Source organism: Kluyvera huaxiensis (assembly GCF_040149365.1).
Lineage (GTDB): Bacteria > Pseudomonadota > Gammaproteobacteria > Enterobacterales > Enterobacteriaceae > Kluyvera > Kluyvera intermedia_A.
Window position 1 is genome coordinate 1 of the sequence record NZ_JBEFLV010000010.1, and the last position, 183088, is coordinate 183088.

General features: G+C 53.0%; 158 protein-coding genes, 4 tRNA genes and 4 pseudogenes. 74 read left to right on the plus strand and 92 right to left on the minus strand.

Annotation, left to right across the window (positions count from 1 at the left end):
* Positions 1–216: 216 nt before the first annotated feature.
* The 7 genes and pseudogenes from ABOC97_RS11965 to queD form a co-directional block, all read left to right on the plus strand.
* Positions 217–420, plus strand: a pseudogene (locus tag ABOC97_RS11965) (helix-turn-helix transcriptional regulator); the annotation flags it as partial.
* An 83-nt stretch (positions 421–503) separates the two neighbouring features.
* Entirely contained in the window at positions 504–830 is a 327-nt protein-coding gene (locus tag ABOC97_RS11970) for a hypothetical protein (RefSeq protein ID WP_248180111.1), read from the plus strand.
* 401 nt (positions 831–1231) lie between these two features.
* Positions 1232–1765 (plus strand): secretoglobin family protein, encoded by a 534-nt coding sequence (locus ABOC97_RS11975; protein WP_174349110.1) that lies wholly within the window; start codon positions 1232–1234, stop codon positions 1763–1765.
* 11 nt (positions 1766–1776) lie between these two features.
* Positions 1777–2154, plus strand: coding sequence for a putative zinc ribbon protein (locus ABOC97_RS11980; RefSeq protein WP_131347512.1), 378 nt, complete (start codon positions 1777–1779; stop codon positions 2152–2154).
* 335 nt (positions 2155–2489) lie between these two features.
* Positions 2490–3071: a YagK/YfjJ domain-containing protein gene (locus tag ABOC97_RS11985; protein ID WP_032175797.1), complete on the plus strand. Its 582-nt coding sequence runs from the start codon at positions 2490–2492 to the stop codon at positions 3069–3071.
* Between the two features lie 139 nt (positions 3072–3210).
* The gene (locus ABOC97_RS11990) at positions 3211–3600 is read left to right on the plus strand and encodes a putative zinc ribbon protein (RefSeq protein ID WP_032175796.1); all 390 of its coding nucleotides are present in this window, start codon (positions 3211–3213) and stop codon (positions 3598–3600) included.
* Between the two features lie 260 nt (positions 3601–3860).
* The gene (gene queD / locus ABOC97_RS11995) at positions 3861–4223 is read left to right on the plus strand and encodes a 6-carboxytetrahydropterin synthase QueD (RefSeq protein ID WP_032175795.1); all 363 of its coding nucleotides are present in this window, start codon (positions 3861–3863) and stop codon (positions 4221–4223) included.
* Positions 4224–4260: 37 nt separating this feature from the next.
* On the opposite strand, the gene dpdD is transcribed toward queD, so the two are convergent.
* The 13 genes from dpdD to ABOC97_RS12060 form a co-directional block, all read right to left on the minus strand.
* Positions 4261–6432, minus strand: a complete 2172-nt coding sequence (gene dpdD, locus ABOC97_RS12000; protein WP_182289235.1) for a protein DpdD — start codon at positions 6430–6432, stop codon at positions 4261–4263.
* Complete coding sequence (gene dpdK / locus ABOC97_RS12005) at positions 6432–6977, minus strand: phospholipase D-like domain-containing protein DpdK (protein WP_248180112.1); 546 nt, start codon at positions 6975–6977, stop codon at positions 6432–6434. The genes dpdD and dpdK overlap by 1 nt, the downstream gene beginning before the upstream one ends.
* Positions 6974–11512: a protein DpdJ gene (gene dpdJ / locus ABOC97_RS12010; protein WP_349597779.1), complete on the minus strand. Its 4539-nt coding sequence runs from the start codon at positions 11510–11512 to the stop codon at positions 6974–6976. The genes dpdK and dpdJ overlap by 4 nt, the downstream gene beginning before the upstream one ends.
* On the minus strand, positions 11509–12252 hold the full coding sequence (dpdI, locus tag ABOC97_RS12015) for a protein DpdI (RefSeq protein ID WP_349597781.1): 744 nt from the start codon (positions 12250–12252) through the stop codon (positions 11509–11511). The genes dpdJ and dpdI overlap by 4 nt, the downstream gene beginning before the upstream one ends.
* Positions 12239–15376: a protein DpdH gene (gene dpdH / locus ABOC97_RS12020; RefSeq protein ID WP_349597784.1), complete on the minus strand. Its 3138-nt coding sequence runs from the start codon at positions 15374–15376 to the stop codon at positions 12239–12241. Before dpdH ends, dpdI begins: the two co-directional genes overlap by 14 nt.
* Positions 15373–16275, minus strand: a complete 903-nt coding sequence (gene dpdG / locus ABOC97_RS12025) for a protein DpdG (RefSeq protein WP_032175789.1) — start codon at positions 16273–16275, stop codon at positions 15373–15375. The genes dpdH and dpdG overlap by 4 nt, the downstream gene beginning before the upstream one ends.
* Positions 16262–18742 carry a protein DpdF gene (gene dpdF, locus ABOC97_RS12030; protein ID WP_248180115.1) on the minus strand — a complete coding sequence of 827 codons (2481 nt, stop codon included), beginning with the start codon at positions 18740–18742 and terminating at the stop codon, positions 16262–16264. The genes dpdG and dpdF overlap by 14 nt, the downstream gene beginning before the upstream one ends.
* A 3-nt stretch (positions 18743–18745) precedes the next feature.
* Positions 18746–21808 carry a protein DpdE gene (gene dpdE, locus ABOC97_RS12035; RefSeq protein ID WP_077762940.1) on the minus strand — a complete coding sequence of 1021 codons (3063 nt, stop codon included), beginning with the start codon at positions 21806–21808 and terminating at the stop codon, positions 18746–18748.
* A 313-nt stretch (positions 21809–22121) separates the two neighbouring features.
* The gene (gene dbpB / locus ABOC97_RS12040; protein WP_032175787.1) at positions 22122–23249 is read right to left on the minus strand and encodes a DGQHR domain-containing protein DpdB; all 1128 of its coding nucleotides are present in this window, start codon (positions 23247–23249) and stop codon (positions 22122–22124) included.
* Positions 23246–24496 carry a tRNA-guanine transglycosylase DpdA gene (gene dpdA / locus ABOC97_RS12045; RefSeq protein WP_032175786.1) on the minus strand — a complete coding sequence of 417 codons (1251 nt, stop codon included), beginning with the start codon at positions 24494–24496 and terminating at the stop codon, positions 23246–23248. Before dpdA ends, dbpB begins: the two co-directional genes overlap by 4 nt.
* Positions 24497–24569: 73 nt before the next feature.
* Positions 24570–25421 carry a hypothetical protein gene (locus ABOC97_RS12050; RefSeq protein WP_349598102.1) on the minus strand — a complete coding sequence of 284 codons (852 nt, stop codon included), beginning with the start codon at positions 25419–25421 and terminating at the stop codon, positions 24570–24572.
* A 540-nt stretch (positions 25422–25961) separates the two neighbouring features.
* Positions 25962–27209 (minus strand): tyrosine-type recombinase/integrase, encoded by a 1248-nt coding sequence (locus ABOC97_RS12055; RefSeq protein ID WP_248180117.1) that lies wholly within the window; start codon positions 27207–27209, stop codon positions 25962–25964.
* 714 nt (positions 27210–27923) lie between these two features.
* Positions 27924–28388, minus strand: coding sequence for a helix-turn-helix domain-containing protein (locus ABOC97_RS12060; RefSeq protein WP_000749342.1), 465 nt, complete (start codon positions 28386–28388; stop codon positions 27924–27926).
* 240 nt (positions 28389–28628) lie between these two features.
* Here ABOC97_RS12060 and ABOC97_RS12065 point away from each other — a divergent pair, with 240 nt between their 5' ends.
* Positions 28629–29126 carry a hypothetical protein gene (locus ABOC97_RS12065; RefSeq protein ID WP_349597790.1) on the plus strand — a complete coding sequence of 166 codons (498 nt, stop codon included), beginning with the start codon at positions 28629–28631 and terminating at the stop codon, positions 29124–29126.
* A gap of 50 nt (positions 29127–29176) precedes the next feature.
* On the opposite strand, the gene ABOC97_RS12070 is transcribed toward ABOC97_RS12065, so the two are convergent.
* Positions 29177–30025 carry a hypothetical protein gene (locus ABOC97_RS12070; protein WP_000331919.1) on the minus strand — a complete coding sequence of 283 codons (849 nt, stop codon included), beginning with the start codon at positions 30023–30025 and terminating at the stop codon, positions 29177–29179.
* 13 nt (positions 30026–30038) lie between these two features.
* Entirely contained in the window at positions 30039–30599 is a 561-nt protein-coding gene (locus ABOC97_RS12075; RefSeq protein WP_001395248.1) for a recombinase family protein, read from the minus strand.
* A gap of 190 nt (positions 30600–30789) precedes the next feature.
* On the opposite strand from ABOC97_RS12075, the pseudogene ABOC97_RS12080 reads away from it, so the two are divergent.
* Both ABOC97_RS12080 and ABOC97_RS12085 read left to right on the plus strand, forming a co-directional pair.
* A pseudogene (locus tag ABOC97_RS12080) lies at positions 30790–31257 on the plus strand (DUF1643 domain-containing protein).
* 1003 nt (positions 31258–32260) lie between these two features.
* On the plus strand, positions 32261–32593 hold the full coding sequence (locus ABOC97_RS12085; protein ID WP_024223757.1) for an NIPSNAP family protein: 333 nt from the start codon (positions 32261–32263) through the stop codon (positions 32591–32593).
* Between the two features lie 132 nt (positions 32594–32725).
* Here ABOC97_RS12085 and ABOC97_RS12090 read toward each other — a convergent pair whose 3' ends face one another.
* Positions 32726–34636 carry a site-specific integrase gene (locus tag ABOC97_RS12090; protein ID WP_000083145.1) on the minus strand — a complete coding sequence of 637 codons (1911 nt, stop codon included), beginning with the start codon at positions 34634–34636 and terminating at the stop codon, positions 32726–32728.
* A gap of 90 nt (positions 34637–34726) precedes the next feature.
* Positions 34727–34811: transfer RNA gene (locus ABOC97_RS12095), tRNA-Leu, on the minus strand.
* 206 nt (positions 34812–35017) lie between these two features.
* Between ABOC97_RS12095 and ahr the strand changes: the two genes are divergently transcribed.
* On the plus strand, positions 35018–36037 hold the full coding sequence (gene ahr / locus ABOC97_RS12100) for an NADPH-dependent aldehyde reductase Ahr (protein WP_349597795.1): 1020 nt from the start codon (positions 35018–35020) through the stop codon (positions 36035–36037).
* Positions 36038–36072: 35 nt separating this feature from the next.
* Here the strand turns inward: ahr and ABOC97_RS12105 are convergent, their stop codons facing one another.
* The gene (locus ABOC97_RS12105) at positions 36073–37716 is read right to left on the minus strand and encodes a dihydroxyacetone kinase subunit DhaK (protein WP_349597798.1); all 1644 of its coding nucleotides are present in this window, start codon (positions 37714–37716) and stop codon (positions 36073–36075) included.
* Between the two features lie 134 nt (positions 37717–37850).
* Here ABOC97_RS12105 and ABOC97_RS12110 point away from each other — a divergent pair, with 134 nt between their 5' ends.
* Positions 37851–39350 (plus strand): helicase HerA-like C-terminal domain-containing protein, encoded by a 1500-nt coding sequence (locus ABOC97_RS12110; RefSeq protein WP_349597801.1) that lies wholly within the window; start codon positions 37851–37853, stop codon positions 39348–39350.
* Positions 39351–39540: 190 nt separating this feature from the next.
* On the opposite strand, the gene lptG is transcribed toward ABOC97_RS12110, so the two are convergent.
* Together lptG and lptF are read right to left on the minus strand one after the other, a co-directional pair.
* A complete protein-coding gene (gene lptG, locus ABOC97_RS12115; RefSeq protein ID WP_234503164.1) occupies positions 39541–40623 on the minus strand; it encodes an LPS export ABC transporter permease LptG in 1083 nt (360 codons plus the stop codon).
* A complete protein-coding gene (gene lptF / locus ABOC97_RS12120; protein ID WP_349597805.1) occupies positions 40623–41723 on the minus strand; it encodes an LPS export ABC transporter permease LptF in 1101 nt (366 codons plus the stop codon). The genes lptG and lptF overlap by 1 nt, the downstream gene beginning before the upstream one ends.
* A gap of 267 nt (positions 41724–41990) precedes the next feature.
* On the opposite strand from lptF, the gene pepA reads away from it, so the two are divergent.
* The 4 genes from pepA (at position 41991) to ABOC97_RS12140 (ending at position 47943) form a co-directional block, all read left to right on the plus strand.
* The gene (gene pepA, locus ABOC97_RS12125; protein ID WP_052282401.1) at positions 41991–43502 is read left to right on the plus strand and encodes a leucyl aminopeptidase; all 1512 of its coding nucleotides are present in this window, start codon (positions 41991–41993) and stop codon (positions 43500–43502) included.
* A gap of 87 nt (positions 43503–43589) precedes the next feature.
* A complete protein-coding gene (gene holC / locus ABOC97_RS12130) occupies positions 43590–44033 on the plus strand; it encodes a DNA polymerase III subunit chi (RefSeq protein ID WP_052282402.1) in 444 nt (147 codons plus the stop codon).
* A complete protein-coding gene (locus ABOC97_RS12135; protein ID WP_349597810.1) occupies positions 44033–46888 on the plus strand; it encodes a valine--tRNA ligase in 2856 nt (951 codons plus the stop codon). The genes holC and ABOC97_RS12135 overlap by 1 nt, the downstream gene beginning before the upstream one ends.
* Before the next feature lie 551 nt (positions 46889–47439).
* Positions 47440–47943, plus strand: coding sequence for a GNAT family N-acetyltransferase (locus tag ABOC97_RS12140; protein WP_349597813.1), 504 nt, complete (start codon positions 47440–47442; stop codon positions 47941–47943).
* A gap of 22 nt (positions 47944–47965) precedes the next feature.
* Here the strand turns inward: ABOC97_RS12140 and ABOC97_RS12145 are convergent, their stop codons facing one another.
* From ABOC97_RS12145 to rraB, 3 genes are all read right to left on the minus strand, one after another.
* Positions 47966–48796 carry a topoisomerase II gene (locus tag ABOC97_RS12145; RefSeq protein WP_349597816.1) on the minus strand — a complete coding sequence of 277 codons (831 nt, stop codon included), beginning with the start codon at positions 48794–48796 and terminating at the stop codon, positions 47966–47968.
* Between the two features lie 168 nt (positions 48797–48964).
* The gene (miaE, locus tag ABOC97_RS12150) at positions 48965–49723 is read right to left on the minus strand and encodes a tRNA isopentenyl-2-thiomethyl-A-37 hydroxylase MiaE (protein WP_349597819.1); all 759 of its coding nucleotides are present in this window, start codon (positions 49721–49723) and stop codon (positions 48965–48967) included.
* Between the two features lie 53 nt (positions 49724–49776).
* On the minus strand, positions 49777–50196 hold the full coding sequence (rraB, locus tag ABOC97_RS12155; protein ID WP_349597822.1) for a ribonuclease E inhibitor RraB: 420 nt from the start codon (positions 50194–50196) through the stop codon (positions 49777–49779).
* 95 nt (positions 50197–50291) lie between these two features.
* Here rraB and argL point away from each other — a divergent pair, with 95 nt between their 5' ends.
* Positions 50292–50387, plus strand: a complete 96-nt coding sequence (gene argL / locus ABOC97_RS24055) for a putative translational regulatory protein ArgL (protein ID WP_234503384.1) — start codon at positions 50292–50294, stop codon at positions 50385–50387.
* Positions 50357–51361, plus strand: a complete 1005-nt coding sequence (gene argF / locus ABOC97_RS12160; RefSeq protein ID WP_349597825.1) for an ornithine carbamoyltransferase — start codon at positions 50357–50359, stop codon at positions 51359–51361. Before argL ends, argF begins: the two co-directional genes overlap by 31 nt.
* Before the next feature lie 447 nt (positions 51362–51808).
* On the opposite strand, the gene ABOC97_RS12165 is transcribed toward argF, so the two are convergent.
* Positions 51809–52261 (minus strand): YhcH/YjgK/YiaL family protein, encoded by a 453-nt coding sequence (locus tag ABOC97_RS12165; RefSeq protein ID WP_349597827.1) that lies wholly within the window; start codon positions 52259–52261, stop codon positions 51809–51811.
* 261 nt (positions 52262–52522) lie between these two features.
* On the opposite strand from ABOC97_RS12165, the gene ABOC97_RS12170 reads away from it, so the two are divergent.
* The 4 genes from ABOC97_RS12170 (at position 52523) to ridA (ending at position 54534) form a co-directional block, all read left to right on the plus strand.
* Entirely contained in the window at positions 52523–52627 is a 105-nt protein-coding gene (locus tag ABOC97_RS12170; RefSeq protein WP_072351778.1) for a pyrBI operon leader peptide, read from the plus strand.
* Between the two features lie 36 nt (positions 52628–52663).
* On the plus strand, positions 52664–53599 hold the full coding sequence (gene pyrB, locus ABOC97_RS12175; protein WP_349597830.1) for an aspartate carbamoyltransferase: 936 nt from the start codon (positions 52664–52666) through the stop codon (positions 53597–53599).
* 13 nt (positions 53600–53612) lie between these two features.
* The gene (gene pyrI, locus ABOC97_RS12180; protein ID WP_349597833.1) at positions 53613–54074 is read left to right on the plus strand and encodes an aspartate carbamoyltransferase regulatory subunit; all 462 of its coding nucleotides are present in this window, start codon (positions 53613–53615) and stop codon (positions 54072–54074) included.
* Positions 54075–54147: 73 nt separating this feature from the next.
* Positions 54148–54534, plus strand: a complete 387-nt coding sequence (gene ridA, locus ABOC97_RS12185) for a 2-iminobutanoate/2-iminopropanoate deaminase (RefSeq protein ID WP_061284876.1) — start codon at positions 54148–54150, stop codon at positions 54532–54534.
* A gap of 69 nt (positions 54535–54603) precedes the next feature.
* Here ridA and mgtA read toward each other — a convergent pair whose 3' ends face one another.
* Positions 54604–57312 carry a magnesium-translocating P-type ATPase gene (gene mgtA, locus ABOC97_RS12190; RefSeq protein ID WP_349597837.1) on the minus strand — a complete coding sequence of 903 codons (2709 nt, stop codon included), beginning with the start codon at positions 57310–57312 and terminating at the stop codon, positions 54604–54606.
* A gap of 358 nt (positions 57313–57670) precedes the next feature.
* Between mgtA and treR the strand changes: the two genes are divergently transcribed.
* From treR to nrdG, 6 genes are all read left to right on the plus strand, one after another.
* A complete protein-coding gene (treR, locus tag ABOC97_RS12195) occupies positions 57671–58618 on the plus strand; it encodes a trehalose operon repressor TreR (protein WP_349598106.1) in 948 nt (315 codons plus the stop codon).
* Between the two features lie 193 nt (positions 58619–58811).
* A complete protein-coding gene (gene treB / locus ABOC97_RS12200) occupies positions 58812–60230 on the plus strand; it encodes a PTS trehalose transporter subunit IIBC (RefSeq protein ID WP_112202487.1) in 1419 nt (472 codons plus the stop codon).
* Between the two features lie 57 nt (positions 60231–60287).
* The gene (treC, locus tag ABOC97_RS12205) at positions 60288–61943 is read left to right on the plus strand and encodes an alpha,alpha-phosphotrehalase (protein ID WP_349597840.1); all 1656 of its coding nucleotides are present in this window, start codon (positions 60288–60290) and stop codon (positions 61941–61943) included.
* Positions 61944–62328: 385 nt separating this feature from the next.
* Complete coding sequence (gene nrdD / locus ABOC97_RS12210) at positions 62329–64467, plus strand: anaerobic ribonucleoside-triphosphate reductase (protein WP_349597842.1); 2139 nt, start codon at positions 62329–62331, stop codon at positions 64465–64467.
* Positions 64468–64504: 37 nt separating this feature from the next.
* The gene (locus ABOC97_RS12215; protein ID WP_349597845.1) at positions 64505–64816 is read left to right on the plus strand and encodes a hypothetical protein; all 312 of its coding nucleotides are present in this window, start codon (positions 64505–64507) and stop codon (positions 64814–64816) included.
* Positions 64816–65280 carry an anaerobic ribonucleoside-triphosphate reductase-activating protein gene (gene nrdG / locus ABOC97_RS12220; protein WP_349597848.1) on the plus strand — a complete coding sequence of 155 codons (465 nt, stop codon included), beginning with the start codon at positions 64816–64818 and terminating at the stop codon, positions 65278–65280. The genes ABOC97_RS12215 and nrdG overlap by 1 nt, the downstream gene beginning before the upstream one ends.
* An 18-nt stretch (positions 65281–65298) precedes the next feature.
* Here nrdG and ABOC97_RS12225 read toward each other — a convergent pair whose 3' ends face one another.
* The 12 genes and pseudogenes from ABOC97_RS12225 to pmbA all read right to left on the minus strand — a co-directional run bounded on the left by ABOC97_RS12225 (position 65299) and on the right by pmbA (position 76131).
* Positions 65299–67209 (minus strand): BglG family transcription antiterminator, encoded by a 1911-nt coding sequence (locus ABOC97_RS12225; RefSeq protein ID WP_349597850.1) that lies wholly within the window; start codon positions 67207–67209, stop codon positions 65299–65301.
* A gap of 22 nt (positions 67210–67231) precedes the next feature.
* A complete protein-coding gene (locus ABOC97_RS12230; RefSeq protein ID WP_349597853.1) occupies positions 67232–68383 on the minus strand; it encodes a lactonase family protein in 1152 nt (383 codons plus the stop codon).
* A gap of 143 nt (positions 68384–68526) precedes the next feature.
* A complete protein-coding gene (gene dagF / locus ABOC97_RS12235; protein ID WP_349597856.1) occupies positions 68527–69267 on the minus strand; it encodes a 2-dehydro-3-deoxy-phosphogluconate aldolase in 741 nt (246 codons plus the stop codon).
* Positions 69264–70382 carry a DgaE family pyridoxal phosphate-dependent ammonia lyase gene (locus ABOC97_RS12240; RefSeq protein WP_349597859.1) on the minus strand — a complete coding sequence of 373 codons (1119 nt, stop codon included), beginning with the start codon at positions 70380–70382 and terminating at the stop codon, positions 69264–69266. Before ABOC97_RS12240 ends, dagF begins: the two co-directional genes overlap by 4 nt.
* Positions 70366–71499 (minus strand): amidohydrolase/deacetylase family metallohydrolase, encoded by a 1134-nt coding sequence (locus tag ABOC97_RS12245; RefSeq protein WP_349597862.1) that lies wholly within the window; start codon positions 71497–71499, stop codon positions 70366–70368. Before ABOC97_RS12245 ends, ABOC97_RS12240 begins: the two co-directional genes overlap by 17 nt.
* Positions 71500–71587: 88 nt before the next feature.
* Entirely contained in the window at positions 71588–72232 is a 645-nt protein-coding gene (locus ABOC97_RS12250) for a DUF4310 family protein (protein WP_052282426.1), read from the minus strand.
* Between the two features lie 12 nt (positions 72233–72244).
* A pseudogene (locus ABOC97_RS12255) lies at positions 72245–73020 on the minus strand (DUF4311 domain-containing protein).
* Between the two features lie 21 nt (positions 73021–73041).
* Complete coding sequence (locus ABOC97_RS12260; protein WP_052282428.1) at positions 73042–73341, minus strand: DUF4312 family protein; 300 nt, start codon at positions 73339–73341, stop codon at positions 73042–73044.
* A 2-nt stretch (positions 73342–73343) separates the two neighbouring features.
* Positions 73344–73706 carry an SFCGS family glycine-rich protein gene (locus ABOC97_RS12265; protein WP_052282429.1) on the minus strand — a complete coding sequence of 121 codons (363 nt, stop codon included), beginning with the start codon at positions 73704–73706 and terminating at the stop codon, positions 73344–73346.
* A gap of 10 nt (positions 73707–73716) precedes the next feature.
* Positions 73717–74055 (minus strand): glycine dehydrogenase, encoded by a 339-nt coding sequence (locus tag ABOC97_RS12270; protein WP_072129041.1) that lies wholly within the window; start codon positions 74053–74055, stop codon positions 73717–73719.
* Between the two features lie 286 nt (positions 74056–74341).
* On the minus strand, positions 74342–74728 hold the full coding sequence (gene cybC, locus ABOC97_RS12275) for a cytochrome b562 (RefSeq protein WP_349597867.1): 387 nt from the start codon (positions 74726–74728) through the stop codon (positions 74342–74344).
* Positions 74729–74790: 62 nt separating this feature from the next.
* Entirely contained in the window at positions 74791–76131 is a 1341-nt protein-coding gene (pmbA, locus tag ABOC97_RS12280; RefSeq protein ID WP_349597870.1) for a metalloprotease PmbA, read from the minus strand.
* A gap of 106 nt (positions 76132–76237) precedes the next feature.
* On the opposite strand from pmbA, the gene yjgA reads away from it, so the two are divergent.
* Positions 76238–76789 carry a ribosome biogenesis factor YjgA gene (yjgA, locus tag ABOC97_RS12285; RefSeq protein ID WP_234503204.1) on the plus strand — a complete coding sequence of 184 codons (552 nt, stop codon included), beginning with the start codon at positions 76238–76240 and terminating at the stop codon, positions 76787–76789.
* A gap of 165 nt (positions 76790–76954) precedes the next feature.
* Here yjgA and ABOC97_RS12290 read toward each other — a convergent pair whose 3' ends face one another.
* A complete protein-coding gene (locus ABOC97_RS12290; RefSeq protein ID WP_349597873.1) occupies positions 76955–77485 on the minus strand; it encodes a GNAT family N-acetyltransferase in 531 nt (176 codons plus the stop codon).
* Between the two features lie 79 nt (positions 77486–77564).
* A complete protein-coding gene (mpl, locus tag ABOC97_RS12295; protein ID WP_349597876.1) occupies positions 77565–78941 on the minus strand; it encodes a UDP-N-acetylmuramate:L-alanyl-gamma-D-glutamyl-meso-diaminopimelate ligase in 1377 nt (458 codons plus the stop codon).
* A gap of 175 nt (positions 78942–79116) precedes the next feature.
* Between mpl and fbp the strand changes: the two genes are divergently transcribed.
* Positions 79117–80115, plus strand: coding sequence for a class 1 fructose-bisphosphatase (fbp, locus tag ABOC97_RS12300; RefSeq protein ID WP_349597879.1), 999 nt, complete (start codon positions 79117–79119; stop codon positions 80113–80115).
* 204 nt (positions 80116–80319) lie between these two features.
* Here fbp and ABOC97_RS12305 read toward each other — a convergent pair whose 3' ends face one another.
* From ABOC97_RS12305 to ytfQ, 5 genes are all read right to left on the minus strand, one after another.
* On the minus strand, positions 80320–81882 hold the full coding sequence (locus ABOC97_RS12305; protein ID WP_349598109.1) for a methyl-accepting chemotaxis protein: 1563 nt from the start codon (positions 81880–81882) through the stop codon (positions 80320–80322).
* A gap of 85 nt (positions 81883–81967) precedes the next feature.
* Positions 81968–82969, minus strand: a complete 1002-nt coding sequence (gene yjfF / locus ABOC97_RS12310) for a galactofuranose ABC transporter, permease protein YjfF (RefSeq protein WP_349597882.1) — start codon at positions 82967–82969, stop codon at positions 81968–81970.
* Positions 82956–83981 (minus strand): galactofuranose ABC transporter, ATP-binding protein YtfT, encoded by a 1026-nt coding sequence (gene ytfT / locus ABOC97_RS12315; RefSeq protein WP_349597885.1) that lies wholly within the window; start codon positions 83979–83981, stop codon positions 82956–82958. Before ytfT ends, yjfF begins: the two co-directional genes overlap by 14 nt.
* Positions 83982–83991: 10 nt before the next feature.
* On the minus strand, positions 83992–85494 hold the full coding sequence (gene ytfR, locus ABOC97_RS12320; RefSeq protein WP_349597888.1) for a galactofuranose ABC transporter, ATP-binding protein YtfR: 1503 nt from the start codon (positions 85492–85494) through the stop codon (positions 83992–83994).
* A gap of 143 nt (positions 85495–85637) precedes the next feature.
* Complete coding sequence (gene ytfQ / locus ABOC97_RS12325; protein ID WP_349597891.1) at positions 85638–86594, minus strand: galactofuranose ABC transporter, galactofuranose-binding protein YtfQ; 957 nt, start codon at positions 86592–86594, stop codon at positions 85638–85640.
* A 402-nt stretch (positions 86595–86996) separates the two neighbouring features.
* On the opposite strand from ytfQ, the gene ppa reads away from it, so the two are divergent.
* The gene (gene ppa, locus ABOC97_RS12330; RefSeq protein WP_234503220.1) at positions 86997–87524 is read left to right on the plus strand and encodes an inorganic diphosphatase; all 528 of its coding nucleotides are present in this window, start codon (positions 86997–86999) and stop codon (positions 87522–87524) included.
* Between the two features lie 44 nt (positions 87525–87568).
* On the opposite strand, the gene ABOC97_RS12335 is transcribed toward ppa, so the two are convergent.
* From ABOC97_RS12335 to tamA, 5 genes are all read right to left on the minus strand, one after another.
* Positions 87569–87919, minus strand: coding sequence for a type II toxin-antitoxin system ChpB family toxin (locus tag ABOC97_RS12335; protein ID WP_349597896.1), 351 nt, complete (start codon positions 87917–87919; stop codon positions 87569–87571).
* Positions 87913–88164, minus strand: coding sequence for an AbrB/MazE/SpoVT family DNA-binding domain-containing protein (locus ABOC97_RS12340; protein ID WP_349597899.1), 252 nt, complete (start codon positions 88162–88164; stop codon positions 87913–87915). Before ABOC97_RS12340 ends, ABOC97_RS12335 begins: the two co-directional genes overlap by 7 nt.
* 206 nt (positions 88165–88370) lie before the next feature.
* A complete protein-coding gene (locus ABOC97_RS12345) occupies positions 88371–88715 on the minus strand; it encodes a gamma-glutamylcyclotransferase family protein (RefSeq protein ID WP_349597902.1) in 345 nt (114 codons plus the stop codon).
* Positions 88716–88717: 2 nt separating this feature from the next.
* A complete protein-coding gene (tamB, locus tag ABOC97_RS12350; protein WP_349597905.1) occupies positions 88718–92494 on the minus strand; it encodes an autotransporter assembly complex protein TamB in 3777 nt (1258 codons plus the stop codon).
* A complete protein-coding gene (gene tamA, locus ABOC97_RS12355; protein ID WP_349597908.1) occupies positions 92491–94224 on the minus strand; it encodes an autotransporter assembly complex protein TamA in 1734 nt (577 codons plus the stop codon). Before tamA ends, tamB begins: the two co-directional genes overlap by 4 nt.
* Positions 94225–94493: 269 nt before the next feature.
* On the opposite strand from tamA, the gene msrA reads away from it, so the two are divergent.
* Entirely contained in the window at positions 94494–95138 is a 645-nt protein-coding gene (gene msrA / locus ABOC97_RS12360; protein ID WP_349597911.1) for a peptide-methionine (S)-S-oxide reductase MsrA, read from the plus strand.
* Here the strand turns inward: msrA and ABOC97_RS12365 are convergent.
* The gene (locus ABOC97_RS12365) at positions 95135–96193 is read right to left on the minus strand and encodes a LacI family DNA-binding transcriptional regulator (RefSeq protein ID WP_349597914.1); all 1059 of its coding nucleotides are present in this window, start codon (positions 96191–96193) and stop codon (positions 95135–95137) included. The two genes, msrA and ABOC97_RS12365, sit on opposite strands and share 4 nt — an antisense overlap.
* A gap of 189 nt (positions 96194–96382) precedes the next feature.
* Here ABOC97_RS12365 and ABOC97_RS12370 point away from each other — a divergent pair, with 189 nt between their 5' ends.
* The 6 genes from ABOC97_RS12370 to paeA all read left to right on the plus strand — a co-directional run bounded on the left by ABOC97_RS12370 (position 96383) and on the right by paeA (position 103967).
* A complete protein-coding gene (locus ABOC97_RS12370; protein WP_349597917.1) occupies positions 96383–97537 on the plus strand; it encodes a Gfo/Idh/MocA family protein in 1155 nt (384 codons plus the stop codon).
* 19 nt (positions 97538–97556) lie between these two features.
* The gene (locus ABOC97_RS12375) at positions 97557–98735 is read left to right on the plus strand and encodes a Gfo/Idh/MocA family protein (RefSeq protein ID WP_349597920.1); all 1179 of its coding nucleotides are present in this window, start codon (positions 97557–97559) and stop codon (positions 98733–98735) included.
* Positions 98736–98737: 2 nt separating this feature from the next.
* Positions 98738–99805, plus strand: coding sequence for a Gfo/Idh/MocA family protein (locus ABOC97_RS12380; RefSeq protein ID WP_349597923.1), 1068 nt, complete (start codon positions 98738–98740; stop codon positions 99803–99805).
* 12 nt (positions 99806–99817) lie between these two features.
* On the plus strand, positions 99818–100840 hold the full coding sequence (locus ABOC97_RS12385; protein WP_349597925.1) for a Gfo/Idh/MocA family protein: 1023 nt from the start codon (positions 99818–99820) through the stop codon (positions 100838–100840).
* A 90-nt stretch (positions 100841–100930) separates the two neighbouring features.
* Complete coding sequence (locus ABOC97_RS12390) at positions 100931–102475, plus strand: MFS transporter (protein WP_349597928.1); 1545 nt, start codon at positions 100931–100933, stop codon at positions 102473–102475.
* Positions 102476–102620: 145 nt separating this feature from the next.
* On the plus strand, positions 102621–103967 hold the full coding sequence (paeA, locus tag ABOC97_RS12395; RefSeq protein WP_349597929.1) for a polyamine export protein PaeA: 1347 nt from the start codon (positions 102621–102623) through the stop codon (positions 103965–103967).
* A gap of 78 nt (positions 103968–104045) precedes the next feature.
* Here paeA and ABOC97_RS12400 read toward each other — a convergent pair whose 3' ends face one another.
* Positions 104046–104252 carry a DUF1107 domain-containing protein gene (locus tag ABOC97_RS12400; RefSeq protein ID WP_052282454.1) on the minus strand — a complete coding sequence of 69 codons (207 nt, stop codon included), beginning with the start codon at positions 104250–104252 and terminating at the stop codon, positions 104046–104048.
* A gap of 323 nt (positions 104253–104575) precedes the next feature.
* On the opposite strand from ABOC97_RS12400, the gene ABOC97_RS12405 reads away from it, so the two are divergent.
* Positions 104576–105130 carry a YtfJ family protein gene (locus ABOC97_RS12405; protein WP_349597932.1) on the plus strand — a complete coding sequence of 185 codons (555 nt, stop codon included), beginning with the start codon at positions 104576–104578 and terminating at the stop codon, positions 105128–105130.
* 72 nt (positions 105131–105202) lie between these two features.
* On the opposite strand, the gene cysQ is transcribed toward ABOC97_RS12405, so the two are convergent.
* The gene (gene cysQ / locus ABOC97_RS12410) at positions 105203–105949 is read right to left on the minus strand and encodes a 3'(2'),5'-bisphosphate nucleotidase CysQ (RefSeq protein WP_349597935.1); all 747 of its coding nucleotides are present in this window, start codon (positions 105947–105949) and stop codon (positions 105203–105205) included.
* A gap of 211 nt (positions 105950–106160) precedes the next feature.
* Between cysQ and cpdB the strand changes: the two genes are divergently transcribed.
* On the plus strand, positions 106161–108104 hold the full coding sequence (gene cpdB / locus ABOC97_RS12415) for a 2',3'-cyclic-nucleotide 2'-phosphodiesterase (protein WP_349597938.1): 1944 nt from the start codon (positions 106161–106163) through the stop codon (positions 108102–108104).
* A gap of 69 nt (positions 108105–108173) precedes the next feature.
* On the opposite strand, the gene ABOC97_RS12420 is transcribed toward cpdB, so the two are convergent.
* Positions 108174–108581 (minus strand): winged helix-turn-helix transcriptional regulator, encoded by a 408-nt coding sequence (locus tag ABOC97_RS12420; RefSeq protein ID WP_234503244.1) that lies wholly within the window; start codon positions 108579–108581, stop codon positions 108174–108176.
* Between the two features lie 84 nt (positions 108582–108665).
* On the opposite strand from ABOC97_RS12420, the gene ABOC97_RS12425 reads away from it, so the two are divergent.
* The 3 genes from ABOC97_RS12425 to ABOC97_RS12435 all read left to right on the plus strand — a co-directional run bounded on the left by ABOC97_RS12425 (position 108666) and on the right by ABOC97_RS12435 (position 111461).
* The gene (locus ABOC97_RS12425) at positions 108666–109514 is read left to right on the plus strand and encodes an SDR family oxidoreductase (RefSeq protein WP_349597942.1); all 849 of its coding nucleotides are present in this window, start codon (positions 108666–108668) and stop codon (positions 109512–109514) included.
* Between the two features lie 81 nt (positions 109515–109595).
* The gene (locus tag ABOC97_RS12430) at positions 109596–110420 is read left to right on the plus strand and encodes an AraC family transcriptional regulator (RefSeq protein WP_349597945.1); all 825 of its coding nucleotides are present in this window, start codon (positions 109596–109598) and stop codon (positions 110418–110420) included.
* A gap of 72 nt (positions 110421–110492) precedes the next feature.
* On the plus strand, positions 110493–111461 hold the full coding sequence (locus ABOC97_RS12435) for a DMT family transporter (RefSeq protein WP_349597948.1): 969 nt from the start codon (positions 110493–110495) through the stop codon (positions 111459–111461).
* Positions 111462–111464: 3 nt separating this feature from the next.
* Here ABOC97_RS12435 and ABOC97_RS12440 read toward each other — a convergent pair whose 3' ends face one another.
* Complete coding sequence (locus tag ABOC97_RS12440; protein ID WP_349598112.1) at positions 111465–113114, minus strand: methyl-accepting chemotaxis protein; 1650 nt, start codon at positions 113112–113114, stop codon at positions 111465–111467.
* Between the two features lie 232 nt (positions 113115–113346).
* Between ABOC97_RS12440 and ytfE the strand changes: the two genes are divergently transcribed.
* The gene (ytfE, locus tag ABOC97_RS12445; RefSeq protein ID WP_349597951.1) at positions 113347–114009 is read left to right on the plus strand and encodes an iron-sulfur cluster repair protein YtfE; all 663 of its coding nucleotides are present in this window, start codon (positions 113347–113349) and stop codon (positions 114007–114009) included.
* Between the two features lie 36 nt (positions 114010–114045).
* On the opposite strand, the gene nudI is transcribed toward ytfE, so the two are convergent.
* The 3 genes from nudI to fklB all read right to left on the minus strand — a co-directional run bounded on the left by nudI (position 114046) and on the right by fklB (position 116928).
* Positions 114046–114471, minus strand: coding sequence for a nucleoside triphosphatase NudI (nudI, locus tag ABOC97_RS12450; RefSeq protein WP_349597954.1), 426 nt, complete (start codon positions 114469–114471; stop codon positions 114046–114048).
* Between the two features lie 127 nt (positions 114472–114598).
* Positions 114599–116005 carry a D-serine/D-alanine/glycine transporter gene (gene cycA, locus ABOC97_RS12455; RefSeq protein ID WP_349597957.1) on the minus strand — a complete coding sequence of 469 codons (1407 nt, stop codon included), beginning with the start codon at positions 116003–116005 and terminating at the stop codon, positions 114599–114601.
* A gap of 302 nt (positions 116006–116307) precedes the next feature.
* Positions 116308–116928 carry an FKBP-type peptidyl-prolyl cis-trans isomerase gene (gene fklB / locus ABOC97_RS12460; protein ID WP_062776071.1) on the minus strand — a complete coding sequence of 207 codons (621 nt, stop codon included), beginning with the start codon at positions 116926–116928 and terminating at the stop codon, positions 116308–116310.
* Between the two features lie 200 nt (positions 116929–117128).
* On the opposite strand from fklB, the gene ABOC97_RS12465 reads away from it, so the two are divergent.
* A complete protein-coding gene (locus ABOC97_RS12465) occupies positions 117129–117776 on the plus strand; it encodes an OapA family protein (RefSeq protein ID WP_349597960.1) in 648 nt (215 codons plus the stop codon).
* 60 nt (positions 117777–117836) lie between these two features.
* Here ABOC97_RS12465 and ABOC97_RS12470 read toward each other — a convergent pair whose 3' ends face one another.
* The 5 genes from ABOC97_RS12470 to rpsF form a co-directional block, all read right to left on the minus strand.
* A complete protein-coding gene (locus ABOC97_RS12470; RefSeq protein WP_349597963.1) occupies positions 117837–118766 on the minus strand; it encodes a DMT family transporter in 930 nt (309 codons plus the stop codon).
* 146 nt (positions 118767–118912) lie between these two features.
* Positions 118913–119362, minus strand: coding sequence for a 50S ribosomal protein L9 (gene rplI / locus ABOC97_RS12475; RefSeq protein WP_052283253.1), 450 nt, complete (start codon positions 119360–119362; stop codon positions 118913–118915).
* A gap of 39 nt (positions 119363–119401) precedes the next feature.
* On the minus strand, positions 119402–119629 hold the full coding sequence (rpsR, locus tag ABOC97_RS12480) for a 30S ribosomal protein S18 (protein WP_002210155.1): 228 nt from the start codon (positions 119627–119629) through the stop codon (positions 119402–119404).
* 4 nt (positions 119630–119633) lie between these two features.
* The gene (gene priB / locus ABOC97_RS12485) at positions 119634–119948 is read right to left on the minus strand and encodes a primosomal replication protein N (RefSeq protein WP_061284238.1); all 315 of its coding nucleotides are present in this window, start codon (positions 119946–119948) and stop codon (positions 119634–119636) included.
* 6 nt (positions 119949–119954) lie between these two features.
* Complete coding sequence (rpsF, locus tag ABOC97_RS12490; RefSeq protein WP_035893279.1) at positions 119955–120350, minus strand: 30S ribosomal protein S6; 396 nt, start codon at positions 120348–120350, stop codon at positions 119955–119957.
* Positions 120351–120697: 347 nt separating this feature from the next.
* On the opposite strand from rpsF, the gene ABOC97_RS12495 reads away from it, so the two are divergent.
* The gene (locus ABOC97_RS12495; RefSeq protein ID WP_349597993.1) at positions 120698–120973 is read left to right on the plus strand and encodes a YdgH/BhsA/McbA family protein; all 276 of its coding nucleotides are present in this window, start codon (positions 120698–120700) and stop codon (positions 120971–120973) included.
* An 85-nt stretch (positions 120974–121058) separates the two neighbouring features.
* Here ABOC97_RS12495 and yjfP read toward each other — a convergent pair whose 3' ends face one another.
* On the minus strand, positions 121059–121796 hold the full coding sequence (gene yjfP / locus ABOC97_RS12500; protein WP_349597996.1) for an esterase: 738 nt from the start codon (positions 121794–121796) through the stop codon (positions 121059–121061).
* Positions 121797–122002: 206 nt separating this feature from the next.
* Between yjfP and bsmA the strand changes: the two genes are divergently transcribed.
* Together bsmA and yjfN are read left to right on the plus strand one after the other, a co-directional pair.
* Entirely contained in the window at positions 122003–122311 is a 309-nt protein-coding gene (gene bsmA, locus ABOC97_RS12505) for a biofilm peroxide resistance protein BsmA (protein ID WP_234503271.1), read from the plus strand.
* A 116-nt stretch (positions 122312–122427) separates the two neighbouring features.
* The gene (gene yjfN / locus ABOC97_RS12510; protein ID WP_320673449.1) at positions 122428–122715 is read left to right on the plus strand and encodes a DUF1471 family protease activator YjfN; all 288 of its coding nucleotides are present in this window, start codon (positions 122428–122430) and stop codon (positions 122713–122715) included.
* 58 nt (positions 122716–122773) lie between these two features.
* Here yjfN and ABOC97_RS12515 read toward each other — a convergent pair whose 3' ends face one another.
* The 16 genes and pseudogenes from ABOC97_RS12515 to nnr form a co-directional block, all read right to left on the minus strand.
* On the minus strand, positions 122774–124396 hold the full coding sequence (locus ABOC97_RS12515) for an isovaleryl-CoA dehydrogenase (RefSeq protein ID WP_349598000.1): 1623 nt from the start codon (positions 124394–124396) through the stop codon (positions 122774–122776).
* 442 nt (positions 124397–124838) lie between these two features.
* A complete protein-coding gene (rlmB, locus tag ABOC97_RS12520) occupies positions 124839–125570 on the minus strand; it encodes a 23S rRNA (guanosine(2251)-2'-O)-methyltransferase RlmB (RefSeq protein ID WP_234503275.1) in 732 nt (243 codons plus the stop codon).
* Between the two features lie 95 nt (positions 125571–125665).
* A pseudogene (locus tag ABOC97_RS12525) lies at positions 125666–126228 on the minus strand (maltose acetyltransferase domain-containing protein).
* A 41-nt stretch (positions 126229–126269) separates the two neighbouring features.
* Positions 126270–128711, minus strand: coding sequence for a ribonuclease R (gene rnr, locus ABOC97_RS12530; RefSeq protein WP_349598004.1), 2442 nt, complete (start codon positions 128709–128711; stop codon positions 126270–126272).
* Between the two features lie 41 nt (positions 128712–128752).
* Positions 128753–129178 (minus strand): nitric oxide-sensing transcriptional repressor NsrR, encoded by a 426-nt coding sequence (nsrR, locus tag ABOC97_RS12535; protein WP_234503279.1) that lies wholly within the window; start codon positions 129176–129178, stop codon positions 128753–128755.
* 229 nt (positions 129179–129407) lie between these two features.
* Positions 129408–130706, minus strand: a complete 1299-nt coding sequence (purA, locus tag ABOC97_RS12540; protein ID WP_349598116.1) for an adenylosuccinate synthase — start codon at positions 130704–130706, stop codon at positions 129408–129410.
* Positions 130707–130807: 101 nt separating this feature from the next.
* Entirely contained in the window at positions 130808–131005 is a 198-nt protein-coding gene (locus ABOC97_RS12545; RefSeq protein WP_052284695.1) for a DUF2065 domain-containing protein, read from the minus strand.
* A gap of 145 nt (positions 131006–131150) precedes the next feature.
* Positions 131151–132155: a protease modulator HflC gene (gene hflC, locus ABOC97_RS12550; RefSeq protein ID WP_349598008.1), complete on the minus strand. Its 1005-nt coding sequence runs from the start codon at positions 132153–132155 to the stop codon at positions 131151–131153.
* 2 nt (positions 132156–132157) lie between these two features.
* Positions 132158–133414 carry an FtsH protease activity modulator HflK gene (hflK, locus tag ABOC97_RS12555; RefSeq protein ID WP_234503284.1) on the minus strand — a complete coding sequence of 419 codons (1257 nt, stop codon included), beginning with the start codon at positions 133412–133414 and terminating at the stop codon, positions 132158–132160.
* 156 nt (positions 133415–133570) lie between these two features.
* Positions 133571–134851 carry a ribosome rescue GTPase HflX gene (gene hflX / locus ABOC97_RS12560; RefSeq protein ID WP_349598012.1) on the minus strand — a complete coding sequence of 427 codons (1281 nt, stop codon included), beginning with the start codon at positions 134849–134851 and terminating at the stop codon, positions 133571–133573.
* A gap of 197 nt (positions 134852–135048) precedes the next feature.
* A complete protein-coding gene (gene hfq, locus ABOC97_RS12565) occupies positions 135049–135354 on the minus strand; it encodes an RNA chaperone Hfq (protein WP_234503288.1) in 306 nt (101 codons plus the stop codon).
* 132 nt (positions 135355–135486) lie between these two features.
* Positions 135487–136437 (minus strand): tRNA (adenosine(37)-N6)-dimethylallyltransferase MiaA, encoded by a 951-nt coding sequence (miaA, locus tag ABOC97_RS12570; protein WP_349598016.1) that lies wholly within the window; start codon positions 136435–136437, stop codon positions 135487–135489.
* Complete coding sequence (mutL, locus tag ABOC97_RS12575; protein WP_349598019.1) at positions 136430–138286, minus strand: DNA mismatch repair endonuclease MutL; 1857 nt, start codon at positions 138284–138286, stop codon at positions 136430–136432. Before mutL ends, miaA begins: the two co-directional genes overlap by 8 nt.
* 9 nt (positions 138287–138295) lie before the next feature.
* Positions 138296–139672, minus strand: coding sequence for an N-acetylmuramoyl-L-alanine amidase AmiB (gene amiB / locus ABOC97_RS12580; RefSeq protein WP_349598022.1), 1377 nt, complete (start codon positions 139670–139672; stop codon positions 138296–138298).
* Positions 139673–139688: 16 nt separating this feature from the next.
* Complete coding sequence (tsaE, locus tag ABOC97_RS12585; RefSeq protein ID WP_234503299.1) at positions 139689–140150, minus strand: tRNA (adenosine(37)-N6)-threonylcarbamoyltransferase complex ATPase subunit type 1 TsaE; 462 nt, start codon at positions 140148–140150, stop codon at positions 139689–139691.
* Positions 140143–141669: a bifunctional ADP-dependent NAD(P)H-hydrate dehydratase/NAD(P)H-hydrate epimerase gene (nnr, locus tag ABOC97_RS12590; RefSeq protein WP_349598025.1), complete on the minus strand. Its 1527-nt coding sequence runs from the start codon at positions 141667–141669 to the stop codon at positions 140143–140145. The genes tsaE and nnr overlap by 8 nt, the downstream gene beginning before the upstream one ends.
* Here nnr and queG point away from each other — a divergent pair.
* The gene (gene queG / locus ABOC97_RS12595; RefSeq protein ID WP_349598028.1) at positions 141668–142807 is read left to right on the plus strand and encodes a tRNA epoxyqueuosine(34) reductase QueG; all 1140 of its coding nucleotides are present in this window, start codon (positions 141668–141670) and stop codon (positions 142805–142807) included. The genes nnr and queG overlap by 2 nt on opposite strands.
* Positions 142808–143076: 269 nt before the next feature.
* On the opposite strand, the gene ABOC97_RS12600 is transcribed toward queG, so the two are convergent.
* The 3 genes from ABOC97_RS12600 to orn all read right to left on the minus strand — a co-directional run bounded on the left by ABOC97_RS12600 (position 143077) and on the right by orn (position 143988).
* Positions 143077–143152, minus strand: a tRNA-Gly gene (locus tag ABOC97_RS12600).
* Between the two features lie 34 nt (positions 143153–143186).
* Positions 143187–143262, minus strand: a tRNA-Gly gene (locus ABOC97_RS12605).
* A 180-nt stretch (positions 143263–143442) separates the two neighbouring features.
* Entirely contained in the window at positions 143443–143988 is a 546-nt protein-coding gene (gene orn, locus ABOC97_RS12610; protein WP_349598031.1) for an oligoribonuclease, read from the minus strand.
* 105 nt (positions 143989–144093) lie between these two features.
* Between orn and rsgA the strand changes: the two genes are divergently transcribed.
* From rsgA to mscM, 3 genes are all read left to right on the plus strand, one after another.
* Complete coding sequence (gene rsgA / locus ABOC97_RS12615) at positions 144094–145149, plus strand: small ribosomal subunit biogenesis GTPase RsgA (protein ID WP_349598034.1); 1056 nt, start codon at positions 144094–144096, stop codon at positions 145147–145149.
* Between the two features lie 120 nt (positions 145150–145269).
* Positions 145270–146268, plus strand: a complete 999-nt coding sequence (gene asd / locus ABOC97_RS12620) for an archaetidylserine decarboxylase (RefSeq protein WP_349598037.1) — start codon at positions 145270–145272, stop codon at positions 146266–146268.
* A gap of 20 nt (positions 146269–146288) precedes the next feature.
* On the plus strand, positions 146289–149612 hold the full coding sequence (gene mscM, locus ABOC97_RS12625; RefSeq protein ID WP_349598040.1) for a miniconductance mechanosensitive channel MscM: 3324 nt from the start codon (positions 146289–146291) through the stop codon (positions 149610–149612).
* Positions 149613–149758: 146 nt separating this feature from the next.
* Here the strand turns inward: mscM and yjeM are convergent, their stop codons facing one another.
* Positions 149759–151261 (minus strand): glutamate/gamma-aminobutyrate family transporter YjeM, encoded by a 1503-nt coding sequence (gene yjeM / locus ABOC97_RS12630; RefSeq protein WP_349598043.1) that lies wholly within the window; start codon positions 151259–151261, stop codon positions 149759–149761.
* A gap of 214 nt (positions 151262–151475) precedes the next feature.
* Positions 151476–152453: an elongation factor P--(R)-beta-lysine ligase gene (gene epmA / locus ABOC97_RS12635; protein WP_349598046.1), complete on the minus strand. Its 978-nt coding sequence runs from the start codon at positions 152451–152453 to the stop codon at positions 151476–151478.
* A 311-nt stretch (positions 152454–152764) separates the two neighbouring features.
* Here epmA and frdA point away from each other — a divergent pair, with 311 nt between their 5' ends.
* The 4 genes from frdA to frdD are packed head-to-tail and all read left to right on the plus strand — an operon-like array spanning position 152765 to position 156058.
* Positions 152765–154555 carry a fumarate reductase (quinol) flavoprotein subunit gene (gene frdA, locus ABOC97_RS12640; protein ID WP_234503326.1) on the plus strand — a complete coding sequence of 597 codons (1791 nt, stop codon included), beginning with the start codon at positions 152765–152767 and terminating at the stop codon, positions 154553–154555.
* Positions 154548–155282 carry a succinate dehydrogenase/fumarate reductase iron-sulfur subunit gene (locus tag ABOC97_RS12645; RefSeq protein WP_234503328.1) on the plus strand — a complete coding sequence of 245 codons (735 nt, stop codon included), beginning with the start codon at positions 154548–154550 and terminating at the stop codon, positions 155280–155282. Before frdA ends, ABOC97_RS12645 begins: the two co-directional genes overlap by 8 nt.
* A gap of 10 nt (positions 155283–155292) precedes the next feature.
* The gene (gene frdC / locus ABOC97_RS12650) at positions 155293–155688 is read left to right on the plus strand and encodes a fumarate reductase subunit FrdC (RefSeq protein WP_349598119.1); all 396 of its coding nucleotides are present in this window, start codon (positions 155293–155295) and stop codon (positions 155686–155688) included.
* A gap of 10 nt (positions 155689–155698) precedes the next feature.
* A complete protein-coding gene (frdD, locus tag ABOC97_RS12655) occupies positions 155699–156058 on the plus strand; it encodes a fumarate reductase subunit FrdD (RefSeq protein ID WP_052284675.1) in 360 nt (119 codons plus the stop codon).
* Between the two features lie 103 nt (positions 156059–156161).
* On the opposite strand, the gene sugE is transcribed toward frdD, so the two are convergent.
* The 3 genes from sugE to efp form a co-directional block, all read right to left on the minus strand.
* Positions 156162–156479, minus strand: coding sequence for a quaternary ammonium compound efflux SMR transporter SugE (sugE, locus tag ABOC97_RS12660; protein WP_234503332.1), 318 nt, complete (start codon positions 156477–156479; stop codon positions 156162–156164).
* 134 nt (positions 156480–156613) lie between these two features.
* A complete protein-coding gene (gene ecnB, locus ABOC97_RS12665; RefSeq protein WP_061284288.1) occupies positions 156614–156760 on the minus strand; it encodes a lipoprotein toxin entericidin B in 147 nt (48 codons plus the stop codon).
* Positions 156761–156936: 176 nt separating this feature from the next.
* Positions 156937–157503, minus strand: coding sequence for an elongation factor P (gene efp, locus ABOC97_RS12670; RefSeq protein WP_052284672.1), 567 nt, complete (start codon positions 157501–157503; stop codon positions 156937–156939).
* Positions 157504–157543: 40 nt separating this feature from the next.
* Here efp and epmB point away from each other — a divergent pair, with 40 nt between their 5' ends.
* Together epmB and yjeJ (ABOC97_RS12680) are read left to right on the plus strand one after the other, a co-directional pair.
* Positions 157544–158572 (plus strand): EF-P beta-lysylation protein EpmB, encoded by a 1029-nt coding sequence (gene epmB, locus ABOC97_RS12675; protein WP_349598052.1) that lies wholly within the window; start codon positions 157544–157546, stop codon positions 158570–158572.
* Positions 158573–158715: 143 nt separating this feature from the next.
* Positions 158716–159573, plus strand: coding sequence for a YjeJ family protein (gene yjeJ / locus ABOC97_RS12680; RefSeq protein ID WP_349598055.1), 858 nt, complete (start codon positions 158716–158718; stop codon positions 159571–159573).
* A gap of 471 nt (positions 159574–160044) precedes the next feature.
* Here the strand turns inward: yjeJ (ABOC97_RS12680) and ABOC97_RS12685 are convergent, their stop codons facing one another.
* Positions 160045–160611 (minus strand): winged helix-turn-helix domain-containing protein, encoded by a 567-nt coding sequence (locus tag ABOC97_RS12685; protein WP_349598057.1) that lies wholly within the window; start codon positions 160609–160611, stop codon positions 160045–160047.
* 512 nt (positions 160612–161123) lie between these two features.
* Between ABOC97_RS12685 and ABOC97_RS12690 the strand changes: the two genes are divergently transcribed.
* The 8 genes from ABOC97_RS12690 to yjeJ (ABOC97_RS12725) all read left to right on the plus strand — a co-directional run bounded on the left by ABOC97_RS12690 (position 161124) and on the right by yjeJ (ABOC97_RS12725) (position 171243).
* Positions 161124–161693, plus strand: coding sequence for a fimbrial protein (locus ABOC97_RS12690; protein ID WP_349598060.1), 570 nt, complete (start codon positions 161124–161126; stop codon positions 161691–161693).
* Between the two features lie 55 nt (positions 161694–161748).
* Positions 161749–162435, plus strand: a complete 687-nt coding sequence (locus ABOC97_RS12695) for a fimbrial biogenesis chaperone (RefSeq protein ID WP_349598063.1) — start codon at positions 161749–161751, stop codon at positions 162433–162435.
* Between the two features lie 30 nt (positions 162436–162465).
* A complete protein-coding gene (locus tag ABOC97_RS12700) occupies positions 162466–165018 on the plus strand; it encodes a fimbria/pilus outer membrane usher protein (RefSeq protein ID WP_349598066.1) in 2553 nt (850 codons plus the stop codon).
* Positions 165019–165041: 23 nt separating this feature from the next.
* Complete coding sequence (locus ABOC97_RS12705) at positions 165042–166064, plus strand: fimbrial protein (RefSeq protein WP_349598069.1); 1023 nt, start codon at positions 165042–165044, stop codon at positions 166062–166064.
* Positions 166065–166462: 398 nt separating this feature from the next.
* Complete coding sequence (locus tag ABOC97_RS12710; protein WP_234503355.1) at positions 166463–166831, plus strand: hypothetical protein; 369 nt, start codon at positions 166463–166465, stop codon at positions 166829–166831.
* A 123-nt stretch (positions 166832–166954) separates the two neighbouring features.
* Positions 166955–168241: an HlyD family secretion protein gene (locus ABOC97_RS12715; RefSeq protein WP_349598072.1), complete on the plus strand. Its 1287-nt coding sequence runs from the start codon at positions 166955–166957 to the stop codon at positions 168239–168241.
* Complete coding sequence (locus ABOC97_RS12720; protein WP_349598075.1) at positions 168234–170348, plus strand: peptidase domain-containing ABC transporter; 2115 nt, start codon at positions 168234–168236, stop codon at positions 170346–170348. The genes ABOC97_RS12715 and ABOC97_RS12720 overlap by 8 nt, the downstream gene beginning before the upstream one ends.
* A gap of 31 nt (positions 170349–170379) precedes the next feature.
* Positions 170380–171243 carry a YjeJ family protein gene (yjeJ, locus tag ABOC97_RS12725; protein ID WP_349598078.1) on the plus strand — a complete coding sequence of 288 codons (864 nt, stop codon included), beginning with the start codon at positions 170380–170382 and terminating at the stop codon, positions 171241–171243.
* Positions 171244–171287: 44 nt separating this feature from the next.
* Here the strand turns inward: yjeJ (ABOC97_RS12725) and ABOC97_RS12730 are convergent, their stop codons facing one another.
* The 3 genes from ABOC97_RS12730 to ABOC97_RS12740 all read right to left on the minus strand — a co-directional run bounded on the left by ABOC97_RS12730 (position 171288) and on the right by ABOC97_RS12740 (position 173745).
* Positions 171288–171641 carry a DUF4156 domain-containing protein gene (locus tag ABOC97_RS12730; RefSeq protein ID WP_349598081.1) on the minus strand — a complete coding sequence of 118 codons (354 nt, stop codon included), beginning with the start codon at positions 171639–171641 and terminating at the stop codon, positions 171288–171290.
* A 133-nt stretch (positions 171642–171774) separates the two neighbouring features.
* Positions 171775–173418: a chaperonin GroEL gene (gene groL / locus ABOC97_RS12735; protein WP_234503368.1), complete on the minus strand. Its 1644-nt coding sequence runs from the start codon at positions 173416–173418 to the stop codon at positions 171775–171777.
* Between the two features lie 33 nt (positions 173419–173451).
* Positions 173452–173745: a co-chaperone GroES gene (locus ABOC97_RS12740; RefSeq protein ID WP_003855929.1), complete on the minus strand. Its 294-nt coding sequence runs from the start codon at positions 173743–173745 to the stop codon at positions 173452–173454.
* A 251-nt stretch (positions 173746–173996) separates the two neighbouring features.
* Here ABOC97_RS12740 and yjeH point away from each other — a divergent pair, with 251 nt between their 5' ends.
* Complete coding sequence (gene yjeH, locus ABOC97_RS12745; RefSeq protein WP_349598089.1) at positions 173997–175241, plus strand: L-methionine/branched-chain amino acid transporter; 1245 nt, start codon at positions 173997–173999, stop codon at positions 175239–175241.
* Positions 175242–175292: 51 nt separating this feature from the next.
* On the opposite strand, the gene ABOC97_RS12750 is transcribed toward yjeH, so the two are convergent.
* Positions 175293–175769 carry an FxsA family protein gene (locus tag ABOC97_RS12750; RefSeq protein WP_349598092.1) on the minus strand — a complete coding sequence of 159 codons (477 nt, stop codon included), beginning with the start codon at positions 175767–175769 and terminating at the stop codon, positions 175293–175295.
* Between the two features lie 336 nt (positions 175770–176105).
* On the opposite strand from ABOC97_RS12750, the gene aspA reads away from it, so the two are divergent.
* From aspA to ABOC97_RS12785, 7 genes are all read left to right on the plus strand, one after another.
* Positions 176106–177542, plus strand: coding sequence for an aspartate ammonia-lyase (gene aspA / locus ABOC97_RS12755; protein WP_234503376.1), 1437 nt, complete (start codon positions 176106–176108; stop codon positions 177540–177542).
* 110 nt (positions 177543–177652) lie between these two features.
* Positions 177653–178954 (plus strand): anaerobic C4-dicarboxylate transporter, encoded by a 1302-nt coding sequence (locus tag ABOC97_RS12760; RefSeq protein WP_234503378.1) that lies wholly within the window; start codon positions 177653–177655, stop codon positions 178952–178954.
* A 110-nt stretch (positions 178955–179064) separates the two neighbouring features.
* Entirely contained in the window at positions 179065–179388 is a 324-nt protein-coding gene (gene cutA / locus ABOC97_RS12765) for a divalent cation tolerance protein CutA (protein ID WP_052284654.1), read from the plus strand.
* Entirely contained in the window at positions 179364–181064 is a 1701-nt protein-coding gene (locus tag ABOC97_RS12770) for a protein-disulfide reductase DsbD (protein ID WP_349598096.1), read from the plus strand. The genes cutA and ABOC97_RS12770 overlap by 25 nt, the downstream gene beginning before the upstream one ends.
* A 45-nt stretch (positions 181065–181109) precedes the next feature.
* Positions 181110–181685, plus strand: a complete 576-nt coding sequence (locus tag ABOC97_RS12775; protein WP_234503382.1) for a transcriptional regulator — start codon at positions 181110–181112, stop codon at positions 181683–181685.
* Positions 181686–181901: 216 nt separating this feature from the next.
* Positions 181902–181977, plus strand: a tRNA-Phe gene (locus ABOC97_RS12780).
* Between the two features lie 164 nt (positions 181978–182141).
* The coding region (locus ABOC97_RS12785) for a tyrosine-type recombinase/integrase (RefSeq protein ID WP_349598099.1) at positions 182142–183088 on the plus strand (947 nt) is incomplete at its 3' end.

Sequence of the window (183088 nt, forward strand, 5' to 3'; positions counted from 1 at the left end):
TCGATGTGTTTGCGGGAAAAAAATCGGCCCAGATCCGCGAAATTTTAATCAGCGAGTCAGCTTGGGAAGAAATGACCTGCTTATTCGCACCTTCCCTAGAAAAACAAAATAAGCTAACGACACTTTTTTACAGCACCACCGGTTGCTATGCCGGAGAGGGCAGCAGTAATTCATAACCCTTCTTCGGTTTCCCTTTAGCTACCGGAGGATCTCATCATGACCACGACTTTACCCCTGCTCGAAGACCAGTTTATCGATATGGCATTCATTACCCGTCTCACCGGATTAACCGATAAGTGGTTTTACAAGCTCATCAAAGATGGTGAGTTTCCAAAACCTACCAAGTTTGGCCGCAGTTCCCGCTGGTTGCAGAGTGAGGTGGAAGTCTGGCTACTACAACGAATTAACGCTTCCCGTGGCGTTAATTCAACGCCATCCCTGACCAGCCACCCACAACGCCCGCTTACGATAACCGCAGTAAAAGATACGGGGGCATCGTTATCGTGAAAACGCCTCATTCCCGTCATGACTTCCTGCTGCAACATTACCAGCGCTGGCTGGACGATTTTATCCGACTGGATATACGGCACGGGTTGTGTCACCCGAATATTCAGGCCAGCCATCATCTCATCCTCGGTTCGCTCTGGTTCACGGACACGGATCAGGTCACTGCTGTTGTCCCCCATGCTCTGAACCGGCTATTTCACCGTAACCAAACGCCGGTTATCACTGTAACAGAGGACATGTCCACCCGGCTGGACTCAGACACCGCAATGCTGCTTCACCATCCCATGCTCGAAGGCATATTGCTGAGCGAATGCGCCGGCTGAAGTTGTTCCCGATACAACGGCATTGCTGAGGATGTTACAGCGGCTGACCAGTCAGGAGATTTGACACAAGATTGTCTGGCTGTGCTGGCGCGATTTGATGTGCGGAGTGGATCCCTGCTTCTGGCTCGAGCGCCTGGCTTCACAGCCAGACGAAGCACTGTATCTCTGGCTGGGTGACCGCTAGGATAACAATTCCGTTTTCACCCTGATGATGGATGAATACCTGCTGTTTACCGGCCACTGATATCAGTGAAGGCTTAGTTGCGAACGACGTTCGCACCCGTGACGAAAGAAAACGCGTTTTCCCCGAAAACCCCATTAATTCCCGCAGACAACGTCCCCTTCACCGATTCACGCAGGCGGAATGCTGCTGTCTGCCATTTAAAAATAAGGCGTTACAGATGAATTCAACCATTTTTACAGCTCATTGCCAGGCCTGGCTTGATGACCTTACCCGGTTGCATGTCACCCATGGGCTCTGTCGGCCTGAAATCAAAAAGTGGCACAGGCTGACCATGACGACCTGCCCGTTACCGGGTGATTTTACCGACCTACTCATTATTCCTCAGTTTTTACTGGAGGCTGTGCAGGCTGGCACTGTGGAAGAAGAATCCGTCCCGGGACGCATTATCAAGCGTGCTGAGGGGATTCCACTGATGAGTATGCTGCGCAGTGAATGTTACCGGCTGGGATTGAGCGCCCTTGCTGAACAGTTGCAGCTTTTAATCCGCCAGTATCCACAGCCCGGTATACGTGAATCGCTGACGCTACTGTGTTGGTGTGAACTGGTGGGTGGGATTGATCTGGGAGCATGGTACGCATTGCATTTGCCACTCCCCCACACACTGAAAAAGTGGATCAGCACACGACAAAAAAAGTTCAGTTGTCTGACAGCACTGACTAAAGAATACATTCGTATCAGTAAACCACTCTGAGGGCATGGAGCATGCACATTCAGAAATGCTATATCGCACAGCGCAAAACGGGTGAGATTTTCGCTATCAGCCAGCTTAACTCAACCGGGGACGAATGGTTCTGTCACCACTGCCAGTGCCCGTTGATTTTCCATTCGTCCACCAGAGCATCACCGCCCTGGTTTGAACACGATATTCCCAATGGACAACCGGAAGCGCTGCTACAGTGCCCTTACCTGGCACCAGCCAATGGGAAGTCTTCTGCCGTAGAGAAACTCCAGCAACTCGTGACACAGTTGCCCCCGGTTATGACGACCACCCGGTGGCGATGCACGATGTGCGGCCTGTCGTATGGCGGTGAGAAACGGTGCCCTCAGTGCAGAACGGGGATATACAGCCGGGAGGAATGAACAGAGTATTCGGACTCACGAACCACCAGTGCTTTACCGCTCGCAAAGAGGGTGTCACCAGGGGCATTTTAATTTCGGTTAATTAATATAATTAATACTCACTCCCTGTCTGTAATCTATTTTTTCTTTGCAGTCTGTAACCCAATAATCCCTGACGTTTGTTCCCTGTAATTCCCCCCACTCTCAGTATCCCATTGCTGCGTATGCAACACGCAGCATGTTGACTGCTGTATGGCGCACAGACACGACTACCACGATGCCCGCTTCAGGGCGTCGCTACTCTCCCACATATCCATTCAAACTGATCCTGTCCTCAGCGATCAGGAGGTCACGCTATGAAAAAACGCACCTGGGAACCGGACTGGTTTCTGAAATCTGTTCTTGATTCGCATATTAATGCGATGGTTAATCGCTATTCCTGCCTGAGGGTAATACGGCTGGATCTTTTCTATCGAAATAATACCGTTAAATATCGCCACCCGGATCACCGCCAGTTGGAGCCTGACGTCCGTCAACTCATGGATATGATGATGAGTATGTCCGCAGTGGTGGGTTATTTCTGGGTAATTGAATGGACCGAGGATCACCTGTTCCATGCGCATGTGGCTTTCTGGCTGGATGGTAATAAGACTCAGAAGCCCTTTTTCTGGATGGAGAAGGCCGGGGCATGCTGGCGTGAAATCACGGAACATGACGGCTGTTACTATCGTTGTGAACATAAACCGAACTACGAATCCGATATCAATATACCGGTGCACTACAGCGATCCGGGAAGCATTACCAACATGCGCCAGGTACTGGAGTACATGACCAAGATTGAACAGAAGAATGATTTATTACTGTACGGGTGCAACGAAGTACCCGATCGCCCATTAACCGGACGTCCCCGAACCGGTACAGAGGAACGGATTATCTGAGCTTATTTACGTCATCTTCCCATCGTTTGAACCACCGCATCTCTTGTTAATTCTTATCCCTCACACTTAACACATATGGCGTCTGTCTGCCCTTGCGGGACGGCTTACGCCTGCGTGTTGTCTGACAGGAACCTGAAATATGTTTGCCAAATCTTTTATCGCTCTCGACGGTAACGGTCGCCTGACCGGTGCCCGTACTGCGCAAACTGCACTCTACGACCGCTACACCTGCCATTTTTGCAACAGCGCACTGCAATACCATCCTGAGTACGAAACTGAGCGTCCGTGGTTTGAGCACATCGAAGCGGGCCTTACCGATAATGGTCAGCAACATTGCCCTTATGTGAAACTTGATGCGGGTGAAAGTCAATTAACCAGACGGCTACAGCGCTTCCTCCCCAATGTTATCCCCAGAGTCAGTAAAGCCGACTGGCAGTGCACACAATGCAAGACCAATTACTATGGTGAACGATACTGCCTGATTTGTCGTACTGGAAACTTCAGCCTTCCAGCAACTGTGGCAACATGAGAATGCTGAGGTTTTTTCTTGTCGCCAATCTTTAAACCATTAAGTGGGAACCACGCGCAGCGATCAATGTTGGGCAGTGGCCGGCGATAACCCGCAATTTAGTTGCATACTCAGCCTGCACATAGGCTCACACTCGAAAACAGCCCGGATTAAGCTCGACCGGAATATTTTTGTCTATCAATAGAGTAGTGGTAACTAACTCAGAAATGCTAGGAAATCCTGGTTCTTATTGTTACTGTATAACAAAAAATGAGGTAACCATGAAAACTACGTTATACAAAGATTTCACCTTTGAAGCTGCACACCGTCTTCCCAATGTTCCGGAAGGCCATAAATGCGGCCGCTTACACGGCCACTCTTTTGTCGTGCGCCTTGAGATTACCGGTGAAGTGGATAAGCATACCGGTTGGATTATCGATTTTGCCGAACTAAAAGCAATTTTTAAACCGACTTTAGATAGGCTGGATCATTACTATCTCAATGACATTCCAGGCTTGGAAAACCCCACCAGCGAAGTGCTTGCTGAATGGATTTGGAATCAGATTAAGACACAACTCCCGATCCTTAGCGCAGTTGTCGTGAAAGAGACATGCTCCGCAGGCTGCATCTACCGTGGTGAATAACAATAAAGAATAGCAGAAGCTATTCCTTATTTGCTGTTTACCCCAGTGCACTGACGAAGGCGGCGATCATACTCGACGCCCCTTTACCTGAGGGATAGATTATCTCTTTGCGATAATCCGTCACGGTATAGAACGCCTGATGCTTTGAGCTGCCGCTGGCGAAGATAAAGTATTCAGCTTTTTCCGCCAGGTTCACCAGCGCCGGAGTAGCGACGTGATCGTGGTTGAGTTCCACTCGTAGCCCTGGATAAAGCTGAAGCAACGCCTCTTTCCCACGTCTTGCCGCCCCTTCCATCAGGCTATAAATCGCCAACGTTTTACCACTGAGATCGCGATGAAGCGAAGACGCTACACCCGGCGTATTATCCTCTTCCGGGAAAGCATGTCCCGCATGTTCGCCGAGATAGAGCCTTTCCACCAAGCGTGCAGAAAGTTGCATGCTGACATCCAGACGCTCCCAGCGCTGCTTGAGCAACTCCTGCAAGGTGACCCAGAAACCTAATCTGGCGGCATCGTCAGCCGTGACTTTATCATAAAGAAGTTCAGCAATATCAAGTGAGTAGCCCAAGGTTCTTACCGACAGGTTTTCAGAGCACAGCATTGCCACCGATTCAATTGCGGACGCATATTCCTCGCGGGTGAAGGTACCGGAAAGGAATTTATCCAGAATCATTCCACCGAGACGCACATCCTCCTCTGAGCGAATATCCTCAACGGCCAGCAGCATAAGCCAGTCCGGCCACAAGGAGGCAGATACCTGAACGTCATATTCTTCCAGCCAGTTCAGAAAGGTTGGCAGTACGTCTCGTAAAACTTTGCTCAACTGGGCGTTGGACTGCTGCTCCAGCAGCGCCTGCCACTGCGTTTCGTTGAAGGTTGACGGCGTCCAGTCCATGTAGTGAACGGTCGCCTGCTGGCGCAGTGATTCAAACCGTTCGGATTCCGTAGCCTGTTGTATATCTGCAAGCCAGCGGCTCCAGCCATAGTCTTGTGGTTCACAGCGTTTTTTCAGCGCCTGCCACGCCTCCCAGAGTTTGGGTATTTTTTGCAATGCCTGTCGTGTTGCTTCAGGCATCGCCGCCAGTTGTGCGTAGATCTCACTTTCGCGCTCAGCGTCCGCCAGTAGCGCTTCAAGTAACAAATCGGTCGCGTTTTCAAGGCTTATCAGCATGACAACCGGCGCCTGGATCAACGCCTGTTCTTCCGCTTCTATCGGCGCGGGCAGCGAACTTGCGCCTGTCACCCACCCCTCGACCTGCTGTATCCAGTCAGGATCTAATAGAGGCGACGCCGTTTGCCATTCGTCGATCCCCAGCAGCGCGGCCCCCATGGTCCACATTTGCCAGTCAGGCAGAAAACTCGCCTGATGAGCAAAGCGGGGCTTATGCTTGTACAGCGGCAATAAGCCCAGCACCAGTCGCCTTGCATCCTCACGCCTGTCCAGCGGGAAGTGCGCATCGCGGATGGCGTTAAGCATTAAATGGCCAGAGGATCGCAACAGCAGACGCTGGATACGCTCCGGCACCCGACCGCGCAACAATACTTCCAGCCGAGGGTGGTTGAGAATCGAGTCCCATTTTGCCGAAGCCGCCATCCCCTGTAGCTCAAGAAACAGGAGATTAAGAGAAGAAAGCATCTGATTTCCGCGTAACTCTTCCAGATACTGTTCGGCAATCTTGCCATCGCGAGCGTGGCATGCTGTGTAGAAATCTCTGAGGATTCGTCCAGTTTGCCGACTGACCAGCGAATGTAAGACGGGTCTCTGATGATAAAGATCCATCACCATTTGCAGCATGGCGTAGACCCGTTTCATTCGGGCTATCTGCCATTCTTTTACCTGTTGCGGCGATCCATCCGGCACCGGTAAAAAGTCAAAGGTCAGAATTCCGTCCGGAGATTTATCCAGAAGCAACTGTTCCCCTGGATCGTTAGTGTGATAGAGGGATCTGATATCCGCATTAGTGTCGGCGGAACCCAGCGCCGCGGTCAAAATGCGCCGTAATTCGTCCAGGCTTCTCGCATTCTCTGCCAGAGCATAAAACACCGTTTTTCCCGTTCGCGTAGAAGGAACGATGCAGGGCATCCGTTGCGCAGCGGCCCGCTGAATCAGCGTGTTCATTTGTTGGATGCTATAACCGCCCTGCATCGCCCTGTCATAATCCAGATGTTTATCTTCAGCGTAAAAGTTTTTCAGCCAATCTGCACACATCAGAACGCTTCCTGTGATCCACTAAAAAGATACTGACTTTCAAATTCGGCCATCGCTTCACCGATCATATGCGAATCGCAGTTCAGTTCTACAAATTCTTCATTTCGATTGACGCCACTCCGGGTAAAATTCATAGAGCCCTTCAGGAAGACGTTAGGCGTCAAAAAACCTTTTGTATGCAGCTGGTTACGCCATTCCAGACGAAAATTCGCAAAGCTGCTCAGGCGCTTTTCCAATGCTTTTACAAAGATACGGTTCATAGGGTCGTCGCGGGTCACCAGCGAAAGCGACGCACCGTTATTCGCCGCACAGGCTAGCAGTTCAATGAAATCCATCTCCCGGCCTCCCCATGCAGGATCAATGCTGTCCCAATGGCCTGAGCGATTGTCCAGTAGTGGGAAGTTACTCACCCACGGCGAAACCAGCCAGATTGGCTCTGGCTGCATAATCAGAGCAACAAGCTGGGCGCTGAGGACTTCTCGCAACTGCCGTTGCCCTGCGGAGCCATGTAAAAAAATCTGCCGCTGTTTTGCTCGTCCGATCATTGCATCGCCTCCGCCAGTTCAATACGCAATATGAGCAAATCCTGCTCACGGCGGACTTCACCGAGACGCGGATACAGCAGCAGTCCCAAATGATCGATGGGTTCAATTTGCACGGTGGTAATGACCTGATGTAATTGATTTCGCTGCTGGCGAGTGAGGATCAGCTCCGCACGACCGCCTTTACGCAGCGCCGCATGCAAATGCCCAAGCCAGTCATCGTCAAGAGCAATCTTTTCGATTTGTTCGCTAAATAACGCGCCAGCAAGCAGACGCTCGGTTGTGACTTTGCGCGAGCAAAACATATTGTAAAAGCCGAGCTCAGCCTGGCGGATCGTGTAGCCACGCGGCCAGAGCAGGTTTTGGTTCCGGCACTGCGCGTTAAACACGACGGAAGCATCGGTTTCCACACTAAGCGCGTTCACCGCCAGCGCGTGTGCCATGGTGTTCATACTGAACTCAATACCCGCGCTCACTTCAAGCGACGACCAGTCCGACAGTAACTGATAAAGCTGGGTGTCTGTGTCATCGCTGCTGCCCGCCCGCAGAATCCGCGAGTACAGCACCGTGGTAAAGCTGTGGGAAAGGCGCAGACCGCGCTGTGAAAGCCGCAAATGCAGATTCTTGTTAGCCTCCCGCCGGGCGTCCATGTTGCTGGCTTCACGTACGGCTGAGATCGCCATACGAAGCGCCTCATCCGTTTGCAGCATCTGCAACACAGTTCGCAGATCGTAATCGATCTGCTCGTAGTCGCTGGCTGAAAGATTACGCACCAGCACATTGAGGAAGGAGACAGGATCTTCTGCCCACTTCTGCTGTAAACGAATCAGAATACCGCTACCACCAGACTCCATTTCACAGAGCCAGATCTCCAGCCATTCAGCGCCCTTGTCGGGATCGCTCATCCAAAAGGAGTCTGTCACCACCGCCCGCTCATCAACGTCTGGAAGCAGCGTGCTTAGCGTTTGCTGCACACCCGCAGCCAAGGTATCCGCTAATACCTGGCGTGCCCATTCAACAAAACCGTCGATTTCAGCCAGGGGTTTCCAGAGCGCCTGCGCGCAGTTCAGCAGCAGTTGCTGTATTTCCGGTCGCTGAAGAAGTTTGTTGAGGCCAATCTGTAGCGCCTGGTCAGTGCCTGCTTCATTGTCGGTATCCGGCTGGAACAGGCTGGCCGGGATCTCTGCCAGCCTTTCTACCCCTCTTTCGGAGGCCATTTCTCGTAATGCCGACTCAACCGAGGAGTGAGCGCCGTTTGCCAGTGTCTCCGCAAGCTGAGCCATAAAACATTCAATGGCCCAGTCCGCGTTGAAGCTGTCAAATTCAAATTCCGGCGACTGTCTTACAAGATGTTGAAAATAAACGGGGCGCATGCCTCGCTGAATTTCTTCCTGATGCAGCAGACCAAGCACATCATCACAGGTGAGGTTAAAACGCAGGCGCATTGCATCCACCCATTGACGACTTCCTACGCCAACCTGTTCCTCGCCATTAACCCAGGTGAAATCAACGTGAGCCCGCTCCTTATTCCTGAACCGAAGCGACGCCTGCGATCCGGTAGAAAAGCGGACCAGTTCCAGCGGGGTCATATGCTGGTGGTTGTAGAACGTGACATCACTCAGCGTGTGCTTCCAGGGTCCCTTCGGCACCTCGTCTGGCGTAGCAATAGCGGGGTTAATGACGTTGAGTACCCATTGCAGTTGCGCATTACTTTTATCATTTATACGGCGAATGTCGGCCCGGGTGGTCATGACCTTCGACGGTTTAACAACCTTGATGGTTTTTCCCTGATAGTCAACTTCACACTCGTTTTGCCAGCTATCACCGAACGCATCGCTTATCTGGAAATCAACGAATTGCCGCCCTTCCCCTGCCATCGGCTCGTAGGATTGTGGCACCAGCCAGTCGGTACTTTTGTTCGATTTGACGGCATAGCGTTTAGAGAGTCGCCCAGGCGCAAATTCACGTATTCCCTGCCAGAAAGAGAGAGTTTCCCAGTGGTCTTCATCGTCAAATCCACGCTTCAGGCGAATGTCCAGTTCCGGCAAATTCAGCTCGCTAAACAGGTTCTGCGGGATGTATTCCGGGGCGGGTGAATTGCTCCGGTGCTGTTCGCCCTTGCCATTCGGCTGATTCGGGCGCAGTCCGGCCCACTCCACGCCGTTAACCGACCAGCGAGTTCTGAGGTTACGTAGTATGGTTGGGAGAAACTCAAACATGACCGAGCGCGGCGGGCTCCAGAGGATATTCTGCACCGCGTCGTCAGATAATTGCAGGGCGTCCTGAAGGTAGCGCGTCAACTCGTTCAGCCGTCTGCCGCCGCTCAGAACCTCCTCAATCAGCTTGATAAGCGGGCCATACATTCGGTCATATTTCAGCTGATTATGTTCAACTTTTTTCAACATGCCCCAGAGGTCTTTGAACTGCCCGACTTTGCTGATCCAGTCGAGGGTCGCCATAGCTGCCTGCATTTTCTGCACGTGCTGGTTGCCCAGCGGGAGGCCCTGACGTTTGATCTCCGGGCTCATCAGCCCTTCATAACGCTGGAACTCGACGCGATCGCGGCCAAACTCGGAAAGCACTACCAGCATCCAAGGACGCATGCCCCGTGGACGTCCGGCACGACCTTTACGCTGTAAATAAGAGGCGACATCGTTAGGCGCTTTATGCTGAACAACAGCACCGACCAGCGGGTCGTTATATCCCACCTCGAGCGAAGAGGTAGCGACCACGACATCCGCTGATGCATCAACACCAGCATCCTGGCTCGACGTTCGGGAAATAGATTTGTTTTGCGCGAGGTCGTGACCAATCTCCATAGCCGCCTTCCAGTTCTGCCCCAGTTCGGTTTTAGACCGCTCAGGTGCAGTATCATCAAAGGGGCTGCGTAATACGGCCAACGGTGGGTGATCAATGCGCGACGCCCCTGGCCCCGTGACCCAGCCTTCGGCATCGCTGAGGTCATGGTACAGACGGTTGTTACCATCAAGAGTGTCGGTGAAGATGAAGGTTTTCTTACCCCACGTGCCTTTCGACTTATTCGCTTCACTATCCAACATGCGCGCCATCAGCATACTGGCCTGGATGGTGGTGGAGAGTAATGCCGTTTCAGAGACAGGATCGCCTCGCAGCGCCAGCAGGTACTCAGCCCCCTCTTCGATCATATCTTCCGCGTAGGGGTGGATCAGCGCAACCTGCTCTTCAGGTGCGCCCACCAGTTTGGCAAAGAAGTGCCGCGCGTCGGCAAGCGTTGCCGACAAGCCAACAAAATGCGGCAGGCAATCGGTGCGCTGCATCCAGCGCCGTAGCAACAGCGCAGTTTGAGCGCCGGTGGTTCCGCTGTAGGTATGGACCTCATCAAGCAGGACCAGCGTCGGGCCATAGCCCTCTCCGACGCCAAACAGATGATTACTCCAGGTGGAGTTCAACTGGAGATTCAGCATCTCCGTTGTGGTAAATAGAATATCCGGGGCATCGCCGCGATTTTGCTGCGCATCACGGGTGATCATGATTTCACTCTGATCCAATTGATGCTGGCACTGCGTACAGGTGAGCACCTCTCGCGCGTCAAATATGTCCTCACGACGCCAAATCAATGCCCCTCCGCACGCTTGCTTAGGATGATGCGGGTGGGGATGCTGGCATTTCATCAACCCGAACGGCAGCCCAACCTTACCCTTAACGTCTTTCCTCGACCATTCCGCTTTCACTGGCGTATCGCCAAAAAAGGCGCCGATTCGAATTTTTCGTCCGGCCGCCGTGAGCATATAGTCGTCAAGCTTGCGGCACTGTGAAAAAGTTTCAGCAAACTGGTCCTTTAGCAGTTCTTTTCGCGGATAGATAGCGAGGATACGCACCTTGCGCTCAGGGTTGCTGCAAATCTCCTCGGCAAGACGGGTCAGCGCAGGCAGGTAAAACGACAGCGTTTTACCGCTACCGGTACCGGCACAAATAATGGTTCCGCTGGCCGTGTCGCTTTTCACCTTGTGATCCTGCCAGCACTGCATAATGCGTTCGGTAGATCGCACCTGAAAACCCGCCAGCAGGAAGGACTTATCTGACGCCAGCGCTTGGCGCATAATGTCACAAACGCGCTCGCTTAATTTCAGCTGCTTTTTCCAGCCAGTAATCAGCGTGGTCGGTTCGTAAATGCGATCGGGATAAGTGCGCGGCCGGCGAATAAAGCGATAGTCCGATACCAGCGTTTTGCTCTGGTCCAGCTTTTGCCCATGCATCCACTGGCGCAAGTTACGCAAGAGATGGACCGTCTCCCCCATTCGGGTTCGCCAGACAGGCATGCCGCTGAGGTGCGGCACTTGGATCAGCATGGCGGCGTCTAGCATCGCCAATTGTGTATTATCACATTCCTCATCGGTCGGAGTGCGTTTAAAAACAACGCCCAACTCTCTTCTGATGTGAGTCAGTAACTCTTCTTCACTGAAGAAGCCACCTGTGTCTCCCCACACCAGCAATGCATTTTCCTCTGCTTCAAGAGCGTCGAGGACGTGATGCAGCACAGCAGTAGTGATTTCACTCATCCCAGTAAACCTTTGCGCATCACATTGAATGAGTTCAGCATTTCTTTTTCCGTCAGCCAGCTAAGGACTTCAGGCGTCAGCAAAGTCAACGGTGCGCGATTGCTATTATTGAGCGCCTGGAAAAAATCAAGGACGCAGGCTGGCGCTTTAAAATCCATTTTGCCTTTTAACTCGACCATTTCATCACAGTACTGCTGTAGTTTTTTAATCACAATGGGATTAGCGGGCCCCATCATTTTCTGATGATTGAACCCATCAAGAGCCGTTCGGTACTCGTTGTAGATACGAATGAGCCCCAACGTCTTTTGCTGTTCAAGGAAGACAGTTTCCAGCATGTGTTGGCTTTCAAGATTGTGGATGAATGCCTGCCAGTTACTATCAATTTTATCTGCAAATTTCGACTGGACGGCCATCAGCGCATTGAGCGTCTCGCCTAATCCCCCTTTTTGCTGAGCCTCATCGGCCATATGCTGGTATTTTTCCGCAAATTCTTTCAGAGCGATTTCAGCGTCATAAATCGCCGCTTTTTCATGGCTATCAAGAGTGATTTGCGACAACGGTGAAGGCAGTTGAGTAATGACATCAAGCTGAGTTGCCGTCTCCTTTAAAGATGAAGCAACGTTGTGCAAATCGTCGCGAATTTGCCGGTACTTTTCGTAAACATTATCTTCTTGTTTCACCTGCTTCTTCAGTTGAAAATCCTTGCGAAGTTGGATGAGTTGCTGCTTAAGCGTGTTCATCGCTACCTCCTGCATTCTCTTTGAGGATCTGAAGATCCTGCATCATCTCCATCAGGACTCTGTCAATTTGCGCGCGACACTCACTGATTCGGTGACCACCTTTATCCTGGTTGTACCCCGTAATCGCACTAAAGGTTTGCTTACAAATCTTTTGCCACCGCTGCAGAGTATCTGTAAAACGCTTGAGTAATTTTCCATCTAAATCGCAAAGCAACTGCCACAAAGCAAGTGGTTCTTCTTTCTGCGTAATGCTTCGTAATTTGAGGATCATTGCCCACGTGCCACCTTCTTTTAAAGCACTTAGTTCTGCTTGCAGCGTACTGCAGTCCACCTCAGCATTAACCGGATAGTCACCTTCTTCACGTAACTCTTCCAACAACGATACGGCATCCTCGATAAGTTGAGCGAATGCCTCACTGTTTTCGCAATCAGAGAAATACGTGACCTCGGTCAGCGTTGACGCAATCTCTCTTACCGTTCTGTTCGCCGCCTGCTCTATCCTGCTGTCTGCTGGTTGTTTCAGGGCCTCCAGCACCATTTTCTGCACAATATCGCCTTCCAGTGCATGATCGTTTGGGGCATAGAGATTTAGCCATTTCGACTTCACCTCCTCCCACTTATCAAGAGCGTCAGAGCGTACTTTGGCAATGCTCTCTGTGGCGGCAGATTTATGTTGGCCGATCAATGCCTCTTTGTTCATTAGCAATTGATTCAGCACCTCTTTGGAGGTCGCATTCGGTTTGATAATGCCAAGGGCCCGGGCCAACTGCAGATGTTCAGTCAGTATCATCCCCTGATTTTCACGCTTGCTGCGCAGGAGTTCAGTGAGAGCGTAGGGCACCCAACGGTCAGCAAAGGACTGTATAACCAGATAATCTTCCTCAGCTTTCGAATAAGTCCAGTCCGGACCATTTTTTTTGTCCATATAGAGCCCGAAACGTGCAAGGGCCATCGATACCTCAGTTATCCAGACTGACCGTTTCTTATACTCCGCCTCGGAGACAAAATTCACTACCTGTTTCAGCCTGTTACCGTGCGCATTTGGGACATTAATGTTAACGAAATTCCCACTGCGAATATCGGGCTTAGACTTCGCACCATACCAGTCAGCATTGGCGTGCTGGTCATAAATCATTGCCAGCGAGTTACGGATATATTTCGCCGTATCCTGATCGAGTAATACATCTTTCAGTATCCAGTCGGAAACGCTGGCCTCCATCTTGTAAACACGTGCTTCGAGGGGATCAACAGGCTCAACCGATTCTTGCGGAACAGGGTTTGGCTTCACCGTTTTCGCACTGACAGGCTCGATTTTTCGTCCAACCGTTGCAGCATTACCGGGGTTGATCGCGCCTTTCTCAGTCGACGCGAGTTCGTTTGCCAAATCATTGAGGCCAAAGCAGCGCACAACCGCAGGAGGCAATGCGGTAGCAAGGGCGGGACCATTGTCTGCCGGATATCCCCAAATAGCCGCGACGGTTTCAGAGCGGTCCTGCTCCGCCAACGTTTTTCGACTCAGCCAGGTTCGCAGCCCATGAGGTGCGGTAATGCCATCAAGTTGCGGAGGCGGAAACCGTCCTTCTTGTGCCATAACCCGATAGTTGAACAAGATGTTTAACAGGATTTTGTTAAGGATGATTCTGGGATTAAATTTTATGCCCTTATTACCATCGCCACAGTGAACATCCGCCAGCGCATGAATTGCGCGTTCATTAAAGGGAAAAAGCGCATAGCCCAGAGAGCTGTAGCCAAAAGCATCAATACCCTCAATGGCTTCAGCATGCTGATCCCAGTTTGGCACCCAGTTCGTATCGCTGGTACGTTTTTTCCAGAACTCGAGCAAAGACTTATCCCCAAAACGCGCGGCATTGATATAGCGACTGCAAAAGTCGACAATCCGCTGCCGCGTCTCTGAACGCTCACCTACAACCTCTTCGATCCGCCATTCACCTTTCGCACGGTCACGCATACCCTGGCGACGACGGTTATATCCCTGATAACCTTCAGTCGTCGCAAAGGCCGAGCACACAGGACAAAGCACTTCTTCACCATCGCGCGTCCCCTCACGCTCCAGGCTGTCGATAAGCACATCTTCAATAGCGGTGATCAGAGACATATCTTCCACCAGCACCATCAGGGTCATTCCCCGTTCATGCAATGCTTTTCGAATCTGTAGAAATAGATCGGAAAAGCTGCGCCCCCGGAAATTAAACAGCTGATTAAAAAGGGTTTGTGCTGCTTTACCGAGCACCAGGTTCAGAATATCAGCGGCTTCCTGCCGACCAGGTTCATGCGTATTGAGTCGCGTCCGACTGATATACGAACGCGTCGGAAGGCTCAGATCACTTAGGTGTATTTGGAAATCAAGATCGCTGGCTTTAAGTTGCTGTTCACCCTCTTCAAGTTCATCGCTGTTTGCGCCACTGATTAGACGGCTGGCGAAACGGAACAGGCACTGTTCTTCCTTTAGTAAGAACTGTTTGAAATAAGCGTCGTTGATCAGCGTCGGCAGGGCATTTTCTGCGGCATGAATATTGATTTTCTTTAACTCAGAGGACTTCTTGCGCAGTGCATTCTGCTGCTCCGGGCTTGCTTCCGCCGCTTCCTGCTTAAGCTGCTCATAATCAGCGCTTGAACGCGCATGAAGATCGCGAAGCTCTTGCCCCATCAACATCAAAAGCCATTCAGCGATCTCTTTGGGTGAGCGTTTATCGCTGACCTTGTTGATATCCTCACGCGCTTCATCAAAAATTTCGCCCTCAAGCCCTTCCAGTAAAAGCTCAAGTACTTCCCGTAGGCTTGCACTTTTGGGTATACGGACAATATGCCACTGTTTATTTTTAAATTCAGGGCGCAGGCGCAGGTTCGCATCCAGCCAACGGATAATATGGGACTTCCCTACCCCTGTGTTGCCTATGATTGGCAGTGGGCGCTGCACTTCCAGAAAGTGTTTTAGCAACTGCTCTTCCGTTTCATACGCCAACGGACTGCCGTCGGTATTCATTCGTAAGATTCGGGCTGGCTCATGAACGGCCAGCAGCGTATGGTCCGAAAGCTCTTCCGCCTCGGTACGAATGCACTGTCTGATGTTCGGTAAAGACGGCCAATATTCCAGCATTTTCATTTTAAAAGCTCCCCAGGGCTAATGGCGCTTATCCGTTGGGTATTACCGTCCGGCCCGGTTAACAATAGCGCCTGATGATCATCAGCCCTAATCTCAAACTTTATCTTCAGTGCCAGCTCAAGACGCACCAGCGCCTGACTCAGAGAGGCGCTCAAATGTAATGGTTCTTTCGGTGTCCAGTTATCTGCCGTAATCATTGGTTCAACCTGCTGACGATAGCTTCCGCCATCGATCATCGGTAAGACTTCTGCAAGCCGGGATATGAAGTCAATTGCGGGAAGGTTGCTGTGGTTCTCCAGCACACGGTCTAGTACGCCCTCAATAGCTCGCGTCGGATCAACCAGATATCCATCCATAAATGGCTCAACAAAACCGAGGAAAAAAGCAAATTCAAGGAACGTTGTCGCTTCATTTGATAAGTTGATCTGGCGACGTACGCCTTCGTTGTTCGAATCCTTGAGCAGCGGTCCAACGCCTCCCGTGACACTCTCTTTTGTCAGCGTGCTCTTGCCGATGAAGGCAAAATTATCCTGCGCAAGCAACGCGGTGATACTGAGTAGGAAAGGCTGTCCACGGGTGCCTTCCAGCAATGACTCTTTTGGCTCGTTTGTTATCAATGTGCGTAATACGCGGCTCGGCAGATTGCGCTCATTCGCGAGTGGAGTATGTCGGGAAATACCCGCCTCAGTCTGCTGCCATAGCCCTTCTTCCAACCAGAAATCCAGGTTCTTCCGAAAACGATCCGCACCAATATCGGATTGCGGCAGCGCCTGGGGACGCAGCAGTTCAACCAAATCTTCATGCAAAATCGGTTTTCCTCCACGGCGATTGAGGACCCTATCAATTGTGCAGATCAAGCGAATCTGGCTACCCGGATGGGCGTTATTAATGATTGCCACTGCTTAAACTCCTTATAAATTGGTCCAGCGTACGAGCTCTGGGATCACTCTCCCACCACAGCCTTCCCCGAACGTTTTTTTCAGGGAGCGTCTCTGGGGCCACAATGATTCGTTTGATATCACTAAACGGGTCAAGTTCTGGCAGGCTCTCTCCGGGCAGGGCAAGTACCAGTTCATTCCAGTTTGTCGAGGGATCGTCATGTGAAAGCGCGCACCAGAATGGCACGCTCTTATAAAGTTGTTGGCTTAATTGGGATAGTACGGTCGAGCTTGCGCGGATGGCCTGAATCTCACGTGTGACTAGCAAACGTGCGATCCAGTCGATCCACTGGCGAAGCAGCAAAGCAGAGGATCGGGCCGGAGGGTAATAAATACGCATATCGCTACCGATGCGCTCGCGTTCTTCGCCAGAAATCAAATATGCATTCAAGCCCAGCGTAGGCGTATATGCTGACAACGCCTGAGAGCGACAACCTGGGCAACCACCACAAGCCAGTTCTGGGGCGTAACCATCAAGCGTGTAGAACGATTCAAGGACACTACATAGCGGATTTTCCTGATGATTCAACCAATCTTCAAGCACCTGAAACCCTTTTTGCCGGGCACGCAACTCTCTGGAACGCAGTTCTTTTAACGTGCCATTCCACTCCTGCACATCAAGATGACCTTCACGATGGAGTTTGACGCCAATATGGCTGAAATAATGGTTAAAGTACTGTTCTACCTTCGCATCGTCCACATTATCTGAGGCAAACTGTTCGAGATCCGGTGCAGCAAAATGCAGACTCAAGAAGCCGGCACGTTGGAGCATGAGGAGTGTGCGCCAGTTCCACGCGACATTAGCACGAGAATCAATTTTGATGCTGTCGTGCTTGGTATCCAGATAAACTGAGAAATAACCGGGTGATTCCGATTCCCGGTTCTGATGCATTTTTTGCCAACGTAGAAACCCTTTTTTTGCACCGATAAGGTTATCGCGGTTAAGGTGACGAGCCAAAGAGATCTGATCGTCCCTATAAATGAGTTGTGCTACTGAAGCATAGCCGTCACGCCCTCCACGCCCGCTCTCCTGATAGAGACGGTCGATGTTTTCCGGGACGGTAACATGCAGCACCGCGCGTACGTTGTTTTTATCCATCCCGACGCCAAATGCAGAGGTCGCAACCATGATATCAACGTTATCCTCAGCCCAGTCGGCTATCTGCTTTTCTCTCTGGCGTGGAGATACTTTACCGTGGACCAATCCGCAGCGCTTATAGCCGGCTTTGAGCAAATACTGGTGCCAGTCGATGGCGTCCTCGACCGTCGTAACGTAAAGGATCAACGGCCGCGGTAGCGTTGAAATCGCATCTTCCACCTGCCGACGATGATCTTCACGATCGTCAGCTTTGCTGACGTACCACATAGGCTCTGGTCGCAGGAAACTGCCGTTAACTTCAACGATCGCCTGAGGGTTATCACCGGCAAAGAGCTCTTTAAGGGTATTGAGCGTTGCCTGACTCCACGTCGCGGAAAGAAGTACCGTGCGAATGCTCGCCTTACTCACTTCCACCAATGATTTTACCAACGGCGCAAGCAGTTGGAATTCCGGCCGGAATTCCGCACCCCATTGATCGATAAGATGGGCTTCGTCCACGACCAGGGCGCCAATCATTTTCCGCTTGGCCAGTGAAAATAGAAGCAATAGCAGCGAACCACTGGATGCCGCCTCCGGTGAACAAAACAGTAACCTTTGTTTACCGGCTTTGATACGGGCCTTAATCGCCTCGCGTGCCTCTGGTGTTTGCCCAGAGTGCCAAGTGTATTCGCCACCATGGTCGGCGTTTGCCTGCAGTAACATGGACTGAGCGCGCTGAGCCTGCTCAATAGCAAGGCTGATAGTCGGAACAATCACCAGTGTCAGTTGACTTGCGGGAGTTGCCAGCATCAGAGAATGGATAATGAACGTCTTACCAGCCCCCGTTGGCAGGTTAATAAACAAAAAACGGTCTTTATCACTCGTCAACACCGTGCGTACAGCAAGCTGCTGCCCAACAGATGTGTAATGAGTGTATTTAGTGTCATTCAACAGAATCGGTAACAACGTATCCAGCGGCGGGGTCTGGAGCAGACGTCTTTTCTCCTTTCGCCACACTGCCAATAACTCTGGCGCGATCTGTAATGCGTTCTCGTCTAACAGAACCTCACCAGGATAATCCCGGCTGCGCCGTAGGCCAGCACGCAGTAAATCCTCTGATAAGATTCGCTCTTTGAGCGGCAGCCGCAACGGCAGAAGCCCATGAGCTCGGGCACATTGTAAAGCGTCATAATAGCCATGTAATCGGTCTGAGATCCCCGCGCCTGCATCGTTCAGACATCGCCAGAGACGATAGAAAAACTGACCGTCATCCTGATGGATTACAAAATTATTGTCCTGACACTCGTCCATCGCGAGTAGCTCACGGAGTTGCCTCCATTGGAATTCCATTCTTTACTCCATCTGGAAAGTCTCTTTGCTGCACAAAATTATCGCCTTCACCGCCATCAACTGGTGCCCAATAGGCAATACGTCACTCGAAGGGTAGCGAATTTGCTGACGCTGCTTCGCTTTTTCTGTTAACTCCAGCACCGTATTTTTCCAGGCTTCGGGATCAAACCAACGCGTCATCTGTGGCCATACATCGGTTCGCAGGTTCATATCTTCGTAGAGCACAGTCCCTTTTTTATCGTACGGTTTTTCCAAAACAGCGATAATCTTTTCATCAACTTCGCGACCATTAGCATCGAGCCAGAAGGTTTCCAGCCGCGGGGCAAAACGCTCATCTCCCTGACGTTGAGCTACCAGCTTATTATCGCCATCCAGGCTAGCGCTGCTTAACCATTGAAAATGGAAATAAAACTGTGGCGACGGGAGTTTAATCGTTTTCATCATGCGTAGGATCGCCATCGTCGTACCGCGAGGATCACTCTGCATAAGTTGCCAGACGGTATCCACGAAAGGTTGCCCGTAGCGGAGAGGATAAGTATTTTTGTGCAAACTAGCCTGGGTACGCGAGAGGGTCATGATTGCTGTAGAAGGAGGATAGCCCTCTGAAAAATCCAGTCCAAGCAAACAGTTGTCGATGAAAGTTTGCACATCAACGAGCGTGCGCCCCTTATATTCATCTCGTTCAAAGCGTAACCTGAACCCGGTTTTATCTTCCTCAATTTGTTGATTAAACTGGAGCGCTTTGGTGATCCATTGCAGCATGTCAAGCGCACGCTGTTCCGCATCATCTTCAGACTCCAGCAATGCCTCAGAAAATGCCTGTGAAGCAATGACCTCTTGCTCCATAGAAAGCAGGTTCTCCTGCTCAAACACTTTTTTACGCTCAACGGCTACGAACCCTTTTTCTCCCCCCAGGGCATCGATGGTAGTACTGATGACGGCAAGACCGCCCTCAAAATAACGCCGCCACATAGCCTCTATTTGCTCATCCAACACAAACTGCAGGCTGGCTACGCTTTGTCTGAACAGGTTAATGCCCTGATCTAAAAGCCTGGTCCACTCCGATGACAGGCCATCTCTTCCAGGCAGGATGACGAGGCTTTCTACCGGCTTGATGCCCCTTAAGTTGCCTGAGTAGCGGTTGAAGCGCCCAAGACGTTGCTCAAAACGGTTGAAATCGCGACTCAGGCTGTAATGAACGGCCAGACGATTTTTCCCATGAAGATTAAGGCCATCTTCCCCACGCCTGTCGCATATCAGCACCTGCCAGTGGTTGTTAAGCGCGTACTTATCCGGCGCGTGGCGGACGATTTTCCAAGTGGACTGTAGATCCAGCTTTGTGAAAAGATGAGCGGATTCCGCTTCTTCACTACAGAATATGACCGCTTTCCCTTCTTTGTGATTCGCAAACCATGCGTTAAGGGCGATCATCAATTGCTCGTCTTTTTGGCGTTGCTCTTGCTTCGCAATTGCCAGCGCTTGTTCAAGGTAATTTTGTTCATCTATGCTGGCGGGTCCCTGTTCCAGCGCTAAGCGTGCCCGACGTGAAAATGTCAGGGGACTGGTGAACAGCGCATCCACCCAATCGCTCAGATTCTCCGTGGTGATATGGCGATGCTTCTCAGGAGAATTTTTGGCACTAGAACGCCAGTCTTCAAGAAGTTCGTCTAAGGTGACATCTTCAGGCTTGACGGCCCAGTGCGCGATATTCAGCCCCGCTAACCCAGGGAAAAGCCAGGCAAGAGAAGGATCTTCGCGGCGGTTACGTAACAGTCGATGAAACAGACGGTAATGCTCACCTAACCAATTGCGAAGCGCCAAAATTTTCTCGCTACGCTCTTCGCCTTCTTCATCGGCGATAAAATCAACAAGCGGCCGCACCTCATCAATTAAACCCTGAAGTTCCTCATCATCAGGAAACTTTGCGGACAACTCCTCAAGACAGCTTTCGATAATCCCGTTGTCGTTTTCAGGCTGGAGCGCGGTATAGATCCCGCCAAGGCTCTCACGCTCTGCCACGCGTTGGATAAAATGCTCACAACCTGCCGGGTCCAGTGGCCAGGCTTCTTCATTGAGGCAATGCAACATCGCAAGAAAGTTCAGTTCGTTGCCATGCATCGGCGTCCCTGAGAGTAACAACACAATGCCCGTTTGATGGCAAAGTGTTGTCAAAGCGGTATATTGAGCGCGTTTAGCAACGTCTTCAGCCCAAGCGTGACGTGCGAGTTGGTGGGCTTCGTCCACCACAATCAACGTCGGCCCCCATGTTTGCATCAAGGAGTCGGTAATCTCATCATGGTTGCAAAGCCGGATTTGCCGCGTCCGCCCTCCTCCCATCATCACTTCACCTAATGCAAAGCGTCCGATCAACTCCTCACTCCACTGGCCTTTTAACGCTTGCGGCACGACTACCAAAACCCTGGCGTCGCGATTACATTCCAGAATATGCTCGCGGATGACCAGCCCCGCTTCGATGGTTTTGCCCAGTCCTACTTCGTCTGCCAACAGGTATTTGGGGTTTTGGTCCTGGAGAATTCGACGAACAACAGCAATCTGATGAGGCTCGACCTCAACGCGACTGCTGATCAACGAAGACATAGATCGGCATGCTGCACGCTGCTTAATCCACGCGCTGACAAATCGCTCGCGCAGAGGGTAAAAAAACGGAGCATCGTTTGAACGGGCAGCAAGAAAATGGGCTGGGTTCATTGCTAAGCCCTGCCCATAGTTGGGATAAAATATGTCTGCCAGATCCACAACGACATTCTGGCCAGAACGGATAATTATCAGATGCTTATTACCAGGCCTTGGTCCGCCATAGCGTCCGCGGCACCATAACCCACTTTCCGCCGATCGAAAGTAGACGGTACTTTCGTCATAAAGTTTTGCTGGCGCCAGCGTACAAATCTCTGCCATCTGGCGATTAACCTCTGATTCCAGAGGTGAAACAAACCATGCGATTTCAGCCTTTTCAGCTGAGTATAAACGCAGAATTTTAGCAATCCCACTAAATAACGGAGAAGTAACCAAGTCACCTTCTGATAATGTACCAGGTTGTGTAGTCATTGTATTTTTTCAGCCATGAAGGGAATCGTTGTTACGATCGGAAAAATAGCATTCCGTAATGAAAAAATAATACACGTGAAAGATAAGTTTGATCAATTCAAACAGACGATTGCCGCCAGCAAGAGGACTGAGAAGGTGTGATATAGTTCACATAACAAAAAAGACAATGAAATCAATCATACTTATGGATTGCAGCTCATGTTTTGAGATGAAAAATGAATACTATGCAGAAATAATCCCAACATGAGATTATTGCATTAACAATTAAAAAGCCCCCTATTAACAATAGAAGGCTTTTTATTTAACTTATGGATTAAATATCTGCATTTACGGTTTTCATATAGCTGGTTACTAAGTAATCAGTGACCAAAGATATATCTTTTGAAAGATTTTGCAGTTCATTCCATTTACGAATAACGGGCTGGCCATCAATGTCTGTTCCAAAGTTCCATACCCCGCTACTCCATGCGCAAAGCGGCTTAATTCGGTTTAACTCTTCGACAAAACGAGTATAGGAAGGGATCTCAGTCCAACCAGGTTCACCTTTATAGTCCTGATGTACATGATCGATTTCATCCATCAAGCTTCCAAGCGCAAGAATACCAACGCCATGTAACAAGCGGGAATAGCGAGGCTTTTTATCCCAGTCATCAGTAAACACGGTTTCCACAGCTGACCAGAAGTTGTTCAGCAGCTTCACCATCTTCCCTTCATCCCCCAACCCTGTCGCCGGATCACGGAAGCGATACAATGCTCCCTCACGAAGACTGGCATCAATCATTTTGATCATCGAGTTGTCAGCAATAACCCCATCAGGATTGGTCGCCGTTTTGATGCGCCCCGCAAGTGGACCTTCGCCGAAGTTCAGTCGTTGAGTCAGCAGTGAAGGAAACTTACGCATTTGCAGATCGGATGGCAGACGGCCGTGGGTATGCGGTGCCAGTTCGTATAACAACGTTTTGGGCAACGGTTTTGTGGAGTTAACCAGCATAAACTGTTCACGCTGTTCTTCTGCGTCATTAGCGATAAAAGCGGAGACCGGCATCATAAACGAGTCGATTTCCGCATCCCGCAAAGCAGCGGTACGTTGTTGACCATCCACAATAAACCCTGGCTTCTCAAAATCCTTATCTTCGGAGAAAGGTATCACCAGATGCCCCATGTCGCCATTATCTGTAAGCGGTTCAAAACGCACACGCTTATCAAAAGCGATAATCACCGGGTTTGGTATCATCGGATTTGCGCTCTCAATGTAGCGCTGAATTTCGCGAATATGGTTACGTACTTCTGGACGCTGATAACCAACCAAACTCTCTTCGCCGCGACGAATACGCGAAATCGCTGCAATTTTGCTGATCTGTTTACCTTCTATCGCAAGGCTATAGAGTTGCCTCTCCTCACCCTGTCGGATTCTCAGGGCGGGAACACGATATTCACTCATGACAGTTCCTCTGAGCGTAATGACAATGTGTGCTGTAAACGGTTGTACAACACCTGAATATTATGGAAACCGCGGCGACGGTTACGTTCTGCTCCGCGGAAAATGATGACGTTGATACCGATGGCCTGGCAAATATTGCACTGGCATTGTTTCCAAGGGCGTTCTCCCAGCGTGCGTTCATAATCCGCACGGATTTTGTCGGCCTCTTTTTCACCCGAATGCAGGCGTTCATAAGCCAGGACTGCATCAAGAGTCTTCTCAAGGGACAAAGCCCCTTTATCGTATTCGAACAGGGCATTCATGGCATCCTTTTCCAGATGCCGTGCAATATCCTGATCAATCACGCCAGATTTTATTTTGCGACTCAAACTTGGATTCGCATCAAACTGAGGGACACGCACAGCGGTATAGGCCGGGCCATCAAGCATATGGTAGTTATTTTTCCGATCTTTGAAAGCCTGCTGCAGAGGTGTAGTTGAGTCAATGCTGGTCACACCAAACTTGATAAAGTCGGCGAAACTCTCTGGACGGGCAATGCCAAGCAAGTGGACACGCGTATCACTTTTCAGCAACGGTTTAATCTCTTCGAGAGTCTCAAGGATCTGCGCCGTTTTCAACGGCACCATCCCCCCCATGGTGATATTTTTATATCCCATGGCCAGCAGAGCCTCTACAGACTGACGGTAGGAGGTTTTGCTCCATCCATGTGCAACGCCAAAGGCGGTGAAACAAGATCTTTGGGACTTGTTCAAAAACTCTTGAGCCAAGGTCAGCGTGATATCCTGGCGTCGGCGGCATTCAGCCAACACGTCACCACTGAATACTTCACCTGGCTTCTCATAGCCAAAGACGATGTGATCGAGAGAAACGCCATAGTTAAAGCGGGAAGTTTCGTAGAACTCAATTACCTCTTCCACACGGTATGGCGGGACGTCCTGGTTAACATAGGTGAAGGCTCCGCAATCACCCATAGTTTCCATATTTTCCGGCAGGCGGAAAAAGTGCTTCATTCCATTACGGAAGTAACGCAAACGCTGGGCACGAGTATATTTACTCTCACCACCGCCAAGACCATCTACTACAGCTTTAGAAACCAGCATACCATCGTAAGGATGAGGAAAAACCTCATGCGGATAATGATCGTCACGTTGACGCACGCGATGTTCGTTACGCGTTTCGCGGAAGAAGTCGAAACTGGGATCGATAAAATCCTGACTATCAGGGAAAAAATACTTTAGCTTCGACAACTTACTCTCCTGTGATGCCACTGCAAAGCCTCAAAAAACGGGGGATTCTACCATGAAACCCAGGCAAGTAGAATTAAGGTTTAGCTTCCATCAGGGCCTTAAACTCAGCCCGGAAACGTTTTTCCTCAAATGAATTTCCCGCGTCGCGAAACTCTCGCAACGCATGTGTTGCACTGATACCAGGTTTTTGTTGCATAAGCTTTAAAATGAAAGACTTAACTTCCGCTGGGCTGCGGCGAATTCCTTTTTTTACTTCACGCTCAGGTAACTCCTTGAGTTCTTCTACTAACTTTTGAGATAACTCATTTAAATCATTAAGTTGTTTTGACGTAAATTCCTTCACAATGTATTTTGCCACACTGATATTAAGCATGAGCATATTGCATCTTAACCACTGAGCCATATTTTGGTTGGTTTTGAAAAGATATGCAGTCAACCTGTCATTGATTTTTTTGGAAGTGATAATAAGCAGTTGTTTTTTTGCATCAACCAGATACTCAAGACCATTAATAATATCCAGTTCAATTGCATTAATATAATCTGGAGAACCACAGATAATATAATAGTCTTTTTTTCTTTTTTTCATTAACTCTACAATAGATGTAGGATGCTTAGATTTAAAAATAGACCTATTGGTTATTTCTTTCCACCATGTTCTATGAAAACTTTTCCCTACATATTCTTGAGAATATAATGGTATTGATTCATCATATCCAACAGCAAAGGTCGCTTTATACGGTACTACATTGTCTTTGTGGTGAAGGAGGCCCAAGCCAGCAGAAAGCACCCATAAATCAATAGGATAATCATTTAAAATCACTTTAGCCGTCGCCCAGTGCCCACCTTTATAAAGATCCTCTACACATACTGTTGCAGATGTAGATATAGCTTCATTCAGAGCATTACACCAAGAATTTACGAGCACACTTGAAGAAATTCGGCCTGATGAAAATTGACTCAGGCTCAATATATCTCCGCAACCGAAGTGTTTTCCATTTGTACATGTAGTTATTAAGTTGATGTTGCTCACAATCGCCCCCCCCGAATCGTGTTACACAAGCTACAGTAGAAAAAGGGGGATGACAAGAACGGAGTTATCTGTCCCTGAAAATTTTTTCAGGGACAGATGTTAGTGGGGAATATACTCGAAATACTCATCTTGAGAATGAGAACATCTGTGGCATCGTCTCAAAATGCCTTTTTCCTCAAGCGATAAACAAAAGCTTCGACATGACTCAAGAAGGACGTCAGGGCTTTCATTTTTATCTTTAGAAATCAACGCTCTAGCAAGAGTGTCATAACTAAAACCTCCAGTTGAGTGCGATACAATGCTCATCGCAAGTTGGGCATCGAAAGTTTTCATAGTGCACCTCAGAGTCGCCTGAATAATACAGTTATAAAAAAGTATTGATTATAGTTCAAGCCGGCTTTTCAAATTCACGCATAGCAAGCGCCAGGAATTATACTATTTACCAAAATCATAAGGGCTAACTTCCCTTGCCCGATTCGCATCCAAAAAATCAGCCCACCACTGCAGCATCAGTCGCCGCTCATCAAGATGCTCAGCCTTATGAATGTAAGCAGCACGTACTGAGTTACGTTCCATATGGCTCATTTGCCGTTCCACTGCGTCCCTTGACCACAATCCAGATTCGATCAATGAACTACAAGCCATTGTCCTGAAACCATGTCCGCAAACCTCTACCTTCGTGTCATAACCCATAACGCGCAGGGCCTTGTTCACCGTGTTTTCACTCATAGGTTTGCGATGGTCGTGATCGCCAATGAAAACAAAATCGCGATCGCCACTAAGTTTGTGAACGTGTTTAAGGATTGCTAACGCTTGTTGAGATAGCGGCACCAGATGAGGCGTACGCATTTTTGAGCCACGCTGGGAGTATTTTACCCCTTCAATAGTTTCTCGCTCAGCTGGAATCGTCCACATTGATGTTTCAAAATCGATCTCAGACCACCGAGCAAAGCGCAATTCGCTGGAACGAATAAAGATCAATAACGTAAGTTCGACGGCCAAACGAGTCATAGGGCGACCTGTGTAACCATCAATTCTGCGGAGTAGTTCTGATAAGCGTTTCAGCTCAAGCGCTGGACGATGGACACGATTACTTGAAGCTACAGCCCCAGCCATTTCCTGGGCCGGATTGTAATCAATCAACCCACTTTGCACGGCGTACCGCATGATGGCTGTGGTTCGCTGCTGAAGGCGAGAAGCAACTTCAAAGCGGCCTGTTGCTTCGACAACTTTAATAGGTGCAAGCAGATCGCGAGTCTTCAGCTCTTCAATGCTACGCTTGCCAATAGTTGGAAACAGATTATCTTCTAGGCTCTTCAGCACCCGTCGGCTGTGTTCCTCAGACCATTTCTTGTTAGTTGCATGCCACTCTCGGGCAACAGACTCAAAGGTAATAGCCTCTTTCGCCTGTTCTTCTTTCACAGCACGTTTATGCTCGCGAGGATCGATTCCAGCAGCAACAAGCCTCCTTGCCTCTTCCCTCTTCTGCCTCGCATCGGCTAATGATGTTTCAGGATAAACACCAAATGCGATCAAGTGCTGCTTACCACCAAAGCGAAAGCGGAACCGCCAGTATTTTGAGCCGTTAGGATGAACCAGCAAAAACATGCCATCCCCATCGACAAGGGTGTACTCCTTTTCCTGCGGTTTTGCAGAACGCACTTTGATATCTGTCAGAGCCATAAAAGTTCTCCTTCCATGTGCCGCTGTGAGTATACAACCATTATCGAACCAGCATATATACTCGGTTCTATACTCACAAGCGACTTGATGTGGGTTGACTCAGATTGACTTCTGTTGAAAGGAAAATCGCGGAAAGCCTTGTGTGGCGCTGATTTCAGGCACAAAAAAAGACGTCCGTTGACGTCTATTGATGTTCCGATGGTGCCGAAGGCCGGACTCGAACCTAAGTCTCTATAACCTGCTGTAATCACGTTCCTGTTAGCTGTTAAGAGAGCAATCGTAGGACCTTTTTGTTCTAGGGGCTACATATTAAGTTTGATCCGCTGGACGGAATCAAACCGAGTGTTCGTGGCGGCATAAAACATCAACGTGCCATACCTGCCTTTTAATGTTTCTGGAGGTCTGCCGAGTCGGGAGGAAAGAACATTTGTCAGCTATGTGGACGTTGAATAAACGCCACTGCGTTCGGATTTTGAAACCAGTTAGACCCCGGCAGACCTTGTTCAGAATAACTATTTAACTCAATGTTATTTATATGAATTAAGCCATTCAGAGCCAAAGCGAAACGCCACCGTAACGCCTACGTAACGCACCCGCATTTTGCTGTTTTATTCACTCTTATAGAAACAAAGGGCTGATGAAACATAAGACTATCAGCATCTAATGAATACTGTTCATCCATACAGCATGAAAATTCATAAACTTACACTTGAGCTACTTTCTCAGTTTGTCCCACCGAACCGCTGATACGATACCCCAGTTGCCGCTAGGATTAGGCCTACGCCATTTTGCTGTCTCCATGCTACGAAGATACTCAAGAGCTTCAGCAAACGTGCCAAAACGCTTCTGAGCCGCTTTATCACCTACGCCAAACGAACCATCACGGGTGCTCGCCAAACCGGGGTGAAAACAGGAACCATCGGCTGCGTATGGAACCAACAGTTCCGAGTCGTTATCTTCAGATGGGCCAGGCGCTAACAACTGCCACGGCTCAACGCTCAGAGCGTTAGCCAGCACCTCAATCGCATCCAGAGACGCATTAGAGCCACCACGTTCAATTCTGCTCATATAACTACGTGCAAACCCGCACCGATCGGCAAAGGCCTCCTGGCTCAATCCGGTGGCAATGCGCAGTTCTTTTACCCGCTCGCCAAACTGTATTCTCAGGGATTTTTTCATGCACTGAATGTGCAATTTTGACCACTGTAAGGCCACGCTCCATATGAGACATTTTGAATCCAATCTCACGTCAACGAGCTTAGTCACTCGCATTCATCGCATGTATCATGACAATCCTTATTTTTTCAATAAAAACACTAATAGTGACATTTAAAACCCAACAAGTATGATGATCATCATCGGTTGGGCGTCACCAGCGTTTGCTATCAGGCGCGATGTGGTTTGGAAAGTGAGGGAATCATGACAGGAGTAGACTTTTTATTACCGATTGCAGCGGGAGCCGCGATTAGCTGGGCCAGTTATAGTGTAGTTGCCCATGCTGTATCAAAGCAGCACATCAGCATGCTACGCGCAACTGTATGGGGGGCTCTGGGCAGTCTCTCATTGGTGCTGGGTGTATGCGCCTTTTCTGCTGTAGGTGCTGAGCATCAGACAGCACGAAAAGATATCGTATGTGCAGATGACAACCCGGAATGCTATGCGAAAACGCACCACAACCCGGTCAGGGAGTGCAAGCAGGTAATGGACAAGAAAGCGACGTTTCGCCATGTGTGGCAGGAAAGTGAAGCGCAGCCGGTATTCAACACCTATCTCTGGCATGACGAGAACAAACGAACTATTCAAATGTTCGGACAACAGGCTAAGGCAATTAATAGCCTGGAGATGCTAACACCACTTCAATATTTCTGTATTTTTAACGCCAGCACCGGGGAAGTCATCGCGGCTTCGTTTGAGTGAAATGAAGCGGGGAAAGTAAGTTTCCCCGCCTTCAAATAGGTAAAGCAGAATTACTTGTTCTTCAATGATTCAAAAAGAGTCCATCCTTTATGAGTAACTTCGAATTGAACGCCTTTATAATCCCGAGAAGATATTAATTCATTGGATTTCAATTCATCTAAAGCAGATTTCCATTTAGCAACCTCTCTAGCATTTCCTCCACCGAGACTTTGGCCGCCAACATGAATATCTGTTCCATCCAGATGCTCTAATATTAATATCCCACCGCTTTCGTCCTCGCATGCCATCTTCAAGACGAAAATTGCATCTTCAGATAGAAGCATCTTAGGAGATTCTTGTTTTAAATTATCAGTTCCTTCTGAACGATAAGAGTTTATGATATTTTTCAGATATGAATTATTTGTGAGTGTCAGCGTTAATTGTTTATATAATTTATGTTTAAAATCAGTTGACTCATTAAAGGTCTCAATCAAGCCTTGTTGCATGCATTCTTGTTTGAATGCTTTTAGGGCATCATATTGCCCCATATCCACGGTATCAAGCACTACGGGTTTAGATGAAAAATATATCATTGCAGGTTTGCCCGCGTCTAAATGCTTGTGAATTTCTTCAACAGTCCCACTTGCTTCATCACCTGTCGGAGAGCCAAGTCGTGTCCAGAAAGCACCAATCAATAGATCGCAATCAACTAGCAGTCTCTGATTAATTAACTCCTGAGGTCTCATGCCAAGCTCCGGTGATGTGTGGGTTTCCCACCCAACAGGAATTAGCATAACTTTCGAGAGGGCAGAATTAATATCATTCCATTCGTGGATTACTTCCCGGATAATTCTTCTTTCTTCAGTAACATCACCAGGGGATGCGATCATTACAGGGATAACCGTTGCTGTGTAAGCCATAAACTCTCCATATTCAATCGACAATAGCCGCTATAGTCGCTCTGGAAACGCCATATTCGCGCGCTAACGCGCTGACACTGGTTCCGCTATTCTTTTTCGCTACAATCGCTCCACGAGCTTCTGGTGCAATTTTAGAGGGTCTTCCCAACTTCCTGCCTTCAGCTTTAGCCCGCGTTAACCCCGCCTGAGTGCGCTCAATCAGCAAATCTCGCTCCATCTCAGCTACAGCCGCCAGCATTGACAATAACAGCTTCCCGGCAGCGGAGGTGAGATCAGTGTTCCCAAGCTGGTGGACTATCACCCTGATGCCGCGATCAGATAGCACCCGGACCGTTTGAAGCACATCAATAGCATCACGCCCCAAACGGTCAAGTTTGGCTACAACCAGCGTTTCATCGTCCCTAATTTTGCCCAGCAACTCTGAGAATGCTTTGCGCTGCATAGCAGGGGTTTTCCCGCTAACGACATCAGTAAACCAAAAGTCAAACGTCCAACCAGCTTGCTCAAGCTCCAACCTCTGGTTCTCCGTATCTTGCTGAGCGGTAGAGACACGCCCGTAGCCGAAAATCGCCATTCTCAACACCTCTCAATACCTGTCAGAAAACGGTGTCAACAATAGGACGCCTGCCAACAATTGCCAAGGCTAATTTTTCAACATCCCAGAAGATACCTGCGAAGGGGTGTCGGAAAACGGTCGTTTGTTGGCGCTTAAAACGGATAAAGACATGTTAGGCTGAAACCATCACTTCATAAGGACAACCGAAATGATTAAAGACGCGATTTTTTCACCGTGCGGTCAATATCGCTACTCGTTATCACGAGTCTGGGACGAATCAAAACCATATGCCCTTTTCATAGGGCTAAACCCTTCATACGCCGATGCTGAGAAGGATGATCGCACCTTGAGCCGCTGCATATCGTTTGCCAAAAGCTGGGGCTAAGGTGGCGTATACATGGCCAACCTGTTCGCATTCGTTCACACCCAGCGACATGAAATGATGAAAGCGTCTGATCCCATTGGCAAAGATAACGATAGCCACTTGATACGTCTTGTTAGCGGTGCCGGACTGGTTGTCGCCGCATGGGGAAATGAAGGAAGACACCTCAAACGCTCAACGACCGTCCGACAGCTATTGCCAGAGAGCACAATGTGCTTCGTCTTAAACGCTACAGGTGAGCCGAAGCACCCTTTGTATATGAAAAACGACAGTGTTCTCATACCTTTAGGTTAACATCGATAACTGCGTTCAGAATATGAACGCAGCCATATGATATATATGACTTTTCTTTAAAATGATGGTGTGCTAGCTTCTCTCCTGACACCTACCTCATGCGGTAAACCGGTCCGGGTAGGTGGAGATCACCGCTGTTTAGCGGAAGACGTCAGGATGGGAACTCTGCGTAACGTTGATTGTGGTAGGTAGGGCGCGCAAGCGTTTGATGCAGCCAAGCAGAGGGTGAAAGTAGCTATCGGCGGATTCTTGAGTAGCTTCTTTTGCGCATAATGCATCTTTCAAGAAAGGTCGTCACACCACGAGGAAGACTTGATCTTCATCTGGCAAGGGGAACCGAGCAACCTACAGGCTATCTTCTCAGATGGCCTTAGGGTTGATATGTCCGGCTTCCCCCCCGAGGAAGGGTTTACATCTTAAAGAACAAGTTATGTTTTAACATTTTTAACAATTACACTTCTCTGCTGTTTGGTGTCTTATGGCGTTGCCGTCAAAAGTAAACCTGCCGTTTTTACCTCTCCTGCGTAACAACCAAATAGAACCAGAAGCTGCTAACGTTCAACGTGTTCGCGGTGTAAATGCAGCCAGATAAGTTGGGAGCGAAAAAGTGGATGCCCTAGGTTTGGAAGCGCCCCTCTTAAGCATTGCATCCGAAAATTTCCGTGGCGGTGAGACAGTCCTTATAGAGGCAATCAGCCTCCAAAGTTAAGCGACGCGGTAAAGCTAAAGCTCGCCCAGATTTCTCATTGATTGCTTGAACTCCGCTACGTTTGTTCCATCTGGCTTCGCCAGCCACTCTATGAGAGCGCCGCGAATTCTGCACCATGATTTCGACTACCTTCTTTAAAACACTCGCCAGAGAGCCTTACAGCGCGTTTGAACCGTATATCGCAGCTTCTGCTTACGGATGACTGTCTGATTAGCAGTAGCTTCATGGCCCAGTCCGGTTTACTTTATTGCTATCAACAAGGGAGCCGTCCAGAGGCGACGCGGAGATAATGCTTTGAGAACCGTCGAGATACTGCAATACACCTTGCACAAAGGCATCGGAACTGCTTTTCACACCATTATGCAGGACATCAGCGTGCCCCTACACCAACGCCACGGGATCGATGTTGTTTCGTTTGGTAACTCTCTGCATGACCCGGACTGCTATTACCTGATTCGCGCCTTTGACAGCGCTGAAAGCATGGCTGCGGTTCTCAATGCTTTTTACGCAAGCGATGACTGGCGCAGCGGCCCGCGCGAAGACATCATTGGCAACATAGAGGCCAGCATTAAAACAGTGATGAATCTACCATCAGAAAGCGTAGAAGGGCTGCGGGTGCAATCGTAGGTCATCAAGTTTCACCAAACGCGTTTTGAGCGTCTCCAAATTCAGCACTATGAAATCCACCACCCTTAATAAAAAACGCGCCAGGAAGCGTCCCAGCGCATTCAAGCATCACTCAACTGAATAGTAACTGATTCAACCTGTTTGTTTGCCACGCTTTCTTCGCAACGCATCTCTGACAGCATCCAGCCCGTCAGGAATGTTGAATTCCGCTATATCAGGTAACGAAAAATCAATTTTCTCCACGACTTCAATCATATGAATTGGTTTGAGGTCTTTGCTATATCGCACTTCCGTTTCAGTTTCGCCGCGCACATGCCCAAGTAGCTGCGCTCGTAATTCTGAGCTAACGCCCTTCTCCTTGAGCAAAGTCGAAACTGAGTGGCGAAAAGAATGGAAAGATTTGCTTCTGTTCCTCTCGAGTTTCAACCGCCCCGCAAGCAACGATTCATTGAACCATGCGGAAACTGGCCTACCATAGCCTTTTGTTTTATGTGGTTTAAGCTCCGGGAAGAGACGGGTATACCCTGCATCTTTTAAGGCGTTCACGTAGTCGATGAAACCGAGACTAATCAGCTTTGAATGGAGCGGAATCTTGCGGCGAGCATTAGCGTTTTTGAGTTTCTTTCCGCTTTCATTATCGCTTTCAAGGTTCAAATAATAGACGCCGTCGTCTGCCAGAACATCACTCAGCAGTAACTGAGCGATTTCATTAACTCGCGCCCCCGTCATCAAGCCCAGCAAAGGTGCCCAATAGTTAAACGGGCAATATTGATGGAATCGCCCTTGCGCATTGCGTTCAACAGTTCCAGCCTCAAACCACGGTAACGAAAAAATCGCTTTAATTTCATGCGGTTCAAATATGTCAGTATGATCCTGATCTCGCTCATCTTTATCATCGGCTGGAAAAAAGTTTTCGCATGGCGATTTCAGTAGCTTACCGTCAGCAACAGCCCACTTCATTGCACCATAAATGCCGTTGATATACTTCCTAACGGATTCCTCAGTCATCAATTTATCGCCGCATTCTGCCGCTTTGGCGATTAACTGATCCAGCGTTTTCACTCCATATTTAGCTTTGACTAAATTACGGTTTGCTGGGATCGTGCGCAGTTTGCTCTCATAAGCCCGGAGGAAATCGCGATCAAAATCTTCCAACTGAATGTCACCCATCGCTTCGATCATAAAGCTGAAATAGTTACGGATATCACTTATAGCCGACTCCGATACCTTGCCCTTGCGCCGATGCTTTAGATATTCAGAGCATAACCACGACAGGTTCTTAGTGTAATACTTTCGATTAACATACTCGTTATCGATAGTAGGGGCAGGAGCGGCAAGAGGCACGGTAGGATGAACGCTAGCGACTGGAGGCGTGGTCTTAGCCAGCCAATCAAGCCTTAGGCTTTCTGCATGGACTTTATTGATCAAAAGCGTATCGGGTTTAATTACCGGCCAACCGGAGGTGAAAAACCAACCGCCTTTAGCATCGCTTCCGGCAGTTTTGAACACCGAAGCTTCTGAATAACCGTCGCTAATAATGTTACGTAAATGTGCTGGTTGCGCAGTGAGTTGCAGATAGCCTTTAGCAACCCCCTCGATACCCTTCTCTTCGCCATAATTAAGAACGTAACTGCCATCAAGCGGGTCTAGCTCAGCCTCAGAGAGCGCTGCAACATAAAAGCCAGCCTGCCCCGTCGCCAGCCAGAATACGGGCAGATTACGGTTCATCACCGCCTGTATTAATTGCGCAACAGGCAACTCAACTGACTGAGCAAAGTTAGAAAGCGAGATCATACCCTCACCAGCAAGCAGCGGGGCGCAGTCACTTAAAGTTCGATAATCCAATTGTTCATACTCTTGTAAGGTCTGATACCAGACCGCCAACAGGAGCGCGGACTTCTGCTTTGCTTCATGAAGATCGTGAGTGCCTGTTGAAGTGTGAATCTCACACTGTCCTGCGTATCGACGAAAACGTTGGGGAACGCTAATGCGGACAACATAAATGCCGCTGGTTCGACGATAGAGTTTATATCGCTGAGACATCGCCTCGTATACCCTTTTGTAAGAGGGGCTACGCGATTTCAAGCAAAATTATGGATTAAATTGTTTTAAAACAACGACTTAGATAAGACTTGGTGCCGAAGGCCGGACTCGAACCGGCACGTATTTCTACGGTTGATTTTGAATCAACTGCGTCTACCGATTTCGCCACTCCGGCACGGAAAGGTATGCGGAAAACGTTGTGGATTATACCTGCCGCGCGCTGCCATGCAAGCACCAGCATGCACCAAACACGCTAAGTGTCGAAAAAAACAGCATCTTTCTATCATCACCACCTCGCCGTCATAATCCCCCCTTCCGCCAAGCGCTAGCCCCTCGCATGCTCTACACTCTCAGTTCAACACCACACGAAAGAGATACACGATGTCCATAATAAAAAGCTACGCCGCTAAAAATGCTGGAGCGGAACTGGAAGTTTGGGAATACGACGCGGGCGAACTGCTGCCGGAAGACGTTGAGGTGAAGGTGGATTACTGCGGGATCTGCCACTCGGATCTGTCGATGATCGATAACGAATGGGGCTTCTCGCAATATCCGCTGGTTGCCGGCCACGAGGTGATTGGCCACGTGGTAGCACTGGGTAGTGCTGCGCAGAGTAAAGGGCTGAAGATTGGCCAACGCGTAGGCATTGGCTGGACGGCGCGAAGCTGCGGTCACTGCGATGCTTGTATCGATGGCAACCAAATTAACTGTACCGAAGGTTCAGTACCAACCATCCTCAACCACGGCGGCTTTGCTGATAAGCTTCGCGCCGACTGGCAATGGGTGATCCCACTGCCAGACAACATTGATATCGAAACCGCAGGCCCAATGCTGTGCGGTGGGATTACGGTGTTTAAACCGCTGCTGATGCATCACGTCACCGCCACCAGCCGCGTAGGGGTGATTGGGATTGGTGGGCTTGGACATATTGCCATCAAGCTGCTGCGCGCGATGGGTGCAGAAGTGACGGCGTTCAGTTCAAATCCGTCGAAAGAGCAGGAAGTGCGGGCGATGGGCGCAGATCACGTGGTAAATAGCCGCTCACCGGAAGCGCTGAAAGAGCTCGCCGGTCAGTTTGATCTGATCATCAACACCGTCAACGTTGACCTGAACTGGCAGCCGTACTTCGAAGCTCTGGCTTCGGGCGGTAACTTCCACACCGTGGGTGCCGTGCTGACACCGCTGCCGGTACCGGCGTTTACGCTGATTGGCGGCGACCGCAGCATCTCCGGCTCTGCGACTGGGAACCCGTTTGAACTGCGCAAACTGATGAAGTTTGCTGGCCGCAGCAAGGTCACGCCAATTACCGAGCTGTTCCCGATGTCAAAAATTAACGATGCCATCCAGCACGTGCGTGACGGCAAAGCCCGCTACCGCGTAGTCCTGAAAGCCGACTTCTGATGTTTTACCGGCGGCGCGCTGCCGCCGGTTCTCTCCTAACGTTCATCTTTGCCTAACGCCGCAAACACCTCTGCCACCGCTACGGCTCCCGGGTCCGGCACGCCGTTCAGGTTATCGCTGCTAACGTAAGAGGCGCGTCCAGCTTTCGCCTGCTGCATGGTCGCCGTACTCTCCGCACCGCGCTGGGCGGCGAGAATCGCCTCGTCCAGTCCGCTATCACGCAGCGCTTCCAGTGCGGGCTGCAGTGCGTCAATTAACGTTCTGTCACCCACCTGCGCCCCACCGTAAAACTTCATCTGTTTTAAACCAGCCAACAGCGCATTCGGCAGCGATTCACCCTGCGATAGCGCCTGTCCCACAGCGGTAAAGAACAGTGACATCAGCACGCCGCTGGAGCCGCCCATCACGGTCGCCAGGCGCTCGCCAACAAACTGCAACAGCTGCGCCTGATCGTTCAGCGGCAGCGCATGGCGCGCAAGCTGAGTGGCGATATCCTGCGCCCCCAGCGCGAAGGTCGAGCCGGTATCACCGTCGCCCACTTTCGCATCCAGCGCGTTCAAACGCTCTTCAAGGCCGAGCAGCGTCTGGGTGGCGCGCTCTACCACGTCATGCACCTGCGCGTTCTCCGATGGCTGAACGTCCAGCGCGTCGTGTACTTTGGCATGTTGCAGCGTTTTAAGCGGCCCAAAGGCGGTTGCTTTCACCCAACCAACGGTTTCTACTTCAGCCAACAGCGCCTGTTCGCTGGCGTCGTTCAGCATAAGTAAAGAGAGTGAAAAGCCCTTCATATCCAGCGAACTGACCAGCGTGGCGGGGCCAATCAGATAAGCAATCTGTTCACGCAATGCCGAGTGCGCTAGCTCTTTGGTCAGCAGCGCCATCTCAAGCTCGGATACGCCGCCCAGGTTGTTAATCAGTACCGCCACGCGCGAATCGCCCACCGAGGCTTTAAGCGTCTGCGCCAGCGTGTCTACCAGCGCCTTGCTGTTATGGCTGTTGACCGTCGATGCCCCGGGTTCGCCGTGGATCCCCAGCCCAAGCTCAACCTGGCCTGGTTTAATACGCCCTTCAGCTTCATGGCCTGGCAGATTGCAGGTCTCCATCGCTAGCCCCAGGCTGAATACGCTGTCGCAGGCGCGCTGCGCTATCGCGTGTACTTCACTGAGCGATTTACCCTGCTCTGCCGCGTATCCGGCAATCTTATGTACGAATGCCGTACCGGCGATGCCGCGAGGCTGCTTGTTTTCCGGCAACGCGATGTCGTCAGCGACAATCACCATTTCAACTTTTAAACCATAACGCTTGGCCTTCTCGGCAGCGAGGCCGAAGTTCAGGCGGTCGCCGGTGTAGTTTTTAACAACCAGCAGGCAGCCGCGATCGCCGGTGACGGCGACAATCGCATTGAGCACCGCATCCACGCTGGGCGACGCGAAAACATCGCCGCAGACGGCGGCAGTGAGCATGCCTTTACCAACAAAGCCCGCATGCGCCGGTTCATGGCCGGAGCCACCGCCGGAGATAATCGCCACTCGGCTTTTATCCCAGTCACTACGCGCCACGATGCGGATAGCCGGATCGACCTCCAGTCGCAGCAAATTACCGTGAGGTGCGGACAACACTAAACCTTCAATCGCATCATCGACCAGCTGTTTTCGATCGTTTAAAAAGAATCTGGACATAACCTTCCAAAAAAAAGCAAACCGTATGCAAAGCATAGTCCGCACTGGATATTGCGCCGCAAAATGGACAATTTGCCGCACCGCAATGTCATTGTTTTGCCTATACTCGACGCAGAGAAAATGGAGGATTACCCATGAGCGCACCTTTGCTGATTGCACGTACCCAGGACACACAGCTGGTTTTACTTCCCGGCATGGCCAACCGTCACGGACTTATAACCGGTGCCACGGGGACAGGGAAAACCGTCACCTTACAAAAGCTAGCTGAGTCGTTTTCCGAGATTGGCGTGCCGGTATTTATGGCGGATGTGAAAGGTGACCTGACCGGTATTGCGAAGGAAGGCCAGGCCTCCGAGAAACTGCTGGCGCGGCTGAATAAAATCGGCGTAACCGACTGGGAACCGCATGCGAACCCGGTGGTGCTGTGGGATATCTTTGGTGAGAAGGGCCATCCGGTGCGCGCCACCGTCTCAGATCTTGGCCCGCTGCTGCTGGCGCGCCTGCTGAACCTTAATGAGGTGCAGTCCGGCGTACTCAACATCATCTTTCGTATCGCCGACGACCAGGGTCTGTTGCTGCTGGATTTTAAAGACCTGCGCGCCATTACTCAGTACATCGGTGATAACGGCAAATCGTTCCAGAACCAGTACGGTAATATCAGCAGCGCCTCCGTTGGGGCGATTCAGCGCGGGCTGCTGACGCTGGAGCAGCAAGGAGCTGAGCACTTCTTCGGCGAGCCGATGCTCGATATCAAAGACTGGATGCGCGTCGACAGCAATGGCAAAGGCGTTATCAATATTCTTAGCGCCGAGAAGCTCTATCAGATGCCTAAACTTTACGCAGCCAGCCTGCTGTGGATGCTCTCCGAGCTTTACGAGCAGTTGCCGGAAGCGGGCGATTTGGAAAAACCGAAGCTGGTGTTCTTCTTCGACGAAGCGCACCTATTGTTTAACGACGCACCTCAGGTGCTGCTGGATAAAATCGAGCAGGTGATCCGTCTGATTCGTTCCAAAGCCGTCGGCGTCTACTTTGTCTCACAGAACCCGGCGGATATTCCCGATGCCGTGTTGGGGCAGTTGGGAAATCGCGTACAGCACGCGCTACGCGCCTTCACGCCAAAGGATCAGAAAGCGGTGAAAACCGCGGCGCAGACCATGCGAGCTAATCCGGCATTTAGCACCGAACAGGCGATTCAGGAGCTGGGTACCGGTGAGGCGCTAATCTCGTTCCTTGATGAGAAAGGCAGCCCGTCGGTTGTTGAGCGGGCGATGGTGATTGCCCCTGATTCACGGATGGGGCCTGTGACTGACGATGAGCGCAACGGTCTTATCAATAGCTCGCCGCTGTACGGCAAATATGAGGATGAAGTCGACCGGGAGTCGGCGTTTGAGATGCTGAAAAAAGGTGTGCAGAACAGCGCGGGTCAGGCCGATTCACCACCTACTAAAGGCGAGCAGAGCGACGATGGTGGCCTGCTGGGGAGTTTGAAGGATATTGTCTTTGGCACAACCGGGCCGCGCGGCGGCAAGCATGATGGTCTGGTGCAAACCGCAGCGAAAAGCGCCGTACGTCAGGTCACGAATCAGATCGTGCGCGGCATGCTGGGAAGCCTGCTCGGTGGTAGACGCCGCTAGCACCTCATCGCTCGTTTACCGGATGGCGGCGTGAACGCCTTATCCGGCCGACATAAGCCTGTACGCACGTTGATCCGTAGCCCGGGCAAGCGAGAGCGCCCTCGGGAATCACACAGCCCGACAGCAAGTTTCAGGCACAAAAAAACCGGCGTCGCGAAGCGAGGCCGGTTTTTAACATCATGCATTGCGACTAGCTTTTTCGCATCATCAGCCAGAGGCTTATCAGGAAGAAGCTGGCGCTTGGCAACAGCGCACCGATGATCGGCGGAATGCCGTACACCAGCGTCAGCGGGCCAAAGATCTGGTCGAGAACGTAGAACACGAAGCCAAAGCTGATCCCCGTCACCACGCGCACACCCATTGCCACGCTACGCAGCGGCCCGAAGATAAACGACAGCGCCATCAGCATCATTACCGCCACGGACAGCGGCTGGAAGACCTTGCTCCACATATTGAGCTGGTAGCGACCGGAATCCTGACCACTGGCTTTCAGGTACTTCACGTAGTTATGCAGGCCGCTGATAGACAGCGCATCCGGGTCCAGAGCCACCACGCCCAGCTTGTCCGGCGTGAGGGTGGTTTTCCAGGTGCCGCTTACCGTCTGCGTACCGGTAATTTGTTTCGGGTCGCTCAAGTTGGACTCGTCCACCTGCGACAGACGCCACACCTTCTGCTCGGTATCAAACTTAGCACTGGCAGCATAACGAACTGACTGTAAACGGCGCTCATCATTAAACGCGTAGATACTCACGCCGCCCAGCTCATCGCTGCCTTTGAGGCGTTCGATATAGACAAAGCTGTGGCCATCTTTCGCCCACATCCCTTGCTGGGTAGAAAGCAGCGAGCCGCCGTACATCTGCTGGGCACGGTAGTTACGCGCCATCTGCTCGCCCTGCGGTGCCACCCACTCGCCCATTGCCATGGTCAGCAGTACCAGAGGAATAGCCGTTTTCATCACCGCTAGCGCTACCTGCATACGGGTAAAACCGGATGCCTGCATCACTACCAGTTCGCTGCGCTGAGCCAGCATGCCCAGCCCCAGCAGAGCGCCCAGCAGTGCGGCCATCGGGAAGAAGATTTGCACATCTTTTGGCGCGCTGAGAATGGTATATAAACCCGCACCCAAGGCGTCATAACTCCCCTGCCCGGCCTTTTTCAGCTGATCGACAAACTTGATAATACCGGAGAGCGATACCAGCATGAACAACGTCATCATGATGGTGGTGAAAATGGTCTTGCCGATATAGCGGTCAAGTACACCAAATGGCTGCATTATACCGCTCCTCTATGCATCAAACGGGCGCGGATACGGCGCATTGGGATGGTATCCCACAGGTTCAACGCCACGGCCAGTGCAAAGTAGGCCACGTTTACCGTCCACATCCAGAGACCCGGGTCAATTTTGCCTTTGCCCGCATTAGACTTCAGCGAGGTTTGCAGCAAGAAGAACACCAGGTAAAGCAGCATGGCGGGCAGCATCGACAGCACGCGCCCCTGACGCGGGTTCACCACGCTCAGCGGGACAACCATCAACGCCATAATGAAGACCGTCGCCACCAACGTGAATCGCCAGTGCAGCTCGGCACGGGCGCGATTGGTATCGGTTTTCCACAGCGTGCTCATGCTCATCTGTTCGGTATCGGTAGGATCCGATGCCACCGCCTGATGGCCGATAACAGCCTTGTAGTTTTTGAAATCGGTAATGCGGAAATCGCGCAGCAAGGCGGTACCTTCAAAGCGGGTCCCCTGATTCAAGGTCACGACCTGAGAGCCATCTTTGAGCTGGGAAAGTTGACCGGAATCCGCGACAACTACCGATGGGCGCGCGCTACCTTTCGGGCGAAGCTGCGCCAGGAAGACATCATGGAAACTCGCACCTTTTACGCCTTCAATAAACAGCACCGCATTACCATCACTGGACTGCTGGAACTGCCCCTGCGCCAGTGCCGCCATACCCGGGTTGGCCTTGGCCTCTGACAGGACTTCATCCTGATGCCGGGACGACCACGGCCCCGCCCACATCACGTTCACTGCAGCGACCGCACCGGTAAACAGCGCCAGTACCATCGCCGCTTTAATCAGTACCGCTTTACTCAGGCCACACGCATGCATGACCGTAATTTCACTTTCGGTATACAGTTTGCCCAGCGTCATCAATAGACCCAGGAACAGACTCAGCGGTAGGATAAGCTGCGCCATTTCAGGCACGCCGAGTCCCAGCAAAGAGAGCACCAGGTTTGTCGGGATATCACCATCAACCGCTGCGCCCAGAATCCTCACCAGTTTCTGACAAAAGAAGATCAGAAGCAGGATGAAGAGGATGGCAAGCTGGCTTTTTAGCGTCTCCCGCACCAGATATCGTATGATTATCACTATAAATACGCCCGTAAAAACCCGTCTTATTGCAGGAAAATAGCTTGTTTCATGGCTTAAACGTCATTTATTCTCTTGAGTCGTCGAAAACATCGCTAAGATTAAATGACTCAGCGGTTTCACGTTTCAGGAAATGTTCTGACGCGCCAACACCGTAATAACGTTAAGATTAACACGAAGTCACCGCAACAGCGGAAATGAGTTACGTAAGCTTGCAATTCTATCCGTAGCCACCGCCGTTGTCTTTAAGATTCAGGAGCGTAGTGCATGGAGTTCAGTGTAAAAAGTGGTAGCCCGGAGAAGCAGCGGAGTGCCTGTATCGTCGTGGGCGTATTCGAACCACGTCGGCTCTCTCCCATTGCCGAACAGCTCGATAAAATCAGCGACGGCTATATCAGTGCGCTGCTGCGCCGCGGCGAACTGGAAGGCAAACCGGGGCAGACCTTATTGCTGCACCACGTACCAAACGTGCTGTCAGAGCGTATTCTGCTGATTGGCTGCGGCAAAGAGCGTGAGCTGGACGAGCGCCAGTACAAGCAGGTTATTCAGAAAACAATCAACACCCTGAATGATACTGGTTCGATGGAAGCGGTCTGCTTCCTGACCGAGCTGCACGTGAAAGGCCGCAACAACTACTGGAAAGTACGCCAGGCGGTTGAGACGGCAAAAGAGACGCTGTACAGCTTCGACCAGCTGAAAACCAACAAAAGCGAGCCTCGTCGTCCGCTGCGTAAAATGGTCTTCAACGTGCCAACCCGTCGTGAACTGACCAGCGGCGAGCGCGCCATTCAGCACGGTCTGGCCATTGCCGCCGGTATCAAAGCAGCAAAAGATCTCGGCAACATGCCGCCAAACATCTGTAATGCCGCTTACCTCGCCTCTCAGGCGCGCCAGTTGGCTGATTCTTACAGCAAAAACGTCATCACCCGCGTCATCGGCGAACAGCAGATGAAAGAGCTGGGGATGCACTCCTATCTTGCGGTCGGCGACGGTTCACAAAACGAATCCCTGATGTCGGTCATCGAGTATAAAGGCGTGGCATCGGAAGACGTTCGTCCTATCGTGCTTGTTGGTAAAGGCCTGACCTTTGACTCCGGCGGTATCTCCATCAAGCCTGCCGAAGGTATGGACGAGATGAAGTACGACATGTGCGGTGCGGCGGCGGTCTACGGCGTGATGCGTATGGTCGCTGAACTTCAGCTACCGATTAACGTCATCGGCGTACTGGCCGGCTGTGAGAACATGCCGGGTGGGCGCGCATATCGTCCAGGCGACGTACTGACCACGATGTCCGGTCAAACCGTTGAAGTGCTGAACACCGATGCCGAAGGCCGTCTGGTGCTGTGTGACGTCTTAACTTACGTTGAGCGCTTTGAACCAGAAGCGGTGATTGACGTGGCCACTCTGACCGGTGCCTGCGTAATTGCCCTGGGTCATCACATCACCGGCCTGATGTCGAACCACAACCCGCTGGCGCACGAGCTGATTGGCGCGTCCGAGCAGGCGGGCGACCGCGCATGGCGTCTGCCGCTGGGTGACGAGTACCAGGAGCAGTTAGAGTCTAACTTTGCCGATATGGCAAACATCGGCGGCCGTCCTGGTGGTGCCATCACCGCGGGCTGCTTCCTCGCGCGCTTTACCCGTAAATATAACTGGGCTCACCTGGACATCGCCGGTACCGCATGGCGTTCAGGCAAAGCCAAAGGCGCAACCGGACGTCCGGTCGCGCTGCTGTCCCAGTTCTTGCTTAACCGCGCGGGTTTTAACGGCGAAGAGTAAGTTTGAAATTGCCCCGTAGGCCGGGCCATCTGGCCTACGGTGTGCAACATAGCAAAGCATTTAAATCCACCACAAGAAGCCCCATATATGAAGAATGCAACGTTCTATATTCTGGACAACGACACCACCGTCGACGACCTCAGCGCCGTCGAGCAGTTAGTGTGTGAAATTGCCGCAGAACGTTGGCGAGCAGGTAAGCGCGTGCTCATTGCCTGTGAAGACGAACAGCAGGCCATTCGCCTGGATGAAGCGCTGTGGACGCGTCCACCGGAAAGCTTTGTGCCGCATAATCTGGCGGGAGAAGGTCCGCGTGGTGGTGCCCCGGTCGAGATTGCCTGGCCTGCGAAGCGCAACAGCAGCCCTCGCGATATACTGATCAGTCTGCGGGTAAATTTTGCAGATTTTGCCACCGCTTTCACAGAAGTGGTAGACTTCGTCCCTTATGAAGAAACTCTGAAACAACTGGCGCGCGATCGCTACAAGGCCTATCGCGTGGCTGGTTTTAACCTGAATACGGCAACCTGGAAATAATGGAAAAGACATATAACCCACAAGATATCGAACAGCCGCTTTACGAGCACTGGGAAAAGCAGGGCTATTTCAAGCCTAACGGCGATGAAAGCAAAGAGTCCTTCTGCATCATGATCCCGCCGCCGAACGTCACCGGCAGTTTGCATATGGGTCATGCTTTCCAGCAGACCATCATGGACACCATGATCCGCTACCAGCGCATGCAGGGTAAAAACACCCTGTGGCAGGCCGGTACTGACCACGCGGGTATTGCGACCCAAATGGTGGTTGAGCGTAAGATTGCCGCTGAAGAAGGTAAAACCCGTCACGATTACGGTCGCGATGCATTTATCGATAAAATCTGGCAGTGGAAAGCGGAATCCGGCGGCACCATTACCCGTCAGATGCGTCGTCTCGGCAACTCTGTTGACTGGGAACGCGAGCGTTTCACTATGGACGAAGGCCTTTCCAATGCCGTGAAAGAAGTCTTTGTCCGCCTGTATAAAGAAGACCTGATTTACCGTGGCAAGCGCCTGGTCAACTGGGACCCGAAACTGCGCACCGCTATCTCTGACCTGGAAGTGGAAAACCGCGAATCTAAAGGCTCGATGTGGCACATCCGCTATCCGCTGGCCGACGGTGCGAAAACCGCAGACGGTAAAGATTACCTGGTTGTCGCGACTACCCGTCCGGAAACCGTGCTCGGTGATACCGGCGTGGCCGTGAACCCGGAAGATCCACGTTACAAAGATCTGATCGGCAAATTCGTCATTCTGCCGCTGGTTGACCGTCGCATTCCAATCGTTGGCGATGAACACGCCGATATGGAAAAAGGCACTGGCTGCGTGAAGATCACCCCAGCGCACGATTTCAACGACTATGAAGTCGGGAAACGTCACAGCCTGCCGATGATCAACATCCTGACCTTTGATGGCGATATTCGCGAAACTGCTGAAGTGTACGACACCAAAGGCGAAGAGTCTGACGTCTATTCCAACGCTATCCCGGCTGAGTTCCAAAAGCTGGAACGCTTTGCTGCGCGTAAAGCCGTTGTGGCGGCCATCGATGCGATGGGCCTGCTGGAAGAGATCAAACCACACGACCTGACCGTTCCTTACGGCGACCGTGGCGGCGTGGTTATCGAGCCAATGCTGACCGACCAGTGGTACGTCCGTGCTGACGTGCTGGCGAAGCCTGCCGTAGAAGCGGTAGAAAACGGCGATATCCAGTTCGTGCCGAAACAGTATGAAAACATGTACTTCTCCTGGATGCGTGATATTCAGGACTGGTGTATTTCCCGTCAGCTGTGGTGGGGTCACCGTATTCCGGCTTGGTATGACAACGACGGTAACGTCTTTGTTGGCCGTACCGAAGAAGAAGTGCGTAGCGAAAACAACCTCGGCGCCGACGTTGCGCTTCGTCAGGACGAAGACGTTCTCGACACCTGGTTCTCCTCCGCGCTGTGGACCTTCTCTACCCTCGGCTGGCCGGAAAATACCGATGCGCTGCGTCAGTTCCACCCAACCAGCGTGATGGTTTCCGGCTTCGACATCATCTTCTTCTGGATTGCCCGCATGATCATGATGACCATGCACTTCATCAAAGATGAAAACGGCAAACCGCAGGTTCCGTTCCATACCGTCTACATGACCGGTCTGATTCGTGACGACGAAGGGCAGAAGATGTCCAAATCCAAGGGTAACGTGATTGACCCGCTGGATATGGTTGATGGTATTTCTCTGGCCGACCTGCTGGAAAAACGCACCGGCAACATGATGCAGCCGCAGCTGGCTGAGAAAATTGCCAAGCGTACCGAGAAGCAGTTCCCGGACGGCATCGAGCCACACGGCACCGACGCCCTGCGTTTCACCCTGGCGGCACTGGCCTCTACCGGCCGTGACATCAACTGGGATATGAAGCGTCTGGAAGGTTACCGCAACTTCTGTAACAAGCTGTGGAACGCCAGCCGCTTTGTGCTGATGAACACTGAAGATCAGGATTGCGGCTTCAACGGCGGCGAGAAAACCCTGTCTCTGGCAGACCGTTGGATCCTCGCGGAATTCAATCAGACCACTAAAGCGTACCGCGAAGCGCTGGATAACTTCCGCTTCGATATCGCCGCGGGCATTCTGTATGAGTTCACCTGGAACCAGTTCTGCGACTGGTACCTCGAGCTGACCAAGCCGGTAATGAACGGTGGTTCGGAGTCTGAACTGCGCGGCACCCGTAATACCCTGGTGACCGTTCTGGAAGGTCTGCTGCGCCTGGCGCACCCGATTATTCCATTCATCACTGAAACCATCTGGCAGCGTGTGAAGGTCATCTGCGGCAACACCGCTGACACCATCATGCTGCAGCCGTTCCCGGCGTACGATGCGTCCCAGGTTGATGAAGCGGCTCTGGCCGATACCGAATGGCTGAAGCAGGCGATCATTGCCGTGCGTAACATCCGTGCGGAAATGAACATTGCTCCAGGCAAACCGCTTGAGCTGCTGCTGCGCGGTTGCAGCGCTGACGCAGTGCGTCGCGTCACCGACAACCAGAGCTTCCTGCAGTCCATGGCGCGTCTGGAAAGCATAACTATCCTGCCTGCGGATGACAAAGGCCCGGTTTCCGTGACCAAAATCATCGACGGCGCTGAGCTGCTGATCCCGATGGCTGGTCTCATCAACAAAGACGATGAGCTGGCGCGTCTGGCGAAAGAAGTGGCGAAAATCGAAGGCGAAATCAGCCGTATCGAAAGCAAACTGTCTAATGAAGGCTTTGTGGCGCGTGCACCGGAAGCGGTGATCGCCAAAGAGCGTGAGAAACTGGACAGCTATGCAGAAGCGAAAGCGAAGCTGATTGAGCAGCAGGCGGTCATCGCCGCGCTGTAAGGTTGTTGGAGGGTGCCTGTATGTTCACCGGATGCGCTACGCTTATCCGGCCTACAGGCCCCCTCAACGTCGGTCGGATAAGCGCAGCGTCATCCGACACACCGGCACCCTCAACGTAGGTCGGATAAGCGCAGTGCCATCCGACACACCAGCACCCTCATGTAGGTCGGATAAGCGCAGCGCCATCCGACACACCAGCACCCTCATGTAGGTCGGATAAGCGCAGCGCCATCCGACACACCAGCCTCCTCAACGTAGGTCGGATAAGCGCAGCGCCATCCGACACACCAGCACCCTCAACGTAGGTCGGATAAGCGCAGCGCCATCCGACACACCGGCCCCCTCATGTAGATCGGATAAGCGCAGCACAATCCGACACACCAGCACCCTCATGTAGGTCGGGTAAGCGCAGCGTCATCCGACACCACAGACCAACGAAAGCCTCTGATGCCATTGCTCAGAGGCTTTTTATTGAATTATCCTCGCTTGCGCTTCCCCTCCTCACAGTGTTATTAACTGCATATGTCCCACGTTTATGTCATGAGTTTGCTATGAGTGTTGTTACGCCCGTTGCTGCGACGCTTCGCCGGATAACGGCTGAAGATAATGTCACTATCGCCTCCGTCATCCGCCAGGTCTCTGCCGAATACGGTTTAACCGCCGATAAAGGCTATACGGTGGCCGATCCCAATCTGGACGAGCTGTTCGAAGTGTATAGCCAGCCAGGCGCGGCTTATTGGGTGGTTGAGCTGAATGGACAGGTTGTCGGCGGCGGTGGCGTTGCTCCGCTTAGCTGTAGCGAGCCGGGCGTTTGTGAATTGCAGAAGATGTACTTTTTATCCAGCGCACGTGGGCAAGGGCTGGCGAAGAAACTCGCGCTGACGGCGCTCGAATATGCCCGCGAACAAGGTTTTCAGCAATGTTATCTGGAGACGACGGCTTTCCTGACGGAGGCCATTCGCCTCTATGAGCGCCTTGGCTTTGCTCATATTGCCGAACCGCTAGGGTGCACCGGCCACGTTGACTGCGAAGTGAGAATGCTTAAACCCCTTTGAGTAATTCAAAGGGGTAAACGATTTACTGCATTTCAGGCGACAACGCCAAACGTACGACGCCCGCGGCATTCACTTCCGGCAGCGCCAAAACCTGCGACCAGAAATCCTGCACCAGTTGGCAGGCAACCTTCTCTTTACCCACGCCTTTGCTCGGGTCAGACATAATGTCGATATCCTGGCCATAACGCTGTACCAGCGCCGGGCCAATGGTCTGCATATCTGCCAGAGCCTGCTGTTTTTCCTGCGGAGTCACCGCGTGTTTATTTGGCCCATAGGCGGCACGCATCATCCGCGCATCGCTCTCGGTACGGCGAGCAAGGACTTCATGCGAAATCACCTTCACCGGGTTGATACCGCCTTTGACCGCGGGGAACAGGAAGCGGAAGCACACGTCATCGCCGCTATTTTTAGCCTCGGCAATCTGCTCAAGGTTGATTTTCATATACTCAACCACGTTAGCGTCAGGCGCCTGCTGCAAACGCGCCATCTGTAGCTGCAGGATTTGCGGCTGGATGGCATCGATGATCTCTTGCTGGCCCTTCCCTGCCTTTTTCATCTGCACCGACAGTTCAAGAATATGCTGCCAGAATGCCGGGTCTTGTTCTTTGATAACCTGGAATGTTGGCATTGCCATCATTGCTGATTCAAATTTCTGCTCTTCGGTTTGCCCATAATCCGGGCTCATGCGCGGTATGAGGTAGTGCACGTCAAACAGATTCCAGCCGATAATCGCCACCACAAAAATCACGGCACCGGCGATTTTCCCAACCCAACCCTTTTTACGAAATACGCCGACTATCACGGCAATCACCGCGCCAATATAGCCTGCCAAAATTACGTGAGCCCAGTTCATCAACCATCCTTATTCCAATCAATAGTTCTGCCGGGGATTATATTTCCCCTTTATGAATGTTGATTATTGCGGCAACGGACGGGCATTTCCAGCCACCATATTTCATCTGCGAGAGCGTTGGCGATTCAGAGAAGCTGGAAAACGGCGCGAACGCGCCGGGAAAGAAGACTAGGCAGGCGTACCGCTGTGGAAGCGAAACTCGTCGTCAGCAGAGGTAATCAGCGCCGCCTCGACTTCGCCAAAGAAACGTACGCGCTCGCTGATATCACCGTCGGCAATCTGCTCGGCCAGGGTCAGATAGTCCTGATAGTGCCGCACTTCCGAGCGCAGCAGCGACAGATAAAACACCTGCAGATCGTCATCCAGATACGGTGCCAGCGCGGCAAAGCGTTCGCAGGAACGCGCTTCGATGTAAGCACCGCAAATCAGCTTATCAATCAGCGTCAGCGGTTCGTGGGTGCGCACCTCTTTGAGCATGCCTTTCGCGTAGCGGCTGGCGGTGATCTTCACGTAGGGAATATTACGACGCTGCATCGCTTCACGTACCTGCCAAAAGTGGTGCAGTTCTTCTTTAATCAGCAGCACCATACTGTCGATAAGCTGGCATCCCCACGGATCGTCGGTTTTCGGCATCACGCCTTTACCAATCTGTTTGTTCAGCGCGACAAAATCCGGCTCTTCGCCGTCGCGGAAGGTGAATGCTTCATATGGTTTTAGCCAATCCAGAAGCGCCTGTGCACCGTCTTTATCCGCCACATATTTACGCACCATCAGCATCGCGGTTTGCGCCGCTTTGAGCTCGCACACCAGATGGTCGGTCAGCAGCAGAGGAAGATTTTCAGGTAAGCGCGCTTGATCCAGCCACGCCTGGGGCGTTTTGCAGTGCAGAAAGCGGTAAACAGGGGAGAGTATTTGCGGGTAGTCCATTCCGGGATCCTTGGCCTACGGCAGCGGGTGCTGCCGTAGGGAATCAAGATGACTTAGTGGCGAACGCCATCATCGTCTTCGTCGACTTCATCTTCGTCGTCGTCACCTTCTTCACCGTTAGGATCTTCGTAGTAGGTGCCCCAACCGTCGTAATCAACTTCAAATTTCTCAGCCAGATTCATCAGTTGCTCAACCTGAGCGTCGATAAGCTCAGCGTTCAGCGCACATTCGCTGAGAATATCGCAGCAGATGACGGTGTCGCCTTCTTCCACTTCCAGCTCTTCCGGCTCGGTCACTTCATAACCCATCTTGAACGCTTCAACCGCCGCTTTTTCCAGGCTTTCGAAATCGTCTGCAGAAAGGTGGTGTTCAATGGTGTACAGCGCGTCAGGATCGCTGCCGTCGTCCAGCAGTTCTTCAATGATCAGACGTGTTTCTTCACGCTGTTCTTCCAGGTGTTCCGGGTTTGCCATGGCTCGTTCCTCATAATGTGGCTGATACTCTTATTGTCACATACCGTTGCCATTGCCTCCACCTTTCCGATAAAGATTTGTTATTGGGGTTGCAAATGAATATTCATCCATATAAAGTGAATTTTAATTCAATAAGTGGCTTGAGCCAGGTGAGGGAAAAATGTCTAGTCTGTATAAAAAACACTTCTTAAAATTACTCGATTTTACCCCTGCAGAAATCACCACCCTGCTGCAGCTCGCGGCAAAACTCAAAGCGGATAAAAAGAACGGCACGGAGTCGCCGAACCTGACCGGTAAAAACATCGCGCTCATCTTCGAAAAAGACTCAACCCGTACACGATGCTCTTTCGAAGTTGCCGCTTACGATCAGGGCGCTCGCGTCACTTATCTTGGATCCAGCGGCAGCCAGATTGGCCACAAAGAGTCGATTAAAGACACCGCCCGCGTGTTGGGCCGGATGTATGACGGTATCCAGTACCGTGGCTACGGCCAGGAGATTGTTGAAACGCTAGCGGAGTATGCCGGCGTTCCGGTGTGGAACGGGCTGACCGACGAATTCCATCCAACCCAACTGCTGGCGGATCTGCTGACTATGCAGGAACACCTGCCGGGTAAAGCATTCAACGAAATGACGCTGGTGTACGCCGGTGATGCGCGTAACAACATGGGTAACTCGATGCTGGAAGCCGCAGCGTTAACCGGTCTCGACCTTCGTCTGGTGGCGCCACAAGCGTGCTGGCCGGAAGCGAGCCTGGTCGCGGAATGCAAAGCGCTGGCGCAGAAGAATGGCGGTAATGTCACGCTGACCGAAGATATTGCCAGCGGCGTGAAGGGCGCGGACTTTATCTATACCGACGTATGGGTATCGATGGGTGAAGCTAAAGAGAAGTGGGCCGAGCGTATCGCCCTGCTGCGCGGCTATCAGGTAAACAGTGCGATGATGAAGCTAACCGGCAACCCGCAGGTCAAATTCCTGCACTGCCTGCCAGCATTCCATGATGACCAGACTACGCTGGGTAAGAAAATGGCGGCAGAATACGGGATGCATGGTGGCATGGAAGTGACCGACGAGGTCTTTGAATCACCAGCCAGCATTGTGTTCGATCAGGCGGAAAACCGGATGCACACGATCAAAGCGGTGATGGTGGCGACGCTGTCGCAGTGATTCCACTTATCCTGGAAGGACACGGGGAATCTATTGTGCGATTGTTCCCCTCACCCTAGCCCTCTCCCCAAAGGGGCGAGGGAACGGAGCAGTGCGGTCTTCATGCTCTTACCAAAGGGGTGAGGAAACGGAGCAGTGCGGTCTTCATGCTCTCACCAAAGGGGCGAGGGAACGGAGCAGTGTGGTCTTCATGCTCTCACCAAAGGGGCGTGGGAACAGAGCAGTGCAGTCTTCATGCTCTCCCCAAAGGGGCGAGGGAATAGAGCAGTGCGGTCTTCATGCTCTCACCAAAGGGGCGAGGGAACGGAGCAGTGCGGTCTTCATGCTCTCACCAAAGGGGCGTGGGAACGGAGCAGTGCGGTCTTCATGCTCTCCCCAAATGCCGGAATAACAGAACAGTCTTTCCCCCTCTCCCTTTTAGGGAGAGGGTCGGGGTGAGGGTAAACCTCACTCCACCAGCAGTTTAATCACTGCTTTACGCACTTTCGCAGGCTGCCCTACCGCGCACAGCGGTTTATGTACTTCGCCCGGGTAGAAGACCACAAAGTCGCCTTCGCTCATCACCACCATTTTTTCCTGCACGCCTTCCGGCAGGAACGCGATGTCCTTATCCGCCAGCCAATCGGTGTCCGGCTTGCCCGCAGGCAGCACGCTAAATGACATCCCTTCCTGGCCTTTCAGCACCACCTGAATATCCAGGTAACGCGCATGATATTCCGCACGGCGCTCGGCAAACGGTTCGGTCATATTTTCTGAGATCAGATAAAACAGACGGTTACCGTCGATGTCATATTTCCCCTCCGGGGTTTCGTCAGTCACGTTGGCCTGAAGATGGACAATTGCCTGACGCAGTTCTTCCGGCAGCCACGACTGCAGGTGATGGATGTTGCCAATAATCATAACGACTCCGTAAATAAAACAATGTTTCAATTTTTAGTTGTTATACGTATTTTCGCGTTACCATACCACTACTTTTTATCATGACTCTCGCCGTGGCTGCGCTGGCGCACATTTTGTATCTTTATCCAGGGTTGGAATTTAAATTCACAGCATTCAACTAACCATTCAGTAAGAATCGTTTTCGTCGCGTAAATTGTGAATCTCCCCCTTGATTGCCGGATAAAGCTGCGTATAATTCCGCTCCGTTTGCCAGGAGGAAATATGGTTCAGTGTGTACGACATCGCGTCTTACCGCGTCTGAAAACAGACGCTGGCCTGCCGTTTTTCCTTTCCGTTGCATCCGTATTCGTAAAGCCCCTTATTTAAGGGGCTTTTTTTTTGCGCCGTCGTCAGGAGATAAACATGGCTAATCCGCTGTATCAAAAACACATCATTTCCATAAACGATCTCAGCCGCGAAGACCTTGAACTGGTGCTGGCGACCGCCGCCAAACTAAAAGCACATCCGCAGCCGGAGTTGCTCAAGCATAAAGTTATCGCCAGCTGCTTCTTCGAGGCCTCGACGCGCACTCGTCTGTCTTTTGAAACCTCAATGCATCGCCTGGGCGCGAGCGTGGTCGGCTTCTCCGACAGCGCCAATACCTCGCTTGGCAAAAAAGGCGAAACGCTGGCCGACACCATCTCGGTAATCAGCACCTACGTCGATGCCATCGTGATGCGCCACCCGCAGGAAGGGGCAGCGCGTCTGGCGACCGAGTTCTCCGGCGGCATTCCAATCCTGAACGCTGGCGACGGCGCCAACCAGCACCCGACCCAAACGCTGCTCGACCTGTTCACCATTCAGGAAACCCAGGGGCGTCTGGAAAACCTCAATATCGCGATGGTTGGAGACCTGAAATATGGCCGTACCGTCCACTCGCTGACCCAGGCGCTGGCGAAATTTAACGGCAACCGCTTCTACTTTATCGCCCCAGATGCGTTGGCGATGCCGCAGTACATCCTCGATATGCTCGACGAAAAAGGCATCGCCTGGAGCCTGCACAGCGCCATTGATGAAGTGATGGCTGAGGTCGATATTCTCTACATGACCCGCGTACAGAAAGAGCGCCTCGACCCGTCCGAATACGCCAACGTCAAGGCGCAGTTCGTTCTGCGTGCCGCAGACCTCGAAGGCGCGCGCGACAACATGAAGGTCCTGCATCCGCTGCCGCGCATTGATGAGATAACCACCGATGTCGATAAAACGCCGCACGCCTGGTACTTCCAGCAGGCCGGCAACGGCATCTTCGCCCGCCAGGCGTTACTGGCACTGGTACTGAATAGCGAACTGGCTCTGTAAGGGGGAAATGACGATGACACACGATAACAAATTGCAGGTAGAAGCCATTAAACGTGGCACCGTGATTGACCATATCCCGGCACAGATCGGCTTTAAGCTGTTAACGCTGTTCAAACTGACCGAAACCGATCAGCGCATCACCATCGGCTTGAATCTGCCATCAGGTGAGATGGGCCGTAAAGACCTGATTAAGATTGAAAATACCTTCCTGACCGACGAACAGGTTAACCAGCTGTCACTGTATGCACCGCAGGCGACGGTTAACCGGATCGACAACTATGAAGTGGTGGGAAAATCTCGCCCAAGCCTGCCGGAACGCATCGAAAGCGTGCTGGTGTGCCCGAACAGCAACTGCATCAGTCATGCTGAACCCGTTTCATCAAGCTTTGCAGTGAAAAAACGCGCCGATGACATCGCACTCAAATGCAAATACTGTGAAAAAGAGTTTTCTCATTATGTGGTGCTGGCCAACTAATTGCGGTTGGTATTGATATCTAGCGTCTCTATAATGGCTAACACCTTACTACTGCAGTTTATCTGGAGATATCATGAGCAAGACTATTGCGACGGAAAAGGCACCAGCAGCTATCGGCCCATACGTTCAGGGCGTTGACCTGGGCAGTATGGTTATCACTTCCGGTCAGATCCCGGTTAACCCGAAAGATGGTAGCGTAGCGGAAGATGTTTCCGCTCAGGCTCGCCAGTCGCTGGAAAACGTAAAAGCTATCGTTGAAGCCGCCGGCCTGAAAGTGGGCGATATCGTTAAAACGACCGTATTCGTTAAAGATCTTAACGATTTCGCGACCGTTAACGCCACTTACGAAGCGTTCTTCACCGAGCATAACGCCACCTTCCCAGCGCGTTCTTGCGTTGAAGTCGCGCGTCTGCCGAAAGACGTGAAAATTGAAATCGAAGCGATCGCCGTTCGTCGCTGATTTCCAGCAGTATAAGAAAAGGCAGCCGATGGCTGCCTTTTTTGTTTTTGTCCCCGTGGGTATTGTCAATCACTGCCAGCCATAGCGGCGGCTGAAGAACCCTTTCACCATCTGAGTGAAGGTCATATAACCCACCAGAATCGCCACCAGCCATGGGAAGTAGCTCAGCGGCAGCGGCTGCAATTGCAGGTAGCTTGCCAGCGGCGAGAACGGCAGCGCGATGCCGACCGCCATCACCAGCAGAGTCATGGCAAACAGCGGCCACGCGGCGCGGCTCTGCACGAACGGAATACGGCGGGTACGAATCATATGCACAATCAGCGTCTGCGACAGCAGCCCTTCAATAAACCAGCCGGACTGGAACAGGGTCTGCATTTCTGGCGTATTGGCCTTAAACACCCACCACATCAGGCAGAAGGTCAGAATATCGAAGATCGAGCTGATAGGCCCGAAGAACACCATAAAGCGGCCAAGGTCCGCCGGATTCCAGCGCTGGGGCTTTTGAATCTGTTCGTCATCGACGTTATCAAACGGCAGCGCCACTTGGGATACATCGTACAGCAGGTTTTGAATCAGTAAGTGTAACGGCAGCATCGGCAGGAACGGCAGGAAGGCGCTGGCCACCAGGACGCTAAAGACGTTACCGAAGTTCGAGCTGGCGGTCATTTTGATGTATTTGAGCATGTTAGAGAAAGTACGACGCCCTTCAATCACCCCCTCTTCCAGCACCATCAGGCTTTTTTCCAGCAGAATGATATCGGCCGCTTCACGGGCAATATCCACCGCACCGTCCACGGAAATGCCAATATCCGCCGCCCGCAGCGCCGGCGCATCGTTGATGCCATCGCCCATAAAGCCAACCACGTGGCCTTCACGTTTGAGCAGCGTAACAATGCGCTCTTTATGCATCGGCGTCAGGCGGGCAAACAACGTGGTGCGCTGCGCCAGCTGGGCCAGCTCGTCATCGCTCAAATGCTCGATATCGCTACCAACAATCACTTCGCCCGCATCCAGCCCAACTTCATGGCACACTTTCGCCGCCACCAGTTCGCTGTCGCCGGTCAGAATTTTGACGGTGATGCCGCTGGCCTTCAGCGCTTTCAGCGCCGGTGCGGTGGTCTCTTTCGGTGGATCGAGGAACGCAATGTAGCCTTCGAGGATCAGGTCGGACTCATCAATACGCTGATAGTCACCTTCCCGCGCCGGGAGGAACTTGCTGGCCACCGCCACCACGCGCAGACCCTGACGGTTGAGAGTATCGGTCACGCGTTTAATACGGCGCAGCATGGTCTCATCCAGCGGCACCACTTCACCGTTGTGATAGACCTGCGTACAGACGTTGAGGATCTCCTGCAACGCGCCTTTGCAAATCAGCTTATGCACGTCCGGTTGTTCATTCACCACCACCGACATGCGGCGGCGTTCAAAATCAAACGGGATCTCGTCCACCTTCTGCCAGTCGCTGGAGAGCTGACGCGCCGCCACTTCATCGACCCCTTCCAGCACCGCCGTGTCGAGCAGGTTTTTCAGCCCGGTCTGGTAGTGACTGTTAAGCCACGCGGTGTGCAGCACCCGTTCGCTGGTTTTGCCGGAGACATCGGTATGGTTTTCCAGCACGATTTTGTCCTGGGTGAGCGTCCCGGTTTTATCGGTGCAGAGAATATCCATCGCGCCAAAGTTCTGAATGGCGTCGAGGTGCTTCACAATCACTTTCTGTTTTGACAGCTTCACCGCCCCGCGCGCCAGCGTTGAGGTGACAATCATCGGCAGCATTTCCGGCGTCAGGCCGACCGCTACCGACAGCGCGAACAGCGCCGCTTCCCACCAGTCGCCTTTGGTGTAGCCGTTAATCACCAGCACGATAGGCGCCATCACCAGCATAAAGCGGATCAGCAACATGCTGACGCGGCTAATACCTTTCTGGAAAGCGTTCGGCTCGCTCTCCTGTTCGCTCACGCGCCCGGCCAGTTGGCCAAACCAGGTGTTGGCACCGCTGGCAATCACCATCGCCTGCGCGGTTCCGCTCACTACGTTGGTGCCCATAAAGCACAGCGTGTCGCACTCAAGCGGGTTAGTCTGCTGCGGTTCGCGGGTTTTGGCGACTTTCTCCACCGGCAGCGATTCACCGGTCAGCGACGCCTGCGCAACAAACAGATCGCGGGCCTGAATCACGCGCAGATCGGCGGGGATCATATCCCCGGCGGCGAGCTTGATGATATCGCCCGGCACCAGTTGATCGATAGGCAGCTCAACCCAGCCGCTTTCGCCTTTATCATTGATGACGCGCAGCACCGTTGCGGTGTTGCTGACCATCGCTTTCAGCGTGTCGGCGGCCTTGGTGGAACGCGCCTCCTGTACGAAGTTCAGCAAGGTGGAAATCCCCACCATCAGCACGATAACCACTGCAGCGAACAGATCTTCCGTGGCGTAGGAGACGGCGGCCAGCACGGTCAGCAGGATATTGAATGGATTGCGGTAGCACAGCCACAGGTGTACCCACCACGGCTGCGGCTGCTGTGCCGGCAGCTGGTTTTCACCGTGGACAGCGCGCGCCTGTTCTACTTCCGCCGCATTCAGCCCTTCCGGGTGGCTGTTAAACGCCTGCCACAGCTCCTGCTCGCTGAGCTGAGCCATTTTCAGGCAATGTTCGCTCAGCGAAGGTGGAATTGGCGTATTGGCGACGCTTTGCTGAGTCGGCATAGGATCGCGCTGTACCAAACGGCGCGGCAAATGGCGGCCAAGCTGTGCAAACAGCTGCCGGGTTAAATTTTTCAGCATAAAAAGTCCCCCGCGCTCGCCTTAGACGAACGCAGTCGGTCCAACGGGCACGGATAAACCTGAGCCTATTGGCAATTATTTTTTATTGCAGGGACATGAAATAGGATGTCACTGCCTCACAGCATCGGTAAGGCAGCGAAAACTGGCTTACCGGAAAATGACTCTCGCGCAGGAGAGAGGTGTGGGATCGGGATCCATAACGCCTCCGGTAAGGTTAGATGAGAAAAACGCCGCGAATTATACGGAGAAAATCATAAGGTGTATGACAATTAGAGCGATATAATAACGGACGGCAATTCAACGGTACGTAAACCATCAGGTTTAACCATAGAAATTATTCACACGGGGCAACTATATGCTGGAAAATCGGCTGACCATCAAAGATATCGCTCGTTTGAGTGGCGTCGGTAAATCCACCGTTTCCCGCGTGCTGAACAATGAAAGCGGCGTCAGCGACCGTACCCGCGAGCGCGTCGAAGAGGTCATGCAGCAGCACGGCTTCTCCCCTTCCCGCTCGGCGCGCGCCATGCGTGGACAAAGCGATAAGGTGGTCGCCATTATCGTCACCCGTCTCGATTCGCTATCGGAAAACCTCGCCGTGCAAACCATGCTGCCCGAGTTTTACGAGCAGGGCTACGACCCGATTATGATGGAGAGCCAGTTCTCGCCGGAAAAAGTGGTCGAGCACCTGGCGATGCTTAAACGCCGCAACATTGACGGCGTGATTCTGTTTGGCTTTACCGGCGTGACCGAAGAAATACTGACTAACTGGCAGTCTACGCTGGTGCTGATGGCGCGTAACGCCAGCGGCTTTACCTCCGTTTGCTACGACGATACCGGCGCGATTACCCAGCTCATGCAGCGGCTGTTCGATCTCGGGCACCGTCACATCAGCTTCCTCGGCGTCCCCACCAGCGATGCCACCACCGGCCAGCGCCGTCACGATGCGTATCAGGCCTTCTGCAAACGGCATAAGCTCACGCCGACCGCCGCATTGCCGGGTCTGGCAATGAAGCAAGGCTACGATTTTGCCCGTGAGGTCATCACCTCAGAAACCAGCGCGCTGATTTGCGCGACCGATACCCTCGCGCTGGGGGCCAGCAAGTATCTTCAGGATCAGCGCATCGACAAGGTCCAGCTGGCGAGCGTCGGTAACACTCCTCTCACCAAGTTTCTGCACCCGGAAATTATCACCGTCGATCCCGGCTACGCCGAGGCTGGACGCCGCGCCGCAGAACAGCTCATCGCCCAAATCGGCGGTAAAAGCGAGCCGCATCAGATAGTGATCCCCGCGATCCTGGCCTAAGCTTAATATCAGCTTTAATGTGATCGTCGCGACGTTTCGGGAACGTTCCCATTTTCCCGAAAACCTAAACCCGGTACGCTTATCTCCAGCGTGTTAATTACGGTTTTGATCCTGAGTCCGTCAGGCTGCCAGACTCAAGCAGCCTGAAGTGGCGGGTATCGGGGAGATCTCACCTCTGTTTTAAGGCCCTATAATGAGCAAAAAAATAGAACAAAAAAACATCGATAAACTTATCGAACTGGTCGGCGGGCGCGACAACATCGCTACCGTCAGCCACTGCATCACGCGTCTGCGCTTCGTGCTAAACGATCCGGCAAAGGCCAATCCAAAAGCCATCGAAGAATTGCCGATGGTGAAAGGCTGCTTTACTAACGCCGGTCAGTTCCAGGTGGTTATCGGCACCGAAGTGGGCGACTACTATGAAGCGCTGCTGGCCACCACCGGTCAGAAATCTGCGGATAAGGAGCAGGCAAAACTGGCGGCCCGTCAGAACATGAAATGGCACGAGCAGATGATTTCGCACTTCGCCGAGATCTTCTTCCCGCTGCTGCCGGCGCTTATCAGCGGGGGTTTGATCTTAGGCTTCCGTAACGTTATCGGCGACTTGCCGATGAGCAACGGCCAGACGCTGGCGCAGATGCACCCATCTTTGCAAACCATCTATGACTTCTTATGGCTGATTGGCGAGGCCATCTTCTTCTACCTGCCGGTCGGTATCTGCTGGTCAGCGGTGAAAAAGATGGGCGGCACGCCAATTCTCGGTATCGTCCTCGGCGTGACGCTGGTTTCCCCGCAGCTGATGAACGCCTACATGCTGGGTCAGCAGGTGCCTGAAGTGTGGAACTTCGGCCTGTTCACCATCGCTAAAGTCGGCTATCAGGCGCAGGTTATCCCGGCACTGCTGGCTGGTCTGGCACTGGGCTTTATTGAAACCCGTCTGAAACGCATCGTTCCTGATTACCTTTATCTGGTTATCGTCCCGGTGTGCTCGCTGATTCTGGCGGTCTTCCTCGCCCATGCCCTGATTGGTCCGTTCGGCCGCTGGATTGGCGATGGTGTGGCCTTCGCCGTACGTCACCTGATGACCGGCAGCTTCGCACCGGTAGGCGCTGCGCTGTTCGGCTTCCTGTACGCGCCGCTAGTTATCACCGGTGTGCATCAGACCACGCTGGCGATTGATATGCAGATGATTCAAAGCATGGGCGGTACGCCGGTCTGGCCGATGATCGCGCTGTCTAACATCGCGCAGGCTTCTGCCGTTGTCGGCATCATCATTTGCAGCCGTAAGAGCAACGAGCGTGAAATTTCCGTCCCGGCGGCTATCTCTGCCTATCTGGGCGTTACCGAACCGGCGATGTACGGGATCAACCTGAAGTACCGCTTCCCTATGCTCTGCGCGATGATCGGTTCCGGTATTGCGGGCCTGCTGTGCGGTCTGAACGGCGTGCTGGCGAACGGTATCGGCGTTGGCGGCCTGCCGGGCATCCTGTCCATTAAGCCGACCTTCTGGGGCGTTTACAGCATTGCGATGGTTATCGCCGTCGTGGTGCCGATTATCCTCACCATGGTGGTGTACAAGCGCAAACTGCGCCAGGGCACGCTGCCGGTCTAAGTCTCACCTTTGTTCGGGGCGCAATTGCGCCCCTTCGCCTTCTTAAAGGACAACTCCATGAATACACTTCCTCACTGGTGGCAAAACGGCGTTATCTACCAGATTTACCCTAAGAGTTTCCAGGACACCACCGGCCGCGGTACGGGAGATCTGCGCGGTGTGACCTCACGTCTTGATTACCTGAAAAAGCTCGGCATTGACGCCATCTGGCTAACGCCGTTCTACGTTTCGCCGCAGGTTGATAACGGCTACGACGTGGCCAACTACACGGCGATTGACCCCTCTTACGGTACGCTCGACGATTTCGATGCGCTGATTGCCGAGGCGCATCAGCGCGGGATCCGCATCGTGCTCGACATGGTGTTGAACCACACCTCAACCCATCACGCGTGGTTTAAGGAATCGCTGAATAAAGAAAGCCCGTACCGCCAGTTCTATATCTGGCGTGACGGGACGCCGGAAACGCCGCCGAACAACTGGCGCTCGAAATTTGGCGGCAACGCCTGGCAGTGGGACGCCGCCAGCGGGCAATACTATCTGCATCTGTTCGCCACCGAGCAGGCCGATCTCAACTGGGAAAATCCGACGGTACGCGATGAGCTGAAAAAGGTCTGCGAATTCTGGGCCGATCGTGGCGTAGACGGCCTGCGCCTCGACGTGGTGAACCTGATCTCCAAAGATCAGTCCTTCCCCAATGATGATCAGGGCGATGGCCGCCGCTTCTATACCGACGGCCCGCGAGCCCATGAGTTCCTGCAAGAGTTCAGCCGCGATGTGTTTACGCCGCGTGGACTGATGACCGTCGGTGAGATGTCCTCCACCTCGCTGGAAAACTGCCAGCAGTACGCCTCGCTCGACGGCAAAGAGCTGTCGATGACCTTTAACTTCCACCACCTCAAGGTCGATTACCCAGGCGGTGAGAAGTGGACGCTGGCGCGCCCGGACTACGTGGCGCTGAAATCGCTGTTCAGCCACTGGCAGCAAGGGATGCATAACCGGGCGTGGAACGCGCTGTTCTGGTGTAACCACGACCAGCCGCGTATTGCCTCACGTTTTGGCGATGAAGGCGAACACCGGGTCACAGCGGCCAAAATGCTGGCAATGGTGCTGCACGGCATGCAGGGCACACCGTACATCTATCAGGGCGAAGAGATTGGCATGACCAACCCGCATTTCGCGAAGATAGAGCAATATCGCGACGTGGAAAGCCACAATATGTACGCCGAGCGGCTGGCCGAAGGGCAAAGCGCCGACGAGCTGCTGGCGATCCTCGCCAGTAAATCCCGTGACAACAGCCGCACGCCGATGCAGTGGGACGCCAGCGCTAACGCCGGGTTTACCCAGGGCGAACCGTGGATTGGCGTCTGCGATAACTACGCGAATATCAACGTCGAACGCGCACTGGCCGACCCGGGCTCGGTGTTCTACGCCTATCAGCAGCTGATTGCGTTACGTAAATCGCAGCCGGTGCTGACCTGGGGCGATTATCAGGATCTGCTGCCTGAGCATCCGTCGCTGTGGTGCTATCGCCGCCAGCACAATGGGCAGACGCTGCTGGTCCTCGCCAACCTTGGCGCAGAGCCGCAGGCATGGCAGCCATCGGAAACGCTGGCCGACGGCCGCGTACTGATGAGCAACTATTCCGATTCTGTACAAAAACCGGCGGCAATAACGCTGCGCCCGTTTGAAGCTATCTGGTGGCTTCTGGGCTAAGCCTACGGCCCGGTAGCCTTCTGCTGCCGGGCCTGCCTGCATCACGCTGTTTTACAGCCCTTTTTGTGCATTTATTACGCAGTAAAATTTACATATCCCCTCAGCGCCTGTCATCTGTACTCTTGCATTTTTACTTTGTTCTGCATCAATAAAAGCGTAAACATGTTTGATGCAAATCACTACATATAGAACTTAAAATGCTCCCCGGCCCAACATATGGTATTTATCGTCTATCATTGCAACAATGAGAATCACGAAAAAGATAGCCGGTATGTGGATAACCTGGGCCGCACTTAGGGGAAAGTATTGGTTAATGGAGCTATTGCGCCAATCGTTGTTTTCCTACCGCTGTGGATAACCTGTTCTTATAAATAATGGAGTGATCATGACACCGCATGTGATGAAACGTGATGGCTGTAAAGTGCCGTTCAAATCAGAGCGCATCAAAGAAGCAATTCTGCGTGCAGCTAAAGCAGCGGGAGTCGATGACGCAGACTATTGCGCCACCGTCGCAGCAATTGTTAGCCAGCAAATGCAGGACCAGTCGCAGGTTGATATCAACGAGATTCAGACCGCCGTTGAAAACCAGCTGATGTCCGGGCCGTATAAGCAGCTGGCCCGTTCTTATATCGAATATCGCCATGACCGCGATAGCCAGCGCGAAAAGCGCGGCCGCCTGAACCAGGAAATTCGCGGTCTGGTTGAGCAAACCAACTCGGCGCTGCTCAACGAAAACGCCAACAAAGACAGTAAAGTGATCCCTACCCAGCGCGACCTGCTGGCCGGTATCGTCGCCAAACACTACGCACGCCAGCACCTGCTGCCGCATGATGTGGTGATGGCGCACGAACGCGGCGTGATTCACTACCACGATCTCGACTATTCGCCGTTCTTCCCGATGTTCAACTGTATGCTTATCGATCTGAAAGGCATGCTGACTCAGGGCTTTAAGATGGGCAACGCGGAAATTGAGCCGCCGAAATCCATCTCTACCGCCACCGCGGTTACCGCGCAGATCATCGCGCAGGTCGCCAGCCACATTTACGGCGGCACCACCATCAACCGTATCGATGAAGTGCTGGCACCGTTCGTCGCCGCCAGCTTCAACAAGCACCGTCAAACGGCCGAAGAGTGGCAGATCCCGAACGCCGAAGAGTATGCGCTTTCCCGTACCGAGAAAGAGTGCTACGACGCCTTCCAGTCGCTGGAGTATGAAGTGAATACGCTGCATACCGCCAACGGCCAGACGCCGTTCGTCACCTTCGGTTTTGGCCTCGGCACCAGCTGGGAATCACGTCTGATTCAGCAGTCGATTCTGCGTAATCGTATCGCTGGTCTTGGCAAAAACCGCAAAACCGCGGTGTTCCCAAAACTGGTCTTCGCCATTCGCGATGGCCTGAACCACAAGCCGGGCGATGCCAACTACGACATCAAACAGCTGGCGCTGGAGTGTGCGAGCAAGCGCATGTATCCGGACATCCTCAACTACGATCAGGTAGTTAAGGTAACGGGTTCGTTCAAAACCCCAATGGGCTGCCGCAGCTTCCTTGGCGTGTGGGAAAACGAAGACGGCGAGCAGGTACACGATGGGCGTAACAACCTGGGCGTTATCAGCCTGAACCTGCCGCGCATCGCGCTGGAAGCCAAAGGTGATGAAGCCGCATTCTGGTCGCTGCTCGACGAGCGCCTGCTGCTGGCACGTAAAGCGCTAATGACTCGTATTGCGCGTCTGGAAGGGGTGAAAGCCCGCGTGGCACCAATCCTCTATATGGAAGGCGCATGCGGCGTACGTCTGAAGGCAGACGATGACGTGTCTGAGATCTTCAAAAACGGTCGCGCGTCTATCTCTCTGGGCTATATCGGTATTCACGAAACCATCAACGCGCTGTTCGGCAATCAACACATGTACGACAGCGAAATGCTGCGTGAAAAAGGCGTGGCCATCGTCCAGCGCCTGCGCGACGCGGTTGATCAGTGGAAAGATGAAACCGGCTACGGCTTTAGCCTGTACAGCACGCCAAGTGAAAACCTGTGCGACCGCTTCTGCCGTCTGGATACCGCCGAGTTCGGCCTGGTTGAAGGCGTGACCGATAAGGGTTACTACACCAACAGCTTCCACCTCGACGTGGAGAAGAAGGTTAACCCGTACGACAAAATCGATTTCGAAGCGGCCTACCCTCCGCTGGCGAACGGCGGCTTTATTTGCTACGGCGAATACCCGAACATTCAGCACAACCTGAAGGCGCTGGAAGATGTGTGGGACTACAGCTACCAGCACGTACCGTATTACGGCACCAACACGCCAATCGACGAGTGCTACGAGTGCGGCTTTACCGGTGAGTTCGAATGCACCAGCAAAGGCTTCACCTGCCCGAAATGCGGTAACCATGACGCCGCCCGCGTCTCGGTGACGCGCCGCGTATGCGGTTATCTCGGCAGCCCGGACGCGCGTCCGTTCAACGCCGGGAAGCAGGAAGAAGTGAAGCGCCGCGTGAAGCATCTGGGCAATGGGCAGTTAGGTTAAGTTATTTTTTTGTTATTTGTTAAACACTGGAGGTTGTATGAGTAATTACGAGTTAATCAAGTACGCTATTCAGAACAAAAAACAGGTCACAGCAATGTATGAAGGTCGTTACAGAGAAATGTGCCCTCATAATTTAGGGACGAAACTAGGCCGCCAACAAGCAATGTTCTATCAATTTGGCGGGGACAGTAGCAAAGGACCAATTACTCCAGCTAATGCCCAATGGCGCTGTATGCAATTGGATAAACTAACCCATCTTGAAGTAAAAGATGGTCCGTGGTTTACAGGCGACAATCATAGTCGCCCACAAACTTGTGTTGATCGAATCGAGTATGAAGTAGCCTTCTAGTGAATTTCCATCAGTATTACCCTGTTGATATTGTCAATGGGCCAGGAACTCGCTGCACCCTGTTTGTTTCAGGGTGCGTTCACGAATGCCCCGGCTGCTACAACAAGAGCACCTGGCGGGTTAACTCCGGCCAGCCATTCACCACAGAGATGGCCGACCGCATCATCGCCGATTTAAACGATACCCGCGTTAAACGTCAGGGGATTTCGCTGTCCGGCGGCGACCCGCTGCATCCGCAGAACGTGGCGGATATTCTCGCGCTGGTGAAGCGGATTCACGCCGAATGCCCGGGCAAAGATATCTGGGTATGGACCGGCTATAAACTCGACGAACTGAACGCCGCGCAGATGGAGGTCGTCGACCTTATCAACGTGCTGGTCGACGGCAAGTTCGTACAGGATTTAAAAGACCCGGCGCTGATCTGGCGCGGCAGCAGCAATCAGGTTGTTCATCACCTGCGATAATCGCTCACGGTCAGCCGCTCAAAAACGGCTGACGCACTCCATCGCCACCGTTTTAAACTCATCAAAGCTACGCGTTGCCGCAAGGCGAGCCATCGCGCGCTCGCGCAGGAAGGTGACGAAAATATCGTAGATCGCCATCGCTTCTTCATACTCGCTTTTGCTGATCGCCAGCAGGAAGATGATATGCGCGGTTTCGTCGCCCCAGGCGATACCGTCGGGGGCAATCACGGTGTAGACCACCGTCTTTTTCGCCAGCAGCCCCAGCGCATGGGGCAGCGCGATGCCGTCGCCCAGCATGGTGCTGACGATGGCTTCACGCTCCACCACTGAGCCATAAAACTCGGCGTCGACAAACCCTTCCATCTCCAGCTGTTCGCACAGCTCGGCAAACAGCGTCTGCTGATCCATATGACCGTCAATCACCCGGAAATGGGCGGCGTCGAAGTACTTGTTCAACATAAACGGCCGGGTGCGATCCACCAGCACCAGTTTGCCAATTTGGTCGAGCTGATAGTCGGTTGGGAACGGCGCGATAGTGACCACCGGCTTGTCTTTTTCACTGATGCGCGCGGTGGAGATAACAAAATCTTCGGGTATCGCCGCCAGTTGTTCGTACTCGCGCTGGGAGAGCGTGGCGGCAATTTCCACCTGCGGATATTTGCGCTGCATAATCGCTTCGATCATTCGCGCCATAGCGTTACCCGCATCGCACACCAGCAGCACTTTCGGCTGGCGCTGGTAGCCGATGTTGTAATGGCGCTCAAGGCCCACGCCGATATGCAGCACCAGGAAACCAATCTCGTTTTCACTGATGGCGTAAGGCGTGTACTTTCCCCAGCTGGAGACCGCCGCCAGCGTCATATCCCAGGCCATCGGATAGTGCTGTTTGATGTTATCGAGCAGCGGATTGGGGATCATTATCTGGTAGCGCACGCGGGTAATCATGGTTTTGATATGGGTGAGCAGATCCGCATGCAGCTGGGCATCGTCCAGCAGGTTGTAGTTATATTGCTGATTGATATAGCGCAGGATGTAATTCACCAACGCCTCGTCATCGTCGGCGCTGATCGTTTCCGGGTCCACATCTTGCACCTGACGCGCGGCAATATGCACACACAGCCACTCTTCCTCAGCCGGTGAAAATGGTTTTCCGGCCAGTTTCTGCAGCGCGGCCGCCACGTCATGCGCGACATCGCGAACGTTTTGCGCCACATCTTCAGCGCTGAAAACCGCCAGTGGAAATCCTTCGCTGACGCGACGGGCCACCACTGCGCCATACAGGCACAGAAAACGTTCCCCGGCATCGGTCAGGCGAACGCGATGACGGGTCAGCGTCTCTTGCAGTATCTCTTCGAGCAGCATCGGCACGCTGGCATCAAACGCCTCTTCGCAAATGAGCGGATTCAGCGCCCCCTGCTGGCTAAGCTCCCACAGCAGATCGGTCAGGCAGGCGCGCAGCGACACTTCGCTACCAAATAGCTTCATCCCGTGGCGCGGGCGCGTCTCCAGGGTCAGCTGATAGCGGGCAAAGCGCTCGCGCACCTCCGCCATATCGCTTTGCAGCGTGGCGCGGCTGACAAACCACTCATCGGCCAAATCCTCAAGCTTGAGGGAAAAGGCCGAGGTAAGAAACCGCACCAGTAAAAAGTGGATGCGATCCTGCGCCGTGCGCGGAATATGCTGCGGCTTGGGCGCCGTTTCTTCCAGCGTCTGAAAGCGCGACGGATCGTCAATTTTCAGCTGATAACCGCTGCCGCGCGTCAATACAAACTGGGCGCCGTAATGCATCAACAGCGCATTAAGCGCGGTGATGTCGGCGCGGACGGTACGGGTTGACACCGACAGCCGCTGCGCCAGTTCATCCTGCGGCAGCGTTTCGTTTTGCAGCAGGCTAAAGAGTTGCGCTAAACGTTGGTTGGGAAATCGCATGTCGGTTCCTTCATGTTACGACTTAAGGTTTTGCAGAAATCACCATCTGGGACGGGCTGCCAATCGGCGTATAGTCCGGCGCAAACGTCAGCTTGCCGTCCTTCGGCGCCACGCTAAAGCGGGTGATGTTATCGCTGCGCTGGTTCATGACGTACAGCCAGCGCCCCTGGCTATCCAGCGTCAAGCCGCGCGGATAATCCCCGCGGGTCCAGATATCATCCTGATGGCTCAGGCTACCGTCCGCCTTTACGGTAAAGTGGGCAATGCTGTTGTGCAGACGGTTGGCAACATACAGCTGCTTCCCGTCGGCGCTGAGTACCAGCCCGGAAGCAAAGCTGGTGCCTTTGTACTCTTTTGGCAGCGCGGAGACCGTTTGGCCCTCGCGCAGCAGACCGCTATGTTTGTCGAGGTGGTAGAAGGTCAGCGTGGAGGATTCTTCGTTAATCAACCATAGTCCATCCCCGGCGGGGGTAAAGACAAAATGACGCGGCCCGGCACCTGCCGACGATGCGGCGATATACGGCGGATCGTTAGGGGTTAACTTGCCGCTAGCACTATCTCTGCGGTACTGATAAATCCGGTCCAGCCCCAGATCGGTGGAATAGACAAACTGCCCGCTCGGGTCTGCCTGCACCATGTGAGCATGCGGACCATTATGATCGCTGATGGCAAAGCTACCTTCCGTCGCGGCTTCCGGGCGCTCGGCTCCCGCCGGGCCCTGATCCTGATGGACCTCGACCGCATCGCCCAGGCTGCCGTCCTCTTTCACCGGCAATACGGCAATGGAGCCGCTGACGTAGTTTGCCACCAGCAGATGACGGTTATCCGGGGTCAATGACAGATAGACCGGCCCGGCCCCGCCGGACGCCACCTGATTGAGGCTGCTTAAGCTGCCATCCGCCCCAATACTCCACGACTGGACCACGCCCTTTTCCACTTCGCTGGCGGCATACAGCGTTTTTCCATCCGGCGAGATGGTCAGCTGCGCCACGTTGGGCAGCGAGCCCACCAGCGTCTTATCGCTTAACGCCCCGGTTTTTCCGTCGATAGTAAAACGGTAGAGCCCTTCACCGTTGGGATTATAGGTACCCACCCAGGCGTACTGCGTTTGGGCGACCGCGCCAGCGGCGAGAAGCGAAAGAGAAGCGGCAAGCAGGTGATGAGCGGTTGGCATGGTGACTCCTTGGTGGCTCGGTGGGTTTTCCCCTCACCCCGGCTCTCTCCCCAAGGGGAAAGGTGAAAACCGCCGCGCCATGCATGGCACAAAACGGTCCCCTCTCCCAGCGGTGAGAGGGTTAGGGTGAGGGGCAATTAGCACTATTTCACTAACTGTTTCGTCATCTCCAGCAGCAGACGCACATCCGCCGGGCGGGTATTGCCACTGGCTTTATCAATAATTGAACTATAGATATGGGGAATAATTTTGCTAACACCAGCATCCAGCGCAATTTTCAGGATTTCACCGTAGTTTTCCAGGTCAATACCGCCGGTCGGCTCCAGCCAGAAGTCATGCTGCGCACAGGCTTGCGCCACCGCGACATACTCGTCGCGATGCTTCAGGCCACCCATTGGGAAATACTTGATGGAGCTGCCGCCCATATCTTTTAGCAGCGCAATCGCGGTCTCCAGCGGGACAATACCGTCAGGTGCCGTGCTCGACAGCGGGCCGGTGGAGATTTTCACCATGCCGACGGAGCCGGTCGGGGAAACCAGACCGTTAACCACGGTTTCACTTTGCCCCAACAGCGCCCGGCTGGTGCCAACGCCGGTGAAGACCTGGTTGACGTGCTGCGGCTGAACCTGGCGGGAAATTTCGCTGACCATCGCCGACTGGTTCGGATCGCCAGCGCCCAGCCCGACGGAAAGCGCGTTATCAATCAGCTGCGCATAGTCGCGCATGTCCGCTACCGCGCTTGCCACATCCGGATAATTTTTGGAGAGCACGCCAACCAGCACATGGCCTTCCGCCGCCTCATAAATCTCACGCGCGTTATCTTTGCTCCCCGCCAGAACATTCAGACAGACGCGGTCACGGTAAAAGTTTGGGGTCAGTTTCATGCGCTTTTCTCCTTGTTAACAACCTCAGCAATACGACGGGAGACAATCTCCAACTGCTGCGCGTCCACGCTGCGGACATCGGCTTCGATAATGCCTTCGTTGGCCTTATAGCCACGGAAATAGATGGCGTATTCGCCCTGCTTCAGTGCGCTCACCAGTTCGCCGGTGGCGATGCCGGTCACGGCTTCATCAAATTTGATTTCCGCACGCGCAATGTCGCGCCCGGCGCTATCCCACACAACGCGCGCGGTGACGCCGTTTAGCGTATTCAGCTGTTCAATGAACGGGGTCATTTTGGCCACCATCTCATCGCCGCTCTCTTTGCGCGCCGTCAGATAATGTTCGATGGCACAGGTCAGCCCCAGAATGCCTTCCTTGCCCACTTTCATGGCGCGACCAATGCCCATTGACTGGCGCTTTACCCACTCAACGTACTGGGTTTTACCAATCACCAGCCCGCTGGTTGGCCCTTCAATCGCCTTCGCGCCGCTGTAGATAACCAGATCCGCGCCAACGCGGTAATAGCACTGCAAATCTTCTTCTGCGGCCGCATCCACGATCAGCGGCAGATTATGGTGACGCGCCACCACCGCCGCTTGTTCAACGCTGAGCATGCTTTTCTGTACGCAGTGGTGTGATTTGATATACAGAATCGCCGCCGTACGTGGGGTAATTGCCGCCGCCAGCTGCTCGGCGGAGCACTCGTTCGCATAGCCCGCTTCCACCAGCTTGCCGCCGCCCAGCGCCACCATGGTGCCCACCGGTGCACCAAAGTTCACGTTGTGGCCTTTTGGCAGCACGATTTCGTTATTCTCAATCGGCGTGACGTGGAGGTTTTCCAGCAGCCAGTCGCTGTCTTTAACCAGCACCGCCGCCACCGACTGCGCGATCCCCGCCGAGGCGCAGGAGACGACGGTCGCCCCTTCTACATCCAGCAGTTTGGCAATGTAGTCACCGGTTTTATTGACCAGATCCTTCATCTCAAAATACTGATTCATCCCCGCCATTGCGGCGTCCACCACTTCCGGGCGCGGCGTCGAGACGCCCAGCGCCGTCATGCGGCCGGAGGTATTAATGACTTGTTTTAAATTGTACTTCTCAAAAATTGAAGGCATTTTCCGCGCTCCCTTGTTCGGTCAAATAGCCCTTGCCCGCGCGAATCGCGGCAAGCGGCAGCAGAATCTTGTCAGCCTGAAGGCTCTCTTTTTCGGCATCCACCAACAGCGTTGGTGTCGATGCGAGGGTGAACAGCGTGAGGTCAGCGTCATAGCCGACTTCCAGCCGTCCCTTGCGAGACAAACGCAGCCCGTCGGCGGCCTGTGAAGTCACGCAGGCGATGACCTGCGGCAGCGTCATGCCGATGGCGAGGAATTTAGACATCACCAGCGCCAGCGAGCGCACCGGGCCGTCGATGCGGTTACGACAGTAAATATCGGAGCTGATGGTGTCGGGCAGAATGCCCATCACAATCGCCCGCCGCGCCACTTCAAAACTGAAGCTGGCGGTGCCATGACCCACGTCGAGGCGTACGCCGCGCTTTAAGGCGCGCACGATGGAGCTGCGCAGCTCGCCTTCCGGCGTCAAAATACGGTTCGGTTTGCCGTTATAGCAGTGGGTAATGATGTCGCCCGAGCTCAGCAGCTCGGCAATTTCATCGAGGTTTGGCGGGTTGTTGCCAATGTGCACCATCAGCGGCAGATCGCCATTTTGCTGCTGAATGGCTTTCGCTCGCTCCAGCGGCGTGATGCCGTTTTCACCGACCACGCTGCTGCTCATGCGCGCTTTCAGGCCGACGATAAAATCCGGATGACGCTGCACGGCCTGCTTTACCGCATCGGCATCGATATTGGCCATATTGGCCAGCTCGTTCTGCGCAATCAGCCCGACGCGGGAGATATTAAGCAGCGCGTAAACGTCGGTCGCCGCCTGCCGAGTAAGCTGATAAAAATCGTCAACATCGTCGGCTCCGGTACTGCCGGCATCAATCACGGTGGTGACACCGGTGGCAATGCCGACGCTGTCCGGCTGGTCGTGATAAATCGGTGAGTTGGGATAGCAATGAACGTGGGAATCAATCCAGCCCGCGCTGACGTAGTAGTTGCCGTCCAGCTCGATGGTTTTGTGCGAGGGCGCGCTAATCTCGCCCAGCGCCGCGATTTTCCCGTCCTGGATGGCGATATCAGTGAGGGTATCGTCGACGAGGCGCGCACGGCGCAGGAGTAAATCAAACATCTCTCTCTCCTGTTAAAATGGGGGGAGGCGTTAGCGGCTTATCCGGCCTGCCGATGGCTGGCCGGATAAGCGCTATGCCATTGGGCACTCAGCTAATCGCCACCGGGAAGATAGAGCCCAGCAGCATGGCGCCAAGGATCGCGCCGCCGGTAATCGGCTTCTGCCAGATGTAGAAGAGCAGCGCCCCGACCAGCGAACCGATGCCGATAGGAATGGACGCAGTCATCGCGCTTAAGATAATCAACGGGCCCAGGAAGCGGCCTGATGCATTACCCGCGCCCATCATCACGTCCGCACCGTAGGTGGAGTCGCTCTGGTTAATGGTGAACTTACGCGCCAGAATGATGATGTAGCCAATCGCCAGGCCAATCACCAGCCCGGTAATCAGGGAGGCGATAAAGTTGGTCACCGGGAACATGATGCCCGCGCCCAGCAGCAACGCCGGAACGCCGAGGCCGACACCGGTCTGAATAGCGCCGCCGATATCGAGGATGCCCACCAGCGAGCCTTCGATAATACGGGCGAACAGGAAGCTCGCGCCAAACGCCGCCACCGCGCCGTAGGCACCGGTATCAATCCCGGCTTTTAACATCGCCACGAAGGCCACTTCGTTAAACGCGCCGATACCGTAGAGGTAGTACATGTGTGTCCCGGCAAAGACGCCGGAGGAGAGCAGGCCAACGAAGATCGGGAACGACCAGTCGGCATACCAAAAACCTTTATTTTGTTCCATGTCGGGCTCCCGTTATTTGCCGCTGATTGAGCTGTGGATCAGATCCAGCCAGTTCGGCACGGTCAGGTGGAAGGATTCGATCATCTTCATGTCGAAGCCGCGGAAGAAGGCGCTCAGGACGAACAGTGCAACGATGGCAGCCATCATCACCTTGTGACGCGATGCCAGCCGCTCTCTTCCACACCCTTACCAATCAGAATACCCAGCACCAGGCCCGGTACCGCGTTGCCCATAATCAGCTGCGCTGCGCCGCCGAAAACGGTCGCCCAGAAGCCCGATTTCTTACCAGCATCAATCGCCGCCAGCCAGAAGATCACCGGCATCACGGTGTTGACCAGCAGGTTCGCCGCTGGAACCAGTACCTTAATGGCAGTCACCTGCAGCGCCTGCGGTACGGAGGAGGCCGTCAGGTTAAGGAAGGCCACGACGATCATGCCGATCACGCCGCAGGCAATTGCCATTTTCTTCGGATCGTGCAGCGTCTCACCGACGTTGCGGTTTTTGATCATCAGCGCCGCCGCACCCCAGTTCGGGATAATGCGGTGGTCGACGTCCTGGGTGAAGGAACCTGCTGCAACGGAAGAAGCCCAGGCGTTAAAGAAGAAGCCGAGGCCAAAGGAGAAGTGGGAAGCCGGATCGCCTTCACAGGAGTTCAGCTCGCCCAACGTACGAAATGCGCCCATCCCCTGGGTGGTAGGCGCATGAAACATGCGTGCCGCTCCGGCGCCCACGCCGACGCCAACCAGGCCGCCGATGATGAGCGATTTTATTAAAATTATCAGGAACATAGTCTGACCCTTTGGTAAAAATCAGGTTTGCGCGACGAAATCCACTTTATCGATATCAATGGCGGTCACGTTGACGGTCACGTCCAGCTCCACGCTGTACGCACGTCGTTCACGGCGTAAAAAGAAGAACAGGAAAGCTTCTTTTCGTACCGCTTCACGCGCATGAACAACCGCCACGTCCTGTGGCTCAATACGCAATAAGATGTGCGATGATGTTTTCATCACCGCGGCCTGCACATGGTTCAGGGCATCGGCGAACGCCCGCGTTTTGCTCTCGCCTTTGCCCGTGACCCTCACCGTGGTGGTGAATTGCTCTTTCATGTTCACGCGCCGTACTTCTTCTTCCAGGCTTCGACCAGGCGCTCGCCCAGCTCTTCTTTATCCATAAAGCCAAAGCCCAGTACGTTGAAACCTTCGTTGATAGCGGTCACGCCCTCTTCAACCGAACGCATCCCGTATTTCGCTTTGTAGCCATGCTTGTTCTGCGCGGTGATAGCGCCTGCGCCGCCGCTGCCGCAGAAGGAGATGCCGAAGGTGGCATTTTCCGCTTTCATCATGTCGCCAAGCTTCATGTCCGCGGCGACGCCCGGTACCACAACTGCACGAGCACCGGCTTTTTCCGCGCCAGCGGCAACTTTTTGTCCTTTACCCAGGCGGTCGCCAATTACTACGGTGATCTGTTCCATGTGTTGCTCCTTACAGGTTTTCTTTTGCGACTTCGAAGTGGACGGACAGCAGCCAGGCCTCTTCTTTTGGCAGATTGCCGAATTCCGCGACCACGTCGCGAGCCAGATTCATTGAGTCTTCTGAAATTTCTTCAAACAGGCTGGCGTCCACTTCCGGCAGCGGTTCACCGCTGATTGAGCGATGGGCCATGGCCCGCACGTGGGACGTCAACATTTGCTCCTGCACGTCGTTGGGGGTGATACCGCGTTGGCGTAACAGTGCGAACACCTGCTTAAGCATCTTGTCTGCCAGCTGTTCGGTCTGTGCCGCCTGCTCCCCTGCGTCGTGTATTACCGCTCCGTTATTCACTCGTGTTACCCCGCTAATGTCTCTGGGGATAAAACTAACGTTGGGGGCGAGGAGTTTGTAGCGAGTTGTTTTCCACTTCGAAGTGGAAAGGCAGACGGCTTGGGTGATCTGATTCACACATTCATCACGAATTTCACGATTTCGATATATTCGCGTGATGAATGTCACGAATGCGGGGCAAGGCAATAGGAAAAGCGAATGACAAAACAAGGGGCAAAAGTGTGAAGCGGATGGAATTTTGGCGGTGGAAAGCGGGAAACGTCGGCTGACGCTTCCCGGAAAATGCTTAGCGGTACTTCTTGTGGTAAGTGTTGCGGGTGGTTTTAAACTCTTCGGCCGCGGCCTGAGCTTCTTTGATTTTGCCTTCGTTTGCCAGCTTCAGCGCACCGTCAATCTGGCCGATAAGGATATCGAAACCGTGGCGGAAGTCTTTCATTTCCGGGCTATCTACCGCTTTGCCTTCCAGCTTCGGCGGGGTCTCCTTTTGCGCATCAACGGCGGCGGTACGCATCTTGTTCAGCGCGCCTTTCAGCTCGCCCGCATCGGAGGTTTTCTGCACGACCTGCAGATTTTCCGCCAGCGTATCCATATCTTCGCCGAGGTCAGCAAAGGCCGAAGCCGAGCCGAGGGCTAAAGCAGAGACAGCCAGCATCGCTAACAGTTTTTTACGCATTGCTCACTTCCTTTTTTATTATTTAAGCAAAACGGGCGCAGCAGGATGCGCCCTAAACGTGATTACTGGCCGGCGATTTTCATCTCCGGTAACAGTACGGAACCACACTGGATATTACTCCGTGTTTCAATATCGTCGGCAATGGTGACAATATTACGCCACATATCTTTCAGGTTGCCGGCGATGGTGATTTCACTAACCGGGTACTGAATTTCGCCATTTTCAACCCAGAAACCGGATGCACCACGGGAGTAATCGCCGGTGATGCCGCTAACACCCTGCCCCATCAGTTCAGTAACGACAAGGCCCGTGCCCATCTCTTTAAGCAACTTTTCAAAACTCAGGCCGCGACCATTGATGCGCCAGTTATGGATGCCGCCCGCGTGACCGGTGCTTTTCAGTCCCAGTTTACGCGCGGAGTAGTTAGTCAGCAGCCACTGGGTCAGCACGCCATCTTTGATGATGTCGCGACGCTCGGTGCGTACACCTTCGCCGTCGAACGGTGTAGAAGCCAGCCCTTTCAGCAGATGCGGGTGCTCTTCAATCGTCAGCCACTCAGGCAGAATCTGTTCGCCCAGCGAGTCCAGCAAGAAGGTGGATTTACGGTATACCGACCCCCCAGCAATCGCCCCCACCAGATGACCAAACAGACCGGTAGCCACTTCGTTGGCAAAGATAACCGGTGCCTGCATGGTGGAAAGTTTACGTGGAGCCAGGCGAGACAAGGTACGGCGGGCACACTCTTCGCCAACCCATTCCGGCGATTGCAGATCGCCCAGCGCTCGGCCGATGGTGTAAGCATAGTCGCGCTCCATATCGCCATTGGCTTCGGCTATCACGCAGCTGGAGAGCGAATGACGGGTCGAGCAGTAGCTTTGCAGCATACCGTGGCTGTTACCGAATACCTTGATACCGTAGTGACTATTGAAGCTGCCGCCCTCGGTATTAGTGATGCGCTTATCCGCTTTCAGCGATGCCTGCTCGGCGCGTGCCGCCATTTCAATGGCTTCGTCCGGGGACACTTCCGCCGGATGGAACAAGTCAAGATCCGGGGCTTCGAACGCCAGCAAATCTTTGTCCGCCACGCCCGCGCACGGGTCTGGCGAAGTGTAGCGAGCGATATCCAGCGCCGCCTGCACGGTACGGGCAATGGCGTCCGGGCTCAGGTCAGTTGAAGAGGCGCTGCCTTTGCGATTCTGATGATAGACGGTGATCCCGAGCGCGCCATCGCTATTAAATTCGACGTTTTCAACTTCGCCGTAACGGGTGCTGACGCCAATACCGGTGGTCTTGCTGACCGCGACTTCTGCACCGTCTGATTGGCTGGCCGCCAGCTCTAACGCCATGGAGACCGCTTTTTCCAGCGCAATACGTTGTTCCGCAACTTGTGTGATCACTTTCATCGTCTAAGCCATAATCTGAGGTAAAGTTAAATGAAGTCTAACAGAGAACCCTTTCTCAGTATGCGCTCAAGCTGTTAGTATTAGCCTCTTTTTTAAGGAGCCTGAAATGACAAAGCAGCCCGAAGACTGGCTCGACGAAGTCCCCGGTGATGATATCGAGGACGAAGATGATGAAATTATCTGGGTCAGCAAGAGTGAGATTAAGCGTGATGCCGAAGAGCTGAAAAAGCTCGGAGCAGAGCTGGTCTCCCTGGGTAAAAACGCCCTGGATAAAATCCCGCTGGACGCCGACCTGCGCGCCGCCATTGAACTGGCGCAGCGTATTAAGATGGAAGGCCGCCGCCGCCAGCTGCAGCTGATTGGTAAAATGCTGCGCCAGCGCGACGTAGAACCTTTCCGTCAGGCGCTGGACAAGCTGAAAAACCGTCACAACCAGCAGGTTGTTCTGTTCCATAAGCTGGAACAGCTGCGCGACCGTATGATTGAAGGTGGGGATGAAGCGGTTGAAGAGGTGCTGAACCTCTGGCCAGACGCTGACCGCCAACAGCTGCGTTCGCTGGTGCGTAACGCGAAAAAAGAGAAGGCCGGTAACAAGCCGCCAAAATCCTCTCGTCAGATTTTCCAGTATCTGCGCGAACTGGCTGAACAGCAGGATTAAGTCTCTTAAAAACGCCCTCTTCCGGGTAACACCGTGAGTTTAAGATTGAGATACCCGGGGCGACCACCGGGTTTGGAGCCCCTACGGGCACCAAATCCCGGCGTTTCCCCGAATCGCTTTGCTTAAGTTAACGATGTTACTCTTCCGAGGGCATTTTTTTATCGACTACAGTGCCATCACTATCTGGCGTAAATCATCGTTAAAGCGCTGATAATACGCAGCATCAATCGCCTGCGGATAACTCAACACAATCAATTCATGGTCAGCGATACCCGCGTGGTAAGTCGGGTGCGAGTGCGGCCACGGGTTGGCGCTAAAACCCATCCCTTCATAAAAGCGCAGACGCTTATGGGCAACCTCGGTGGTTAACGGGTCGATTTCCAGCACGGTGATTGGCGCGCGCATCAGAATCTGTCCGAGCAGACGTTTCCCGTAACCCTGCGAGCGCAGGGTGCCATCCACCGCCAGATGTTCAATATAGCTGTAGCCATCAAACGCCCATGTCCCACTCATGCCAATAAACTGTTCGCCGTCAAACCAGGCCTCCAACGCATAGTGCGGGTCGCCCAGCGCATGCTGCTTGGCCGCTAACTCCCGCTGTTCATGCCAGGGAAAAGCCTGCTCATACAGCGCTTCAACACGAGGGAAAAGGGGTGATTGCGTTGAAGTCAGTTTCTGTGACGTTAGCCTTTCCATGTCCGGTCCTTGCTGAAATCAGGAAATAAAAAAGCCAACCGGTTTCCCGATTGGCTGAGGAGAAACCTGAGCGATCAGATTAGTGCTGTTGCTGTTCCGCTTTTTTCGCCAGACCATCCAGCAGTTTTTGGTGAATGCCACCAAAACCACCGTTACTCATCACCAGAATATGGTCGCCTGGCTCAGCGTTTTTAATCACCATATCTGCCAGTGCATCAACGTCCGCACTCCAGTGAGCTGGCTGCACGCAGGCTTCTGCCACTTCCGCAACCTGCCACGGAATATGCTGCGGCTGTAACAGGAACACTTCGTCAGCACGACCTAAGGACGGGGCCAGGTCGTCTTTGCAAACGCCCATTTTCATGGTGTTCGAACGCGGTTCCAGTACGGCGATGATTTTAGCCGTGCCGCCAACTTTACCGCGCAGCGCCTGCAGCGTGGCGAGAATAGCCGTCGGGTGGTGGGCAAAATCGTCATACACGCAGACGCCGTTGGCTTCACCGCGCAGTTCAAGGCGGCGACGGGCATTGATAAAGCTGCCCAGCGCGTTGGCGGCATCTGCCGGGGTCACGCCAACGTGGCGCGCGGCGGCAATCGCCATCAGGCCGTTGTGCATGTTGTGTTCGCCAACCAGGCCCCACTTCACTTCGCCGACCTTTTCGCCATCCAGCAGCACTTCCCACTCGGAGGCGTCGGTATTCAGTTTCTTCGCCTGCCAGTGGCCCTGCTCGCCAACCATCTCCTGCTCGCTCCAGCAGCCCATCGCCATCACCTGTTTCAGGTTAGCGTCGTTCTCCGGCAGGATGATGCGGCCTTGTCCAGGGACAATACGCACCAGGTGATGGAACTGTTTTTGGATCGCTTTCAGATCGTCAAAAATGTCCGCGTGGTCGAACTCAAGGTTATTGAGGACCAGCGTACGCGGGCAGTAATGCACGAACTTGGAGCGCTTATCAAAGAAGGCGCAGTCGTATTCATCGGCTTCAATCACGAAGAACGGGCTCTCGCCCAGACGTGCGGAAACATCGAAGTTACCCGGCAGGCCGCCAATGACAAAACCAGGCTTGTAGCCGCAGGCTTCGAGGATCCAGGTCGCCATCCCGGCGGTGGTGGTTTTACCGTGCGTACCGGCAATCGCCACAACCCAGCGGTCGCGCAGCACGAAATCGTGCAGCCACTGCGGGCCGGACATGAACGGAATATTTTTCTCCAGCACCGCTTCCACGCACGGATTGCCGCGGGTCATTGCGTTGCCGATGATCACCAGATCCGGCTGAGGGTCAAGCTGGCTTGCATCATAACCTTGAATTAAATCAATGCCTTGATTTTCCAGCAGCGTGCTCATCGGGGGATACACATTGGCATCCGAACCCGTGACTTCGTGACCCAGAGAACGAGCCAGCATGGCCAGGCCGCCCATGAAGGTGCCACAAATACCCAAAATATGAATGCGCATACGTCACTATCCTTTTGTAATCTGCCTCGCATTTTACCCATATGTTTGCCGTCAGAGAAATGCATTTAAGGATATTCCGTAGTTTGCTGGCGCGATTCACCTGTGCGTATTTTTTTTATTCTTTGTTAATATTGTTGCAGTCGCTTTACTCATCATCCAATGCAGGGAAAGTGTTATGAAAACGTTAGGTGAATTTATTGTCGAAAAGCAGCACGAGTTCTCTCATGCTACCGGTGAGCTCACTGCTTTGCTGTCGGCAATAAAGTTAGGTGCCAAGATCATCCACCGCGATATCAACAAGGCCGGTCTGGTCGATATCCTGGGTGCCAGCGGCGCAGAAAACGTACAGGGAGAAGTACAACAAAAGCTCGATCTGTTTGCGAACGAGAAACTGAAAGCCGCGCTGCGCGCACGTGACATCGTCGCCGGTATCGCCTCCGAAGAAGAAGACGAAATCGTCGTCTTTGACGGCTGCGAACATGCGAAATATGTGGTCCTGATGGATCCACTGGATGGCTCATCTAATATCGACGTTAACGTCTCTGTTGGGACAATCTTCTCTATCTACCGCCGCGTGACCCCAGTGGGTACACCGGTGACTGAAGAAGATTTCCTCCAGCCGGGTAATCGCCAGGTTGCTGCGGGCTACGTGGTTTACGGCTCGTCCACCATGCTGGTTTACACCACCGGCTGCGGCGTACACGCCTTTACCTACGACCCTTCTTTGGGCGTGTTCTGCCTGTGCCAGGAGCGCATGCGCTTCCCGGAACGCGGCACCACGTACTCCATCAACGAAGGTAACTACATCAAATTCCCGAACGGCGTGAAGAAGTACATCAAGTTCTGCCAGGAAGAAGATAAGTCCACGCAGCGCCCGTACACCTCTCGCTATATCGGTTCTCTGGTTGCTGATTTCCACCGTAACCTGCTGAAAGGCGGCATTTACTTGTATCCAAGCACTGCCAGCCACCCGGATGGCAAGCTGCGTCTGCTGTATGAGTGCAACCCGATGGCGTTCCTCGCGGAACAGGCTGGCGGTAAAGCCAGCGATGGCAAAGAGCGTATTCTGGATATTCAGCCGGAAACGCTGCACCAGCGTCGTTCGTTCTTCGTCGGTAACAACCATATGGTTGAAGACGTTGAGCGTTTGATTCGCGAGTTCCCGGACGCCTAAGCTCCGGTACGAGGTCTCCCCTCACCCTAACCCTCTCCCCAACGGGGAGAGGGGATCGTTCGAGTTCCCTTCAGCTTTAGCCCAAATCCGCAGCCAAATGTCCCTCGCGACCAGCGGCAACCTTCTTGCTCGCTTTTCCCTTTCGCTTTAAGCACAAGGGCGCGTTCTTTCCCCCTCGCCCCGTTGGGGAGAGAGGAAAACCGATTACGACAACTGCAGACGGAACGAAGCCATCGCCGATGTAAGCGCCTGCGACTGTTCTTCCAGTGAACGGGTTGCCGCCGACGACTGCTGTACCAGCGCCGCATTCTGCTGCGCCGTTTCATCCATCTGGCTGACTGCGATATTCACCTGCTCGATACCGCGACTCTGCTCCTGAGAGGCGCTAGCAATCTCGCGCATCAGTTTGGTCATACGCATGACTTCAGTAGCAATCTCATCCATCGTTTCCCCGGCCTGCTGCGCCAGGTCGCTGCCTTCACTCACATGATTCTGCGACGCGGAAATCAGCTGGCGGATCTCTTTCGCCGCATCGGCGCTGCGGCTGGCCAGATTACGCACTTCCCCCGCGACTACGGCGAAACCACGCCCTTGCTCACCCGCGCGGGCGGCTTCAACCGAGGCGTTGAGCGCCAGAATGTTGGTCTGGAAAGCAATGCCATCAATCACCCCGAGAATGTCGGCAATACGGTTGGAACTTCCGGCAATGTCCTGCATTTTTTCAATCACATAGCAGACCATTTCGCTGCCGCGATCGGCGGTATCGGAAACGTCTTTCGCCAGCTTGTGCGCCTGATCGGCGTTATCGGCGTTCTGCTTCACGGTCGCGGTCAACTCTTCCATACTGGCGGCCGTTTGCTCAAGCGACGTGGCCGTCGACTCGGTGCGCTGCGCCAGATGGTTGTTGCCCGCCGTCAGCTCGCGGCTGCCGATATCAATCTGTGAACTGGCGTCGCGCACCCGCATCACCGAGTTCATCATCGACTCGCGCATACCGGCAATCGCCCCGTTGAGACGTTTAATCTCCGCGCTATTGGCTTTCAGCGGTGAATCAGTTAAATCGCCGGAGGCAACCTGTTCCAGTTGAGCAATTGCCGCATCCAGCGGTTTTAGCAGCAGGTGACGCAGCTGGAGCCAGCCCAGCGCCATTACCCCGGCGGTCAGTAGAATGGCGATAGCCATCAGAATCAGTACTTTGTTTTTCGTGGCGTGTACCGCGGCAACTTCCACCTGGCCGCGAGATTCCCCCCAGTTCTGAAAATCAAGAATGGCATTATCAAACTGGCGAGATACCGGAATCATGGTCTTTTCCAGCAGATCGTAATAACCATCGACGTTTTGCCCTTCGAGCGCCGCCAGCATCGGTTTGATCCCCTGGGTATTGTACTGGTCGTAGCTTTTCGCCACGTTGGCCATCAATTTGGCGCCGTCAGCATCATCCATCGACGACTGGCTAACGGTAGCAATAATTTTTTGCGCCTGCGCCACTTCCCCGCTCAGCAGTTTGACCGCTTTCGCGGCGTCATCCAGCATGCCGATTTCCATCAGTCTCACCGCTTGGCTCGCTTCGTTACGCGCGCGCAGCAGCAGCGTATAACCTTCGTTGAGCGGGGTCATTTGGTCACTTTGCAGATGGTCAATACGTTGCAGCGAGGCGGAGCTTTGGGTGAGAGCATAAATACCGATGCCGCTAACCAGAATCAGCAGCAGGGTCATCACGGCAAGCAGGGACAGCAGGCCGGTACGGATAGAAAGCGTTCTTAGCATCATAGTTTTGTCCGGTAGCAGGGGTACGTTTGGCGTAAAAGAAAAGTATCGGCTGCCACCGGAAAAACTTTAACGTATCAGTATGTTAGTTCTTTGTTACTTCAGCATTGACGCGGGTTACCGCCGCATTCTGTCGGTTCTCCCACAGCACCGTCAGCCCGCGCTGAAGGGCAATAAAAATAAACAGCAGGATGCCGATAGCAATTTTGGTCCACCAGGAGCTGAGCGTGCCATCAAAGTTAATGTAGGTTTGAATCAGCCCCTGAATCCCTACGCCAAACAGCGTCCCCAGCACCGTACCAACGCCGCCGCTAAGCAACGTGCCGCCAATCACCACCGAGGCGATAGCGTCCAGTTCCACCCCAACGCCTGCCAGCGCGTAGCCCGCCTGGGTATAAATGGAGAAGACAATACCGGCCAGCGTCGCCAGCCCGGTCGACAGCATATAAATGCGTACGATGGTGCTGCGGGTCGGAATGCCCATCAGGTTCGCCGAAGTGGCGCTGCCACCAATGGCATAAACTTGATTGCCAAAGCGGGTGCGGTGAGCAAGAAAAATCCCCAGCACCACCACCAGTAGCATCAGCAGCCCCATAGCGCTAAGGCGTCCGCCGCCGGGGATAGTCCACGCCAGCCCGGAGAAGGTGTCGTACAGCGGATGATCGATAGGAATTGACTCTTCGGATACCAGATAGCTGACGCCGCGCAGGAAAAACATCCCCGCCAGAGTGATGATAAAAGCCGGGATCTTCAGCGCATCAATCAGCCAGCCCATAAAAGCGCCAAAGGCGCAGCCCATGACCAGCACCAGCGGGAAAGCCACCAGCGGCGACAATCCCCAGAAGCCAATGGCTTTCGCCAGAAATACACCGGTGAAGGCGATCACCGAGCCGACCGAGAGATCGATCCCGCCGGAGAGGATCACAAAGGTCATCCCCACCGCAACGATCCCCAAAAAGGCGTTATCGGTGAGGATATTGCAGATAACCCTCGTGGAGGCGAAACCCGGGAATTGTGTCAGGCAGTAGAGGTAGCCGAGGACAAATACGCCAAGGGTGATCATCAGCGGTAAATTACGTTTTATCATGGCCCCGTATCCTTTTCAGAATCTGAATAAAGCGCGGCGATTGGACAATCAGCACGCACATCACCACCACCGCTTTCACCACCTGGTTAAGCTCCGGCTGAAAACCGGAGAGCAAAATACCGGTATTCATACCCTGAATAATCAGCGCACCGACCACCGACAGCAGCAGGTTAAAGCGCCCGCCCATCAGTGAACCACCGCCGATAACCACCGCCAGAATGGCGTCCAGCTCCAGCCACAGCCCGGCGTTGTTGGCGTCAGCGCCACGAATATCCGCGGCCACAATGACGCCAGCAATCGCTGCGCAGACACCGCTCAATATATAGGCCAGCATGACCACGATACGGGTATTCACCCCGGCATTTTTTGCCGCGCGAATGTTAATCCCCACCGCTTCAATAAACATGCCGAGCGCCGTTTTGCGGGCCACCACCCAGAAGATAACGAGGGTGACCAGCGCAATAATAACCGGCGTTGGAAACAGCAACATTTTACCGCTGCCGAGCCAGGCCAACGCCGGCGAATCGAAGGTGACAATCTGCCCGGAGGTGATGAGCTGCGCGACGCCGCGCCCGGCCACCATCAGGATAAGCGTCGCCACAAAGGGCTGAATTTTCAGAATGGCCACCAGAATACCGTTCCACAGCCCGGCCAGAACGCCAGAACCTAGCGCTGCCAGCAGCACAATAGGCAGGCTGTGCCCAGCGACGGTCATTGAAGCGGCGGTCGCCCCGGCAATCGCCATCACCGCGCCCACCGAAAGGTCGATTCCTCCGGTGGCGATAACCAGCGTCATGCCGATAGCCAGCAGGGCGACGGGTGCCGCGCGGTTAAGAATGTCGATAGGGCTACCGAACAGGCGGCCATCCTGAAGAGTTATCTGGAAAAAGTGCGGTGCCACCAGGCTATCGACCAGCAGCACCAGGATAAGGGCCGCGATTTGCGGCATGCCCGGCGGCCAGCGAAAGCGGCGACCGGACGGTTCAGTTTGCCCTACGGATCGAGGCATCACGGTTAACTCCTTAGGCCGCAATAGCGTTCATAATGGCGGGAACGGAAAGCTCATCGAGCGGGATCTCGGCGATCTGCTGGCGATCGCGCATGATAATCACCCGATCGGCATAGCCCACCAGCTCTTCAAGTTCAGACGAGATCACCAGCAGCGCCAGACCGTCCGCGCACAGGGTTTCAATCAGGCGGATAATCTCCGCATGCGCGCCAACGTCGATTCCACGCGTCGGCTCATCGAGGATCAGGAACTGTGGACGCGTCAGCAGCCAACGAGACAGCAAGACCTTCTGCTGGTTGCCACCGGAGAGAAACTCCACCGACTGCTCAGCGCTAGGGGTGCGGATCCCCAACTGGCGGATAAAGCGTTCGGCGATGTCGTTTTGCTCTTTGCGCGGAATGGGCCGTAGCCAGCCGCGTTGAGCCTGTAACGCTAGGATGATATTTTCCCGTACCGAAGCGGCGGCAATAATGCCGTCGGTTTTACGATCTTCAGGACAGAAGCCGATCCCCAGGCAAGAGGCCTGGTGCGGCGATCGCAGAGTTTGCGGTTTGCCCTTGATCGTCGCCTGGCCGCTATCGGCGGGACGAATACCAAAGATCACCTCGGCGGTTTCGGTGCGTCCCGATCCCAACAATCCGGCGAGCCCGACAATTTCACCGGGGCGGACCTGAAGATCGAACGGCGCGATGGTGCCTTTTTTACCGTAACCCGCGAACGAGGCCACCGGTTTATCACTGAGCAGCGTACGCCCGGCGCGCTGCAACGCCTGGTGTTCCAGCTCGCGACCCAGCATCATTTTGACCAGCTCAATCTGCGGCAACTCGCGGGTTTCCCGGCAGCCAACAAAGCTGCCGTTACGCAGGACGGTGATACGATCGCTCACCGTGTAGACCTGATCGAGGAAGTGGGTGACGAAGATCAGGCTAACCCCCTGATCGCGAAGCTGACGCATCAGGGTGAACAGCATTTCTACCTCTTTGGTGTCGAGGCTGGCGGTTGGCTCATCCAGGATCAACACTTTGGCGGAGAGATCGATGGCCCGGCAGATAGCGACAATCTGCTGCATCGCCACCGAAAAACGGTTTAGCGGTTCGCGCACGTCAAGTGAGAAACCGTAGGAAGCCATCAGCTCCGTGGCACGTTTTTCCATCTCTTTGCGCCGCAGGAGGCCAAAACGTTTTGGCTCGCGGCCAATAAACAGGTTGTCCGCCACCGACATATTCGGCAGCAGGTTCACTTCCTGATACACCGTGCCAATGCCTAACTGCTGGGCGTGGGCGGTATTTTTCGGATTGATTTGCTGGCCTTCCAGCCAGATGGTGCCGCTGTTCGCGTGGTAGACACCTGTCAGGGCTTTAATCAGCGTCGATTTTCCGGCGCCGTTTTCGCCCAGCAGCGCCATGATTTCCCCGCGCCGTAGGCTGAAATTGACGTTATCCAGCGCCTTTACGCCGGGGAAATACTGGCAAAGCCCCTCGGTGCGGAGGATCTCCTGGTGTGTTTCAGTGGTCATTGTGCGCTCCCCCTCACCCTAGCCCTCTCCCCGCGGGGGAGAGGGGATATATTGTGCCAACAGCCCGCTCGGAATCTGACGCCCTGCACCGCTCGACTCCCTCTCCCTTTCAGGGAGAGGGTTGGGGTGAGGGTGTCGGCGGCTTAGTAGCCCATATTTTTCTTCTTCTCTAACTCTTCTTTCGCCGTGTCTGGCAGATAGAGCGTTGATTTGGTCAGGGTGACTTTTTCCGGCATGGTGCCGTCTTTTTTGTATTTTTCCAGCGCATCAAATGCCGGGCCGGCCATATTTGGCGTCAGCTCTACGCTGGCGTTGGCTTCTCCGGCAATCATTGCTTTGTAGATGTCCGGTACCCCGTCAATCGAGCCGGTCAGAATATCTTTACCCGGTTTCAGTCCGGCCTCTTTGATCGCCTGAATCGCACCGATCACCATGTCGTCGTTGTGGGCGTAAACCATGCAGATGTTTTTGCCGTTGTTCTCGGCTTTGATAAAGCTCTCCATGACCTCTTTACCCTTACTGCGCGTAAAGTCACCGGACTGGGAGCGGATAATCTTGATGTTCGAGGCTTTAGAGATAGCCTCAGCAAAACCTTTTTTACGGTCAATCGCCACGCTCGCCCCAACCGTACCCTGCAGTTCAACCACGTTACATGGCTTGCCGTCAGCGGTTTTAATCAACCATTCACCAATCAGCTGGCCTTCCAGCACATTGTTGGCGGTCACGGTGGTCATATAGAGCGACGGGTCTTTCACATCGATGGAACGGTCGAGCAGGAACACCGGGATTTTGGCCTCTTTAGCTTCTTTCAGCACCGGTTCCCAGCCCGTTGCCACAACCGGGGCGATAAAGATTGCATCAACACCCTGGGCGATAAACGAACGCACCGCTTTGAGCTGGTTTTCCTGTTTTTGTTGCCCGTCGGCAATTTTCAGGGTGATACCGCGTTTTTCCGCTTCCTGCTTCGCGACGTTGGTTTCCGCCGCGCGCCAGCCGGATTCAGAGCCTACTTGTGAAAAACCCACCGTTAAAGGGGCAGCCATGACCATAGACGACATGGCTGCGGAAACTGCTGTGACAAGAAGTAAGCGCTTCCACATAGAGATATCCTCGTAGGGTTATTGTTGGTTAGATATTCATCTGCGGAAAAACTATAGACAATGGGATATGTAACGGAATGAGTTACATCACACTTCATAAAAGTAAATTATTTGTTAATCACCGACACATCGAAGAGTTCAAGAGGGAGAAGGCGTCACGCACCCATTGAGCGCTATTGGTTTTGTCGAAAAAAAATGCGAGTCAGCGTCATTTTTTGCCGTGATGTAAACGCTTCCATGATTTTATTCAGTATGCAGCTATGTTTATGGATTTTTCTGTCATAAGAAGCGGCTGAAAAAGGCGGGGTCATGGGGATGAGACGCAAAACAGGCCAAGACTTTCGCGGCGAGTTGGCTATAATACCGGGCACTAGTTTGCCATACATTCTAAAGGAAACAGACATGAGCTTACTCAACGTCCCTGCGGGTAAAGATCTGCCGGAAGATATCTACGTTGTCATTGAAATCCCAGCTAACGCAGATCCTATCAAATACGAAGTCGACAAAGAGAGCGGTGCACTGTTCGTTGACCGTTTCATGTCCACTGCGATGTTCTATCCGTGCAACTACGGTTACATCAACCACACCCTGTCTCTGGACGGTGATCCGGTTGACGTTCTGGTCCCAACTCCATACCCACTGGAGCCAGGTTCAGTCATTCGCTGCCGTCCAGTTGGCGTGCTGAAAATGACCGACGAATCCGGTGAAGATGCGAAACTGGTTGCGGTACCGCACACCAAGCTGAGCAAAGAATACGATCACATCAAAGATGTGAACGACCTGCCAGACCTGCTGAAAGCGCAGATCACCCACTTCTTCGAGCACTACAAAGACCTCGAAGCAGGCAAATGGGTTAAAGTTGACGGTTGGGAAAACGCTGAAGCGGCTAAAGCTGAAATCGTTGCTTCCTTCGAGCGTGCGAAGAAATAAGATTTCTTTTCCTGCTTTAAAAACACCGCCTTCGGGCGGTGTTTTTATTCCACAATAGCCTGAAGCCGTAGCAAAGACTCTTCAACCACATTTCTCTCGGCCCTTGCTAACCATTTTGCCTGCCTGGCCTGCAAATCCATCATCCGTAGCTGATTTAGCAGCACTACGCCCTGAACATCCCCTTCCGTGCAGCTTACGGGAATAGTAAACCCTGCGTAGCGTGCGTAATTTCCGCCTTGAGAAATCGGAGCCACAAGCACCGTGCCTAACTGGTTAAACGCGCCTGTCGAAAGCACTAAGGCTGGCCTTCCTACTCCCTTCTGCTCATGGCCGCATGCCGGGTCAAAGCCAACTAATACGATATCCCCACGCTGATAAACGGGGCGCTTTACCATATTTCATTTCCCACTGGTTTATCCTGGCCCCAAATATCGTCTTCCGTGATAGTCGGCGCATCAGGATCGCACTGAGCCAACAGTTCATCGAGGGTATAGCGCCTGGCAATCGGCGTTAGCACCAACTGATTATTCTTCACACTGGCCTCCATAGATTGCCCCGGCTGCAAGCCGAGCTCCTTCATCACAACGCCAGGAATGACCATACCTGCGCTGTTTCCCCATTTCTTAATGATAATTCGCATCTCTCCTCCAGAGTTAGACAAAGTATAACTCGGGAAGGATGAAAGTCATTGTGCACTGGTTGAAAAAGAGACTCCAGCGACGGATCGAGGTAAAGCGTAAAACGGGAATGGGCGGCAAAGGTCAGCGTGAAAAAAGAGGTAATTGCAGAGAAAGGGTCGTGAGAGCTCGCAAAAAACAACGCCACCCGAAGGTGGCGTTGTCATATTCAATACTGGTCTTTGTCCAACCAGTTGCCGCTTTCTATCAGCGTGAATCCCTCAACCGGGCGCTGATAAACGTACATCCAGGCACTACCGTAAGGCGTCTGGATAAGATGGCGTGCGTATTCGCCCGCCTTGGTGCGCAGCGCATCCAGTTCGGCCAGCGTCGACGCGTCGATCCGATAGACTTCACCGTGTACTGTGCCAACGCCGGGCACCGCGCCTGGATAGTGGCCCAGACTGTACAGTTGATAATCGGAAACGCTGTGATCGCCCAGCCACTGAGCGTTCGTCATCCAGTGGCTGTTGCCTTGTTTGCGCCGTAAACTGCCGTACACAAATATTCGCATTGCTAAAACTCAAACTGATAGAGCAAATCGAGCGCCTGGTCTACGCCAGACACCGCTTCCAGATACAGCTTAGGCATCAGGCGATAGCGTAACGTGAGCGTCGCTAAAGAGTCAAAGATCCCAACGCCATATTTCACCTGCAGACCCGGCAATACGTAACCGCTGACCACCACCTGGGAGGAATCACCCACCCCTTGCGTGTCTAAAGCCAGATTACTTACGCCAAACGTCTCGCCGATTTTACCCACAACTTGACCACTTTGTGCAACCCCCATACCAATAAGCATAGACGTCATTGCCGCACTGTCGCTCTGACCGCTGTCCAGACCCTGTCCACGAACGAGGTAGGAGAGCGCTTCCTGCTGCGACATCGCCGGGTCAGAGAAGACTTCTGCCTTAGGCTGATCGGCGGTACCGGTGACGCGAACACCGGCGATAACGTCATTTTCTGTCGACTCTGGGTTACGAATAGCCTCGATGTTGAGTAACGGCTGATCCGGCGGACCGGAGAACAGCAGCTCGCCTTTGCGCACAAGCAGATCCTGCCCATAGGCGTGGAAACGCCCTTCCGGAATATTGATCTGCCCGTTAAGCCCCAACCCCTGTTTATCCTGCGCCACTTTCAGATCGCCGGTCAGACGCGCTTTCAGGCCAAACGCATCCAGACGCACGTTGTTGCCCACGTGGATCATCAGGTTACTGTTGATAGGGATCGACGCCGATTTAGTCTCTTCCGGCTGCAGCTGGTTGTTGAGCATCACTTCATCGCTAGACACGCCTACCGCACTCTCTGGCACCTCTTTCACCACAATGCGCGCCCAAGGTACATCAACGCTGCCGTCTAGCGTGAACAGGCTTGGCGTGGCGTTAAATTCGATATCCGGTGATACATCGAGACGAACCATCGGCGGCACGGTAATGCGCACCCGGCTGCCTTTCGCCGCAATACGCGCCCGCCAGTTCTCAATCTGCCGCCAATCAGCGTCACCATTGAGGCTAATCTGCCCCTGCTGGGTACGAATCTCCCCTTGCAGCGTGGAGCTGGCGCCGTTGAAGTTCATGGTTATCTGGCTTGGCTGCATATCAAACGGCATAAAGTTACCGTCAACGTCGATACCGTTCAGCTGCAGTTGACCAAACATCAGCGGGTTTTGCACATCGCCGCCCAAGCGAAGATTGGCGTTCAGCTTACCGTCGGCTTTTTCCCCACGGGAGAAGATCGGGTTAATCATCGCCAGTGAGAAGTTGCGAATATTGACGTTGCCGCCAAGATTACGCCGCCCTTGCGGATCGCTAACCTGCAGCTGACCGTCAAGCTGGCCGTTATTGGTCAGGCGAATAAGCCAGCCCAGTTCCGCGCGATTGTTGTGCAGGTCGGCGTTGAGATTCAGCGTATCGAACGCCACCAGTAGCGGCGCGTTGTTAACAATCTGCGTCACCTTCACGTTACGACCAGAGAGCGTCACTTTGCCCTGCGGCAGACCCTCTTTGGTGGTGTCCCAGGTGACATCTGCATTACCGCTAAACACACCGCTGGCCTGAGTTTCTTCCGGCATAAACGGCTTGAGCATCGCCAGGTCGAAACGGTTAAGGTTGACGATGGCATGTCCTGCAGCACCCGCATCAATGGTCTGCGGCACGCACAGTTCCGCATTCGGGTTGATCCAGCAATGCGGCCCGATACTGATTTTCTGTTCAAGGTTGCGATAGTCCAGCGCAATATCGCGATTAACCGACCACGGCCCAACCGGCGTCTGGAAACGCGTATTGCTCAGCGCCCCTTTCCAGCGTTCCTCTTTACGATCAAAACTGCCCGACAGCGCTAGCTGGCCGGAAACCGGCTCGCCCTGAACCTGCAGCTGCAGGGAGTGCTGTTTTTCATTACCTTTCGCCGCCAGATGCACCAGCCCAATGTTGACGTCCGGCTGCACGATACGCTCAACGCGCACGTCAAGATTACCGGCAATCTGGTCGGTGGATTTAACATCGCCATCCACCCGAACCTGGCCAATCGACAGTTCCTGCCAGCGCAGACCACGTGCGGTGATATCCGCCAGCAGCTGCGGCGCATCCACGGTACCGCGAATTTTCACCAGACCTTTTGCCGTACCGCCAAGGCCCGGCAGCATGTTATCGAGCTTCGGCGCATCAATGTTGGCATCGAGGTTAAGATCTTTAACCCCCAGCTCACCTTTAATGTCGGCGATATTATTGCCCAGCGCCACGTGCAGGCCAGGGATGGTCCATTGCAGGTAACTGTTGCCACTCGCGGAGCCATCAACCAGCACTTTGTTCTGCTTGACGTTACCGGTGATTTTCATCTCCGGCACGCTCATCTGCCAGGTGCCGCCGTACAGGCTACCGTTGGTTTTAATCAGCCCTTCCAGCTTCGACGGCCATTCTGGCGCCAGCTTCCCTGTGTTGATCCCGTGCAGCGCCAGCTCGCCGCGCCAGCTAATCGCCTGCTGCCAGTCGAGCAGCGCTTTGAACTCGGTGGTGCCGTCCAGTGCCGCAATCGCCAGCTTATCGAGGCTAACCTGCCGCTCGTTGCCTTTAGCATCAAGGGTAATTTTCGCCGGCGGTACGCCCTGCCCCTTCACCGCCGTGGCGAATGACAGGGTGTAGTCGGTCATTTTACCGCCCAGCTTCAGCTTGAGGTCATCGGCCTGGAACTGTTTCTCGCCGGTAAACGGCCAGTACAGCTGCTTGCTATTGATCTCCACGTTAAACGGCAGGCCGGCTTCTGCCAGCTGTGCCTGCGCCCGCAGGCTCATATCCACCTGGCCTGAGAGATTTACCCCCACTTCCAGCTGTTTACGCACCGCACCGCCGACCTTCAGCTTCACCTTCTCGCCCTTCAACGGGTCAATGTTCAGCGTGCTGTTAAGGGTCATATCTACCGGCCAGTCGTTAATGAGCTGTGCCGTCCCGCTGGCGTTGACCGTGCCCTGACTGGAGTCGATATCCAGCGTGTCGAGCTTCATATTGCCGTCGATGCTGCTGACCTTCAGCAACATTTTATACACCGTAAGATCGGTATCGCCGGTAATACGCAGTTGTTCGCCGCTAAAGGATTCGATATTGAGATTCAGCGGCAGATGGACCTCGGTCATCTCCGGCAGCACCGGTTTAGAGAACAGCTCGGTCATGGTTTCGCCAAGCGGTTTTTCCTGCGGCTGCGGGTTGTCTATCTTCGGTTCGACGACCTCTTTTTGCGCGACATCGGCTACTTTCGGCAGCGCGATAAGCAGCCCCTGCAGCGAGGTTGGCGTCAGGGTCAGGTTTTTCTCCTGCCACGTCAGGCCACTGGTGAAATCCATCACCGACACCGTGGTGTCATCAATCTTGATATTGATGTTATTGAGCGCCACCCGGCTCAGGGTGATAGGGTACGGCGTTGACAGATTCAGCGGCCCCGTATCCTCTTCTTCTACCGGCGCGGCAGGCGGCATTTTGCTGCTGTCGATGGCCACGTTGATGTCGCGCAGCGCCACATCATTCACACACACGCTGCTGTGCCACAGGCAGCTCAGGTTAACCGCCAGGTGGAATTCACCCGCATCAACCGCTACGCCCGGTTGGGTATAGCGTACTTTTTTTAACGTCAGGTCGCGCCAGCCGCCGGTCACCTGGCCGATTTCCAGCCCCGGTACCCAACGGTTAGCCGCGTTAAACAGCAGATGTAAACCCGTCGTGGTGCCGACCAGGAAGCCAACGGCCCCCACCAGCACCAGTACAAAAATCAGAACCCCGAGGCTTATTTTTTTCCATAACGTCATAGTTCAGGCCCCAGTCCGATATAAAACTGCAATCCATGTTCATCTTTGTCGCCAACCGGCACGGCGAAATCGAGCTTAATAGGCCCGACAGGAGACTGCCAGCGCACGCCGACACCGGCCCCGGTTTTCCAGTCGCTCTGGCGAATATCGCTGACCGCTTCACCGCCATCGACAAACATCGCCCCCCACCATTTCCCGGTGACATTGTATTGGTATTCAAGCGAACCGGTTGCCAGCTTCGAGGCACCGATAAGTTTGCCTTTCGAGTCTTCCGGGGCAATGGATTTGTACTTATAGCCGCGAATGCTGCGATCGCCACCGGCGAAGAAGCGCAGGTCCGGCGGTACGCGGTCGAAATCACCGGTTTCAATCCAGCCGAGGTTGCCGCGCATCACGAAACGGTGTTTGTCATACAGCGTGCGGATCCAAACGTTCTGAGCCTGGAAGACCGAGAAGTCGACATCCGAGCCCCAGGCGGTGTTGGAGTAATCAATCGAATAGCGCTGGGAATCGCCCCAGGTCGGCATCAGACCACCGCGTGAACGGGTGCGGCTGATGGAGACGCCAGGGTAGAACAGCATGGTGGTGTTGGTGACGTCGGCCTGGGTAAAGTGGTCGAGACTCCAGCGCAGGTTAATCGCCCGCTGCCAGCCGCTGGAAAGGTCCCAGAAGCGCGAAACGGCAAGCGTGGTGGAGTCGGCCTTGGTGTCATTCAGGTCGGTGCTTTTAAAGCCACCCTGCACCAGATAATACTGTTCCAGCGGGTTCTTCAGCAGCGGCATTTTGTAGCTGAAATCAAGCTGCTGCTCCGGGGCCGAGACGCTGAGGCTGGTCGTCAGACTGTGGCCGTAGGAGTTCACCCACGGTTTTTTCCACGAGGCTTTGACCCGCGGCCCCACATCGGTGGAGTAGCCGCCACCCAGCTCGACGGTGTTTTCACTGCGCGGCGACACCACGCCGTGCAACGGCAATACTTTGGTTTCGCGAGATTTATCAAACTCTGGCGCGACAACCACCGAATTAAACCAGCCGGTGGCAGAAAGACGTCGGTTCAACTCAGCGAGGTCGCTGGACTGGTAGTAGTCGCCTTTTTTGAACGGCACCAGATGCTGAAGATACTCATCACGAATTTGCGAGCCTTCGAAGGTGACATCGCCAAAGCGATAACGCTGACCGCTATCGTAGTCGATATCCCAGAACGCCTGACGGCGTTCAAGCGCCACGCCAAGCTGACTCTTTTTAAATTCGCTGTCGAAGTAGCCTTTACGCAGCGATACGCTGGTCAGTGAGCTTTTGAAATGGTCGTAGTCGCTGTGATTCAGTATTGAGCCAATTTTCGGCCGCGTTTTCAGCAGATCAAGATAGTCGCGGTCGTCGCGCGCACCACCACGCAGAATCACATCGGTACCGCCAATCAGCACCGGCTCCCCCGGTGTGACTTTTGCCAGCAGCACCTGGCGGCCTTTTGCCGGCGGTGGCTTAAGTTCGAAATCGATAGTCGGTTCGTAGTAGCCGAGGGCTTTTAATCCTTCGCGGATGGCATCGTCTACGCGCGCACGAAAGCGGCGGTCCGGCGTGACCTCATCGCTATCGATCGTAGAAAGCTGCGCTCGAACGTTTTTTCGAAGCTCGCCTGAGAGCCCCTCAACCTGTAGACGGATGTTCGCTGCACTGGCAACACCGCTGGTCAGCAGCAAGCTCACCAAACATAACTGGCGGATTTGTCGCACATTTTCTCCTGAATATCCTTGTTTCCCCCCAAATGGGAAACGAAAGTCCGCTCCGCGGCCATGACTGCGTTTTGCCTTTATTTGCGCGCTTTCAGCGCCTGGCATTCAACGTCAGTTTAAAAAACCCACTCTTTGTCGGGTTGAAATAAAGACAGAGCCCCAAATCATTCTTATGTTTAAATTTAGACGTATTCGGCGCGTTTATTGTGTTAAAAGACACGCCCGGTTACAACCTTAACGGAAATTACTGTTCCCCGGAGGCCCCTCTCATGAGTCTAGTAGATAAAAAACACCTTGTATCTCAGTCGGATGCATTGAGCGGAAGAAATACGCCGATGCCGGTCGCCACGCTCAATGTTGTGACCGAACACTCAATGACCCACGTTCCTGAAGGCATGGAGGTCGCTATTTTTGCTATGGGATGCTTCTGGGGCGTTGAACGTCTCTACTGGCAATTACCCGGAGTTTACAGCACCGCGGCAGGCTATACCGGCGGCTTTACGCCAAATCCTACCTACCGGGAAGTCTGTTCCGGCGAGACCGGGCATGCCGAAGCGGTACGCGTCGTGTTTGATCCGGCGGTGGTCAGCTACGCCGATTTATTGAAGGTGTTCTGGGAGAATCACGACCCAGCGCAGGGCATGCGTCAGGGCAACGACCACGGTACCCAGTACCGCTCGGCAATTTATCCCACTACGCCGGAACAAGAGCAGGAAGCCAACGCCAGCCTGCAGCAATTCCAGCAGGCCATGCGAACTGCCGGCGATGAGCGCGTGATTACGACCGAAATCGCTGCGGCTAAACCGTTCTATTATGCGGAAGATGAGCACCAGCAATACCTGCACAAAAATCCGTACGGCTATTGCGGCATCGGCGGGATTGGCGTGTGCCTGCCGCCGCAGCTTCAGGGTTAACCATCCAATGCCACGCGCGCCGCATGCCGCGTGGCGTTCGCCACCGTCCCGTAGTCCATAACTTTCCCCTGTAATAAAAGGTTATAGACCGGCGACTGAGGCCGGTTTAGCCGCGTTTGCAACAGATGCACAGCCTCAATACCGAGATCGCGGCAAGGGACGCGAATACCGGTCACCGGCGCGGTCAGGCCATTTTCCAGATTCCACGAAAAATCGGTGGTGATAAGTGAAATATCCTCTGGCACGCGTAGCTTGTGACGCTGCAACGCCTTCATCACGCCATCGGTCATGCTCGTGCTGTTGGGGAAAATAACATCAGGCCACTGGGCACGATCGTGCGTCGTCAGCCACGTATCCAGTGCCCGCTCCGCCTCTCCCGCCGTGAACCACTCAGTGACCAGCAGGTCATGCTGAGGGTTGAAAGGAACGTGGTGATAACGATAAGCCTCTTTAATACCGTCCAGCCGAGCATAGAGAGTCTCTCTACGCAGGCAGGTCATCGTCAGCACACGTCGATGCCCTTGCTCAAAGAGATAGCGCATCGCGGTAAAGCCAATCGCCCGGTGGTCAGGCGAGACGCAATCCAGCGCCATTTCTCGGTCAATAGAGTTAATCAGCACGCAGGGCTTATTCAGCGTACTCGCCAGCTTGAGAATCGTTGGGTCATCCGTGCCAATGATGATCACCGCATTAATGCTCTTCTGGTTGGCTTTTTCGAGGAATAATTTCACGTCCGCATGCTGTTCTTCCAGAGCGCAGTGGCTGATCCAGACATCATGCGGCGCGCTGGCTTCGGCAATCCCTTTGGTGACCTCCAGATAAAAACTGTCGCCCCGCCCCTGGAACGTGCGTTCCGGCGCAAACACGGCAATGCCGTTAATCAGCAGTCGTCCGTTAGCCAAGCCATCCAGTACCCCTAACTGGCGGGCACATTTCACAATAGCCTCTCGCGCCTTGTCGCTGGTATAGGATTTACCGCTCAGCACCCGGGAGACGGTGCTGATGGAATAGCCGGTTTGGGCGGCAATTTCATCCATTCTTAGCTTACCTGGCATTGTGTGACCTCGCTCGCAATCATATTTTGCAAATTTTTGCAGATGCAGTTCGCTGATTTTAAAACCCATTTTCAGTTTCTCGCCCAGATTCCTTTTCTGCCTGCGAGCATTCTCACAAATTCCGTTTGTTCCCCCTGAGCGCCATGCCTATTTTCAGGTATCAGTCATTCCTATCACGTAAGGTGCAACATGGATAAGGTGCGTTTTGGCATTATCGGCGTGGGTAATATCGGGACCGTTCACGCCCGTTACCTGCTGGCAGGTACGGTGAAAGAGGCCTGCCTGACGGCAGTGTGCGACAACAATCCCGACAAACACCCGGCCATTCGCCAGCTGGTGGGGGACGAGGTGGCGATGTTCAGCGACGCTGAAGCAATGCTAAAAAGCGGGCTGATTGATGCGGTGATTGTCGCCACGCCGCACTACGACCACCCGGGCCTGTCGATGCTGGCAATGCGCAACGGCATCCATACGCTGTGCGAAAAACCGGCGGGCGTTTACACCGCGCAGGTGCGCGAGATGAACGAGTTTGCCCGCGGTTGCAATGTGGTCTTCGGCATGATGTTCAACCAGCGTCCTAACCCGCTGTATCAGAAAGTGAAAGATCTTATCGACAGCGGCGAGCTGGGCGAGCTACGTCGTTCCAACTGGATTATCACCAACTGGTATCGCTCGCAGAGCTACTACAACTCCGGCGGCTGGCGCGCCACCTGGAAAGGCGAAGGCGGCGGCGTTCTGCTGAATCAGGATCCGCATCAGCTCGACCTATGGCAATGGCTGGTCGGCATGCCAGTACGCATGCGCGCGTTCTGTCAGTTCGGCAAACACCGCCAGATTGAGGTGGAAAACGAGGTCACGGCCTATGCCGAATATGCTAACGGCGCCACCGGTGTGTTTATCACTACCACCGCTGAAGCCCCCGGTACCAATCGCCTGGAGATCGCCGGCGATCGCGGCAAAGTAGTCGTCGAAGACGGCAAGCTGCGTTTCTGGCGGCTGCGTGAATCGGAAACCGAATTTAACGCCCGCTGGGAAAACGGCTTTGGCGAACCCGAGTGCTGGGAAGTGACGATTCCCGTTGCCCCTGAGTGCAGCGAGCACCACGTGATCACCGCCAATTTTGCCGCCGCCGTCCTGCACGGCACGCCACTGCTGGCTCCCGGCACCGATGGCATTCACGGTCTGACGCTCTCCAACGCCATGCATTTATCCACCTGGACCGACGACTGGGTCGACCTGCCGTTCGACGAGGCACTGTTTAAAAAGTTGCTTGATGAACGCATCGCTAGCTCCATCGACAAGCAGGTTGAAAGCAAAACGCTGGATGCCTCCGGCACCTGGTAATCCGCAGCAGGAGAGAATCATGTTACGTATTGCGATTGTGGGAACAGGGAACATTTCTCATAACCATATTCAGGGATATCAAGAATTTGCCGACCGCTGCCAGATTGTGGCGCTGGTCGATATCTATCCGGAGAAAGCGCAGGAAAAGAAAGAACGCTATGGCCTGAATCACGCCACCGTTTTTAGTAGCCATCAGGCGATGCTCGAATCCGGGATTGAAGTCGATATCGTCGATGTCTGCACGCCGCCGTATGTACACGCTGAAATCAGCATTGACGCGCTGAACGCCGGCAAGCACGTGCTGTGCGAAAAACCGATGGCCGCTTCGCTGGAAGAGTGTGATGCGATGATCGCCGCCCAACGGGCCAGCGGCAAAATCCTGTCGATCATCGCCCAGAACCGTTTTACCGATGCCTTCTGGCGGCTCAAACAGGTTGTTGATTCCGGTGAGCTGGGCAAAGTGTGCCACGCCCAGGTTGACTCATTCTGGTGGCGCGGCCACTGCTACTACGATCTGTGGTGGCGCGGAACCTGGGAAAAAGAGGGCGGCGGCTGCACCCTCAACCATGCGGTACACCACATTGACGCCATCCAGTGGATGCTCGGCTTCCCAACGGAAGTGGTCGCCATGATGACCAACGTTGCCCACGATAACGCCGAGGTTGAAGATCTCTCTGCCGCTATTTTCCGTTACAGCAGCGGCGCGCTGACCCAGCTCACCGCGTCGGTGGTGCATCACGGTGAAGATCAGAAAATAGTCATTCAGGGCGATAAAGCGCGTATTTCAGCACCGTGGGACGTCTGGGCCAGCGTTTCCGCTGACAATGGTTTCCCGCAGGAACAGCACGACAGCGAGCGCGAAGCGCGGCTGGACGCCCTATTCCGCAATACGCCAAAGCTCAAATACACCCTCCACACCGGGCAAATTAACGATCTGCTGAACGCCGTTGAACAACAGGAAGAACCGCTGATCGACGGCGTGCAGGGCAAACGCTCACTGGAGCTGATTACCGCCATTTACCAATCATCAATTACCGGACGGGTGGTCTCCCTGCCCGTTAATCCGCAAGAGCCCTGGTATAAAACCGGCGGCCTGGTTTCCCTCGCCCCACATTTCTACGAGAAGGGCGCGTCGGTAGAAAACTTCAGTGAAGTGGGCGCAATCCCGCTGGGTAAAGATTTGGACAAAGGAGCATAAAAATGAGCATCAAAGACGGTATGAACTACGCCCCGGTGGGCAAACCCCAGCCGGTTGTCGCTGCGGGTGAGTTTGTTATTGCCGCCGCCGCGCTGGATCACGGCCACATCTACGGGATGTGTAACGGCCTGATTGAAGCGGGAGCTACGCTGAAATGGGTTTATGACCCCGACCCCGCCAAAGTGGATAAATTTGTTCAGCAGTACCCGCAGGTGCAGATAGCCCCGACACTCGACGTTATTCTCAACGATAGCGCTGTGCAACTGGTGGCAGGCGCCGCAATTCCATCCGAGCGCTGCGCGTTAGGGCTGAAAGTGATGGACGCCGGCAAAGACTACTTTACCGATAAAGCCCCATTAACCACGCTGGCACAGCTAGAGGCCGCCAAACGCAAAGTGGCGCAAACCGGGCGCAAATACGCGGTCTACTACAGCGAACGTCTACACGTAGAAAGCGCGGTCTTCGCCGGGCAACTGGTGCAGCAAGGGGCAATTGGCCGCGTCATGCAGACGCTGGGCGTCGGCCCTCACCGCGAAGGTACAGGCCGCCCGGACTGGTTCTACGAGAAAGAATTTTTTGGCGGCATCCTGTGCGATATCGGCAGCCACCAGATTGAGCAGTTCCTGTTCTATACCGGCAACAGCGACGCCCGCGTCGTGGCAAGCCAGGTACGCAACGTGAATCACCCGCAGTATCCACAGTTCGAAGATTTTGGCGATGCGATGCTGGCCGGAGACAACGGCGCTACCGGCTACTTCCGCTGCGATTGGTTCACCCCGGATGGCCTTTCGAGCTGGGGCGACGGTCGCCTGACCTTGTTAGGCACCGATGGCTATATCGAAATCCGTAAATACGTCGATATTACCCGCGGTGAGCAGGACGTGGTCTATCTGGTCAACAAAGAAGGCGAATTCCGCTACTCGGTTGCCGGTCAGGTCGGTTTCCCGTACTTCGGTCAGCTGATTCTCGACTGTCTGAACCGGACGGAAAATGCCATGACTCAGGAACATACCTTTAAAGCGGCCGAGCTATGCGTGAAAGCGCAAATGCTGGCTAACGCCGTGGCGTAACGGGAGGCAGAGATGAAAGCACGTCAAGCGGCCATTATCGGCTGTGGCGCCATCCACACCTGCCACGTAGAAGCGCTGAGCCACGTCCCTGACGTGGCGCTACGCGCGATTGTTGATATCGACAGCGACAAAGGAAGCCGTCTGGCGGCGGGCTATGGTTGCTCGTTTTACCAGGACTACCGTGAGATGCTGCTGGACAACGCCATTGACGTGGTGCACATCTGCACGCCGCATTATCTGCATAGACCGATGATCCTTGCCGCTCTTGCGGCAGGGAAACAGGTGTTCTGCGAGAAACCGATGGTGATGAACTCGCTGGAGGTGGCGGAGATTCAGGCCGCCGCCGCTATCGCTCAACGTCACATCGGTATTTGCTATCAAAACCGTCTTAACCCTACCAGCCTGGCCATCGCCCGCTGCATTGCGGAAAACACGCTTGGCCCGATGCGTGCGATTAAAGCCGTACTAACCTGGTCGCGATCGGGTAACTACTACGCCGCCAGCCCCTGGCGCGGTAGTTTCGCCACCGAAGGCGGCAGCCTGCTGATAAACCAGGCCATTCATACGCTGGATCTGATGCAGTGGTTTGGCAAGGGCGTCAGCCGCCTGAAAGGGGTGGTCGACAGCACCCTGTTGGCCGATGAGATTGACACCGAAGATAGCGCGATGGCGACCATGTGCTTTAACAACGGCGCCCGCGGGCTGTTCTGCGCCAGCAACTGTCATGCCAGCGATTCCCCGCTGCTGCTGGAGCTGGAGTTTGAACAGGGCATGCTGCGTCTTGCAGACAACGAACTATGGCAAATCTGCGGCGATGAACGCATGAAACTTGCCAGCGACGCCTCACCGGACGGCGTGGGCAAAAGCTATTGGGGGATTGGCCACCAGCAGGCAATCTTACAGTTCTATCGCTCACTCAATCATCCTGCCGAGGGGCACTATTGTGGCATTAACGAAGCCGCAAAATCATTGCAGATGGTTAATGCTATTTACCAATCGTCACTATTGAGGAAATGGGTGAATATAACAGAGTGATGGTCATCCAGTTTTTCCTGCTGTCAATAATATAAAGTGCAGAGGCAACTCTGCACTGATAAACCCTACCAGTACAGGAATAATAATATCATGGTAAAACCAACCGAACGCCGCGTTGGCTATGGCACTGCTATCGGCTACGGCGTAACAGACCTTTTTGGCGGCGGCGCCTTTGCCGTTATAGGAACATGGCTTTTATTTTTTTATACGACCTATTGCGGTTTAACCGTATTAGAGGCAGGTTCAATATTTGCCATTGCGCGTATTATCGATGCGATTTTAAGCCCGGTAATGGGATACATCACGGATAATTTTGCCCATACCTGGCTTGGCCGTAAGTTTGGCCGACGCCGTTTCTTTTTATTAATAAGCTCCCCATTGATGTTCCTGTACGCGCTGGTCTGGGTCACTGATATGAGCTATTGGTACTATCTTGGGACCTACCTCTCTATTGAACTGCTGTCCGCCATGGTGCTTGTCCCCTGGGAGACGCTAGCCGCAGAGATGACCAACCGCTTCAGTGAGCGTACGCGCCTGTCCGGCGTACGTATGATGTGCTCATCACTTGGCGGCTTTCTGGCGGTCTCCGTTCCCGGCATTATTATGCAGTATACCGGTCAGGATAATTCCTTCACTTACACCTTAACCGGGATTGTTTTTGCAGTTATTTACTGCGTTGCGGTATTTACCACCTGGGCCTGCACCTGGGAAGCCAAAGACGTGCGTGAGGAGTATGAATTCCAACCCGATAATCAGCGAAGCAGTGGTCTTTTAAATCATTTAAAATATCTGGTCATCGATCTTATTTCGTCATTCAGAATAAGGATATTTCGCCAGCATATTCTGATTTATATTTGTTCATTCACCGCCATGGATGTCTTTGGCTCAGTATTTACCTATTACGTGGTCTACGCCTTACATCATGATGCCGGGATGGTTTCCGGGCTATTAAGTATTGCCGCGTTTGTTTCTATTCCCGGCACCTTTGGTTTTATGATGTTAATGAATAAGTTTAACCTGACGCCATCCGCAGCGCTGAGACTCTCTTACACCAGCATTATGCTGGTACTGGCATTTCTGTTTATCACCTATATTGGCCATTTGCAGGTACCAACGCTGCTGTTCTCCGCCGTGTTTGTGCTGCTGGGATTGGCAAAAGCTGGCCTCTACTACATCCCCTGGAACATCTATAGTTTTATCCCCGACGTGGATGAAATCGTCACCCGCCAGCGCCGCGAGGGTATTTTCGCCGGCGTGATGGTGTTAACGCGTAAAAGCACCGTGGCGCTGGCGATTATGCTGATTGGTGTCGTACTGGAAGAGAGCGGATTTGTGAAAGGCGGCGGCACTCAGCCCGCAAGCGCTCTGCACGCGATTATCGGTCTGATGGTGTTTGCCACTGCCGGGCTGTTGGCCATCAGCTTCTTCATCACCTACCGCTTCAAGCTAACGCAGAAAACACACAGTATCCTGATTAAGGAAGTAGCCCGTCGTAAGCTCGGTGGCAGCGCCCAGGACTGTGACCAGGAGACCCGCGACGTTATTCTCGCCCTGACCGGCTACCCCTACGACAAAGTCTGGGATGCGACGCCGAACGGCAGTGCGAAAACCAAGCCATTGCCGACAAACGGTTAACCCTCTGGCAGCTTTACAGTCCCTTACGCTATACTAGCTTCTGAAAATGCCGGCCCATCTCCTTCGGGCCGGCTTTCAATATGTATTTCACGCGGATTTATCCACTTCCCCTTTCGAGGATCTGGCCTGACGGGCCGGATAAGATATGTTAAACAGTATATTCATCATAATTTGCCTGATCGCTGTCAGTGCGTTCTTCTCGATATCTGAGATTTCACTTGCCGCATCACGCAAAATTAAACTGAAACTCCTTGCCGATGAAGGCAACATCAACGCTCAGCGTGTTCTAAAAATGCAGGAAAGCCCCGGTATGTTCTTTACCGTGGTGCAAATTGGTCTTAACGCGGTCGCTATTCTCGGCGGTATCGTCGGTGATGCAGCATTCTCCCCCGCTTTCCACTCTCTGTTCTCCCAATATATGTCTCCGGAACTCTCCGAGCAGCTGAGCTTCATCCTCTCCTTCTCGCTGGTCACCGGTCTGTTTATCCTGTTTGCCGATTTAACTCCGAAACGCATCGGTATGGTGGCGCCTGAAGTTGTGGCTCTGCGTATCATCAACCCGATGCGCTTCTGTCTGTTCGTCTTCCGTCCGCTGGTCTGGTTCTTCAACGGCATGGCCAACATCATCTTCCGTATCTTCAAGCTGCCGATGGAGCGTAAAGACGATCTGACTTCTGATGATATTTATGCCGTCTTTGAAGCCGGTGCGCTGTCTGGCGTGCTGCGTAAGCAAGAACATGAACTGATTGAAAACGTGTTCGAACTGGAATCCCGTACCGTGCCGTCCTCTATGACGCCGCGTGAAAATGTTATCTGGTTCGATCTACACGAAGATGAGCAGAGCCTAAAAAATAAGGTCGCCGAGCACCCGCATTCCAAATTCCTGGTGTGTAATGAAGATATCGACCACATCATTGGCTACGTCGATTCGAAAGACCTGCTGAACCGCGTGCTGGCGAATCAGAGCATGGCGCTGAACAGCGGCGTGCAGATCCGTAATACGCTGATTGTTCCGGACACCCTGACCCTGTCTGAAGCGCTGGAAAGCTTCAAAGCGGCCGGTGAAGACTTCGCGGTGATCATGAACGAATATGCGCTGGTGGTGGGGATTATCACCCTCAACGACGTAATGACGACCCTGATGGGCGACCTGGTCGGCCAAGGGCTGGAAGAGCAGATTGTTGCGCGTGACGAGAACTCATGGCTGATTGACGGCGGTACGCCGATTGATGACGTGATGCGCGTGCTGGATATCGATGATTTCCCGCAGTCGGACAACTACGAAACCATTGGCGGCTTTATGATGTTTATGCTGCGTAAGATCCCGAAACGCACCGATTCAGTGAAGTTCTCTGGCTATAAGTTTGAGGTGGTGGATATCGATAACTACCGCATCGATCAGCTGCTGGTGACGCGCATCGACAATAAGCCAACGGTTCTGGTACCCAAACAGGCTGACATGATGGTGGAAAGCGAGCAAAGCAACGCTTAAACCAAGTTTTGTGCCTCGCTACAAACATCAACGGCTCCCTTTGGGAGCCGTTTTAAATTCTGCCGCATCGCGCGTCGTTTACGCCATTTCGGTCTGCAAACGTAACACCTGGCGGTTCACTTCAGACATCACAGATAGGTGCTGCTTGTCTCTAATTTTAGGGATGAGAATTTTCCCTTTATCAAATTCAAAAGCGCCAACGTCCTTGATATACAACCGTCCACGAAACAGGGTCTTCACATACTTGGCTACCTGAAACGGATTGTAGCGTTGGAAAATTTTCATTTTAATCTCCTGCGAGTACTACGCCCTAGTTGATCCACATTTGGCTTCAACGCTCCGGGGCGCAAAGTTAAATACTCGTTAACTATAGTCCATAAAAACTAAGGGCCTCCATCATAGGGGGCCTTATTTACCAATTTATTACAATATTTCAGAACTTTCTTTTCAACCATACGATGAAGACAGTATAAGGCTTCATTTTTACGAGATTGTGTGCGGTCCTCCACAAACTGGCACCGTCTTTGCGGGAAAAGTCCATAAATCGCACTTATGATTAAAACTATCGGCCAAGTGGTCGGATCACCTGCTAATAAAAAGGAAAAACCATGACTCTACGTACGCTTCTGGCGGTTTCATGCCTGTTAATGCCGTTAATGGCAACCGCGCATAACTTCACAAATGGACAACGCGTCGCCCCCGTCGGTGTCGCAGATCGAGGCGAATTGATTCTCGATAATGATAAGTTTAGCTACAAAAACTGGAATAGCGCGCAGCTGCCTGGAAAAGTGCGGGTGGTGCAACATATTGCCGGACGCTCATCCGCCAAAGAGAAAAATGCCGCACTGATCGAAGCGATTAAGTCCGCGGGCCTGCCGCACGACCGCTATCAGACCACCACCATCGTCAACACCGATGATGCGATACCGGGCACATCAATGTTTGTTCGTAGCAGCATTGAGAGCAATAAGAAGCTCTTCCCATGGTCGCAGTTTGTGGTCGACAGCGATGGCCTGGTGCGTAAAGCCTGGCAGCTTGATGAAAGCAGCTCGGCCATTGTGGTGCTGGATAAAGAGGGGCGCATCCAGTGGTCAAAAGACGGTGAACTGACGGCCGGAGAAGTGCAGCAAGTCATCGCCCTGCTGCATAAGCTGCTGAGTTAATTATTCGATAAGCACAGGAACGTTGTGGTCAGATAGCCGCAGGGAAATACCCTGCGGCTATCGACAAGCACACTAGAAAATCGTCACCCGGAAGCCCGGATTGAGGAACGACTCGCGCGGGGTGTAATCCAGCGTTTTCCCCTGCCAGTCGTTGACGTGCGCCCCAGCGGCGGCAGCCACCGCGTGACCGGCGGCGGTATCCCAGATGTTGGTCGGCCCAAAGCGCGGGTACAGCTGAGCCTCGCCTTCCGCCACCAGACAGAACTTCAGCGATGACCCAATAGACGCCGTCTGGTGCTCACCTATTTGTTGCAGATACTCTTTGAGCTCATCATCATTGGCGTAGTGTGAGCGGCTCACCACCACCTTCGGCGGGTTAGCGTCACGCACCTGAATCGGTTTGCGCACGCCGCACTCTTCCTTCCACGCTTTGCCGTTGGCCGCGCTGTACATCACCTTCAGTACCGGTGCATACACCACGCCCAGCACCGCTTTGCCGTTTTCAATCAGCGCGATATTGACGGTGAATTCGCCGTTACGTTTGATGAATTCCTTGGTGCCATCCAGCGGGTCCACCAGCCAGTAGCGCTGCCAGTGCTGGCGAACATCCCAGCCCGGAGGGTCTTCTTCTGACAGAATCGGGATTTCTGGCGTCATCGCCTTCAGACCGTTAACAATCACATGGTGGGCCGCAATATCGGCCGCCGTGACCGGGGAATCATCTTTCTTGCTGGCAACGTCTAACGGCTGTTTACCATCGTACACCTGCATGATGGCATCGCCCGCGTCGCGCGCAAGCTGACTGACTTGTTCTAACATTATCCACCTCGTTAAGATTACAGTGGCGTTAACCTATTGTTTTATTTATATCGCATCATCGTTAATTCCGCTACGCCCATCATTGTTCCGGATAACTGTGAACCGCTGCCGATTTCGCGTCATGTTTTTCTGGCATGATTCACACCTTCGTAAGCAACAGAAAATTAATACATTTAAATCTGTGTGTTAGATCTAAAAAAGGATGCTTCTGATGATCAAGTTTAGCGCAACGCTTCTGGCTACGCTGGTTGCCGCCAGCGTAAATGCGGCAACGGTGGATCTCCGCGTAATGGAAACCACCGATCTACATAGCAATATGATGGATTTTGATTACTACAAAGATACCGCCACCGAGAAGTTTGGCCTGGTGCGTACGGCAAGTCTGATTAACGCCGCACGTAACGAGGTGAAAAACAGCGTGCTGGTCGATAACGGCGACGTGATTCAGGGCAGCCCGCTCGGCGACTATATGGCGGCAAAAGGTCTGAAACAGGGCGATATTCACCCGGTCTACAAGGCGATGAACCTGCTCGACTACGCGGTAGGCAACCTTGGCAACCATGAATTCAACTACGGACTGGACTATCTGCATAAAGCGCTGGCCGGGGCGAAATTCCCGTACGTTAACGCCAATATCATTGACGTTAAGACCCAAAAACCGCTGTTTACCCCGTACCTGATTAAAGAGACCGAAGTGGTCGACAAAGACGGCAGCAAGCATCAGCTCAAAATCGGTTATATCGGTTTTGTGCCGCCGCAGATTATGACGTGGGATAAAGCGAATCTGACCGGCAAAGTGACGGTCAACGACATCACCGAAACGGCACGTAAATATGTGCCAGAGATGCGCGCCAACGGCGCTGACGTGGTGGTGGTGATTGCCCACTCGGGCCTCTCCGCCGACCCGTATCAGGCAATGGCCGAAAACTCGGTTTATTACTTAAGCCAGGTCCCTGGCGTTGACGCCATTATGTTTGGCCACGCCCACGCGGTCTTCCCGGGTAAAGATTTTGCCAATATTAAAGGCGCGGATATCGCCAAAGGGACGTTGAATGGCATTCCTGCAGTGATGCCGGGTATGTGGGGCGATCACTTAGGGGTGGTTGATCTGGTGCTCAACAACGATAGCGGTAAATGGCAGGTCACCTCCGCCCAAGCGCAGGCGCGGCCGATTTACGATGCGGCAGCGAAAAAATCGCTGGCGGCGGAAGACAGCAAACTGGTTGATGCGCTGAAGGCCGATCACGACGCCACTCGCGAGTTCGTCAGCAAGCCTATCGGTAAATCCTCTGACAACATGTACAGCTTCCTGTCGCTGGTGCAGGACGACCCGACGGTGCAGGTAGTTAACATGGCGCAGAAAGCCTACGTTGAGCACTATATTCAAGGCGATCCAGACCTGGCGAAACTGCCGGTGCTTTCCGCCGCTGCGCCGTTTAAAGCCGGTGGCCGTAAGAATGACCCGGCAAGCTTTGTCGAAGTCGAAAAAGGTCAACTTACCTTCCGTAATGCCGCCGATCTCTATCTTTACCCGAACACGCTGGTAGTGGTTAAAGCCAGCGGCAAAGAGGTGAAAGAGTGGCTGGAGTGCTCCGCCGGGCAGTTTAACCAGATTGATGTCCACAGCAGCAAGCCGCAGTCGCTAATCAACTGGGACGGTTTCCGCACCTATAACTTCGATGTTATCGATGGCGTGAACTATCAGGTGGATATTACCCAACCGGCGCGCTACGACGGCGAATGTCAAAGCGTTAACCCGAAATCAGAGCGCATTAAAAATCTGACCTTCAACGGCAAGCCTATCGACCCGAACGCCACATTCCTCGTCGCTACCAACAACTACCGCGCCTACGGCGGTAAGTTTGCTGGCACTGGGGATAACCATATCGCCTTTGCCTCACCGGACGAGAACCGTTCCGTGCTGGCGGCATGGATAAGCGCCGAGTCGAAGAAAGCCGGTGAAATTCACCCGGCCGCTGATAACAACTGGCGTCTGGCCCCTATCCACAGCGACACCAAGCTGGATATCCGCTTTGAAACTTCACCGTCAGAGAAGGCGGCAGCGTTTATCAAAGAGAAAGCGCAGTATCCGATGAAGCAGGTGGCGACCGATGATATTGGCTTTGCTATCTATCAGGTGGATTTGAGCAAGTAATCGTCATACCGGAGAGCGCATCGCTGCTCCGGATTATCACTGGCCGGGTCCTGTGACCCGGCCAATTTTTTACGCCGACGCGGGAATTTCACCCTCTTCTACCGCCGGGTGATTGGCCATAACCTCGGGCAAATTGACCTCAATCCAGTCGGCCAGCGCCGCGACCTTCTCACTCACCGCCTCGCCCATCGGCGTCAGGCTATACTCAACGTGCGGTGGCACCACCGGATAGGAGATACGGTTAATAAAACCGTCCTGCTCCAGCGCCTGCAGCGACTGGGCGAGCATTTTTTCGCTGACTCCGCCCATCTTTCGGCGCAGGTCGCTAAAGCGATGGGTCCCTTCGCGCAGCGCCACCAGAATCAGTACTCCCCAACGGCTGGTCACGTGTTTGAGCACGTCCCGCGAGGGGCAGCTTTCGGCAAACAGATTGCCGTTGCGCAGCTTTTGCGTCAGCGTCGGTTTCAGTTCTTTCATACTTACCTTTTTGTACGTACTTACTAAAAGTTAGTTATGGTGTTAGCTTACCACAACACCATACAAATACGAAGGAGAGCACCCATGATCGCGATTACCGGAGCCACCGGCCAGCTTGGCCAGCACGTTATTGCTAACCTGCTTAACACCACGCCAGCCAGCCAACTGGTTGCTGTTGTGCGTAACCCGGCTAAAGCCGAAGCGCTGAGCCAGCAAGGCGTAGGCGTTCGCCAGGCCGACTACGGCGATGAAGCCGCGTTGACCAAAGCGCTGCAAGGCGTGGATAAACTGCTGATTATCTCCTCCAGCGAAGTCGGTCAGCGTGCGCCGCAGCACCGCAACATTATTCAGGCCGCCGCCGCCGCGGGTGTGAAATTTATTGCCTACACCAGCCTGCTGCACGCCGATACATCACCGCTGGGCCTGGCGGATGAACATATTGCTACCGAAAAAATGCTCGCCGACTCAGGTATCCCTTACGCGCTGCTGCGCAACGGCTGGTATACCGAAAACTATCTGGCGAGCGCACCACCGGCGCTTGAGCACGGCGTCTTTATCGGTGCAGCCGGTGAAGGCAAAATTGCCTCCGCAACCCGCGCCGACTACGCGGCCGCAGCGGCACGCGTCATCAGCGAAGAAGGACATGCCGGGAAAGTCTACGAACTGGCGGGCGATAACGGCTGGACGCTGAGCGAGCTGGCGGCCGAACTGGCTAAGCAGAGCGGGAAAAAAGTGGTCTATCAGAACCTGAGCCAGGCCGATTTCGCCGCCGCCCTGAAGAGTGTGGGTCTGCCTGCCGGGCTGGCGGATATGCTGGCCGATTCTGACGTTGGCGCCTCCAAAGGTGGGCTGTTCGATGACAGCCATACTCTGAGTAAACTGATTGGCCGCCCAACCACTGCGCTTGCCGACAGCGTCAAAGGCATTCTGTAAGCGTTAAAAATCGGTTAAATGTGGTAGCGCCCCCGCGGGCCATCTCTGATAATAAAAAGATGGCCCAAGGGGAAATATCACGTGCAAGGCGTACCAGAACAGTTTAACGACGAGAAAGACAGCGCGCGCTTTCGCCACCTGGCGCAGGTGCCAGGCGTTGAGCTGTATCATGCGCATATCTCGCGCTACGCCTTCGAACCGCACACCCACGAAGCGTTTGGCATCGGCGTGATTGAAGCCGGGGCCGAGCGTTTTCGCTATCGCGGCAGTCAGTATGTCGCCCCCGTCCACTCCGTTGTCACCATGAACCCCGACGAGCTGCACACCGGCGAGGCCGAAACCGCCGATGGCTGGCGCTACCGGATGATTTATCTGGAACCGCAGCTACTTGAGGAAGTCACCGGCATCCGCCACTGGTGGTTTGCCGATGTTACCCGCCACGACCCGCTGCGCTCGCAGATGATTGGCCGTCAGATCCATGCGCTCTGGCACACCGACGATCCGCTAGCGCAAAAAGGGCTGCTGCTGGATATGATCGACACCTTTCAGCCGCTGGCCTGCCACGCACCGGCGTTGCCGGAAGCGGCCCACCGCTTTGCCCGCGTGCGCGAATATCTGTACGACAACTATATGCACTCCATCACTCTTGATGAGCTAGCCAATGTCGCGGCACTGAGTCCATGGCATTTCCAGCGGCAGTTCAAGGCGCATTTCCACGTCACCCCGCATCAAATGCTGATGGCGGTACGTCTGTGGCGCGCAAAGGAATTTCTCACCTACGGCATGCCCGCCGCCGAAGTCGCTGCCGCCACCGGGCTAACCGATCAGTCCCACCTGACCCGCGCCTTTACCCAGCGCTATGGCATTACCCCTGTACGCTACCAAAAACAGGTTGTCCGTCGCTAATCAGCAATCTCATACAATACTCAACGCATTTCCCTTCCTACACTTTGCCCATGATAAATCGATTGGGATCGGATGATGATTAGCGGTGTGCTGTACGCCCTGTTAGCGGGTTTAATGTGGGGGCTGATTTTTGTCGGGCCGCTTATCGTGCCGGATTACCCGGCGGTATTACAGTCGATGGGACGCTATCTGGCGCTGGGGCTGATTGCCCTGCCGCTCGCCTGGCTGGGGCGCGCGCGTCTGCGCCAGTTGAGCCGCCAGGATTGGTGGACCGCGCTGGCACTGACGCTGGTGGGTAACGTGGTCTATTACATCTGCCTTGCCAGCGCTATTCAGCGTACCGGCGCGCCGGTCTCGACGATGATTATTGCCACACTGCCGGTGGTGATCCCAATTTTTGCCAACCTGATTTACAGCCAACGTGACGGAAAGCTTGCCTGGATGCGCCTGATGCCAGCGCTGGTGCTGATTGGCATCGGTCTGATGTGCGTGAACATTGCCGAGCTGCGTCAGGGATTGCCGGATTTCAGCGGCTGGCGCTATGGTTCAGGTATCGCGCTGGCCTCTGTTTCGGTGGTGTGCTGGGCATGGTATGCGCTACGCAACGCCCGCTGGCTACGGGAAAACCCGCAGAAGCCACCGTTGATGTGGGCGACCGCCCAGGCGCTGGTAACGCTGCCGGTATCGCTGGTGGGCTACGTCGCAGCCTGTCTTTGGCTGCACCTGCAGACTCCAGATTTTGCACTGCCCTTCGGCCCGCGCCCTACGGTGTTCATCGGCCTGATGATTACCATTGCCGTACTGTGCTCGTGGGTGGGTGCGCTGTGCTGGAACGTAGCGAGTCAAAGGCTACCGACGGTGATCCTCGGGCCATTGATTGTCTTTGAAACGTTGGCGGGGCTGCTGTACACCTTCCTGCTACGCCAGGAAATGCCGCCGATGCTGACGCTCAGTGGCATTACGTTGCTGGTGATAGGGGTGGTGATCGCGGTGCGGTCGAAACCGCAGAAACCGGCGGTGGTGCCGGTTTCTGAGGCCTGATACTTAGAAGGTTTCCCAGTTCGCTTCGTTGTGTGCAGCCACTTTGGCCGACGGAGCGCGCATTTTTTTCACCGGGGCTTTCTGCGCCTGCTGCTGACGGGTGATTCGGAATACCGCCACCGTTTCGTTCAGACGAGCCGCCTGCTCTTCCAGCGCGGCAGCGGCCGTTGCCGACTCCTCCACCAGCGAGGCGTTCTGCTGCGTCACGCGGTCCATCTCGGCTACCGCCTGACCGACCTGGTCGATACCACGGCTCTGTTCATCAGAAGCCGAGGCGATTTCGCCCATAATGTCGCTCACGCGGGTCACGGCGTTGACGATTTCAGCCATCGTCTCACCGGCCTCATGTACCAGTGCGGAACCCGCGCTAACGCGGTTGCCCGAATCGTCAATCAGTCCCTTAATCTCTTTCGCCGCCTGCGCGCTACGCTGCGCCAGCGTACGTACTTCCCCGGCGACCACGGCAAATCCACGCCCTTGCTCACCGGCACGAGCGGCTTCTACCGCGGCGTTCAGCGCCAGAATGTTGGTCTGGAAAGCGATGCCGTCAATCACATTGGTGATCTGCGCAATTTTGCTGGAGCTGGCGGCAATTTCATCCATGGTACGCACCACGCCATCGACTACGTTACCGCCTTTCTGCGCGGTCTCAGACGCGTTCTGCGCCAACTGAGTCGCCTGGCGGGCGTTATCGGCGTTCTGCTTCACGGTCGCGGTTAACTGTTCCATGCTGGCCGCCGTCTCTTCCAGCGATGCCGCCTGTTGCTCGGTACGCGATGAAAGATCGTTGCTACCGGCAGAGATTTCGCCCGCGCCGGTGTAAATGGTATCTGCGCCTTCACGCACCACGCCAACGGTTTTGGCCAGCGACTGCTGCATATCATTGACGTTACGCGCCAGCAGCGCCATTTCGTTGCTGCCCTCGGTGTTGATGTTGTTGGTCAGGTCGCCTTCCGCAATATGGCGAATATGCTCCATCACCCCATGTAAAGGCTTAAGCAGCACGCGCTGCATCGCGACCCAACTCACTACGATCACCGCCACGACCAGCAGCATAATCGCCGCCAGCGTCCACAGAATGCGGATATAGTCGCTCTCGTTTTGTTGAATACCGGCGTTAGTCAGTGACGCCTGCGCGGCGCGCCAATCCTGATAAACGGCCTGCATCGCCTGCTGTTTCTGTTCGGCATTTTGTTTGAACATCTCATCCAGCTTGCCTTCCGCCAGCAGTTCATTCATTCGCGCCAGCGTCGCCGAGTAGATGCCGTACTGCTTTTCAAGGCTGTCCGACAAACTCCCATCCATCCCCGGGGTTTCCGGCAACGCATCGTATTTGTCATAGTGACGCTTCGCGTCGGCCAGCAGATTATTGGCGGTATCCACCAGCGATTTCAGTTCGCCGCCGTTGGTGCTGCTCGCCATCGTGCCTTGCAGACGCAACATGCCGCGGTTCAGGGTAACTCGAGCCTGGTTTAAGCTTATCCACGCGTCGGTAAACTCCGCCACGTTCTGACTGGAAAGCTGGGAAACGGTAAAGTTTTGCTTGTCGTTATTGAGCGCGCGTACGAATACGCCCGCGGAGATAAGCTGCATCGCGCCCAGCGCGAACAGCACGATAATCAGTACGGTAATGACTTTTATTCGTTTGAACATCATTTGCCTTTCTAGTGCAGGTGGTCTTGAAGTCTCACTATCGGCAGCGCGGCGGGGTTATTTAATCGATTCAGGTCCTACCAGAGCCATTCTTAATAAGATTCAGCACCTTAAAAGAAAATAATTTTTTGTGACAGCTATCACGTAAACCCTCTCCCTCGAAAGGGGTATATCTTCGCCATAAAGATGCATTTAAAATACATCTTATATTATTGATGACGAGGTAACTGCTATGGCCTTCCGCGACCAACCATTAGGCGAGCTGGCGCTCTCCATCCCACGCGCATCCGCGCTTTTCCGTAAATATGATATGGATTACTGCTGCGGCGGTAAGCAAACGCTCGCTCGTGCGGCTGGCCGGAAAGAGCTGGACGTTGCGGTGATTGAAGCAGAGCTTGCGAAGCTGGCAGAAGAGCCGGTTGAGAAAGATTGGCGCGTGGCCCCGCTGGCGGAGATCATCGACCATATCGTGGTGCGTTATCATGACCGTCACCGCGAGCAACTGCCGGAGTTGATTCTGCAGGCGACCAAAGTCGAACGCGTTCACGCTGACAAACCGAACGTTCCTAAAGGTCTGGCGAAATACCTGACCATGCTGCACCAGGAACTGTCCAGCCACATGATGAAAGAGGAGCAGATCCTGTTCCCGATGATCAAGCAAGGTATGGGCAGCCAGGCAATGGGGCCAATCAGCGTGATGGAAAGCGAGCACGATGAAGCGGGAGAACTGCTGGAAGTGATTAAGCACACCACCCAAAACGTCACTATTCCACCGGAAGCCTGCACCACCTGGAAAGCGATGTACAACGGCATTAATGAAATGATTGACGATCTGATGGAGCACATCAGCCTCGAAAATAACGTCCTGTTCCCACGCGCGCTCGCCGGGGAATAAGTTCGCTGTCCGCCTCCTGACTGGAGGCGGATTTTTTTACAGTAGCCCTTTCTGGCGGAACGTTTCCCGCGTGGCTACGTTGAGATCCATGCTCGCTAACGCTTCAGGTTTGACCCAGGCAATCTCCTGAAACTCTTCATTAAAGGTCACATCACGATTGGCACTTACGCAGTCGAAGATGAGATAAATCATATAGATCTGTTCCGTCGTTCCATCCGCATAAGTTTTCACCCGCACATCGTCGCGAAAAGCCCACGGCTTCACTTCGGTAATATTCAGCGCATCGCCTAGCTCTTCACTGATTTCACGTCGCAGCGCCTGCTCCATGGTTTCGCCGGGTTCCATACCGCCGCCGGACAGCGCCCATTGGCCAGGGAAGACGCCACGATCGTCAGCCATTTTGCACAGCAGGTATTCGCCCTTGTTCTGAATTACCGGGCAGACAATTGTTCTCTGACGCATTTCATCTCCAGATGCTTTCAGGTGTGGCGGGGAAACTAGCACGTTGGCCGGTGGGGTTCTACGAGACGGGACGCAAAAATAAATAAAGCGCCCCGAGGGACGCTTTATCGAGCATGCGAAAGAACGCTTACTTAGCCTGCTGATTCTTACGCAGGAACATCCAGCCCAGCCCCAGCACGATGAACCAAATTGGCGTCACCATCAGCGCTTCGCGGGTATCGGCTTCCAGCGTCAGCAGCACCAGTACGAAGGCAAAGAACGCCATGCAAACCCAGCACATCACTTTGCCCCAAGGCATTTTGTACTTGGAAGACTCGTGCAGATGCGGGCGCTTCTTACGGTATACCAGGTAAGAGCACAGGATAATCGTCCAGACGAACATAAACAGAATCGCCGACACGGTGGTTATCATGGTAAACGCGGCAATCACGCTTGGGTTCACCATCAGCATCACCACGCCACCCAACAGACAGATACAGGAGAAGGTCAGGCCTTTCGCTGGAACGGCACGTTTGGAGAGTTTGGCAAACAGGCTCGGCGCGACGCCATCCTGTGCCAGACCGAACAACATACGGCTGGTAGAGAACACGCCGCTGTTGGCGGATGAGGTCGCAGAGGTCAGCACCACGAAGTTGATGATGCTGGCTGCGGCCGGCAGGCCAACCAGCATAAACAGCTCAACGAACGGGCTCTTATCCGGGACCACCGAGCTCCACGGTGTTACCGCCATAATGACGATCAGCGCGAAGACGTAGAACATAATGATACGAATCGGAATTGAGTTAATCGCGCGCGGCAGTGATTTCTCCGGGTCCTTGGTTTCAGCGGCAGTGGTACCCACCAGCTCAATCCCAACGAAGGCGAAGACTGCTATCTGGAAACCAGCGAAGAAACCGCTAATACCTTTCGGGAACCAGCCGCCGTCATTCCACAGGTGCGCGAACGACGCCTCAACACCGGTCGGGGATTTAAAGTGCATCAGCACCATCACCAGACCGACAATAATCAGCGCCACGATGGCGACGATTTTGATCATCGCAAACCAGAACTCCATCTCACCAAACATCTTCACGGTGGCGAGGTTCAGGCTCAGCAGCAGGATAACCACCGCCAGTGAGGCAACCCAGTCAGAGAGTCCGGGGAACCAGAACTGGGCGTAGGCGGTAATCGCCACCACGTCGGCCATCCCGGTAACGACCCAGCAGAACCAGTAGGTCCAGCCGGTGAAATAGCCCGCCCACGGGCCAAGAAGATCGGCGGCAAAGTCGCTGAACGACTTATATTCCAGATTGGAGAGCAGCAGCTCACCCATTGCGCGCATGACGAAGAAAAGCATAAAACCGATGATCATATAAACGAAAATGATCGATGGCCCAGCGAGACTGATAGTTTTTCCCGATCCCATAAACAGGCCTGTCCCGATGGCGCCGCCAATCGCGATAAGTTGAATATGTCGGTTAGTGAGGTTTCGCCGTAGCGATTGTTCAGTCGGCTCCTGCTCAGAGGCAGCAGCGACTTTGATCTGATCAACCATGTGATTTCATTCCTGTTGTTTCTGTCTGTGTTGTGCGGGCTCTACTGGCCCTTTATGTCGTCAAGCAAGACTATCCTATCTATAGGATGCCTCGATATTAGGTAAGAATCGGAGGGATGAATACTATGATTTAAATATAATGTTAATTTTATGTTTAAAGTGAGTGTTATATCACCTCACCTATGGGAAACAGCTCACAAAAATACACGCAACAACGGTATTTGCAAGATTAAATCCCGGGATATATCAAACTTCAGCAGTTTGTATCCTCTCCCCGAACGGAGAGAGGATAAACGTGATAGTTACAGGATTTCCAGTAACTCAACGTCGAAGACCAGGGTGCTGAATGGAGGAATAGAAGCCCCCGCACCGCGCTCACCGTAAGCCAGTTCATGAGGGATAGTCAGTTCCCATTTAGAACCAACCGGCATCAGAGTCAGTGCTTCAATCCAGCCAGGGATTACGCCGTTAACCGGGAATTCAGCTGGTTCGCCGCGTGCAACGGAGCTGTCGAATACGGTGCCATCAATCAGTTTACCGGTGTAGTGTACGCGAACGTGGTCGGTACGCGCCGGGATAGCGCCTTCGCCCTGGGTCAGAACGCGGAACTGCAGACCGGTTTCGGTGCTGTTTACGCCGTCTTTCTCACGGTTTTCTTCCAGGTATTTCACGCCATCTTCTGCCATTGAGGCAAAACGCTCGCGACGTACGGCATCCGCACGTTCGTGAATTTCACGCAGCGCACGGTGAACAACGTCTACCGGTACAGCTGGCTGTTTGCCTTCCAGCGCGTCGGCAATACCGGCAACCAGTGCTTCCGGCAGTAAACCCTGCAAACCGGACTCGCTCAGCTGCTGTCCTACCTGCAGGCCGATACCGTAGCTTGCTTGTGCTTCAATGGTGTCAAAAGTCGGGGTGGCCATCGTCTTTCCTTTCTTCGGGTATAAAGTAGCGGGCAGCATAGCAGCCACGCCGCATACGGTAAAACTTTGTGTCAGGAAAGATGACAAATTGCCGGGAAAAAGAAACAATTAATATGACCTATGGGATATGATGAAAGGGTGCTTTACCACTTTCATCAGGCAGTTAGTTGCTAGCGAAGACACGGAGCAGGAGGAGAGCCATGCCCGGGAGATTTGAAGTGAAACCTTTGCTGGAGAAGGTCTGGCACGCGCCGGATAATCTCCGCATCCTGGACCCGCTGCCGCTTGCCCATCGTCGCGGCGTGATTATCGCCGCGCTGGTCGTGGTTATCGGCTTCCTGCTGCCTTCAGCCGATGACAGCCCGCCGACGCCGGTAAGCCGTAATGCGCAGCTGGACTTCCAGTCGCAGTCGCAGTCAGCGCCACAGGCTGATACCCAGCCGCTGCATGCCCAACTGGTTACACCGTCTAACGATCTGGATCAGGTTGCGCCTGTCGAGCCTGAGCCGGTGCAGGAAGAACAGCCAACCGAACAGGCCGCGCCATCGCGTCCCCAGCAGCAACCTTACCAGGAAAGCCGTAGCAGCAACGAATGGCGCACCTACCAGGTCGAAGCGGGGAAAACCCTGGCTCAGCTGTTCCGCGATAATAACCTGCCGCCAACCGATGTTTACGCCATGGCCCAGGTTGAAGGTGCGGGCAAACCGCTCAGTACGCTGAAGAACGGGCAGAAGGTGCAGATTCGCAAGAACGCCAATGGCGTAGTGACCGGGTTAACCATTGAGTCCGATAACGGACAGGTGCTGTTTACCCGTCAGGCCGACGGAAGTTTTATTCGCGCACGTTAAGTCATAAAGCTGGATGGTGGGGTTCCCCCATCCAGCATCGTCCAGTCGCCCAAAACCGGGCTACCGTTTCACCTTATTCACCCACCAAATCCCCGAGCACACCAGCACCAACGCCAGCGCATATTTCCATTCGAAAATGTTTTCGCCGAGGAAGATAGCCGACAGCACCGATCCCGAGACGGGGATCAGGAAGTTAAACGGCGCAATCATTCCCACCCGGTTATATTTGAGCAAAATACTCCACAGGGCAAAGGCCACTGAGGAGAGTAGCGTTAAATAGCCAAGAATAGCCACCGAGGAGAGACCGTGGAAGGTTAGCGTGCCGCCGCTGAGATACCCCCCTACAACTAACGCTAAGCCCCCCAGCGCCAGCTGGTAGCCTGTCATCACCGTTGGGTCGACCGTCTGCGAGATACGTTTTCCGTACAGCGAAGCCGCGGACAGAATAAAGGCCGCCAGAACCACCGAGCCATCACCCAGCAGGCTAAAGCTAAAGTCCAGCAGACCGCTGTTAAAGTTGACCACCATCACCCCGGCAAAGCCGAGAATGCAGCCCAGCGTTTTGTTATAGCTGAGTCTGTCGTTCTGGTAGATAAAGTGCGCCAGCAGCACGCTAAAGAAGGTGCCGGTGGCATTCATAATCGACCCTTTTACCCCGGTGGTGAAGGCAAGGCCAATATAGAAGAAAATATACTGCAGCGAGGTTTGCGTCAGCCCCAACAGCGTAAGCTGGCCGAACTGACGCGGGCTGAGCCGGGCAATGGGTTTTCGTTGCAACATCGCCAACAGCAAAAGCAGCAGCCCGGCGAACAGGAAGCGGTAGCCGGCAAAAACGACTTTAGATGGAATGTCGTCGGCGGCAATCTGGAACAGCTCGTACCCGCTCTTGATAGCCGGATAGGCGCTTCCCCATAACAGACAGCAGAAGGCGGCAGAGAGGTACACGATATTCTTGCGGGAAAATAGCGAATGCTGGCGGAGAGGGTCCATTCTTTCACCAAAAATTAAAATAATGTTTTATTTTTTGATTATCGCCAAAAGGATGAAAGATAGCCAGATGAAAAGTGCGGGGTTTTAAAAAGCAAAACGCCGGCACAAGGCCGGCGGTTTGTTGTTACCAAAACGTGGGTTGCAGATTACTCAGCAACAACGTTGATGATAACTTTAGCGAATACTTCGCTGTGAACCTGGAAGTCCACTTCGTGCTCGCCAACAGTACGCAGAACGCCGTTCGGCAGACGAACTTCGCTCTTAGCAACTTTAACGCCTGCTGCAGTAACTGCATCAGCGATGTCGCGAGTACCGATGGAACCGAACAGTTTACCTTCGTCGCCTGCTTTAGACGCGATGGTTACTGATTCCAGTGCGCTGATCTGTGCAGCGCGAGCTTCTGCAGCACCCAGAACGTCAGCCAGTTTAGCTTCCAGTTCTGCACGGCGTGCTTCGAAGAATTCAACGTTTTTCTTGGTAGCAGGAACAGCTTTGCCCTGTGGTACCAGGAAGTTACGAGCGTAGCCCGCTTTAACGTTAACCTGATCACCCAGGCTGCCCAGGTTTGCTACTTTATCAAGCAGAATAACTTGCATTACCTTATCCTCTTAAAGTCGTTAATAGACGGCGGCCAATTACTGATGACGATCAGTGTATGGCAGCAGGGACAGGTAGCGAGCGCGCTTGATGCAGCGAGCCAGCTGACGCTGGTATTTTGCACGAGTACCGGTAATACGGCTCGGGACAATTTTACCGCTTTCGGTAATGTAGTTTTTCAACGTTGCGATGTCTTTGTAATCGATCTCAACAACGCCTTCCGCGGTGAAACGGCAGAACTTGCGACGACGGAAATAACGTGCCATATGGCTAGTCTCCAGAATCTATCAATTCAATCTGCTCGGCATGCAGAACCATTTTGCTCAGGCCATTCTTTGCTTTGTGGCAACAGATAAAACCCTGAACGATAACTGCACTGCCGACCGTTATACTGTGAGTAATAGCTTGGTTCTCTTGCCCGCTAACAATAACTGGCATTTGACACCACGCCTGCCGGTGGAAACCGGCTTCCTCCTGCACAGAACGATGCTCAAGCACGAACTGGCAATGAGGAATTCCTGATGGGCTGACCTTACGAAGCGGCGTCCTGCACACTGTGCCGGATAACACCAGACGGTTGGTCATCAGAAATTACTCTTCAGAATCCCCAGCTTCAGCATCATCAGAGGTTTCGTTTGCGAAATCATCGCGACGTTCACGACGCTCGTCTTTCGCTTTAACCATTGGAGATGCTTCGGTAACAGCGTGCTTAGTACGCATTACCATGCTACGGATAACGGCATCGTTGAAGCGGAAGTTTGTTTCCAGCTCATCGATAACTTCCTGCGGTGCTTCAACGTTCAGCAGAACGTAGTGAGCTTTGTGCAGTTTGTTGATCGGGTAAGCCAGCTGACGGCGGCCCCAGTCTTCCAGACGGTGGATCGTGCCTTCTGCTGCAGTGATTGCACCAGTGTAGCGTTCGATCATACCCGGAACCTGTTCGCTCTGGTCAGGATGGACCATAAAAACGATTTCGTAATGACGCATCGAATTGCTCCTTACGGATTATTCAGCCTCCTGTCTGGGTCAGCCGAGGCCCATGGAGGCAAGGAACGTGTTAAAGGTCGGCTGAAAAATGACGCGTCATAATACTTGCCCCCCCCTGGAAACTCAAGCTGATTGCGCAAATAATTCGCACAAAGCGTAAAGCCTGCCTAAGTCAGTGATTTAAAATTAAACAGCTGCGGATCTGGTAATTTTTTGAACAACTCAATCAGAAATGGTCTCGGTGGAGTTGTCGTGGAAGGATTACACTTAAGTCAGAAGTCATTCACATTACCACAGCCAGAGGAGAACCTTGCGTTAACGTCAGGACTGTCAGTAAGGAGTAGGGTATGAAAAACATCATTATTGCCGTTATGGCTGCGCTACTGGTTAGCGTCAGCGCACAGGCCGCCATTAAGATTGATGGCCGTCAGGCACGTAACATGGACGATGTGCAGAGCCTGGGAGTTATCTATATCAATCATAATATCGCCACTGAGCAAGAGGCCGATCGGGCGCTCAGTCAGGAGAGCGATGCACAGGGGGCGAAATACTACCAGCCTATCCTGATGCATGAACCGGGAAGCGATGGATTAATCCACGCCAGCGCGGCTATTTATCGCTGATACCCGGCCTTAGCCCTTCGCCCCCGCCCGGGGGCGAAGTATAAAAACCACAAAACCCGACCGAGAGAGTACCGGTGATTCGCCGCTAAAGGTGCTGCTGGAAAAATGCTACCGTGCTGGACAGTGCTTCTGGCGTAATACGGTGACGAACCCCCGACTGCCAGATGCAGGTTAAGCGTTCATCCAACTGCGCATCGCGCAGCGCCTGCTGTAAACGGAACGTCTCACCCGCAGGCACCACATCATCTTCTTCGCCGTGCCACAGCAGCAGCGGACGGTCAGCCAGCCGCGCCAACTGATGGCCAATATCCCATTTTGCCAACGGTGCCAGCAGTCGTTCGCGCTCCAACGGCGTGGCGGCAGACGGCGGAAACAGCGTGTGGGAGAGTGAAGTAAAGTAGCCTGAGCCCATCAGGCTTGCCACGCATTTCAGCTCCGGATGTTGCGCCATCAGCCCCAGCGCGGTCATACCGCCCATTGACGCGCCGGCAACCGCCAACCGTCCATCGCTCACCAGTGAACTCGCTATCAGCGCATCCCGTAGCGCCGGAAACTCGGTGAAATTCTGCACCAGAATTTGCCAGAAATGCTGCATCCGCCCTTCGCTATCGCCGGTAAAGCGCTCACCGTGATCGGCAGCGCTTGGCATAATGACCCGCAACCCCGCCTGCGCTAATGCCACCGCAAAATAGCTGTAAACAACGTTTGAGGAGGTAAAACCGTGATAAAAAACTACGCTGGGCAGCGCTTTTTCCGCGTATCCTTTGGGATAAGCATGCAGAATTTGTTGTCCTGCCAGGGTGCGCATTTCCAGTTCGATCATGGGCAAACTCCTTTAGCGATGCTTATATGGCATACAAAAATTGATGCACTAATATGACAACCATACCCCTGATTTATAACATTGAGAACCCGGTTACGGTTTCGTGGTATTTTCATTCGAAAATAGCGCTATGGTTAACAAATCAGGAACATTAACCCAAAAGGGAAATTTTTCCCCACTACACTATGGCTATCAGGAAACGGGAAATGGCGATAAAACGGTTTATCCCTATGTTGTTGGCGCTCACGCTGAGCGGTTGCACCCTGCTGGAAGGTACGCCAGAAGCACCGCCAGCAGCAACCGACCACCCGCAGGAGATTCGCCGCAACCAAACGGAAGGTTTGCAGCGCATGGGTACAGTCAGCGCGCTGGTGTATGGCTCGCCAATGGACGTTGAAGAGACGATCAGGGCAAAAGCCACCGCGCAGAAAGCGGACTACTATGTGGTCGTTATGATTGATGACACGGTAGTGCCGGGACAGTGGTACTCACAGGCCATTCTTTACCGTAAGTAACCTTTATTAGCTTTACGTAGGTTTGCACCGTTTCACGTTTCCTTGATGCACAATGGCGCCAGGTCTGAATACAGGATAGGCGTCTGCTATGGAATGCCCCCACTGGGTCATATGAAATGGAGCTGACGATGAAACAATCATTTACCTTATCTACCCTGCTTTTGCCCGGCGGCAGGCATATCGCTGCGGCGCAATCCGCGGAATTCGCCAGCGCAGATTGTGTTACTGGGCTCAATGAGATCGGGCTGATTTCCGTCAACAACGTTACCGGTAGCCTGGAAGATGTCGAGATGGTTATCGCCCGCAAAGCGGACGAGCAGGGCGCATCCTGGTATCGTATTGTTCAGATGTATGAAGAACCGCAGCAGGATAACTGGCGTGCACAGGCGATTATCTATGCCTAATATGAGCCAATAGTGGAAGATGCGTTCATGCCGTAACGCCTCTTCCACGCCTCGCTTCTCACCTTCCTCCGCCCGTTGCCCGACCCAGCACTTCGCTAATCACCTGTTCGCTCAGCATCGCGCCACCGCGCGGATCAAGCATCATGCGACACCATGCCTGAGATACAGGCGGGGACGCATAGCGCAGCATTTGCGCACCTACGCCGAATAAATACAGCTGCCCGCTAATTTCACGCCCCTGCGCCTCAGATGGCTTGTGCAGTTTTTGTTGCAGCTGCCGCCAGTGACGATCGAAATGGCGATCCTGACCTTTGACTTCAGCATACTCATCCAGCAAAAGCGCCATCGTCTCGGGTTGCTTCGCCAATACGCGCAACACGTCGAGGCACATGATATTGCCAGAGCCTTCCCAGATACTATTGACCGGCATTTCCCGGTACAGACGCGGTAGTTCACTCTCTTCACAGTAGCCAATACCGCCCAGCACCTCCATCGCCTCCGCGACAAACGGAATCCCCGCTTTGCAAATAGCAAACTTGGCCGCGGGGGTAAACAGCCGTGCCCACAACATCTGTTGCGGTGAGTGAGGCTGCCCCCAGGCGCTGGCCAGGCGGAATATGAATGCCGTTTGTCCCTCCAGCTGTAATGCCATTCTGCCCAGAACCTGCCGCATCAGCGGGAGATCGACGAGGTTACGGCCAAATGCCTGACGCTGGAAGGCATGATACAGCGCCACGGAGAGCGCGCGGCGCGTCAGGCTATGGCTGCCCAGCGCACAGTCAAAGCGAGTCAGGCCCCCCATTTTGAGGATCTGCCGAATGCCATCGCCCTCTTCACCTATCGGCCAGCCGAGCGCCTGCTGAAACTCCACCTCGCTGCTGGCGTTGGCGCGATTACCCAGTTTATCTTTCAGCCGCTCGAGGCGAATCGCATTGCGCGTGCCGTCGGGCAAAAGACGCGGCACAAAAAAGCAGGTTAATCCGCTGCTCGCCTGGGCCAGTACCAGGTGTGCATCGCTTTGCGGTACCGAGTAAAACCATTTTTGCCCGGTGAGTTGATAGCTACCGTCGGCCAATCGCTCCGCGCGGGTACTGTTGCTCAGAACATCCGAGCCACCCTGTTTTTCGGTCATCCCCATGCCGATAAGCAACCCGCGCTTTTGCCCTCCGGCTATCTGGTGCGAATCATAGCGATCGCTTAACAGCGCCGTATGCCAGTCAGAAAATAACGGCGGCAGCGTTTTCAGCAACAGCGGGGTGGCAGCAAAGGTCATGGTTATCGGACACAGCGTCCCCGCCTCTACCTGGGCGTGTAGCATAAAGCGCGCGGCGCGGGCAACAAACGATCCGCTGCGCGCCGTCTCTTCCCAGGGAAGATTATGCACGCGGTTAGCGCACAGCCCCTGCATCAGTAGATGCCAGGCCGGGTGAAAGCGAACATCGTCCAGCCGTTGCCCCTGCGGGTCATAGCGAATCAATTCAGGAGGGTGTACGTTGGCGAGTCGCCCAAGTTCAAGAGATTCGGCGGTGCCGAGCTGTTGGCCAATACTGGCCAGCAGTTCACTATCCCAGCCCGCATCGTGGCGAGTTACCGCTTCGCACAACGCCTGGTCGGATAGGAATAAATTACTGTTATTTAATGGGTGCGGTTGATTAAAAACGGTGTGGGTTTGCCAGTCCATCTGTCTCCCTCCGTCAATAGGCAATATTTTAAGTATGGACGGCCAGGGAAGATGCACAATAAAAAAGCCACCTTTTAGGGTGGCTTAATGCGAGTTTTCGTCGGATGGTAGCGTGGCCTTATCCAACCTACGGCGCGAACCTTGTAGCTCTGATAAGCGCAGCGTCATCAGACACATCCACACAGAACGTCGGATGGCGGCGTGGCCTTATCCGACCTACGGCGAGTAACCTGTAGGTCTGATAAGCGCAGCGCCATCAGACACATCCACACAGAACGTCGGATGGCGGCGTGGCCTTATCCAACCTACGGCGCGAACCTTGTAGGTCTGATAAGCGCAGCGTCATCAGACACATCTGCACAGAACGTCGGATGGCGGCGTGGCCTTATCCGACCTACGGCGCGAACCTTGTAGCTCTGATAAGCGCAGCGCCATCAGGTGGTTAGCCGCGCTGACGTACCGCTTCAAACAAGCAAATACCGGTCGCGACTGAAACGTTCAGCGACGAAACGCTACCCGCCATTGGGATGCTGATCAGTTCATCACAGTGTTCGCGCGTCAGGCGGCGCATGCCCTCGCCTTCCGCCCCCATCACCAGCGCCATGGCACCAGTCATCTTGCTCTGGAACAGCGTATGAGTGGCTTCGCCAGCGGTACCGACAATCCATACGCTCTCTTCCTGGAGCATACGCATGGTACGCGCGAGGTTGGTCACGCGGATCAGCGGAACGTTCTCCGCCGCACCACAGGCGACTTTTTTCGCCGTCGCGTTCAGTTGCGCCGAGCGATCTCTCGGCACGATAACCGCATGCACGCCGGCGGCGTCTGCGCTACGCAGGCAAGCACCGAGGTTGTGTGGATCGGTGACGCCGTCGAGGATCAGCAGGAACGGTTTTTCGATGGAAGCGATCAGATCCGGCAGATCGTTTTCCTGATACTGACGACCTGGCTTCACGCGGGCGATAATTCCCTGGTGCACCGCACCTTCGCTTTTCTCATCCAGATACTGACGATTCGCCAGTTGGATAACCACGCCCTGCGCTTCCAGCGCATGGATCAGCGGCATCAGGCGCTTATCGTCGCGGCCTTTCAGAATAAAAACTTCCTGAAAACGTTCAGGTGCGCGCTCCAGCAGTGCCTGCACTGCGTGGATGCCGTAAATCATTTCACTCATTAAAGATTCTCATTTTTAAGCGGGACTGGCGATATTGGCCCATTATACCCGACAAAGACGACCATTCTCATTAGCGCTGGCTCACGCCTTACGCTTTAGAAAGTGGCCTTATCAGCTTCGGTAATTTCACGTAACACCCGGCAAGGGACGCCTACGGCGACAACATTGGGTGGAATAGATTTCGTCACCACGCTACGCTGTTGCGACCAATGGTCACTCCAGGATTAACAATCACGCCAGAACCTAGCCAGACGTTATCTTCAATCGTCACCGGCAGGGAAAACTGCTGCCCGCTGGCGCGGATCTCAGCGTCAATCGGATGCCCTGCGGTAGATATCGTCACATTCGGCGCAATCAGCACATTATTGCCAATCGTCACCGTGGCATCGTCCACTACGGTGAGATTGAAGTTGGCATAGAAATTATCGCCAATATGCGTGTGGCTACCATAGGCCACCCGTACCGGCGGTTCAATCCAGCCGTTGCTGCCAAAGCTGCCGAACAGCTTGGGCAACAGCGCCCGTCGGCGAGCCTCTTCCGACGGGCGCGTCATGTTGTAATCATAAGCCAGCTCTTTCCCGGCACAACGTTCTTCCGGTAACCCCTCACAGTGGTCGGTATACAGCATTCCCAGATTCATCTTTTCCCTGACGGACATGCTTTATCTCCCTTCATGTGAACGGTTAGCTGGCTCAATCATTACTCAGCGACGTTTTTCTTCGCCGCACGTTTTGCTTTAGTGGCTGCCGCAATTTTCTGCGTTTTCGCCGATGGCTTTTTGGCTTTCCGCGCGTCTTTCTTCGCCGCTTTCGGCTTCTGCTTTTTCTCGCCACGGAAAGCGCTGTCCGGTTCGAAATTCACTTTCTTGCCCGCCTGACGACGACGGCCATTGCTCTTCCCGGCCGGTGCTTTTTTCGCTTTCTCACGCTCGGTCTTACCGACGTTACGTGGCCCGCGCTCGCTGGAGATCAGCGAGAAGTCAATTTTACGCTCTTCCATGTTGACCGCTTCCACACGTACTTCAACGCGGTCGCCCAGACGGTAGGTCTGGCCGCCGGATTCGCCGATCAGGCGCTGGCCAATCTGGTCAAAACGATAATAGTCGTTATCCAGCGAAGAGACGTGTACCAGGCCGTCAATGAACAGCTCGTCCAGACGGACAAAGAAGCCAAAACCGGTAACGCTGGCGATAACACCTTTAAAGACATTGCCCACCTGGTCCTGCATAAAGTCGCATTTCAGCCAGTCGGCGACGTTGCGCGTCGCTTCATCAGCGCGGCGTTCGGTCATCGAACAGTGCTGACCCAGCTGCAGCATCTCTTCCAGTGAATAGTGGTAGCCGCCGGTTTCAGTGCTGTTGCCTTTATGGCCCTGTTCTTTCGCCAGCAGATACTTAATGGCGCGGTGCAGCGACAGGTCAGGATAGCGGCGAATTGGCGAAGTGAAGTGCGCATAAGACTGCAGCGCCAGGCCGAAGTGACCCCGGTTTTCCGGATCGTAAATCGCCTGTTTCATCGAACGCAGCAGCATGGTTTGCAGCATTTCGGCGTCTGGTCTGTCAGCCACCGATTCCAGCAGTTCAGCATAGTCGCGCGGCTCAGGCTTATTGCCGCCCGGCAGTTCCAGACCCAGTTCAGACAGCACCGAACGGAAGGCGGTAATCGCTTCGGTCGTCGGCTTGTCGTGAATACGGAACAGCGCGGGTTCGTTGGCTTTCTCAACGAAACGTGCCGCCGAGATATTCGCCAGGATCATGCACTCTTCAATCAGTTTGTGCGCATCATTACGTTGGGTCTGTTCGATACGCTCAATGCGGCGATCGGCGTTAAAGATAAACTTCGCTTCTTCGCTTTCAAACGAGATCCCGCCGCGCTCGGCGCGCGCCTGATCCAGCACCTTGTAAAGGTTGTGCAGCTCTTCAATATGTTTAACCAGCGGCGCGTACTGTTCACGCAGTTCCTGGTCGCCCTGCAGCATGTGCCAGACCTTGGTGTAGGTCAGACGCGCATGCGAGCTCATCACCGCTTCGTAGAATTTGAAGCCGGTTAAGCGCCCTTTGGTCGAGACGGTCATTTCGCAAACCATACACAGGCGGTCAACCTGCGGGTTCAGCGAGCACAATCCGTTAGAGAGTACTTCCGGCAGCATAGGAACAACCTGCGTTGGGAAGTATACGGAAGTACCGCGGTTGCGGGCTTCACCATCCAGCGGTGTCGGCGGACGTACATAGTAGCTCACGTCTGCAATAGCGACCCACAGGCGCCAGCCGCCGCCACGTTTCTTCTCGCAGTAGACCGCATCATCGAAGTCACGAGCATCTTCGCCATCGATAGTCACCAGCGGCAAATCACGCAGGTCAACGCGGCCGATTTTCGCTTCTTCCGGCACCTGCTCTTTGAGCCCTGCCACCTGCGCTTCAACCGCTGGCGGCCAGACGTGAGGGATTTCATGAGTGCGCAGCGCCATCTCAACGGCCATGCCGGTACCCATATTTTCGCCCAGGACTTCAACGATTTTACCGATAGCTTTCGTGCGACGGGTTGGGCGCTGGGTCAACTCGACCACCACCACAAAGCCCATGCGCGCGCCCATCACCGATTCAGGCGGGATGAGGATATCGAAGCTCAGACGGCTATCGTCCGGCACCACAAAGCCAACGCCTGCGTCGGTAAAGTAGCGACCGACAATCTGCGCATTGCGTGGTACCAGAACGCGGACGATACGCGCTTCGCGACGGCCTTTACGGTCGGCACCCAGCGGCTGTGCCAGCACTTCATCGCCGTGCATGCACATCTTCATCTGCTCGCTCGACAGATACAGGTCGTCTTTACGGCCTTCAACGCGCAGGAAGCCAAAGCCATCGCGATGGCCAATAACCATGCCTTTCAGCAGGTCGAGACGTTCCGGCAGCGCGTAGCACTGGCGGCGGGTAAAGACTAACTGCCCGTCGCGCTCCATAGCGCGCAGGCGACGGCGCAGAGCTTCAATTTGCTCTTCGCCTTCAATATTCAGCTCAACGGCCAACTCTTCACGGTTCGCCGGTTTTTCGCGTTTTGTTAAGTGTTCAAGGATGAATTCCCGGCTCGGGATAGGGTTGGCGTACTTTTCTGTTTCACGTTCCAGGAAAGGATCTTTTGACATGTCGGTTCCTCCGTCATCATCGCTGCCGGCGGTAGTAATAATTACTCCACCAGCAATAATTTATAAAGCGGTTGATTCTTATCAACCAAATCAGCCAGTGTGTAGTTATCCAGTTCCTTGAGAAAACTTTGCACGGCTTGAGAAAGTGCCTGTTTCAAACGACAGGCTGGCGTTATATGGCAAAACTCGCTGCTGCAGTTCACCAGTGTTAACGGTTCAAGCTCACGAACCACATCTCCCACACGGACATCTTTTGCCGGTTTGCCCAGCCGGATACCGCCGTTCTTGCCTCGTACCGCCATCACATATCCGGCACGACTCAGTTGGTTGATGATTTTAACCATATGGTTACGCGACACGCCGTAGACCTCGGTCACCTCCGAGATACTGGTCATCTTGCCTTCCGGCAGCGACGCCATATAAATCAGCGCGCGTAATCCATAATCGGTAAAACTTGTTAACTGCACATCAACCTCAGGGAAATGGGGAGTAAAAGAGTAAGCTTGTTGATATTAATTATATTGATGATAAACCAGCCAGCCGCTGAGCCGCTAATTTATTTCATGACGGGAAGGAAAAAAGCGAGGAGATAACGCACGATTAAGCCGGATGGCGACGACTGGCGTCTTATCCGGCCTACAGAGTCAGTAGACCTGACAAGCGCAGCACCATCGGGCGCTGCGCCAGAGCCACGAATTATGCGTCGAACGGGTCGCGCAGGATCATGGTTTCAGTACGGTCTGGGCCAGTTGAGATAATGTCAATTGGCACGCCGGTCAGTTCTTCAATACGCTGAATGTAGTTCAGTGCTGCCTGTGGCAGACCGCTACGTTCCTTCACGCCAAAGGTGGTTTCAGACCAGCCTGGCATGGTTTCATAGATTGGTTCGATACCTTGCCAATCATCTGCTGCCAGCGGAGTGGTGGTGACTTCACGACCATCCGGCATACGGTAAGCAACACAGATTTTAACTTCTTTCAGGCCGTCCAGAACGTCCAGCTTGGTCAGGCAGAAGCCAGACAGGGAGTTAATCTGTACCGCACGACGCACGGCAACGGAGTCCAGCCAGCCGGTACGACGACGACGGCCGGTAGTGGCGCCGAATTCGTTACCCTGCTTGCACAGGAACTCACCGGTTTCATCAAACAGTTCGGTCGGGAATGGACCAGCACCCACGCGAGTGGAGTACGCTTTGATGATACCCAGTACATAGTCAACATAGCGCGGGCCAAGGCCAGAACCGGTTGCTACGCCACCTGCGGTGGTGTTGGAAGAGGTCACGTACGGATAGGTACCGTGATCGATATCCAGCAGCGTACCCTGCGCGCCTTCGAACATCACGAAGTCACCGCGTTTACGTGCCTGATCCAGCAGATCTGAAACATCAACCACCATGCCGGTCAGGATGTCGGCAACCGCCATCACATCGTCCAGCACTTTCTGGTAGTCAACCGCTTCAACTTTGTAGAAGTTGACCAGCTGGAAGTTGTGATATTCCATCACTTCTTTCAGTTTGTCGGCAAAAGTCGCTTTGTCGAAGAGATCGCCCACGCGCAGACCGCGGCGAGCCACTTTGTCTTCGTAAGCAGGACCGATACCACGACCGGTCGTACCGATAGCCTTGGAACCGCGCGCTTTTTCGCGAGCGCCGTCCAGAGCGACGTGATAATCAAGGATTAACGGGCATGCTTCAGACAGCAGCAGACGCTCACGCACCGGGATACCACGGTCTTCCAGGCCTTTCATCTCTTTCATCAGCGCAGCAGGAGACAGCACGACACCGTTACCGATGATGCTGGTTACATTCTCGCGAAGAATACCTGATGGAATAAGATGGAGGACGGTTTTTTCACCGTTGATTACGAGAGTATGACCTGCGTTGTGGCCACCCTGATAGCGAACAACATATTTTGCACGCTCAGTAAGAAGATCGACGATCTTCCCTTTACCTTCGTCACCCCATTGGGTGCCCAGTACGACGACGTTGTTACCCATTTTCAAAATCACCGATTGCTTAAAAATGGATTCTACCATCGCTTTTTCAGATATACAGCACTTTTTAACCACAAAATCGTATGGAAATGCTGTTTTTATAATCAGCCAACCGTTTTCGTCAACATGTAGTAGATGACGATGCCGGCAACCACAAGACCGCCGCCAAATCGACGTAACATCGTATCGGGTAGTTGAGTCATCGTAGAGATCATCTTGCGCCAGGCTTTGGGATAAAGCATCGGTCCAAGCCCTTCAAGCACTAATACCAGCGCGAGCGCCAACCAGATTGTCGAATTCATTATTCATCCCCGTGATATACCCTAAATTATTCAAACTGCGGGTGGGTAAGCGAAACCAGCACCTGCAACGTAAAATATGACGGGTACAAAAAGAAAACCACCGGCTCCTTGGGGAGGCGGTGGTTTTAGTCATGCATTAGCACAATTAGCGCGTTGCAGTACCTGGTGTCTTCATGTAGCGGAAGAAATCGCTATCCGGGCTCAGAACCATCACGTCCTGGTTGCTATCGAAGCTCGCTTCGTATGCACGCAGGCTACGGATAAAGGCATAGAAGTCTGGATCCTGGCTGAATGCATCGGCAAACAGCTTAGCTGCTTCTGCATCGCCTTCACCGCGCATGATACGACCCTGGCGTTCTGCTTCTGCCAGCGTCTTCGTCACTTCATAGTCGGCGGTAGCGCGCAGTTTTTCTGCCTCTTCCTGACCTTGTGAACGGTGACGACGGGCAACGGCTTCACGCTCGGCGCGCATACGGTTGTAAATAGCTTCAGAAACCTCAGCCGGCAGGTTGATCTGCTTGATACGCACATCGACCACTTCAATACCTAACGCCGCCATACTGTTCGGGTTAATGGTTGGCCCTTTGATGTTAGCCTGCTGTTCTACGCGCTCTGCGGCTTCCGCAATGGCGCTATCCGCCGCTGGGGTAGCAACTTCATCGTCTGCGCCGGAAGAACCGGAGTTCAGAGCGTCACGGACTTCCAGCGTCAAACGGCCACGGGAGTCGGTAACAATGTCTTTCACGTCGAGACGACCAATTTCAGAACGCAGACGGTCAGAGAACTTACGTTTCAGCAGCACTTCGGCCTGGGAGATGTCACCACCGCCAGTTGCCAGGAAGTAACGGCTGAAATCACTGATACGCCACTTGATATAGGAGTCGACGATCAGGTCTTTCTTCTCTTTGGTCACGAAGCGATCGGCCTGGTTATCCATAGTCTGGATACGGGCATCAAGCATTTTAACCGATTGAATAAATGGAACCTTAAAGTGCAGACCTGGTTCATAAATCAACGGTTTCTTATCGCCATCACGCACGACGCTGCTGAACTGGAATTTAATCCCGCGCTCGCCTTCTTTAACCACAAAAATAGAGGTGTAAAGCACTACCAGCGCGATGATGATAATCGCAATAACTGACTTACGCATCGTTATTCCCCCTGACGCTGGTAATCGTTACGCTGCGCGTTAGCACGGCGTTGGTCCATGATATTGCCCTGAGTGGCAGACGACGTGTTGCTTGCGCTGCTGCTGGATGAGGACGCAGGCGGCAGGCGCAACAGGTTGTTCGCACCACTGCTATCGCTCTTTGCTGCAGGGGCGTTACCGCCTTTGAGCATTTGATCCAGCGGCAGAACCATCAGGTTGCTATTTTTGTTGTCGCTAACCAGCACTTTACGGGTATGGCTCAACACTTTTTCCATGGTTTCGATATACAGACGCTCGCGGGTAATCTGCGGTGCGGCTTTATATTCAGGCAGGATCTTCTCGAAGCGAGCCACTTCACCCTGCGCTTCCAGCACAGTCTGAGTCTTATACGCACGCGCTTCTTCCAGAATACGCTGCGCCTGACCGTTTGCACGCGGCTGAACTTCGTTGGTGTAGGCTTCCGCCTCACGGATGTACTGCTGCTCGTTTTCACGTGCGGCAATCGCATCATCAAATGCGGCTTTCACCTCTTCCGGCGGACGAGCGGCCTGGAAGTTGACGTCCAGCAGGGTAATACCCATGTTGTACGGACGAATGGTCTCTTCCAGCTCACGCTGGGTATCGCTACGAATAACGGTACGACCTTCGGTCAGGATGCGGTCCATGGTGTATTTACCGATAACGCCGCGCAGCGCGCTGTCGGTGGCCTGGCGCAGACTGTCGTCAGCACTGGTCACGCTAAACAGGTAGCGACGAGGATCGGTGATACGGTACTGCACGTTCATTTCAACGCGTACGACGTTTTCGTCGGAGGTCAGCATCACGCCGGATGCGGCCAATTCACGCACGGCTTCTACGTTCACCGGCGTCACTTCGTCGATAAATGTTGGTTTCCAGTTCAGACCTGGCTCAACCAGATGGCTGAACTGACCAAAACGTGTTACCACGCCGCGCTCGGCTTCTTTAATGGTATAGAAACCACTGGCTGCCCAGATAACGACGACAGCAGCGGCTGCAATACCAACAATACGACCGCCAATCGGTGCACGAGGCCCCTGAGTCGAATTGCCGGAGCCACCTTTACCGCCCCCAAAACCGCCGAGCTTTTTGCTCAGCTTACGGAAGATATCATCCAAATCCGGCGGCCCCTGATCGCGACCGCCTTTATTTCCATTTCCCCCGGAGTTGCCGCCTTGATTATTGCTGCTCCCCCACGGGTCGCGGTCTTGTCCGTTATTACCGGGCTGATTCCACGCCATGTTTATGCTCCATATTTGTTATGCGGTGATATACCTTTTCCCAGTTCAGGTCTTTTCGCTGTTAACCGCGACTCCATCCTGGTTGTCGCCGTCGCGTTGAGGCGACCTGAACCGCTGGGTGCCCAAAGGGCTATTGTTTTCAGGCAAGCTGCACGGTCAGACGACGTAGTCTGCCAGTGTCGGTTCTTGTTTACAGAGGCGACGCCAGTCGACAATTGGCATACGAACCTGCAATTTGACGCAGCCGTCGTCCTCCATCCACTCTTTTTCGATTGCCTGAAGCTGATAAAAGCGACTACGCAAACGCCCTTCCTTCGGAGGTAAACGCAGCGTGTGCTGCGCGACTTCGCCGGAGAGCAGTTCCGTCAACGCCTGAAAAAGGAGTGGTACCCCTACTCCGGTTTGTGCAGACAGCCACACCCGAATAGGTTTGTTCTCTTCATCTCTGTCGATACGCGGTTCAAACTCATCGAGCATATCGATTTTGTTCATCACCAACAGAGTCGGGATCTCGTGCGCGTCGATCTCTTCAAGTACCGTATCAACCGCATCGATATTTTCCTGCACGCGAACATCTGCTGCATCGATAATGTGGAGCAGCAGCGTGGCTTCACGGGTTTCCTGCAATGTGGCTTTAAACGCCGCCACAAGGTCATGCGGCAGGTGGCGGATAAAACCTACGGTATCGGCTAATACCGTTTCACCAACATCCGCAACATCAATACGACGCAGGGTCGGATCGAGGGTGGCGAACAGCTGATCGGCGGCGTACACCTCCGCCTCTGTTAGGTGGTTAAACAGCGTCGATTTTCCGGCGTTGGTGTACCCCACCAGCGATACCGTCGGAACATCAGCTTTGACGCGCGAACGGCGTCCTTGCTCACGCTGTTTGGCAACCCTTTCGATACGCGAAAGGATTTGCATGATGCGATTACGCAGCAAACGACGGTCAGTTTCGAGCTGGGTTTCACCCGGGCCGCGCAAACCGATGCCGCCTTTTTGTCTTTCAAGGTGCGTCCAGCCGCGTACCAGGCGGGTTGCCAGGTGGCGCAACTGCGCGAGCTCAACCTGCAGCTTACCTTCATGGGTACGCGCACGTTGGGCAAAAATATCTAAAATCAGACCCGTACGGTCAATAACCCGGCATTCACACAAACGCTCAAGGTTACGTTCCTGCGCGGGGCTAAGTGCATGATCAAACAGCACAACGGAAGCGCCTGTCGCTTTTACGGCTTCCGCAATTTCGACAGCCTTACCTTCACCAACAAAATATTTTGGGTGCGGGGCTTTACGGCTACCGGTAATCACCTGCAATGCTTCGACACCAGCGGAAGAGACCAGAGATTCAAACTCCTGGAGGTCTTCCATGTCTTTGTCTTGCGTAAAATAGATGTGTACCAGCACCGCCTGCTCACCGGCGTCATAACGGTCAAACAAGCGTTATATCTCCTGAAATACCAGCGGGGAACCTAAATGCTCGTCGTCTTTTAAGCCTCAGCTGCGTTGGCTTTCCTCGCTCACCCCAGTCGTTTACTGACGTAAACTTCTGGGGATTCACTGCGCGCCGCCTTGCTGTAACTTAAAAGTCATAGAGCATAATCCGGCTCCCCGACATGGATTAACAGCCATCAACCTTATTCGGTGTCTTCGCTGTCTTGCTGCGCAGAACCTTGCGCGTTGCTACCGTGGTGGTAGTTGCTACCAGTGCCGCCGCCAGCATTGTTGCTGTGATGTGAAACTGGACGAGACGGAACAACGGTAGAAATTGCGTGCTTATAGACCATCTGGCTGACCGTGTTTTTCAACAGGATCACGAACTGATCGAAAGACTCAATTTGCCCTTGCAGCTTAATACCATTCACCAAATAAATAGAAACTGGAACACGTTCCCGACGCAGTGCGTTCAGGAACGGATCTTGTAAAGATTGCCCCTTAGCCATTCTCTCTTTTCCTTATATGCTTATTTGTACTTATACACTTCGTCTTCCAGGCTACGCTGGCGCAACCCGTTCGATTTGCGTATGAACCTTACGATTCGAAAATTGCGCACGATACGACTCAATTGTACACATTCAGTCTACACTAGCACCCACTACCTGCATTACCTGGCTAAACGACTGCTCCGGCTGCTCACTATCTAACCAGTGAACACCTTCCCAACCGCGTAACCACGTCACCTGGCGTTTCGCTAGCTGTCTCGTGGCACAAACTCCTCTATAAACCATTTCATCATAAGGAATCTCGCCTTCAAGGTATGACCACATCTGGCGATATCCCACACAACGAATGGAAGGCATATCCGTATGCAAATCTCCACGGGCAAATAGCGCCCGCACTTCTGCTTCAAAACCTGAAGCTAACATCTGATGAAAACGCTGCTCAATGCGTTGATGGAGCAGTTCACGGCTCGCCGGGGCGATGGCGAACTGATGCACCTTGTAGGGTAGAGCGTCTCCTGACGTTTGTGTCAGCTCCGTTAAAGTTTTACCCGAAATGAAAAAAACTTCCAGTGCTCGGGAAAGTCTTTGCGGATCATTTGGATGAATACGCTCAGCGGCGACGGGATCTATCTCCCGCAACTGTTGATGCAGTGCCATCCATCCTTGCTCTGCCGCCTGCTGCTCAATCCGCGCCCGAATGTCCGGGTCAGCAGAAGGTAGCGGCGATAACCCTTCTAATAACGCTTTGAAATATAACATTGTGCCACCGACCAGCAGGGGAATTTTACCTGCTGCGGTGATCTCCGCCATCTGCGCGAGCGCATCACGACGAAAATCCGCCGCCGAATAGGCCTGCGACGGATCAAGAATATCCAACAACCGGTGCGGTGCCGCATGCAGCTCTTCCGCGTTCGGCTTAGCGGTACCGATATCCATCCCTCGATAGATAAGGGCGGAATCAACACTAATCAACTCTACTGGCAAAACTTTACGTAATTCAATCGCCAGCGCCGTTTTGCCCGAAGCGGTTGGTCCCATTAAAAAAATTGCCTTAGGCAGGCTCGCCTCGGTTACATCACTCATTTCTCAGGGCGTTCATCGCAGAATCTAAATCAACAGGTTGTAACAGGCCGCCCGGTGGTGCTTTGACCATCTGTGGGCAAAGACGTTCAACGTCCGCCAGCATGGCAATCGCCTGCGCGGTATTCCACTGCGCGTGGTCACTCGCCAGATTGCGGGCTAACCACTGCGCCACGTTACCGGCATCGACGTTAGTCTGACCCACCAGGTAGCCTATCAGTTCAGGAATCAAGATTTGTAAATTTTGTTGTCGTAAGGGTAAAGGCACCGCGCGAATCGTCGCATGTTGCCCTTCCAGCAATATTTCAATACCCAGCGTATTCAGCGTAGTCTTCGCGCCTTCCAGCGTTTGCTTTTCGGCCTCCGTCACCTTAAGGCGCAACGGAATAAGCAGCGGCTGAGCGCAAATGGTCGTTTCCCCCGGCGTCAGCTGCGCCTGCCGCAGCCAGCGCTCGGCAACGGGTAACGCCAGCAGGCTAAGTTTGCCGTTACGCTCCAGCAGCGCGTACTCATCGGCAATAATCGCCAGCACGCGGCCAAAGCTCTGGCTGTGCCCCGCCAGATTTTCCACCGCCGGTTTCGCGGGTTCCTGGCGGCTGGCTGGAGTATCCAGCAGTTGCCGGTAGAGCGCACCCTGCTGTTTCTGATAGCCCGGCTGCGCATTCGGCCAGCTTGCACCACCGCCGCTGGATCGTGGGGCGGCATCGCCGCTTGCTGCCTGATAGCGCGGCGCAGCGGGTTCACGCGCTACCGCCGGCTCAGCAAACTGGTTACGTCCCGCCGCAATGCGGTTTTCCGGCAGCGCGCGCGGGGCGGGTTCATCCTCTTCCGCTAAAGGCAAAGGCGTGTCCAGCTGTTGCTGCAGTACGCTCAGCACCCCCTGGTAGATAAAATCATGCACCAAACGCGACTGGTGGAAACGTACTTCATGTTTGGCCGGGTGGACGTTGACATCCACCTGGTGCGGGTCGATTTCGAGATACAGCACGAACGCAGGCTGTTGATCCGCGCCCAGCTTGTCTTCACACGCCTGACGAATGGCGTGGTTAATCAGCCGGTCGCGCATCATACGCCCGTTCACGTAGCAATACTGAATTTCCGCCAGCGCCGTAGTGGTGTGTTTCGGATCGGCTACCCAGCCATGCAGCGCCAAATCGCCATGCTGCCACTCAATCGCCAGTGCCTGCTCAAGGAACGGCACGCCGCAGATAGCGCCAAGACGACGCTCTTTCGACGCCCCCTCAGCCACCGCCCGATACTGACGGATTGCTTTGCCGTTATGGGTCAGATTGAAGCTCACATCGAAGCGCGCTAGCGCAATGCGGCGAATGATTTCATCAATGTGGTTAAATTCGGTTTTTTCGGTGCGCATAAACTTGCGCCGCGCCGGGGTGTTGTAGAACAGATCCAACACTTCGAGCGTGGTCCCGACCGGGTGCGCCGCAGGTTTGACCGTCACCGCCTGATCGCGGCCTTCGGCATAGGCCTGCCAGGCTTCCGGCTGTTCCGCCGTGCGTGACGTTAGCGTCAAACGCGCGACCGAGCTGATACTTGCCAGCGCTTCGCCACGGAAACCCAGGCTGACAATCGCTTCCAGATCGTCGAGCGAGGCAATTTTACTGGTGGCGTGACGCGCCAGCGCCAGCGCCAGCTCGTCTTTTTTAATCCCGCAACCATTGTCACGAATGCGGATAAGCTTGGCACCGCCGCGTTCAATATCAATATCAATGCGGGTTGCCCCCGCATCGAGACTGTTCTCCACCAGCTCTTTCACTACCGATGCAGGACGCTCCACCACTTCACCCGCAGCAATCTGGTTGGCAAGCTGTGGCGGTAAAACCTGAATCGGCATGAAAACTCCTTAGTTAACGAGAGTCCGGGTGGATACTGCAGCGCTGGCGGTCTGCGACTGTTCGTCGTGAGGACCGGATTGTATCGGATGCGCCGTAAAATAGTTACGTAAACCGGTATAAATGGCTTCCGCTATTTTTTGCTGATAGTCATCGCTGCCCAGCAGGCGTTCTTCGCCGCTGTTACTGATAAAGCCTGTTTCAACGAGGATCGACGGAATATCCGGCGAGCGCAGTACGCCAAGGCTGGCATGCTCAGGGCGACGTTTATGCAAATTGCCAACCCGCTGCAGCTGGCCGATAACGCTGGTCGCCACATCATACCCTACGCGTTGAGAGTGGCCGAATTGCAGATCCAGCACCGCCTGGCTCAGGTAGGGATCCGCCTGACTGTTGGCCAGCACATCACCAGCACCACCCAGCAGTTCGGACTGCTTCTCATGCTGCTCCAGCCAGCCGGCCATTTCGCTATTGGCACGGCGGTTAGACAGCACCCACACCGAAGCACCGGTAGCGTCGCGGTTTGGCGCGGCATCTGCGTGAATCGATACCAGGAAATGCGCGTTTTGCTTACGCGCCACGTCGGAGCGCCCCATCACCGAAATAAAGTAGTCGCCATCGCGGGTCAGTACACCGCGGAACATCGGATCGTCGTTCAACAATGCTCTGAGCTTACGCGCAATAGCAATAGTGACGTTTTTCTCCCGCGTGCCGCCAGGGCCAATAGCGCCCGGATCCTGCCCACCATGGCCGGCATCGATAGCGATGATCACTTTATCACCCGGCGCACCGCTCGCACGTGCCACCGGACGCGGCGTTGGCGTTACGTTGTTAACAATCGCGGGCTGGCGTTCACGGGTAAAACTGCCGCCGTTATTGCTATTGCTGCTCGTACTGCTGTTACCGCTAAACGGATTACGCGCAGGCTGGCTCGGCGTCGGAGCAATAACCGGCGTCTCCACCCGCTTCACCACAACCGGAGGCGGCGGTGGCGGAGGTGGAACATCGGCATTAATGGTGAACACCACCGTATAGTTCGCACCGTTTTGCTGTTTCACCGCACGGGTTTTGCCGTTCTCCGTCAGATCGACCACCAGCCGTAGCGTCTGATCGTCCTTCGGCGTCGCGGAGCGAATGCCTTTTACCAGATTGTTACCGCTAAAGCGCAGCGGTAGCCCCTGAATGACGCCCGTTTGCTTGATATCCAGTATCACGCTACGTTTATCATCCTGGCTGAAGTTATATTCTGGATCGCCCATAAAGCTAAACGTGATACGCGCCTGCGTTTCACTGTTCGCCACCTGAATATCAGACAAACTCGCCGCCATTACCGGTGTACAAACCAACATCAGCGCGGCTATCAACCACCCTTTTGCGCGAATAATCATCCTGCGATCCCTTAAATTAACCGGCAAACCGCGCCAGCAGAGACTCACCTAATGAGGAGACCGCAGCGATGCGTGCCTCACGCCCTTGCGCCTGGTAATCCAGGTGTATTTCGATATCCGGCTCGGGCAGAACACCGGTGCCCTGTTGCGGCCATTCCACCAGGCAGATGGCATCGTTAGCAAAATAATCGCGGATCCCCATAAATTCGAGCTCCTCGGGATCGGCAAGGCGGTACAGATCGAAGTGATAGACCATGAGGTTATCGAGCTGATACGGCTCGACCAGGGTATAGGTGGGACTTTTGACGTTGCCGTTATGGCCCAGCGCATGCAAGAACCCGCGGCTAAAGGTGGTTTTACCTGCGCCTAAATCGCCATACAGATAGATGACCGTTGCACCAGAACAGGCCTGCGCCACTCGGTTGCCAAGGTCCAGGGTTGCCTGTTCGTCAGGTAAAGGAATCACTCGATTAATCATGGTATACGTCAATCACATCCGGGTTAACAACACGCCGTAGCGTGGAAAAGAGATCGGTCGCCAACATACCGCGGGTGCCATAGCGCGCAGCCAGTTCATCAGCAGCGGCACCATGGGCGATACACCCTGCGCAGGCTGCATCATACGGCGATAATGCCTGCCCCAGCAATGCACCAATGATGCCTGACAGCACATCACCCATACCACCGCTGGCCATGCCGGCGTTTCCAGCATCAATAATGCTCATCACGCCGCGTTCATCGGCGACGATTGTCCCGGCACCTTTCAGCACCACGACGCCACCATACCGTTTTACCAGACGCTGTGCGGAAAGTAAGCGATCATTCTCAATTTCCGCCACCGTGCAATTCAGCAGACGCGCGGCCTCACCGGGATGCGGCGTGATCACGCGATTGTGACGTTTATCCGGATTGATTGCCAGCAGGTTCAGCGCATCGGCGTCCCACAACGTAGCTTTACAGAAATTATCAATTTTACGCAGCGCCTGTTTGCCCCACGGAGCCTGTCCGAGACCCGGGCCAATAACCACCACGTCCGCCCAGGCCAGGCTTTCATCCAGCGACTGCGGCGTGAGTTCATCCACCATCAATTCCGGTCGCGCGGTGATAATCGGCGCGATATTTTCAACACGTGTGAGTACTTTCACCAACCCCGCACCAGCGCGCAGCGCGGCCTCCCCAGCCATACGAATCGCTCCAGCGGTACCCCGATCGCCGCCGATCACGAGCAGTCGCCCATGATCGCCTTTATGCGACGTCGGGCGACGTGGGGTAAACCACTGTGCCAGTTGGGAAGCATCCAGCCGATTCAGATGAGTCGGCTGTTGTGTCAGCCACGCTTCAAGTCCCAGCGCATGATGGCGAAGCTGGCCGACGACGTCGCGAGCTTTGCCGGTCAGAAGACCCGGTTTGAGCGCGATAAAGGTGATGGTATAAGCCGCCTGGATAACGGCACCAGGCGTCGCCCCGGTTTGGGCATTGAGCCCGGATGGAATATCCAGCGCGATAATCGGCGCAGGGAAATGGTTTGCCTGCTCAATCAGACTCACCACGTTGTCGCGCGGAGCGTTTTGTAGCCCCGTACCAAGCAGACCATCGATAATTAAATCCACGTCCTGAGGCCATGGAATATTGAACTGATGGATAACACCGTCAGCAGCAAGCCAGGCATCGCGTGCGGCTTGCGCTTCTTCCGGCAGCGGTTTCTCGCTCACCTGAGCCAGCAAAGTGACACGAATACCTGCGCCCTGTGCCAAACGAGCTACCACGTAGCCATCGCCGCCGTTGTTACCGTGGCCACATAAAATTAACCAATGTCGGCTAGCGGGATATGCGTCCCGCGCCACGTCGAACGCCGCCTGTCCGGCACGCTGCATCAGTTCATATAGGGGGATCCCGAGACTCTCTGCCGCCGTTTTTTCGGCGCGACGCAGTTCGTCCGCAGGCCAAATGGAGTGTGGTATACTTTGGGGGATTCTTGTCAATGTATGGTCCGTCATGTCACAGCCCCTCGATCTCAATCAATTAGCGCAACAAATCAAACAATGGGGCACTGAACTCGGTTTTCAGCAGGTCGGTATTACCGATACCGATCTCAGCGAGGCCGAACCTAAACTACAGGCATGGCTGGACAAACAATACCATGGCGAGATGGATTGGATGGCACGTCACGGAATGATGCGCGCCCGTCCCCACGAACTGCAGCCCGGAACGCTCCGGGTGATTAGCGTTCGTATGAACTATCTTCCTGCCAATGCGGCATTTGCCCGCACGCTGAAAAACCCCGAGCTCGGATACGTCAGCCGCTATGCCCTTGGGCGTGATTATCATAAGCTGTTGCGTAACCGCCTTAAAAAGCTCGGTGAAATGATCCAGGAACAGTGCGTCTCGCTGAATTTTAGACCGTTTGTCGACTCTGCGCCTATTCTTGAGCGCCCATTAGCCGAAAAAGCCGGAATTGGCTGGACCGGTAAGCACTCACTTATCCTTAACCGCGACGCCGGATCGTTCTTTTTCCTCGGTGAACTGTTGGTTGATATACCGCTACCTATCGACCAGCCGGTAGCCGAAGAGTGCGGGCGATGCGTCGCTTGCATGACCATCTGCCCGACCGGCGCTATCGTTGAGCCGTATACCGTCGACGCCCGTCGCTGCATTTCCTACCTGACTATCGAACTGGAAGGCGCGATCCCGGAAGAATTTCGCCCGCTTATTGGCAACCGTATCTACGGCTGCGACGACTGCCAGCTGATTTGTCCGTGGAATCGTTTTTCGCAGTTAACCGATGAGGCTGATTTCAGCCCGCGCAAAGCGCTGCATTCGCCCGAACTTATCGAACTGTTTGCCTGGACTGAGGCCTGGTTCCTGAAAGTTACTGAAGGTTCGGCGATTCGCCGTATTGGCCACCTGCGCTGGCTACGAAATATTGCCGTCGCCCTCGGCAATGCCCCGTGGAGCGAAGCCGCGCTTAACGCCCTGGAAAGCCGCCGAGGTGAGCACCCACTACTCGATGAACACATTGAGTGGGCTGTGGCGCAGCAAATTACTCGCCGTAATGAGGGAGTGATTGAGGTACAGCTCCCGAAGAAACAGCGTTTGGTGAGAGTGGTCGAAAAAGGCTTACCGCGCGATGCCTAAGATACTCACAGCCTGTGAGTAAAAATAAAAACACATTGCGTTTCAACACGCCAAAGTTCGTCAAGCGATCGCGCTAACATTTTGAAATGATATATTCTCTTATATTTCAACAAGATAAATAAACACGTAAAAATCTTACGAAAATTAGCATGCTAACAACGCGATGACGGGCTGTGGATAACTCTGTTTACAAGAGTATTTCAGGAACGAAAAAAACAACCTCAACGAATGATTTCATTGTGGAAGTACTTTTGTTTTGGAAGAAAATTTGGAGCGGGAAACGAGACTCGAACTCGCGACCCCGACCTTGGCAAGGTCGTGCTCTACCAACTGAGCTATTCCCGCTTGGGTGTGTCTACTGCGACTGCTTTCAAATTTTTGGAGCGGGAAACGAGACTCGAACTCGCGACCCCGACCTTGGCAAGGTCGTGCTCTACCAACTGAGCTATTCCCGCAAAATCTGGCAATTTTTGTTGCTGTCGTAATTCGCATTTCTGCTTCGTTACGGGAGGCGCATTATACGAGAATTCTTTCCCCCTGCAACCCCCCTTGAAGCGATTTTTTAATTTTTTCGTTCAAGTGCTGGATAAATCGGCAGATTGCCTATTTTAGCGCCAATTCATCCCTTTAGCACGTTAAAGCTGAATAAAATGTTCGCGATAGTAGGCTAACTCGGCCACCGACTCACGGATATCATCCATCGCCTGATGAGTACCCTGTTTTTTAAAGCCCGGCAAAATTTCCGGCTTCCAGCGACGCGCTAGCTCTTTTAAAGTGCTGACGTCCAGATAGCGATAGTGGAAATAGGATTCCAGCTCCGGCATGTATTTAAACAGGAAGCGACGATCCTGGCCGATGCTGTTGCCACAGATTGGTGATTTGCCTTCCGGCACCCACTGTCTCAGAAATTCCAGCGTTGCCAGTTCCGCTTCGCGATCGCCCTGAGTGCTGGCCTTCACCCGTTCAACCAGTCCGCTACCGGTATGGGTACGAACATTCCAGTCGTCCATTAGCGCCAGCTGCGCATCCGACTGATGGACAGCAATGGTTGGCCCTTCCGCCAGGATATTCAGCTGTGCATCGGTCACCAACGTGGCGATTTCAATAATGCGATCGCGCTCGGGATCCAGACCCGTCATCTCCAGATCGATCCAAATCAGGTTGTTTTCATCTGCACTCATGTTATTTTCCACCCTCTGTCTTACCTGCCGCGGTAGGTTAACTAGTATTAATTAGCGTGTATCATAGAGGTTTTGCCCAACATGGGCGACCAGGAGTCAGCACGATTGAGTAAAAATAAACTCTCCAAAGGTCAGCAGCGCCGCGTAAAAGCCAACCATGAGCGCCGCCTTACAACAACTGCGGAGAAGCCAGATTACGACGATAACCTGTTTGGCGAAGCCGCCGAAGGTATCGTCATCAGCCGCTTTGGGATGCATGCCGACGTGGAGTCCGCCGATGGCGAAACCCACCGCTGCAACATCCGCCGGACTATCCGTTCACTGGTTACTGGCGACCGCGTCGTCTGGCGACCGGGTAAAGCCGCCGCGGAAGGTGTCAGAGTTAAAGGCATCGTCGAAGCAGTACATGAGCGTACGTCAGTGCTTACCCGTCCGGACTTTTACGACGGCGTCAAACCGATTGCCGCCAATATCGATCAAATTGTTATCGTTTCCGCCATTTTGCCTGAACTGTCGCTCAATATTATCGACCGTTACCTCGTGGCCTGCGAAACGCTCGACGTTGAGCCTCTGTTGGTGCTCAATAAGATCGATTTATTGGACGAAGAAGGCATGGCTTTCGTCAACGAGCAGATGGATATCTATCGCCGCATCGGCTATCGCGTTCTGATGGCGTCCAGCCATACTCAGGATGGCTTAAAGCCGCTAGAAGAAGCGCTCACTAACCGAATCAGCATCTTCGCCGGGCAGTCCGGTGTCGGTAAATCCAGCCTGCTGAATGCGCTGCTGGGGCTGAGCGATGACAGTATCCTCACCAACGACGTCTCCAACGTTTCAGGGCTGGGGCAACACACCACCACCGCGGCGCGTCTGTATCACTTCCCGCACGGCGGCGACGTTATTGACTCCCCAGGGGTACGTGAATTTGGCCTGTGGCATCTCGAGCCGGAACAAGTGACCCAGGGTTTTGTCGAATTCCATGACTATCTTGGCCTGTGCAAATACCGCGACTGCAAGCACGATACCGATCCAGGCTGTGCTATCCGTGAAGCCGTGGAGAATGGAAAGATTGCCGAATCACGTTTCGAACACTATCACCACATTCTGGACAGTATGGCGCAGGTAAAAACGCGTAAAAACTTTTCAGAGACCGATAAATGAGAACTATGATTTTGCCGACTGACATTTTTGCTAACAATCGCTAGAATCGGCCGCTTTTCTCATTGAGATCCGACGCCCGTCGTCGGGTCAGGAACGACACATATTGGCCTGGAGGCTACCTTGTTAAACTCGTTTAAACTTTCACTGCAATACATTCTGCCTAAACTGTGGCTTACGCGTCTCGCAGGCTGGGGTGCAAGCAAACGAGCGGGATGGCTGACCAAATTGGTTATCGATCTGTTCGTCAAATTCTACAAGGTCGACATGAAAGAGGCGCAGAAGCCGGATACCGCCAGCTACCGCACTTTCAACGATTTCTTTGTTCGTCCGCTGCGTGAAGATGCCCGCCCGGTCAACACTGACCCAAGCGTTCTGGTGATGCCTGCCGATGGCGCTATCAGCCAACTGGGCGCTATTGAAGGCGATAAAATTCTGCAGGCCAAAGGTCACGACTATTCGCTGGAAGCGCTGCTGGCCGGCAACTACATCATGGCCGACCTGTTCCGTAACGGTACCTTTGCCACCACCTATCTCTCCCCACGTGACTATCACCGCGTCCACATGCCGTGCAACGGTATCCTGCGTGAGATGATCTACGTGCCGGGCGATCTGTTCTCCGTGAATCATTTGACGGCGCAGAACGTACCAAACCTGTTTGCCCGTAACGAACGCGTTATCTGCCTGTTCGATACCGAATTCGGCCCAATGGCACAGATTCTGGTTGGCGCAACCATCGTCGGCAGCATTGAAACCGTCTGGTCCGGCACCGTCACACCACCACGTGAAGGCGTGATCAAGCGCTGGACCTATCCGGCAGGCGATCAGGAAGGTTCTGTGGCGCTGCTGAAAGGTCAGGAGATGGGCCGCTTTAAACTGGGTTCAACGGTGATTAACCTGTTTGCGCCGGGTAAAGTGACGCTGGTTGAAGCGCTGAAAAATCTGTCGGTGACTAAACTGGGTGAACCACTGGCTATCTCCACTGAAGTCGTGGCTGAACCAGAAGTCGTCGTTGAGCCAGAAGCCGTCGTTGAGCCGGAAGTTATCGTTGAGCCAGCCACCGAACACGTTGTTGAGCAGAACCTTGCTCCGCAGGCTGACGAAAAAAAAGAGCAAAGCTAATTACTGAATAAGGGTCTGATGTGCGCCTGATTATCACTTTACTGATGGCCTGGTGCCTCAGCCAGGGGGCGTACGCAGCGACGGCCCTCAATGCTCGACAAATAGCCCAGGAACTGGAACAGGCGAAAGCGGCCAAGCCCGCTCAGCCTGAAACCGTCGAAGCATTACAAAACGCCCTTACTGCGCTCGAGGAGCAAAAAAGCTCCCTTGAGCGCACCGCGCAGTACCAGCAGGTTATCGACAATTTCCCCAAACTCTCCCAGACGCTGCGCAGCCAGCTTAACAACCTGCGTGACGAACCACGTCAGGCACCGGAGGGGATGAGCTCTGATGCGCTAAATCAGGAGATTTTGCAGGTTAGCAGCCAGCTACTGGAAAAAAGCCGTCTGGCCCAACAGGAACAGGATCGCGCCCGCGAAATCGCTGATTCCGTCAACCAATTACCGCAACAGCAGACCGACGCCCGTCGTCAATTGAACGACGTTGAGCGCCGCCTCGGAACCAGCACCGGCAATTCGCCGTTGGCGCAGGCGCAGGCACTCAGCCTGCAGGCCGACTCCAGCAAGCTGAAGGCATTGGTCGATGAACTGGAGCTGGCGCAGCTTTCCGCTAACAATCGTCAGGAGCTGGCGCGTATGCGCTCCGAGCTGGCGCAGAAACAGAGCGAACAGCTCGACGCTTATCTACAGGCGCTGCGTAATCAGCTCAATAGCCAACGCCAACGCGAAGCAGAACGGGCGCTCGAAAGCACCGAACTTCTGGCCGAAAACAGCGAGAATCTGCCCGTAGGGATCGTTGACCAGTTTAAAATTAACCGCGAGCTTTCCCAGGCGTTGAATCAACAGGCTCAGCGCATGGATCTGGTCGCCTCCCAGCAGCGTCAGGCCGCGAACCAGACCCTACAGGTCCGCCAGGCGCTCAACACGCTGCGCGAGCAGTCACAGTGGTTGGGTGCATCGAATCTGCTCGGCGAAGCGCTACGTGCCCAGGTCGCCCGCCTGCCTGAGATGCCAAAACCGCAGCAGCTTGATACCGAAATGGCGCAGCTGCGCGTGCATCGGCTGCGCTATGAAGATCTGCTGAACAAGCAGCCGCAATTACGCCAGATCCATCAGGTTGATGGCCAGCCACTCACCGGCGAGCAAAACCGCATTCTTGAGGCCCAGCTACGCACCCAGCGTGAACTGTTGAACTCCCTACTTCAGGGCGGCGACACACTGATCCTTGAGCTCACTAAGCTGAAAGTCTCCAATAGTCAGTTGGAAGACGCGCTAAAAGAGGTGAACGAAGCGACGCACCGCTATCTGTTCTGGACTTCAGATGTACGCCCTATCGACTTTAGCTGGCCGATTGAAATCGTGCAGGATCTGCGTCGGCTGATCTCGCTGGATACCTTTAGCCAGCTCGGTAAAGCCAGCGTCATGATGGTCACTAGCCGCCAGACGTTATTCCCGCTATTTGCCGCGTTACTGTTGGTTGGCTTTAGCATTAGCTCGCGTAAACACTTCACACGTTTTCTGGAGCGTTCCAGCGCCCGCGTAGGCAAAGTCACCCAGGACCACTTCTGGCTAACGATGCGCACGGTGTTCTGGTCGATTCTGGTGGCCTCACCGCTGCCGGTACTGTGGGCAACGTTGGGTTACGGTCTTCAGGAGGCTTGGCCTTACCCACTGGCGGTGGCTATCGGCGATGGCGTCACCGCCACCGTGCCGCTACTGTGGGTGGTGATGATCTGCGCCGCCTTCGCCCGCACTAACGGTCTGTTTATCGTCCACTTCGGCTGGCCGCAAAACCGCGTCGCCCGTGCCATGCGCTATTACCTGATGAGCATCGGACTCATCGTGCCGCTTATCATGGCGCTGATCATGTTCGATAACCTCAATGATCGGGAGTTCTCCGCATCGCTAGGCAGGCTCTGCTTTATCCTGATCTGCGGTGCGCTGGCGGTGGTTACACTCAGCCTGAAGCGCGCGGGTATTCCGCTGTATCTCGACAAAGAGGGCAACGGTGATAATCGGGTCAACAGCATGCTGTGGAACCTGATGATTGGCGCGCCGCTGGTCGCTATTTTTGCCGCCGCCGTCGGCTATCTCGCCACATCACAGGCTCTGCTGGCACGTCTGGAGACTTCGGTTGCCATCTGGTTCTTGCTGCTGGTGATTTACCACGTCATCCGCCGCTGGATGCTGATCCAGCGCCGCAGGCTGGCGTTTGAACGAGCCAAACACAAACGTGCTGAAATGCTGGCACACCGTGCCAGAGGTGAAGAAGAAGCCCACACCACCAGCCTCGAAGGAACCGCAGAGATGGAGGTGAGTGAGGTCAACCTCGACACCATCAGCGAACAGTCTCTGCGCCTCGTCCGCTCGATTCTGATGCTGATTGCGCTGGTGTCGGTGATTATCCTGTGGTCGGAAATCCACTCAGCGTTTGGCTTCCTTGAGAATATCTCGCTGTGGGATGTCACCTCTACCGTGCAGGGCGTCGAAAGTATTGAACCGATTACCCTCGGCGCGGTACTCATCGCCATTCTGGTGCTGATTATCACCACCCAGTTGGTACGTAACCTGCCCGCATTACTTGAGCTCGCTATTCTCCAGCATCTCTCCCTGGCACCGGGTACCGGTTACGCTATTACCACCATCACAAAATACATTCTGATGATGATTGGCGGCCTGATGGGCTTCTCGCTGCTGGGGATTGAGTGGTCGAAACTGCAATGGCTGGTTGCCGCCCTCGGTGTAGGTCTCGGCTTTGGTTTGCAGGAGATATTCGCCAACTTTATCTCTGGCCTGATTATCCTGTTTGAGAAACCGATCCGTATCGGCGATACGGTCACTATTCGCGACTTAACCGGTAGCGTCACGCGCATCAACACCCGTGCCACCACCATCAGCGACTGGGACCGCAAAGAGATTATCGTGCCGAATAAGGCGTTTATCACCGAACAGTTTATCAACTGGTCGCTGTCGGACTCAGTCACCCGCGTGGTGTTAAGCATCCCGGCACCGTCGGACGCCAACAGCGAAGAGGTTGCGCAGATCCTGCTGACCGCCGCTCACCGCTGCTCGCTGGTGATTGATACACCGGCGCCGGAAGCGTTCCTGGTGGATTTACAACAGGGGATTCAGATTTTCGAGCTGCGTATCTACGCCGCCGAAATGGGCCACCGCATGCCGCTGCGCCACGAACTGCACCAGTTGATTCTGGCCGGTTTCCGTCAGCACGGCATCGATATGCCATTCCCGCCGTTCCAGATGCGCTTAGAGAGTATCAATGGCAAGAAAACGGCGAACACGCTGACCTCTGCGGGCCGCGCCAGCCGCCAGCCGGGCAGTCTGTAATCGAAGCACCTTCTCCCCTTTTTAGGGGAGAAGGAATCACGCAATACTCGATTTATTTTTGGCTCGTTCGCGTGGCGTTACCGACGCTTCGCCTCACCACCGGCAGTATTTCGTCGGTACTGTATTGCATAGCCTGACTAGCGTATTTATTCCGCGGCCAGGTGCGGTCGGTGGTCGGCCCGGCGGCGATAGTTTTCGTAAATAGCCATCGCCAGCAGCGAGAAGAAAATCGGCCCGCCAACCATCCACAGTGCGCTGTCCCAGTCTCCCTTCTCGATTACCGGCTGAATCACGGTAAAGATGTTGGCAAAAGCAACCACCAGCACCACCACGCCCGTGGCAAGCCATATTGATACCTTCGTTTTGAAGAGAACAAACGGACGGTCGAGATCCATTTTGGCTTTAAAGAACGGGAAGGCCAGCGCCAGGAACAGGTACGGCAGGGTCATGGAAACGTTGGCCATCAGCGTCAGCTTGTTATAGAACGCCGAAGCGGTATCGCCGCCAAAAGAGACCAGCAGAATAAACAGGCTCACCAGCGCACACTGCATCCACATCGCCGTGGACGGCATGCCGTTTTCATTGAGACGGGTCATTGACGCTGGCCACAATGCTTTTGGCGTTCCTTGAATAATCGCCTTCAGCGGTGAGTAGATTAAAGTAAAGAATGCGCCGGTATATGCGAGGAACATCGACAGCCCGGTAATTCGTGCAAACCAAACCCCTACCGCGGCCGCCGCGGCTGGCGAAAGATGCATGGCGTTGCCCAATGTCGCTCCCAAACTGGACATCAACACATAGGTAATGTTGCCAAGGTTAACCGAGCGGTCACTTAAAATTTGCTGCCAGTTGGTGCTAACGCCCCACAAGAATATCGCCAGCGAATAACCAATAGAAATAACTATCGCCGCAAAGACAATACCTTTGGCGAAGTTCTTTTCCGGACTTTCCGTTTTATCTACCAGACCTCCCACGGCTTCAATGCCACCGTAAGCAAAGATTGCAAATACTACAAACGATAAAACTGCCAGCCCCGATTGATAACCCGGGTTTGGCGAGGCGATGAAATTAATTGGCTGTGCGAAGTGGCCGCCATTTAATAACAAAATAGCAATACTTACTAACAATAAAACCAGATTAAGGCACATCACAGCAATACCGCCAACGGCAGTAATACGTGCAATTTTATTAATTCCTTTTGCCGCAACCGTCGTGACCAGCACCATCCAGACTACCGCCAGTACACCTACCACCTGCGTCGATGCCAGGCCAGCAAAGCTCCCGTGCTGGGTCATGTCAGAGCCAAACAGGAAGGTAGAAAACGGTACCCACACCTTCGCCGACGAGCTCACCATCCAGATAACGTAGGAAGAGAACCACATAAAGGTACCAATAAACGCATAGCGTGGGCCGACGCTATTATTCATCCACGAATAGATCCCACCCTCTTCTTTACGATAGGCTGCCCCCATTTCAGCCATCATTAAGGCAAAGGGAATAAAGAATAAGAGCGCGGAAAATATATACCAGACGATGGCGCTATATCCCATCAGATAAAATGCGGAGGGGCTATTGGCAAAACCAAAAACTGAAGTAAATATCATCAGGATGAGGCCAATAAGGCTCATCTTTTTTATTGACTGGGTCATTTGACCCTCCTTTACTCTGGACCATTATTTTACACGCCGACAGGACACCGCATTGCGAACTTGCGTGAGCAAGGCAATGGGAGAGCGACGATAGAATTTGCTGGCAGGATGATAGCAAATAACCAGAGGAAAATTGTGACAATTAGCGGCAATTAAAAAATATATAACTATAAAATGACGCATTGCGCGTCATTTTATCTTGTTAAATAAAACGTTAAGCCCGTTCTACGCTAAATGCCAGCACGTCAGCCAGACTTTCAGCTCCCAGCGCCAGCATCACCAAGCGGTCAACCCCCAGTGCCACACCGGAACAATCCGGCAGGCCGGCCGCTAACGCGTCCAGCAGGTTTTGATCGATCGGTTGTTGTGGCAAACCTCGCGCGGCGCGCTTGCGGTTATCCTGTTCGAAACGCTGGCGTTGTTCACGCGCGTCGGTCAGTTCATGGAAACCATTTGCTAGCTCAATCCCCTTGAAGTAAACCTCAAAGCGCTCGGCTACCCGGTGATCTTCCGTACTGATCTGTGCCAGCGATGCCTGGCTTGCCGGGAAGTGATAAACAAACGTCGGGCGTTCCTTACCGATATGTGGCTCAACGCCGAAGGTAAAGAGCAGCTGTAGCAACGTGTCGCGATCCTCTTCGGTATCCGCAATGTTGCTCAGATCGAGCTTCGCCGCCGCTTCACGCATCTGAGCTTTGTCCGCCGACAGCGGGTCAATTTCCAGATGGCGCTGGAACGCCTGCTGGTAAGAGAGACTCTCGGCAGGCTGGGTTTCCAGCACCTGTTGCAGTAGATCATCAACTTCGTTGATCAAGCGATACATGTCGAAGTGCGGACGGTACCATTCCAGCATGGTGAATTCTGGGTTGTGATGACGCCCCATTTCTTCATTGCGGAAGCTTCTGCACAGCTGGAAAACGGGGCCGCAGCCTGCTGCCAGCAGGCGCTTCATGTGATATTCCGGGCTGGTCATCAGGTACAGGTTCATGCCCTGGGAATGTCCCGGGCCAACAAAGCGAGTCTCAAACGGTACCATGTGGATGTCAGTAACCGTTGCCTGGCTCATGCAGGGCGTTTCCACCTCCAGTACGCCGCGGTCAGCAAAAAAACGACGGATTTCCGCCATTAGCGCCGCACGTTTTAACAGATTGGGGATGGAGGCGCTCGGCTGCCAGGTTGCCGTCTCGCTCATGTTTGTTTCTCCGAATTCAGACAAGGGCACGAAGTCTACCCGCAAGCGGCACATGACACAAATATTGCCCGGCGATTGATGAGAGGGCCAGGAAGAACATTTTCCTAAGTAATTCCATAACGTAATTCATCAGCTACATTCATAAATTAAGCGCACATATCGATAAAAAAATCGAACACATCAAATTTCCCTGACAAGCCCGCGGGTATACTGCTTTACCTATAAAGGAGCAGTGGAAACGTTTTTGCGATAGGCCACGTGATATCCCCCGCGTAGCTTGTTGTGAAATAACAATAATCTGGAGGAATGTCGTGCAAACCTTTCAAGCCGATCTTGCCATTATAGGCGCAGGCGGAGCTGGATTACGCGCTGCTATCGCAGCCGCCCAGGCAAATCCAAAAGCCAAAATCGCTTTGATCTCAAAAGTTTATCCTATGCGCAGCCATACGGTTGCCGCCGAAGGTGGCTCCGCCGCCGTCGCACAGGACCATGATAGCTTCGAATACCATTTTCACGACACTGTCGCCGGTGGCGACTGGCTTTGCGAACAAGATGTCGTCGATTACTTTGTCCACCATTGTCCAACGGAAATGACCCAGCTCGAGCAGTGGGGCTGCCCGTGGAGTCGTCGCCCGGACGGCAGCGTTAACGTCCGGCGCTTCGGTGGCATGAAAATCGAACGCACATGGTTTGCCGCCGATAAAACCGGCTTCCATATGCTGCACACCCTGTTCCAGACCTCCCTGCAATTCCCTCAAATCCAACGCTTTGATGAACATTTCGTCCTCGACATTCTGGTCGATGATGGTCAGGCCCGTGGCCTGGTCGCTATGAACATGATGGAAGGTTCGCTGGTACAAATCCGCGCCAACGCGGTGGTGATGGCCACCGGCGGTGCGGGTCGCGTGTATCGCTACAATACCAACGGCGGCATCGTTACCGGTGACGGCATGGGCATGGCGCTAAGCCACGGCGTTCCGCTGCGCGATATGGAATTCGTTCAGTATCACCCAACCGGCCTGCCGGGCTCTGGCATCCTGATGACCGAAGGCTGCCGTGGTGAAGGCGGTATTCTGGTCAACAAAAACGGCTACCGCTATCTGCAGGACTACGGTATGGGTCCGGAAACCCCGCTTGGTGAGCCGAAAAATAAATACATGGAACTGGGTCCACGTGACAAGGTTTCTCAGGCCTTCTGGCATGAATGGCGCAAAGGCAACACCGTGCCAACACCACGCGGTGATGTGGTCTATCTTGACCTGCGTCACCTTGGCGAGAAAAAGCTGTTGGAACGTCTGCCGTTTATCTGTGAACTGGCGAAAGCCTACGTCGGCGTCGATCCGGTGAAAGAGCCAATTCCAGTACGTCCAACCGCGCACTACACCATGGGCGGCATCGAAACCGACCAACAGTGTGAAACCCGCATTAAAGGTCTGTTCGCCGTCGGCGAATGTTCTTCCGTGGGTCTGCACGGTGCAAACCGCCTGGGCTCCAACTCGCTGGCGGAACTGGTAGTCTTCGGTCGTATGGCCGGTGAGCAGGCGATGGCCCGCGCAGCAACCGTCGGTGAAGCTAACGGCAGCGCGCTCGACGCGCAGGTGAGCGATATCGAAAACCGCCTGAAAGCGGTGGTGAACCAGGAAGGCAACGAAAACTGGTCGAAGATCCGCGACGAAATGGGTCTGTCGATGGAAGAAGGTTGCGGCATCTACCGTACCCCGGAGCTGATGCAGAAAACTATCGATAAGCTCGCTGAGCTGCAGGAGCGCTTCAAACGCGTGCGCGTCACCGATACCTCAAGCGTGTTCAATACCGATTTGCTCTACACCATTGAGTTGGGCCACGGTCTGAACGTTGCCGAATGTATGGCGCACTCGGCGATGGCGCGTAAAGAGTCACGCGGCGCACACCAGCGTCTGGACGAAGGCTGCACCGAGCGTGATGACGTTAACTTCCTCAAACATACCCTCGCCTTCCGCGATGCCGACGGCACCACGCGCCTCGACTACAGCGATGTGAAAATCACGACCCTGCCACCGGCTAAACGCGTGTACGGCGCAGAAGCAGAAGCGGCCGAGAAGAAGGAGAAGGCGAATGGCTGAGATGCAAAATATCAAAGTTGAGATTGTGCGCTACAACCCGGAAGTGGACAGCGCCCCTCACAGTGCCTTTTATGAAGTGCCTTACGACGAGCAAACGTCGCTGCTCGACGCGCTGGGCTACATCAAAGATAACCTTGCGCCGGACTTAAGCTATCGCTGGTCCTGCCGCATGGCTATCTGCGGTTCCTGCGGCATGATGGTTAATAAAGTACCGAAACTGGCCTGTAAGACCTTCCTGCGTGAGTACACCAAAGGGATCAAAGTCGAAGCGCTGGCCAACTTCCCTATCGAGCGCGATTTGGTGGTCGACATGACCCACTTTATCGAGAGTCTGGAAGCGATTAAGCCGTATATCATCGGCAATCCGCGCACGCCAGATCAGGGACCAAACACCCAGACTCCGGCGCAGATGGCGAAATACCATCAGTTCTCCGGCTGCATCAACTGCGGTCTGTGCTATGCAGCCTGCCCGCAGTTTGGCCTGAATCCTGAATTCATCGGCCCGGCGGCGATTACCCTGGCACATCGCTATAACGAAGACAGCCGTGACCACGGGAAGAAAGAACGTATGGCGCAGCTAAACGGCCAGAATGGCGTCTGGACCTGTACCTTTGTCGGCTACTGCTCCGAAGTGTGCCCGAAACACGTCGATCCGGCCGCCGCCATTCAGCAGGGTAAAGTAGAAAGCTCGAAAGACTTTCTTATCGCCACCCTGAAACCACGCTAAGGAGTGCATGATGACGACTAAACGCAAACCCTATGTACGGCCGATGCCGTCCACCTGGTGGAAAAAACTGCCGTTTTATCGCTTCTATATGCTGCGTGAAGGCACGGCAGTCCCTACCGTCTGGTTCAGCATTGTATTGATTTACGGCCTATTTGCGCTGAAACACGGTGCAGAAAGCTGGGCCGGTTACGTGGGATTCCTGCAAAACCCAATCGTAGTGGTGCTGAATCTGATAACCCTCGGTGCCGCTCTGCTGCACACCAAAACCTGGTTTGAGCTGGCGCCGAAAGCCGCCAATATCATCGTAAAAGGTGAAAAAATGGGGCCAGAGCCAATTATCAAAGGGCTTTGGGTGGTGACCGCGGTGGTCAGCGTGGTGGTTTTATTTATCGCCCTGTTCTGGTAAGGAGACTGGCATGATTAACCCTAATCCAAAACGTTCCGACGAGCCGGTATTCTGGGGCCTGTTTGGCGCAGGTGGCATGTGGGGCGCGATTATCGCCCCGGTTATTGTGCTGCTGGTTGGCATTATGCTGCCGCTGGGTCTGGCACCGGCTGATGCTTTTAGCTACGAACGCGTACTGGGTTTTGCCCATAGCCTGATTGGCCGTGCGTTTATCTTCCTGATGATTGTTCTGCCGCTGTGGTGTGGTCTGCACCGTATTCACCATGCGATGCATGATCTGAAGATCCACGTCCCGAACGGGAAATGGGTGTTCTACGGCCTGGCAGCCATTCTGACGGTGGTGACGCTAGTCGGGGTACTATTTATCTAACTGTGTGCCGCCTCCCGGCGGCGCTACGCTTGGCCGGGCTACAGGATTCTGTGTTCTTTGTAGCCCGGCCAAGCGTAGCGCCGCCGGGGAAACGACTACCGCATTAATGCGCGCTCAACTTCAAGCCAATAATCCCCATGACAATCAGCGCAAGACTGACAATACGCATTGGGCTCGCTGACTCACCTAACAGCAAAATCCCAGTGATAGCTGCACCAACCGCACCGATTCCCGTCCAGACCGCATAGGCCGTTCCTACCGGCAGACTTTTCATCGCCCATGACAACATGGCCATGCTGACCACCATCGCCGCGATCGTAATGGCGCTCGGCACCAGTCGGCTAAAACCATGGGTATATTTCAGGCCAACGGCCCACACCACTTCAAGAAGACCAGCAACAAAGAGAATTATCCAGGGCATATCAGGCTCCATAAGAATGGGGCCGTCCCCAAGTGCGATACGCTTACGGGTCGTCCCGTAAGGTGTTTTGTAGAGAAGCAGTATAGGCAAGGTAAAACGACGGTACAACAGCACGTCGTACCGTCAGTCTGGATTTATTGCTGCGCCTTGGTTGCTGCCCCAGAGATCGCGCTACCACCATCAGAAATATCCTGACCAAGACCTCGGGTGGTATTGCATGCCGTTAAAACCGAGGAGAGTACCAGCACCGTAAAAATCGCTGCGATCGCTTTTTTCACCATAATGTCATCCTTATGTCAGTTTTAGTTATCTTGCTTGATAAGCATAGACAACTTCACCCAGCATGTTGGATTTCAGCGATTTTTTTCAGACTAAAACACGGGGAAGTAATGAAATAAGGCAGGGATTGCGGAAGGCAGGCGCAGCACTGCTGCTGCGCCACGGCTCAATACATGAATTACTTCACGCGAGAGACGTATTCGCCAGAGCGAGTATCAACTTTGATCACTTCGCCAATCTGTACGAACAGAGGAACTTTCACGACTGCGCCAGTAGACAGAGTCGCTGGTTTACCGCCGGTACCTGCGGTATCGCCTTTCAGACCTGGATCGGTTTCAACGATTTCCAGTTCAACGAAGTTTGGCGGGGTTACAGAGATAGGCTGACCGTTCCACAGGGTCACGATGCATTCAGCCTGATCCAGCAGCCATTTAGCGTTATCGCCAACGGCTTTCTCATCGGCAGCCAGCTGCTCGAAGGTTTCGTTGTTCATGAAGTGCCAGAACTCACCGTCGGTATACAGGAAGGTCAGGTTCATATCGGCAACATCTGCACCTTCAGCGGAGTCGGTAGACTTGAAGGTTTTCTCTACACGAGTACCGGTCAGCAGGCGGCGCAGTTTAACACGTGCGAATGCCTGACCTTTACCCGGCTTAACGAATTCACTGGCTTCAACCGCGTACGGTTCGCCGTCCATCATGATTTTAAGACCAGCACGAAAATCGTTGCTATAGTAAGTCGCCATAAGGCCCTCTGAAATTGTTAAATGGTAGCTAAGCCACAAAATGGCGCATATTGTAACCCTAAATACCCCATCCAGAGAAGATTGGTTGATGCAACTTGCCGATGTTCTCACCGATCCGGATGAATTATTGCGTCTTCTGAATATAGACGCTGATGAAAATTTGCTCGCTGGCCGTGAAGCTAAGCGCCTTTTCGCCCTGCGCGTTCCACGTGCGTTCGTGGCGCGAATGGAAAAAGGCAATCCTGACGATCCGCTTTTACGTCAGGTACTTACCTCGCAAGAAGAGTTTATCACCGCGCCAGGTTTTTCCACCGACCCGCTGGAAGAACAGCACAGCGTGGTACCGGGGTTGCTGCATAAATACCGCAATCGCGCGTTATTGCTGGTCAAAGGCGGCTGCGCGGTAAATTGTCGTTATTGCTTCCGTCGCCACTTCCCGTACGCCGATAATCAGGGCAATAAGCGCAACTGGCAGGCAGCTCTCGACTACGTGAGTGCACACCCTGAACTGGATGAAATCATCTTCTCCGGCGGCGATCCCCTGATGGCAAAAGATCATGAGCTAGACTGGCTGCTCACTCAGCTTGAGTCTATCCCGCATATCAAACGCCTGCGTATCCACAGCCGTTTGCCGATCGTTATCCCCGCACGCATTACCGATACACTGATCAGCCGCTTTGAGCGTTCATCACTGCAGATCCTGCTGGTAAATCATATTAACCACGCCAACGAAATCGGCGCGGAATTCCGTACCGCCATGGCAAATCTGCGCCGGGTGGGCGTGACGTTGCTCAATCAAAGCGTCTTACTACGCGGTGTTAACGATAACGCGCAAGCGTTGGCCAATCTCAGTAATGCGCTATTTGACGCCGGCGTGATGCCTTATTACCTGCACGTGCTGGATAAAGTGCAGGGTGCAGCTCATTTCCTCATTAGTGATGATGAAGCGCGTGAGATTGTGCGCGAATTACTCACTCTGGTATCCGGTTATATGGTACCTAAACTGGCCCGTGAGATTGGCGGTGAGCCGAGTAAAACGCCGTTGGATCTCCAGCTGCGCCAGCGCTAATACCTCGAATATAGATGGGCTTAAGTCTGTCTATATTCTCCACGCATCATAATAGACTGTGTTATTTTGGAAACTTCAACAAAATCAAACCATATCAATAAGTTAATTTAATGATTAACTGAGAAATGGTTAAGGAGAACCGTTTGTCGATCACAATGATGGGTATTAACGCCGGCGTTATCCGCCAGGATAAAAACTTTATTGCGCTAGCGCTGAAAGTGAAGTCATCACGTAATCAAGAGTCGCTATTCTTTCTGCCGGTTATCGTTCTAAAAGATCTGCTGATCGCGTTGGAATCTCGCCTATCACAACTTCCGCAACTGAACGCTGAAAAGCGCCGCCAGTACGAAAAACTACGTGATAAAGCCGTCCAGAAAATGCATCAGAATATCCCCTCGATTCAACAGCTCGAGCTGGAGCAGGCTGACATCAACCAACGTGTCAATATTCTGTCTCTGACGCAGCATGATGCCGATACCATGACCTTCTCGCTAAAATTGCAGTCAGGTAAAAGTATTGAGCTAGTGGTTGATCTGCTGCAGATGGAATTACTGGTTACCGTGATGATCCACGCGGTGAACAATGCTGAAATGCACGAACTTACTTCACGCCTTGCATCGATAATGGACTTCCTGCCACTTTACGATGTGGACCACCGCGATAGTGGCAATCTGGAATACGATGCCTACGACCATCCGGCGTGGAAGCGAAATCTGTTTGTGCACCATCTGGCTGTGCTCTATCGCTACACCGATACCGAAGGTAAAGAACAGTTTTGTGGGACGTTGATTAAAACACGGAGTAAACCGGGTTCAAAAGAGGTTGAGGAGATTTCTCGCCGTCTTCTGGATTTCAGCCCACGGCTGAAAAAACTTTCTGGCACATCGTGTCAGGTATTCGTCAGAATGCTGTCGTCAGAGAAGAATAAAACGTTCACTCCCGATGCCTGTATGCAGGCGCTCCATCAGCTACAGCAAAACGCGGCAAAAGCCAAGGACTGACTGTGCGTCAGTATAACAGTGCACAAATCTGTCAAAAGGTTTGAAACTGGGTTATTTGTTATGCAGACATAAATGGGTCTAGCCGTCATTCAGCTCGCCCATTTCACCCAATCATATTTTCAATTGCCTCATGTTCATTGCCCCTAAACGCCTCATCATACCTACGTTTAGCCCTTACCTCAGACAGGACAAAAAAGTTCGGACAATTCGCAAAATGCTGCTCTTAAGAAGGCAAACCACAAGGATCTACGAGAGCATAAGTCCCTTTTTTTGGGAAAAATAAAAATATCAATTGTCGGCATGCAAAAGATAATTCGTCTGCCGGGTACAGACCTGGCAGACTGCAGTTTTATTTTATGGATTAGAGGTATCAACAGGCGGTAGTTAACAATCAAAACACAATTAATGCGCCCATGATTTTGCATAAGATGTTCCATAAACATAAAATATAGAAAAACCACCTTTTATTATTTATAGAAATAGATAGAGAATGTTTGCGATTAGCATAGCCAGAAAAATGGGCAATATCCATTTCGGTAGCATAAATGTCACTACTTTTCTGTCGTTGATATTTTCATTTACATGCTTCTCTGCAGGTAAATCACCATTCTGCTTCGCTGAATAATCTATTGATGAAGATGAACTCATCACCTTATTATTAACTTTATCATCAAATTCCACTTCATCATTTTTAAAAAACAAAGAAATATGTACATTTGAAGAGATCACAAATCCTCGCTGCCTAACCGTAATAATAATATCCTGTGATAGACCTGCTTTAACCAAGGATTTCCTAAGCAACGATATGTTTTGATAAAATGTGTTTTGGGAAACAACAATACCTCTTGTTTTCCATACTGAATCCAGAAACTCTTCGCGGGATACAACCCGATTACTGCTCTCCAGAAGAAGTTGCAGGCAACGCGCGGTTGGTGCATTTAAACTCACGCCTTCGCCTTTTTTTCCAAGAGGTTGCAGCATATTCATATTTGTATCAAAAATAACTTCATCATTAATAATATATTGATTGAATACCATAGTCCTTCCCCGTCCTCATTAGTTTCATGAAATAACGATGAATTAAATTCAAGTTTAACTTCACAAATCATAAAGCAGTCTTACAACCCTATAAGACTGGATAATTCATAGATTGTTTAAGGCATAAATACATGGTGGTGTAGCCGTAACAAAGGCAAGGTTAACATGATATTTCCCGCAAGTGAAAGTCAGATTTTATCTCTATCCGTCTCACCATCAGAAATTAACCGACCAGGGCAAAGAATGAATCCTCAGTTCTCACCGAATCCATTTTTAAATTCAGAAACAATTCATATGCATTTTTTTTCTTCGCCCACTAAGATTGCCATCGCTCCAGGTCATTGAGCAAATGTAGATACCCATACGGTTATACGTTCAGCTTGAGACAGGACAAAAATGGCGATACCCGGAGAGTTAGAAAAACGATGTGTTAATTATTAATAAACGCAACTAATTAACCATCGGACCAGGTATCGATTCAGGACTTGAGTATTTACAAATGGATTAAGTAAATGAAAAAAACAATTGTAGCTGTAATGGTCGCAGCTTCTGCAATCGTCAGTGCACAGGCAATGGCAACAAATACGGCTGAAGTAACTATCCTGGGTGAAGTTACTGACTCACAAACCTCATGCGTAATCACCCCAACGGGTACGCTGAACAACGGTATCGTGCGTTTAACGACCGTCACGACTGCCGAAGCAAACGGCAAAGCAGCAAACACGCTGTTTAAAACTTCAAAATTCGGTTTTGATGTTAAAGACTGCGCCGTCGGCGGCCCTGATGAAAACAAGGTGACAGGTCTGACTGTTAATGTAACCGGCACAACCAGTTCAAGCTCCGATATTCTTGATAACACCGCAGACGATCCAGCTAGCGGCATCGGCATCGGTATCCAGAAAGCCACCGACGCAACTCGCGTTGTATTTGATGGTTCCAGCTCTATGAGCGAGTCCTATACCCCAGGTGAGGTTACCCACCTGAACTATATGGCTGGTTATGTGAAGGTTAACGCCGTAGACCCAATTACCGAAGGTCAGGTTAAAGGTGTAGCTACTTTCACCATTGATTACACCATCTAATTTACTGAGGGCCTGGTTGCGATAACAGGCCCTTATTATCTGTTGAGAAATGGATATGCTCAGAAAACTACTCTATAGCGCTATTATTTTTTCTCTATGCCTAAGTGCGACCGTGCGCGCAGGTATTGTCATTGAATCGACTCGTTATCTCTATAAAGAAGGTGATCGCGAAATCACTGCTCAAATAGAAAATAAAGATGAAATCCCTTACCTGATAAAATCATGGATCGAAACGGCTAAAGGAACCCCCCCTGCATTCATGGCTACGCCACCTTTATTCCGACTGGAGGGTAAGCAAAAAAACACTGTTCGTATATTTTCGTCTGGAAATATAAATGCACCAACAGATCGCGAATCAACCTATTACTTTAATATAATGGCAATTCCACCATCGGATGATACCTATGCTGAAAACAATACAATACAGCTTGCTGTACGTCATCGAATGCGTTTGATCTATAGACCTAAATCTTTGTCTAGCTTATCCATCAATAATGAAGCTAAAAAAATAGGCTGGCATAAGGGTGGCAACAAACTAACCATCAATAACCCAACACCTTTTTTTTACTATTTTAATTCGGTAACCATCGGTGGTAAGGAGATAAAAAATGAAATCAACTCTATTCCCCCACTGACATCGAAAGACGTAATACTAAAAACAAACATCACTGGTTCCAGTGTCTCATGGAAGATAATGAATGATTTCGGCGGTGCTGGGTCACTCTATTCATCATCACTGTAATAAAACAATGCATTATAAAGGGATGTGTTTATGCACAATAAAAACAAGAGCCTTTGCAGATCACCAAAATTATTTATGGCAATGCTTCCGGCATTGCTATTTGGTTTAAATAACAAAGCGCAGGCCCGCGATTTTTTCGACCCTTCATTTATCAACGCCTCAAATGGTGGTGATGTAACTAACATCCCTGATTTATCCGTTTACCAGGGTACAAACACCCAAGCGCCTGGCGACTATCGTGTAGATATTGTTTTTAATGGCCGCTATCTTGAAACCAAGAATGTCCGCTTTGTCACTAATGATAGCAACATTGCAGCTGAAAATACCAATACGGTAAAACTCACACCTTGCTTGAGCCTCAGCGCACTATCTGAATATGGTGTAAAAGTTAAAGCATTTCCGAACCTGGTTGAAGATAACCGTGGCTGTTCTAACCTGAGCGCAATTCCAGACGCCAGTACGCTTTTCGATTTTTCATCACAGCGGCTGGACATTTCAATTCCACAAGCTGCAATGTTTACTACAGCCCAGGACTATATTCCTCCGGACAAATACGATGATGGCATTAATGCCATGATCCTTAACTATCAGTTCAGTGGTTCTGAGGATTATCAAAGTGACGAAGAATATTACAGCCTCAACTTACAGTCAGGTCTCAACCTTGGTCCATGGCGTATACGAAATCTAAGCACATGGAACAAAAGCAATAGTGATGCTGGCGATTGGGACTCAGCATATCTCTATATGCAGCGCAGTTTAATGGCAATAAACAGCAACATCGTTGTCGGAGAAAGCTCGTCACTCTCATCGATATTTGACAGTGTTCCATTTACCGGTCTGCAGGTCGCAACCGATACCTCAATGCTGCCAGAGAGCATGCGTGGTTACGCGCCAATAATCCGTGGGATCGCCAAAACCAACGCACGAGTGATAATCAAACAGAACGGCTATCAGGTATATCAGACCTACGTCGCGCCGGGAGCCTTCGAAATTACGGATATGTATCCCAGCGGGGGTAGTGGGGATTTGTATGTAACTGTTGAAGAGTCTGATGGCTCAACGCAAAGCTTTGTCGTGCCATTTGCCACCCTGCCGGTGATGGTCAGGGAAGGCCAGTTTCAGTATGAAATTACCTCTGGTCAATACCGTCCCTATGACAATGATGTAGACAATACGCCGTTTACGCAGGCGACGTTAACCTATGGTTTGTCGACCAATACCACGGCGTACGGGGGCATTCAGGCCGCGTCAAAATACCAGGCTCTGACTGGAGGTCTGGGATACAGCTTGGGTGACTTTGGTGCCGCCTCGGCAGACCTTACTCAGGCGTGGTCAAAAGAGCAGGATAAAGACAAAACATCGGGGCAATCGTGGCGTATCCGATACGGTAAAAACATTCTGGAAACGGGAACCAACGTCACTATTGCTGGTTATCGTTACTCCACCAGCGGCTTCCATACCCTATCCGAAGTGCTGGATACTTACACCTCTGATTCAAATTACTCATCGCCCCACTCCCTGCGTAATCGCACTAACCTAACCGTAAACCAAAGCCTCGGCAAATCATTGGGTAGCATCTCAATTAGCGGATTAATTGAAGATTACTGGGACGAGCAACGAACTAACCGCTCTATCAACGTCGGCTACAACGGTGGCTGGAGAGGAATCAACTATTACATTGGCTATAGCTATAACCGCTATACATGGAATTCCGACAGCTCAGATAAAGATGCTCAGGACGACCAGAGAGTGACGTTGACGGTGACCATTCCGTTCAGCAACTGGCTTCCTGGTTCTTATGCAAGCTATCAGCTCACCAACAGCAGTCCGGGGGCAACAGATCAATACGTAACCGTTGGCGGTGTTGGGTTAGAAAATGACAGCCTCGATTGGAGCGTGCAGGAAGGCTATAACAATAGGTCATTCAACAGCGGCGATTTACGGGCCACTTATACGGCTTCACACGGTAGCGCCAATGCTGGATATAGTTACAACCACGATAGCCAACGCATCGACTATGGTGCGGACGGCAGTATCGTTGCCCATGCCAACGGCCTCACCTTTGGGCAACAAATTACCGATGCTGCAGTGCTAGTTCAAGCACCGGGTCTGGATGACGTTAAGTTAACCAGCGACGCCACGATTACAACGGATTATCGCGGCTATGCCATCGTGCCTTATGTTACTCCGTATCGTAGTACCGATATTACGCTGGACAGTACTAGCCTGGGGGATGATATGGAATTGCCGCAGACAACCCAGTCCGTCGTACCGACTCATGGGGCAATTGTTCGAGCCAGCTACAGTGGCAATATTGGGCAGCGTGCTTTTATTTATCTGAAAACGGCAGATGGCAAAGATATTCCGTATGGCGCCATGGTCTCCTTGAATAACAACACTCAGGCACAAACTGGAATCGTTAGCGACGCCGGTATGGTCTATCTGGCAGGTCTGCAACAAACAGGGATACTGAAGGTTCAATGGGGTGAAGGACCTAACCAGCGTTGTCATGCCAGCTTCAATCTTCCAGACCGGAATGGCCAGCAGGCTAGAATCAACCAGACATCAGCTATCTGCCGCTAATATTCAGACAAGGACGATGATCAATGAATAAACTATTTATCCTGTTAGTGATACTAATTTGCGCAAACAATGCAATGGCAAAATGTACGTATGATGGTAGCATCCGACGCCAGGTATTATCACTTTCACCACGTATTGCGCTAGATCCCTCTATTCCAGTTGGGGCTGTACTTTATTCCAAAAAATTTGGTACCGGGGCCTATAAAACTTTTACATGCAGTAAAATTATGAATGACCAGTACATCATTGATTCAACTGCATCAGCGATCCCCGGTGTCACAGGGATTCAGGGTAAACCCGTGTATGAGACGGGTATTGACGGAATTGGTTATCAGGTTTCAGACATTCTGCTCAGCAAGAATGGTTCATTGGTACCAGCCGTCGTCGGCTCAACGCTCGTCCCCGTCGAAAATACTACAGAAGAAAATAGCTATAAATTTATCACCGTATGGCTGATCAAAACTAAACCGATCATCGACACTAACAGCACAAGTATAAATCCCGCTATTAGCTTCTCTGCCGGTAATCCACAAACTAACCCTAACCCCAACGACCGACTGCTTTACCAGGCAACGATAAAATTATCTAATTTGAATTACAAAAATACTTCCTGCAATGTTTCTGTCGCAGGCTCCAGCCAGATAACGCTGAAAAAAATCAGTAAAGATAATCTAATGTCGGTAGCCCGTGGCGGGATTACACCGTCACAAAAGACCATTACTATGGACCTAAATTGCCCTCAGGAATCTCTCGGCACTACGGTAACTTACTGGTTTAACCCTATAAGCGGGGCAAGTGCATCCGGCGATGGCATCATAGATAACCAGATAACCGGAGCAGGAGCTGCTCAAAAAGTGGGTATCATTATCAAGAAAGGCAACACACCAGTTGAATTCTATAACACCGATGACTACCAAATCGCCAACGTGAAATCCTCCCAATCCTTTGACTTCACAGCTGACTACTATCGTTTTAGCGATAATGCTGCAGAAGTATCATTAGGTAATGTTAAAGCAATATTCCAGGTTGTCATTCAGGAACAATAGTTTCTAAATAGCCGAAAAGAGCTTGATGTAGCAATATTAATTTCATCTGCATCAAGCTCTCTTTCAACAGCATTCACCTGGATGAATGTTTTCTGCACTATATCAGTAACCCCATGTCAATTCATAAGCCATGACATCACTAATAACAACCAAATAAAAAACCTTCACTTTAGTGATTAGCAGCAAAAATATGCAGAGCCAATTATCTTCAGTAAAAATTTATCTAAGCGTTTTAAACCAAGAATGTTGCCACATGGGGCGTTGGTCGTGAATTCATCAACAATTCATGTTAATTCAGTTGATGGCAAACATCTTCATCGCTATTTTTCTCTTCGCTGGTTACGACTAATCGTAGTAGCGGTATTTTAAGCTTATCTTTATTAATTAAAGGAATAAATATGAAACAATTATCTGTAATGGAAATGGATGCTGTCTCCGGTGGGCGCTATACCTGGAATTTCTCGTCTGTCAGCAATGCAGTCACCTCCGTTGTCACTAACGGTATTTCCGCAGCTGCGGGCATTGTAGGTGGTGCAGCTGCTGGCGCTGCAATTGGTACTATCATTGGCGGTGCTCATGGTGGCGACGGTGGTGGTATTCTCGGCGTAGGTTCTATCGGTCAGGGGGTTGGTATGATTTATGGCCTCGCTGCAGGTGCAGTAATTGGAGGGATCGCTGGCGGGCTGGCAGGCTTTGATGACGTATATAATTACGGTACCGCATTCATTGATGGGGCGATAGAAGGCACCTTTGTTCCTTGGGCCTAATACGATAATTTGGCTTTAATATAAAGGTCCGCAATGCGGACCTTTTATAATGCCAACGTTGCCAGATGATATCTAAAATAAATGACTAGCCATTTTTTTAAACGAATTAAAAAGTAACTCATAATGTTGAATAATCTTTATCGCAAGGAAGCGGTTGAATACAAGAAAAACCACTGGAAGGGAAAAGCGCTACTTTTAGCTGGCCTACCCGCGTGGATAATACTACTACTCTCTGCGCTCTTTTTAATCATCTTGATAGCAACAATAACTTTCTGTTCGTTCACTCAACGAATTGATGTCCGTGGGGAGGTCATTACGTTGCCGCATTCCGTCAATGTTTTCGCTCCTCAACAGGGTTCAGTCGTTAATCAGTTTGTGAAAATTGGCGACCTGGTGCAAAAAAACTCACCGCTGTATGAAATTGATGTGTCTAGAAACACTTCCAGTGGTAACGTCAGTGCCACACAGATTGGCGTTATCAACGAGAAAATTACTAACTCACAGGGAATAATTGAAAAATTAACCAGAAATAAAAATGAAACCGTCAGTGCAATTGAGTCACAGCTTAAAACCGCTGCCGAGTCATTGAAAGAAACTAACCGAATGCTGAATAATACACTGATGGGATTAAAAAAAATGCATGACAACCTGTCAAGCTACGATGGATATCTAAAAAAGGGATATATTACTAAAGATCAGTATAACTACCAGCACTCACTCTACTTCCAGCAACAAAGTGCTTATCAGTCTTTGATAAGTCAAAAAATGCAGCTTGAGTCTCAGTTAACTCAACTCAATAGCGACAAAATAACTAAAGCCGCTGATTTCGATAATCAAATATTAAACCAAAACAACCAGACTAACGATTACAAAAATCAACTCGTTGAATCAAATGCAAGCGGCAACTTGATAATTAAAGCAATGACCGAGGGTCGCATTGATTCTCTATCAGTCACCAAAGGGCAAATGGTTGATAATGGAAGCAGCCTTGCACAAATAAAGCCAATAGGGAAAATCGAGTATTACCTTATTATTTGGCTGCCAAACAATGCTATTCCTTATGTTCAATCGGGTGACACCATCAACATTCGCTATGATGCATTCCCAGCGGATAAATTTGGTCAATTCCCGGGCCAGGTGATGTCAATTTCATCCATGCCTGCGTCGCGCAAGGAACTGTCCGAATACACTAACGTTAACAATGGGGCGGTTCAGCAGGAACTCGCACTTTATAAAGCAACAATAAAAATTAAAAATCAAGATTTTGAATATAATGGAAAGAAACTCAGCCTCTCTGATGGGCTCAAAGCACAGGCTGTTATATTTCTTGAAAAACGACCTCTTTATATGTGGATGTTTACTCCGTTTTATAAAATGACCCAAAGCATAAGCGGGCCTATCGATGACTAATAACTTATTTAAAAATATAATATCTAAGATTGATTTTTCGTTGCGGAAAAAGACTTCAGTTATATTGCAATCTGAAGCAACAGAGTGTGGCATAGCCTGCCTGGCGATGATCTGCAGTTTTTATGGTCAGCATATTGACCTCTTTAACTTCCGCCACCATTACGGTAGCCCTTCACAAGGTTCAAGCCTGCTATCACTAAGTCAGACAGCCGGACAGGCCGGTTTAAAGAGTCATGCACTCACTTTAGATCTGAATGAAATTAAGCAGTTAAAACTTCCCTGCATCATTCATTGGGAAATGAACCACTATGTGGTGCTGACCAAAGTCTGTAAATCCAGCTATATCATTCATGATCCATCATTAGGCAAACGAATCATTGGCCTGCAGGAGATGTCTAACCATTTCACCGGCATAGCATTAGAGCTCTGGCCAGATCAAAATTTTCAACAAAAAAAGGTCAAATCTCGGCTACGTCTGTTAGACCTGATGAACAACATTGTCGGTTTAAAGTCTGTACTACTAAAGATTTTCGCTTATTCCATCGTGATCGAAGCAATAGGTTTATTACTGCCAGTAGGGACTCAATTGGTTACTGACCACGTCATCATGGCTCACGATCAAAACTTATTATCAATTATTTGTATAGGGCTCGTTTTTTTTACATTATTCCGCACTTTTATCAGTATGTTGCGATCATGGACTTCGTTGACGCTGAATACACTGACCAATATTCAATGGAAAACATCGTTATTTGATCACCTGACTAACCTGCCCTTGTCATTCTTTGAAAAAAGGCATCTTGGTGATATTCAGTCCCGCTTTTCATCACTGGATACTATTCGCTCAACCTTCACAAGTAGCATCGTAACCGGAATTATGGACTCAATCATGACTGTCGGGCTAATTATCATGCTTACACTGTATGGCGGCTGGCTGGTATGGGTCGTGGTAGGCTTTACCTTTTGCTATGCATTAATGCGGTTGCTGACTTACCGTTTTTACCGCCGCGTTGCTGAAGAACAGGTCGTGAAAGGAGCGCGGTCCGGTTCGCATTTTATGGAGTCGCTGTACGGCATTGCAACAATCAAAGCGCTCAATCTCCAAGGACGTCGCTCCCAGCACTGGCTAAATCTCAATATTGACGCCTGTAATGCCGGTATTAAACAAACACGATTCGATATGCTGTTTGGCGGTATAAACACTCTCATTACGTCAATCGATCAAGTCGTCATACTGTGGCTTGGTGCAATTATGGTCATCGATAATAATATGACGTTGGGTATGTTTATGGCGTTTAATGCCTATCGAGGCCAGTTTTCTCAACGAGCTTCAAGCTTAATCGATCTTTGTATGCAGCTACGAATGCTGTCATTGCATAACGAACGTCTTTCAGAAATTGTGTTCTGTGAACCGGAAAAATCATTGCCCCCGCGTCGCGTTTTTTCTGAAGGCGCAGGAGCTCGGCTTGAGATTAAAAATCTCAGCTACCAATACGATCCTTTTTCACAACCCATTATTTCAAACCTGAACCTCAACATAGCTCCCGGCGAATCGGTTGCTTTAATCGGGCCATCCGGAGTGGGAAAAACAACGCTTCTAAAAATTATGTGCGGCCTACTTTCACCGACACAAGGGGATGTATTTGCGGATAATCTCGACATCCAGAAGATTGGCTTAAACAACTATCGACAGGGGATATCCTGCGTGCTTCAGGAAGATCGCCTGTTTTCAGGGTCATTGATCGAAAATATCAGCGGCTTTGATGATAACGTAAAAATGGAATGGATCATTGAATGCACCAGACATTGCAACATCCATGATGAGATTATGAAAATGCCTATGGGGTGTGAAACCATCGTTGGTGAGCTCGGTCTTGGAATTTCAGGAGGACAGAAACAACGCATTCTGATCGCCCGCGCACTCTACCGTAAACCCAGCATTCTTTTTATGGATGAAGCCACCAGTCATTTAGACCTGAATAATGAATCGGCTATCAATCGTTCAATTTCCAGCCTAAGCATCACCCGAATTATCGTTGCGCACCGGCCATCAACAATTGCTTCAGCCGATCGCATCATCGACTTATCACAATATCATTCAATATAGGTTTAACACTAAATGTGGAAAGGAAAATCCTATGCAAAATATTATTAAAGGTATCAACACAGCAGTGATCAAATATGATAATCGCTTTTTATCGCTGCTAATAAAGACTCAACAATCAGACGGCCGATATAAGCATTATTATCTACAAGTTCCTGAATTAATCTCACTACTAATGATTTTGCGCAATCGCATGACGATTGTCGCAAAACGCCTAATTTTTGAAGGGGAGACGTACGGAAAAAACCTCCGAGCCTACTCTGAAATGTTAGTTAACCATACGCCAAAAATAGAGATAGAAGAACTTCAACAGCCCAATCCTGAAAGACGGGTGATGTCACTTATGCTAAAACCGGGAGAATCTATCTCAACCCTTATCGCAACGTTGCAGAATGACATGATTGCCCTTTTGTACATCGACGATATGTTGGCCGGGCCGCTGATCTTGGCTATACAGCAGGCATTAATTCATGCCGACGAAACAGAACTAATTCAACATTGTGCTTCGACGGTGAACCACTTGATGCTTTATACCACCAGTCTGAACAATACCGAAGCTATGAATTACCAGCAGTATCCGCAGGATGATTGGAAGCAATTACTGTTTAACCACCATCTTGCAATCTTATTTTGCTTTAACACGACTGAAGGGAAAAAAATACTTTCCGGCGCGGTAATTAGAACCAGCGTAGATCATCCTTCAGAGGAAGAGAATAATATTGTAATGCATACTCTGGAGAGATACCCCATGCTTCAGGCCACTCGTGATTATAAACGGGCGTGTCAGATTTTTACCCGTGTCATATCCACCCATCCTGAGAAGATACTCACGCGGGAAGAGTGCCTGAGACCATTACATGCCTTTTACCTCGATACGCAGGCCTCTTTGAATGCCTGAACCGTTAAGCCTCTCTCCATTTTCACAGAGGGAGGCTCGATATATCAGTTCGGGCACTTATAAACCTGGCCGTTCATTTCGCTATCGGTAGGAACGAAGCTAGACAGCACGCCTTGCGTCGGGCTGCTTACGCCATAAATCACGTTACCACCCAGTTCAGCCGCATGGTTACGCAGCGCATTCGCCGCACCGCGCATTGAACCACCCTCTGCGCCCTGCTGACCGGATAGCCAGTTACCCTGCGTCCCGGTAGCCGTGCCCATCAGTTGGCACTCTGCACCCGGTTTATCTTCGACAAAGCGCACATTCTGGCCACCTGCGGTCAGCTCCGTGGTAGAGCTACAGCCAGCCAATAACAGCGCTGCGCCAACAATCCCTGCTAAATATTTTACCTGCATGTTATTCCCCATAATCAATGAGCTGGACGCATGTCGTCCGTGTGTAAACCTTATACTAAAAAGATGACCAAAAGAAAAACCCCCGAACATTTCTGCCCGGGGGTTTCTTGGTGCTATGGGGTATAGCGCACGATTACATCATGCCGCCCATACCACCCATACCGCCCATACCGGCAGCACCTAAGTCAGGTGCGTCGCCTTTAGGCAGGTCGGTCACCATACATTCGGTGGTGATCATCAGACCAGCAACGGAAGCGGCGTACTGCAGAGCAGAACGGGTCACTTTAGTTGGGTCCAGGATACCCATGTCGATCATGTTGCCGTATTCTTCGGTTGCTGCGTTGTAACCGTAGTTGCCGTCGCCCGCTTTCACGGTGTTAGCCACTACTGAAGGCTCTTCGCCGCAGTTCAGAACGATCTGACGCAGTGGCGCTTCCATTGCGCGCAGCGCAACTTTGATACCCACGTTCTGGTCTTCGTTCTGGCCACGCAGTTCACCCAGTTTGGACGCTACGCGAATCAGCGCAACACCACCACCGGCAACCACGCCTTCTTCAACCGCAGCACGGGTCGCGTGCAGGGCATCGTCAACGCGTGCTTTTTTCTCTTTCATTTCAACTTCGGTAGCTGCACCGACTTTGATAACTGCAACGCCGCCAGCCAGTTTAGCTACGCGTTCCTGCAGTTTTTCACGGTCGTAGTCAGACGTTGCTTCTTCAATCTGCTTACGGATCTGAGCAACACGGCCCTGAATCGCAGTTTCTTCACCCACGCCATCGATGATGGTGGTGGTGTCTTTGTTGATCACAACGCGTTTTGCCTGGCCCATGTCTTCCAGGGTCGCTTTTTCCAGCTCCATACCGATCTCTTCAGAGATAACGGTACCGCCGGTCAGGGTTGCGATGTCCTGCAGCATAGCTTTACGACGGTCGCCGAAGCCAGGTGCTTTAACCGCAGCCACTTTCACGATGCCACGCATGGTGTTAACTACCAAGGTAGCCAGCGCTTCGCCTTCAACATCTTCAGCAATGATCAGCAGTGGTTTGCCTGCTTTCGCAACGGCTTCCAGAACTGGCAGCATTTCGCGGATGTTGGAGATTTTTTTGTCAGCCAGCAGGATGAACGGGCTTTCCAACTCAACAGCACCGGTTTCTGGTTTGTTGATGAAGTATGGGGACAGGTAGCCGCGGTCGAACTGCATACCTTCAACGACGTCCAGCTCGTCTTCCAGGCCAGTGCCGTCTTCAACGGTAATAACGCCTTCTTTGCCCACTTTATCCATCGCTTCAGCGATCAGTTTACCCACGGTTTCGTCGGAGTTAGCTGAGATGGTACCAACCTGAGCGATAGCTTTAGAATCAGAGCAAGGTACGGACAGCGCTTTCAGTTCTTCAACAGCGGAAGCGACAGCTTTGTCGATACCACGTTTCAGGTCCATTGGGTTCATGCCCGCAGCAACAGCTTTCAGACCTTCAGTGATGATTGCCTGAGCCAGTACGGTTGCGGTGGTGGTACCGTCGCCTGCAGCGTCGTTCGCTTTAGAGGCAACTTCTTTCACCATCTGCGCGCCCATGTTTTCGAACTTGTCTTCCAGTTCGATTTCACGTGCTACGGAAACACCATCTTTAGTGATGGTTGGTGCACCGAAAGATTTGTCCAGAACCACGTTACGGCCTTTAGGGCCCAGGGTTACTTTAACTGCATCTGCCAGTACGTTAACGCCGCGCAGCATTTTCACACGAGCGTCGTTACCAAATTTTACGTCTTTAGCTGCCATTTCTTCTATTCCTCAAATTCGTTCGCGCGTTACTTACGCTTCAACAATTGCCAGGATGTCGCTTTCAGACATGATCAACACTTCTTCATTGTCGATCTTCTCAGATTTCACGCCGTAGCCGTCGTTGAAAATCACGATGTCACCAACTTTAACGTCCAGCGGCTGCACGGTTCCGTTTTCCAGAATGCGGCCCTTACCGACAGCGATGATTTCGCCACGAGTTGATTTAGCTGCTGCAGAACCGGTCAGCACGATGCCGCCTGCAGATTTGGTTTCAACTTCTTTACGTTTGACGATCACACGATCATGTAGCGGACGAATACTCATTGATAGCTCTCCTTTGAGAAAGTCATTATCAGTTATGGATGACGCCGGGCCGTACACGGTTTTCCGGCTAGTGCCAGAGAGATGGGGGTGTTCTTTTCCCCTTCAAGGGGGAAACCTAAAAAAAATTTTTTACCGACGGACAATCACGATAAATCACTGAAATACGTGCTGACTACAGCACAATGGCGCGGGGTCATCACCCAACCCGATGTGGTAAAATCGAGCTCTTTTTTAGGGCGTAGGCGAAGGGCATGGCAGAACTAAAACAAGAGCTTGGGTTAGCTCAGGGAATCGGATTATTGTCGACGTCGCTGTTGGGCACCGGCGTCTTTGCCGTACCAGCACTGGGTGCGTTGGTGGCTGGCAACAACAGCCTGTGGGCCTGGCCTGCGTTGATTGTATTGGTGTTTCCGGTAGCGATTGTTTTCGCCCTACTTGGCCGCCACTTCCCCAGCGCTGGCGGCGTCGCACACTTTGTCGAGATGGCCTTTGGTCCTCGTCTGGCTCGCGTGACCGGCTGGCTATTTCTCTCGGTCATCCCCGTTGGCCTACCTGCTGCCTTACATATCGCCTCTGGATTCGCACAGGCGCTATTCGGCTGGCACGGCTGGCAGTTGCTGATGGCCGAAGTCGCCACGCTGGGTATCATTTGGTGGCTCGGCTCACGCGGCGCCAGTTCCAGCGCCAATATCCAAACGCTGGTTGCCATCATGATTGTTGCGCTGCTGGCAGCCATTTGGATCTACGGCGATATCGCGGTAAGTGAGATCCCTTTCCCGGCGCTCGCGGAAATTAACCATTCACAGCTGTTTGCCGCCCTGTCAGTGATGTTCTGGTGCTTTGTTGGCCTCGAGGCCTTCGCGCATATGGCTTCCGAGTTTCGCCACCCGGAACGTGATTTCCCGCGTGCGCTCATTATCGGCCTGCTGCTAGCCGGCGTGGTTTACTGGGCCTGTACCGTTCTGGTCCTTCATTTTCATGCCTACGGAGCGGCCAATACCGCGGCGGCATCGCTGCCCACTATCGTGGTGCAGTTGTTCGGAGTCAAAGCGCTGTGGGTGGCGAGCGTCATCGGTTTTCTCGCCTGCTTTGCCAGCACCAATATCTATATTCAAAGCTTTGCCCGACTGGTCTGGTCGCAGGCGCAATATAAACCCAGTAGCTACCTCGCGCGCCTGTCGCCAAACCGGGTACCACGCAATGCGCTCAACGTGGTGATTGGTAGCTGCATGGTCAGTACGCTGGCGAGCTATTGGCTCAATATCAATCTCGATGCACTGATCATCTACGCCAACGGCATTTTTATCATGATTTATCTGCTGTGCATGCTGGCGGGCTGCAAGCTGCTCACCGGCCGTTTTCGGGCGCTGTCGGTCATTGGCGTGGCACTGTGCGTCATGCTGCTGGCGATGGTAGGCTGGAAGAGTCTGTATGCCATCGTGATGCTGTTCATGCTGTGGTGGCTGCTGCCTCGGCGGCGCATCGTCACCGCGTAACAACAAAAAAGCCGGAGAGATATCCGGCTTTTTTTTATCACGATAAATTGATTAAGGGCGATTATCGTCTTTGTGGTCAATCTGTTCCGGACGTTCGTCCTTACGCTGATACTCCCCGTCAAAGGTCTGCCCGCTCGTAGTACCACCAGCGAAACCGCCGCCCGGCATACGATTAAAATGCAGATAAGGCATCAGCTTCATGGTCAGGTGTTTTTGCACCGGCGGCAGCAACAGTATCAAACCAAGGAAGTCGGTAAAGAAACCCGGCAGCAGCAGCAGCAAACCAGCGAGGATCAGCGATACGCTTTTGATCATCTCCGCGGCCGGGCTTTCACCCGCCTGCATTTTTTCCTGCATCAGCATCAGGTTTTTGAATCCCTGGTTACGCACCAGCGACATGCCGATAACCGAAGTAAAGATAACCAAAATCAATGTCATCAGGACGCCAAACACATGGGCGACCTGGATAAAAATAGATATCTCAATGTAAACATAGAGAAAAATTGCGATTAACGGTATCCAGCGCACTGGCATCTCCTGTGAGGTAAACAACGCGTACGACGCGCCGGCAGCGATTCATGATTCTGCACTAGATTTAAATGGTGGTAGATCGTCGTATTTCAATCAGCGCAGATGGATAATTTTGTCAACAATCGTCAAGCGGTGATTTATTTCACAAATCAATAATTCTTATCGGGTTCACCAGATAATAAGTGATCCAGATAACTGCAATCCGCTATCATCAGCATATGATCATGGACACCAGGCCGATTAAGGAAATAATCTGCGGTAAGAAAAGCGCATGAATTCAAAAATCCTGCGTACTTGGTGAAATCATTGGCAGCTCGCAAAAAGAAGGTTCACATGCTAAACAACATTCGTATCGAAGAAGATCTGTTGGGTACCAGGGAAGTTCCTGCTGACGCTTACTACGGCGTTCATACTCTGAGAGCGATTGAAAACTTTTACATCAGTAACAGTAAAATCAGCGATATCCCAGAATTTGTACGCGGGATGGTGATGGTGAAGAAAGCGGCGGCGATGGCCAACAAAGAGCTGCAAACCATTCCGAAAGGCGTTGCCAACGCCATTATTGCTGCATGTGATGAAGTCCTGAATAACGGCAAGTGCATGGATCAGTTCCCGGTAGACGTTTACCAGGGCGGCGCGGGTACCTCCGTTAACATGAACACCAACGAAGTGCTGGCGAATATTGGTCTGGAACTGATGGGCCACCAGAAAGGTGAATACCAGTTCCTCAATCCGAACGACCACGTCAACAAATGCCAATCCACCAACGATGCTTACCCAACCGGTTTCCGCATCGCGGTCTACACCTCTATTCTCAAGCTGATTGATGCTATCCACCAGTTGGGTGAAGGCTTCCAGCGTAAAGCGGTTGAATTCCAGGACGTTCTGAAAATGGGTCGTACCCAGTTGCAGGATGCCGTACCGATGACCCTCGGTCAGGAATTCCACGCGTTTAGCGTCCTGCTTAATGAAGAAACCAAAAACCTGCTACGTACCGCGGAACTACTGCTGGAAGTGAACCTCGGCGCTACCGCTATCGGTACGCGTCTGAACACTCCGGATGGCTACCAGCAGTTGGCCGTACAAAAACTGGCGGAAGTCAGCAACCTGGCCGTGGTACCTGCAGAAGACCTGATTGAAGCGACTTCCGACTGCGGCGCCTACGTGATGGTACACAGCTCGCTGAAACGTCTGGCGGTGAAAATGTCGAAGATCTGTAACGATCTTCGTCTGCTCTCCTCCGGTCCGCGCGCAGGTCTGAATGAAATCAACCTGCCGGAACTGCAGGCTGGCTCCTCCATCATGCCGGCCAAAGTTAACCCGGTGGTGCCTGAGGTGGTGAACCAGGTGTGCTTCAAAGTTATCGGCAACGATACCACCGTCACCATGGCCTCTGAAGCTGGCCAGTTGCAGCTTAACGTGATGGAACCGGTAATCGGCCAGGCGCTGTTTGAATCTGTCCATATCCTGACTAATGCTTGCTACAACCTGCTGGAAAAATGCGTCGACGGCATCACCGCTAACAAAGAAGTGTGTGAAAGCTACGTCTACAACTCCATTGGTATCGTCACCTACCTGAACCCGTTTATTGGCCACCACAACGGCGACATCGTCGGGAAAATCTGTGCCGAAACCGGGAAGAGCGTGCGTGAAGTGGTGCTGGAGCGCGGACTGTTGACCGAGGCGGAGCTGGATGACATCTTCTCCCCGCAAAACCTGATGCACCCGGCTTATAAAGCCAAGCGATATACCGATGAAAGCGAGCAGTAGTCTTTCAGACTAAATAACTGAGGCATGTCATGATGACATGCCTTTTTTGTTTCTATAATTCACGAAAACACAACAATTACATATCAATCTCGTAAACAAGGAAGGCTAATATGTTTGGAGCAGAATTGGTCATTGTGCTTCTTGCCATCTATTTGGGGGCAAGACTCGGAGGAATAGGCATCGGCTTTGCCGGTGGCTTAGGCGTACTGGTATTAACGCTTATCTTCCAGATAAAACCCGGTGCGATCCCCTTTGACGTTATCGAAATCATCATGGCAGTTATCGCCGCCATTGCCGCTATGCAGGTGGCAGGCGGTATGGATTATCTCGTCAGTCTGGCTGAGCGAATGCTCCGCCGCCATCCAAAATACATCACCTTCCTCGCCCCACTAGTCACCTGGTTTATGACTATTCTGGCGGGTACCGGTCATACCGCGTTCTCCACGCTGCCGGTTATCACCGAAGTCGCTAAAGAGCAGGGCATTCGCCCTTCCCGACCGCTTTCTATCGCCGTTGTTGCCTCACAAATTGCGATTACCGCCTCGCCAATTTCGGCGGCAGTGGTGTTCTTTGCTGGGATCCTGGAACCGCTGGGCGTCAGCTACCTGACGCTGCTCTCCATTTGTATTCCGGTCACATTGATTGCCGTCCTGCTGACCTCTGTGGTGTGTAACTTCCTCGGCTGTGAGCTAAAGGACGACCCGGTGTATCAGGAGCGCCTGGCAAAAGGCGAAGTGCGCCTGCGCGGCAGCCAAACTTTAGAGCTGAAACCCCATGCCAAACGCTCCGTGCTGTTCTTCCTGATCGGCATCGTGGCGGTCATGTTCTATGCCACCGCTATCAGTGACACCGTTGGGCTTATTCAGAACCCCGTTCTGCCACGTAACGAAGCGATTGTGGTATTCATGCTAACCATCGCCACGCTGATTAGCATCACCTGCAAAATCGATACCGGCGAAATCCTCAATGCCAGCACCTTTAAATCCGGTATGAGTGCCTGTGTGTGCGTACTGGGCGTGGCATGGCTGGGCGATACCTTCGTGAAAGCGCATATCGCCGATATCCAGGCAGTGGCAGGCGACCTGCTGAACAACTACCCGTGGCTGCTGGCGGTAGTGCTGTTCTTTGCTGCGACCTTGCTTTACTCCCAGGCGGCGACCACCAAAGCGCTGATGCCTGCTGCGCTGTTGCTGGGCGTCACTCCGCTGACCGCTATTGCCTCTTTTGCGGCGGTTTCCGCGCTGTTCGTCCTGCCAACCTATCCAACGCTGCTAGCGGCAGTGGAGATGGACGACACTGGCTCGACTCGTATCGGCAAATACGTGTTTAACCATGCGTTTCTAATCCCAGGCGTGATCGCCATTACCCTGTGCGTGATCCTCGGATTTATCTTCGGTGGCCTGATCCTCTAACCGCCCTAGCCTGTAAAAATCGTTAAAGTCGGGCCGCTCTGCGGCCCGATGCATTCAACCCCGATAACTCACCGTGCTATAGTGCTTCTTTTCATCGATACGAGGTGACAATGAGTACTCCCGACGCTGTTGTGGTTCTCTGTACTGCTCCTGATGAAGCGACCGCCCAGGACCTGGCGGCGAAAGTATTGGCTGAAAAACTCGCGGCATGCGCCACCCTGCTGCCCGGCGCAACGTCGCTGTACTACTGGGAAGGGAAACTGGAACAGGAGTATGAAGTGCAGATGCTGCTAAAAACCGACCTCGCCCACCAGCAGGCGCTGCTCGACTGCCTCAAGGCCCATCACCCGTATCAAACGCCCGAACTCCTGGTTTTACCCGTTACTCACGCAGATACCGACTACCTCTCATGGCTCAACGCTTCCTTACGCTGATCCTGCTGCTGTGCAGCACATCGGCCTTCGCCGGGCTGTTTGACGCACCCGGCCGCTCTAATTTTGTTCCTGCCGACCAGGCATTTGCCTTTGATTTTAAGCAGAACCAGCACGATGTCAGCCTGACCTGGCAGTTGAAAGATGGTTACTACCTGTATCGTAAGCAGATTCAGGTGAATCCAGCCAACGCCAATATGACGCCATTACAATTGCCCAACGGCGAATGGCATAACGATGAGTTTTACGGCAAGAGTGAAATTTACCGCCAGCGCCTGACGGTCCCGGTCGAACTCACTCAGGCCTCGCCAGGTGCGACGTTAACCGTGACCTACCAGGGCTGCGCAGACGCCGGATTCTGCTACCCGCCAGAAACCAAAACCGTGCCGCTAAATGCCGTTGCGGCGCAAACTTCTCCCCCTCTCCCCTCCGGGGAGAAGCCCGGGGTGAGGGATGATACTGGCGCCGATCTTCCCTTCAGCGCCCTTTGGGCACTGTTGATCGGCATCGGCATCGCCTTCACCCCCTGCGTCCTGCCGATGTATCCCCTGATTTCCGGCATCGTTCTGGGTGGTAAACAGCGCCTCTCCACCGCCCGGGCCCTGCTGCTGGCCTTTATCTACGTCCAGGGCATGGCGCTAACCTACACCGCGCTGGGCCTGGTGGTGGCCGCCGCTGGCATGCAGTTCCAGGCTGCACTCCAGCACCCATACGTGCTGATAGGCCTGTCAGCGGTCTTTATTCTGCTGTCGCTATCGATGTTTGGCGTCTTCTCGCTCCAGCTTCCGTCATCGCTGCAAACCCGCCTCGCCCTGATGAGCAACCGCCAGCAGGGCGGTTCTGCGGGCGGCGTATTCGCCATGGGAGCGATTGCCGGGCTTATCTGCTCACCGTGCACCACCGCCCCGCTGAGCGCAATTCTGTTGTATATCGCCCAAAGCGGTAATCTGTGGCTCGGCGGCGGCACGCTCTATCTCTACGCACTGGGTATGGGGCTGCCGCTGATTATCGTTACCGTATTTGGCAACCGCCTGTTGCCAAAAAGCGGGCCGTGGATGGCGCACGTTAAAACCGCGTTTGGCTTTGTGATACTCGCCCTGCCGATATTCCTGCTAGAGCGCATAATGGGTGATGTCTGGGGATTACGCCTCTGGTCCATGCTCGGCGTCGCGTTCTTTGGCTGGGCGTTTATCACCAGCCTGGGGCTGACAAAACCGTGGCAGCGCATCGGGCAAATCCTGTTGCTGGCCGCCGCGCTGATTAGCGTACGTCCGCTACAGGACTGGGCGTTTGGCACCACCGTAACCCAGGCGCAAGCGCATCTGAATTTCACCCGCATCAGCAACGTGGAAACCTTAGAAACCGCACTGGCTAACGCCCGCGGTAAACCAGTGATGCTCGACCTTTACGCCGACTGGTGCGTGGCCTGCAAAGAATTTGAAAAGTACACTTTCAGCGACCCGCAGGTGCAGCAAGCGCTACAAAACACCGTGCTACTGCAAGCTGATGTCACCGCCAACAGCGCGCAGGACGTGGCGCTGCTAAAACATTTACAGGTACTGGGCCTGCCGACAATCCTCTTCTTTGATGAAGATGGCAACGAGCAGCCTGCACTGCGGGTGACTGGATTTATGGATGCCAACGCCTTCCGCGCACATTTGCGTGAAAGCCAACCGTAGACAACACTTTTAAACAAACAGCCGTCGGAAACGGAGGAGAATACCGTGCAACGCGAAGACGTACTGGGAAAAGCCCTACAGCTCCTTGAGCAAGAAGGAATTGCGAGCACCACGCTTGAGATGGTTGCCGAGCGCGTAGACCGCCCTCTGGACGAACTGCGCCGCTTCTGGCCAGACAGCGAGGCGCTGCTGTATGACGCACTGCGCTATCTAAGCCAACAGGTTGAGACATGGCGTCGCCAACTGATGCTGAATGAAGAGATGACGCCCGAGCAAAAACTGCTGGCCCGCTACACCGCATTGACCGAATGCGTAAACAAAAACCGCTACCCAGGCTGTCTGTTTATTGCCGCCTGCACCTTCTACCCGGAGGCGGACCACCCGATTCATCAACTGGCGAATCAACAAAAGCAGGCCGCCTACGAATACAGCCACGAGTTGTTAACTCAGCTTGAAGTCGATGACCCGGCGATGGTTGCCAAACAGATGCAACTGGTACTGGAAGGCTGCTTGAGCCGAATGCTGGTCAGCCGCAGCCAGATCGATGTCGACACCGCTCATCGCCTTGCTGAAGACATCCTGCGCTTCGCCAAGTGCCGTCAGGGCGGCGCATTAACCTAAGACCTGGCGCCGAAAAACAGGTAAGTCGCAGGAAATTCACAGCTGGGCTCTTTATTATTCGAGTCCTGGCTGTTCTGGCATTTATCAGGAATGCCGGGAAGGTTTGTGCAAACATGCGTTAAAAACGCGTAAGTTGCCGCAATAGTAAGCAGTTGAACGACTTTTCGGTTAATTTGGTTGACGTAAGGGAGCGACTACGGTTTAATGCGCTCCGTTGCCCGGATAGCTCAGTCGGTAGAGCAGGGGATTGAAAATCCCCGTGTCCTTGGTTCGATTCCGAGTCCGGGCACCACTATTTAAGTTTTGGGACGTTCCTATACGTCCGGGAACATAGAAAAATCAGTAAGTTGATGAATATCTGGAGTGCCGCAAGGTACTGCCAGATTTTTTGACATCCGTAGTTTTTGGGGGCTTAATTGGGGGCCTGCCGGTTTGATAAACTACGGAGCCCCCACAATGCCTCTGACTGATACCGCCACCCGCCACGCCAAACCTCTCGACAAACCTTACAAACTCAGCGACACGCAAGGTTTATACCTGCTGATTAAACCCAACGGTTCCAAACTCTGGCACCTTAAGTACCGCTTTGGCGGAAAAGAGAAAAAGCTGGCGTTTGGCGCTTACCCGACTGTCTCGCTGGCAACGGCCCGTAAACTGCGCCAGGAAGCCCGTACAATACTGAGCACAGGAGCCGATCCCGGTGTAAAGAAACAGCAGGACAAGCAGGCGAGAAAAAACGGCATTACCTTCGAGACCGTCTCCCGTCAGTGGGTAGCCGCGAACATTCGCTGGAGTGAGGCACACGCCACCAGAGTCCTGAGGTCACTGGAGTTGCACATTTTCCCGCTCATCGGCAATGCCCTTGTGACTGACCTGAAAACTGCCGATCTGCTGATCCCGCTACGGATGGCAGAGAAAAAAGGTTGTCTGGAAACCGCAGCACGAATACAGCAACGTACCACGGTCATCATGCGTTACGCCGTACAGGAAGGATTGATTACAAGCAACCCGGCCAATGACCTCTGCGGCGCTATCACCCCGCCACCGAAAAATCATTACCCTGCCCTGCCGCTGGAAAAATTACCGGAACTACTGGAAAGAATAGAAAGCTATTCAGGCAGACGGCTAACAAAGCTGGCGGTACAGCTTAATTTGCTGATTTTTATTCGCTCCAGTGAATTACGTTTTGCCCGCTGGCCGGAAATCGACCTGGATAACGCGATGTGGACACTTCCTGCAAATCGGGAACCCATCACCGGTGTGCGTTACTCAGAACGCGGTGCAAAAATGAAAACGCCGCATCTGGTGCCGCTGTCAAAACAGGCGGTAACGGTACTGAAGCAGCTAAAACTGTTATCCGGCAACGGGGATTTACTCTTCCCCGGCGATCACGATGCCCGTAA

What these genes read in the sequence shown, in the direction of transcription:
- ABOC97_RS11975 (WP_174349110.1), top strand. Translation starts at nt 1,232, where the DNA reads ATGAATTCAACCATTTTTACAGCTCATTGCCAGGCCTGGCTTGATGAC.
- ABOC97_RS11980 (WP_131347512.1), top strand. Translation starts at nt 1,777, where the DNA reads ATGCACATTCAGAAATGCTATATCGCACAGCGCAAAACGGGTGAGATT.
- ABOC97_RS11985 (WP_032175797.1), top strand. Translation starts at nt 2,490, where the DNA reads ATGAAAAAACGCACCTGGGAACCGGACTGGTTTCTGAAATCTGTTCTT.
- ABOC97_RS11990 (WP_032175796.1), top strand. Translation starts at nt 3,211, where the DNA reads ATGTTTGCCAAATCTTTTATCGCTCTCGACGGTAACGGTCGCCTGACC.
- queD (WP_032175795.1), top strand. Translation starts at nt 3,861, where the DNA reads ATGAAAACTACGTTATACAAAGATTTCACCTTTGAAGCTGCACACCGT.
- dpdD (WP_182289235.1), bottom strand. Translation starts at nt 6,432, where the DNA reads ATGTGTGCAGATTGGCTGAAAAACTTTTACGCTGAAGATAAACATCTG.
- dpdK (WP_248180112.1), bottom strand. Translation starts at nt 6,977, where the DNA reads ATGATCGGACGAGCAAAACAGCGGCAGATTTTTTTACATGGCTCCGCA.
- dpdJ (WP_349597779.1), bottom strand. Translation starts at nt 11,512, where the DNA reads ATGAGTGAAATCACTACTGCTGTGCTGCATCACGTCCTCGACGCTCTT.
- dpdI (WP_349597781.1), bottom strand. Translation starts at nt 12,252, where the DNA reads ATGAACACGCTTAAGCAGCAACTCATCCAACTTCGCAAGGATTTTCAA.
- dpdH (WP_349597784.1), bottom strand. Translation starts at nt 15,376, where the DNA reads ATGAAAATGCTGGAATATTGGCCGTCTTTACCGAACATCAGACAGTGC.
- dpdF (WP_248180115.1), bottom strand. Translation starts at nt 18,742, where the DNA reads ATGGAATTCCAATGGAGGCAACTCCGTGAGCTACTCGCGATGGACGAG.
- dpdE (WP_077762940.1), bottom strand. Translation starts at nt 21,808, where the DNA reads ATGACTACACAACCTGGTACATTATCAGAAGGTGACTTGGTTACTTCT.
- dbpB (WP_032175787.1), bottom strand. Translation starts at nt 23,249, where the DNA reads ATGAGTGAATATCGTGTTCCCGCCCTGAGAATCCGACAGGGTGAGGAG.
- ABOC97_RS12055 (WP_248180117.1), bottom strand. Translation starts at nt 27,209, where the DNA reads ATGGCTCTGACAGATATCAAAGTGCGTTCTGCAAAACCGCAGGAAAAG.
- ABOC97_RS12060 (WP_000749342.1), bottom strand. Translation starts at nt 28,388, where the DNA reads ATGAAAAAATCCCTGAGAATACAGTTTGGCGAGCGGGTAAAAGAACTG.
- ABOC97_RS12065 (WP_349597790.1), top strand. Translation starts at nt 28,629, where the DNA reads ATGACAGGAGTAGACTTTTTATTACCGATTGCAGCGGGAGCCGCGATT.
- ABOC97_RS12070 (WP_000331919.1), bottom strand. Translation starts at nt 30,025, where the DNA reads ATGGCTTACACAGCAACGGTTATCCCTGTAATGATCGCATCCCCTGGT.
- ABOC97_RS12075 (WP_001395248.1), bottom strand. Translation starts at nt 30,599, where the DNA reads ATGGCGATTTTCGGCTACGGGCGTGTCTCTACCGCTCAGCAAGATACG.
- ABOC97_RS12090 (WP_000083145.1), bottom strand. Translation starts at nt 34,636, where the DNA reads ATGTCTCAGCGATATAAACTCTATCGTCGAACCAGCGGCATTTATGTT.
- ahr (WP_349597795.1), top strand. Translation starts at nt 35,018, where the DNA reads ATGTCCATAATAAAAAGCTACGCCGCTAAAAATGCTGGAGCGGAACTG.
- ABOC97_RS12105 (WP_349597798.1), bottom strand. Translation starts at nt 37,716, where the DNA reads ATGTCCAGATTCTTTTTAAACGATCGAAAACAGCTGGTCGATGATGCG.
- ABOC97_RS12110 (WP_349597801.1), top strand. Translation starts at nt 37,851, where the DNA reads ATGAGCGCACCTTTGCTGATTGCACGTACCCAGGACACACAGCTGGTT.
- lptG (WP_234503164.1), bottom strand. Translation starts at nt 40,623, where the DNA reads ATGCAGCCATTTGGTGTACTTGACCGCTATATCGGCAAGACCATTTTC.
- pepA (WP_052282401.1), top strand. Translation starts at nt 41,991, where the DNA reads ATGGAGTTCAGTGTAAAAAGTGGTAGCCCGGAGAAGCAGCGGAGTGCC.
- holC (WP_052282402.1), top strand. Translation starts at nt 43,590, where the DNA reads ATGAAGAATGCAACGTTCTATATTCTGGACAACGACACCACCGTCGAC.
- ABOC97_RS12135 (WP_349597810.1), top strand. Translation starts at nt 44,033, where the DNA reads ATGGAAAAGACATATAACCCACAAGATATCGAACAGCCGCTTTACGAG.
- ABOC97_RS12140 (WP_349597813.1), top strand. Translation starts at nt 47,440, where the DNA reads ATGAGTGTTGTTACGCCCGTTGCTGCGACGCTTCGCCGGATAACGGCT.
- ABOC97_RS12145 (WP_349597816.1), bottom strand. Translation starts at nt 48,796, where the DNA reads ATGAACTGGGCTCACGTAATTTTGGCAGGCTATATTGGCGCGGTGATT.
- miaE (WP_349597819.1), bottom strand. Translation starts at nt 49,723, where the DNA reads ATGGACTACCCGCAAATACTCTCCCCTGTTTACCGCTTTCTGCACTGC.
- rraB (WP_349597822.1), bottom strand. Translation starts at nt 50,196, where the DNA reads ATGGCAAACCCGGAACACCTGGAAGAACAGCGTGAAGAAACACGTCTG.
- argL (WP_234503384.1), top strand. Translation starts at nt 50,292, where the DNA reads ATGAATATTCATCCATATAAAGTGAATTTTAATTCAATAAGTGGCTTG.
- argF (WP_349597825.1), top strand. Translation starts at nt 50,357, where the DNA reads ATGTCTAGTCTGTATAAAAAACACTTCTTAAAATTACTCGATTTTACC.
- ABOC97_RS12165 (WP_349597827.1), bottom strand. Translation starts at nt 52,261, where the DNA reads ATGATTATTGGCAACATCCATCACCTGCAGTCGTGGCTGCCGGAAGAA.
- ABOC97_RS12170 (WP_072351778.1), top strand. Translation starts at nt 52,523, where the DNA reads ATGGTTCAGTGTGTACGACATCGCGTCTTACCGCGTCTGAAAACAGAC.
- pyrB (WP_349597830.1), top strand. Translation starts at nt 52,664, where the DNA reads ATGGCTAATCCGCTGTATCAAAAACACATCATTTCCATAAACGATCTC.
- pyrI (WP_349597833.1), top strand. Translation starts at nt 53,613, where the DNA reads ATGACACACGATAACAAATTGCAGGTAGAAGCCATTAAACGTGGCACC.
- ridA (WP_061284876.1), top strand. Translation starts at nt 54,148, where the DNA reads ATGAGCAAGACTATTGCGACGGAAAAGGCACCAGCAGCTATCGGCCCA.
- mgtA (WP_349597837.1), bottom strand. Translation starts at nt 57,312, where the DNA reads ATGCTGAAAAATTTAACCCGGCAGCTGTTTGCACAGCTTGGCCGCCAT.
- treB (WP_112202487.1), top strand. Translation starts at nt 58,812, where the DNA reads ATGAGCAAAAAAATAGAACAAAAAAACATCGATAAACTTATCGAACTG.
- treC (WP_349597840.1), top strand. Translation starts at nt 60,288, where the DNA reads ATGAATACACTTCCTCACTGGTGGCAAAACGGCGTTATCTACCAGATT.
- nrdD (WP_349597842.1), top strand. Translation starts at nt 62,329, where the DNA reads ATGACACCGCATGTGATGAAACGTGATGGCTGTAAAGTGCCGTTCAAA.
- ABOC97_RS12215 (WP_349597845.1), top strand. Translation starts at nt 64,505, where the DNA reads ATGAGTAATTACGAGTTAATCAAGTACGCTATTCAGAACAAAAAACAG.
- ABOC97_RS12225 (WP_349597850.1), bottom strand. Translation starts at nt 67,209, where the DNA reads ATGCGATTTCCCAACCAACGTTTAGCGCAACTCTTTAGCCTGCTGCAA.
- ABOC97_RS12230 (WP_349597853.1), bottom strand. Translation starts at nt 68,383, where the DNA reads ATGCCAACCGCTCATCACCTGCTTGCCGCTTCTCTTTCGCTTCTCGCC.
- dagF (WP_349597856.1), bottom strand. Translation starts at nt 69,267, where the DNA reads ATGAAACTGACCCCAAACTTTTACCGTGACCGCGTCTGTCTGAATGTT.
- ABOC97_RS12240 (WP_349597859.1), bottom strand. Translation starts at nt 70,382, where the DNA reads ATGCCTTCAATTTTTGAGAAGTACAATTTAAAACAAGTCATTAATACC.
- ABOC97_RS12245 (WP_349597862.1), bottom strand. Translation starts at nt 71,499, where the DNA reads ATGTTTGATTTACTCCTGCGCCGTGCGCGCCTCGTCGACGATACCCTC.
- ABOC97_RS12250 (WP_052282426.1), bottom strand. Translation starts at nt 72,232, where the DNA reads ATGGAACAAAATAAAGGTTTTTGGTATGCCGACTGGTCGTTCCCGATC.
- ABOC97_RS12260 (WP_052282428.1), bottom strand. Translation starts at nt 73,341, where the DNA reads ATGAAAGAGCAATTCACCACCACGGTGAGGGTCACGGGCAAAGGCGAG.
- ABOC97_RS12265 (WP_052282429.1), bottom strand. Translation starts at nt 73,706, where the DNA reads ATGGAACAGATCACCGTAGTAATTGGCGACCGCCTGGGTAAAGGACAA.
- cybC (WP_349597867.1), bottom strand. Translation starts at nt 74,728, where the DNA reads ATGCGTAAAAAACTGTTAGCGATGCTGGCTGTCTCTGCTTTAGCCCTC.
- pmbA (WP_349597870.1), bottom strand. Translation starts at nt 76,131, where the DNA reads ATGAAAGTGATCACACAAGTTGCGGAACAACGTATTGCGCTGGAAAAA.
- yjgA (WP_234503204.1), top strand. Translation starts at nt 76,238, where the DNA reads ATGACAAAGCAGCCCGAAGACTGGCTCGACGAAGTCCCCGGTGATGAT.
- ABOC97_RS12290 (WP_349597873.1), bottom strand. Translation starts at nt 77,485, where the DNA reads ATGGAAAGGCTAACGTCACAGAAACTGACTTCAACGCAATCACCCCTT.
- mpl (WP_349597876.1), bottom strand. Translation starts at nt 78,941, where the DNA reads ATGCGCATTCATATTTTGGGTATTTGTGGCACCTTCATGGGCGGCCTG.
- fbp (WP_349597879.1), top strand. Translation starts at nt 79,117, where the DNA reads ATGAAAACGTTAGGTGAATTTATTGTCGAAAAGCAGCACGAGTTCTCT.
- ABOC97_RS12305 (WP_349598109.1), bottom strand. Translation starts at nt 81,882, where the DNA reads ATGCTAAGAACGCTTTCTATCCGTACCGGCCTGCTGTCCCTGCTTGCC.
- yjfF (WP_349597882.1), bottom strand. Translation starts at nt 82,969, where the DNA reads ATGATAAAACGTAATTTACCGCTGATGATCACCCTTGGCGTATTTGTC.
- ytfR (WP_349597888.1), bottom strand. Translation starts at nt 85,494, where the DNA reads ATGACCACTGAAACACACCAGGAGATCCTCCGCACCGAGGGGCTTTGC.
- ytfQ (WP_349597891.1), bottom strand. Translation starts at nt 86,594, where the DNA reads ATGTGGAAGCGCTTACTTCTTGTCACAGCAGTTTCCGCAGCCATGTCG.
- ppa (WP_234503220.1), top strand. Translation starts at nt 86,997, where the DNA reads ATGAGCTTACTCAACGTCCCTGCGGGTAAAGATCTGCCGGAAGATATC.
- ABOC97_RS12335 (WP_349597896.1), bottom strand. Translation starts at nt 87,919, where the DNA reads ATGGTAAAGCGCCCCGTTTATCAGCGTGGGGATATCGTATTAGTTGGC.
- ABOC97_RS12340 (WP_349597899.1), bottom strand. Translation starts at nt 88,164, where the DNA reads ATGCGAATTATCATTAAGAAATGGGGAAACAGCGCAGGTATGGTCATT.
- ABOC97_RS12345 (WP_349597902.1), bottom strand. Translation starts at nt 88,715, where the DNA reads ATGCGAATATTTGTGTACGGCAGTTTACGGCGCAAACAAGGCAACAGC.
- tamB (WP_349597905.1), bottom strand. Translation starts at nt 92,494, where the DNA reads ATGACGTTATGGAAAAAAATAAGCCTCGGGGTTCTGATTTTTGTACTG.
- msrA (WP_349597911.1), top strand. Translation starts at nt 94,494, where the DNA reads ATGAGTCTAGTAGATAAAAAACACCTTGTATCTCAGTCGGATGCATTG.
- ABOC97_RS12365 (WP_349597914.1), bottom strand. Translation starts at nt 96,193, where the DNA reads ATGCCAGGTAAGCTAAGAATGGATGAAATTGCCGCCCAAACCGGCTAT.
- ABOC97_RS12370 (WP_349597917.1), top strand. Translation starts at nt 96,383, where the DNA reads ATGGATAAGGTGCGTTTTGGCATTATCGGCGTGGGTAATATCGGGACC.
- ABOC97_RS12375 (WP_349597920.1), top strand. Translation starts at nt 97,557, where the DNA reads ATGTTACGTATTGCGATTGTGGGAACAGGGAACATTTCTCATAACCAT.
- ABOC97_RS12380 (WP_349597923.1), top strand. Translation starts at nt 98,738, where the DNA reads ATGAGCATCAAAGACGGTATGAACTACGCCCCGGTGGGCAAACCCCAG.
- ABOC97_RS12385 (WP_349597925.1), top strand. Translation starts at nt 99,818, where the DNA reads ATGAAAGCACGTCAAGCGGCCATTATCGGCTGTGGCGCCATCCACACC.
- ABOC97_RS12390 (WP_349597928.1), top strand. Translation starts at nt 100,931, where the DNA reads ATGGTAAAACCAACCGAACGCCGCGTTGGCTATGGCACTGCTATCGGC.
- paeA (WP_349597929.1), top strand. Translation starts at nt 102,621, where the DNA reads ATGTTAAACAGTATATTCATCATAATTTGCCTGATCGCTGTCAGTGCG.
- ABOC97_RS12400 (WP_052282454.1), bottom strand. Translation starts at nt 104,252, where the DNA reads ATGAAAATTTTCCAACGCTACAATCCGTTTCAGGTAGCCAAGTATGTG.
- ABOC97_RS12405 (WP_349597932.1), top strand. Translation starts at nt 104,576, where the DNA reads ATGACTCTACGTACGCTTCTGGCGGTTTCATGCCTGTTAATGCCGTTA.
- cysQ (WP_349597935.1), bottom strand. Translation starts at nt 105,949, where the DNA reads ATGTTAGAACAAGTCAGTCAGCTTGCGCGCGACGCGGGCGATGCCATC.
- cpdB (WP_349597938.1), top strand. Translation starts at nt 106,161, where the DNA reads ATGATCAAGTTTAGCGCAACGCTTCTGGCTACGCTGGTTGCCGCCAGC.
- ABOC97_RS12420 (WP_234503244.1), bottom strand. Translation starts at nt 108,581, where the DNA reads ATGAAAGAACTGAAACCGACGCTGACGCAAAAGCTGCGCAACGGCAAT.
- ABOC97_RS12425 (WP_349597942.1), top strand. Translation starts at nt 108,666, where the DNA reads ATGATCGCGATTACCGGAGCCACCGGCCAGCTTGGCCAGCACGTTATT.
- ABOC97_RS12435 (WP_349597948.1), top strand. Translation starts at nt 110,493, where the DNA reads ATGATGATTAGCGGTGTGCTGTACGCCCTGTTAGCGGGTTTAATGTGG.
- ABOC97_RS12440 (WP_349598112.1), bottom strand. Translation starts at nt 113,114, where the DNA reads ATGTTCAAACGAATAAAAGTCATTACCGTACTGATTATCGTGCTGTTC.
- ytfE (WP_349597951.1), top strand. Translation starts at nt 113,347, where the DNA reads ATGGCCTTCCGCGACCAACCATTAGGCGAGCTGGCGCTCTCCATCCCA.
- nudI (WP_349597954.1), bottom strand. Translation starts at nt 114,471, where the DNA reads ATGCGTCAGAGAACAATTGTCTGCCCGGTAATTCAGAACAAGGGCGAA.
- cycA (WP_349597957.1), bottom strand. Translation starts at nt 116,005, where the DNA reads ATGGTTGATCAGATCAAAGTCGCTGCTGCCTCTGAGCAGGAGCCGACT.
- fklB (WP_062776071.1), bottom strand. Translation starts at nt 116,928, where the DNA reads ATGGCCACCCCGACTTTTGACACCATTGAAGCACAAGCAAGCTACGGT.
- ABOC97_RS12465 (WP_349597960.1), top strand. Translation starts at nt 117,129, where the DNA reads ATGCCCGGGAGATTTGAAGTGAAACCTTTGCTGGAGAAGGTCTGGCAC.
- ABOC97_RS12470 (WP_349597963.1), bottom strand. Translation starts at nt 118,766, where the DNA reads ATGGACCCTCTCCGCCAGCATTCGCTATTTTCCCGCAAGAATATCGTG.
- rplI (WP_052283253.1), bottom strand. Translation starts at nt 119,362, where the DNA reads ATGCAAGTTATTCTGCTTGATAAAGTAGCAAACCTGGGCAGCCTGGGT.
- rpsR (WP_002210155.1), bottom strand. Translation starts at nt 119,629, where the DNA reads ATGGCACGTTATTTCCGTCGTCGCAAGTTCTGCCGTTTCACCGCGGAA.
- priB (WP_061284238.1), bottom strand. Translation starts at nt 119,948, where the DNA reads ATGACCAACCGTCTGGTGTTATCCGGCACAGTGTGCAGGACGCCGCTT.
- rpsF (WP_035893279.1), bottom strand. Translation starts at nt 120,350, where the DNA reads ATGCGTCATTACGAAATCGTTTTTATGGTCCATCCTGACCAGAGCGAA.
- ABOC97_RS12495 (WP_349597993.1), top strand. Translation starts at nt 120,698, where the DNA reads ATGAAAAACATCATTATTGCCGTTATGGCTGCGCTACTGGTTAGCGTC.
- yjfP (WP_349597996.1), bottom strand. Translation starts at nt 121,796, where the DNA reads ATGATCGAACTGGAAATGCGCACCCTGGCAGGACAACAAATTCTGCAT.
- bsmA (WP_234503271.1), top strand. Translation starts at nt 122,003, where the DNA reads ATGGCGATAAAACGGTTTATCCCTATGTTGTTGGCGCTCACGCTGAGC.
- yjfN (WP_320673449.1), top strand. Translation starts at nt 122,428, where the DNA reads ATGGAGCTGACGATGAAACAATCATTTACCTTATCTACCCTGCTTTTG.
- ABOC97_RS12515 (WP_349598000.1), bottom strand. Translation starts at nt 124,396, where the DNA reads ATGGACTGGCAAACCCACACCGTTTTTAATCAACCGCACCCATTAAAT.
- rlmB (WP_234503275.1), bottom strand. Translation starts at nt 125,570, where the DNA reads ATGAGTGAAATGATTTACGGCATCCACGCAGTGCAGGCACTGCTGGAG.
- rnr (WP_349598004.1), bottom strand. Translation starts at nt 128,711, where the DNA reads ATGTCAAAAGATCCTTTCCTGGAACGTGAAACAGAAAAGTACGCCAAC.
- purA (WP_349598116.1), bottom strand. Translation starts at nt 130,706, where the DNA reads ATGGGTAACAACGTCGTCGTACTGGGCACCCAATGGGGTGACGAAGGT.
- ABOC97_RS12545 (WP_052284695.1), bottom strand. Translation starts at nt 131,005, where the DNA reads ATGAATTCGACAATCTGGTTGGCGCTCGCGCTGGTATTAGTGCTTGAA.
- hflC (WP_349598008.1), bottom strand. Translation starts at nt 132,155, where the DNA reads ATGCGTAAGTCAGTTATTGCGATTATCATCATCGCGCTGGTAGTGCTT.
- hflK (WP_234503284.1), bottom strand. Translation starts at nt 133,414, where the DNA reads ATGGCGTGGAATCAGCCCGGTAATAACGGACAAGACCGCGACCCGTGG.
- hfq (WP_234503288.1), bottom strand. Translation starts at nt 135,354, where the DNA reads ATGGCTAAGGGGCAATCTTTACAAGATCCGTTCCTGAACGCACTGCGT.
- miaA (WP_349598016.1), bottom strand. Translation starts at nt 136,437, where the DNA reads ATGAGTGATGTAACCGAGGCGAGCCTGCCTAAGGCAATTTTTTTAATG.
- mutL (WP_349598019.1), bottom strand. Translation starts at nt 138,286, where the DNA reads ATGCCGATTCAGGTTTTACCGCCACAGCTTGCCAACCAGATTGCTGCG.
- amiB (WP_349598022.1), bottom strand. Translation starts at nt 139,672, where the DNA reads ATGATTATTCGCGCAAAAGGGTGGTTGATAGCCGCGCTGATGTTGGTT.
- tsaE (WP_234503299.1), bottom strand. Translation starts at nt 140,150, where the DNA reads ATGATTAATCGAGTGATTCCTTTACCTGACGAACAGGCAACCCTGGAC.
- queG (WP_349598028.1), top strand. Translation starts at nt 141,668, where the DNA reads ATGTCACAGCCCCTCGATCTCAATCAATTAGCGCAACAAATCAAACAA.
- nnr (WP_349598025.1), bottom strand. Translation starts at nt 141,669, where the DNA reads ATGACGGACCATACATTGACAAGAATCCCCCAAAGTATACCACACTCC.
- orn (WP_349598031.1), bottom strand. Translation starts at nt 143,988, where the DNA reads ATGAGTGCAGATGAAAACAACCTGATTTGGATCGATCTGGAGATGACG.
- yjeM (WP_349598043.1), bottom strand. Translation starts at nt 151,261, where the DNA reads ATGACCCAGTCAATAAAAAAGATGAGCCTTATTGGCCTCATCCTGATG.
- epmA (WP_349598046.1), bottom strand. Translation starts at nt 152,453, where the DNA reads ATGAGCGAGACGGCAACCTGGCAGCCGAGCGCCTCCATCCCCAATCTG.
- ABOC97_RS12645 (WP_234503328.1), top strand. Translation starts at nt 154,548, where the DNA reads ATGGCTGAGATGCAAAATATCAAAGTTGAGATTGTGCGCTACAACCCG.
- frdC (WP_349598119.1), top strand. Translation starts at nt 155,293, where the DNA reads ATGACGACTAAACGCAAACCCTATGTACGGCCGATGCCGTCCACCTGG.
- frdD (WP_052284675.1), top strand. Translation starts at nt 155,699, where the DNA reads ATGATTAACCCTAATCCAAAACGTTCCGACGAGCCGGTATTCTGGGGC.
- sugE (WP_234503332.1), bottom strand. Translation starts at nt 156,479, where the DNA reads ATGCCCTGGATAATTCTCTTTGTTGCTGGTCTTCTTGAAGTGGTGTGG.
- ecnB (WP_061284288.1), bottom strand. Translation starts at nt 156,760, where the DNA reads ATGGTGAAAAAAGCGATCGCAGCGATTTTTACGGTGCTGGTACTCTCC.
- efp (WP_052284672.1), bottom strand. Translation starts at nt 157,503, where the DNA reads ATGGCGACTTACTATAGCAACGATTTTCGTGCTGGTCTTAAAATCATG.
- epmB (WP_349598052.1), top strand. Translation starts at nt 157,544, where the DNA reads ATGGCGCATATTGTAACCCTAAATACCCCATCCAGAGAAGATTGGTTG.
- ABOC97_RS12685 (WP_349598057.1), bottom strand. Translation starts at nt 160,611, where the DNA reads ATGGTATTCAATCAATATATTATTAATGATGAAGTTATTTTTGATACA.
- ABOC97_RS12690 (WP_349598060.1), top strand. Translation starts at nt 161,124, where the DNA reads ATGAAAAAAACAATTGTAGCTGTAATGGTCGCAGCTTCTGCAATCGTC.
- ABOC97_RS12695 (WP_349598063.1), top strand. Translation starts at nt 161,749, where the DNA reads ATGCTCAGAAAACTACTCTATAGCGCTATTATTTTTTCTCTATGCCTA.
- ABOC97_RS12700 (WP_349598066.1), top strand. Translation starts at nt 162,466, where the DNA reads ATGCACAATAAAAACAAGAGCCTTTGCAGATCACCAAAATTATTTATG.
- ABOC97_RS12705 (WP_349598069.1), top strand. Translation starts at nt 165,042, where the DNA reads ATGAATAAACTATTTATCCTGTTAGTGATACTAATTTGCGCAAACAAT.
- ABOC97_RS12710 (WP_234503355.1), top strand. Translation starts at nt 166,463, where the DNA reads ATGAAACAATTATCTGTAATGGAAATGGATGCTGTCTCCGGTGGGCGC.
- ABOC97_RS12715 (WP_349598072.1), top strand. Translation starts at nt 166,955, where the DNA reads ATGTTGAATAATCTTTATCGCAAGGAAGCGGTTGAATACAAGAAAAAC.
- ABOC97_RS12720 (WP_349598075.1), top strand. Translation starts at nt 168,234, where the DNA reads ATGACTAATAACTTATTTAAAAATATAATATCTAAGATTGATTTTTCG.
- yjeJ (WP_349598078.1), top strand. Translation starts at nt 170,380, where the DNA reads ATGCAAAATATTATTAAAGGTATCAACACAGCAGTGATCAAATATGAT.
- ABOC97_RS12730 (WP_349598081.1), bottom strand. Translation starts at nt 171,641, where the DNA reads ATGCAGGTAAAATATTTAGCAGGGATTGTTGGCGCAGCGCTGTTATTG.
- groL (WP_234503368.1), bottom strand. Translation starts at nt 173,418, where the DNA reads ATGGCAGCTAAAGACGTAAAATTTGGTAACGACGCTCGTGTGAAAATG.
- ABOC97_RS12740 (WP_003855929.1), bottom strand. Translation starts at nt 173,745, where the DNA reads ATGAGTATTCGTCCGCTACATGATCGTGTGATCGTCAAACGTAAAGAA.
- yjeH (WP_349598089.1), top strand. Translation starts at nt 173,997, where the DNA reads ATGGCAGAACTAAAACAAGAGCTTGGGTTAGCTCAGGGAATCGGATTA.
- aspA (WP_234503376.1), top strand. Translation starts at nt 176,106, where the DNA reads ATGCTAAACAACATTCGTATCGAAGAAGATCTGTTGGGTACCAGGGAA.
- ABOC97_RS12760 (WP_234503378.1), top strand. Translation starts at nt 177,653, where the DNA reads ATGTTTGGAGCAGAATTGGTCATTGTGCTTCTTGCCATCTATTTGGGG.
- cutA (WP_052284654.1), top strand. Translation starts at nt 179,065, where the DNA reads ATGAGTACTCCCGACGCTGTTGTGGTTCTCTGTACTGCTCCTGATGAA.
- ABOC97_RS12770 (WP_349598096.1), top strand. Translation starts at nt 179,364, where the DNA reads ATGGCTCAACGCTTCCTTACGCTGATCCTGCTGCTGTGCAGCACATCG.